We start from the raw sequence: 230,686 nt of genomic DNA, 5'->3' as shown, positions 1-230,686 counted from the left end.
GTGCGAATCTTCGCCCTGGCCGAGAGCCTGGGCGGCGTGGAAAGCCTGATCGAACATCCGGCGATCATGACCCACGCCAGCATTCCCGCGGACACCCGGGCGCAGCTCGGCATCGGCGACGGGCTGGTGCGTTTGTCCGTGGGCGTCGAGGATGTTGAGGACCTGCGCGCCGACCTGGCCCAGGCACTGACGCGGATCTGAATGGCCGACAGGCACAAAAAAAGCCCGCCTGGCGTACAAGGCGGCTCACTGAGAGCCGCATTGCATCGCCAAGCGGGCTTGTGGCTCCCGGGGCTCAGCCCTTGAACACTTCATCCAGCAGGTTGTGCATCGAGGTGAAGGCGCGACGGGCGGTCTTGGCGTCGTACATCATCTTGCCCGGCACATTGGCGTGCGGATCGGTGAAGGAATGCACCGCGCCGCCGTAACTCAGCAGTTGCCAATCCACCCCCGCGGCGTTCATTTCCTCTTCGAAGGCCGGCAATTGCTCTTTCGGCACCAGCGGGTCGGAAGCGCCGTGCAGCACCAGCACCGAGCCCTTGATGTTCCGGGCGTCGGCCGGATTCGGCGTATCCAGGCTGCCGTGGAAAGACACCGCGGCTTTCAGCGGCGCGCCGCTGCGCGCCAGCTCCAGGGAGCAGCAGCCGCCGAAGCAGAAACCGAAGGTGGCCAGCCTGGCCTTGTCCACCGCGGCTTCCTGCTGGCTTTGCAGCGCCTCGAAAGCCGCCTGCATGCGCTTGCGCAGCAGGGCCCGGTCATTCTTCAGCGGCATCATGGCGGCACCCGCCTCGTCGCCGTTGCTCGGGCGGACCTGTTGCCCGTACAGGTCGGCGATCAGCACCACATACCCCTTGGCGGCGACCGCCTCGGCGATCTTCTCGGCACCGGCGCCGACACCCATCCAGTTCGGCGCCATCAACAGCCCCGGACGCGGGCCCTGCTGGCTGGCATCGAACGCCAGGCGGCTTTCATAGGATTGACCATCAATCTGGTAGACCAGGGAACGAACAGTGACTTGGCTCATTTCAGACTCCTGATTCAAAAACACCGGAATGAAAAAACCCGCCGAAGCGGGTTTTTATACAACGCAGTTAAACCGACAGTTCAACCAGCAGCTTGTTCAGGCGGCGCACATAGGCGGCCGGGTCTTTCAAGCTGTCGCCGGCAGCCAGGGCCGCCTGATCGAAGAGGATGTGCGACAGGTCGCCGAAGCGCTCGTCGCTCTGCTCGCCGTCGAGTTTCTCGATCAACGGGTGAGCCGGGTTGAATTCGAAGATCGGCTTGGAATCCGGCACCTTCTGCCCGCTGGCCTCAAGGATCTGGCGCATCTGCAGGCCCAGGTCCTGCTCGCCGATCGCCAGGATCGCCGGGGAGTCGGTCAAGCGGTGGGAAACCCGCACTTCGCTGACGGTATCGCCCAGGGCGGTCTTGATCCGCTCCACCAGGCCTTCCTTGCTCTTGGCGACTTCTTGCGCGGCCTTCTTGTCCTCTTCCGAGTCCAGGTTGCCCAGGTCCAGGTCACCCCGCGCCACGTCGACAAAGCTCTTGCCGTCAAAGTCGCTCAGGTAGCTCATCAGCCACTCGTCGATGCGGTCGGTCAGCAGCAGCACTTCGATGCCTTTCTTGCGGAAGACTTCCAGGTGCGGGCTGTTCTTGACCTGCGCGTAGGTTTCGCCGGTGAGGTAGTAGATCTTGTCCTGGCCTTCCTTGGCGCGTGCCAGGTACTCGGCCAGGGAAACATTCTGCTCGCCGTCGTCGCCCTGGGTGGAGGCGAAGCGCAGCAGGCCGGCGATCTTTTCCTTGTTGGCGAAGTCTTCGGCCGGGCCTTCCTTCATCACCTGGCCGAAGTTTTTCCAGAAGCCCTTGTATTGCTCAGGCTCGTTCTTCGCCAGTTTTTCCAGCATGTCCAGCACGCGCTTGGTCAGCGCCGACTTCATGGAGTCGATGATCGGGTCTTTCTGCAGGATTTCCCGCGACACGTTCAGCGACAGGTCGTTGGAGTCGACCACGCCCTTGATGAAGCGCAGGTACAACGGCAGGAAGGATTCCGCCTGGTCCATCACGAACACGCGCTGCACGTACAGCTTCAGGCCTTTCGGCGCTTCACGCTGGTACAGGTCGAATGGCGCACGAGCCGGCACGTACAACAGCGAGCTGTATTCCAGCTTGCCTTCGACCTTGTTGTGGCTCCAGCTCAGCGGGTTCTCGAAGTCGTGGGCGATGTGCTTGTAGAACTCCTCGTATTCCTCGTCCTTGATTTCGGTACGCGGACGGGTCCACAGGGCACTGGCACGGTTGACGGTTTCCCATTCCTGCGCAGGCTTCTCCTCGCCCTCAGCGGCAGCGGCCTCTTTCGGCAGCTCGATCGGCAGGGCGATATGGTCGGAGTACTTCTTGATGATGTTGCGCAGGCGCCAGCCGTCGGCGAACTCGTCTTCGCCGGACTTCAGGTGCAGGACGATGCGGGTACCGCGGTCGGCCTTGTCGATGGTCGCGACTTCGAACTCGCCTTCGCCCTTGGAGGACCAGTGCACGCCTTCGCTGGCGTCAAGGCCGGCGCGGCGGCTGAAGACATCGACCTTGTCGGCGACGATGAAGGCGGAATAGAAGCCCACGCCGAACTGACCGATCAGGTGCGAATCCTTCTTCTGGTCGCCGGTGAGGTTTTTCATGAAATCGGCGGTGCCGGACTTGGCGATGGTCCCCAGGTGGGTGATCACATCGTCCCGGCTCATGCCGATGCCGTTGTCTTCGAGGGTGACGGTCTTGGCCTCCTTGTCGAAGCTCACACGGATTTTCAGCTCCGCGCCACCTTCCAGCAACTCAGGCTTGGACAGGGCTTCGAAGCGCAATTTGTCGACAGCGTCAGAGGCGTTCGAGATCAGTTCGCGAAGGAAGATTTCCTTGTTGGAATACAGCGAATGGATCATGAGGTGCAGCAGTTGCTTTACCTCGGTCTGGAAGCCCAGGGTTTCCTTTTGAGTTTCCACACTCATGGTCATCAAACTCCAATCAGATGGCATAAGCCGCGCCCGGAGGGCTTACGGCGGGATGTCCACAGAGTTGGGGGCTATACCTGAGATTTCAAGGCCCTGGACTTTCTTCGAGCTTGAAATGTGCGCGGGCGGTGGCAATCGGCTCCTCCGCGCTGCTCTGCCAGGCGGTGATGGCCACGTTCGCCACCCGCCGTCCCTGGCGGCAGACCTGGCATCGGGCATAGGTATCGCGAAATTGCCCGGCACGCAGGTAATCGAGGGAAAAGTCGATGATCTTCGGCACGCCCGGCGAGCCGGTGCCAATCAACAGATGCAGGGCCGCGGCCAGCTCCATGAATCCGGCGATCACCCCACCGTGCAGGGCCGGCAGCAACGGGTTGCCGATATTGTCGCGGTTGGCGGGCAGGCGAAACAGCAACTCATCGCCCTGCCGCGAACACTCGATGCCAATCAGCCTGGCGTAGGGAATCAATTGCAGCAGCGCGGCGTAATCGCCTTGCTGGTGGGCATGCTGCACTTGCGTCTGGAAATCGTCGCTCATGGCTGCTCACCCTTGATGACACCGGCAAAACCTTTGCTGCCCTTGATGCCCTTGCCCATGCGCATGAAGGTGCCCACCACATGGGCAACAGGGTGCTCTGGGTCATCCTGATAGGCAAAACCACGGGTGAAAATCACATCGGTGGTCACCCGGTAGCACTGGGCAAAGCCATACACGCTCTTGCCTGGCTGCGCCGGGTGCATGTAATCGATGCGCAGGTCCAGGGTCGGGCAGACCTCGAACTCCGGCAGGACGCACAAGGTCGCCATGCCACAGGCGGTGTCCATCAAGGAGGTCAGCGCACCACCGTGGATCACTCCGGTCTCGGGGTTGCCGACTATCTGCGGGCTGTAAGGCAACATCAGGGTGATGCCGTCTTTTGAGGCGCTGTGCACGCTCATGGCCAATACCTGGCAATGGCGCAACGCCGACAAAAATCGCGTCGCACGCTCAAAAACAGGGTTTTGCTCCATAAGGAAATTCTCTAGTTGGTGTCAAAACCGCTCGGTTAACGCGGCAGGTAAAAGTTCCATATTGCTGGCACTTTATATATCTTTAACTTTCAAGGAACTTAACCTGTAGAGCCATGCTCGAAAGGCCAGAAGATATCTTCAATAAGGAGAAACACCCCATGCGTAAGACTTTAGCTATTGCCCTGATGCTGACCGCTTCCCTCGGTCTCGCTGCCTGCGATAAAAAATCCGAGGACAAAGCTCAAGATGCCAACCAACATGCTGAGCAAGCTCAACAGAAAATGAATGAAGCTCAGGATAAAGTGAACGAAGCTGCAAAAGAAAACGCCGAAGCAGCCAAAGATCAGGTTGAATCGAGCAAAGCAGCGGCTGAAGAAGCTGCCAAGGAAGCCGCTCCTAAAACCAACTAATCCGGTTTTAGTGCAGCAAAAAGAAAGCCCGCCTAGTGCGGGCTTTACTTTATCTGCAATAACGCTAAGCCAACAGGCTGCGAAAAGTCGGACTAAGCATCAGCAGCAATGAGCAGAGCAGACCGATAAACCAGACCAGACTGCGCTGCCAGGCAAGATCCGCCCAATAGCAAAGCAGATAGATAACCCGAGTAATGACGAAGACGATCGCCAGGCCGTCGATCAACCAGCCCTGAGTCTGGGTGGTATGGGCCATCAGGACCCCGACCGCGAATAACATGAAGGCTTCGAAACTGTTCTGGTGCGCCGCCACTGCCCGGGCACCGAACCCTGTGAGTTGTGTCTGTTGCTGGCGTGGCAGGTGATTGTCGTAACCGCCCTGCTCTTTCATCGCTCTGGCTACTGGTATGCGCGCCACGTAAATCAACAGCGCGCTGATAAACACACACCAAAACGCAATACTCATCAGGCTATCTCCTTGTTCGCCTCGGGCAATGGCGCCTCTGTAGGGGTATAGACCATCACGTCCAACACGTCGGAATGAAACTCCCGGCGGTACAGCACCAGCACCACGCCCGCACTCATCAACATAAACAGCCAGGGGCTGACGAACCAGGCCAGCATGCTCATGCCGAAGTAATAGGAACGCAGGCCGAAGTTGAACTGGTTGGCGGCCATGGAAATTACTCGCGCGGCCCGCATTGCAAAGGCTTTTCGCTCCTGTTCGGAAACATGCCGCTCACCGATCATCGGTGCCGAGCCCACGAGAATGGCCGCGAAGTTGTACTGGCGCATGCACCAACTGAAGGTGAAAAAGGCATAGACGAACACCAGGGCCAGGCACAGCAGCTTGATCTCCGACATGCCCTGGGAGGCCTGCTGAACCATGGGAATGTCGGCCAGCAGCGACACCGCACGCTCGGAAGCGCCAAGCACGGTGAGGATACCGGCGAGGATAATCAGGGTGCTGGAGGCAAAGAACGAGGCATTGCGCTCCAGGTTACCGATCACGCTGGCGTCGGCAATGCGGTTATCGCGCAGCAGCATGCGGCGCATCCAGTCTTCCCGGTACAAATGCAGCACGCTGGCCAGGCACGCGGTGTCGCGGCCCTTCCACGTGGCGTAGCGGGTGTAGCCGCCCCAGCAGATGACAAACCAGAGGGCGGCGATGAGATGGATCAGGTTGGCTTCGACGAACGACATGCAGGTTCCCGGATAGGCGTTGGCAGAGTGCGGATACAACTGGCACTGCTTCGACGTTGATCGAGGAAAAAAGACACCATTGGCCGCCCATAAAAAATGCCCCGTATCGCGGGATACGGGGCATTTTCATGGCTACTCGGTGCCCGCTTGTGACAGGCCCCGGCAGATAGCGGTTTAGGCCAGCGCTTCGCTGCGCTTGCCCAGCAGGCGGTCGCAGGCTACCGCGACCACCAGGGTCATGACCGAAGGCACCAGCCACGCCAGGCCCTGCTCGCTCAGCGGCAGGTGCATCAACTGGGTTGGCATCCAGTCCGCCAGGCCGGCACCCTTGAGGGCGTCGATCAGGCCGAACAGGAAGGACACCAGCATCACCGGACCGACGATGCGGCCTTGCTCATGCCAGAAGTCCTTGCAGAAGCTCAGGGCCACCAGGGCGATGCACGGCGGGTAGATGGCGGTCAGCACCGGGATGGAGAAGGCGATCAACTTGGTCAGGCCCAGGTTGGACACCAGCAGCGAGAACGCCGCCAGGATGATCACCAGGGTCTTGTACGACAGCGGCAGTACGCGGCTGAAGTACTCCGCGCAAGCGCAGGTCAAACCGACCGCGGTCACCAGGCAGGCCAGGGAAATCAGCACGGCGAGGAAGCCGCTGCCCAGGGAACCGAAGGTGTGTTGCACATAAGCGTGCAGCACCGCCGCGCCATTGGTGGCACCGGCCGCGACTTCATGGCTGCCCGAACCCAGGCGGAACAGGCTGACATACACCAGCGCTAGGCCGATACCGGCAATCAGCCCGGCGATGATCGCGTAACGGGTGATCAGGCGTGGCGACTCGACACCGCGGGAACGGATGGCGTTGACGATGACGATACCGAACACCAGCGCGCCCAGGGTATCCATGGTCAGGTAACCATTGATGAAGCCCTGGGAGAACGGCGCCGCGACGTATTCGGGCGTCGCAACACCGATATCACCGGCCGGCAAGGCGAACGCGGCGATGCCCAGTACGGCCAGGGCGATGATCTTCAGCGGCGCGAGGAAACGCCCAACGGTATCCAGCAGGCGTCCCGGGTAGAGGGAGATGAAAAACACCAGCAGGAAATACACCGAGCTATAGAGGAACAGCGCCAGCGGGCTTTCGCCGGTCAGGGGCGCCAGGCCTACTTCGAAGGACACGGTCGCGGTACGCGGCGTCGCGAACAACGGACCGACCGCCAGGTAGCAGACCGCCGCCAGCAGGCCACCGGCGATCTTGCCAATCGGGCTGCTCAGCGCGTCCATCGCCCCACCGACCTTGGCCAGCGCAATGACAGTCACCACCGGAAGCCCCACAGCGGTGATCAGAAAGCCCAGCGCCGCGATCCAGACGTTAGGTCCGGACTGCAAGCCGACGATAGGCGGGAAGATGATATTGCCGGCCCCGACGAACAGGGCAAAGGTCATAAAACCCAGTGCCAGAATGTCCTGGCCTTTCAACACTTTCATTAAGGAAATACCACACTACTGAATCGGAATTTAGAGAGGGATTTCCCTTATGGGTGAGGGAAATGCTGTCGGTCCGTATAGGACTGACCCGTTTAGCGCGCGGCTTCCTTGTGGGACGCAGACGCAAAAGAGGCGGCTAGACTACCGAATTTGTAAGACAAACGCACTGTTAGAGGGCGAACTGTCCGATCAGCGACATTTGCGTGTCGCGTTTACGTATTAAAAGCAGCTGCAAGGCACAAGTTTCAAGCGACAAGCTTCTCTTGCAGCTTGTCGCTTGAGGCTTGCAACTGCTCTTAACGAACAAAGGCCACCCGAAGGTGGCCTTTGTTGGTGGAGCGTCAGCTAAGCGCGAGGCTTACTTGACAGCCCAGCCAGTCAGCTCAGCCAGGGCCTTGCCGATGTCTGCCAGCGAACGCACGGTTTTCACGCCTGCGTCTTGCAGAGCAGCGAATTTCTCGTCTGCAGTGCCTTTGCCGCCAGAGATGATTGCGCCAGCATGGCCCATGCGCTTGCCCGGAGGAGCAGTCACACCAGCGATGTAGGAAACAACCGGCTTGGTCACGTTAGCCTTGATGTAGGCAGCCGCTTCTTCTTCAGCCGAACCGCCGATCTCACCGATCATCACGATCGCTTCGGTCTTCGGGTCTTCCTGGAACAGCTTCAGGATGTCGATGAAGTTGGAGCCTGGGATCGGGTCACCACCGATGCCGACACAGGTGGACTGACCGAAACCGGCGTCAGTGGTCTGCTTCACGGCTTCGTAAGTCAGGGTGCCGGAACGGGAAACGATACCGACCTTGCCTGGCAAGTGAATGTGACCTGGCATGATGCCGATCTTGCATTCGCCAGGAGTGATCACGCCTGGGCAGTTAGGGCCGATCAGGGTAACACCCAGCTCGTCGCACTTAACTTTAGCGTCCAGCATGTCCAGGGTAGGAATGCCTTCGGTGATGCAGACGATCAGCTTGATGCCGCCGAATGCCGCTTCCAGGATGGAGTCCTTGCAGAAAGGAGCTGGAACGTAGATCACGCTGGCGGTGGCGCCAGTGGCAGCTACAGCGTCTTTCACGGTGTTGAAGACAGGCAGGCCCAGGTGCTCGGTGCCGCCTTTGCCCGGAGTTACGCCGCCGACCATCTTGGTGCCGTATTCGATGGCTTGCTGGGTGTGGAAACTACCTTGCGAACCGGTAATACCCTGGCAGATAACTTTGGTGTCTTTATTGATCAGGACGCTCATTATTTGCCCTCCGCAGCTTTGACAACTTGTTGAGCAGCGTCGGTCAGGCTGGTAGCAGCGATGATGTTCAAGCCGCTTTCTGCCAGTACTTTAGCGCCCAGTTCAGCGTTGTTGCCTTCAAGGCGAACAACAACCGGGATTTTCACGCCGACTTCTTTCACTGCACCGATGATGCCTTCGGCAATCATGTCGCAACGAACGATGCCGCCGAAGATGTTGACCAGTACTGCAGCGACGTTGGTGTCGGACAGGATGATCTTGAAAGCTTCGGTCACGCGCTCTTTGGTAGCACCACCACCTACGTCGAGGAAGTTGGCTGGCTTGCCGCCGTGCAGGTTGACGATGTCCATGGTACCCATGGCCAGGCCGGCACCGTTGACCATGCAGCCGATGTTGCCTTCCAGCGCTACGTAGTTCAGTTCGAACTTGGCAGCGTGCGCTTCGCGCGGATCGTCCTGGGACGGATCGTGGAAAGTCTTCAGCTTAGGCTGACGGTACATGGCGTTGGCGTCGATGTTGATCTTCGCGTCCAGGCAGTGCAGATCGCCATCAGCCTTGATCACCAGCGGGTTCACTTCCAGCAGTGCCAGATCGTGGTCCTGGAACAGTTTGGCCAGGCCGACGAAGATCTTGGCGAACTGAGTGACTTGCTTGCCTTCCAGGCCCAGCTGGAAAGCCAGCTCGCGACCCTGGAATGGCTGAGCGCCAACCAGTGGATCGATAGTAGCCTTGAGGATTTTCTCAGGGGTGTCGTGAGCGATTTTCTCGATGTCCACGCCACCTTCGGTGGAAGCCATGAACACGATGCGACGGCTCGAACGGTCGACGACAGCGCCCAGGTACAGCTCTTTAGCGATATCAGTGCACGATTCAACCAGGATCTTGGTGACTGGCTGACCATTGGCGTCAGTCTGGTAAGTCACCAGACGCTTGCCCAACCACTGTTGAGCGAATGCTTTAGCGTCTTCTTTGCTGCGAACCAGCTTTACGCCGCCCGCTTTACCGCGACCACCGGCGTGAACCTGGGCTTTGACAACCCACTCGGAGCCGCCGATCTTGTCGCAAGCTTCTGCTGCTTCTTCCGGGGTGTCTACCGCGTAGCCTTTGGATACTGGCAGGCCGTATTCAGCGAACAGCTGCTTACCCTGATACTCGTGAAGATTCATGCTTTTTACCGTCTTCGTTAGGTACTGCGCATTCGGCGCTGCGCTCTTGATGAGTGCCGCGCCACCTGTGACCGCTCCTCACCGGACTCCCCTGCCCCGCATCCGCAGCCTGGGCTGCGGCACAGCGCATGAAGATTCCCGTGAGGTCGAGTCCAGCGGACGTTCCGCGGTGAGTCTTGCTCGCAAGGCTCACGACGGGCAATCCGCCGTGGTTTCTTATTGTCTTAACGCTTTTTGCGGTTGGCGATGTGGATGGCGCCGCCATTCACTGCCAGTGCTGCTTCGTGCAGGGCTTCGGACAGGGTCGGATGGGAGAAAACCATCATGCCCAGGTCTTCGGCGCTGGTGCCGAACTCCATGCCGATCGCACCTTGCTGAACCAGTTCTGCCGCGCTTGGGCCGATCACGTGAACGCCCAGTACACGGTCAGTCTTGGCATCAGCGATGACTTTTACGAAACCGCCGGTGTCGTTGGCTGCCATGGCACGGCCGCTGGCTGCGAACGGGAAGGTGCCGACGTTAACTTCAACGCCTTCAGCTTTCAAGGCCTGCTCGGTCTTGCCGACCCACGCGATTTCCGGGTGAGTATAAATAACCGAAGGGATCAGGTCATAGTTCATCTGAGCCTTGTGGCCCTTGATGCGCTCGACGACCATGATGCCCTCTTCCGAGGCCTTGTGAGCCAGCATCATGCCGCGAACCACGTCGCCGATCGCGTAAACGCCCGGTACGGTGGTAGCGCAGTGATCGTCAACGTGCACGAAACCGCGCTCGTCGAGGGTCACGCCGCAATCAGCAGCCAGCAGATCAGTGGTCACTGGACGGCGACCAACGGCTACGATCAGCTTGTCGAAAGTGATGTTCTGTTCGCCGTTGGCATCGGTGTAGGTCACGACCACTTCTTCGCCGTTGACCTTGGAGCCGGTGACGCGAGCGCCCAGTTTGATGTCCAGACCCTGTTTGGTCAGGGTTTTCAGCGCTTCCTTGGAGACGGCGGTGTCGGCAGCCATCAGGAAGGTGTCCAGAGCTTCGAGGACAGTCACTTCAGCGCCCAGACGGGACCATACCGAACCCAGCTCCAGACCGATCACACCAGCGCCGATCACGCCCAGGCGTTTTGGTACGGATTGGAATTCCAGGGCGCCGGTGGAGTCGACGATCACTTTCTGATCGACCGGAGCCGGTGGAATGTCGATTGGACGCGAGCCCGGCGCCAGGATGACGTTCTCGGCTTCGATCACTTCCACCGAGCCGTCAGGCTTGGTGACTTCGACTTTCTTGCCGGCCAGCAGTTTGCCGTGGCCCTGGATGGAGGTCACGCCGTTGGCCTTGAACAGGGTGGCAACACCGCTGGTCAGGTTTTTCACGATATTGGCCTTACGGCCGACCATCGCAGGCACGTCCATGGACACGCCAGCGTGGCTGATACCGTGGATCGCGAAACCGTCTTGGGCTTCGTGGAATTTCCAGGAGCTGTCCAGCAGCGCCTTGGAAGGGATGCAGCCGACGTTCAGGCAAGTACCGCCGAGGGCCAGCTTGCCCTCCTTGTCGGTATATTTCTCGATGCAGGCAGTCGTGAGGCCGAGTTGCGCAGCTTTAATGGCAGCTACATAGCCGCCAGGGCCTGCGCCAATCACTACCACGTCGAATTTCTGAGTCATGTGTCATTCCTTCTCGAATCAAACCGGACGGCCTCTTGTGGAGGCCGTCGTGGGACGAAGCTGTTCGTTTCGGCGAAAGGCCGATCATCGCTGATCGGCCCATGCTACGAAATCAGATATCCAGCAGCAGACGAGCCGGGTCTTCCAGCAGGTTCTTGATGGTAACCAGGAAGGTCACTGCTTCTTTGCCGTCGATCAAACGGTGATCGTAGGACAGAGCCAGGTACATCATCGGACGGATAACCACCTGACCGTTGATCGCCATAGGACGCTGCAGAATGTTGTGCATGCCCAGGATCGCCGCTTGTGGCGGGTTGACGATCGGAGTCGACATCATCGAACCGAAAGTACCACCGTTGGTGATGGTGAAAGTACCGCCGGTCATTTCTTCCATCGACAGCTTGCCGTCACGGGCTTTCTTGCCGAAGGTGGCGATGCCACCTTCGATTTCAGCCAGGCTCATCAGTTCGGCGTTACGCAGAACCGGAACCACCAGGCCGCGGTCGCTGGACACGGCAACACCGATGTCGGCGTAACCGTGGTAAACGATGTCGGAGCCGTCGATCGAGGCGTTGACCGCAGGGAAACGCTTCAGCGCTTCGGTAGCAGCCTTGACGAAGAACGACATGAAGCCCAGGCGTACGCCGTTGTGGGACTTCTCGAACAGATCCTTGTACTTCGAACGCAGGGCCATGACTTCGGTCATGTCGACTTCGTTGAAAGTGGTCAGCATCGCCATGTTCGACTGGGCTTCGACCAGACGCTCGGCAACCTTGGCACGCAGGCGGGTCATCGGAACGCGCTTCTCGACGCGGTCGCCAGCAGCGAATACCGGAGCGGCGGCGGCAGGAGCTGCGGCCTTGGCAGGCGCGGCAGCCGGAGCGGCTTTCTTGGCTGCAACGGCCGCAACCACGTCTTCCTTGGTCACGCGACCGCCTTTGCCGGTACCGGCAACGGAAGCGATGTTGATGCCGTTCTCTTCGGCCAGCTTGCGCGCGGCTGGAGCAGCGATTGGATCGTCTTCGCCTTCGGCGGCAGGCGCTGCGGCCTGGGCGGCAGCCGGTGCGGCAGCGGCTGGAGCAGCAGCAGCGGCGGCAGCGCCTTCAGCGATGGAGCCCAGGACTTCGTCGGACAGAACGGTGTCGCCTTCGTTCTTGACGATAGCGCCCAGCACGCCGTCAGCGGTGGCCAGAACTTCCAGCACGACCTTGTCGGTTTCGATGTCGACGATCAGCTCGTCGCGCTTGACGGCGTCGCCCGGTTTTTTGTGCCAGGTGGCAACGGTGCCATCGGCAACCGATTCCGGGAAAGTGGGGGCTTTGATCTCGATAGCCATTATCTGTGGTTCCTTAAATTCGGTTTCAGGTGCGCGAAGGCGTTAAACAGTGAAAGCATCTTGCAGCAGTTTTTCCTGCTGCTCGGCGTGCATCGACGCGTAACCGCATGCAGGTGCAGCAGAGGCTTCACGGCCTGCGTACTCGAGTACGAGCGACTTGTCGTGATTGCCAACGATGCGGCGCATGTGGTGCTGGCTGCAGTACCAGGCACCCTGGTTCATCGGCTCTTCCTGACACCAAACGACATGCTTGAGGTTGGTGTACGGAGCCAGGACTTCGTTCAAGTCGTCCTCAGGGAATGGGTACAGCTGCTCGATACGCACGACGGCGATGTCGTCGCGGCCTTCGGCACGGCGTTTTTCCAGCAGGTCGTAGTAGACCTTGCCGCTGCACAGAATCAGACGATTCACGTCTTTTGGATCCTGGGCATCGATTTCCGGAATAACGGTCTGGAACGAACCTTCCGCCAGATCTTCCAGGGTCGAGATGGCCAGTTTGTGACGCAGCAGCGACTTCGGAGTCAGGACCACCAGCGGCTTGCGCAGCGGGCGAATCACCTGACGACGCAGCAGGTGGTAGATCTGGGCCGGAGTGGTCGGCATGCAGACCTGGATGTTGTGCTCGGCGCACAGCTGCAGGTAACGCTCCAGACGAGCCGAAGAGTGCTCCGGACCCTGACCTTCATAACCGTGCGGCAGCAGCATGGTCAGGCCGCAGAGACGGCCCCACTTGTGCTCGCCACTGGTGATGAACTGGTCGATCACCACCTGGGCACCGTTGGCGAAGTCGCCGAACTGGGCTTCCCAGATCACCAGCGCGTTTGGCGTGGTGGTCGAGTAACCGTATTCGAACGCCAGTACGGCTTCTTCGGACAGGAACGAATCGTACAGATCGAAACGTGGCTGGCCGTCGTACAGGTGCTGCAGCGGAATATAGGTGCTGGCGTCTTTCTGGTTGTGCAGGACCGCATGACGGTGCGAGAACGTACCGCGACCGATGTCCTGGCCGGTCATGCGGATCGGGTGACCTTCGAACGCCAGGGTCGCGTATGCCATGGTTTCGGCATAACCCCAGTTGATCGGCAGGCCGCCGGCTTGCATCTTCTGACGGTCTTCGTAGATCTTCGCGACCTGGCGCTGAACCACGAAGCCTTCCGGCAGCTCCAGCAGCTTGGCGGACAGTTCCTGCAGGGTCTTCAGATCGAAGGTGGTGTCGTGACGCGCAGTCCAGGCGTGGCCCAGATATGGACGCCAGTCCACGAACAGCTCTTTGTTCGGCTCTTTGACCAGGCTCTTCACTACGTGCAGGCCGTTGTCCAGCGCGTTGCGGTATTCGTCGACTTTCGCCTGAACACGCTCGGCGTCGAGCACGCTTGCCTGGACCAGACGATCGGCATACAGCTCACGGGTAGTGCGCTGTTTGGCGATCTGCTGGTACATCAGAGGCTGAGTGCCGCTTGGCTCGTCCGCTTCGTTGTGGCCGCGACGACGGTAGCAGACCAGGTCGATCACCACATCGCGCTTGTACTGCATGCGGTAGTCGATGGCCAGCTGGGTCACGAACAGTACGGCTTCCGGATCGTCACCATTCACATGGAGGATCGGCGCCTGGATCATTTTCGCGACGTCGGTGGCGTACTCGGTGGAACGCGAGTCCAGCGGGTTGCTGATGGTGAAACCGACCTGGTTGTTGATCACGATGTGCACGGTGCCGCCGGTCTTGAAACCGCGGGTCTGCGACATCTGGAAGGTTTCCATCACCACGCCCTGACCTGCGAATGCAGCGTCACCGTGGATCGAGATTGGCAGAACCTTGTCACCGGTCTGGTCGTTGCGGCGATCCTGACGGGCGCGCACCGAACCCTCGACCACTGGCGAAACGATTTCCAGGTGGGACGGGTTGAAGGCCATGGCCAGGTGAACTTCACCGCCGGTGGTCATCACGTTGGACGAGAAGCCCTGGTGGTATTTCACGTCACCGGAGCCCAGCTCGACCTTCTTCTTGCCTTCGAACTCGTCGAACAGCTCGCGCGGGTTCTTGCCGAAGGTGTTGACCAGGACGTTGAGGCGACCACGGTGGGCCATGCCGATCACGACTTCCTTGGTGCCATAGGAACCGGAACGCTGGATCAGCTCGTCGAGCATCGGGATCAGGCTTTCGCCGCCTTCCAGGCCGAAACGCTTGGTGCCCGGGTACTTGGTGCCCAGGTATTTTTCGAGGCCTTCAGCTGCGGTGACGCGCTCGAGCAGATGACCCTTGATATCCGTGGAGTAGGTCGGACGGCCGCGTACGCTTTCCAGACGCTGCTGGAACCACTGGCGCTGCTCGGAATCGGTGATGTGCGTAAATTCAGCACCGATGGTGCGGCAATATGTCTGCTGCAACGCTTCGTGAATTTCGCGTAGGCTCGCTTCCTCTTTGCCGATGAACAGGTCGCCGGCACGGAAGGTCGTATCAAGATCGGCATTGGTCAAGCCGTAATGATTAATTGACAGGTCTGCAGGTGCAGGACGCTGCCACAGCCCCAGCGGGTCCAGCTGGGCTGCCTGGTGGCCACGCATACGGTAGGCCTGGATCAATCGCAGCACTTCAACTTGCTTCTTCTCGTGCTCGCTGCTCACGCTACCGGCGGATACCGGCTGGGCGCGGCGCTGGTTCTTTGCCAGCAACACGAAATGATCGCGGATTGTCGAGTGCGAAACATCGATGGCAGTGCTGCCGTCGGTAGGCAACTTCTGGAAGTAAGTGCGCCACTCTTCTGGCACAGCGTTAGGGTCGTGCAGGTAGAGCTCGTAGAGCTCTTCCACATAGGCAGCGTTACTACCGGATAGGTAGGCGCTGTTCCACATGCGCTGCATCACGCTTTCTTGCATGCTTGGTCACCCTCGGTTAGGGGAACACCACCGGCGAAGACACCGAGCAAACTTGCAAAAGTCCGAGTGCAGCGACCAAAACAAGCCACTTAGGATCACGCTGATAGTCCGGGTACCAGCCCGGATGCCCCTGCTTGTCTCATTTCTTCAAAATACGAGCGGCAACTTTGTGAGCTGCTGCTCAGCTTAAAACTACGGCGCCGGTTGAAGCCTGCGCCGTAGCCTCTACGGGTACAGCGGTCCTGCCTTTACAACAACTGGGTTACAGCAGCTGAATCACACGCCGCTCGAGAGCAGCATGTTACGTATGTGACCGATGGCCTTAGTCGGGTTCAGGCCTTTCGGACAAACGTTGACGCAGTTCATGATGCCGCGGCAGCGGAATACGCTGAACGGATCATCCAGCGAAGCCAGGCGCTCGGACGTCTTGGTGTCGCGACTGTCTGCCAGGAAGCGATAGGCTTGCAGCAGAGCAGCTGGACCCAGGAACTTGTCCGGGTTCCACCAGAAGGACGGGCAGGAAGTCGAGCAGCAAGCGCACAGGATGCACTCGTACAGACCATCGAGCTTTTCGCGCTCTTCAGGGGACTGCAGACGTTCGATGGCCGGAGCCGGCGTGTCGTTCTGCAGGAACGGCTTCACCTTCTCGTATTGCTTGTAGAAGATGCTCATATCGACGACCAGGTCACGGATAACCGGCAAACCTGGCAGCGGACGAACAACCAGCTTGTTGTTCTTCACCACGGCAGACAGCGGCGTGATGCAGGCCAGACCGTTCTTGCCGTTGATGTTCATGCCGTCGGAACCGCAAACGCCTTCACGGCAGGAGCGACGATAGGAGAAACCTTCGTCCTGCTCTTTGATCAGCGCCAGTACGTCCAGCACCATCAGATCCTTGCCACCGGTGTCGACCTGGAAAACCTGGGTTTTCGGCGCGGAGTCGGTGTCAGGGTTGTAACGATAAACTTCGACTTGCAACATATCGATCACCCTTTAGTAAGTCCGGACTTTTGGTTCAAAAGTCGGAACAGTCTTCGGCGAGAAGTTAACGGCACGCTTGGCAACGCGCTTCTCACCCGGGAAGTACAGGGTGTGGCACAGCCAGTTTTCGTCGTCGCGGTCTTCGAAGTCTTCACGGGCGTGGGCGCCGCGGGACTCTTTACGCACTTCGGCAGCGATGGCGGTGGCTTCGGCCACTTCCAGCAGGTTCTGCAGTTCCAGTGCTTCGATACGTGCAGTGTTGAACGCCTGCGACTTGTCGTTGATCTTGACGTTGGCGATACGGGTACGCAGTTCGGCCAGCTGGGCGATGCCCTTCTGCATGTATTCGCCGGTACGGAATACGCCGAAGTAGTTCTGCATGCAGCTTTGCAGCTCGCGACGCAGGGTAGCCACATCTTCGCCATCAGTACGCTCGTTCAGAGCGTTCAGGCGTGCCAGGGCAGCCTCGATGTTGGCGTCGGTCGCGTCATCGTATTCGATGCCGTCGGTCAGGGCTTTTTCCAAGTGCAGGCCGGCAGCGCGGCCGAATACCACCAGGTCGAGCAGCGAGTTGCCGCCCAGGCGGTTGGCACCGTGAACCGATACACAAGCCACTTCGCCCACAGCGAACAGACCATGGATGATCTCATCCACGCCTTCGGCGTTCTGGGTGATTGCCTGGCCATGAATGTTGGTCGGCACGCCGCCCATCATATAGTGGCAAGTCGGAACAACCGGAACCGGAGCAACCACCGGGTCAACGTGTGCGAAAGTCTTGGACAGTTCGCAGATGCCTGGCAGACGGCTGTGCAGCACTTCCTCGCCCAGGTGGTCGAGCTTGAGCATCACGTGGTCGCCATTCGGACCGCAACCATTGCCAGCGATGATTTCTTTAACCATCGAACGGGCAACAACGTCACGACCGGCAAGGTCCTTGGCGTTCGGAGCATAACGCTCCATGAAACGCTCGCCGTGCTTGTTGATCAGGTAACCACCTTCACCACGGCAACCTTCGGTAACCAGTACACCGGCACCGGCGATGCCGGTCGGGTGGAACTGCCACATTTCGATGTCTTGTACCGGCACGCCGGCACGCAGCGCCATGCCGACACCGTCACCGGTGTTGATCAGGGCGTTGGTGGTGGATGCGTAGATACGCCCTGCACCGCCGGTCGCCAATACGGTGGCTTTCGCGCGGATGTAGGTGGTTTCGCCGGTTTCGATGCAGATCGCGATCACACCGACGAACGCGCCGTCCTGGTTCTTCACCAGATCAACGGCGTAGTACTCGTTCAGGAAGGTGGTACCGGCTTTCAGGTTGCCCTGATAAAGGGTGTGCAGCAGCGCATGACCGGTACGGTCGGAAGCTGCGCAGGTACGGGCAGCCTGGCCGCCTTTACCGTAATCCTTGGACTGGCCGCCGAAAGGACGCTGGTAGATACGACCGGTTTCGGTGCGGGAGAATGGCAGACCCATGTGGTCCAGCTCGAAAACCGCGGCCGGGCCTTCCTGACACATGTATTCGATAGCGTCCTGGTCACCGATATAGTCGGAACCCTTGACGGTATCGTACATGTGCCAGCGCCAGTCATCGTTCGGGTCGGCCGACGCGATGGCGCAGGTGATGCCGCCCTGGGCCGACACAGTGTGCGAGCGGGTCGGGAACACCTTGGTGATCACTGCAGTCTTGTGGCCGCCTTGGGCCAGCTGCAATGCGGCACGCATGCCGGCGCCGCCGCCACCAATGATGATGGCGTCGAAAGAAATCGTTGGAATGTTAGCCATGAATCAGATACCCCAGAGAATCTGCACACCCCAGACGAAGTAGGCGAACATTGCAACGCCGCATACTGCCTGGAAAAGGAAACGTACTGCAGTCGCCGACTTGCCCAGCGCCATCGGCGTCAGGTAGTCGGTCGAAATGGTCCACATGCCGACCCAGGCGTGAGCGCCCAGAGCAACCATGGCCAGCAGGCTGAAGATACGCATCCAGTTGTTGGAGAACAGTGCGTGCCATTGCTCGTAGCCAAGGCCCGGGTTCGCAACGAGGTATCCGATCAGGAAGATGAAATAAGCCGCGAGAACGACCGCAGACACACGTTGTGCCATCCAGTCATAGAGGCCCGAACGCGACAGGTTCGTGACGTTAGTTACCATATCCAAACTCCTGCCAGAACGATTACCACCACGGATACGGCGATAACGATTTTAGAGCCCAGCTTGCCGCCTTCCAGCGTCTCACCGATGCCCATGTCCATGATCAAATGGCGCACACCGGCAACCAAGTGATACAGCAAGGCGGACAGGATGCCCCAAATCACTAGCTTGGCTAGCGGACTGGTCAGACACGCTTTCACCTCGCCGAAGCCTTCCTCGGAGCTGAGCGACTTGTCCAATGCATAAAGCATGATGGCAAGGCTCACAAAGAGGATGACACCGGAAATACGGTGAAGGATGGACGTGTAAGCAGTGACTGGGAGTTTGATGGTCCTTAGGTCTAGGTTTACAGGTCGTTGGCTATTCACGGCTTTTTTCACACTGAAGAGCCCCTAACAATCAGGGCAAAGTTGTTGGGGAGTGCACTGGTCAGGTACCCACCACCCAGGGAGTGACGACCCCCATCAAACCGGGCCCGAAAGCCCATGGCGGTCGGTGGCCGAGTATAGACAGTTAGGCTACTAATGACAACGCAATCCCCTTCCCCTAATAGCTCATTGCGTTAGGCGGATAAAAGGCGTAAATGGCGGGGAATTTCGAGGAAAAAGTCCGGTTAAAGCCTTCTGGGGCAAGACTTTAGGCAAATTGACATTCGGATTTATCTCACTATAGTGGTGCGGGCCCTGCGTGGGGGGTCTGTCTGATGATTTCAAGCATAAATAGGAGGCCACATGGCTGACAAAAAAGCGCAGTTGATCATCGAGGGCGCAGCCCCCGTCGAGCTGCCCATTTTAACCGGCACCGTTGGTCCCGATGTAATCGATGTTCGGGGCTTGACGGCCACGGGCCGCTTCACCTTTGACCCGGGTTTCATGTCGACCGCCTCCTGCGAGTCGAAAATCACCTATATCGACGGCGACAACGGCATTCTGTTGCACCGCGGCTACCCGATCGAACAGCTGGCTGAAAAGTCGGACTACCTGGAAACCTGCTACCTGCTGCTCAACGGCGAATTGCCAACCGCAGAACAGAAGGCCCAGTTCGTCGGCAACGTGAAGAACCACACCATGGTTCACGAGCAGTTGAAGACCTTCTTCAACGGCTTCCGTCGCGACGCCCACCCGATGGCGGTCATGTGCGGCGTAGTCGGCGCCCTCTCGGCCTTCTACCACGACTCCCTGGACATCAATAACCCGCAGCATCGCGAAATCTCCGCGATCCGCCTGGTTGCCAAGATGCCGACCCTGGCCGCGATGGTTTACAAGTACTCCATGGGCCAACCCATGATGTACCCGCGCAACGACCTGTCGTACGCGGAAAACTTCCTGCACATGATGTTCAACACCCCGTGCGAGATCAAACCGATCAGCCCGGTGCTGGCCAAGGCAATGGACCGGATCTTCATCCTCCATGCCGACCACGAGCAGAACGCATCGACTTCCACCGTACGTCTGGCAGGCTCCTCGGGCGCCAACCCGTTCGCCTGTATCGCTGCCGGTATCGCTGCACTCTGGGGCCCGGCTCACGGCGGCGCCAACGAAGCCGTACTGACCATGCTCGACGAAATTGGCGATGTCTCGAACATCGACAAGTTCATCGCCAAGGCCAAGGACAAGAACGATCCGTTCAAGCTGATGGGCTTCGGTCACCGCGTCTACAAGAACCGCGACCCGCGCGCCACCGTCATGAAGCAGACCTGCGACGAAGTGTTGAAGGAACTGGGCATCACCAACGATCCGCAACTCGAACTGGCCATGCGCCTGGAAGAGATCGCCCTGACCGACCCGTACTTCATCGAGCGCTCGCTGTACCCGAACGTCGACTTCTACTCAGGGATCATCCTCAAGGCCATCGGCATTCCGACCAGCATGTTCACCGTGATCTTCGCCCTGGCGCGTACCGTCGGCTGGATCTCGCACTGGAAAGAAATGCTCTCCAGCCCTTACAAGATCGGCCGTCCTCGCCAGCTGTACACCGGCTACGAGTCGCGCGACATCACCAAGCTGGAAGACCGCAAGTAAGACCTATTGCCTTGCGCTAACGTCTTGACTGCAGCGGATACGGCCTCTTTATAGAGGCCGTATTTGTTTGTGCTCCCCTCCCCCGCCATTTCCCTGTAGCTGCCTGCATTCGGCCGCACAGCGGATGTGGAATGCCAACTCCACATCACTCTCACGCTGAACGAGCTTGCGAGCGCTACGCACTCGATCGCAGGCTGCGCCAGCGGCTACAAAGGGCGACGCCAATAAAAATGCCCCTGTCTTTCGACAGGGGCATTGGGGTTTAACGCAGCTTATATATAGAAGCCTTAGTGCGATACCGCCCCGCTGGCTCCCAGGCCGGTCTGCGAACGCACGAACTGCGGGAAGAACAGCGCCCGCTCATTGTCAGCCGCAGTGGACTTGTCGGTGATGGAGAAGAACCAGATCCCGATAAAGGCAATGATCATCGAGAACAGCGCCGGGTACTCGTAAGGGAAGATGGCTTTTTCATGCCCCATGATCTGCACCCAGATGGTCGGGCCGAGGACCATCAGGCCCACCGCACTGACCAGGCCCAGCCACCCACCAATCATGGCGCCGCGGGTGGTGAGCTTCTTCCAGTACATGGAAAGCAGCAGTACCGGGAAGTTGCAACTCGCCGCGATGGAGAACGCCAGGCCGACCATGAACGCGATGTTCTGGCTCTCAAACAGGATGCCCAGGGCAATCGCCAGTACGCCCAGGCACACGGTGGTGATCTTCGAGACGCGGATCTCATCCTTCTCGTTGGCCTTGCCCTTCTTGATCACGCTGGCGTACAGGTCATGGGAAACCGCCGAGGCACCGGCCAGGGTCAGGCCAGCCACCACCGCCAGGATAGTGGCGAAAGCCACCGCCGAGATGAAGCCGAGGAACACGCTGCCGCCCACGGCATTGGCCAGGTGCACCGCCGCCATGTTGTTGCCGCCGAGCAGAGCGCCCGCCGCGTCCTTGAACACCGGGTTGGTGCTGACCAGGAGGATCGCGCCAAAACCGATGATGAAGGTCAGGATATAGAAGTAGCCGATGAAGCCGGTGGCATACAGCACGCTCTTGCGCGCTTCCTTGGCGTCGCTCACGGTGAAGAAGCGCATCAGGATGTGCGGCAGGCCCGCGGTACCGAACATCAGCGCCAGGCCCAGGGAGAACGCCGAGATCGGATCCTTCACCAGGCCGCCCGGGCTCATGATCGCTTCACCTTTGGGGTGAACCTTGGTGGCTTCGGAGAACAGCATGTTGAAGTCGAAGTTGACATGCTTCATGACCATCAGCGCCATGAACGAGGCACCGGACAGCAGCAGGACCGCCTTGATGATCTGTACCCAGGTGGTCGCCAGCATGCCGCCGAACAGCACGTACAGCACCATCAGGATACCCACCAGGATCACCGCCACATGGTAATCGAGGCCGAACAGCAGCTGGATCAGCTTGCCGGCACCGACCATTTGCGCGATCAGGTAGAACGCCACCACCACCAGCGAGCCGCAGGCCGACAGCGAGCGGATCTGGGTCTGCCCGAGGCGATAGGACGCCACGTCGGCGAAGGTGTACTTGCCCAGGTTGCGCAGGCGCTCGGCGATCAGGAACAGAATGATCGGCCAGCCCACCAGGAAGCCGATCGAATAGATCAGGCCATCGTAGCCAGAGGTGAACACCAGAGCGGAAATCCCCAGGAAGGACGCCGCCGACATGTAGTCACCGGCAATCGCCAGGCCGTTCTGGAAACCGGTGATCTTGCCGCCCGCGGCATAGTAGTCGGCCGCCGACTTGTTGCGCTTGGAGGCCCAGTAGGTGATGCACAGGGTGGCCCCGACGAACAGCACGAACATGATGATCGCAGAGACATTGAGGGGTTGTTTATGCACTTCGCCGGTCAGGGCATCGGCCGCCCAGAGACTGGGAGCAAAGGCCGCGACGCTAAAAAAAGCCAATAGACGCCGGATCATTGCTGAGCCTCCTTGAGAATCGCATTGTTCAGGTCGTCGAATTCGCCGTTGGCGCGTCGCACGTAGATACCGGTCAGGACAAAGGCCGCGACAATCAACCCGACACCAATGGGAATACCCCAGGTGATGGATGATTCAGGACTGAGTTTTGCCCCCAGCACATGGGGTCCGTAGGCAATCAGCAGGATGAAGCCCGAATAGAGCCCGAGCATGACCGCCGACAGTATCCAGGCGAATCGTTCGCGCTTGCTGACCAGCTCCTTGAAACGCGAGCTGTTTTGAATCGAGAGGTAAATGCTGTCGTTCATTGTTTTTATCCTCGCAGCACAGATTTTAGTTGGAACGTAGTCCACTCTATGCAGCTCTGGAGGCGGTTCCAGACGACCTTAGTATTAGAACGACAGTACCCCCGACACAGGCTTTTGCACCGAGCAAAACAAAAGGCCGCCGGGTGCGAACACCCGGCGGCCTCGAGACCTGCGAGCTAGACGCTTCCCGATCAGTTAGCGGTCCATTCGGCAACGCGCTCAGGGTGCTTGGCCACCCAGTCCTTGGCCGCCGCTTCCGGCTTGGCGCCCTCTTGAATTGCCAGCATCACCTCGCCGATTTCATCCTTGGAGGCCCACTGGAACTTCTTCAGGAAAGCCGCAACCTCCGGCGCCTTCTTCTCCAGGCCTTTGCTACCGATGCTGTTGACGGTTTCAGCGGCGCCGTAAACGCCTTTCGGATCGTCCAGGAAGCGCAGCTTCCACTTGGCGAACATCCAGTGCGGCACCCAGCCGGTGACCGCGATGGATTCGTTCTTCTCTTCGGCACGGGTCAACTCGGCAATCATTGCCGCGCCCGAGCTGGCTTGCAGTTTGTAGTCCAGACCGTAGTCCTTGATGGCCTGGTCGGTCTTGAGCATCACGCCCGAGCCGGCATCGATACCGACGATCTTGTTCTTGAAGGTGGTGTCACCCTTCAGGTCGGCAATGCTCTTGGCCTTGACGTACTCCGGTACGATCAGGCCGATTTTCGCGTCCTTGAAGTTGGGACCGTAGTCGACCACCTTGTCCTTGTTCTTGGTCCAGTACTCGCCGTGGGTCACCGGCAGCCAGGCCGACAGCATGGCGTCCAGCTTGCCGGTGGCCACGCCCTGCCACATGATCCCGGTCGCCACGGCCTGCAACTTCACGTCATAACCGAGTTTCTGCTTGATCACCTCAGACGCTACATAGGTGGTCGCCACGCTGTCCGACCAACCGTCGACATAGCCGATGCTCAGGGTTTTGCTATCGGCGCTAGCCAGGGTTGAACTGATCGCAAGTACCAGACCGGCACCTGCGCCTAAGAGTCGTCGCATCTTCATCGTTACTTCCCCGAAAGTGCTGCGCCCGACGGATGCCGAGCCGCGTCAACCTGTTGTTATGGTGCACAGCGCCCTCATCACGCCCCACCAACTTGCTCGAACATCAGCGCGATTGCCCTATGAGAGCTCTGACGCGTCGATCATCAACCTGACGCCAAAGGCGACCTGCTCTGACTGCGACCTCAAAACATTCAGCAACGACACCAGTTCGCCAGTAATCAGGGCATGCCCAAAACAGTCGCCCAATCCCGCCCGAACTTTGCATGTCAAAATCATGCAGGCCACCTGGGCAGCGGCAAATCCGGGTAAGATGCCCCGCTTTGTTTCCTGACGGCCTGACCATGCCCTCGATTGCCCGCTTCCCGCTCCTGCCCTATCTATTCGCCTGCCTGCTGGGAGTCTTCGCACTCTGCGGTTTCTGGTACGGCCTCGGCCAGCCGGTGGTGCTGCCGGATGTCGCCAGCGCCAGCCACAAGCTGCAATGCGCGTCCTACACGCCGTTCGACAAAGACCAGTCGCCCTTCGACCAGCCGTTCAAACTGCGCCCGGAGCGCATGGACGCCGACCTGGCGCTGCTGGCGACCCGCTTCGAGTGCATCCGCACCTACTCCATGACCGGCCTCGAAGCCCTGCCGGACCTGGCGCGCAAGCACGGCCTGAAACTGATGATCGGCGCCTGGGTCAACAGCAACCCGGTGGACAGCGAAAAAGAGGTCGACCTGCTGATCGCCTCGGCCAATGCCAACTCGGACGTGGTGAGCTCGGTGATCGTCGGCAACGAAGCCCTGTTGCGCAAGGAAGTCACCGGCCCGCAACTGGCCAGGCTGATCAACAAGGTCAAGGCTCACGTCAAGCAGCCGGTCACTTACGCGGACGTCTGGGAGTTCTGGCTCAAGCACCCGGAAATCGCGCCGGCGGTGGACTTCCTGACCATCCACCTGCTGCCCTACTGGGAAGACGATCCGTCCAACATCGATGCCGCGCTGAACCATGTGGCGCAGGTGCGCCAGGTGTTCGGCAACAAGTTCGCGCCCAAGGACGTGATGATCGGCGAAACCGGCTGGCCCAGCGAAGGCCGCCAGCGTGAAACCGCCCTGCCGAGCCGGGTCAACGAGGCCAAGTTCATCCGTGGCTTTGTGGTCATGGCCGAACAGAATGGCTGGCATTACAACCTGATCGAAGCCTTCGACCAGCCGTGGAAGCGCGCCAGCGAAGGTGCGGTCGGCGGTTACTGGGGTCTGTTCGATGCCGATCGCCAGGACAAAGGCGTACTCGCCGGGCCTGTGTCGAACCTGCCTTACTGGCCATTGTGGCTGGGCGTGGGCGGGGTGATCTTCGTTGCCACGCTGATCCTCGGTGGCCGGGTCCGCGGTACTCGCGCGGCGCTGACCCTGCCACTGCTCGGCGCCCTGGCCGCCTGCTCCATCGGCGCCTGGGGCGAGCTGGCGCGGGTCACCAGCCGCTTTGCCGGGGAATGGTTCTGGGCGGGCCTGCTGCTGGCCCTGAACCTGCTGGTGCTGGCACACGCGGCACTGAGCCTGAGCACCCGCGCCGGCTGGCGCCAACGTATGTTCAATCGCCTGGAAAAGCATGCCGGCTGGCTGCTCGCCGGCGCCGGTTTCGCCGCCGCGGTGATGATGCTGGAGCTGGTGTTCGACCCGCGTTATCGCAGCTTCCCCAGCGCCGCCCTGCTCCTGCCGGCCCTGGTCTACCTGTGCCGCCCGGTGCGGGTGCCGCGTCGCGAAATCGCCCTGCTGACCTTTATCGTCGGTGCCGGCATCGCTCCCCAGCTGTATCGCGAAGGCCTGGAAAACCAGCAGGCCTGGGGTTGGGCCCTGGTCAGCGTGCTGATGGTCGCCGCCCTGTGGCGCAGCTTGCGGGCTCGCAAAGCCTGACAGAAAAAAGGGATGACCATGGTCATCCCTTTTTTATTACCGGCGATTCGCCTCACGCCACCGCGCGAGGCGCCCTTACCAGTCGCAAGGCGCCGATCACGATGGCAAACACCGCCAGGCTGGTGTTGTAGAGCGCCAGCGCCGGGAAGCCGAACAGCAGCGCCAGCACCGCCAGGCCCCAGCCAGAACGGCCCGGCACCACGAAGGCGATCAGGGACGCCGCCAGCGCCACCCAGCCCATGACCTTGAAGTGGATCAGCAACCCCAGGCTGGAACGCGCCTGGCACTCCCAGCGGCTGGCCTCGTCGACACAGACGCCGACCCATCGAGCATCCTCCATGAAGCCATAGCGCACGCCATAACTGGCGGCCAGCCACAACGGCAGGACAACAAGCAGCAGAATCAGGGGAAGACGGCGGGACATGAAGCACTCCGATAAGCGAAAACGGCGCCCAGCATAATCGCCCGAGGCCGGTAAGCAAGCTTGTTACACAGATAACTGTTGAGCAAACAGCGGCAAAGTGTATCGTCTGGCGACTATTACCGCCGATCCGGCTTTGTCCTGCCTTGATCGTTTTTTGTGCCGAGCCATGGCACTTCGGCAGCAACCCGGTGGTCATAGCCTGCGAACTTCTCTCGGCACCTTCCTCTACAGGGATTTAGTCATGCTTCGTTCCTTGCGCTTCGCTGCCCTGTTTGGCGGCCTTATTTCGAGTGCGTCCGCGCTCGCGGTCGACATCGATGCCGCCAGCTATGGCTACCCCTTGACCAATCCGTTCGAGGCGACCATTGCCACCACTCCGCCGGACCTGCGTCCGAAGCTGCCGAGTGACGACGACATCAATCAGGCGGACCGCAGCCTGACCTTGCGCCCCGAGCGCGAGTTCATCCTGCCGGACAACTTCTGGGCCGTGAAGAAGCTCACCTACCGCATCGCCGAGCAGGACCATGCCGCGCCGCTGATCTTCCTCATCGCCGGCACCGGCGCGCGCTATGACAGCAGTCTCAACGAGTACCTGAAAAAGCTCTATTACCAGGCCGGCTACCACGTGGTGCAGCTGTCCTCGCCCACCAGCTTCGACTTCATCAGCGCCGCCTCGCGGTTCGCCACCCCCGGCGTGACCAAGGAAGACGCCGAAGACCTATACCGCGTGATGCAGGCGGTGCGCGCGCAGAACCCGAAACTGCCGGTCACCGACTTCTACCTCACCGGCTACAGCCTCGGCGCCCTGGATGCGGCCTTCGTCAGCAAGCTGGACGAAACCCGGCGCAGCTTCAACTTCAAGAAAGTCCTGCTGCTCAACCCGCCGGTCAACCTCTATACCTCCATCACCAACCTCGACAAGCTGGTGCAGACCGAGGTCAAGGGCATCAATAACACCACCACCTTCTACGAGCTGGTACTGAACAAGCTGACCCGCTACTTCCAGCAGAAGGGCTACATCGACCTCAACGATGCCCTGCTCTACGACTTCCAGCAGTCCAAGCAGCACCTGAGCAACGAGCAGATGGCGATGCTGATCGGCACCTCGTTCCGCTTCTCCGCCGCCGACATCGCGTTCACCTCGGACCTGATCAACCGCCGCGGCCTGATCACCCCGCCCAAGTACCCGATCAGCGAAGGCACCAACCTCACGCCGTTCCTCAAGCGCGCCCTGCAATGCGACTTCGACTGCTACCTCACCGAGCAGGTGATTCCGATGTGGCGCGCCCGCACCGACGGCGGCAGCGTGCTACAACTGATCGACCAGGTGAGCCTGTACGCACTCAAGGATTACCTGCAGGACAGCCCGAAAATCGCCGTGATGCACAACGCCGACGACGTGATCCTCGGCCCGGGCGACCTGGGGTTCCTGCGCAAGACCTTTGGCGACCGGTTGACGGTCTACCCCCATGGCGGCCATTGCGGCAACCTCAACTACCGCGTCAACAGCGACGCCATGCTGGAGTTCTTCCGTGGCTAAACATCTCCTGCTCATCGCTGCGTTGTTCTGCGCAGGCTATGCCAATGCCGACGACGGCCAGACCGCGACACCCGTGGTCGCGGACGGGGACGGCTTCACCCAACCGCTCAAGCAACTCAAGTTCAACCCGGGCCTTGACCAGCGCGAGTTCGAGCGCTCGACCCTCAACGCGCTGAACGTCTACGACCCGCTGGAGTCGTGGAACCGCCGGGTGTACCACTTCAACTACCGCTTCGATCAGTGGGTGTTCCTGCCGGTGGTCGACGGTTACCGCTACATCACCCCGAGCTTCCTGCGCACCGGTGTAAGCAACTTCTTCAACAACCTGGGCGACGTGCCGAACCTGGTCAACAGCCTGCTGCAGTTCAAGGGCCAGCGCTCGCTGAACACCACCGCCCGCCTGCTGGTCAACACCACCCTCGGTATCGGCGGTCTCTGGGACCCCGCCACCCGCATGGGCCTGCCACGCCAGAGCGAAGACTTCGGCCAGACCCTGGGCTTCTACGGCGTGCCGGGCGGCGCCTATTTCGTCCTGCCGATCCTCGGGCCCTCGAACCTTCGCGACACCGCCGGATTGGCCGTGGATTACACCACCGAGTCGGCGATCAACTTCCTCAACGTGTCCGAGGTCAGCTCGAATCACCCGGAACTCTGGGTCCTGCGCACTATTGACAAGCGTTATCAGACCAGCTTCCGCTATGGCCAGCTGGACTCGCCGTTCGAATACGAGAAAGTCCGCTACGTCTACACCGAATCGCGCAAGCTGCAAATCGCCGAGTGATCCCTCCAGGGCCCTGCCATCCGCGCAGGGCCCTTTTCTTCGCCCTCCCCTCACCACCTGTACCTTCTCCGGACCCGGAAAAATCCTCATTGGAATTTTCCAGGCAAGTAGATACGATGCTAATCATTAGCTAGCTATCTATGTGCCTTGCCAATGAAAAGCCTCGCCCTGCGAATCCCCGATTTCTGGCTGGCCGTCCTGGCTCCCAGCCGCAACGACCTGCTGTTCGCCATCAGGAACATGATCGCCGGGGTCATTGCCTTGTACCTGGCCTTTCGCTTCAACCTCGAGCAGCCGCAATGGGCCCTGACCACGGTATTCATCGTTAGCCAGCCCAGCAGCGGCATGGTCCTGGCCAAGGGCGCCTTCCGCCTGCTCGGCACCTTTAGCGGGGCCGTGGCCTCGATCATGCTGATCGGCCTGTTCGGCCAGGCGCCCCTGCTGTTTCTGCTGGCGATGGCGCTGTGGCTGGCCTTCTGCACCACCGGTGCCTCGCTGCTGCGCAATCACGCCTCCTACGGCTTCGTACTGGCCGGCTACACCGCAGCGATCGTCGCCCTGCCCGCCACCGCACATCCGCTGCTGGTGTTCGATCAGGCCGTGGCCCGCTGTTCGGAAATCAGCCTGGGGATCATCTGCGCGGCGATCGCCAGCACCGTGCTCTGGCCACGCCGGGTCGAACAGGCGTTGGCCACCCAAGGCAAGCTCGCGTGGCAAGCCGGCATGCGCGCCGCGGCCTCCGAACTGATCGGCCAGGACCAGCGCAAGGGGCTGCTGGAAGCCCTCGGCAAGCTGGTGGCGGTCGATGCCCAGCGCGATCACGCCTGGTTCGAAGGCCCCCAGGGACGGCGTCGTTCACAGGCCCTGCGAGTGCTCAGTCGCGACTTGCTGAGCCTGCTGCGCGCCGCCCGTGGCGTGGCCCGCCAGCGGCTGATGCTCGACAGCGCGGCGAATGCCAGCGTGGCTCCCCTGATCGAACAGCTGGCCACGGCCCTGGAACACAGCCACGAGCAAGACATCGCCCAACTGTCCTCACGCCTTCAAGAGGCGCTGCAGGACCGCAGCTTGCCTCAGGACGCGCATCTGTGCCTGATGCAACTGGCACAAGTGCCGGTGCTGCTCGAACGCAGTGCGCAAACCCTGCAGGCCGTCGAGCAAGCCCGAGTGCCCGATGGCGCGCCTGGCGCCCTGTCCTGGCACCGCGATATCGAGCAAGGCATTCTCGGCGGCCTGCGCAGCGCCCTGGCGTTTCTCGCCGTGGCCGGCTTCTGGGTGCTCTCGGCCTGGCCCTCAGGCCTGGGCGCGGTATCGATCTGCGGGGTGGTGCTGAGCCTGTTCGCCGGCCGGGAAAACCCTTCCGCCTCCAGCCTCAACTTTCTCAAGGGCATCACCCTGTCGGTGCCGGTCGCCGGCTTCGTCGGCCTGGGATTGCTGCCCGGTTGGGACGGTTTCCCGCTGCTGTGCGTGGGCCTCGGGGTGCCGCTGTTTTGCGCCTCGCTGTGCATGAGCAAGCCGCGGATGGCGCCGATCGCCTCGGCGTTCTGCATCTTTTTCATCAACAACGTCGGCCCCGGCAACCTGATGACCTACGACCTGGCCAACTTCCTCAACAAGGCCATGGCCACCCTGGTCGGCGTCGGCATCGCGGTCCTGGTGTTCCGCCTGGTCAGCCTCAACCCCGGCGAACATCACTATCGGCGGATGTTCCGCGCCTCGCTGTTCGACCTGGCGCAACTCACCTCGCGCCCGCTGGAGCAAGCCGAGAGCTGGTTCGGCGGGCGCATGGCCGACCGCCTGATCCGCCTGGCGCGCTATTCCGAAAGCCTGCCCCAGGAACGCCGCCAGCACTGGGACAACGGCCTGCTCGGGCTCGACCTGGGCGACGAACTGCTGCAACTGCGCGCCAGCCTGGGCGCGGCGACCGGCGCCCTGGCCGTGGAACGCGGGCACTACCTGCAAAGCATCGCCACGCTGCTCAAGTCAGGCGGACCGACGCCACGCCGTAGCGATCGACTGGACGCCCCGACCGTCGCCCTGCTCAAGGCCCTGGAACAGGCGCCGCAACTGCCGGAACAGGATCTGGAAATGGCCAGGGCGGCGCTGCTGCAACTGCAATTCACCTGGCACAAATGGTGCCGCCTGACTCGCCACGAACCCGGCGTGGCGGCTGTCGCCCAGGGGTAATGATCGGGCAAAAAAAACCACCACGCGCCGGTGGCGGCGGGTGGCGGCATAACGCCCTGCGAAAGCCCCTCAGGCTTGCAGCAGCGGGAACAGCGAAATCACCAGCAGCAACGCCATGCCGTAGTTGAACAGGCGTAGCCAGCGCGGATCGCGCAGGACATTGCGCAGCACGCTGCCGAACCCGGCCCAGACCCCGACGCTCGGGGCGTTGATCAAGGCAAACAGGCTGGCGATCACCACCACGTTGAAAAAGTAGCCCTGCAACGGCGTGTAGGTGCTGATGGCCCCCAGCGCCATGACCCAGGCCTTGGGGTTGACCCACTGGAACGCCGCGGCACCCCAGAACCCCAGCGGCCGGCCCTTGCCGTCGACTTCCTGGGACACCGGCCCGGAACGGGCGATGTTCCAGGCCAGGTACAGCAGATAGGCCGCACCGACGTAGCGCAGCACCTTGTACAGCACCGGGTAGGCCTCGAACACCGCGCCCAGGCCCAGGCCCACGGCCAGCACCAGCACCAGGAACCCCGAACTGATCCCGAGGATATGCGGCACCGTGCGGCGGAATCCGAAATTCACGCCCGAAGCCAGCAGCATAGTGTTGTTCGGTCCGGGGGTTACCGAGGTGACAAAGGCAAACAAGGCGAAAGCCAACAACAAGTCGATCGACAACGGCATACAGTCATCCTGAGAAGTACATGCTCCGAACAGAGCCCTGAGTCATTGTTTTCGCCCCGGCGATCGCCACGGGCGAGGCTTATCCACGCTTACAGCAAGGACCCGATGAAGCCCGCGGCGACCATCGCGTAGAACGCGCCGCAGACCAGGCCGAAAGCCTTGCGCGTGCGGACGAAAAACGGCTCCGCCGAACGCGCGGAAAAAGCCAGGGCATAAGCGCAGAAAATCACGAAACCAGCGACCGCACAGCTGCCCACCAGCACGAAGCTGGCCCAGGATGGCGCCGTGGCGCTGAGGCCGACGGTGGTCACGGTGAACCAGGTCAGGGCCGCCTTGGGGTTGGTCAGGTGGATGCCCAGCCCTTGCAGGTAGAACCCCAGCGTGCGGCTCTGTTTGGCCCGGGCGCGGTTGAGGTTGACCGTGCTCGAGCTCAGGGCACCGCGGATGGATTTGTAGGCCAGCCATAACAGGTAGCAGGCGCCGAGGATCTTCAGCCAGACCAGCACCTGGGTGTTGGACATCAGCAAGGCCGAGACGCCCGCGGCCGTCATCGCGCCCCAGCACAACGAACCGGAAATGACCCCGGCCGCCAGCGCCAACCCCGGGGTACGCCCGTAGCTGAGCGAGGTGTTGGCAATCGCCAGGTTACCCGGGCCAGGGCTGGCGGTTCCGATGACATAAACGGCCATAGCAGCACCAAAGCTCGATAAATCAAACATTTGACGGTCTCTCGTAGAAGTCGCGGGAGCAGGGTTTACCAACCGGGGATGCCGCCCCGCGCGGGCCGGCATCCCTCCTCGCTACTTGAAGCAGCGATGATCGGGTTCTTCGGCCCGGATCTTTTCCATCCAGGGTTTGAGTTCGGATTGCTTGTACAGCCGCTCGCCCCAGCGCTCGGGCGACACCGGCAGCGGACGGCCTTGCAGGATGTAGTCGGTCAACAGGTGGATGAACTGCTGCAGGCAATAGGCGCCGACATGCAGGCGCAGCGAAGACGCGGTTTCCGCCGGGGCGATGTTGAAACGCGCAACATGGATGATGTCGCCGCTGTCCACCGAGGGTGCCAGGTGATGGCAGGTCGAACCGTAGGTTTCGTCCTGGTAGTAGATCGCGTAGTGCTGGCTGCCCAGGCCACGGTACTTGGGCGGCGCCGGGTGCAGGTTGATTGCACCCTTGCGGGCCCGCTGATAGATGCTCGGCGGGAAGATGAAGTCGCCACGATAGGAAATGATCCAGTCGCCTTCCCAGTCTTCCAGGTGATACGGATAGGGGTCGCCCGGGTCCCAACAGAACACTTCCAGGTTGGAAAAAACCGTCTTGGCGAATTCAACGCCGTGATCGCACCAGTCCATGGTGCACACCGACAATAGAACTTTGTCCTTGCATGGTTCGATGGTCTGCATAGTCTTTTCCACTATTGGCTGTTGGTACATTTCGAAAACACCCCCGGTCCGCCCTCCCGCTAACCCTGCTGGCAGGCCTCGACCACCGCCGTGAAGCGCTCGACCATTTCGGCGATTTCCGCTTCGCTGGAGATGAACGGCGGCGCGAACAGCACGTGGTTACCGTGAACACCGTCGGCGGTTCCGCTGCCCGGATAAATCAGCAGCCCTTGTTCCAGCGCCTGCGCCTTGAGGCTCGCGGCGTAACGGCCGCCACCGTGATAGGGCTCGCGGGTATTCCGGTCCTGAACGAACTCCACGCCGACGAACAGCCCGCGCCCGCGCACATCGCCGACATGCTCGAAGCGCGCCAGGCACTCGCGCAGGCCGTGGCGCAGTTGCTCGCCGCGCAGGCGCACGGCCTGCAGCAGGTTCTCGTCCTCGATGACCCGCTGCACCTCCAGCGCAACGGCGCAGGCCAGCGGATGGTTGACGTGGGTCTGGCCGTTGCCCAGCACCCCGGAGTTGCCCGCCATGGCCTCATGCACCTGGCTGCTGACCAGCAACGCCGAGATCGGCTGGTAACCGGCTGCCAGGCCTTTGCCGACCGCGACCATGTCCGGCACGATGCCGTCGTCCTCGTAGGCAAAGAACCTGCCGGTGCGGCCCATGCCGGCCATCACCTCGTCGAGAATCAGCAGCACATCGTGGCGCTCGCACACCGCCTTGATCTTGCGGAAGTAACCCGGCACTGGCGGCACTGCGCCGTTGGTGGAGCCGACCACGGTCTCGGCGAAAAACGCCGCGACCCTGTCGCTGCCCAGTGCCCGGATTTTTTCGTCCAGCTCCAGCGCCAGACGCGTCCCGTACTGCTCGTCACTTTCATCGGTGCCCTGATGGCGATAGGCATAACAGGGCGAGACGAATTCGGCGGCCCCCAGCAACGGCTCGAATACCCCGCGACGCTGCAGGTTGCCGGATATCGACAAGGTCCCCAGGGTGCTGCCGTGGTAGCTCTGCTGCCGCGAGATAAAGATCGATTTGCCCGGCAGCCCGCGCTCGCACTGATACTGGTAGGCAATTTTCATCGCCAGCTCCATGACCTCGGAGCCGCCGGAGAGAAACTGCGCCTTGGCCAACCCGCCGGAGGCCCCCACCAGCAGGTCCGCCAACTCCTCGGCGGCAGCCGTGGTGAAGCTGCCGGCATGGGCCCAACTGAGCTTTTTCGCCTGCTGCTCGATGGCCGCGGCGATCCGTGGGTGTCCATGTCCCAGGCTGGAGACGGCCACCCCGCCGCACGTGTCGAGGTAGCGTTTGCCCGAGGCATCCTCAAGCCAGACCCCAACGCCATTGACGGCGAGAATCGGTGAGGCATTCAAGTTCTTGTAGATGACCGTTGACATGGATCCGAGCCCTTGCAGTTATGCGGCCTAACGGGTGTTTTCCGGGTGGTCCCACGCCGTCGAGCCTTGATGGAAACGCTGGCTGAAGCGCGAGGAATTGAATATCCGGCGCGCCCAGCCGATCGGTAGCAACACCACAGCGAACATCAACAACGAAAGCAACCTGAGCATGGCCTTGTCTCCTGAATAAAAAGTGAGTGAGCGATCAGTCCAGCGGGATCTCGTTGCGCCAGTCGACCTCTTCGACGAACTCCGGCTGGGTCGTGCGCTCGAGAATGAAGTTGCCCAGTACCAGCACATCCATCTCGGTGCGCATGAAGCAGGCGTAGGCTTCTTCCGGCTTGCACACGATCGGCTCGCCGCGCACGTTGAACGAGGTGTTGACCAGCACCGAGCAGCCGGTGCGCTTCTTGAAACTGCGCAGCAGATGGGTGAACGGCGCGTTGTTTTCTTCGGTCACTGTCTGCACCCGCGCCGACAGGTCGACGTGGGTCACCGCCGGCAGCTGCGAACGGATCGAGTTGATGCTGCCCAGGCCACGCTCAGGGCCGCCCGGCTTGCGCGATTCCTCGGTCTTGATCGAGTCGGTGACCTGCGAAACCATCAACATGTACGGGCTCTTCTCGCAGATGTCGAAGTAGACCTGGGCGTCCTCGTCCAGCACCGCCGGGGCAAAGGGCCGGAAGGATTCGCGGTACTTGATCTTCAGGTTCATGGTGCGCTGCATCTCGGGATTGCGTGGATCGCCGAGGATCGAGCGCGCGCCCAGGGCTCGCGGGCCGAACTCCATGCGTCCCTGGAACCAGCCGACCACGGCGCCATCGGCCAGGTGCCGCGCGGTTTCGTCATACAGCTCGGCACCCTCGAAGCGCCGATATGGATACTGGTTGGCGTCGAGAAACGCCTGGATCTCTTCATCGCCAAAGCCCGGCCCCAACAGGCTGCCGCTCATGGCGTCGAGCTTTTTGCTGCCCAGGTGCGGGCGCCCGGTGCGCTTGACCGAATAATCCATGGCCGCCCCCAGGGCACAACCGGCGTCGCCGGCCGCGGGCTGAATCCAGATCGCGTCGAAACGTCCGGAACGGCTGAGCACGCCGTTGGCCACGCAGTTGAGCGCCACGCCACCGGCCAGGCACAGGTTGCGGTAACCGGTCTGCCGCACGGCCGCGGTGGCCAGCCCCAGCACCACTTCCTCGGTCACCTGCTGTACCGAGGCCGCCAGGTCGCATTCGCGCTGGGTGATCGGGCTCTCCGGCTTGCGCACCGGACCGCCGAACAGCTCCTCGAACGCCTCGCCGACCATGCGCTCGCCACGCAGGTACTCGAAGTACTTCATGTTCAGGGTGAAGGAGCCGTCGGCGCGGATGTTGATCAGTTCCTTGCGGATCTTGTCGGCATAGATCGGCCGGCCGTAAGGTGCCAGGCCCATGAGCTTGTACTCGCCGGAGTCGACCTTGAAGCCGCAGTAATAGGTGAACGCCGAGTAGAACAGGCCGACCGAGTGCGGATAGGAAATCGAGTTCATCAGGTCGAGCTTGGAACCGTCACCCTTCCAGATCGTGGTCGAATGCCATTCGCCGATGCCGTCGATGCACAGCACCGCCGCCTGCTCGAACGGCGACGGGAAAAACGCCGCCGCGGCATGGGAACGGTGGTGCTGCGAGGCGATGGTGAGCGGACCGGTACCACGCCCCAGTTCCTCGAGCTTCTCGTCGATGAACTTGAGCACATTGAGCTTCCAGCGGATCCATTCCGGCATGGTGCTGATGAAGGTGCGCGCGCCGCTGATGCCGCCACTGGCGAAGGAGGAAATCATCCGCGAGAACTTTTCCTGCGGGTCTTCGTAGTAGACCACCGCGGTCAGCTCATCGAGGCCGATACCCTCGGCGTCCAGGCAGTACTTGATGGCATTGGCCGGAAACGCCGCGTCGTGCCGCACCCGCGTGAAGCGCTCTTCCTGGGCCGCCGCCACCGGCACCCCGTCCTTCACCAACGCTGCTGCGCTGTCGTGATAGAACGCCGAAATCCCTAATACGTAAGTAGCCATTTAAACGCTCATCCTCATAGCTTCATGCCAATCCATGGAAATTCCCTGTGTCTGTGCACAGTCCGTCATCCGTGCAACCAACTTGAGACCGGCAGGCTTTTTAATGCCGGAATCAACGACACCACCAACAACACACTCATTGAAATATTGAACAGCCGCAGCCGGTTCGGCTCGCTGAGAAAGCGCCGCAAATAACGTCCGAACAGCACCCAGACCATCGAGCAGGGCGAGCCGAAGAGAAAGAAGATCAAGGCGATCAGCAGGATCTGCGCACTGTAGGAACCGACCGGCGTGGTGTAGGCCAGGACCGCGCCCACCGCCATGATCCAGGCCTTGGGGTTGACCCACTGGAACAGCGCGGCGCCGGTGAAGCCCAGCGGGCGCCCACCCTGGTCATCGAGATCGACTGTGGGCGCGGTGGCGATCCGGTAGGCCAGGTACAGCATGTACAGGGCACCGACCACCTGCAGGATGTCGTGCAGGCTGGGATAACGATGGAATACCGCGCCGGCGCCGAGTCCCACCGCGATCAGCATCAGCGGAAAGCCGATGTTGATGCCCGCAACGTGGCGCAGGGTGCGGCTGATGCCGAAGTTGACCCCGGAGGACATCAGCATCACGTTGTTCGGCCCCGGCGTCACGCAGGTGGAAATCGCGAACAGGATGACGGCGTAGTAGTCCAGATTCTGCATGCCCCAGGCTCCGCTCAACGATAGTCTTCAAGGGTGCCGCGGCGACGAATGTCGACCGACACGCAATGGAAGCCGCCACTGAGGCTGCGGGCATGGCGCATTTTCAGCGGCGCCACATCGATACCGTGTTTCTCCAGGGCGCGAATCAGCGGCACCTGCTGGTCGTTGATCACCGCCAGGGCCGGGTTGACCATGATGAAGTTCATGCCCTGCCAGATCGATGCACGCGGGTAGGACCAGCAATAGCCGGTGTCGACCATTTCCGGTGCCCAGATGATGTCCCAGTTCTTGAACAGCGCCGGTACCTGGTCCTTGCGGATCCGCTCCGGACACAGCACCACCAGCCCCGGGCGAACCACGGTGATGGTGGTATCCAGGTGCGTGCCGTCGTACACGCCGCTCACCGGGTGCACCCGGTAACGCTCGCCCAGCACCCGCTGCAACCACTGGCAGCCCAGTTCGTTGCCGCTGCGGGAAACCAGATAGAGGATGTCCTCGCCGATGCGGATTACGTTGGCGGCGTCGAAGATCGGCTCGTCATTGGCAATGATCGAGCCGTCCTTGGGGTTGATCCGGTAGGTGCTGTCCAGCAGCTGCGGCTTGGGCGCGGAGATCCAGTTGGAGCCGCTGGCAAAGTATTCGGCCAGGTGCCGGCGATAGGCGAACGGCTCCAGGTAACGGCTGCGCAACGCCATCGGCGCCTCGATGATGGTCTGGCCGATGGGCAGCAGCACATCCCGTGGGCAATAGTTGTATTCGCCGTCGGTTTTCCAGGCTGGGGTGCCGAATACCGCGCGATGATCAGTGACGTCCGGGCGCCGCACTATGACCCCGTGGGAACGCAGAAAGGCGGCAAAGGCGTCCAGGTCCTCGCTGGCCTCCTCGATGACCTGCTGCGGATAGGGGCCGGATGGAATCTCCTCGATGTAATCGTGCTGCTCGCTGTAGTCCAGGGCGAACAGCCCGCGATCAGGTCGCGGCACCTGTGCGCCCTGGGCGACGCCGACGATCATTTCTTCCAGCGGATCCCACTCGTTGTGCACATTGACCAGAGACATGGACACTCCTTGATGTTCAGGCCGTTACGCCAACCGGCGCGGCAGGGACAATAGGTTCGTGATGGAACAGCGCCTGGTCCTCGCCCCGCGTCTTGCTCCGGGGCAGCACTGCACCCGCGGAGCCGATACCCAGGCGCCGCAACCAGGACGTCAGGCGGTCCGGCTGCGGTGCCAGGGACTCGTAGCCGACGCGGACCCGCTGCCAGTGCTCTGCCAGTTCCGCCGGCTTCGAGGCGGCGACCTGGCGCATGTAGGCGTCGATGGCGTCCACCGCCCAGGCCGAATGCCCGGTGGAGACGTTATCGATGGTGTTGTGCAGGTCGACGAACGCGGTGCTGAAGCCGTAGTGCCTGAGGAAGCGCCGGGCCGAGCGATAGCTGCCGCCCACCCCCGACAGCTCCATCGCCAGGTTCATGCCGAGGATTTCCGGCATGAAGGTCACCGGCAACTTGCCCAGGCACAGCCAGTAGACCGGCAAGCGGAACGACGCCTCGCGCAGCCGCTCATCCTCGGCGAACTCGCGGGCACCGGTAGGCGCCAGCTCCAGGCCCATCTGGCGCAGGCCGTCGCGGTAGATTTTCGGATGGTTCAACGCATAGGAGCCGTTACCCAGCTCATCCCAATAGGTCTGGAACAGCGCGTAACCGACATGGGACGAGGCCAGCGTCAGGTCGGTGAAACCCTGGAGCCAGGCGCCGTCGATCAGGGTCAGCGGTGCCAGTTGCAGGGTGGAGTCGACGATTTCTTCGCGCGACGGCATGGCCGCCGGGTCGCTTTCTTCGAACTCCTGGCCGTGGCGGTCGTGCTTGTCCAGCAACCATTCGCGCAAGACGCCGACATTCCAGGCTTCAGGCAAAGTGCGTTCGGAGCTTTGCAGCGAGCGCCGCGACTGTTCCAGCCAACGAGTCACATAAGCCTGGGCAAAAGCCTGGGTGCGCGGCGCCAGCGCCCTGCCCTGCAAGACGAAATAGGCCTCGCGCAAGCTCTTGGGCCACTGGCCCTGCTCTGCAATGTTCTCGCCCAGTACCTGCCGAACCACTGCATTGCAAGGGGTTGGCGCTGGTGCTTCGGTAGCTTCCGCACGCTGGATCGGGCCGGACAGGCCATCGATCCACTTGCGGATGACGCTCAGGTCAGCCTCGCTGAAAATCCGGAACATGCGCCCGTTCGGCGCGACCAGTGTATTGACCAGCAGGCTCTTCTCGGCATTGCCCGGCACGATCAGGCGGCTGCGCGAAAGCATTTCCAGCAGCGGCACGGGGTCGACCTGGGCCTCACGCAGCCACTGCGCCAGGCTGCGGCCTTCCATCTTGTAATCCTGGTGATAGACCGCGCCGGCCCGGGCCATGCGCTGGATCATCTTGCCCATCAGGCGCTCGGGCGATACCGCGGCCCGGCAGTGCGCCAGCAATCGTTCGTTGAAGGTTTTCAGGGCCGCGAACAACCATTGGGCGCCCGCCTCCAGTTGCAGGCGGCGAAGGCTGCCCTGGCTGGCGACCTGCTCGCAGACCCATTGGGAGATTTCCAGCGCCGAACTGTCGCCCGCGGTTTCATCCAGCTGGTTCAGGTCGAGCCGGCGAACGTCCAGCTGCTGCGCATCCAGCACCGACCACCATGGGCTCAGCCCCAGGGCACGCCAGGCATAATCGATGCCGCACAGGGTGTCGCCAAAGGCATCGCTGCGGCGGCTGACCGCTTGCAGCAATGCAGGTAATTCGAACAGTTCGTCAGGCAGGTCGGGGAGCGTGGAAAGTTCGAACGGCGAAACCGCATAGGCGGTCAGCCCCGACTGTACCAATAGCGATTTGAAGTGATCGGCGCGCGATGCCAGCGGCCGCCCGACGCCCACGTCGTGGGCCAGCAGCTCCATGAGCTTGAGCTGCGCGCTGTCCTCAAAGACACCGGGGGCGCTCATGCCTTGCAACCAGCAGCCCAATACCGAGGCCAGTGGCGCCGAGTGCGCCAGCAGCGCCTCGGCGAATTCCCGTTGGTTGCCCAGCTCCGCGGCCTGGCTGGCCAGTTCGCGGTAAGCCCGGGCCTGCTCGTCACGCCAGTGCTCGATCTGTACCCGCAACCCGGCCAGGCCACCCGCACCGGCTTCACCCGGTGCGGCCAGGCCCATCAGGCGCCGAATACTGACATCCCCCAGAAAGCTCTCGGGATTGCTGACTGATCGATAAAACTGGCGCCACATACTGTTTACTTCCCTTCCAGGTTGGAGACCAAGGCAATCCATTGCCGGCCCTCAGTCATCGGCAAGCAATGACGTCGGGTGTCGAGATCAGAACATCGGGTAGATCGAAGAGTCCGGCTTCTTCTTTTTCTTCTTGCCGAACAGGCGTTGGAACAAGCTCTTGATGTAACTCATGGCAGACTCCTTTAAAGAACATCGAGGATGATTTTCGAGACGAAATCGTTCCCCTGGTCGGTGAAGTGAATACGGTCGACGAACAACCACTGTTCAGGCCGCAGGGCCTCGGACAGCAGCGGTGTAATGTTCACGAAACGCACGCCCATCTTCTGTGCGCCTTCGCGCAGGCGGGCGGCATAGGCCTCGCAGACGCTGGGCTGCAGGATGTCGCCATAGACCTCGCTGAAACTGCCGGCGCGATCCAGCTCGGCGAACAGCTGTTCTTCCTCGTCGCAACCCTTTTCCCGGACCCAGCCGGCCAGCGGTTGCAGAATGAAGGTCAGCTTGGCGCCCATGTCGGCCGCCAGTGCGCGCCAGGTATCCAGGTGACGCAAGGTCAGGTCGGCGGCGTAGTCGATCTGCTCTTCCATGGTCGGTGGCGGCTCGGGCGTCGGCTCTTCCTGTTCCTTGCCGAGCAAGGCGCGGAACATGCCGCGCTTGGGGGCCTGAGTCTCCGGACGCATGGCGTCGAAGAACTGATTGCAGTTGAAGAAAGCACCGTGTTCGCCACGGCTGCTGTGTGGCTGGCGTGCCAGCCCCAGATTGTTGAACCCGGAAAACAGCACGATCTCGTCGACCTTGGGCAGCAAATGACGATAAAGGGTGAAAAGCGTCAGTTCCTGGGTCGAGTTGAAGCTGCGTCCGCCGAAGTTGATCCAGGGTTTGCTGTCCGGATCGTTCTCGGCCAGGCGCGAAGGCAGTGTCCAGGCATCCGAGCTGGCACCGATGCCAAACACGGTCGAGCTGCCGGCCAGCACCCGCACGCTCTTGGCGTGACGGCTGTTGACCACCGAATACTGTATGCCCAGCAACTCCGAATAGCGGAAGCCCGAGGCATCTGTATTGACCACCTCCGAACGGTGGTCGGTAGGATGGAAGTACATCAAATAAGGCAGCCAGCGAACCTCACCACCGTCGGTGAATTTCTGCTCGTACTCAGCCATCTGCGGAGTCAGTTTGATCCTTGCCGTCATTACCCTGCTCTTCCTTGAGAAGTCATCGTCTAAAGTAGCCTGAGGGGGAAGCCCGTTCGGGGGGACTCTGAATTGCGCCGCAACTGTATTTAAGAACAACCAGTACAGTGCGATGCGGGCCATCTTCCCAAAGGCAACCACTGTCTTATAGGTACACGCCGGATGATTTTTCTCAGTACAGATTGCCTTTTCGCCCTGAAAAATTTTCAAAAAAAGTGAAATCTGTAACTTTTTATACGACAGATGAGTCGCTACAGTCCCCCGCATGACTCGATACCTGAATCTCGCCGAATACATCAGCAGCCGCATTGAGCAGGGGTTATACGGGCCGGGGGAGCGTCTGCCTTCGGTGCGGGCCCTGAGCCTCGAGCACGGCGTCAGCCTCACCACCGTGCAACAGGCCTATCGGGTTCTGGAAAGCTCGGGACTGGCTATCCCCAAGCCCAAGTCGGGCTATTTCGTTCCGGCCGGCCGGCGCTTGCCGGAGTTGCCGAAGATGGGACGGCCGTCGTTGCGGCCTGTGGATATTTCCCAGTGGGACCTGGTGCAGGAGCTGATGCGCCAGGAGCAGAACGCCAACGCCATTCAACTGGGTTGCGGCATGCCCGACACCACGGCGCCGACCCTCAAGCCGCTGCTGACCGCCCTGGCGCGGATCAGCCGGCGCAGCGACAGCCCTAGCCTGCAATACAACCACCTGCAAGGTGTGCTGAGCCTGCGCGAGCAGATTGCCCGCCTCGGCGTCGATTCCGGTTGCCGCCTGACGCCTGCGGAAATCGTCGTCACCAGCGGCTGCCAGGAAGCCCTGTCCATCGCCATCCGCGCCCTGTGCGAACCCGGCGACATCGTGGCCATCGCCTCCCCCTGCTTCCACGGCATCATCCAGCTGCTCAAGGCCGCCGGCCTCAAAGCCCTGGAGATTCCCACCGACCCGGTCACCGGTATCAGCCTGGAAGCCATGGAAATGGCCCTGGAACAATGGCCGATCAAGGCCATCCAGCTCACGCCCAATTGCAACAACCCGCTGGGCTACATCATGCCGGACGATCGCAAGCGCGCGATGATCCGCCTGGCCCAGCGCTACGACGTGCCGATCATCGAAGACGATATCTATGGCGACCTGGCGTTCCGCTACCCGCGGCCGCGCACCCTGAAGTCATTCGATGACGACGGGCGCGTGCTGCTGTGCAGTTCGTTCTCGAAAACCCTGGCGCCAGGACTGAGGATCGGCTGGATCGCCCCGGGACGTTACCTGCCGCAAGTGCTGCACATGAAATACGTCGGCTCCGGCACCACCGCTACCCAGCCGCAGCTGGCGGTGGCCGAATTCATTGCCAAGGGGCACTATCTGCCGCACCTGCGGCGGATGCGCAAACAGTACCAACGCCATCGCGACCTGATGACCGAGTGGGTCAGCCGCTATCTGCCGGAAGGCACCCGGGTCAGCAAACCCCAGGGCGGGTTCACCTTGTGGGTGGAGCTGCCGGACGAGTTCGACACCTACACCCTGAACCGGCTGCTGGAAGCCGAGGACATCCAGATCGCCAACGGCAATATCTTTTCCGCGGCCGGCAAGTACCGCAATTGCCTCAGGCTGAACTTTGCCGGCGTGCCCAACCGCAAGATCGAACAGGCGATCAACAAGATCGGCCTGGCGGTCGCGCAACTGCTCCCCGCCTGACCCCCCTCGCACCTGCCCCTCGCCACCGCGACGAGGGGCATCAGCGAATCAGGCCCTGGCCGCGCGCCACAGCTTGCCACCCAGCGAAACTACGACCAGTACCGCGGCGCCAGCGATGATACCGGCCACGGCATTGAGCAGCGTCGGCATGATCAGCGAAAACCCGCCAACCGCCTCGGCCGTGTGCGCGGTGACAGTCTCGATCCAGTGATGCGCCGCCGGCACGCCATGGGTCAGGATGCCACCACCGACCATGAACATGGCCGCGGTGCCGATCACCGAGAGGCTTTTCATCATGTAGGGCGCCGCGCGCAGGATCGCGCCACCGATGCTTTTCGCCACCTGGCCCGGCTTCTGCGTCAGCCACAGACCGAGGTCGTCGAGCTTGACGATGCCGCCCACCAGGCCATACACGCCGACGGTCATGACGATGGCGATGCCCGAAAGCACCACCACCTGCTGCATCAACGGCGCGTCGGCGACGGTGCCCAGGGTAATGGCGATGATCTCGGCCGAGAGAATGAAGTCGGTGCGGATCGCGCCCTTGATCTTGGTCTTCTCGAAGGCCACCAGATCGGTGGCCGGGTCCGCGACGGCTTCGATCAGTTGCTGGTGCTCGGCCTGATCCTCGGCCTTGCTGTGGAGAAACTTGTGGGCGAGCTTTTCAAAGCCCTCGAAGCACAGATAGGCGCCGCCGAGCATCAGCAGCGGTATCACCAGCCAGGGCGCGAAGGCACTGATGGCCAGCGCCGCGGGCACCAGGATCAGCTTGTTCAGGAACGAGCCTTTGGCCACCGCCCAGACCACCGGCAACTCACGCTCGGCGCGCACCCCGGAAACCTGCTGGGCATTGAGCGCGAGGTCGTCCCCCAGCACCCCGGCGGTCTTCTTCGCCGCCATCTTGGTCATCAGCGCCACGTCGTCGAGTACCGCGGCAATATCGTCGATCAGCACCAGCAAACTGCTTCCGGCCATGGATCAGGGCTCCTTGAGGTGATAAATGCTGCGAAGCATAACGCGCAACGAGGGCCGCCGGGGCATTCTTGAGCCTCGCGCAAGGCCGGTGCTACCATGCGCAACCGCCCGAACAGGCAAGGAATCACCTGGTTTATGAGCACCATCCGCGAGCGCAACAAAGAACTGATCCTGCGTGCCGCCAGTGAAGAGTTTGCCGACAAAGGCTTCGCTGCGACCAAAACCAGCGATATCGCGGCCAAGGCAGGATTGCCCAAACCCAACGTCTACTACTACTTCAAATCCAAGGAAAACCTCTACCGCGAGGTCCTGGAAAGCATCATCGAGCCGATCCTCCAGGCTTCGACCCCGTTCAACGCCGACGGTGTGCCCAGTGAAGTGCTGAGCGGCTACATCCGCTCGAAGATCCGCATCTCCCGCGACCTGCCCTTCGCCTCCAAGGTGTTCGCCAGCGAGATCATGCACGGCGCTCCGCACCTGAGCCCGGATCAGGTCGAACAGCTCAACGCCCAGGCCAAGCACAATATCGATTGCATCCAGACCTGGATCGATCGTGGCCAGATCGCGCCCATCGACCCGCACCACCTGATGTTCAGCATCTGGGCCGCGACCCAGACCTACGCCGACTTCGACTGGCAGATCTCGGTGGTAACCGGCAAGGCCAAGCTGGACGAGTCCGATTACGAAGCCGCCGCCCAGACCATCATCCGCCTGGTGCTCAAGGGCTGCGAAACGGACAAGTAAGCCAGCCCCTGTAGCCGCTGCCGCAGGCTGCGATAAGGCCGAAGGCCTTCAGCGATCTTCAGATCTTGCGCACACGTTGTGTGCGATCGCAGCCTGCGGCAGCGGCTACACGGCTACAGATCAGGCGCTCACGCCCGCATCCGCCTGCAAGCCCTGCGCCTCGATGGCGCTGATCGCGCATTGCTCGTCGATGTCCGAGGTGTCGCCGCTGATGCCGATCGCCCCCACCACCGCCCCCTGCTGATCACGAATCAATACCCCACCCGGTGCCGGCACCACGCTGCCCTGCCCCAGGCTGTTGAGCGCGGCAATGAACGCCGGCCGCTGCTGCGCATCCAGCGCCAGCAGGCGCGAGCCCTTGCCCAGGGCGATCGCGCCCCAGGCCTTGCCGATGGCGATCTGTGGCCGCAGCAGGCTGGCCCCGTCTTCGCGCTGCAAGGTCACCAGATGCCCGCCGGCGTCGAGTACCGCAATGGTCAAGGGTGCCGCGCTGATCTCGCGGCCGAAGGCCAGGGCCTTGCCGGCCAGGCTGACTGCAACGTTCAAGGTTAAAGCGCTCATGGGTGCCGTCCTTATTTTGTTATTGGGAAAAATCTGGGTGTTCCGATAAGAAGATCGATACAACAAATAGAACACAACAAATTTTGTTTTTGTATACAATAATTCTCGCAAACCCCTGCTTCCGACGAAAAGCTGCCTGTTTACCGGCACCGGACGAACGCACCCCAGCGCTAGAGAAAATGGATTGACCTGCGACGCTCGCCGTGAATACACTCTGCGCAAAGCCACTTGTATACAATTACAAAACGTAAGAGGCACAAAACCATGAGCAAAATGAGAGCAATCGAAGCCGCCGTTCTGGTGATGCGCCGTGAAGGGGTCGATACCGCCTTTGGCATCCCGGGTGCCGCCATCAACCCGCTGTACTCCGCCCTGCAAAAGGTCGGCGGCATCGATCACGTCCTCGCTCGCCACGTCGAAGGCGCCTCGCACATGGCCGAGGGTTACACCCGCACCAAGGCCGGCAATATCGGCGTGTGCATCGGCACTTCCGGCCCTGCCGGCACCGACATGGTCACCGGCCTGTACAGCGCCTCGGCCGACTCGATCCCGATTCTCTGCATCACCGGCCAGGCCCCGCGTGCCCGCCTGCACAAGGAAGACTTCCAGGCCGTCGACATCACCAGCATCGTCAAGCCGGTGACCAAGTGGGCGACCACCGTCCTGGAACCCGGCCAGGTGCCCTACGCCTTCCAGAAAGCCTTTTATGAAATGCGCTCCGGCCGCCCCGGCCCGGTGCTGATCGACCTGCCGTTCGACGTGCAGATGGCCGAGATCGAATTCGACATCGACGCCTACCAGCCGCTGCCGCGGGCCTTGCCGTCGGCGACCCGGGTCCAGGTCGAAAAGGCCCTGGCCCTGCTGGATCAGGCCGAGCGGCCGTTGCTGGTCGCCGGCGGCGGCATCATCAATGCCGATGCCAGTGAGCTGCTGGTGGAGTTCGCCGAGCTGACCGGCATCCCGGTCATCCCGACCCTGATGGGCTGGGGCAGCATTCCCGACGATCACCCGCAGATGGTCGGCATGGTCGGCCTGCAGACCTCCCACCGCTACGGCAACGCCACCCTGCTCAAGTCTGATGTGGTCCTGGGCATCGGCAACCGCTGGGCCAACCGCCACACCGGTTCGGTGGACGTCTACACCGAGGGTCGCAAGTTCATCCACGTGGACATCGAGCCGACCCAGATCGGCCGGGTGTTCACCCCGGACCTGGGCATCGTCTCCGACGCCAGCTCGGCGCTGACCGTATTCATCGAAGTCGCTCGCGAATGGCAGGCCGCCGGCAAGCTGAAGAACCGCAGCGCCTGGCTGCAGGATTGCCAGCAGCGCAAATCGAGCCTGCAACGCAAGACCCACTTCGACAACGTGCCGGTCAAGCCACAGCGCGTGTATGAAGAGATGAACCAGGTATTCGGCAAGGACACCTGCTACGTCAGCACCATCGGCCTGTCGCAGATTGCCGGCGCGCAGTTCCTGCACGTGTACAAGCCACGCCACTGGATCAACTGCGGCCAGGCCGGCCCGCTGGGCTGGACCATTCCGGCGGCGCTGGGGGTGGTCAAGGCCGATCCGAGCCGCAAGGTGGTGGCGCTGTCGGGCGACTACGACTTCCAGTTCATGATCGAAGAGCTGGCCGTGGGCGCGCAGTTCAAGCTGCCGTACATCCACGTGGTGGTGAACAACTCCTACCTGGGCCTGATCCGCCAGGCACAGCGCGGTTTCGACATGGACTACTGCGTGCAGCTGTCCTTCGACAACCTCAACGCCCCGGAACTCAACGGCTACGGCGTGGACCACGTCGCGGTCGCCGAGGGCCTGGGCTGCAAGGCGCTGCGCGTGTTCGAGCCGTCGGGCATCCAGCCGGCCCTGCGCCAGGCCCAGGAAATGCTCGAACAGTTCAAGGTGCCGGTGATCGTCGAGATCATCCTGGAGCGTGTCACCAACATCTCCATGGGCACCGAGATCAACGCGGTCAACGAATTCGAAGACCTGGCGCTGGTCGGCAACGACGCCCCGACCGCGATTTCCCTGCTCGACTGACCCCCTATGTAGCCGCTGCCGAAGGCTGCGATCGCATCCGCGGGATGCGCAAGATCTCAGGATCGTCGAAGGCCTTCGGCCTTATCGCAGCCTGCGGCAGCGGCTACAGAGCCCCTTTTCACAGGAGACCACCATGCCGCGTTTTGCCGCCAACCTGTCCATGCTGTTCACCGAACAGGACTTCCTCGCCCGCTTCAAGGCCGCCGCCGAGGCTGGCTTCAGTGGTGTCGAATACCTGTTCCCCTACGAATTCAGCTCCGCCGAGATCAAGGCGCAACTCGACGCCCACGACCTGACCCAAGTGCTGTTCAACCTTCCCGCGGGCGATTGGGTGAAAGGCGAGCGCGGTATCGCCTGCCTGCCGGACCGGGTCGAAGAGTTCCGCGCCGGGGTCGACCTGGCCATCGCCTACGCCCAGGTGCTGGGCAATACCCAGATCAACTGCCTGGCCGGTATCCGTCCGCAGGGCGTCGACGATGCCACGGTGGAAAAGACCTTCGTCGCCAACCTCAAGTACGCCGCCGAGAAGCTCCAGGCCGCGGGCATCAAGCTGGTGATGGAAGCGATCAACACCCGCGACATCCCGGGCTTCTACCTGAACAACACGGCCCAGGCCCTGTCGATTCGCGAGCAGGTCGGCAGCAGCAACCTGTACCTGCAATACGACATCTACCACATGCAAATCATGGAGGGCGATCTGGCCCGGACCCTGTCCGGCCACCTGGACGCGATCAACCATGTCCAGCTGGCGGACAACCCGGGACGTCACGAACCGGGCACCGGCGAGATCAACTACCACTTCCTGTTCGGGCACCTGGACAAGATCGGCTACCAGGGCTGGGTCGGCTGCGAATACAAGCCGCTGACCACCACCGAGGCCGGCCTCGGCTGGCTCAAGAGCCACAACGCAATCTGATCGGGCAGCGCGTCATCGTTTATCGCTGTAGGAGCGAGCTTGCTCGCGAAGATCGTCAACGATGACGCAGGCATCCTGAATGGACACGGCGCCCTAGCCGTTTTTCGCGAGCAAGCTCGCTCCTACAGAGGGCGTGCTACCTAATAAAAAGAGGATTTTCTCATGGCTAAAATCGGATTCATCGGCACCGGCATCATGGGCCACCCAATGGCCTCCAACCTGCAGAAAGCCGGTCACAGTCTGTTCCTGTCCCAGCACCATGACGCGGCCCCGGCCGACCTGGTCGCCGCCGGCGCAGTCGCCCTGGCCAGCCCCAGGGAAGTGGCCCAGGAAGCCGAGTTCATCATCGTCATGGTCCCGGATACCCCACAGGTCGACGACGTGCTGTTTCGCGCCGACGGCGTGGCGGCGGGCGTCGGCCCGGGCAAGGTGGTAATCGACATGAGCTCGATCTCGCCGACCGCGACCAAGGCCTTCGCCGCCAGGATCAACGAGAAAGGCGCGCAGTACCTGGATGCCCCGGTGTCCGGCGGTGAAGTCGGCGCCAAGGCGGCGACCCTGAGCATCATGGTCGGCGGCGACAGCCAGGCCTTCGAGCGCGCCCTGCCGCTGTTCCAGGCCATGGGCAAGAACATCACCCTGGTCGGCGGCAATGGCGACGGCCAGACCGCAAAGGTGGCGAACCAGATCATCGTCGCCCTGAACATCCAGGCGGTGGCCGAGGCCCTGCTGTTCGCCGCGAAAAACGGCGCCGATCCGGCCAAGGTGCGCGAGGCGCTGATGGGCGGCTTCGCCTCCTCGAAGATCCTCGAGGTGCACGGCGAGCGCATGATCAAGGGCACCTTCGACCCGGGCTTCCGTATCAGCCTGCACCAGAAGGACCTGAACCTGGCCCTGCAAGGCGCCAAGGAGCTGAACATCAACCTGCCCAACACCGCCAACGCCCAGCAAGTGTTCAGCACCTGCGCAGCCATCGGCGGCAGCAACTGGGACCACTCGGCGCTGATCAAGGGCCTGGAACACATGGCCAACTTCTCGATCCGCGACCAGTAAGAGAACGCCAGGAAATCCCCTGTAGCCGCTGCCGAAGGCTGCGATCGCCTGCGCAGCAGGCGTGCACCTGCACATCGCAGGAAGGTTCTTCGAACCTTATCGCAGCCTTCGGCAGCGGCTACAGGTTGCGTTACAGCCACACCTCGAATAACAAGAAATCCGGGAGCCCGCCATGTCGGTCGATCCGCAACAATTCCTCCGTGAGCTGTTCGCCACAGCCATCGACGCCGCCCACCCGCAGCACGTCCTCGAAGCCCATTTGCCCAGCGACCGCAGCGGCCGGGTGATCGTCATCGGTGCCGGCAAGGCCGCCGCGGCCATGGCCCAGGTGGTCGAACGCTGCTGGTTGGGTGAAGTCAGCGGGCTGGTCGTCACCCGTTACGGCCACGGCGCCCCCTGCGAAAAAATCGAAGTGGTCGAAGCCGCCCATCCGGTGCCCGATGCCGCCGGCCTGGCCGTGGCCAAGCGCGTGCTGGAGTTGGTCAGCGACCTGTCGGAACAGGACCGGGTGATCTTCCTCCTGTCCGGTGGCGGTTCCGCGCTGCTGGCCCTGCCCGCCGCGGGCATCAGCCTGGCGGACAAGCAGTCGATCAACAAAGCCCTGCTCAAGTCCGGCGCCACCATCGGCGAGATGAACTGCGTGCGCAAACACCTCTCGGCGATCAAGGGCGGCCGCCTGGCCAAGGCCTGCTGGCCGGCCACCGTCTACACCTACGCGATTTCCGATGTACCGGGCGACCTGGCCACGGTCATCGCTTCCGGCCCCACCGTGGCCGACCCCAGCACCTCGGCCGAGGCCCTGGCGATCCTCAAGCGCTACGCCATCGAGGTCCCGGCGGCCGTGCGCACCTGGCTGCAAAGCCCGGAGTCGGAGACCGTCAAGCCCGGCGACCCGAGCCTGGCCCGCAGTCACTTCCAGCTGATCGCCCGGCCGCAGCAGTCGCTGGAGGCCGCCGCGGTGAAAGCCCGCCAGGCCGGGTTCAGCCCGCTGATCCTCGGCGACCTGGAAGGCGAGGCCCGCGAGGTGGCCAAGGTCCACGCCGGCATCGCCCGCCAGGTGGTGCTGCATGGCCAGCCTCTGGCGGCGCCCTGCGTGATCCTTTCCGGCGGTGAGACCACGGTCACCGTGCGCGGCAATGGCCGTGGCGGGCGCAATGCCGAGTTCCTCCTGAGCCTCACCGACAGCCTCAAGGGCCTGCCCGGCGTCTACGCCCTGGCCGGCGACACCGACGGCATCGACGGCTCCGAAGACAACGCTGGCGCCATCATGACCCCGGACAGCCATGCCCGCGCCGCCGCCCTGGGCCTGAGTGCCAGCGACGAGTTGGACAACAACAACGGCTATGGCTATTTCGCGGCCCTGGATGGGTTGATCGTCACCGAGCCGACCCGCACCAACGTCAACGACTTCCGCGCCATCCTGATCCTCGAGAGCCCAAAACATGACGCCTGACAAAAAGGTCAAAATCCTCGCCACCCTCGGCCCGGCCATCGACGGCATCGACGATATCCGCGAGCTGGTGCAGGCCGGGGTGAATATCTTTCGCCTCAATTTCAGCCACGGTGACCACGCCGATCACGCCCAGCGTTACCAGTGGATCCGCGAAGTCGAAAAACAGCTGAACTACCCGCTGGGCATCCTCATGGACCTGCAAGGCCCGAAACTGCGGGTCGGCACGTTCGCCGAAGGCAAGGTCCAGCTGCACCGTGGCCAGGCCCTGCGCCTGGATCTGGACAGCACCCCGGGCGACCAGCGCCGGGTCAACCTGCCCCACCCGGAAATCCTCAAAGCCCTGGAGCCGGGCATGGACCTGCTGCTGGACGATGGCAAGCTGCGCCTGCGGGTCACCGCCAAGCACGCCGACGCCATCGACACCACGGTGCTCAACGGTGGCGAGCTGTCGGACCGCAAAGGCGTCAACGTCCCACAGGCGTTGCTCGACCTCAGCCCGCTGACCGCCAAGGATCGTCGCGACCTGGAATTCGGCCTGGAACTAGGGGTGGACTGGGTCGCCCTGTCGTTCGTGCAGCGCCCCGAGGACATTCGCGAAGCCCGCGCGCTGATCGGCGACAAGGCGTTCCTGATGGCCAAGATCGAGAAACCCTCGGCGGTCACCCAACTGCGCGAGATCGCCGAACTGAGCGACGCGATCATGGTGGCCCGTGGCGACCTGGGGGTGGAGGTGCCGGCCGAAAGCGTGCCGCAGATCCAGAAGAACATCATCGGCACCTGCCGCCAGCTGGGTAAACCGGTGGTGGTGGCCACGCAGATGCTCGAATCCATGCGCTTCTCCCCTGCCCCGACCCGGGCCGAGGTCACGGATGTGGCCAACGCGGTGGCCGAAGGTGCCGACGCGGTGATGCTCTCGGCGGAAACCGCCTCCGGCGAATACCCTCTGGAAGCGGTGCAGATGATGAGCAAGATCATCCGCCAGGTGGAAAGCGGCCCCGACTACCAGGCCCAGCTCGACGTCAGCCGACCCCAGGCCGAAGCCACGGTGTCCGATGCCATCAGCTGCGCGATCCGCCGTATCAGCAGCATCCTGCCGGTGGCGGTGCTGGTGAACTACAGCGAGTCCGGCAGCTCCAGCCTGCGCGCGGCCCGGGAACGGCCGACGGTGCCGATCCTCAACCTGACGCCGAACCTGTCCACCGCGCGGCGCCTGACGGTGGCCTGGGGTGTGCACTCGGTGGTCAACGACCGCCTGCGCCAGGTCGACGAGGTCTGCTCCACCGCCCTGGAGATCGCCCAGGCACAAGGCATGGCCAAACGTGGCGACACGCTGTTGATCACCGCCGGCGTGCCGTTCGGCCAGCCGGGCTCGACCAACTCGCTGCGCATCGAAACCCTGATCTGAGCCTGTAGCCGCTGCCGAGCCTGCGAGGCTGCGCTCGAAAACGCAGTCTTCGCCAGGCCCGAGCACTGGACTTGCCTGTGGAACACGGCATTGCCTGATTGACGGCCGCTACGCGCCCGATCGCAGCCTCGCTGTGCTCGGCAGCGGCTACAAGAGCCCACCTCATGCCTTCAGAACACTTCAACGCGCACTGCCCCGACTGGGCCACCGCCTTGCTCAACGGCTTCAGCCAGATCTTCCTCCAGCGCCATCCTCTGTGCGGCCTGATGTGCATGCTGGCCATCCTGCTGAGCGCTCCGGCGTTGCTCGGTGGCGCGCTGCTGGGTGGCGTGGCCGGGCTGCTCACCGCGCAGCGCCGGGGCTATGCCAAGGCCGACCGGCAAGCCGGGCTGTTCAGCTACAACGGGGTCCTGCTCGGCCTGCTCCTGAGCCTGCGCTTCGATTGGTCGGTGCTGCTGCCACCGCTGATCATCGCCTGCGGCGGCGTCAGTGCGATCCTCACCCGACAATGGCTCAAACGCGCCCGCGACCCATACTGCCTGCCGGCCTACACCGCGCCCTTCGTCGGCCTCGGCTGGTTGCTGCTGGGCCTGGCCGCGCCGCTGCCCGCCAGTGCCGACGCGCCCTGGATCGAGCCCGATGCGCTGGCGTCGCTGCAGGCACTGATCCAGGGGCTCGGCCAGGTGATGTTCCTTGAGCATCCGCTGGCCGGGGTGTTGATTGCCCTGGGGTTGCTGCTGGCTGATCGCCGGGCGGCCGCCTGGGCGCTGTTCGGTTCGGCGGCGGGCCTGGGCTTCGCCCTGCTGCAACAGGACCACGCCGGCGCCCTGCTGGGCCTTGGCGGCTACAACTGTGCCCTGGTCGCCCTGGCCCTGAGCCAGGACCGCCGCCGATCCTGGTTGGCCCTGCCGGGAATGCTCCTGGCGCTGCTGCTCGCCCCGGGCTTCGCCGCGCTGGGCCTGCCCGTGCTCACCGCACCCTTTATCCTCGCCTGCTGGCTGGTTCGCGCCGCGCTGCGGGTGCTGCGCCAGGCCGCCGTGGACAGCACGCCTTGCGCTACCGGGGCCAATCCCCCTAGGCTTCGCTGACCTTCGATTCAGGCGAACAACATGGACAGCAACACGGACAACAACCGGCACTGGCGCGAGCGTCTCTACGTCATGATTTTCCAGACCGACACCGTGGCCGGTCGACGCTTCGACAGCACCCTGTTGCTGATCATCCTCGCCAGCCTGGTGATCGTGATCCTCGACAGCATCGACGAGGTGCATCAGAACTACGCCAATGTGCTGGCCTATATCGAATGGGGTTTTACCCTGATCTTCGCCATCGAATACGGTCTGCGCCTGTATTGCTCGCCCAAGCCGTTGCGCTACGCCTTCAGTTTCTACGGCTTGGTGGACCTGCTGGCCATCGTGCCGGGGATCCTCGCCCTGTATTACAGCGACGCCCAGTACCTGCTGATCATCCGGGTGATCCGCATGCTGCGCATCTTCCGCGTGCTCAAGCTCAGCCCGTATCTCAAGCAGGCCAACTACCTGATGTCGGCGCTGCGCGGCAGCAAGCAGAAAATCATCGTGTTCCTGCTCAGCGTATCGACCCTGGTCACGGTGTTCGGCACCCTGATGTATGTGGTCGAGGGGCCCGAGCACGGGTTCACCAGCATCCCCAAGGGCATCTACTGGGCCATCGTCACCCTGACCACCGTGGGTTTTGGCGACATCGTGCCGAAGACGCCACTGGGCCAGGTGATTTCATCGATGGTGATGATCACCGGTTACTCGATCATCGCCGTGCCCACCGGGATCTTCACCGCGGAACTGGCCAATGCCCTGCGCGGCGAACAGCTCAAGCACGACTGCCCGGTGTGCAGGAAGAACGACCATGAGCACGGCGCCGCGTTCTGCTCGCGGTGTGGCAACGCGCTGTTCCCGAAAGTGGTCCAGGAAAACTGAATAAGCAAAGCACTTTTTAATCTTTAAAGAGATATACCGCCCCGGCTATAGTCGGCGGCAAATTGCCTTCACTCTCTAATAAAAGGAACGTGCAGTGAAAAAACTCGTTAGCGCCTCTCTCCTGGCCGCCGGCCTGGCACTGGGCAGCGTCGCCCAGGCCGCCCCGACCCTGCTCAACGTTTCCTACGACGTGATGCGAGACTTCTACAAGGACTACAACACTGCCTTCCAGAAGCACTGGCAGGCCGAGCACAACGAGAACATCACCCTGCAGATGTCCTTCGGCGGCTCCAGCAAACAGGCGCGCTCAGTGATCGACGGCCTGCCGGCCGACGTCATCACCATGAACATGGCCACTGACATCAACGCCCTGGCGGACAACGGCAAGCTGGTGCCGGACAACTGGGTGACCCGCCTGCCGAACAACAGCGCGCCTTTCACCTCGGCTACTGTGTTCATCGTGCGCAAGGGCAACCCCAAGGCCCTGAAAGACTGGCCGGACCTGCTCAAGGATGGCGTGCAAGTGATAGTGCCGAACCCGAAGACCTCGGGTAACGGCCGCTACACCTACCTGTCGGCCTGGGGTTATGTGCTGAAGAACGGCGGCGACGAGAACAAGGCCAAGGACTTCGTCGGCAAACTGTTCAAGCAGGCACCGGTGCTCGACACCGGTGGCCGCGCCGCGACGACCACCTTCATGACCAACCAGATCGGCGACGTACTGGTGACCTTCGAGAACGAAGCGGAAATGATCGCCCGCGAATTCGGCCGCGATCAGTTCGAAGTCATCTACCCGAGCGTCTCCGCCGAAGCCGAGCCACCGGTGTCGGTGGTCGACAAAGTGGTCGACAAGAAAGGCTCGCGTGCCGCGGCCGAGGAGTACCTGAAGTACCTGTGGTCGCCGGAAGGCCAGGAAATCGCCGCCAACAACTACCTGCGCCCACGGGACCCGAAAGTCCTGGCCAAGTACACCGACCGTTTCCCGAAAGTCGACTTCCTGTCGGTGGAAAAAACCTTCGGCGACTGGCGTACCGTGCAGAAGACCCACTTCAACGATGGCGGGGTCTTCGACCAGATCTACGGCGGTAAGTAACAACACCTGTAGCCGCTGCCGCAGGCTGCGATAAGGCCGAAGGCCTTCAGCGATCGTCAGATCTTGCGCACACGCTGTGTGCGATCGCAGCCTTCGGCAGCGGCTACAGTATTTTGCGGATCAGGAATCTAAAGCCCGGCGGCAGCTTCGAACAGCACCGCCTTCCCCGCCTGATGCAGCTCAGGCAACATCGCCTCGGCCTCGATCTCGATCAGCCACTCGGGCAAGGACAGGCCGCTGACGATGATCCACGAGGACGCCGGTGGCTGCTGGGGGAAACGCTGCAACAGCACCTGGCTGATCTGTTCCTGCTGGTCGCGGGCTGCTTCGGCGATGTAGATCCGCAGCATGACCACGTGGCTCAGGTCGCCGCCCGCCGCCGCCAGGACCCGGGCGATATTGTCGAAGCTCTGCTCGGTCTGCTCGCGCAGCCCCGGGCCGACGCAGACCTCGCGCTCATCGACACCCACCTGGCCGGACAGCAGCAGGCGCCGCCCACCGCGCACCTCCACGGCCTGGCTGAAACCGTACTGCAGGGAATTGAAGACACTGGGCGGATTGAAGACTGATGTATGCATGGGACCTCCGCTGCGATAGACGACCGCAAACCCTAAACCAAGCCCCTGCACAAGGCCATCCGAAACCAGGTCGTTGAAACACCTGGCAACGTAACCGCCAGCCAGCTACATCGGCGGCGTCACCCCATCCTTGCCGGCGGAGATCGATTGCGCGGTGAGCGTGCCGTCCGCGCTCTGCGACACGAACATCACCACCTTGACCCCGGCCTTGAGCAGGCTGCGGTCGCCCGGCACCAGGTTGACGATGGGCACGTCGTCCGGCACCAGGATCGTCTGCTGGCCGCCCTTGTAGTTGACGGTCAGGGTCCGGCCATTGCTCACCACCAGGTCGCCGACGTGGCCATTGGTCATGCTGCTGCCCTTGACCAGGTCGAAGGGCCGATGGCCGTCGCCGGTGCCGGCCATCTGCGGTGGAAACACATGGACCTCCAGCGCCTTGAGGCTGCCATCGGCCTGCGGCACGGCGGCCGAACCTATGTAGCTGCCGGGCTTGATGTCCTCGATATTGGCCAGGGTCACGGCGCGGACCTGGGTCTGCGGCGTGAGGTTGATGGTGACGTTCTCGCCACTGTTGACGTGCACCCGCACCGCGTCGCCGGCGATGCTGGTGATTTCCCCACGCACGCCGATGCGCATGCCCGGCGCGTCCTGGGCCTGGGCCGGGCCGGCCAGCAGCAGTGCGCCGAGGGTGATCGCTTGGGCGCCGCCGAGCAGGCGGCGAAGACACAGATTCATGGGACGGGCTTCCTGTGATGAAAGGTGGCACAGAGGTCTAAACGAAAGCACTCCAGTGTCCGCGGAACAATGAGCGAGCTATGGAACTGAATGTAAGTAAATGTATCATCGCAACGCGATCCCGGTCGTCGTCTGCCGCTCTCGGCCGGCCCCGCCAGGCATTTATTCCTCCCGGGCATGAATGCTATCGCTCGTCAGCTTCTACCGCGTCACGGGCCAGCCCCTTAGCCTCGCCCGCATCCCTTTTGCTGCAACGAGAATCGCCATGACTTCCACGACCCAGGGGCTGCCCGCCGCCGCCACGACCATGACCCGCGGTATGGTGCTGCTGTTCGCCTTCTGCTGCGGCGCCATAGTCGCCAACATCTACTATGCCCAGCCGATCATTGAGCTGATCGCCCCGGACATCGGCCTGAGCAGCACCATGGCCAGCCTGATCGTGTCCCTGACCCAGATCGGCTACGCCCTGGGCCTGTTCTTCCTGGTGCCCCTGGGCGACCTGCTGGAAAACCGCCGGCTGATGATCCTCACCAGCCTGGTGGCCATCGCCAGCCTGCTGGGCGCCGGGTTCACCGAGCAACCCAACGCCTTTCTGCTGGTCTCGCTGCTGATCGGCTTCAGCTCGGTGTCGGTACAGATCCTGATTCCCCTGGCCGCGCACCTGACGCCGGAGGAATCCCGTGGCCGGGTGGTCGGCGGCATCATGGGCGGCCTGCTGCTGGGCATCCTGCTGGCACGCCCGGTGTCCAGCGTGGTGGCCGACCTGTTCGGCTGGCGCGCGATGTTTATCGCCGCCGCCATGCTGATGGCCGCCATCAGCCTGGTCCTGCTGCTGACCGTGCCCAAGCGCCAGCCTGCCCACAGCGCCACCTACGGCCAGTTGCTGGGTTCGTTGGGCACCCTGCTGCGCCAGCAACCGGTGCTGCGTCAGCGAGCGTTTTACCAGGCCTGTATGTTCGCCACCTTCAGCCTGTTCTGGACAGCGGTGCCGCTGGAGCTGGCGCGCAATCACGGCCTGTCGCAAAGCCAGATCGCCCTGTTCGCCCTGGTCGGAGCCATCGGTGCCATCGCCGCGCCCATCAGCGGACGCCTGGCGGATGCCGGCCACACCCGAGTCGCCTCGTTGCTGGCCATGCTGTTCGCCGCCTTGAGCTTCCTGCCGGCCTTTGTCCACCCGGCCTACAGCGTCATCGGCCTGGCGGTGACCGGCGTGGTCCTGGATTTCTGCGTGCAGATGAACATGGTCCTCGGCCAGCGCGCGGTCTACGCGCTGGATGCCCATAGCCGCGGCCGCCTCAACGCGCTGTACATGACCAGCATCTTCATCGGCGGCGCCGTCGGCTCGTCGATTGCCAGCGCGGTGTACGAACACGCCGGCTGGCTGGGCATAGTCGGCGTCGGCAGCGCCTTGCCGTTGCTGGCCCTGCTGCGTTTCCTGGGCACCTCGCAGAAGGCGCTGCCTGTCCCGGCCTGAGCCCGGGCTCAAGCCGCAGCCTGATCGATGTCCTCACCGGTGCGGTCGCGAATCCACAGCAACACCAGGGTGGACAAGGCGACCGTCGCCATCATGTACCAGGCCGGCGCCAGCGCCTGCTCGGTCACCTGCAGCAGCCAGGTGACAAAAAACTGGGCGAAGCCGCCAAACACCGAGACCCCGATACCGTAGGCCGCCGCCATGCCGGTGGTGCGCACCGACTTGGGGAACATCTCCGGCAACATGGTGATGCCCGGCACCGTCTGCAGGGTCAGCAACACCGAGAGCAGGCCGATGATCAGCAGCAGGTTGAACAGGCTGGGGGCGGCGATCAGCCACTGGAAACACGGCACTATCACCACCAGGGTCAGCAGGCGCGAGCAGAAAATCACCCGCTTGCGCCCACAGCGATCGGCCAGCCAGCCCACCAGCGGCGACAACACAAAACAGACCGCCCCCACCACCACGCTGGCCAGCAGGCTGGAGGTGGTCGGCAGGCCCAGCACCCTGGCGGCATAGGCCGGCATGTAAAAGGCGATGATCTGGGTCGAGACCATGGCCCCGAGCATCAGCAGCACGCTTTTGCCCAATGCCCGCTTGTGCTGGCCGAACAGCTCGCGCAGCGGACTGCTGCGGGCCGCATGTTCCCTGGCCTGCTGGCTGTGGGCAGTCGACAGCCCGACCACCAGGGTGTCTTCCAGGTGGCGACGGATGTACCAACCCACCGGGGCGGTGAGCATGCCGATGAAAAACGGCACCCGCCAACCCCACTCGCTCATCGCCTGTTGATCCAGCCCCGCCACCAGCGCCGCAACCATGATCGCGCCGAGGAAGATCCCCAGCGACTGGCTGCCGAACTGCCAGCTGGCATAAAAACCCCGTTGCGATGCGGGGGCGTGTTCCACCAGCAGGGTGGTCGCCGCCCCCACTTCGCCACCGGCGGCAAAACCCTGGATCAGTCGCGCCAGCGCCATGATCAGGGGCGCGGCCATGCCGATCTGGCCATAGGTCGGGGTCAAGGCCATCAGGCCGCAGCCCAGGCCCATCAGGAACAGGGTCAGGGTCATCGCCGAGCGACGGCCAAAGCGGTCGGAGTAGGAACCGATCAGCAGCGCGCCGACCGGGCGCATCAGGAAACCCACGCCAAAGGTCGCGGTGGTCAGCAGCAACTGCCCGTAAGCGGACGCCGCAGGGAAAAACAGCGGCCCGATAAACAGCATCAGAAAGCTGAACACCGTGAAATCGAAAAACTCCAGGGCGTTACCGATAGTGGTACCGACAATCACTCGCCGACGGGAAACACACAGATTCGTCGCCGCAACCGGCGCGAAGGATTCGGAAACAACGGCCATGACATTCTCCTTGCAGACAAGGGCTACGCACCCACGACCGGCCGGGCCCGAACAGGCCCGGCCGGAGCGATCACCAGAGGCTGCGGGTCAGTCGACCGGCTCGAGAAAGGCACTCACCAGCTTCACCCAGTAGCTGGCGCCGTAAGGCAGGCAGGCGTCATTGAAGTCATAGGCCGGGTTATGCAACAGGCAGCCGCCCGCCGTCCCTTCGCCGTTGCCCATGATCAGGTAGCTGCCGGGGCAGGCTTGCAGCATGAAAGAGAAATCCTCGCTGCAGGTCATCGGCTGCATATCGGCGACCAGCCCCTCCTCGCCCAGCCACTCCAGGGCCACCGCCCGTGCCAGGGCGGTTTCCCGCGGGTGGTTGTAGAGCACCGGGAACGCGTTGGCGCTGACCGTGACCTCGGCAGTCGCGCCGAATGCCTGGGCCTGGGCGTGGGCCAGCGCCTCGATGCGCTGTAGCAACAGCTCACGGGTCGTTTCTTTCAACGCCCTGACCGTCACCGCCAGCTCGACACGGGTGGGAACCACTGACGAACTGCTACCGCCATGAATCGCCCCGACCCCGACCACGCCCATTTCCAGGGGCGGCAGGTTGCGCGCCACCACGGTCTGCAACGCCATGACCAGCGAGGCCGCGGCGACTATCGGGTCGACCGTGTCCTGGGGCATGGCGCCGTGGCCGCCACGACCGTTGATGCCAATCGTCACGGTGTCGGCCGAGGCCATGAACGGCCCGGGGAGAAAACCGAACTTACCCACCGGCAACCCCGGCCAATTGTGCATGGCAAAGACCGCATCGCAGGGAAACAGCTGAAACAGCCCATCCTCGATCATCTTCCGCGCGCCCACATGCCCTTCCTCGGCGGGCTGGAAGATCAGGCGCACGGTGCCATCGAAGTCGATGCTCTGGGCCAGGCACTGGCCGGCGGCCAGCAGCATCGCGGTATGCCCGTCATGGCCACAGGCATGCATCTTGCCGTCATGCCGGCTGGCATAGGGCAAGCCGCTGGTTTCCAGGATCGGCAAGGCGTCCATGTCCGCGCGCAGGCCGATGACCCGGTTGCCCCGGCCCTTGCGCAACGACGCCACGACGCCGGTGCCGGCCAGCCCGTGGTGAACCTCGTAACCCCAGCCGCGCAGCTTGTCGGCGACCAGGCGGCTGGTTTCGAACTCCTCGTAGCTCAGTTCAGGATGGGCGTGCAGATGCTGGCGCAGCGCAACCATGGGCGTCGTCAGCTCGCGTATCTCAGGCAGGATCGTTGGGCTCGGCATGGGTTTCTCCTCAGCAGTGATAGATGGCCTGATCGTCGGCTGAGACGCTGTCAGGCTCTTGTAGGTCTTTCAGGCAGATCAGGCTGGCGGCCAGATCTGTGGGAACCAGTCCTGGCGCAGGTGCTGGCCTGCTTGCATGCCGTGGTCAGGGTACGGCGGCGAGGTCCTGCCAGGGCGCTCGGCATAACGCACGTCCTCGCCCAGCCAGCGCAGCGACAGCACGCGTCGGCGGGCCTGGCTGAGATTGCCGCGTGCGCCGTGCACGGTGCGGAAGTCGAACAGCACCGCATCCCCCGGCTCCATCTGCCACTCCAGCACCTGCATGCCGGGTTCGACATCCGGGTCCGGCACCGGCCGATAGCGGCTGACATCCTCGTAAAAGCTGCTGTCGTCCTTCCAGCGCAGCGGCAGCACCCATTGCTGCCAGAGGTGGGAGCCGGCGATCAGGCGCAAGGTCGCCTCGCGCACCGGGTCCACCGGGATCCACAGGCTGACGGTCTGCTCGCCATCGAGAAAGTAATAGGGAATGTCCTGGTGCCAGGGCGTCGGCTTCTGGGTGCCCGGCTCCTTGACCAGTACATGATCGTGAAAGAACTGCGCACTGGGCGACTGCATCACCGCCGCCGCAATCGCCGCCGCGGGCGACTCACGGACCATGGCGACGAATTCGGGAATGCGTTCCCAGTTGCAGTAATCGTCGAAAAACCCGCCCGGCTCGCCGGCCGCCACCACGTTGGTGGCACAGGGGCCCGGCTCGCGCTGGTTACGCTCGATACCTGCGGCGATCGACCCGACCCAGTCCTTGAACACACCACGTAGACAAATGGCGCCATCGCGTTGAAAAGCTGCGATATCCGCCGCCGATACCAGAGGGCTGACTGACCTGTTCATAGGGGCTCCTGCGTGACGGCCGCCATGATCGCGGCGACCACGGCCAGACTATTGCCCCAGGCTCATCCAAAAATAAAATAATATGATCCGATCTGGCTCCTCGGAATTTCTTATGAAGATCAGTCTGCGCCACCTGCGCTGCGCCCTGGCGGTCACCCGCCACGGCAACATCACTCAGGCCGCCGAGCACCTGAACGTATCGCAGCCGGCGGTCTCCGCCGCCCTCAGCGAACTGGAAGGACACCTGGGGCAAGTGCTGTTCATTCGCCAGCGCGGACAGGGAGTGACGCTGACGCCGTTCGGCCGCCTGGCGATGGACAAGGCCCAGCAGATAGTGGCCGGCGTGCATGAGCTGGAACGCCTGGCGGACCACGACGACACCTTGTCCGGCGAACTGATGCTGGCCTGCTTCGAGGACCTGGCGCCCTATTGCCTGCCGCAGCTGTTGCGCGGCCTCAAGGAACGCCACCCGGCGATCGAGGTGACGATTCGCGAATACGGCTTCGACCAGATCGGCAAGCAACTGAGCAACGGCAGCCTGGACGCCGCGCTGAGCTATGACCTGGGCTTGCCGGATGGGGTACAGAGCACAGTGCTCTGCGAACTGTCGGCCCATGCGCTATTGCCGGCCGAGCATCCCCTGGCCAGTCACCGCGAGGTCAGCCTGCGCCAGCTCTGCGATTACCCCCTGGTGCTGACCGAACAGGCCTACAGCTGGCAGCATTTCCTCGACCTGTTCCGCTTCCATGGCTTGCAGCCGCAAAACTTCAGCAAGACCTATTCTTTCGAACTGCAGCGCGGGCTGGTGGCCAACGGCTTTGGCGTGGCCGTGGCCTATACCCGGCCTTTCGGCGACCACAGCTATGACGGGCGGCCGCTGGCGATCCGGCCGATTGCCGAACCGCTGCCGCTGCAACGCATCGTGCTCGCCCAGTCTCGGGCCCGCAGCCATTCGCCGCTGGTCAACGCCCTGCGGGAACAGGCCCGGCAATGGTTCGGCGAAAGCCCGGGGTTTGGCTGGCACCCATAAGCGGCGCCGCGGCTCGACGGCGTTCCACACAACACTCGATCGTTCACACACAAGGAGCCCCAATGGACCGGCTGGCAGCCATGCAAACCTTCGTTCATGTGGTGGAAAGCGGGTCCTTTTCCGCCGCCGCCCGACTTCTGGATATCGGCCAGCCGGCCGTATCGAAAACCATCGCCCAGCTCGAGGCGAGGCTGGCGGTGCGGCTGTTGCTGCGCTCGACCCGCGGCCTGACGCCCACCGAGGCCGGCATGGCGTTTTTCGAGCGGGCCAGGCGGGCCCTCGAAGAGGCCGACGAAGCCGATCTCGCCGCGCGCGGGGCCGGTACGGGGCTGCGCGGCACGCTGCGAGTCTGCGCCGCGGTGACCTTCGCCCGCCTGCATATCGTGCCGCACCTGGGGACCTTTCTCGAGCGCCACCCCGAGCTCGACATCGACGTGGTGATGGATGACCGCAATATCAATCTGGTGGAGGCCGGCATCGACGTCGCCCTGCGCATGGGCCCCTTGAGCGACTCCGGGCTGACCGCGCGGCGGATCGGCGAATGCCGGCGCGTGGTATTGGCCACCCCGGACTACTTCGCCCGCCACGGCGAACCCGCCTGCCCCGCCGACCTGAGCAAGCACCAGGCGATCATCTACAGCCTCGGCGGCGGTGCCCACTGGCGCTTCGAACGGGGCGACGAACAGCAATCGGTGACGGTCCGCGGGCGGATTCGCGTCAGCGCCGCGGAGGGGTTGCGCGAGTCGGTGCTGGGCCATCAGGGGCTGACCATGGCCTCGCAATGGATGTTCGCCCCCGAGCTGGCCAGTGGCGCGGTGCACGAAGTGATGTCGGACTGGACGCTACCCCGGCAGGAGCTATGGGCGGTGTTCCCTACCGGGCGGCTGACCAGCGCCAAGACCCGGGCCTTCGTCGAGTTTGTCCAGCAGCTGCTGGCCCGCGCGGATGCCACTCAAGGTTGAGCGACGTCAGATTCGCCCACGTACCAGCACTTCGACCTTGGCCGCCTCGCCCCAGCGCTGGACCCGTTCGATCAGCGCAGGGTCGGTTTCGCCCACCAGATACAAGGTTTCGATCGATTGGGCAGCCGCCCACTCGACAAACCCGCACTGCTCGAAGGTGTCGATAGCCGCCAGCTGGAACTCGTTTTCGTAGAAGCCGGGCACCACGGCGACCTGGGCATCGACGGCACTGACTTCAGGCAGGAACGGACAGGCCAGGTGCACCACGTCCCACTTCGCCACGCGCCAGTTGCGCAGCGCTTCGTCGAAGCGGCTGCGGGCGCCGCGGACAAACCCCAGGCCATCGATCACCATGCGCCGGTTGATGATCATCCACACCTTGCGTTTGCGCGGGGCCTTGAGCAGCACCTCGCCGGTGACCTTCGAGGCGCGCAGGGCCAGGGCGAACACCAGCAGCACCGGAACGAAGTAGCGATAAACGGTCTCGGCATTGGTGGCGCGGGTCAGCTCATACAGCCTGGAAACCTCGCCCCGGGCCTTGCGCTGGTCGCCCAGGGTTTCATCGAGGCGGCCGAGCCAGGCCAATACGGGCGGCGCCGAATACCGGGCGCGAAGCTCATCCAGCGCCTGGACCACCGTCCCCACCGAGAGCGCCGTCAGCCGCCCCTGCGCCGTTCTCTCCAGCGTGGCAAAACGCTGACAGAGCTCGCTCACCTGCGCGGCATCGGCGGCGCTATAGAGAGTCACGGCGGCACGGCAATGCTCCGGGCCCAGCAGATCGTCGATCTCGGCCTTGAGGCGCCTCTGGGTCGCGGCTTCATGGGATTCGGCCAGCCGATAGTCGCTCTGGAACCATTCGGTCCTGACGCTCTGGGTCTCGCCGATCAGCGCCAGCGACGCCAGCAGCAGCCAGCCATAGTCCACGCGCTTCCAGCCGATCTCGCCCAGGGGAAAGACCGAGATGAAGCTCCAGCAGAAGAAGTAGTAGAGGAAGATAAACAGCACCAGCAAATACACCGGTGCCAGGGAGAAGTAGATCAGCTGCGGCACTTCGACATCGGCGAAGCCATGCAGGGCGAGCAGCACAACGACAACACAGAGCCAGAAGGCCATGGGCGCGAAATAGGGTTTGTTCAGGCTTTTCTTCATCGGGCGCTCGGATGGCGATACTCAGGAACACCCCGGGGTATCGGCCATCCAACCGACCGCTTGAACCGGACTCGCCCGCGGTCCGCTCAGTGGTCGCCGCTTACGGGGAGGCGCTTACGGGGAGGCGCTTATTGAGAGCCGCTTACTGGAACTGGCGCCCCAGGCCCGACGGCACACCGTGGATATCGGTTTCTTCCCATGGCCCGTCGGGGCTGATGGAACGGCTCCAGCCGTTGTTCCAGCGGTAGTAGGTGCGCTGGCGGTAGAAGGTGTTGGTCTGGTTATCCAGCACATAGACGCCCAGGCGCGGGTCCCAGTGGCTGTTGCCGCCCGGTGGCGGCGCGAAGCTCGCGGAAGTGCGCGGCAACGGCTTGGCCGGCTTGATCGGCGTAGCGGGTTTGCTCGGGGTGCCGGGCGTCGGCTTGGTAGTGGGTTGCGCGGGCGGAATCGGTGGCAGCGTCTCGGGCGGCGTCGGCTGCTGGACCGCACAGGCGCTCAACCCCAGGACCAGTGTTAACAGGGTGATGCGGGCAATGGCGGTCATGGCGGCTTCTCTTATTTATCCGGGCTGTCGATGGTCAGTTGTTGCGGCGCGGTGGTGCTGCTGGCCAGGGGCTTGCTGCGACCGACCCACTCGCCGGCCGTCGGTTGGCCGGCGCGGGAAATGCGTGCAACCAGTTGGACTTCCGGGAAGTTCGACAGTTTCAACTGCGGCATCATCGCGTCGGCATCCCCCAGCTCCACCGTCACCGGCAGGTCGGCCACGGTCAGGCGCTTGGCCGCCAGTGGCGCCGGCGGCCCGGAAGTGGCGCGGGCAAAGATGAACACGCTGTCGCCCGGCTGCACCTTGGCTTTCAGCTCGGCGGCCAGGTCGACACGCACCTTGAGCAGCGCGGCGGCCTTGGGCGCGGGCGCCTGGGCCACTTTGCCGCCGCTGGCCAGCAGCTTCTCGGTGGCCCGGTCGATACCGCCCTGCAGCGCGGCGCGCGAGTTGTCGTCCGCCGGCAATTGCGCCAGCAGGCGGTTCCAGTAATCGATGGCCTCTTGATAACGCTCGCCTTCGAAGGCGGCGATGCCCAGCAGGCCGAGGCTGGTGACTTCCTTCGGATCGGCCTTCAGCGCTTCGTCGGTCAGGGCCTGGACCTTGTCCGACCACCGCTTGCCGTCGGCGAAATACTGCGCCTGCGCCCACTGGCCGAGCAGTTCCGGCTGGCGCCCGGCCAGGGCCACGGTGCGCTCGAAGATCTTCGCCGCGTCCGCCGGGCGGTCCTGGGCCATGTAGGTACGACCGAGGAAGTACAGGCCCTCGGCGGAATCCGGCTGGGCGGCGACCGCGCGCTCGAGGCGGCGGGTCATCTCTTCCATGGATTGCGGGGCCTGGGCGAATTCACGGGTCAGCTCGACCTTGTCGCTGGCGCCGAAATGCAGGTACAGGCCCAGGCCCAATAGCGGCACCAGCAGCGCCGCCAGCAATGGCAGCGGCTTGCCCAGGCGCGATACCCCAGCCAGTTCCGCGCCCTCGGTGTCGGCCAGCAGTTCACGCGCGGCTTCGGCGCGGCCGCTGTCCATCTGCTCGGCGCTGAGCACGCCTTCGGCCTGCTGGCCTTGCAGCTCAGCCACGCGTTCTTGATAAAGCGCCACGTTCAGCGCGGTACGATCCTCTTCACGCTGGGCGCGACGGCCGCGTAGAACCGGGATCAGCAGAAAACTCAGGGCTACCAGGAGCAGCAGGCCTGCGGCGAGCCAGAAATCAATCATTCGCGGTCTTTATCCAACAGTTGGTCGAGGCGCTGACGCTCCTCGGCGGAAAGTGTGCTCGGGCTGTCGCTGCGCTGCACGCGCCGACGCCGGACGATCACGGCGATGATCACCACGCCCCCCAACAGCAGGCCGGCGGGGCCGAACCAGAGCAAGGCAGTCTTGCCGGTCAGCGCCGGCTTGTAGCGCACGAAGTCGCCATAGCGGTCGACCATGAAATCGATGATCTGCTGGTTGTCCTTGCCTTCGCCGAGCATGCGGAAGATCTCCTTGCGCAAGTCCGCGGCGATCGGCGCATTGGAGTCGGCGATGTCCTGGTTCTGGCACTTGGGGCAACGCAGCTCTTTGGTCAACTCGCGAAAGCGCTCGCGCTCGGCGTCGTTGGCGAATTCGTAGGTATCGATCGCAGCGTGGGCCACGCCAGCGATACTCAGGCCCAGGACGGCCGCGGCCAGCCAACGCTTCATGGCTTGGCCTCGTCGGCCAGGGCCTGATACTTGGCGGCCAGCTTCTCGCGCCACACCGTTTCGTCGATCACCCCGACGTATTTGTCGCGGATAATGCCCTTGGCGTCGATGAAGAAGGTTTCCGGCGCGCCGTACACCCCGAGGTTCAGGCCCAGGGTGCCCTCCTCGTCACGGATATCCAGCTGGTAAGGGTTGTGGAATTCGACCAGCCACTTCAGGGCGTCGGCGTTGACGTCCTTGTAGTTGACGCCGTAGATGGTCACGCCCTGCTGCGCCAGCTTGTTCAGCACCGGGTGCTCGACCCGGCAGGAAATGCACCAGGTGCCCCAGACGTTGACCAGCGCCGGCTTGCCCAGCAGGTCGGCGCGGGTCAGGGTCTTGTCGCCCTGCACCGACGGCAGGGAAAACTCCGGGAACGGCTTGCCGATCATCGCCGACGGCAGCTCGGCCGGGTCCAGGTACAACCCGCGGTACAGGAACACCGCCACCAGCAGGAACAGCGCCAGCGGCAACAACATTATCCAGCGTCTCATGCAGTGGCTCCTGTCATGCCCAGGGCTTCGCGCACCCGGGTCTTCACCTTGACCCGGTAACGCCGGTCGAGGGCCGCCAGCAGGCCGCCGAAACCGGTGAGCAGGCCGCCGAACCAGATCCAGCGCACGAACGGCTTGACGTGCACCCGCACGGCCCAGGCGCCCTCGCCTAGCGGCTCGCCGAGGGCGACGTAGAGGTCACGGGTGAAACCGGCGTCGATCCCGGCCTCGGTCATCACCGAGTTCTGTACTGTGTAGAGGCGTTTTTCCGGGTGCAGCACGGCGATTTCCTTGCCGTCGCGGATCACTCGCACCGTGCCCTTGTCGGAGGTGAAGTTGGGGCCTTCGAAATGCTTGGCGCCCTCGAAGACGAAGTGATAACCGGCCAGGTCCATGGACTCGCCCGGCTCCAGGCGCAAGTCGCGCTCGGCGCTGTTCTGGCTCGACAGCACCACGCCCAGGGCGCAGACCGCGATGCCCAGGTGCGCCAGCTGCATGCCCCAGTAGCTGCGGGTCAGGCCCGGCAGGCCCTTGACCAGGCCTTTGTGGCGGGTCTTGTCGAAGATGTCGCGGACCCCGGCGAGCAACACCCAGGCCGCCAGCATGAAGGTCGCCAGCACTGCCCAGTTGAAGTCGCCGTAGACGATACCGGCCACCACCGCCAGCGCGGCGCTGCCCAGCAGCACCGGGGTCAGCATGCTTACCAGCCATTTCACCGGAGTGTCTTTCCAGCGCACCACCACGCCGATCGCCATCACCACCATCAGCAGCGCCATCAGTGGAATGAACAGCGCATTGAAGTACGGCGGGCCGACCGACAGCTTGGCCCCGGTCAGGGCGTCCAGCACCAGCGGGTACAGGGTGCCCAGCAGGATCATCGAGGCCGCCACCACCAGCACCAGGTTGTTGCCCAGCAGCAGGGTTTCCCGCGACCACAGGTTGAAGCCGACCTGGCTCTTGACCACCGGCGCGCGCAGGGCGAACAGGGTCAGCGAACCGCCGACCACGAACAGCAGGAAGATCAGGATGAACACGCCGCGCTCGGGGTCCGAGGCGAAGGCATGGACCGAGGTCAGCACCCCGGAACGCACCAGGAAGGTCCCCAGCAGGCTCAGGGAGAACGCGGCGATGGCCAGCAGCACGGTCCAGCTCTTGAACACGCCGCGCTTTTCGGTGACCGCCAGCGAGTGGATCAACGCGGTGCCCACCAGCCACGGCATGAACGAGGCGTTTTCCACCGGGTCCCAGAACCACCAGCCACCCCAGCCGAGTTCGTAGTAGGCCCACCAGGAGCCGAGGGTGATACCGATGCCGAGGAATGCCCAGGCGACTATGGTCCAGGGCCGCGACCAGCGCGCCCAGGCCGCGTCCAGGCGACCGCCGAGCAAGGCTGCGATGGCAAACGCGAAAGCCACGGAGAAACCGACATAGCCCATGTAGAGCATCGGCGGGTGCACGATCAGGCCGATGTCCTGCAGCAGCGGGTTGAGGTCGCGGCCGTCGCCGGGCACCTGCGGCAGAATCCGCGCGAAGGGGTTGGAGGTGACGATCAGGAACAGCAGGAAGCCGGTGCTGATCATGCCCATCACCGCCAGCACCCGCGCCAGCATCACTTGCGGCAACTGCCGGGAGAACACCGACACGGCGAAGGTCCAGCCCCCGAGGATCAGCGCCCAGAGCAGCAACGAGCCCTCGTGGGCGCCCCACACCGCACTGAACTTGTAGTACCAGGGCAAGGCGCTGTTGGAGTTGCTGGCGACATAGGCCACCGAGAAATCGTCGACCATGAAGGCATAGGTCAGGCAGCCGAAGGCAAATGCGAGAAAGGTGAACTGCCCCCAGGCCGCCGGCTGCGCCAGGCCCATCCACAGGCGGTCACCGCGCCAGGCGCCGAGCAGCGGCACCACGGCCTGGACCAGGGCAAAACACAGGGCCAGGATCATCGCCAGATGGCCGAGCTCGGGAATGAAGATTGCAGATGTCATCGCTCAGCCCTCCTTGGCCGGAGCCGGCGCCATTTGCCCACTGTCTTTCAGGGCCTTGGTCACTTCCGGCGGCATGTACTTCTCATCGTGCTTGGCCAGCACTTCGTCGGCCACCACCACGCCGTCGGCGTTGAGCTTGCCCAGGGCGACGATACCCTGCCCTTCGCGGAACAGGTCCGGGAGGATGCCGCGGTAGGTGATGGTCACGGCCTTGTTGAAGTCGGTGACCACGAAGCGCACGTCCAGCGAGTCCGCCGAGCGTTGCAGCGAGCCCATCTGCACCATGCCGCCGGCGCGGATCCGCGTGTCATGGGGGGCTTCGCCGTTGGCGATCTGGGTCGGGGTGTAGAACAGATTGATGTTCTGTTGCAGGGCGCTCAGCGCCAGGCCGACGGCAACGCCCACGCCGCCCAGCACACCGAGGATGATCAACAGACGCTTTTTACGCAGCGGATTCACTGATTGTTCTCCCGGCGCAGACGACGCGCCTCTTGTTGCAGGTAACGCTTGCGGGCCAGCAACGGCACCGCCACGTTGAGGATCAGCACCACCAGGCAGATGCCGTAGGCTGACCAGACATACAGGCCATGATGGCCCATGGCGAGAAAGTCGGCGAAGGACGAAAAACTCATGATGCCGCCTCCAGGCTGTTCTGCACTTCGGCCCTGACCCAGCTGGCGCGGGCTTCGCGCTTGAGCACTTCGAGACGCATGCGCAGCAACAGCACGGCGCCGAAGAAACAATAGAAGCCCAGCACGGTCAGCAACAGCGGCAGCCACATCTCGACGGGCATCGCCGGCTTTTCGGTGAGGGTGAAGGTCGCGCCCTGGTGCAGGGTGTTCCACCACTCCACCGAGTATTTGATGATCGGGATGTTGATCACCCCGACGATGGCCAGCACCGCGCAGGCCTTGGCCGCACTGTCGCGATTGCTGATGGCGTTGCCCAGGGCGATCAGGCCGAAGTACAGGAACAGCAGGATCAGCATGGAGGTCAGGCGCGCGTCCCAGACCCACCATGAGCCCCAGGTCGGCTTGCCCCAGATGGCCCCGGTGACCAGCGCCACGGCGGTCATCCAGGCACCGATGGGCGCCGCGCATTGCAGGGCGACGTCGGCCAGTTTCATCTTCCACACCAAGCCCACCACCCCGCACACCGCCAGCATCACGTAGATGGACTGGGCCAGCATGGCCGCGGGAACGTGGATGTAGATGATGCGAAAGCTGTTGCCTTGCTGATAGTCCGGCGGCGCAAAGGCCAGGCCCCAAACGACGCCGACGGTGATCAGCAGCAAGGCTGCGATGCTCAGCCAGGGCAACAGCTTGCTGCTGATGCCGTAAAACCACTTGGGCGAGCCGAGCTTATGAAACCAGGTCCAGTTCATACTGTTTCCATCACGGGTGCCACGCGTTGTCACGCACAGCCAGGGTCTTTACTGATCAAAATTTGATCAGACCTCATTATTCGCCGACGCTGATCTTCAGGCCAGCCGCTATTGCAAAAGGTGTCAGCGTTACTGCCAGGGCGGTCAGGCTCCCAAGCCACAGCAGGTAACCGGTCGCCGGCATGCCCTGCAAGGCCGCCTGCAAGGCGCCGCTGCCGAGAATCAATACCGGGATGTACAGGGGCAGGATCAGCAGCGCCAATAACAGGCCGCCACGCTTGAGTCCTACCGTCAACGCCGCGCCCACCGCTCCCAGCAGGCTGAGCACCGGAGTGCCCAACAGAAGGGACAGCAACAGCACCGGCAGACAGGCTGTGGGCAGACCGAGCATCAGTGCCAACAGGGGCGCAAGCAATACCAGTGCCAGGCCGGAAAAGGCCCAGTGTGCCAGCACCTTGGCCAGAACCAGAAGAGGCAGGGGGTGCGGCGAAAGGACCCACTGCTCCAGGGAGCCGTCCTCGAAATCACTGCGAAAAAGCCCGTCCAGCGAGAGCAAAACCGATAATAAAGCCGCTACCCAGACTAGCCCTGGAGACAAGGTTTGCAACAATTGTGTCTCAGGTCCCACCGCCAATGGGAACAGTGAGACAACGATGGCGAAAAACACCAGCGGGTTGGCCAGTTCGGCGGGACGGCGGAACAGCAGCCGGGATTCGCGGGCAACCAGCAGTCCGAAAACACTCATACGGCCCAATGCCCCAGATCGATGTCGCGATAGCCGGCAGGCAGGCGGCTCAGTGTGTGGTGGGTGGTGAGGATCACCATGCCGCCGCGTTCACAGTGGCCGGCCAAGTGTTCTTCCAGTTGCGCCACGCCTTGTTTGTCCAGGGCGGTGAAGGGTTCGTCGAGAATCCACAGCGGCGGGCTGTCCAGGTACAGCCGGGCCAGCGCCACCCGGCGCTGCTGGCCGGCGGACAAGGTGTGACAGGGCACATCCTCGAAACCGCGCAGGCCGACCGCCGCCAGGGCCTGCCAGATCGCCTCGCGATCGGCGGGCTGATGCAGGGCGCAGAGCCAGCTGAGGTTTTCCTCGGGGGTCAACAGGTCCTTGATCCCCGCCGCATGGCCGATCCACAACAGGTTGCGCGCCAGCTCCGTGCGCTGGGCGTTGAGCGGCTGGCCGTTGAGCAGCACCTGGCCGCTGGTCGGCTGCATCAGCCCTGCCAGCAGGCGCAACAGGCTAGTCTTGCCACTGCCGTTGGGACCGCTGATCTGCAACATGTCGCCGCTGGCCAGACGCAGTTCGAGCTTTTCGAAGAGCAGCCGCAGGTCGCGCTCACAGGCAAGCGCTACGGCTTCTAGAAGAGGACTGGTCAAATGATCACGGGCCTTTACGGTTCAAGTCGGCGGTGGAGCAGCCGTTAAAGAGATGCAGAATAAACGCATCGGCGGCCTGTTCCAGAGAGCTGCGTCAAACTTTTGCGATGTTTTCGCCACGCTCCCCGAAGACGGGCGGCATTATACATGCGATGCCCTACTCTCAAGAGGGCTTATTTCTCCACAGGTTGTGTCCAGATGACAGGCGAAATCACCCTTCCTCCGCTGCCCCAACTGACGCCGGGAACCGTGCGCGCGCTGCCGATCAGCGGTGAGCTGCTCAAGTTGCTGCAGCCCCTGGAGGGCCTGATCGCCGCCGGCCAATCGGCCAAGGCCGAAGTGCTGTCGCTCAAACAGGCGGACCAGACGTTCCAACTGTTGCTCAAGCTGACCCTCGACAGCGGCCGGCAGACCACCGTCCAGGCCACCAGCAACCAGCCGCTGCCCCTGGGCACCAGCCTGGCGGTGACCCAGCCCTCGGCCGGCAACCTGGCCATCACCGTGCAGCAGGCGATTGCCGCCAGCGTCGCCACCCTGACCCGCCTCGACACCGCACAGCTTCCCGTGGGCACCCTGCTGCAGGGCAAGGTGCTGACCACCCAGCTACAACCCCAGGCAGCCGGACAACCGGCGGTCTACCGCTCGCTGGTGAGCCTGCTCAACACCGCCCTGAGCGGCAGCACCCTGAGCATCGATAGCCCGCAACCCCTGCGCATCGGCAGCCTGTTGAGCGCCCTGGTGCAAGGCTCGCAGAGCTTGAGCTTCGTGCCGCTGAGCGGGCGCCAGGAGCAACTGGCGATCGCCCAGCAACTGGCCGCCCAGCAAAGCCGCCAGGCCTCGCTGACGGGCCTGATCAATGCGTTACAGAAGCTGCCGCCCTCCGACGACACCTCCAGCGAACTGCGCGCCACGGTGGACAAGCTGCTCGCCGGCCTGCCCGACCTGCAGCAACTGAGCAATCCCAAGGCGCTGGCCCAGGCCCTGGGCAACAGCGGCACCTTCCTCGAGTCGCGGCTGCTGGCCGGCGACAATCCGGCCCTGGCGGCTGACCTGAAAGGCAACCTGTTGCGCCTGATCGCCCAGATGACGCCGGGCCTGCCGGCCAGCACCAGCTTCAACGCGATCATTGCCGCCAACACCCTGGCCCAGGTGCTGCCGAGCTTCGTGCGCAGCGCCCTGGGGACCCTCGGCCAGGTCAGCGCCAAGCCCCAGCCCGGTGGCTTCCCCCTGCCCTCGCGGCTGCTGCAAAGCCTTGAGGAGGAAGGCGACCTGGAACACCTGCTGCGCCTGGCCGCGGCCGCTGTTTCGCGCCTGCAGAGCCATCAGCTGGCGAGCCTGGAACAGAGCGGCCTGACCGATGACGGGCGGCTGCTGACCACCTGGCAACTGGAGATCCCGATGCGCACGATGCAGGACGTCGTGCCCCTGCAGGTCAAGTTCCAGCGCGAAGACCCGGCGGAAAAACCGCCCGAGGAAAAACGCGAGGAACGCGAACCGAAACAACAGCTGTGGCGCGTCGAACTGGCGTTCGACCTCGAGCCCCTGGGCCCGCTGCAAGTGCAGGCGCAATTGCTCAAGGGCCGCCTGTCCAGCCAGCTCTGGGCGCAGCGGCCATTTACCGCGAGCCTGATCGAAAGCCATCTGGGCAGCCTGCGTGAACGGCTGCTCGCGTCCGGCCTGGATGTGGGCGATCTGGACTGCCATCTCGGCACACCGCCGCAGGGCCCGAAAACCCGACTGGAACAACGCTGGGTCGATGAAACCGCATGAATAATCCCAACCCGCCACGCCAGGCCATCGCCCTCAAGTACGACGGCCAGCACGCCCCCACGCTGACCGCCAAGGGCGACGACGAACTGGCCGAAGCCATCCTGAAAATCGCCCGCGACTGTGAAGTGCCGATCTATGAGAACGCCGAGCTGGTGAAACTGCTGGCGCGCATGGAACTGGGCGACAGCATTCCCGAGGAGTTGTACCGGACCATTGCCGAAATCATCACCTTCGCCTGGAACCTCAAGGGCAAGTTCCCGGCCGGGCATGAGCCGCAGGAAGCGGCGCTGGAGAAGGATGTGACGGAAAGCGGGGAGGATTACTGATCTGTAGCCGCTGCCGCAGGCTGCGATCGGCCGGTACGGCCGCAGGGATCTCAGGATCGCTGAAGGCCTTCGGCCTTGGCGCAGCCTGCGGCAGCGGCTACAGAGGGATTTCAGCTTTTGTGCAACTTACTCATCAACTCGGCCTCGGCCTGGGTCAAGCCGCAGGACTGAGTCAGTTCGTCGACGCTGGCGCCCATGCCCACCAGGCGCGCGGCCTGGGCGAAGGACAAGCTCGACGGATCGCGCTGCTCCAACTGGGCCAGCTTGTCCGGCAACGGGCCGACCACCGCGCGCAGCTCATGCAGGTCTTCACCCATGCGCACCGTACCGTTCTGGTAATCGTCGACGCGCTTGGCCAGGTCCTTGATGCGCTGATCGCGCAGCGCATCGCCCTGGGCCTGCTGGGCGGCGATCTGCCGCTGAGCGCGGATATAGGCCAGGAACATCGCCAGTGTGCCTGCCCAAAAGAGGAACAGGACAATAACCGCAACCTCGAGAATCAATCAGATACTCTCCAGTTCCGACCACTCTTCTTCGCTCATCATCTTGTCCAGCTCAACCAGAATCAGCAGCTCGCCGTTCTTGTTGCACACGCCCTGGATGAACTTGGCCGACTCTTCGTTACCGACGTTCGGCGCGGTCTCGACTTCCGACTGACGCAGGTAAACCACTTCCGCCACGCTGTCGACCATGATCCCGACCACTTGCTTGTCGGCTTCGATGATCACGATACGGGTGTTGTCATTGACCTCGGTGGGCACCAGGCCGAAACGCTGGCGGGTGTCGATCACGGTCACCACGTTGCCGCGCAGGTTGATGATGCCCAGCACGTAGCTCGGGGCACCCGGTACCGGTGCGATCTCGGTGTAGCGCAGGACTTCCTGCACGCGCATCACGTTGATGCCGTAGGACTCGTTATCCAGCTTGAAGGTTACCCATTGCAGGATCGGATCTTCGGAACTCTGTGCAGACGACGACTTATTCATACCCCTGACCCCTTAAAAAACCGTTGGAAACGGTGTGTGTTCTGTGTGGCCGCACCGTCGGCGCAGCCTGTTGTTGGTCTATATCGGCTTCGGCGCCGGTTTACTGATAGCCATGTGTTTCGCGCCGCCGCTGGCGATCAGCTCGGCCAGCTCGGAAACGTCCAGCAGCGCGCACATATGCTCGATGACCGTGCCCGCCAGCCATGGCCGCTGGCCACGGTGGCTGCGCCATTTGATTTCGTTCGGGTCCAGGCGCAACGAGCGGCTGACCTGATGCACCGCCAGCCCCCACTCGTAGCCCTGGACCGAGATCACGTATTGCAGGCCCTGGCGGAAGTCGTCGCGGTAGCGGTCCGGCATCACCCAGCGCGCGGTATCCAGCACCTTCAGGTTGCCGGCCTGGCTCGGCAGGATCCCGAGGAACCACTCCGGCTGACCGAACAGCGGTGTCAGCTCATGCCCCGCCAGGGAGTAGATCGACCCCAGGCAGACCAGCGGTACCGCCAGGGTCAACCCGGCGACATCGAACAGCAGGCACTCGAAGGGTTCCGCCGCCCAGCTCGGCCGGTCGTCACCCGCCACCGGGGGCGGCGTGCTGCTGGGTGGCCGATGCACCTCGACCACCGGTTCGACCAGGCCTTGCAACAAGGGCGCAACGGTCGACAAGGTGGCCGGCAATGGCGCGGGCGCCTCCAGCACGGGGGCGACCACCGCTTCCTCGACCCGCACTACCGGCGCGACAACCGCAGCCGGCGCAGGCTGGGCCTGGGCATCACGAGCCTGTTCTTCGAGCACCGCGGCCTGGAACTCATCCAGGACCTCGCTCGACACCGCCACCTCTGCAACGGCTGCCTGAACCTGCGGCAGCGCCTCGGGAACCGCGAATTCTTCTTCGGTGGCGTCCTGCAGCAACGCGTCCAGGTAGGACTGCAGCGCCAACTGCGGCCGGGACGTGACGTCGACAGGACGGTTCATAAGGATGCCCACGGATAAAGCCCAGCACAGTGACCTGTAGGGTTTATCGGCCAGACCGGCAGCAGACTTGAATGCTCCGCCACGTCAGGCCACCTGCGGGACAAGTTGCTGGGCCAGCAGGTGCTTGAGCAAGGCGCGATAGGCCAGTACGCCGCGGCTCTTGCCGTCGAACTGCGAAGGCGTCAACCCGGCCCGGCTGGCATCGCGCAGGCGCGTGTCGACCGGGATATAGCCCTGCCAGATCTCATCCGGGAACTTGTCGCGCAGCACCCGCAAGGTGCCCAGGGACGCCTGGGTGCGGCGGTCGAACAGGGTCGGCACGATGCTGAACGGCAGCGCCTGTTTGCGCGAGCGGTTGATCATCGCCAAGGTATTGACCATGCGCTCCAGGCCCTTGACCGCCAGGTGCTCGGTCTGCACCGGGATCACCAGTTGCTGGCTCGCCGCCAAGGCATTGACCATCAGCACGCCGAGCAACGGCGGACTGTCGATCACCGCATAGTCGAAATCCTGCCACAGCTGCGCCAGGCTCTTGGCGATCACCAGGCCCAGTCCGCTCTGCCCCGGCGACTGGCGCTCCAGGGTAGCCAGCGCGGTACTCGAGGGCAGCAGGGAAATACGTTCGTCGCTGGTCGACAGCAGCAACTGCCCGGGCAAGCCCTCGGGGACGCTGCCCTTGTGCAGGAACAGGTCGTAGTTACTGTGTTCCAGGCTGTCGGGGTCATAGCCGAAGTAGCTGGTCATGGAGCCGTGGGGGTCGAGATCGACCACGACCACGCGCTTGCCCGCCTCGGCCAGCAACCCGGCTAAAGCGATGGAACTGGTGGTCTTACCGACGCCACCCTTTTGATTGGCAACTGCCCAGACTCTCATTCAGATTGTTCCTCCCGGCAGGCACGGGCCCACCGAGAAATAGCACCCAGTTATAAAGCCGGTGACGGAGAATTGACGGCACTCTCGCGTCCCGGCGTCTTGACTGACGTAGGTGCAGTTTGTGTGCCAGCCCGCTTCAATGCCGCATCCGGTGTCGCATGGGCGGTGCCGGTGCCCGTCAGGCTGCGGCGTACGTCGAGATTGCGCGACACCACCAGCACCACCCGACGATTGCGGGCACGGCCATCGGCCGTCGCGTTATTGGCTACCGGCTGGAACTCGCCGTAGCCCACCGAAGCCAGGCGCTGCGGATTGACCCCCTGCATCGCCAGCATCCGCACGATGCTCGCCGAGCGGGCCGACGACAGCTCCCAGTTGGTCGGGTACTGCGCGGTCTGGATCGGCTGGTTGTCGGTAAAGCCCTCGACGTGAATCGGGTTGTCGAAGGGTTTGAGGATCGCCGCCACCTTGTCGATGATGTTGAACGCCAGGTCGCTGGGCATGGCATCGCCGCTGCCGAACAACAGGCTGGAGTTGAGTTCGATCTCGACCCACAGCTCGTTGCCGCGCACGGTCATCTGGTTGGAACTGATCAGGTCGCCAAAGGCCGCGCTGATATCGTCGGCGATGCTTTTCAGCGGATCGCTGGCACCGGCGATACCGGCGTCGGTCTGTTCGCTGTCCTTGACCAGCGGCTTGGCCGGGGTCACGGTCTGGGGCCGCTCCTCACCGATGGGAATCGGCTTGAGGGCGCGGTCCGAATCGGTGAACACGCCGATCAGCGCTTCGGAAATGACCTTGTACTTACCCTCGTTGATCGAGGAGATCGAGTACATGACCACGAAAAAGGCGAACAGCAAGGTGATGAAGTCCGCGTAGGACACCAGCCAACGCTCGTGGTTGACGTGTTCTTCATGCCGGCGACGACGGGACATAGTCCATTACCCCCATCAATCCATGAAGCCTTGCAGCTTCAACTCAATGGAACGAGGGTTTTCACCTTCGGCAATCGACAGGATTCCTTCAAGCAACATTTCGCGATAACGCGACTGGCGCAAGGCTATGGACTTGAGCTTGGCGGCGATCGGCAGCAACACCAGGTTGGCGCTGGCCACGCCGTAGATGGTCGCGACGAAGGCCACGGCGATGCCGCTGCCCAGCTGCGAAGGATCGGCCAGGTTACCCATCACATGGATCAGGCCCATGACCGCACCGATGATACCGATGGTCGGCGCGTAGCCGCCCATGCTTTCAAAGACCTTGGCCGCCTCAATGTCGCGGCTTTCCTGGGTGTAGAAATCCACCTCCAGGATACTGCGGATGGATTCCGGCTCGGCGCCGTCCACCAGCAGTTGCAGGCCCTTGCGCGAATAGGTGTCGGGCTCTGCATCGGCCACGCCTTCCAGGCCCAGCAGGCCTTCCTTGCGGGCGGTCAGGCTCCAGTTGACGACACGGTCGATGCCCCCGGGCAGGTCGACCCGCGGCGGAAACAGGATCCAGCCGAGGATCTGCATGGCGCGCTTGAAGGCGCTCAGCGGCGATTGCAGCAACGCCGCACCGATGGTCCCACCCAGCACGATCAGCGCCGCCGGACCATTGGCCAGGGCCGACAGATGACCGCCTTCCAGGTAGTTGCCACCGATGATGGCGACGAACGCCATGATGATCCCGATGAGGCTTAGAACATCCATCAGAGACAGGCCTCGACCAGGTGCTTGCCAATGTCGTCCAGGCCGTACACCGCATCCGCCAGTTCCGCCTTGACGATCGCCATCGGCATCCCGTAGATCACACAGCTCGCCTCATCCTGGGCCCAGACCGCGCTACCGCCCTGCTTGAGCAGGCGCGCGCCTTCGCGACCGTCGGCGCCCATGCCGGTGAGGACCACCGCCAGAACTTTGTCGCCGTAGGACTTGGCCGCCGAACCGAAGGTGATGTCCACGCACGGCTTGTAGTTCAGGCGCTCGTCGCCCGGGAGGATTTTCACCGCGCCACGGCCGTCGACCATCATCTGCTTGCCGCCCGGTGCCAGCAGCGCCAAGCCCGGACGCAGGATGTCGCCGTCCTCGGCTTCCTTGACGCTGATCCGGCAAAGCTTGTCCAGGCGCTCGGCGAACGCCTTGGTGAAGGCCGCTGGCATGTGCTGGATCAGCACGATCGGCGCCGGGAAGTTGGCCGGCAACTGGGTCAGCACCCGCTGCAGCGCCACCGGACCACCGGTGGAGGTACCGATGGCCACCAGTTTGTAGGCCTTGCGCTTGGGCGCTGGCGACGACGCGCCAGCGGCCGGCGTACGGGTGGGAATCGGCGTTGCAGCCGGGCGCGCCGGGGCCGTGCCGCCGAAGCTGCTGGTGCTCGTTGGCGCAGGCTTCGGTGCCGCCGCCGGTTGTGGCGCCGGCGCACTGTAGCTGCTGAAACGACGGTTACTGCGCGAAATGCTATGGACCTTCTCGCACAGCAGTTGCTTGACCTTCTCGGGATTGCGCGAGATGTCTTCGAAGTTCTTCGGCAGGAAATCCACCGCGCCGGCATCCAGCGCATCCAGGGTTACCCGGGCGCCTTCATGGGTCAGCGAGGAGAACATCAATACCGGCGTCGGGCAGCGCTGCATGATGTGCCGCACGGCCGTGATGCCATCCATCATCGGCATCTCGTAGTCCATGGTGATCACGTCCGGCTTGAGCGCCAGCGCCTGATCGATCGCCTCTTTGCCGTTGGTCGCGGTACCGACGACCTGGATATTGATATCCGCTGAAAGAATTTCCGAGACGCGGCGGCGGAAAAAACCCGAATCATCCACCACCAGGACCTTGACTGCCATAAACACTCCGTTAGGCGGGGCAAGGCAAATGGCCCCGCCCCTCCGGTATTCAAATACGCCGTGCGGCGTAACGCTTGAGCATGCTCGGAACATCGAGAATCAGGGCGATGCGGCCGTCACCGGTAATGGTGGCGCCCGACATGCCTGGAGTCCCCTGGAGCATCTTGCCCAATGGCTTGATGACGACTTCTTCCTGGCCAACCAGTTGATCGACGACGAAGCCGATCCGCTGGGTGCCGACCGAAAGGATCACCACATGGCCTTCGCGCTGCTCTTCGTGAGCGGCGGAACTGACCAGCCAGCGCTTGAGGTAGAACAGTGGCAGCGCCTTGTCGCGGACGATCACCACCTCCTGGCCGTCGACCACGTTGGTGCGCGACAGGTCCAGGTGGAAGATTTCGTTGACGTTGACCAGCGGGAAGGCGAACGCCTGGTTGCCCAGCATCACCATCAGGGTCGGCATGATCGCCAGGGTCAGCGGCACCTTGATGACGATCTTCGAACCCTGGCCCTTGGTCGAGTAGATGTTGATCGAACCGTTGAGCTGGGAAATCTTGGTCTTCACCACGTCCATGCCCACGCCGCGGCCGGACACGTCGGAGATCTCGGTCTTGGTCGAGAAGCCCGGGGCGAAGATCAGGTTGTAGCACTCGGTGTCGCTCAGGCGATCGGCGGCATCCTTGTCCATCACCCCCCGCTTGACCGCAATGGCGCGCAGGACGTTCGGGTCCATGCCTTTGCCGTCGTCGGAGATCGACAGCAGGATATGGTCGCCTTCCTGCTCGGCCGCCAGCACCACCTTGCCGCCACGGGACTTGCCCGCTTCCTCGCGCTCTTCCGGCGACTCGATACCGTGGTCGACGGCGTTGCGCACCAAGTGCACCAGCGGGTCGGCCAGGGCCTCGACGAGGTTCTTGTCGAGGTCGGTCTCTTCGCCGACCAGCTCCAGGTTGATCTCTTTCTTGAGCTGGCGGGCCAGGTCGCGAACCAGGCGCGGGAAGCGCCCGAAGACCTTCTTGATCGGCTGCATCCGGGTCTTCATCACCGCGGTCTGCAAGTCGGCCGTGACCACGTCGAGGTTCGACACGGCCTTGGACATGGCTTCGTCGCCGCTGTTAAGCCCCAGGCGCACCAGGCGGTTACGCACCAGCACCAGCTCGCCGACCATGTTCATGATTTCGTCCAGCCGCGCGGTATCGACCCGCACGGTGGTTTCAGCTTCGCTGACCGGCTTTTCCGCCGGAGCGGCAGCCGGAGCACGAGCAGGCGCCGGAGCAGCGGCTGGAGCCGGTTTTGGCGTTTCGGCCTTGGCTTCGGGCTTCTTCACCGCTGGCTTGGCGACGGCGGCAGGCGCCGGAGCCGTGGCGGCCGTTGCGCTACCCACGGTCGCCGCGGCTGCGGGCACTTCAGAGAACTTGCCCTTGCCATGCAGCTCGTCGAGCAGGGATTCGAATTCCTGGTCGGTGATCAGGTCGCTACCGGCGGCGGCCGCGCTTGGCGTAGCCGGCGGTACCGCCGCTGCCACCGCGGAGTCCAGCGCATCGACCGCAAAGTTGCCTTTGCCATGCAGCTGATCCAGCAGGGCTTCGAATTCGTCATCGGTGATTTCGTCGCTGGCCGCGGCTTTTTCCGCAGCCGGCGCCGTGGCCGAAGGGGCCACCGCATCCGGTGCGAACTGGCCCTTGCCGTGCAATTGATCGAGCAACGACTCGAACTCGGCATCGGTGATTTCGTCGCTGGCCGCTTCACTGCCGGCGGCGGGTGCCGCGGGAGCAACAGCAGCCGGGGCTTCGGCCTCGGCCTTGGCGGCATTGAGCGAATCGAGCAGCTGCTCGAACTCGCTGTCGGTGATATCGCCGGACTCGCTTTCGGTCGACTCGGCGACCGGCTCGGCAACGGCTTCAACAACTGTCTCAACGTCGGCCACCGGCGCGGCGACCTCCTCGGCCCCCGCAGGCTCGGCCAGACGGGCCAGGGCAGCCAGCAGCTCCGGAGTGGCGGCGGTGATCTCGGTACGCTCGCGCACCTGGCCGAACATGCCGTTCACTGCGTCCAGCGCTTCGAGCACTACGTCCATCAGTTCCGCGTCGACGCGACGCTCACCCTTGCGCAGGATGTCGAACACGTTCTCGGCGATGTGGCAGCACTCCACCAGCTCGTTGAGCTGGAGGAAGCCGGCGCCCCCTTTTACAGTGTGAAAACCGCGAAAAATTGCGTTGAGCAGATCCGCATCGTCCGGCCGGCTTTCCAGCTCGACCAGTTGTTCGGACAGTTGCTCTAGAATCTCGCCGGCCTCAACCAGAAAATCCTGAAGGATTTCTTCATCGGCGCCGAAGCTCATGTATGGGTGCTCCTAGAATCCAAGGCTGGAAAGCAAATCGTCGACATCGTCCTGACCGGATACAACGTCTTCACGTTTATCGGCATGAATCTGCGGACCTTCACCCTTGGCCAGATGTTTTTGCGGATCTTTTTCAGCGAGGATCGATTCACGGTCATGTTCGATGCCGGCAAAACGATCGACCTGGCTGGCCATCAGGACCAGTTTGAGCAGGTTGCTCTCGACTTCGGTGACCAACTGGGTCACGCGCTTGATCACCTGACCGGTCAAGTCCTGGTAATCCTGCGCCAGCAGAATGTCGTTGAGGTTGCTCGATACCGCACGCGTGTCTTGCTCGCTGCGGGTCAGGAAACCGTCCACCCGGCGGGCCAGGTCGCGGAATTCCTCGGCGCCCAGTTCGCGGCGCATGAAACGCCCCCAATCGGCGCTCAGGGCCTGGGCTTCGCTACTCAGGCCATTGACCAGCGGGGTGGCGCTCTCGACCAGATCCATGGTGCGGTTGGCCGCGGCCTCGGTCAGCCTGACCACATAGGACAGGCGCTCGGTGGCATCCGTGATCTGTGAAACTTCCTCGGCTTGCGGCATATGCGGGTCAATCTGGAAATTGACGATGGCGCTATGCAGCTCGCGGGTGAGCTTGCCGACCTCCTGGTACAGGCCGCGGTCACGGGTCTGGTTGAGCTCATGGATCAGTTGCACGGCTTCGCCGAACTTGCCTTTTTCAAGGCTGTCGACCAGTTCGAGTGCGTGTTTTTTCAGGGTCGATTCGAAATCGCCCAATGAAGATTCGTTGTGCTCCATAGCTCCCCCGTGGCGGAATGATTCCACTCTCAACCGATGCGTTCGAAGATCTTCTCGATCTTCTCTTTCAACGCCTGGGCCGTGAAGGGCTTGACCACATAACCGTTTACGCCGGCCTGGGCAGCTTCGATGATCTGTTCGCGCTTGGCTTCAGCGGTCACCATGAGTACCGGCAGGTGCTTGAGTTTTTCATCGGCGCGCACATGGCGCAGCAGATCGATACCGGTCATGCCGGGCATGTTCCAGTCCGTTACCAGAAAGTCGATGCTCCCACTGTTGAGGACCGGAATGGCAGTGGTGCCATCGTCAGCCTCGACCGTGTTGGTGAACCCCAGGTCACGCAACAGGTTTTTTATGATCCGCCGCATCGTTGAGAAGTCATCAACGATGAGGATTTTCATGTTCTTGTCCAATTCGACCTCCAAGCAGTCTTAAACGCGTCCAGCACCTGAACGCGCCATTCAATCAATCAGGCAGAGCACTCAACGACTGCATGGAATACACACCGCAAGTCCGGCCACGTCGTGCCAGTCTCGTCCGCAGTGTCCCCCACACTGCCTGTCAGCGCGCTCGCCACTCTCCCAAACGCCCCCGCAAACGGGCCGCGCACTGGCTGTGTAACTGGCTGACCCGCGATTCGCTGACCCCCAGGACCTCACCGATTTCCTTGAGGTTCAGCTCTTCGTCGTAGTACAGCGCCAAGACCAGTCGCTCACGCTCCGGCAAATTGGCAATCGCGTCCGCCAGCGCGGCCTGGAAACGTTCGTCCTCCAGGTCGCGCGACGGCTCGAGATGAGCACTCGCGCCATCCTCATGCAGCCCTTCATGCTCGCCGTCCTGCAACAGGTCGTCGAAGCTGAACAGGCGACTGCCCAAGGTGTCGTTCAAAATCCCGTAATAATCGTCGAGACTCAATTGAAGTTCGGCCGCAACTTCATGATCTTTAGCGTCACGACCGGTTTTAGCTTCAATTGCGCGAATGGCATCGCTCACCATCCGGGTATTGCGATGTACCGAACGCGGCGCCCAGTCACCTTTACGGACCTCATCGAGCATCGCACCGCGGATACGGATACCCGCGTAGGTCTCGAAACTCGCGCCCTTGCTCGCGTCGTACTTGGTCGACACTTCGAGCAGACCGATCATCCCGGCCTGGATCAGGTCTTCGACCTGGACACTGGCCGGCAGGCGCGCCAGCAAGTGATAGGCAATACGCTTGACCAGCGGTGCATAGCGCTCGATCAATTCGTACTGGCTGTCACGTGCCGACTTTTTGTAAAGGTTGTAGCCGCTGGCGCTCATAGCACCGGTCCCGCTGTCTGATGCACGAGCCGCTCGACGAAAAATTCCAGATGTCCACGTGGGTTGGCCGGCAACGGCCAGGTATCGACCTTCTGCGCGATGGCCTTGAATGCCAGCGCGCATTTCGAACGCGGAAACGCCTCATAGACCGCACGCTGCTTTTGCACGGCCTTGCGCACGCATTCGTCGTAAGGCACGGCGCCGACATATTGTAGGGCCACGTCCAGGAAGCGATCCGTGACCTTGGTCAACTTGGCGAACAGGTTGCGCCCTTCCTGCGGGCTCTGCGCCATGTTGGCGAGCACGCGGAAGCGGTTCATGCCGTAGTCGCGGTTGAGCAGCTTGATCAGCGCGTAGGCGTCGGTGATCGAGGTCGGCTCGTCGCAGACCACCAGCAATACTTCCTGGGCCGCGCGGACGAAGCTGACCACCGAGTCGCCGATGCCGGCGGCGGTGTCGATCACCAGCACATCGAGGTTGTCGCCGATGTCGCTGAAGGCCTGGATCAGGCCGGCATGCTGCGCCGGGCTCAGATGAACCATGCTCTGGGTGCCGGACGCCGCCGGCACGATACGGATTCCACCCGGCCCCTGCAGCAGCACATCGCGCAGCTCGCAGCGGCCTTCGATCACGTCGGCGAGGGTCCGTTTGGGGGTCAGCCCCAATAGCACGTCGACGTTGGCCAGGCCCAGGTCGGCGTCCAGCAGCATGACGCGCCGGCCGAGCTCCGCTAGGGCCAGGGACAAGTTCACTGACACGTTAGTCTTGCCGACGCCACCTTTGCCGCCGGTCACCGCGATCACCTGTACGGGATGCATGCTGCCCATGTTCGTTCTTTACCTTGTCTTACTTAGACGGGGCCACATAACTGGCTGCGCGTTCACCAACGGAACAATGCCTGGCAGACCATCGATGTAGGTACATTGCAATCTTTTCATGATTCCCTCAGCCAACCCGCTTGGTCGGGTTGTGGTAGAGGTCAGCGAACATGTCAGCCATGGCTTCTTCGCTGGGTTCTTCCTGCATCTGCACGCTCACCGCACGACTGACCAGCTGGTGACGACGCGGCAAGTGCAGATCGTCCGGAATCCGCGGGCCATCGGTCAGATAGGCAACAGGGAGTTCATGACTGATCGCCAGGCTCAACACCTCACCAAGGCTGGCGGTTTCATCCAGTTTAGTCAGGATGCAGCCGGCCAGCCCGCAACGCTTGTAGCTGTGGTATGCGGCGGTTAGAACCTGTTTCTGGCTGGTGGTTGCCAAGACCAGATAATTTTTTGCCCGGATGCCACGTCCGGCCAGGCTTTCCAGCTGCATGCGCAGGGCCGGGTCGCTGGCTTGCAGGCCGGCGGTGTCGATCAGCACCACACGCTTGCGCAGCAGCGGATCGAGGGCTTGCGCCAGGGACTGGCCCGGGTCGACATGGGTCACCGAGACGTTGAGGATCCGGCCCAGGGTCTTGAGCTGTTCCTGGGCGCCGATGCGGTAGCTGTCCATGCTCACCAGCGCGATGTTCTGCGCGCCGTACTTGAGTACATAACGCGCGGCCAGCTTGGCCAGGGTGGTGGTCTTGCCCATGCCGGCGGGGCCGACCATGGCGATCACACCGCCCTCCTCCAGTGGCTCGACTTCCGGGGTCACGATCATCCGCGCCAGGTGGGCCAGGAGCATGCGCCAGGCCTGGCGGGGTTCGTCGATTTCAGTGATCAGCGCCAGCAGGTCACGGGCCAGCGGACCGGACAAGCCGATACGCTGCAGGCGCCGCCACAGGTTGGCCTGTTCGGGCCGGCTGCCTTGCAGCTGGCTCCAGGCCAGGGAGCCGAGCTGGACTTCCAGCAACTCGCGCAGGCCGTTGAGTTCAAAACGCATCGAGTCCAGTGCCCGCTGATCGACAGCCGGTGCGGCGACTACCGGGGCCGGGCGCTGGGGCTCGTTGAATGTAGGTTCGATCAGCGGCTCGGCGGCGGTCAGCGGCAGGCCGGCGAACAGCTGGCGATTGGTGCTGGCATCGCCGTCGCCACGCAGGCTCAGTTCGGCCTGGGCGGTGACGATGCGCGACTGAGTCTTGCGCAGTTCGTCCTCGAGTTCCATGTTCGGCACCCGCGGCGCCAGCGCCGATAGCTTGTAATCCAGGGCAGCCGTCAGCTCGACACCGCCGGCAATGCGGCGATTGCCAATGATGGCAGCGTCGGCGCCCAGCTCATCACGAACCAGCTTCATGGCCTGACGCATATCGGCGGCGAAAAAACGCTTAACTTGCATAACCCACTACCTCAGCCGTTGGGCCCTACTGTCGCAACGATGGTCACTTGCTTGTTGTCAGGGATTTCCTGGTACGCCAACACGTGCAAGCCCGGGACCGCCAGGCGTCCGAACCGCGAGAGCATCGCGCGGACCGGACCGGCTACCAGCAGAATCACCGGTTGACCTTGCATTTCCTGGCGCTGCGCGGCTTCGATCAACGAACGCTGCAGCTTCTCAGCCATGCTTGGCTCCAACAGGACACCCTCTTCCGAGCCTTGTCCTGCCTTCTGCAGACTATTGAGCAAAATCTGTTCCAACCTGGGCTCCAAGGTGATCACAGGCAGCTCGGACTCAGTGCCTACAATGCTTTGCACGATGGCGCGCGACAATCCGACACGCACCGCGGCCACCAAAGCGGCAGTATCTTGACTCTTGGCGGCATTGTTCGCGATGGCCTCGGCAATGCTGCGGATATCGCGCACCGGCACCTGTTCGGCCAGCAGCGCCTGCAGCACCTTGAGCAGCTGGGACAACGAAAGCACGCCCGGCACCAGCTCTTCCGCCAGCTTCGGCGAACCCTTGGCCAGCAATTGCAAGAGCTGCTGGACTTCTTCGTGGCCGATCAGCTCGCTGGAGTGCTTGTACAGAATCTGGTTGAGGTGGGTGGCGACCACGGTACTGGCGTCGACCACGGTGTAGCCCAGCGACTGCGCCTGGGCGCGCTGGCTGATCTCGATCCACACCGCCTCCAGGCCGAAGGCCGGATCTTTGGCGTTGATGCCATTGAGCGTGCCATAGACCTGCCCCGGGTTGATCGCCAGCTCGCGATCCGGGTAAATCTCGGCCTCGGCCAGGATCACCCCCATCAGCGTCAGCCGGTAGGCGCTGGGTGCCAGGTCGAGGTTGTCGCGAATATGCACGGTGGGCATGAGGAAGCCCAGGTCCTGGGACAGCTTCTTGCGCACGCCCTTGATCCGCGCCAGCAATTGCCCACCCTGGTTGCGGTCCACCAGGGGAATCAGGCGATAACCGACTTCCAGGCCGATCATGTCGATCTGGGTCACGTCGTCCCAGCCCAGCTCCTTGGTTTCCAGGGCGCGGGCCGGCGAAGGCAGCAGCTCCTGCTGGCGCTTGACCTCTTCCAGCGCCTTGACCTTGACCACGTTCTGGCGTTTCCAGAACAGGTACGCGGCACCGGCCGCCAGGGCCGCCATGCTCAGGAAGGAAAAGTGCGGCATGCCCGGCACCAGGCCCATCACCGCCATCAGGCCAGCGGCGACAGCCAGGGCCCGGGGCGAAGCGAACATCTGCCGGTTGATCTGCTTGCCCATGTCTTCGGAACCGGAAGCACGGGTCACCATGATCGCGGCCGCGGTGGACAGCAGCAGCGATGGCAATTGCGCCACCAAACCGTCACCGATGGTCAGCAAGGCGTAGACCCGGCCGGCATCGCCGAAGGACATGTGGTGCTGGAAGATACCGACCGCCATGCCGCCGATCAGGTTGATGAACAGAATCAGCAGGCCGGCGATGGCGTCACCGCGGACGAACTTGCTGGCACCGTCCATGGAACCGTAGAACTCGGCCTCCTGGGCCACTTCCGAGCGGCGGGCCTTGGCCTGGGCCTGGTCGATCAGGCCGGCGTTGAGGTCGGCGTCGATGGCCATCTGCTTGCCCGGCATCGCATCGAGGGTGAAACGCGCGCTCACCTCGGAAATCCGCCCGGCACCCTTGGTCACCACCACGAAGTTGATGATCATCAGGATCGCGAACACCACGATACCGACCACGTAGTTGCCGCCGATCACCACCTCGCCGAAGGCCTGGATCACTTTACCGGCGGCGGCGTGACCGTCCTGGCCGTGGAGCATCACCACCCGCGTGGAGGCCACGTTCAGCGCCAGGCGCAACAGGGTCGCCACCAGCAGGATGGTCGGGAACACCGCGAAATCCAGCGGCCGCAGGGCATACACACAGACCAGCAGCACGACGATCGACAGGGCGATGTTGAAGGTGAAGAACACGTCCAGCAGGAACGGCGGCACCGGCAGCATCATCATGGCCAGCATGACCAGCAGCAACAGCGGCACCCCCAGGTTCCCTCGACTGAGGTCGGCCAGGTTAGTGCGAGCCGTACTGATTAACTGAGAGCGATCCACCGGTATTCCCCGTTCCCTTGAAGCAAACTTTTGACGCCTGGAGGCGGCGCAGGGCGGGTATTGCAAGAAGCCTTCCAACTTTGGCCTGGAACACAAACTGATTTATGGCGTTGCGCCATCAGTCGTCACACAAGGCGCTTTCGCGCCATCGCGAGCAAGCTCGTTCCTACGGCCGGGCGTGGACTCTGCTGGAGCGAGCTTGCTCGCGATAACGTCGGCACAGCCAACGCCGACCTCAGGAATCGCGACGCAAATCCGGCGGAATCGGCAGGTCCTTGAGCGGATCGGGACGCTTGCCTTTGCCGGCCCGGTGCTGGCGAATCTGATAGACATACGCCAGCACCTGGGCCACCGCCAGATAAAGCCCGGCGGGGATTTCCTGCTCCAGCTCGGTGGAGTAGTAGATCGAACGCGCCAGCGCCGGCGACTCCAGCAACAGCACCTCGTTGGCCACGGCGATCTCGCGGATCTTCAGCGCCAGGAAATCGCTGCCCTTGGCCAGCAACACCGGCGCCCCGCCCTTCTCGGCGTCGTACTTGAGCGCCACGGCGTAGTGGGTCGGGTTGGTGATAACCACGTCCGCCTCGGGAATCGCCGCCATCATCCGCCGCTGCGACATCTCGCGCTGGACCTGGCGAATCCGCTGTTTGACCTCGGGGCGCCCTTCCTGGTCCTTGTGCTCGTCACGCACTTCCTGCTTGGTCATCAGCAGCTTCTTGTAGCTCTGGTACAGCTGCACCGGCACGTCCACCGCGGCGATCAGGATCAGCCCGCAAGCCATCCACAAGGTGCTCCAGGCCACCACTTGCACACTGTGGATAATCGCCTGCTCCAGCGGCTCGTGGGCGATCCGCAGCAGGTCGTCGATGTCCGAAGACAGCACCGACAAGGCCACGATCAGGATCACCACGAACTTGGCGAAGGCCTTGAGCAACTCGATCAGCGAGGTCGGGGACACCATGCGCTTCATGCCGCTGAGCGGGTTCATGCGGCTGAACTTGGGCGCCAGGCTCTTGGTGGAAAACAGCCAGCCGCCCAGGGAGATAGGACCGATCAGTGCCGCCAGCACCAGGGGCAGCAGGATCGGCATCGCAGCGATAATCGCGATCTTGCCCGAATGCAGCAGGTACAGGCCCATGGCGCCGGGGCTGAGCAGCACCTCGCGCGGCAGGGAGAAATTCAGGCGCATGATTTCCAGCAGGTCCCGGGCCACTCCCGCGCCGTAGATCAGCAGGCCGGCGGCGCCGATCATGGTGATCGCCAGGGTATTGAGCTCCTTGGAGCGGGCAATCTCGCCCTTTTCCCGGGAGTCCTTCTTGCGTTTCTCCGTGGGGTCTTCTGTCTTGTCCTGACCGCTCTCGCTCTCAGCCATGGTTCAACGCGCCTGTGCCAGGTTGCGCAGCAACTGCAGGGCCTCGACGGCCAGCGGTTGGTACTGGTTGAGAATGTCGCCCAGGCTGACCCAGAAAATCACCAGGCCCAGCACCAGGGTCAGCGGAAAGCCGATGGAGAAAATGTTCAACTGCGGCGCCGCGCGGGTCATCACGCCAAAGGCGATGTTCACCACCAGCAACGCGGTGATCGCCGGCAATACCAGCAACAGCGCGGCACCCAGCACCCAACCCAGCTTGCCGGCGATGTCCCAGAAATGGTTGACCAGCAGCGCGCTGCCCACCGGCAAGGTGGTGAAGCTCTCGGTCAGCACCTCGAAGACCACCAGATGCCCATTCATGCCGAGGAACAGCAAGGTCACCAGCATGGTCAGGAACTGCCCGATCACCGCCGCCGAAACACCGTTGGTGGGGTCGACCATGGACGCGAAGCCCATGCCCATCTGCGTCGAAATGATCTGCCCGGCGATCACGAAAGCCTGGAAGAACAACTGCAGGGAGAAACCGAACAAGGCACCGATGATGATCTGCTCGGCAATCAGCAGCAGCCCGCCGAGATCCAGTGCATTGACCGCCGGCATGGGCGGCAGCCCCGGCACCACCACGACCGTGATGGCCAGGGTGAAATACAGACGGATGCGGGTCGGCACCAGGGTCGCGCCGAAGACCGGCATGGTCATCAGCACGGCGCCGATACGAAACAGCGGCAGCATGAAGCTGGCGACCCAGGTGCTGATCTGCGTATCAGTAAGCGCCAGCAGAGACATGATTCAGCCGATCAACTGCGGAATACTGCCGTACAACTGCAGGATGTATTCCATGAAGGTCTGCACCAGCCAGGGACCGGCGACGATCAGCGTCACCAGCATCACCAGCAGGCGCGGCAGGAAGCTCAGGGTCTGTTCGTTGATCTGGGTGGCGGCCTGGAACATCGCCACCAGCAAGCCCACCAGCAGGCTGGGGATCACCAGGATGGCGACCATCATGGTGGTCAGCCAGAGCGCTTCGCGAAACAGGTCTACCGCGACTTCAGGCGTCATAACGCGTCACCCGCCAACAAGGTTCTAAACACCACCGAAACTGCCCGCCAGGGTGCCGATGATCAGCGCCCAGCCATCCACCAGCACGAACAGCATGATCTTGAACGGCAGGGAAATGATCAGTGGCGACAGCATCATCATGCCCATGGCCATCAGCACACTGGCGACCACCAGGTCGATGATCAGGAACGGAATGAAGATCATGAAACCGATCTGGAACGCGGTCTTCAGCTCCGAGGTGACGAAGGCCGGCACCAGGATCGTCAGCGGCGCCTGGTCCGGCGTCGCGATATCAGTGCGTTTGGACAGGCGCATGAACAGCTCCAGGTCGCTGCTGCGGGTCTGGGCCAGCATGAAATCCTTGATCGGCACCTGGGCCTTGGCCACTGCGTCCTGGGCGCTGAGCTTCTCCGCCAGGTACGGCTGCAGGGCATCCTGGTTCACCCGGTCGAACACCGGGGCCATGATGAACATCGTCAGGAACAGCGCCATGCCGGTGAGGATCTGGTTCGACGGCGTCTGCTGCAGGCCCAGGGCCTGACGCAGGATCGAGAACACGATGATGATCCGGGTAAAGCTGGTCATCAGCATGACGAACGCCGGAATGAAGCTCAGCGCGGTCATGATCAACAGGATCTGCAGGCTGACCGAGTATTCCTGCTGGCCGTCGGCATTGGTGCCGAGGGTGATCGCCGGGATCGACAACGGGTCGGCCGCCAGCGCCAGCGGCGCCGCCAGCAACAGGGCCAACATCAAGAGGAGGCGCAACGGCATTACTTCTTATCCTTCTGATCCTTGCCCAGCAGCTCCATCAGGCGCTGGGCAAACTCCGGAGTCGCCTGCTCGGTGCTCGGCACCTGCACCGGCTCCTTGAGCACATGCAACGCAGTGATGGTGCCCGGCGTCAGGCCGAGCAGAATCTGTTCGTTGCCGACCTGCACCAGCACCAGCCGGTCCCGCGGGCCAAGCGCCCGCGAGCCGACCAGCTCGATGACCTGGCCCTTGCCGGCCGGTCCGGCCTGCTGCACCCGGCGCAACAGCCAGGCGAGGAAGAAGATCAGCCCCACCACCAGCAACAGGCCCAGCACCAGCTGGGTCAGCTGCCCGGCCACGCCGCTGCTGCCAACCACTGGCGCGGCGGTACCGGCCACCGGCTCGGCGGCCAGCGCCCAGAGCGGCCAGGCCAGGAACAGCGCGAGTGCCTTTCTCACTTAGCGCAGCTTCTTGATGCGTTCGCTCGGGCTGATCACGTCGGTCAGGCGGATGCCGAACTTCTCGTTGACCACCACCACTTCGCCATGGGCGATCAGCGTGCCGTTGACCAGCACGTCCAGCGGCTCGCCGGCCAGGCGATCGAGCTCGATCACCGACCCCTGGTTGAGCTGCAGCAGGTTGCGGATGTTGATGTCGGTACTGCCGACCTCCATGGAGATCGATACCGGGATATCCAGGATCACGTCCAGGTTCGGACCGTCGAGGGTCACCGGCTCGTTATTCTTCGGCACGCTGCCGAACTCTTCCATCGGCAGGCGATTGGACGCCGGCGCGCTGGCCGCATCGGCCGCCAGCAAGGCATCGATATCGTCTTGCCCGGCGTCGCCGGTTTCCTGCAGGGCAGCCGCCCACTCATCAGCCAGGGCCTGGTCTTCTGCGGAAGTCATTTCGTGTTCGTCAGCCATGTTGTCCTCGGCGGGCAAAAAATCATTAACAAAGCGAATTCATAACAACGCCGCTCAACGGCGCTCGATCGGCTCGATCACTTGCAGGGCCAGGTTGCCCTTGTGCGAACCGAGCTTGACCTTGAACGCCGGTACGCCGTTGGCGCGCATGATCATGTCTTCAGGCAGCTCCACCGGGATCACATCCCCTGGCTGCATGTGCAGGATATCGCGCAGGCGCAACTGCCGGCGGGCCACCGTGGCGCTCAAAGGCACATCCACGTCCAGCACGTCTTCGCGCAGGGCCTTGCTCCAGCGCTCGTCCTGGTCGTCCAGGTCCGATTGGAAGCCGGCGTCGAGCATTTCCCGCACCGGCTCGATCATCGAGTACGGCATGGTCACGTGCAGGTCGCCGCCACCGCCATCGAGCTCGATGTGGAAGGTCGAGACCACGATCGCTTCGCTCGGACCGACGATGTTGGCCATGGCCGGGTTCACTTCGGAGTTGATGTACTCGAAGTTGACTTCCATGATCGCCTGCCAGGCTTCCTTCAGGTCGACGAAAGCCTGCTCCAGCACCATGCGCACCACGCGCAATTCGGTCGGGGTGAATTCACGGCCTTCGATCTTGGCGTGACGACCGTCGCCGCCGAAGAAGTTGTCCACCAGCTTGAACACCAGCTTGGCGTCGAGGATGAACAGCGCGGTACCGCGCAGCGGCTTGATCTTCACCAGGTTGAGGCTGGTCGGCACGTACAGCGAGTGCACGTATTCGCCGAACTTCATCACCTGCACACCGCCCACCGCCACGTCCGCCGAACGGCGCAGCATGTTGAACATGCTGATACGGGTGTAGCGGGCAAAACGCTCATTGATCATCTCCAGGGTCGGCATGCGTCCGCGGACGATGCGATCCTGGCTGGTCAGGTCGTAGCTTTTGACGCTGCCGGGCTCGGCGGCGTGTTCGGTCTGTACCAGACCGTCATCGACGCCATGCAGCAGCGCGTCGATCTCATCCTGGGACAGCAGGTCCTGCACGGCCATGTCGTGTTCCTACTGCAGTACGAAGTTAGTAAAGAGCAACTGCTCGACCACCACTTTGCCGACCTCTTTCTGCGCCACTTCCTGCACGCTGGCGGTGGCCTTCTGACGCAGCATTTCCTGACCGACCGGAGTCGCCAGGGTGTCGAAGCTCTGGCCGGAGAAGAGCATGACCAGGTTGTTGCGGATCACCGGCATATGCACTTTCAGCGCGTCCAGATCGGCCTGGTTGCGCGCCAGCAGGGTGATGCTCACCTGCATGTAGCGCTGGCGGCCGTTCTGCGTGTAGTTGGCCACGAAGGCTGGCGCCATGGGCTCATAGATGGCCGCCGGCTTGACGCTGCTGGTCGCCTCGGTCGTCTCGGCAGGCTTGCTCTGGGCACTGCTGTGCATGAAGTACCAGGTCGCCCCGACGGACAAACCGATCGCCAGCAACAAGGCCAGAACAATCAAGAGGATAAGCTTGAGTTTGCCTTTCCCGGCGGGGGTTTTCTCTGCTGCTTCGCTCTTCGCCATGCCAATAATCCGTCACTAATCGGGTTTTCACAGTCGCACGGCAAGGCAAGAGCAAGTGTTATGCCAGATTTGTCTGAATTGGGGTGAACTGAAGGGATAGGGGAAGCGCAAAGCAGAAGATCGCCAGCCGCGGAGTCACACGGCTGGCGATCCTCTGTTCAATGACACCCGAAGCGGGTCAGGCGTAATAGTCGACGGCGCTGCTGCCGATGACCGTGCTGGTGCTGGCGGCGACTTCGGCGACGCTCGGCGGCAACTCTTCATCCACGCCATCCAGACGCCCGCCGCTGGCGCTGGTGCTGGTGCCGTTGCTGCGATGCTGCCCCTGCTGGGCCTGCTCCTGGCCACCCTGCCAGTTGCGCGACTGGTCGGAGACGTTGACGTCCACCTGCCCCATGCCTTGCTGGTGGAACATGTCGCGCAGGCGATGCATCTGCCCTTCGAGGGCCTCGCGCACGCCGACATGGGCACTCATGAAGGTTACCTGGGTCTGCTGGTCCGGCACCATGTTCACGCGAATGTCCAGGCGCCCCAGCTCGGCCGGCTGCAACTGGATCTCGGCCGACTTCAGATTGACGCTCGACAGGTACATGACCCGGTTGACCACTTCTTCGGTCCAGCCGCTCTGATGCATGGCCAGCGGCTGGTTCACCGGGACGGCATTGGCGGTCTTGGGCGTGGCCGCCTGGGTCAGGGCCGCCAGGCGGTTGGCGAAATCGTCGACGCGGGTGTCGCTGGCAGCGCCCTTAAGGTCCTTGAGACCGTCATCGAGCAGGCCGCTGAAGGCCTTTTCGCCGCCCTGCTCGGTGCTGTCCTTGTCCACCTGTAGGTCCAGCATGTTGGCCATGCCGCTGGCGAAGGTCTGGGCCGAAGTCGGTCCGTCATCGGCCACCACGGTCGGCGCCGCCTTACTCTGCGCCTGGCTGGAAGCCGAGACATGGCCGCTCTGCTCCATGGCCAGGCGCACCACCGGCAGCGCATCCAGCGGATCGGCCTCAGGGTCGAATTCCGGATCGACCGGCACCGGCGTCGCAGTGCTGGTCACCACCGGTATAACCGGCTGCGCTTGCGGCTGCACTGGCGGCTGTGCCGGAACCGGCGCAGTCGCCACTTCCGGCTCGGGCGCCGGCAACGGCACCGGCTGGGTCGCCTGCATCAGCGCCGGATCGAGGGTCGGGTCGACCGGCGTGCCCTCGGCCAGCGGCTGATCGCTGCTCGCGGCCTGGTCATCGGCGACTTTTTCGCCACTGGCAACAGCCTTGTCGGCAGGCAAGGTTTTGCCGCTATCGGCAACCGCAGGCTCGGGGGCGGCAGTCTTGCCCTTGCCCTGATCCACCTTGGCAGCGGTTTCGCCACCCTTGTCGCGAGCCGGCTTGATCGGGCCGTCGGCAGCCGCTACCGGCTTGCCGAGTGCCTCCTTGGCGAACACCCGGGCAAAGCTTGCGCCTTTGTCCCCGGGCTCGGCGGCGCTGGCCTGGGGGGTGGCGGAAGCCGCTTGAGTCTTGGCCTGGGAAGCGGCCTGAAGAAGCATGTTCGGGGTAAGGGGCATGAAAACGGTCTCCGCTGCACTGGGATCGTAGGTACAGTTGGGAGACTTGATTGCAAAGGTCGAGCCAGCTTTGCTGGCTCGCGGGAAAAAGCCTGGGCTGCAGCGGTTTTTCAGCAGTGAAAACGCTGGCGTTCCTGCTCGCACAGCTGCCGGACAATGGCGAATTCGCCATCGATCTCGCCCACCAACTGCTCGATACCACGCAACGACGAGCCCTGGGCACGTTGCTCCAACTGATGACAGAGCTCGGCCAGGCGAATCGCCCCCATATTGCTGCTGCTGCCCTTGAAGCTATGGGCAGTGGCGACAAGTTGACGGGGATCGTCGACCTTGTGCAACTGGCGCAAACGCTCTTCGGAGTCACAGAGGAAGGTGTCGAGCAACAGCGGATACTCATCCTCCATGACTTCCTGCAATGCGTTCAGCACCTCGTGATCCAGATGAATCTCAGACACTTGCTCACTCCTTGATCAAGAATCGGCGAATTATGCCAGAGGCTCCCAAGAAAACTCCACGCAGGCACTACGACCGTCGTCGGACCAGCTGGCACGCCGGCTGAGCTGACGGATCAGGCTGACACCCCGCCCGGAAAGACGGTCGCCATCGACGGGCCGCGCCATCACCCGCCCGACATCGAAACCACTGCCGCTGTCCTCGACCCGGATCAGCAAACGACCGCCAGCCCCTTGAGGCTCCACTTGCAGGTGCACCCGCACAAACCCCTCCTGCAAGGCTTCGAGGCGTACCGAGCGCTCCCGGTAATAGCGGGAAAACCCCTGGGCATCGCGCTTGAGACTCGAGTCCAGGCCCAATACGCCATGCTCCAGGGCATTGGAATACAACTCGGCCAGCACACTGTAGAGCGCCCCGCTCTGCGCCCGCAGGCCATGCACTTCCAGCAGCAGCTGCAACAGGTAGGGCAAAGGGTTGAAACGTTTGAGGGTCGCGGCGCGGTACTCGAAACTCACCGACCAGTCCAACGGGCAGGACTGACCGCTGTCGGAGTACACCAGTGCCGGCGGCGTCAGTTGCCGGGCCTCGAGCAGGCTGACCTCGACCATGCTCACGTCGTCCCGCGCATCCCCGCCAAACTCGCTCAGGGCCCGCTGGATCTCCTCGAACAACAGGTCCGGCTCGCGGTTGGCGGCAAACACCCGCTGCAGGCGCTCGACACCGAACAACTGCTCGTTGGCGTCGCAGGTGTCGATCACCCCATCGGACAACAGAAAAACCCGGTCGCCCAGGGCCATGGGAAAGACTTCGGTGCGGTCGTCGAATGCCTCGGCGCCCAGCACCCCCAGCGGCAAATGGTGCGCTACCAGCGGCACCCGCTCCCCGCTTGCCAGGCGATGCAGGTAGCCATCCGGCATGCCGCCGTTCCACACCTCCACCGCCCGCCGCTGGAAACTCAGGCACAGCAGCGTCGCACAACAGAACATGCCGACCGGCAGGATGCGCTTGAGCTTGGCATTCATCTCGCGCAGGGTTTCGGGCAGCCCGTAACCCTTGGCCGTCATGCCGTAAAACACCTCGGCCAGGGGCATCGCGCCCACCGCCGCCGGCAAGCCGTGGCCAGTGAAATCCCCCAACAGCACATGCATGTCGCCCGTCGGGGTAAAGGCAGCCAGCAGCAAATCGCCATTGAACAGCGCGTACGGCGACTGCAGGTAGCGGATATTCGGTGCGCTCAGGCAGCCGGAATGCGCCACCTTGTCGAACACCGCCTTGGCCACCCGCTGCTCGTTGAGCAGGTAGTCATGATGCTGGGTGATCTGGTCGCGCTGCTGCAGCACGGTTTCCTGCAGGCGCCGCAAGCGATCCATGGCTTTGATCTTGGCGGCCAGGATCACCGGGCTGTAGGGTTTTGCCAGAAAATCGTCGCCACCGGCTTCCAGGCAGCGCGCCAACGCCTCGCTCTGGGTGAGCGAAGTCAGGAAAATGATCGGCACCAGCGCTTCGCCAGCCAGACGCTTGATCTGCCGGGCGGCCTCGAAACCGTCCATCACCGGCATCATCGCGTCCATCAACACCAGGTGCGGGCGCTGCTGGATGAACAGCTCCACCGCCTCGGCGCCGTTACTCGCCGTCAGCACTTCGTGCCCCTGGCGCCGGACGATGCTCGACAGCAACAGGCGGTCGCTGGTGCCGTCCTCGGCGATCAGCACGCACAGAGGTGCCTCACTCGACTGCATGTCGATCAACTGATGTCGAACAGCTTGTCGAAATTGGAAATGGCGAGAATCTTGCGCACGTCCGAGTTGCTGTTGATCACTCGCACGTCGGAATCGTCGCCGCCGGCGTGATCGCGCAGCAACAGGAGCATGCCCAGGGCGGAACTGTCGAGGTAGGTGGCGTCTTTCAGGTCCACCACTATGGAGTCAGGCCTTTTGTTGAGGTGCTCGTAGGACTCGCGAAACTCTTGATGACGGCCGAAATCGAAACGCCCCTTGATCGAAATCGTCAGTTTGTGCCCGTCCGGTGAAACTTCAGTAACGACTGACATGATTCGCTTCCTTGTGATTGGCAATCTGTACAAGGTTTAGCACCCCGTACAAGCCTGGGCAACCCGAACCGCCGAAGCGTCGCTGACGAGCGCCTGGCGGCGACGAATGGGGTGGCGCTCAGTACGGATCCTGGCGCGGCAGGCGCTGGGACAGTTCGTCGAGCAGCTTCTGCTCGCGCTTGTCTTCCAGTTGGCGGGCTTCATCGATGTAGCGTTGCACCAGCTTGCGCAAACCCTCGACCCGGGCATAGGCCTGCTGCCAGGTTTCCCGGGCGCGGTTGAGGTTGTTCTGGTGCCAGGCCAGGCTTTGCCGCTGCTGGCCCACGGCGGTTTCCAGCTGATTGAGGAAGTGCTGGTAGTTCATCAGCCACTGGCCGGAAACCCCAGCACTGCCTCGCTCGATCCACTGTTGCTGGTATTCGGCACGAAAGCGTTCCAGGTCCCCTAGTTTGCTTTCCGCCAGGCGCACCTGCCCCTGGAAATGCCCCAGGCGCTGGGCGGCGGTGCGCTCGGCGCTTTCGGCCATGTCGACCACCGGCGCCAGACGCGCGGCACGGCTGTTGGCCATGACGGATTAACCGCCCGGCGCCGGAGCGAAAACCATCTCCAGATGGGCTTCGCTTTCACCCAGGCTGATGCTGTCGTTGAGCCCCTGGCGCAGGTAGGTGACCATCGACGGCTGCAGCGAGATGGCGGCGTCGGTTTCGCGATCGCCGCCCGGTACGTAAGCGCCGACGCTGATCAGGTCGCGCGCCTGTTGGTAACGCGACCACAGCTGCTTGAAATACTGGGCGCGGGTCATGTGATCCGGGGTCACCACCGCCGGCATGACCCGGCTGATGGACGCCTCGATATCGATCGCCGGGTAATGCCCCTCTTCCGCCAGGCGCCGCGACAGCACGATATGCCCGTCGAGCACACCTCGCGCCGAGTCGGCGATCGGGTCCTGCTGGTCGTCGCCTTCGGACAAGACGGTATAGAACGCGGTGATCGAGCCGCCACCGGCCTCGGCGTTGCCCGCTCGCTCCACCAGCTTCGGCAGCTTGGCGAAGACCGACGGCGGATAGCCCTTGGTCGCGGGCGGCTCGCCGATGGCCAGGGCGATTTCCCGCTGGGCCTGGGCGAAACGGGTCAAGGAATCCATCAGCAACAGGACGTTCTTGCCCTTGTCGCGAAAATATTCGGCGATACGCGTGCAGTACATGGCCGCGCGCAGGCGCATCAACGGCGCATCGTCCGCCGGCGACGCCACCACCACGGAGCGCTTGAGCCCCTCCTCACCGAGGATGTGCTCGATGAACTCCTTGACCTCACGGCCGCGCTCACCGATCAGCCCGACCACGATGATGTCGGCCTCGGTAAAGCGGGTCATCATGCCCAGCAGCACACTCTTGCCCACGCCGGTACCGGCGAACAGGCCGAGACGCTGGCCGCGGCCCACCGTCAATAATCCGTTGATGCAGCGAATGCCCACGTCCAGCGGTCGGCTGATGGGGTCGCGCTTGAGCGGGTTGATGGTCGGACCGTCCATCGGCACCCAGTCCTCGGCCTTCATCCCGCCCTTGCCGTCCAGCGCACGACCAGCACCGTCGAGGACCCGCCCGAGCATGCTCATGCCCATCGGCAGGCGGCCAGTATCGGCCAGCGGCACGACCCGGGCGCCGGGCGCGATGCCGGCGACGCTGCCGACCGGCATCAGGAATACCTTGCTGCCGGAGAAGCCCATCACCTCGGCCTCGACCTGCACCGGGTGATAGCTGTCGTCGTTGATCACCATGCAGCGCGTGCCCATGGCCGCCCGCAGGCCTTCGGCCTCCAGGGTCAGGCCGACCATGCGCAGCAGGCGGCCTTCGAGAATCGGCTGGTTCGGCAGTTCGGTGGCTTCGGCGTAGCTGCTCAGGCGCTTGCCGAAGCTGGTGCGGTCAAGGCGCATCGGCGGGGTCCTGCGCGGCGTCGACAGGGTCGACATCCGCGGCGGGCTTGCCGGTGGCGGCCCCCAGCTCGACGCTCCGGTCCGGTTCGGCGGGATGCAAAGCCTGCTCATGAAGCTGGTCGGACAGCTTGTCCATGATCTTGGCGATCCGGGTTTCCATGGTCGCGTCGATCCGGCTGTGCTCGGTCTCGACCCGGCAGCCGCCCGGCAACATGGCTTCGTCCTCGACGATGCGCCAGCTTTCCTCGTGGCGCTCGCGCAGGCTTTTGACCTGGGCGAAATCCTGCGGATTGATGTACAGGCGCACATTGCCCACGCCCAGCGGCAGCAACTTGAGGGCTTCGCGCATGACGTGTTCGATCTGGCTGGAGTCGATGGCCAGCTCGCGCTGGATCACCTGGCGCGTCATGTGCTGCACCAGATTGACCAGGGCCTTTTCAATCTGTGTGTCCTGCTCGGCGATGGGTTCGAACAGATTGCCCATCAGCGTTTCCAGCGCCTCCAGCTTGGCGCTCAGGGCCACTTCGGCTTCCTGGCGGACCTTCAACGTGGTGCTGTGGAAACCTTCCTTTTCGCCCGTGGCGAAGCCTTCGTTATAGGCTTCCTGGCGAATGCTCTCGAGCTCTTCGAGGGTCAGTGGCTGGACTTCTTCCAGCGGCACTTCCTCGATCTGCGCCGGCGGCTCTTCCACCGGTTCCGGCTCGGGCTCGGGTACATGGGGGTCGAAACTGGGCAGCGCCCAGACGTCGAAACCACCGACGTCCCGAGCGCGAATCAGGTCGCTGTGGGATTCATCACTGCTGGACGACATAACGCGACCTTAGATCATTTCTTCGCCGCCCTTCCCGCCGAGAACGATTTCTCCGGCTTCGGCCATACGGCGGGCAATGGTGAGGATTTCCTTCTGCGCGGTTTCCACATCGCTGACGCGCACCGGGCCCTTGGCCTCGAGGTCGTCGCGCAGCAGTTCGGCAGCCCGCTTGGACATGTTCTTGAAGATCTTTTCCTTGACGCCTTCGTCCGACCCCTTGAGGGCCAGGACCAGCACGTCGGAAGACACTTCGCGCAGCAATGCCTGGATGCCGCGGTCGTCGACATCGGCAAGGTTGTTGAACACGAACATGAGGTCTTCGATCTGGCCGGACAGGTCTTCGTCGACTTCGCGGATCGAGTCCATCAACTGGCCTTCGATCGAGCTGTCGAGGAAGTTCATGATGTCGGCAGCGCGCTTGATACCACCCAGGGTGGTACGCGAGGCGTTGGAGTTACCAGCGAACTGCTTCTCGAGAATCTGGTTGAGTTCTTTCAGGGCGGCCGGCTGCACGGTATTGAGCGAGGAAACCCGCAGGATGATGTCCAGGCGCGCCTTGTGGTCGAAGTTGCCAAGCACTTCGCCCGCCTGGTCCGGATCGAGGTACGCCACCACGATCGCCTGGATCTGCGGGTGCTCGTAACGGATCACGTCCGCCACGGCGCGCGGCTCCATCCACTTCAGGCTGTCCAGGCCGCTGGTGTTGCCGCCCAGCAGGATGCGGTCGATCAGGCCGTTGGCCTTGTCCTCGCCCAGGGCCTGGGTGAGCATCTTGCGCACATAGTCGTCGGAGCCCACGCCCAGGCTGGTCTGGTCGCCGACGATGTCGACGAACTCGCTCATCACCTGCTCGACCTGCTCGCGATGCACGTTGCCCATCTGCGCCATGGCCACGCCCACTCGCTGGACCTCTTTGGGGCCCATGTGGCGCAACACCTGCGCGGCGTCGGTGGAACCCAGGGACAGCAGCAGAATCGCAGCCTTGTCGACCCGGGTCAGTTTGGCGGTAGCGGCTCGGTTATCACTCATCTGCGTTAATCCACTCTTTCACGACCTGGGCCACTCGACCCGGGTCTTCTGCCACCAGACTCTTGATTGCGTTCAACTGTGCGTCATAGCCTTCGCTCGGGCTAGGCAGCAGGATGCTTTGCGGGCCGCCGAGGCTGACGCGATCGTTGGCCAGCTCGCCATCCAGGCCGCCCATGCCGCCGAGTTCGACATCGCTGCCCAGACCTGCCAGTTGCTTGCCCTTGCCGCCACCGGTGATGTTGTTGAGCACCGGACGCAACACGCCGAACACCAGGACCAGGATAAACAGCACACCCAGGACCTGCTTCACGATGTCCCAGAACCAGGGCTGCGAGTAGAACGGAATGTCGGCGATCACCTCGCCGCGATCGGCCGAGAACGGCACGTTGATCACGCTGACGCTGTCGCCACGGCTGGCGTCGAAGCCCACGGCGTCCTGCACCAGGCGGGTAAAGCGCGCCAATTCGTCGGCGCTCCACGGCGCACGGCTGGTTTCGCCGTTGGCCGGATTGACCTTGACCTGATCGTCCACCACCACCGCCACCGACAGCCGGTTCAGACGCCCCTGCTGTTGCTTGGTGTGGCTGATGGAGCGATCCAGTTCGAAGTTCTTGGTGGATTGTTGACGCTTGTCGTTCGGGTACGGCGCCAGCATCGGCTGGCCGGTGGCCGGGTCCATGATCTGCTGGCCGTTGGCGTCCAGCAGCGGCTGGCCTGGCTGCACCATGCCGGCGGCAGCGGTGGCGCCACCGGTGGTCTGCGGTGCGCTGGCCGGCGATGGCGGCTGGTTGCTCAGGGCACCAGGAACACCTTGCGGGCCCAGGCTGCTGGAGCGTTGTTCGTTGACCGACTGCTCGCTGCGCAAGGCCGGCTGGTCCGGGTTGAACTGTTCGGAGGTCGACTCGACGGCACTGAAGTCCACATCGGCGGACACTTCAGCCTTGTAGCGGTCGTTGCCGAGGATCGGCTGCAGGATGTTGTGCACACGCTGGGTCAGCATGCTTTCCATGCGGCGGCTGTAGTCGAATTGCTTGCCGGCCATGGTCAGTTCGGAGTTTTCCGCCTGGTCGGAGAGCAGGTTGCCCTTCTGGTCGACCACGGTGATCTGCGACTTGCTCAGCTCGGGAACGCTGGTCGCCACCAGATTGACGATGGCCACCACCTGGCCCGGCTCCAGCGAACGGCCGGAATACAGCTCGACCAGTACCGAAGCGCTGGGCTTGCGCTCGTCGCGCACGAACACCGAGCTTTTCGGAATCGCCAGGTGCACGCGTGCGCCCTTGACGTTGTTCAGGCTGGAAATGGTCCGTGCCAGCTCGCCTTCCAGGCCACGACGGTAACGGGTCGCCTCCATGAACTGGCTGGTGCCCAGGCCCTGCTCTTTATCGAGAATCTCGAAACCGATATTGCCGTCACCCGGGGCCACACCGGCAGCCGCCAGCTTGAGGCGCGCGCGCGACAGGTCGTCGGCCTTGACCAGCAAGGCACCGGAGTTGGGTTCGACGGTGTAGGGAATGTCGGCGGAGGCCAGGGTGTCCATGACCTGCTTGGCGTCCATGCCGGCAAGGCTGCCGTACAACGGACGGTAATCGGGTTGCTGGGACCACAACACCACGGCAAAACCAATCGCCACGCTGGCAGCCAGACCGACCATGAGGCCAACCTGACGCAACATGGTCATCTCGGAGAGGTTTTCCAGAAAGGACAACCCGAACAGCGGCGGCTTGCCTTCTGTCGGAGTGGCCTTGGCCGGTACGTTATCGGCGACTGCTTCTGCCATGACTCAATCTCGTCCTTAAACCGGCATCTGCATGATGTCTTGGTACGCCTGAACCAGCTTGTTGCGCACCTGGGTCAACGCCTGGAAGGACACACTGGCCTTCTGCGAGGAAATCATCACGTCGGTCAGGTCGACACCGCTCTTGCCGATCTCGAAGGCACTGGCCAGCTGGCTGGACGCCTGCTGAGTGTCGTTGACCTTGTTCACCGCCTGCCCAAGCATGTCGGAAAAACTGCTGCCGCTCACCTGCGGCACCGCGGCCGATTTTGGCTGGGCCATGGCGTCCATTTGCATGGCCCGCATGTCCAACATCAACCGATTAAATTCAATACCTTGGCTCATGGTCTACTCTCTCCGACGACCCGCAATTTTTTGACACTCACGCAGCGGTTAGTGAGGTGTTAGCAACAAGGGTGCCAGCTCCGCGGCGACACCGAACAAAAGCCTGCATGGCTTCATGCCTTAAACGACTCATGTTGCAAACAGATACGCCTCGACATCCATTCCGGCATCGCGCATTTGCGCCAGCTTGTAGCGCAAGGTTCGCGGGCTGATACCCAGGCGCTCGGCCGCCTCCTTGCGTCGGCCACGCTCGGTGCGCAAGGTGTCGATGATCATCTGGAACTCCCGACGCCGCAGATCGTCGCCCAAGCCCCCCGCCGACTCGGCTGGCGGCACCTCGGCCTCCACCGGCGCACTGCGCACCGTCGCCACCGTGGCGGGCGCCATGGCAGGCAGCGGCGCACAGGCCAGCGGTCCGCCCAGGCAGAAATCTTCCGGCTGGATCAGACCGCCCTGCTGCAGGATCAGCGCGCGCTGGATGGCGTTGTCCAGTTCGCGCACGTTGCCCGGCCATGGATAACCGAGCAGGCACGCCTGCGCTTCGGCCGACAGCCGTGCGGCAGCGTGTTTCATTTTATTGACGTGCTTGGCCAGCAGACGCTCGGCCAGCGGCAGGATATCGGCGGTACGTTCGCGCAGCGGGCGCCAGGCCAGCGGGAATACCGACAGCCGATAGTAAAGGTCTTCCCGGAACCGCCCCGCGGCCACTTCGCCGGCCAGGTCGCGGTTGGTGGTCGCCACCACCCGGATATCCAGGGCGATGGGCTTGCGCGCCCCGACCCGCTCGACTTCGCGCTCCTGCAGCACCCGCAGCAGCTTGGCCTGCAGGGCCAGGGGCATTTCGGAAATCTCGTCCAGCAGCAGGGTGCCGCCATCGGCCTGTTCGAACTTGCCGGGCTGGGCGGCGATGGCGCCGGTAAAGGCACCCTTCTCGTGACCGAACAGCGTGGCTTCGAGCATGTTGTCCGGAATCGCCGCGCAGTTGATGGCGATAAAGGGCTGACTGGAGCGATGGGACTGCTGGTGAATGTAACGCGCCAACACCTCTTTGCCGGTGCCGGACTCGCCTGAGATCAACACGGTGGAGTCGCTGCGAGCGACCCGCGCCGCCAGTTCGAGCAGTTGAGCGCTGGCCGGCTCGAATGCCACCGGCCCTTCGCCCTCGGCAGCCCCAAGGCAACCCAGGGCATGTCGCGCCACCAGATCCAGCAGGGCCTTGGGCTCGAAGGGCTTGACCAGGTAGTCGGCGGCGCCTTGACGCATGGCCTCGACCGCACGCTCGACCGCGCCATGGGCGGTCATCAGCAATACCGGCAATTGCGGCTGGCGCGCACGCAGCAGGCCCAGCAACTGATGACCGTCCATGCCCGGCATGTTGACGTCGCTGACCACCAGGCTGAACGACTCGCCAGACACCGCCTCCAGCGCTTCCTCCGCACTGCCGACCGCCTTGTAGTCATGACCGGCCAACAGCAGCGTATCCGCCAGGGCTTCGCGCAGGGCGCGATCGTCTTCAACCAGTAGAACCTTGATTGCCATTACCTTCACTCCACTCCTTGAGCGCCGCAGAACAGTGGCAGAACCACCAGCGCACATGTACCGCGCCCAGGACGCGAGCGCAGCAGCAATTCTCCCTGGTGGGCACGCGCCACCGCCTTGACGACTGTCAGCCCCAGGCCGGTTCCCGTGGTCTTGGTGGTAAAAAACGGTTCCCCCAAACGCGCCAGCACCGCAGCGTCGATACCGCTGCCGCTATCGCTGACGCATAACCGCAAGCTGTTGCCACGGGTATAAAGATGGACTTTCAGGCGCACCTGACCGGCACTGGCCTGGATCGCGTTCTCGATCAGATTGAGCACCGCCCCCACCAGCGTGTCGCGACTGCACAGCAACTCGCCGGCATGGCTGTCGCACTGCCAGCGCACGGGCACGTCCTGCACATGGGTCAGGGCCGCCGCCTGCAACGACTGCAACAACGCCTTGGGCGTCACGCGATCGGTCAGCGGCAACTCGCCCCGGGCAAACACCAGCATGTCGCGGACCTGATGCTCCAGCTCATGCAACCGCTCCTTCAGCCGCCCGGCAAAGCGCTGCTGGGTGGCGACAGGCAGTGCCTGCTCGGTCAGGTGACTGGCATACAGCAGTGCGGCGGACAATGGCGTACGGATCTGATGCGCCAGGGACGCCACCATGCGCCCAAGGGACGACAGGCGCTCATGGCGGGCCAGTTGATCTTGCAGGTGGCGGGTTTCAGTCAGGTCGTTGAGCAGCACCAGTTGGCCCGGTTCGGCATCCAGCGAACGGGTGGCGATCGACAGCCGCCGCCCATCCTTCAACGAGATCTCATGGCCGTCGTCTTCCCGTGGCGCGAAACAACGGGCGATGACATGCCGCCAGAGCTCGCCCTCGAGAGGCAGGCCCAGCAGGTCGCAGGCGGCAGGGTTGGCTTCGCGGACAATGCCCTGGGCGTCGATGACAATGACGCCGCCAGGCAACAGATCGAGGAGGTTTTGCAGACGGTTGGCCAGACGCTCTTTTTCCGCCAGCTCCTGCATGCGCTGGGCGCTGACCACGGCCAGTTCGCCCTTGAGCTCGGTCACCCGAGCCTCAAGCATGCTGTAGGAATCGGTAAGCTGGCTCGACATCTGGCTGAACAAGGCGAACGCCTGCTCAAGGCCAAGCCGGCTTGCCTGCTCTACGGACGACGTTTGCCCCTGGCTTTCAGGAACAGGAGACATCTGGGCGGCGTGGGGCATCGTGCTCTCTCGCGTGGCTGACCGTCAGTTAAACGGAACGTTGAGAGAGACTTAGCAATACCCGTGCCGAAAAAAAACCGCCCGGTTTTCAACAGGTTAAAAAACAGGCGTCAATCATCCGCCTGTTCATCACCCTCGCGACGGCTCATGCCGTACTTGCGCATTTTTTCCACCAGCGTGGTGCGGCGGATACGCAGGCGCTCCGCGGCCCGCGCGACAATGCCATTGGCGTCGTCGAGCGCCTGCTGGATCAGGCCCTGCTCCAGACCACCGAGGTAGTCCTTCAGGTCCAGGCCTTCCGGCGGCAGCATGGCGGTGGCGGCGAAGTCCGGCGTATGACCATTGATCGCCACCCGCTCTTCCAGATCACTGCGCAGGCTGTCCACCAACTGCTCATCTTCGTCGTCGACATAGCGGAATTTCTTCGGCAGCTCGACCACGCCGATCACACCATAGGGATGCATGATCGCCATGCGCTCCACCAGGTTGGCCAACTCGCGGACGTTGCCCGGCCAGCCATGGCGGCAGAGCGACATGATCGCTGCGGAGTTGAAGCGGATCGAGCCGCGCTTCTCGTGCTCCATGCGCGAGATCAGCTCGTTCATCAGCAGAGGAATGTCTTCCACCCGCTCACGCAGCGGCGCCATCTCGATCGGGAACACGTTCAGGCGGTAGTACAGGTCTTCGCGGAAACTGCCGACCTCGATCATGCTCTCGAGGTTCTTGTGAGTCGCGGCGATGATCCGCACGTCGACGCTCTGGGTCTTGTTGCTACCCACGCGCTCGAAGGTACGCTCCTGCAGCACGCGCAACAGCTTGACCTGCATCGGCAACGGCATATCGCCGATTTCGTCGAGGAACAGGGTGCCGCCGTTGGCCAGCTCGAAACGCCCGGCACGGCTGGTGATGGCCCCGGTGAAGGCGCCCTTCTCATGACCAAACAGTTCGCTCTCCAGCAATTCGGCCGGAATCGCACCACAGTTGACGGGCACGAACGGCGCTTCGCGACGCTTGGAGTGATAGTGCAGGTTACGCGCCACCACTTCCTTGCCAGTCCCGGACTCGCCGAGGATCAGCACGCTGGCGTCGGTATCGGCCACTTGCTGCATCATCTGCCGAACATGCTGGATCGCCCGGCTGGTGCCGACCAGACTGCGAAAGAGGTTGGGTTCGCGATGGCGGCCGCGCTCACGGGCCTGATCGTACATCTCACGATAGACCTGGGCGCGGTGCAGAGAATCGAGCAACTTGCTGTAGCTGGGTGGCATTTCCAGGGTGGAAAGCACTCGACGACGCTGGTCTTCCGGCAAGTCAATGGAAGAATTATCGCCCATTAACAAAACTGGAAGGAACTCATCCCAGGTTGAGAGTGTCTTTAACAGGCCCAAAAGTGCACCAGGAGCATTTACAGTCCCGATGAGGACACAGATTACTTCACGACTGGATGACAATGAGCCGACAGCCTGCTGCCAGTCATGGCTACCGCAGGGTAAATTTTCTTCGCCAAGAAAATTTAAAATCACCGCCAGGTCGCGGCGGCGGACGCTATCGTCATCAATCAGCAGAATTTTGGTTTCACGCCACATGCAATAGCAACTTCCCTAGTCAACTCAATGCCCGGAATCAGGGCAAGCTAGACGCTTGTAGGCATTTTGAGCCTGATAGACGTCTGAAATCTGAAAACAGCCACTAGTTAAGTCAAAAAAGCGTGCACAGTCAAATTTATGGCGCACTGGATTCGGATTAACTTAGGGGTTAATTAACCGAACAGATGGTAAACCTTTGCCGCGTTCTGTGCTTGATGGATCTGCGACATCTCGTCGACTATCGCCTGACGCTCCCCTGTCGTCACTTCAAGAAGCTGCCGATAAACCCCCAACAGCTCCTGCAAATTCTCGCGCAACGCGGCTTCATCTTCCGGAGCTTCACTCAAGATGTCTTCCATGCAGGAACGGCAGGCCAGATCCAACTGACCGATCGCTTCCCAGTTACGCTCGGCCAGGGCGGCGACCAGTGCTTCACGGGTTTCTTCGATGCGCTGCAATACAAGACTCATGGTGATCTCCTTAGAACTGCGGACCCGGCGCAGCGATGGCGTCCCAGCCTTCCTTGACGGTGCGCAGCAGATCGGCGACCTCGTCGAGAATCTTTGGATCGGTCTTGATGTTCGCCTCGGCGAGGCGCGTCATCATGTAGGTGTACAAGCCATCCAGATCGCCCAGGGTGTCGGGTGAGTTTTCCAGATCGAGCCCTTCACGCAAGCCGCCGATAATGCCGATCGCCTTGCTGATGAACACACCCTTGTTGGGAATATCCTTGCGCTCCATCGCCCCCTTGGCCTGGGCGATACGATCCAGGCCGCCTTCCATCAGCATCTGCACCAGACGATGGGGGCTGGCCTCGGAAGTCTGCGCCTGGGCACCAATCTTCTGGTATTGCCGAAGGGCTAACATCGGATTCATGTTCTACCTCATCAAAACTCAAGGGTTCGTATAACCAGCGTATCGACCTGGCGTCAAAAAACTTTAGATCAAAAGCCAAAAGCCCGGAACGCTACAAACGTTGCCGGGCTTTTGGCGCCTGGTATCAATCAGCCTTTCTGTTGCGCAGTCAACGCCTCGAACATCGAGGTAATGTTGCTGGCGGTGGCTTTCAACTTGCCCACCAGGGTGTCCATGTCGTTGTACTTCTTGGTCAGTACTGCCGTCAGGGTTTCGATACGGCGGTCCAGGGCCTCCTGATCCAAGGTCAGCTTGGCCTTGGTCTTGTTTAGCTCAGTCGTACGCTGATCGAGAACACCGCCGGTCTGGGCAAAAGGCTTGATGGCATTGTCCATGCGCTCCAACAGGCCCTTTTCGCCGGTGAACAGGGCTTGCACCTCGCCACCGAGCTTTTTGTCGTTCATCGCCGCGGTGAACTTGGTGGAGTCGAAGTCCAGGGCACCGGTCTTCTGGTTGGTGGTTATCCCCAATTGCGCCAGGACGGTCAGTTTGTCGCCAGATCCGACTTCCGAAAGCGGCGCACGCATGGCCGCCAGGATCGAGCGCGGCAACGAGTCGCCGGTCAGCTGTGCCGGGATGGTCAGCTTGCCATCGTCATCCAGGGATGGCTTGGTCAGCGCGGTAACGCTGTTGGCTACTGCGTTGTAGGCATCGACGAACTTCTGGATCGACGCCTTCAAACCGTCAGTGTTGGCCGCAACGGTAATGGTCGAGGTACCCGGAGCGACCAGGTTGAAGGTCATCCCGGAAACCGCTTTATCCACCGCGTTGCTTTTGCTGGTCAGCGCCATGCCGTCGACGGTGAAGCTAGCATCCACTGCCAGGGCGCCAATGGAACCAGCAGAGGTCGCAGTCATCGGCGAACCAGAAGCACCAACGACAGTGCTGCCGTCAATTTCCAGACCGGCAATGCCACTGAGAGAAATATCGGAGCCTGCACCGGTAGTAGTCGAGCCCACAACCAGGCGCGAGCCAAAGGAGTCGGTCACGATGTTCGCGCTGATACCCGCGCCCTTGAGCGATGCGTCGGCGTTGATCGAGTCACGTACCGACTGCAAGGTAGCACCGGCTTTTATATCGAGATTGTAGTCAGTGCCATTTTGACTGATTTTCAAGGTACCAGTCGGAATAGCACTTGTAGTACCGCCAGCGAAGGCAGCACTGGTGACTTTCGAGGAAGTCGCGAGATTCTTGACATTGACAACATAGTTGCCATTGACTGCGGTATTGCCAGCGACCGCTGTTACATACTTGCTTTCGGAAGTAGTAGCGGCATAACCAGGGAATTGCGGGTTGGTCTTGCTGCCGAGCTCGGTAATGGTGGTCCGAAAGGTCGACAACAAAGACTTCAAGGTACCCATACCAGAGATGCTTGCGGTGTTGTTCGCAGTTCCCCGGTCGATCTGAGCTTGCTTGGGTGCTTTGTCAGCGTTCACCAAGGCTTTGACGATAGCACCGGTATCGAGGCCGGAGCCTAGACCGGTACCCGGTAGAATTGGACTTGCCATGGAGATCTCCCTTCAGTGTGTCGCCGGTCTTTTGACCATTACAACGCCCAAAAGAACATAACAACAAATTTCATGCCAGCTGTCAGACTTTAGCGCTGAACAACAGGCTGCTCGCATCATTCAAACTATTGGCCAACTTCAGGACTTCTTCGTTGGGGATCTGACGGATCACCTCACCGGAGTCACTGGCAATGACCTTGACGACGACCTTGCCGGAAGGCTCGTCAATTGAGAATTCCAGGTTACGCTTGACCGATTGCACAAACTTTTCAATTTCCTGGATGGCCATTTTCAGTTTGTCCTGCTCGGCTCGCGTGTCCTTACTCTCTTCCTTGACAGTCGACAGCGCCACAACGTCCGCTTGAGGCTTCTCCACAGGCTTGTCAGCAACAGGCGTTGCCGGCTTGGCTGTTGGATAAGACAAGTTCAGCTTCATGCTCATATCCATGTCCATGTCCATCACCTCTTAAAGTAAAAAAGCGAGAGAGCACGACCAGCGCACTCCCCCGCCAAAGCTTAGTCAGCTATTACTGAAGCAGTTTCAGTACAGCGGATGGCAGTTGGTTGGCCTGGGCCAGAACTGCGGTGGAAGCTTGTTGCAGAGTTTGTTGCTTGGTCATCTGTGCAGTTTCAGCAGCGAAGTCGGTATCTTGTACGCGACCCAGTGCAGCACTGGCGTTTTCGTTGATGTTCTGCAGGTTGGAGATAGTGCTGGTCAGACGGTTTTGTGCAGCACCGAGGTCAGCACGGCTGGCGTTGATGGTCGACAGAGCCGCGGTGATTGCATCGATCGAAGCCTTGGAGCTGGCTTCAGCGGTGGCGCTGCTGTTACCGGTAATGGCGATGGCGCCGGAGTTGACAGCCAGGGTAGTAGCGTCGAAGCCGGTGGCCAGAGCGATGGTGATCTGGTTGGTAGCACCAGTGTTGGAACCGACCTGGAAGGTCATGGTGCCAGCGGAACCGTCGATCAGGTTCTTGCCGTTCAAGTTGGTCGACTGGGCGATACGAGTCAGCTCGTCCGACATCGAAGCGAATTCTTTGTTCAGTGCAACACGGTCAGCGGTGCCGTTCGAGTCGTTTCGTGCTTGAACAGCCAGTTCACGCATACGTTGCAGGATGTTGGTGGATTCCTGCAGAGCGCCTTCAGCGGTCTGAGCGATGGAAATACCGTCGTTGGCGTTTTTGATCGCCATGGTCTGACCACGGATCTGCGAAGTCATACGGGTAGCGATTTGCAGGCCGGCGGCGTCGTCTTTTGCGCTGTTGATTTTCAGGCCGGAAGACAGGCGAGTCATCGAAGTCGACAGAGCGTCGGAAGCGCGGTTCAGGTTCTTCTGAACGTTCAACGATGTGACGTTAGTGTTTACTGTTAAAGCCATGACGAATTCCTCGTTGGTTGGGTACTGCGGCTTCCGGCCCTGGCAACCGCCGGGTATGGCCTAGAGAACCTTCGTAATAGTTATCGTCGGCAATGCAAGTTGCTTTAGGGGATTTTCAAAAAAATTTGCCATCAGCGTGCCACCCCTCGTAAATCAAGGGCTCGGCGTTTTTAAACCGTGGAAAAATGGCGCCAGGAAAATGCCGGAGAAGGTCCGGGCGCGAAGATCGCCCGGGCAGGCAGGGAATGTTTCAGCCAGCAGAGAGGGAACGCAGCACTTCAACGCATTCGTATTGCAGGTAGTCGGCCAGGGCCAGCCAGTTTTGCCCTTGCTGACATTCGAACATCAGGCCAAGCAAAGTCTCCCAGTCCTGGCGCTGCGCTGGCGGCGCGGTATCGATCAACGGCTGGATCGCCCCCATCAACTGGACCATGGTCACGGCCGTCTCGACATCGTGCCCCAGGCGAAAATCCTCGGCGCATTGCTGCAAGCGGGCGATCAGCCCCTCGATCGCGCTCATTGGCTGAACTCCGGATGGTAGGTCGTCCCGGCAATCATCGCCCCGTCCCGACTGCTGTTATAGAAGCGCACCCGCGGATGACCGGCGATAAAACGCTCCAGCTCGCACAGGTAACTGCGGAAATTGAGTTGGGTCCTGACCCGCTGACCATGCCCGTCCAGCACCCAGTGCCGGGCCGCGCCCAACTGCGGCCCCAACTCACCGTCGAGCCAGCCGGCATGCGTCTTGTTCATCGGGAAGGCAAAGTCGGCACCGAACAAGGTGACCTGTTCGGCACCCATTTTTACCGCCAGGTCCACCGCGGGATGGATCACGCTGCCGCCGACATACAGCTGCGCCTTGGGCAGTTGCTCGCGCATCCGCGTGTAAATCGGGCTGGCGGAATACCCTACGTAACGCGGCCCCTGCCAGAGCGCCAGAATCCGCGGATCGACCATCGGCAGATAGACCAGGGTGATGGCTGCCGATTTTTCTGGCGGCAGGTGCAGGCTGGAAATCCGGTGATCGATGCTGACCACGATATCCGGCTCGATCCCCTGTTTGAGCAACGGCCGGTAGGCGGTATCGACACAGATAAACAGAGGCCGCCGGGCCTGGGCGCGAATCTCGCGCAAGCGTTCGAAATGCCGTTCCAGGCTCGGCCCGGTGGCAATCACAAAAATCTCGCGCCCCGGCTGGCTACCGAACAGCTGCGCCACGTCACTGTCGCTGGCCACCAGCTCGGCACTCGCTTGCAGGCGTTGGGCGACCTCTGGGGAATCGGCCACGAAGTCGCGGTTATTGAAGGCCAGGTGCACCTCACTGACCAGGCGATCGCGGATCTTGGCGTTGTAGTCATCCGCCAGCACCAGCTCGGAAGGCAAGGCGAAGAACGGCAGCTGGATTTCCGTCAGATCGCCGGCATAACCCAGTTCGACTCGAGGATCGTTCAACCAGGCCTGCTGATCGAGCAATTGCAGCACCAGAGCAAACACCGCGCCGTTCAGGATGTGCACCTGCAAGCGTTGCAGCGCCGGGTTTTCCAGCAGTATCTGCTGCAAGTCGCCCAAGCCAGTACCGTACAGATGGATCACCGGGCTGTCGGCCGGCAGGCTCGCCGCCTGGATCCGAGCTTCCGCGGTGCGATCGTGGCGGCTGGTGAGCTGAATGCCGGAAATACTCAAGGTCGAACCCAGGCCTTCGACCAGATCCGCCTGCAACCCGGTACTGTCTTCCGCCAGCAACCGCTCGAGCAGTCGCGGCCAGCGAGCCTGTATTGCCTGGGCATTGCCCTCGAAGCTTTCGCTCATGCTGTCTCGCCTATCTTCATGCAAAAAAAAATAGCGCTCAGGGTACACCCTGGGCGCTATTTTTGGATGCCGCGGGATCAACTCATGGGCGATAGATAATCGCCGAGCCCCAGGACAGCCCTACGCCGAAGCCACTCAGGGCCACACGTTGCCACTTCGACTCGAGCACGTGCTTTTCCAGCAGCAGCGGAATGCTCGACGATACGGTGTTACCGGTCTCGACCATGTCCTTGATGAATTTCTCCGGCTCGCCTTCGAAACGGCGCGCCACGGCATCGACGATCGCCGCACTGCCCTGGTGGATACAGAACGCATCGATCTGCTCAGCCTTCAGGCCGGACTCATCCAGCAGCTCGTTCAAATGCGCCGGGACTTTCAGCAGGGCAAAGTTGAACACCTGGCGACCATTCATGAAAAACACGCCATCAGTGACTTTCAGGTGCGGAGCGCCGGAGCCGTCGGTGCCGAACTTGGCCTTGCCCAGTTGCCAGGGAGCGTCTTCGCCCATCCAGGTCGCGGTCGCCGCATCGCCGAACAGCATGGTGGTATTGCGGTCTTGCGGATCGACGATCTTCGAGTAAGGGTCGGCGGTGACCAGCAGGCCGTTCTTCAGGCCCGCGGCTTCCATGAAGCCCTTGAGCGCGTAGATGCCATAGACATAACCGGAGCAGCCCAGGGAAATATCGAAGGCCGCGACGTGGGTCGGCAGGCCCAGCTTGTCCTGGACGATGGCGGCGGTGTGCGGCAGGCCTTCTTCGTCGCCGTTCTGGGTGACGACGATCAGCGCGTCGATCGACTCGCGCGACAATTGCGGGTTGTTGGCGAACAGCGCATTGACTGCTTCGACACACAGGTCCGAGGTTTCCTGCGTAGCGTCTTTGCGCGGCAGGAAGGCCGAACCGATCTTGCCCAGGATGAACTCTTCATCCTTTTCGAATTTTGCACCTTGTGCGTAATTGTCTACGCCGGCTACAGGCACGTAGCTCGCAATGCTCTTTATGCCAATCATTACGGCTTCCCAATAATAAACAGCTGAATACCCCGACCACCGGGCCGAGGCTGCCGACAAACAGACATCCTGGCGCCCCTGACAGGCGACAGCGGGAAGAATAAAAGGCTATCACTGCGCCGTTTACCGGCCAGGCGCCATCTCCCCGATCAATACAATACAGTGAAGATGCGCGTTATGACTCGCAGGTCACGCTATTTTGCCGAATCAGCCCTACAAACGGCTATTCGACAAATGCCCAATCCAGTGCGGTACCACGCTTGAGGGCCTGGCGCGCGCAACGCCCGAGGACCGCGTCGATGTGCTTGGGGGCCAGCCCCAGGCCCGGACGGATGGCCCGGACGTTATCGCTGCTGAACACCTCCCCCGCCGCCATATCGCGGGTGACATAGAGGGAACGGCGGTACAACACCGACTGCCGCTCGGCCTCGGTCGCGCCGTAACGCACCTGGCCCAGGGCCTGCCAGGCACGCTCGGTTTCCAGCACCAGGCTGTGCAGCTCCGTCGGTTCCAGGGAAAAACTCGCATCCACCCCGCCAGCGGCGCGGTCAAGGGTGAAGTGTTTCTCCACCACAGTAGCGCCCAGCGCCACGGCGGCCACGGAAACCCCGACACCCATGGAGTGATCGGACAAACCGACCTCGCAGCCGAACAGCTGGCGCAGATGGGGAATGGTCAGGATGTTGCTGTTTTCCGGCGAAGCCGGGTAGGTACTGGTGCACTTGAGCAGCACCAAATCCTTGCAGCCGGCCTCCCGGGCGGCTCGCACGCTTTCGTCCAGCTCGGCGATGCTGGCCATGCCGGTGGAAATGATCAGCGGTTTGCCGGTGGCCGCCACCCGACGGATCAGCGGCAGGTCGGTGTTTTCGAAACTGGCGATCTTGTAGGCCGGCACGTCGAGGCTTTCGAGAAAGTCCACCGCGCTCTCATCGAACGGCGTGGAGAACGCCAGCATCCCCAGTTCCCTGGCGCGGGCGAAGATCGGCGCGTGCCACTGCCAGGGGGTGTGGGCCTTTTCATACAGGGCATACAGCGAAGAGCCGGCCCAGAGACTGGCCGGATCCTTGATGAAGAACTCACCATGCTCCAGGTCCAGGGTCATGGTGTCGGCGGTATAGGTCTGCAACTTCAGGGCATGGGCGCCGGCCTGGGCCGCAGCCTCGACTATCCGCAGGGCAACGTCCAGCGACTGGTTATGGTTGCCGCTCATCTCGGCAATGATGAACGGCGGCGAGCCGGCGCCGATCGAGCGCGAGCCGATCTTGAAACTAGTCATTGGGGGTTTTCCTTCGATTCACGCGTAAATTCATCAGTGCCCAGATCATCTCCGGAACGGCGCAATGGATTGCCGGTCATCTCGAACAGGGCCGCCGCCACCCGCGATGCACCCTGCCCGTCCACCAGCTGCCGGGAGCGCTGCGCCAGGCTCTGGCGCAACGGGTAATCGCCAACGAGCACCGCGACCGCCTGGCGGATCTGCTCGACACTCACCTGCTCGCTGGGCCCCAGGTAGACATGCACGCCCGCCTCGGCCAGCAGCCGGGCATTGGCCTCTTGATTGCCGGCCACGCTGATGCACAGGGTCGGCAGGCCCAGGGCGGCGCGCTCCCAACTGGTGCCGCCACCGGCGCCGATAAACAGGTCCGCCTCGGCCATCAAGCGGGAAAAATCGCTGACATAGGCGTGTAAACGCCAATGCCCGCGACCGGCCGCCAGTTCCTGCATCTGCGCCCAGGCCGGGTTGCCGGCCCCGGCGACAAAATCCACCCGCAGGTCGTCGAACGCACTCAAGGCCAGCATCGCCTTGTGGGTCTGGCTGGCCGCATCGAAACCGCCGAAATTCACCAGCACCCGACTCGCTCGCTCGCGAATGGCGATCGGCGGACAATGGAACTCCTCGCGCAGCAAGGCGAAGTGCGGCCCCAGCAACGCCCGGCACTCGGCGTCGATCAGGCCGGCATAGGCCTGGGGCGTGCCGCTGAAGTTCTGGTCGAGCAACAGATCGACCCCGTGCCGCCGGTTGGCCAGGTCATCGATGGCGGCAATCCGTGGCGCCCATTGCCGCGCCGCCTGCTGCCACTGCCGGTCGAGGCCGTAGTGATCGACCAGCACCCAATCAAATCGCGGCTGATCCTGCAACGCTGCCCGCAAGGCGGCGATATCCGCCTGCCAGGGCAGCGGCGCCTCAATGTCCTGCGCGCATTCACCCGGATAAGTCGCCGGCAGGGCGAACGTCTGGAAACCCAGTCCAGCCAGGCGATCCAATGGCTGCCCGGGCAAGCTTCGGCAAGCGAAAGCCACTGTGGCGCCCAGCTCGCGCAAAGCCCTGGCCAGGGTCAGGCAGCGGGCGATATGGCCGCTGCCAATGGCCGGTGAGGCGTCGGCCCGGATCAGCACTCTCACTCCAGCTCTCCACCGGCTTTCAGCGCCGCGTACAGATACTCCGCGCGTAGCCAGTCCTCCTCGGTGTCGATGTCCTGGACCAGATGGCGCGGCAGGATCACCGGCAGGCTGAGCGGGGAAAACACCAGATCGCCGCGCAACCAGGCCTCGCTGCGCCCCCAATAGAACTGCCCGGCATCCTGAAAGGCCGGCGGCAGGTCCTGGGAGCGTGTGTTGCGAAACTCCGGATAAAGCGAAGTCAACGCGCCCTGCTCGTCCAGGGTCAGGGCGCGCTGCACCGGAAACGCAAAGCTGCACACGGAAAAGGCGAAGGACTTTTCAGGCTGAGCGTCCAGCGCCGCCAAGCCCTGGCGCAGGTAGCGCAGTTGCAACAAGGGCGCGGTGGCGTAAATGCAGCAGGCGTAATCGAAGGTCTCGCCACGCTCGCGCAACGCATTCAAGGCATGCACGATCACCGGCCCGGTGCCGGTGAAATCGTCCGCCAGCTCGGCCGGACGCATGAATGGCACCGTGGCGCCGCTGGCCCTGGCCAGCTCGGCGATCTCCGGGTCGTCGGTACTGACCAGCACCTGATCGAACAACCCGGAGCGCAGCGCCGTGGCAATCGAGCGGGCAAGCATCGGCACGCCGTCGAACGGCTTGAGGTTCTTGCGCGCTATGCGTTTGCTGCCGCCACGGGCGGGGATGATCGCGATGGCACTCAAGGCTGGGCGGGCTCCTGGATAAGCTGGCGCAATTGCTCGACCACATACGTCTGCTGCTCATCGTCCAGCGCCGGAAACAGCGGCAGGCTGATGGCTTCGCCGTAGTAGCGCTCGGCCTCGGGGAAATCCCCCGCGGCGAATCCCAGGTCGCGGTAATACGGCTGCAGGTGCACCGGGATGTAATGCAGATTGACCCCGACCCCGGCCTCGCGCAATGCCTCGAACACCTCGCGATGGGTGCGGAGGATGCGCTCAGGCTGCAAGCGCACCACGTACAGATGCCAAGCCGACTGCGCCTGCTCCTGAGCCTGCGGCAGGGTCAGCGGCAGATCGGCCAGCAGACGGTCATAACGGGCCGCCAGTTGCCGGCGCCGGGCAATGAAAGCGTCGAGCTTGTCCAGTTGGGACAAGCCCAGGGCTGCCTGCAGATCGGTGATGCGGTAATTGAAACCCAGCTCGGTCTGCTGGTAGTACCAGGGGCCGTGGCTGGGCTCGGTCATCTGCGCCGGGTCGCGGGTCATGCCGTGGCTGCGCAAGCGGCGCAAGCGGTCCGCCAACTGCGGGCTGTTGGTCAGGACCATGCCGCCCTCGGCGCTGGTGATAATTTTCACCGGATGAAAGCTGAACACCGTCATCGCCGCGAATTCGCCGCAGCCCACCGGCCGCCCAGCATAGGAGGCGCCCACCGCGTGAGAGGCATCCTCGATCAGCACGAAGCCATAACGCTGCGCCAGCTGCGCCATGGCACGCATGTCGCAGCTTTGCCCGGAAAACGCCACCGCCATCACCACCTTGGGCAGTCTGCCCGTGCGCTCGGCGGCCTCAAGCTTATGCGCCAACGCCCGGGCATCCATGTTCCAGGTGTGCGGGTCGATATCGACGAAGTCCACCTCGGCGCCGCAATAACGTCCGCAGTTGGCCGAGGCCAGGAAGGTATTGGGCGTGGTCCACAGCCGGTCTCCCGGCCCCAGGCCGGCGGCCAGGCAGGCGATGTGCAAGGCCGCCGTGGCATTGCACACCGCCACGCCATGGCCGGCCTCGAAGCGAGCGGCCATGGCCTGCTCGAAGCGTTCGATGGTCGGCCCCTGGGTCAGCCAGTCGGACCGCAGCACCGCGACCACCGCATCGATGTCCGCCTGGTCGAGACTCTGGCGTCCGTAGGGAATCATGCCGGCAACCTGGCATGCAGCTCGGCGATCTGGCCCACCGAGAGGAAATGCGGATTGGTGTCGGAGCGGTATTCGAACGCCTCGCCCACCGGTCGCCCGCGCTCGCCCAGGCCATCCACGGCGAAATCGACATTGACGTTGGTAAAGCGGATCGACGGCTGGATGGTGTAGTGATCGGTGAACTCCAGGGTCATGCGCGCGTCATCCAGCGGCACCATCAGCTCGTGGAGTTTTTCCCCCGGACGAATGCCCACCTGCTTGTGCGGCAGGTTTTCCGCCATGCCGCGCGCCAGGTCGACGATGCGGATCGACGGAATCTTCGGCACGAAGACTTCACCGCCATGCATGCGCGAGAAGCTGTCGAGCACGAACTGCACCCCGTGATCCAGGGTGATCCAGAAACGGGTCATGCGCGCGTCGGTGATCGGCAACTCGCGGGCGCCTTCGGCGATCAGCTGGCTGAAAAACGGCACCACCGAACCCCGGGAGCCGGCTACGTTGCCGTAGCGCACCACGGCAAAACGGGTCGGCTGGTCGCCGGCGATATTGTTCGCCGCGACGAACAACTTGTCCGACAGCAGCTTGGTCGCGCCGTACAGGTTGACCGGGCTCGCCGCTTTGTCGGTGGACAGGGCGATGACTTTCTTCACACCGTTGTCGATGGCCGCGGCGATGATGTTTTCCGCGCCGTTGACGTTGGTGCGGATGCACTCGGTGGGGTTGTATTCCGCCGCCGGCACCTGTTTCAGGGCCGCAGCGTGCACCACATAGTCGATCCCGCGCATGGCCTGGCGCAGACGCTCGGCGTCACGCACATCGCCGAGGAAATAACGCATGCAGGGCGCATTGAAGGTCTGCTGCATTTCGTACTGTTTCAGTTCATCGCGGGAGAACACCACCACCCGCTTGGGCTGGTATTGCTCCAGCAGGCGCCGGATGAAATTGCGCCCGAACGAGCCGGTGCCGCCAGAGATGAAAATCGATTTGCCGTTGAACATGTCTTGAGTCCTTTTTCCTGTCAGCCAGGCTTATGCGAGCAGCTGCGCCCAGTCGACACTGGCAGGAGCGCCAGGAGTGAAACCCTTGCCGGTCCGGCTCAGGTTCTGGTTGTAAGTTACATCGTGTTCGAAGCGCGCCTGCCATTTGTCACGCAGCGCCGCCGCGACCTGGGTATCGTCCGCCAGGATGCCCGGATGGAGGATCTGCACCTGCGGGGTCCAGACCGTCAACAGGCCGGCATCGGCCACTTTCAGGCACAGGTCGACATCAGCGAATACCTCGGCGAAGTGTTCTTCGTCCAGGCCATCGACAGCGTTGTAGACGTCCTTGCGAATCATCAGGCAGGCGCCGGAGACCACCGAATAGTTCTGCTCGGCGAGCAAACCATTCAGGTAGCCGCTGGCGCCTTTCGGCTCACCGGCGAACGCCGCCCCCAGATGCCCGTTCAACCCGAGAACCAGGCCAGCCGAGGTGGTCGCGCCCTTGGCGTCGACCAGGCGCGCGCCGACAATCCCCACTTCCGGACGCTGCGCCTGATTGAGCAGGCTCTCCATCCAGTCGGCATTGACCACTTCGCCGTCGGCTGCCAGCAGCACCAGGTACTCGCCCCGGGCCTCCTGGCTCGCCGCATTGCACAGCGCCGAGGCGCTCAGGCGCCGCGGGCTGCGCAGCACGCGGATACGATCGCCCTTCTGTTCCAGGCTGGCGAGCCAGTTGGCCAGCTCTTCGGACTGGCTATGGTTGTCGGCGATGACCACTTCGTAGCGCTGGTAGCGCGTGCGTTGCAGCACGCTGACCAGGCAACGCTGCAACTGCTCCAGGTTGTCTTCGCTGCGCAGGATGATCGAGGCCAGCGGACGCTCGGCATGGCCGTAGTTGATCTGGTAGACCCCAGGCTGCGCCGCGCTGACCTGGGCCCGGTAGCCACGGTTGCCCAGATGGCGGGTCAACGCCTGGCTTTGTTGGGTGTTCTCCTCCACCTCCGCGGCCTGGCCGATCAACAGCGGTTCGGCCAGATGGGCCAGGCCGGCCAGCCCGCCGTCTTCGATCAGGCGCAGCAGCAGGTCGTATTCCATGGCCTGTGGAAAGGTTGTCGAATAGCCGCCGGCAGCCACCAGTACATCACGGCGAATCAGCCAGTGGCCGGCCATCAGGCCCGGCACGCTTTGCAGCAGGTCGAGGTTGACGCCCGGGCGGAACACATCCTTCAGCGTGCCATCGGCGCCGTAGTGGATTTCATCCATGGCCACCGCGCGGCAACCTTCGGCGTCGAGCAGTTCCAGGCTGGCGCGCAACAGGCCGCTGGCGGTGAAACGCTCGCCGGCACGGGCCAGGAGCAACCAGTCACGGGAGGATTGCGCCGCGACCTGGTTGATGCGCTCCACATAATTGCTGGTGCTGACCTTGACGAAATGCACGGTGTCCTGGGCGGTGGTGGTCGTCGGCAGGTCGCCCGTGGTGAAGACCACCACCTGGAAGGACCGGCAATGGCCGTTGACCAGGCTGTCGAAGGTCGCCTGCAGCTTGACCATGTCCGCGTCGAGGTCGAGCAGCAGGATGCCGAAGCTCGGGCCACCGTTGTGCCGGGCCAGGTGCTCGTTGATCGCCTTGAGCTGCTGCGCCTCGGGGTTGCGTGCCTCCAGCCATTTCAGCAGGCGCCCCGAAGGCATGTTTTCCAACAGCGCCGGGCTGTCCCGGAAAGGCAGCGACGCCAGGCGCTCGGCCCAGGCCTGCAATTTGCGGGCATCGTTCTGCTCCTGAAGGTCCTGCCCCTCGCAAGCCTGCAGCGAGGCCGCCAGACGCTGGACCACCTCAAGGTTGAACAGGTTGCACGACAGCGCCTCCCACAGGCGGCTGCGCAGGGTACGGTCGGTGTCGTTGGGTTGTACCTGCATCAGTTCCTGCTGCTTGAGCAGTACGCCTTCAAGCTCCTGCAGTTGCAGGCGGCCGGCCGGCATCCCATGCATGAGGAATTCGAATTCGGTCAACAGGTCGAACATCGGCTTGTTGTAGAACGGCATCTCGACGAACTGTTCCGGGCCGAACGAACGCACCGGCTCGGCCCCCGGCTCGACCCAGGCCGAACGGAAAATCATCTTGCCGTTGAGCGAGCGCCCGGTGAGCAGGCACTCGGCCATGGCCCTGAAGCTGCCCAGGGCAAGCTGCTTGGCCTGTTGCGGCCCCTGGGCGCTCAAGCCGGTGGGCAACGACGCCAGGAACCCGGCGAACGCCTCGCGCTGGGCCACCGACTTGGCGTCGCCGTAGGTCAGCACCGTCAACACATCGGTGTTGTGCTCCGAGGCGTTGTAGTTGACCTCCCGCACGGCGAACGGGATCGGCAGGATCCGCGCCTTGGCCGAAGCCAGCAGGAAGAAGGTATGGCCGATCTCCTGCCATTCGAAACTGGTCCCCGGCGGCAGCAGGCTGTACCACTGTTGCAGCAGGTCGGTGCGGGTCACCGCGTAGAACGGCGGCAGGAAATGGCTCATGAACGCCATAACCCGCTCGCCGGCATCTTCCGAGGCGTAGTCCTCGATCACCCGGCAATCGCGCCGGTAGTAGTTCACCTCGGCGGCGCGGGCCAGGTACATCATCCCGTAGCCATGGCACAGGCCGTAGTCGGGGTTGGCTTCGAGAAACTCCACCGACTCGGTCAGCGCGCCATGGAGCAGGAAGTCGTCGTCGGCGGCAAATACCATGTACGGCGTGGTTACCTGCCCGACACCGTAGGTCAGCTTGTCCTGCAGGCCCTTGTAGGTGTACTGCGGCAGATGCCGGTAGTCGACCTGGGGGAACTGCCCGGCCAGGCCTTCGTCGGCGTGCTGCGAAGAGTCCAGCACCAGGATCTTGCAGGGGTAGGTGCTGTAGTACTGCAAGGTACGGCGCAAGAACGCCTTGCGATTGTGGGACATCACCACCAGCGTGAAACGCTCGCTCAACGGTGCGCTAGTGTTTTGAGCCTTGTCTTGAACCTGCATCAGTGTTTCCCCACAACCGGCAAAGTGCTGTTACCTGCAAACCATTGAATTCAACGAATGCGACGCAGATAGCCATCCGGCGCCACGGTGATCAGCAGCTTGTTCTGCATCTGGTAGTCGATCTCGAAGTCGCGGTTCTCTTCCAGGTAGGCCCAGACCGCGGTTTTCGGGTTGTCACCCGGGCCCCATGGACGGTCCGGGAAGAAGTCCGCCGGCATGTCCTCGACCACGGTGTCCATCACCACGCAGTAGCTGTCCACCGACACCAGCGGCGCATACAGGCGTAGCTCTTCGAGCACGTGCTCGTGGGTGTGGTTGGAGTCGAGTACCAGAATCACTTTTTTGCCTTCGGCGGCGGCGCGCACCTTGGCGGTAATCGCCGGATCGATGCTCGAACCTTCGATCATCTTGATGCGCTTGCTCATCGGATGGCTTTCGATGGCTTCGCGGTTATGCGCGCGGATATCCAGGTCGATGCCCAGCACTTCGCCGTGGCCCTGCAGTTCGAGCAGCGAGGCGTAGTAGATGATCGAGCCGCCGTGGGCGATGCCGCATTCGATCACCAGGTCCGGCTTGACCCGCCAAATGATCTCCTGCATGGCCATCATGTCCTGGGGCAGCTGGATGATCGGGCGGCCCATCCAGGAGAAGTGATAGCTGTACTTGTGGCCGGCAGACTCGTTGAAGAAGTCGCGCGCCAGGCCCTTGAGTTTCTGGTCTTCGCCCTGGGCGCGGATCTGCTCCTGACACTCGGCTTCGAAGGCTTGGATAATGCTGTTGTCGGTCATGGTCGGGTCTCAATAAACGTCATTTGAACCAAGCGCTGTCGACTGCGTGATAGACATAACGCCCATCGGTCATGCGCTTGATTTCGTCGAGATAGTTGGAATTCATCACAAACAGGTGGGCGCCCACGGGCAAGGTCGCCATGACCTCTTCGGGGGACGACACGCGAGCGCCGCTCAGGGGCAGGTAACGGCCCTGCTTGGCCGGATTGATATCCACCACCTGGTCCACCGAAACACCCGCACGCTGCAGGAACAGCGAATAGATCACACCCTTGGAAGACGCGCCCCAGATCGCCGAGCCCGCCTCGGGTTGGGCCTGGATGATCTGCTTGGCCCGCTCGAGACTGGCGGTGAAATCCAGCGGCATCTCCAGGCGCTCGACTGGTGTCTCGCCGGGCTCGCGCAAGGTGCCGAGATCGGCCACCACGTACAGGTACTGGCCGCCGAACAGGTGGCCGGCTTCGTGCACTGTGCCGAACATCCGGCGCAGGTCGTCCAGGCGGAAGTAGTTGACGTGCTCGTAGAACACGTCGAACCAGGCGCGATGCTCGACGATCCAGTCGAAGCACGGCACTTCGATGTAGATCTGCCCGCCCTGGTTGGCCTCGGCCATCTGTGCCAGGAACGCCCGCGGGTCGGCAATATGCTCCAGCACATGACGCAACACCACGGCATCGGCCGACAGGCCCAGGCCAGAGGTAAAGGGCGCCTTGATCACATCGGCGTTATCGCCTTCGTAGGCCGGGTCGATGCCGGTGATGCGGTAGCCCCGCTCACGCAGCAGCTCAAGGAAATAGCCCTTGCCGCAACCGACCTCGATCAACTCGCGGCCCTTGAAATGCCGGGCGATGATGCCCTCGACATCCAGCAGGTGACGCTGGAACTGCGCCGAATGGGCCTGCTCGTTCTGGTAGTCGCTGTCGTAGCTCAACTTGTCGGGGTCGAAGGCCTGGTTGAAGATCAGGCCGCTCTCCTCGTCCTGCACCAGCACCATGTCGGCACAGGCCGACGCCCTGGCGCTCTGCGCGTCGGCGAAGGTGCGATTCTGCAGCACCGGCAGGTCCATGACCCGATACAACTCATGCCCCATGTTCTGCTCCCAATAGTTGTTGCAGGCGCTGGTTCGCCCCCCAGAACGCCATGGGTTCGTGGGCGGGATAGGGGTAATGCCCCAGGTTCAGGCGGATCATCGAGCCGCGCTCACGCACCCGTCGCTCGACCAGCGCACGAACCGATATCGGCTGGCCGCTGGAACAGTTGACCACCCCGGAAAAATCCCGCCGTTGCAGCAACGCCGCCAGGCTGGCGGCGGCGTCTTCGATGGCCAGGTAATCGCGCAGCTGTTCGCCGGCAGACATGTCGAACACTGCATCGCCGGCGTCGATCGCCCGGTCCAGGGCGGCCAGCAGGCTGTTGGGGTTCTGCCCGGCGCCATGCAGGTAGAACAGCCGCGCCCATTGCAGGGTGAAAGGCCGTTGCTGCTGCAGGTTTTCCAGGAACAGCCGCAGGCTGTGCTTGGCCAACCCATAGGGATTGCTCGGCTGCGCCGGCGTCTGCTCGTCGAGCGGACCGCTCTGCATACCGTATTCGAAACAGGTGCCGGTGATCATGACCTGGGGCACGCCCGCTTCGACTGCAGCCTTGATGAACCGGTAGTCGGCCATCAGGTTGTGCTCGAAGTGGAACAGCGCCTTGTAATTCGGCAGCCCCGGCCAGGCCAGGTGCGCCAGGGCATCGACGCCCTCGACCAGGGCGGCGATATCGGTGTCGGCGGCATGCACGTCCGCGGCCACCCGCTCCACCGCTCCAGCCCAGGGCATGGCGGCCAGCTTTTGTGGGTCACGGGCCAGCGCCCGCACCTGGCAGCCGCGGGCCAGCAAGGCGGCGACCAGATGCCGGCCGACAAACCCGCTGGCCCCGGTGACCAGTACCTTCAGGCCACTCACAGCAGCTTCAACTCGGGCACGGCGATCACGAAACGTCCGCCCCACTGGCGAACGTGGGCCAGTTGCTCGCTGACTTCCGACAGCAGGTTCCACGGCAGCACCAGTACATAGTCCGGACGCTCGCTGTCGATACGCTCGGGCGCGACTACCGGAATTCGGCTGCCGGGCAGGAACTTGCCCTGCTTGTGCGGGCTGGCGTCGGCGACCCAGGCCAGCAGGTCCGGCTTGATCCCGGCGTAATTGAGCAAGGTGTTGCCCTTGGCCGCGGCGCCGTAACCCACCACGCGCTTGCCTTCGGCCTTGGCCTGGAGCAGGAAGCGCAACAGGTCATGCTTGATGCGTTCCGCGGCCGGCGCCAGGGTCGCGTAATACTCCGAGGTCTTGACCCCGGCTTGTTGCTCAAGCTGCAACTGCTGTTGCACCGCCACCTGCACCTCGCGGCGCGGACCATCGCTGCGCTGTACGAAGACCCGCAGCGAACCGCCATGGGTCGGCAACTGGCTGACGTCGAAGACTTCCAGGCCATTGCGCTCGCACAGCGTCTGCACCGCGGTCAGCGACAGGTAGGAGTAATGCTCGTGATACAGGGTGTCGAACTGCTGGCCGGCCATCAGGGTCAGCAACTGCGGAAACTCGAAAGTCGCCACGCCCGTCGGCTTGAGCAAGCTGGCGAAACCGCCAAGGAAATCGTTGATGTCCGGCACATGGGCCAGCACATTGTTGGCCGCCATCAGGTCGGCGGCCCAGCCTTGGTTTTTCAGCTGCGTGGCAGTGTCGCGACCGAAGAACAGCTCACGAATCTCCAGGCCTTTTTCCCGCGCGGCTTGCGCGGTGCTGCGGGTCGGCTCGACGCCCAGGCATTTGATCCCGCGAGCGGCCACGTACTGCAACAGGTAACCGTCGTTGGCGGCGACTTCCACCATACGGCTGTCAGCCGTCAAGCCAAAGCGCTCGACCATCTCGGCCACATAGCGCTCGGCGTGGGCCAGCCAAGTGCTGGAGAAAGAACTGAAATAGGCGTACTCGGCATCGAACAGGCTTTCGGCGCTGGTGTAGTCCTCGGTCTGCACCAGCCAGCAGGCCTGGCACACCTGGACTTTCAGCGGCACCCACTGCTCGGCCTGCTCGAGTTGTTCGGCCCGCAGGTAGGCGTTGGACGGCGGCGAGGTGCCCAGGTCGATCAGAGGCAGGCGTAGCGGGGAGCCACAACCGCGGCAGTTCATAAACGCACTCCAGCGAACTCGGCATCGAGCCAGGGATGGCTGGCATCCCTGGCCGACAGATTATTGACAGGCAGCGGCCAGCTTATCGCCAGGCGCGGGTCGAGTACCGACAGCCCGGCCTCATGCTCCGGGGCGTAATCGGCGCTGTGCAGGTACAGCAGCTCGGCGTCGTCGGTGAGGGTCTGAAAACCGTGGGCGAATCCGGCCGGGATCAGCAGGCTACGGCCATCGCCGGCCTTCAAGTGCTCGGCGTGCCAGTGCAGAAAGGTCTCGGAGTCCGGACGCAGATCCACCGCCACATCCCACACCTCGCCGCGCAGGCAGGTAATCAGCTTGGCTTCCGGCGCATTGGCGTTCTGGTAATGCAGACCGCGCACACTGCCCTTCTCGCGGGTACAGGAATGGTTGATCTGACGGATATGAAACTCGCTGCCGAATGCACTCAGACTGCCTTCGCAGAACAACCGGGCGAAATGTCCGCGCTGATCTTCGAAGCGCTTGTGCTGGACGCTGAACAGCCCGGCCAGCGGCAGCTGCTTCAAGGAAAACTCGCTCACAGCGCGCCCCGGTACAGGTTCAGTTGAGCGAGGGTCACAGTGCGCATGTCGTCGCCTCGTTGCCAGGCCAGGTGCCAGTCCAGGGTCTGTGCCAGGCATTGCTGCAGCGACCAGCGCGGTTGCCAGGCCAGCAGTTGGCGTGCGCGGCTACTGTCCAGGCGCAACAGGCCGGCTTCGTGCAACTCGCTCGGTTCGATCCGCAGCCCGGGGGCGGCCGGCCAGCGCGCGGCCAGCAACTCGACCACTTCACCGACGCTGCACATGTCCGCTTCGCTTGGCCCGAAGTTCCAGGCCCCGGCAAACTGCGGCCCTTGTTCGTAGAGGCCGGCGGCCAGTTGCAGGTAGCCGGCCAGTGGCTCCAGGGCGTGCTGCCACGGGCGCACCGCCTGCGGGTAGCGCAGGGTCACCGGCTCGTCGGCCGACCAGGCCTTGAGCACATCGGGGATCAGCCGTTCGGGGGCAAAGTCGCCACCGCCCAGCACGTTGCCGGCGCGCGCCGTGGCCAGGGCCAGGCCATGCTCGGCATGGCGCTCGGCCGGGAAGAATGAAGCGGCATAGGACTGCGCCAGCAACTCGCAGCACGCCTTGCTGCTGCTGTAGGGGTCATGCCCGCCCAGGGCTTCGTTTTCACGGTACGGCCACAGCCATTCCTGATTGGCGTAGACCTTGTCGGTGGTCACCAGCACGCAGGCACGCACGCCGCCAACCTGACGGATCGCTTCCAGCAGGTTGAGGGTGCCCATCACGTTACTGGAGTAAGTACCCAGCGGGTCGCGATAGCCTTCGCGCACCAGCGGCTGCGCCGCCAGGTGCAGGACGATTTCCGGCTGCGTCTCGGCGATCAGCTCCAGCAAGGCGCCGAGGTCGCGCAGGTCGCCACGCTGGTCGTTGATGCCCTCGGCGACCCGAGCCAGCTCGAACAGGCTCGGCTCGGTCGCAGGGTCCAGGGAGAAGCCACTGACTTCGGCCCCCAGGCTGTGCAGCCACAGGGTCAGCCAGCTGCCCTTGAAACCGGTGTGGCCGGTCAGCAAAACCCGCTTGCCACGCCAGAATTGCGCGCTCAGGCCCACTGCTTCCATGGGGCCTCCCCGCTCTGCCAGAGCTGCTCCAGGTGGTTCTTGTCACGCAGGGTGTCCATCGGATGCCAGAAACCGTCATGCTGGAAGGCATGCAATTGGCCTTGCCGGGCCAGGGTGGTCAGCGGCTCGGCTTCCCACACCGTGTCGTCGGCCGTCAGCAGCGGCAACACCTTGGGTGACAGCACGAAAAAGCCGCCATTGATCCAGCCACCGTCACCGCGGGGCTTTTCGGTAAAGCCCAGGACGCTGTCGCCGTCGCGCTCCAGGGCGCCGTAACGGCCAGGCGGCTGCACCGCCGTGACGGTCGCGTGCTTGCCATGGGCCAGGTGGAAGTCCACCAGGGCGCCGATATTCAAGTCGGAAACGCCGTCGCCGTAGGTAAAGCAGAAGGCTTCTTCGTTCTCCAGGTAGCGCCCGGCCCGGCGCAGACGGCCGCCGGTCATGGTTTCCTCACCGGTGTCGATCAGGGTCACGCGCCAGGGCTCGCTGTAGTTCTGGTGAACGTCCATGCGGTTTTCCCGCATGTCGAAGGTGACGTCGGAGGTGTGCAGGAAGTAGTTGGCGAAGAAATCCTTGATCGCGTACCCCTTGTAGCCCAGGCAGATCACGAAGTCGTGAATACCGTGGGCGGAGTACTGCTTCATGATGTGCCAGAGAATTGGCTTGCCGCCGATCTCGATCATCGGTTTGGGCTTGAGATGGGACTCTTCGCTGATGCGCGTGCCCAGGCCACCCGCCAAAATAACTGCCTTCATCGTCTCCCCTCTTGTTCCTCACAGGGCCCTGCCAAGCTGCAGCGAGCTTTTTGCAGGCCTTCTGGATAAAACCTTGTGCCGTTGGCGGCGCCTTCCTTTCAGCGGAAACGCTCGTTTTATGGCGATATCGAGGGGGGCTTGCAGGAAACGCGCCAGCTCCTGGCGGGGCTGACGCATGACCTCGGCGTCTTGAATCAGAGCGGGTAACGCAACGGATCGTAGGCTTGAGCAGCAAAAAAACCGGGATAACCGCCATAAAAAAGCCAGGCATCGAAAGCCTGGCTTTTTGTCCCCGCAGACCCTGTCAGTCCGGCAACCAGCCCTTCATCCACAGATTCAGGTTATTGCCCCGCAACATGTAATCGCGCAGCACATGCTCGCGCAGCGCATCGCCCATGCGGTAGCTGGCAGCGGGATCGGCCAGGTGCATGCGGATCGCTTCGATCCATTCCTGGATGCTGTTGCTGACGACCTTGGTACACGGCAGATAGCCGCGATAGGCCGCGGTGTCGGTGCAGATCACCGGATAACCGCAAGCACCGTATTCCAGAAGCCGCAGGTTGCTCTTGCAGTCGTTGAAGATGTGGAACTCCAACGGCGCCAGGGCCAGGTCGAGGTTGAGGCTGGCCAGCCTGTACGGGTAAGCCTGCAGACTGATCAAGGCGTGGAACTCGTGGACATACGGCCGCAGTTCGTCCGGGCACATGCCGAAGAACACCCATTCGACTTCATTGGCCAGTTCACGCACCACCTCGGCGATGACTTCCAGGTCGCCGGTGTGGCTGGTCCCCCCTCCCCAGCCCACCCGCGGCTTGCTTGAGGTACCACGGCGGCTGGTCAGGCTGCCCCAGGGGTCGACCGGCAGCATGTTCGGCACGATCCGGATGTCGCTGTGCATGCCCGACAGCGCATCGGCCAGCGGCTGCGTGGTGACCACCACCCGGTCGCACAGGGCGATGCCCTGGCGCAGCAGGGCTTCGGTGTTGAGCGGTATGTTGCGCGCGTGGCTGTTTTTCTTCGGCGCACTGACCACGTAGTCGTCCAGCTCGAAGACCCGCAGGGCACTGGAGTACTTTTTCATGCGCTGGATATCGCTCACCGCGCCGTCACTGTAGCGGCACTGCAAGATGATCGAATCGGGGGACAAGCGCTCGATTTCCACGTTCGCCGGGGACTCGTGGGCCACTCGACCGATCAGCCGTCCCTCCTCTTCCAGCGCCGTCAGCGGCGCGATCACCCGGTAATGACCCACCGCCATGTTGTTCACCGGCAAGCCGAGCACCAGCGGCAAGGCCCGGGTCGAGAACGGATTCCAGTTATCGCGCAACCCCACTTCCAGGCTGAAGCTGGAATAACCCAGGCTCAGGGCCGGGTTGTAGGCCGGGTCACGGGCGACCTGAGGCATCCAGTTGCGGTAGAACGTGTCTTCCTGCGCCTCCAGCGCTTCGGGCTCTGCTGGCGCCGTCTCGGCCGGCATCAACACCAGGCTGGCATAAGGCGTCCAGACCACCAGGTAACCGTCGCGATTGATCCGCAGGCACAGGTCGACATCACTCAGGCCCTGGGAATAGTTGACCTCATCCAACCCGCCGACACTGTCGAATACCTCCTTGCGCACCAGCAGGCAGTCGCCGCTGACCGCGCTCCAGCTCTGCGGCACTTGCAAGCGCTGCATGTAACCGCGGGCGCTGGCGGCCTCGCCATGGAATGGCGAACTGGCAGCTCCAGCCAGGCCGAGGATCAACCCGGCATGCACGATCGAGCCGTCCGGCCCGAGTATTCGCGCGCCCACCACCCCCACTTCCGGGCGCCGGGCGTGGTTGAGCAGTTCGTCCAGCCAGTCGCCGGAGCAGATCAAGGCATTGGCGTCGAGCAACAGCAGGTATTCGCCGCGCGCCTGTTGCGCCGCGTAATTACGGACCGCCGCCGCAGTGCCGCGGCCAGCAAACGGCAACACCCGCAACATGTCGGCACCGAGCTGCGCCATGGCCTCCAGCCACGCGGCCATGGCCGGATCGCGGCTGCCGCTGTCGACGATCAGGATCTCGTAATAGCTGTAGGCGGTCTTTTCGATCAGGCTCTCGGTGCAGCGCTGCAAAGCCGCCAGTGAATCGCCAGCCTGGATGATGATCGACACCAGCGGCCGCTGCGGGAACAGGTAGTCGATGTGGTTGAGCAGCGGCAATTCGTCGTGGCGGATGCGGTGCTCGACGCCGATTCTGTCCAGATGCGCGCCGACCAGGCCGGCGTTGCCCTCGATCACTGCCGGCAGCGACAGCCAGTCGGCAAAATTGAACGGGCTCTCGACCTGGATTTCTGCAATATGTTCGATGGTCTGCGGCCCCGCCTCTTCCACCAGGCGCCACAGCAGGTCATGGGGGGCCAGTTCGCCAAAGGCCGGGTCGAAACCGCCCAGGGTCAGAAAGCGCTGGCGCTCGAATGCCAGCGTCCGGCCGACGTAGGGGTAACCGCGCATCAGGTCGAGGTTGAAATCAGGCTTGAACACCGGGTCGCTGGACTCGCCTTTGACCAGCGCACCTTCGTCGCTGTAGACGCACAGCACGCCCGGGCTCGCGGCAATGCGTTCGGCAAGGATCAGCAGCGCCGACTCCTTCAAGGTGTCACCCGCGCACAGCAAGTAAAACCAGTGGCAACCTTCCAGCTGCGGCACCAGCGCATTGAGCTGCTGTGGCCACTGCGCCTCCAGCGGCAGTTGCAGCACGCGTTCGTGTTCCGCGCACTCGGCATTGGACAGGACCAGGATCGCCTGCGGCGCATACAGCTGCCGCGCCAGGCTCTGCAGGGTCGACTCCAGGGCCACGCTATCGGCGTCCACGTCGATCACGACGGGCACGATCTGCGGCCGTGTCGGCCAGCTGGCGATGCGCTGTGGCAGGTGGCGTTTCTCGGTGTCGGTAAAACGCCGGATCGCCAACCACTCCTTGTAGAACTCGGCGTAACTTTCACTCTCGCCGCCGACCCGGCCATTGACCACCGTACTGCGGTTGCCCAGTACCCGGGTCACGCACAGCTCGTCCCACTGCCAGCCGGGCTGCGCCATGCTCTCCAGATCCACATAGCGTACCCAGCCCTCGGCCGGGGCCGACTCGCCGCTGCGCGCAGCGAGCATCTGCGCCAGCCAGTCCCATTCAAGTTTCGCCACGCGCTGCACTTGCGGCTGCTTGCTCAGGCGCTCCGGGTACAGGCGCTCAATGCTCAACACGGTATTGAGCAGCGCCAGGTTGCCACGCCGCATCAGGCACACGAACAGCGCCAGATCCAACAGCGCGAGGAAGCCCGCGCCCTCTTGCGTCAGGGCTGGCAACAGCTCCAGCACGTCGACACGGCGCATCAGGGTCGAACTGAAATTACCGAGGAAGTGGCGCGGCGTGCTCTCGAGGATCGCCAGCATGTCGTCGCCCTTGAGCATCGCGTCGTTCGGCGACAGCCGGGCATTCTCGACCCGCGGCGGCAGAATGAAATTGCCGGCGTCGCTCAACACCCGCAAACCGCAGACCAGATTGATCTCGGGGTGATCGGCCAACACCTGCGCCTGCATGGCAATGCAGGGAGCGAACAGACGGTCATCGTCGCAGAGGATCTTGATCAGTTCGCCCCGCGCCTCTTCGACACAGCGCAGCAGGTTTTTCTGCATGCCCAGGCACTGCGGGTTGCGCAGATAACGCACCGGATGGGGCGGCTCGGCGATGGCCGAGACCGCCTGACGGATCTCATCGCCAGCCGAGTCGTCGCAGATGACGATTTCGATCCGCTCCCAGGTCTGGGCCAGCGCACTCTCGAACGCCTGGCTGAAGAAGCGTGGATTGAAGGCAGGGATGACGATGCTGACTAGCGGGCGTTGATTCACGACGGGAAACTCTCGAGCGGCGGGCCCGGCCTGGTCAGGCGGGCCGCGGAACCGCTTAATGAAGACGGTTAGCGGCTCGGCGGTGCGGCCGCGCTCACAGGAGCGCGACCGGGCTCAGGCTCAGACCTTGTTGAACAGGCCCAGCTGGGCAATTTTGCTGAAAGCCAACTGCGAGGCCTGCAGCATGGTCTGTTGCAGGGTCAGGCGGGTCATCACCTCGGCCGGGTCGGAATCGCGGATTGCCGACTGGGTCTGGGTGTTGGCGGCGCTCAGGCTCATGTTGGTCTCGTTCTGGATATCCAGCGCCGACCCACGACCACCGATATCGCTGACCGCGCTCGCCACCTGGTTGGCGCCGCTGGCCAGGTTGGCCATCCCCGCCTGCAACCCCGCGTTGAGTTTCTGGATGGCGACCGGATCACCGTTGGTCGGTGTATCCAGCACCGTACGCAGTTGGCTGATGGTGTCGAGGACGTTCTGGGTCTGGTGGTTGTTGACCGCCACCACATACTGGTCGCCCGCCGCCGGCGTACCGCTGAAGGTGAAGCCCACGCCAGACGCCGTGGCAGTGGAGCCGGCCATGGTGCCGGTGGAAACCGGCTTGCTGTCGGCGGTCAACGGCGACGCGTACAGCTCGTAGTCGGTGGCGCTGGTGAACTTGAGGATCGCACCGCCGCTCGGGAAGCTGGCGTTGTAGGCGTTGCTGTTGCTGACGCTGGCACCGGTCACCACCGCGGTCGACGGGTTGCCCGGGCTGCGCGAAACATTGAAGGAATCAGGCTTGGCCGCCAGGGTGAAGCTGTGACCGGCGATCTCCGTGTTCGGGGGGGTAGCATCGCCGGGTTTCAGGTTAATGCTCAAACGCATATCGACGCCACGGAAACTGACGGTCTGCGCTTCTGCGCCTTTGCTGGAGCTGAAGGAGCCATTCTGGCTGGCCTCGGACGTCACGTCGTTGCCGGCGCTGTCGGTGATCTTGAACTGAGTGCTGCTGAGGAAGCTGATGGTGTATGGCTCGCCGCTGCGGAACTCGCTGTTGTACTTCGGATTCGAAGACACCTGGCCGTTGGACAGCGTCACCCGGCCATCATCCACCGCCGGCGCGGTCATGCTGACCTGGCTGCGGCTGGTATTGATGGCTTGCTGGAAGGCGGCCCAGCCGGTGGTATTGGTGGCCATGGACATGGTGTCGCCCACCGGCAGGTTCAGCGTGGTCTGGTCGCCGTTGTAGCTGTAGGTACCGTCGGAGTTGCGGGTAAACGGCACAGTGTCGCCCTGGGAACCGGCAAAGATGTACTTGCCGTTTTCATCCTGGGTATTCATCAGGCTCAACAGCTGCTCTTCGATCTGCGCCAGTTCGGCGGCGTTGGCCTTGCGGTCGGCGTCGGTGAAACCGGCGCTGCCGGCTCCGCTCGCCAGTTCCTGGGCACGCGCCAGAACGTTGGTGATGCTGGTCAGGACCGATTCGGCCTGGCCCAGGGACGCCTTGATCGAGGTGGTGTTGGCCGAGTACTGGCTCAACAGCGAAGCCTGCTGGCCCAGTTGCAGCAGGCGCGAAGCGCCTACCGGATCATCGGCCGCGGTGTTGACGCGAATCAGGCTGCTGGCCTCTTCGCTGCTCTTGACCGCATTGGCGAAGTTCTTCTGGTAGTTGGCAGCCGAGGACTCGTAAAACTGGGCGGTGGAAATACGCATGGACTACGACTCCTTAAAGGCTGTTGATCAGGGTGGCGAAGGTTTCCTGCGCCGCCTTGATGATCTGCGAGGACGCGGTGTAGTACTGCTGGTACTTGACCAGGTTGCCGGTCTCTTGATCCAGGTCGACCCCGGACAACGAATCCCGCGCGCCCTTGGCGTTGGCCAGGATCGTCTCGGTGGCCGCGCTGTCGAGCTTGCCCTGGCTGGCCTTGGCACCGACGTTCTCCACCAGCTTGCCGTAGGCGTCGACCAGGGTGATGCCCTTGCTGGCCGAACCGGTATCCACCGTCTGCTTGCTCTGCAGGCCCGCCAGCGCGGTGCCGTTGCGGTTATCGGTGGAACCGGCACCGTTGAACTTGACGTTCAGCCCTTCGCCTTCCTTCGGCGAACCGGCGACGCTCATTTCCACGGTGAAGGTTTTCTGCACCGGCGGTGTGCCGCCGTCGGTGATCGGGTTGCCGCTGGCATCGACCATCTTGATCTGCAGGTTCAGGGTGTTGTTCTGCCCCGGGACGATCGAACCGGTGCCCATCAACGTGCCCTTGGCATCGTAATATTTGTAGCCCTGGCTGCCGCCCGCGGGGGCGTCGAAGACCAGCTTGACCGGTACCGAATTCTTGATCGCGGTCTGCATCTCGGTTTTGGCGGCCGAGTTGTAGATGTCCAGCGCCGGCTTGACTGTCGGCAGGCCCGGAATACTCAGCGAACCGGTGGCCCCCGGCAGTACCTCGGCATTAAGCGGCGCGGCGATGGCCAGGCGCTTGGCGTCGGTCAGCTCGGTCTTGATAGTGGTGGCCGCGTTACGGGTCGGGGTGATCTTGAAGCTGTCGCCGGCGCTCATCGCCCCGCCGTTGAGGCTCAGGGTGAAACCGTCGATCACCGGTGGCGGCGTGGTAGTGGTACTGAACGCGCCCAGGCTGGTGCCGTCGGAGCGCTTGACTGTGTAGTCGGTGGCGCTGGTGAAGGTCACCTGGTAGTCGCTGATGGTCAGCTTGCCGGTGTCCTTGATGGTCACGTCGAGGTTGCCCGAACCTGCGCTGTTGTTGCCATTGGCAATGCTGCGCTGGCTGATCAGGGCCGCACTGTTGATGTTGTTGAACAGTGCCGCGCCGAACTCGCCGTTCTTGTCGATGCCTTGTCCGAGCTGGCTGTTGACCTGGTCGGCGATCACCAGGGCCACGCGCCCCAGTTCGTTCATCGCCGGGTCCAGCACCTCGTTGCGATAGCGCAACAGGCCGCCGATCTCGCCACCGGTGACCACCGAGGTCACATCGATAGTGCTCGAGCCGCGATTGAGCTGCAGCGAGGAACGGGTCGGGTCGGTCTTTCCGGGGACCACTTCCAGCTTGCTGGTGGTGTTACCCACGACCAGCGGCTGGCCGCTGCCCAGGTACAGGTCGACGCTCGAGCCGCGCTCCGAGACATCCACTTTGACGAACTGCGACAGCTGGCGCAGCGTCTCGTTGCGCGCGTCGAGCAGGTCGTTGGGCATGCCACCGCCACTGGAGACTTCGGAAATCTTCTGGTTCAGCTGGGCGACAGTGGCCGCCAGCTTGTTGACCTGGTCAGCCATGCTGCTCAGGTTGCCGTTGATGTTGGCGTTCTGCTCGTTCAACTGGCTGGAAACGGAATTGAAGCGGTTGCTCAGGGCTTGCGCGTCGCTGAGCAGCAATTGGCGCGAGGCATCGTCGGCCGGCTTGGCGTTGACGTTCTGCATCGAGGCAAAGAATTTGGTCAGCGCGCCGGTGATACCGGTGCCGCTGTCCGACAGCAGCTTGTCCACCGGGGTGATCTGCCCCAGATAGGCAGCGGCATCGCTGTTCAGCGATGTGGTGGTCTGCAGCTGGGCGTCCAGGTAGCTGTTGTACACCCGGCGCACGTCGGCCAGGGTGGTACCGCTGCCGATGAAGACATTGCCGTACTGGTTCGAAGCCTTGCTGCCCTGCACGGTCTGCTGGCGCGAATAACCGGCGGTATCGGCGTTGGCGATGTTATTACCCGTGGTCATCAACGACGTTTGGCTGGCTGACAGCCCCGACATCCCGATATTGAGCAAACTCATGATTCAGACCTTATAAATTCGTGGAAGCGCCCGCCGCAGCGTAGTTCTCGTAGCTCTTCATCTGCTTGGCAATCTGCGAAATCTTGCTTGCGTAGTCCGGGTCGGTTGCATACCCGGCCTTTTGCAACTCGCGTACAAACTGTTCGGGGTTATCGGCCGACTTCAGCACTTCTTGATAGCGATTGTTGCTCTGCAACAAGGTCACCAGGTCGTGGAAGCTGTCCTGATACGAGGCATAGGAACGGAACTCGGCCGTCTCCTTGACCATCTGGCCATTTCTGAATTCGCTGGTGATCGCCCGCGCCTGGTCGCCCTTCCAACTACTGCCAGCCTTGATGCCGAACAGGTTGTGGCTGCTGCTGCCGTCCTGCTGGCGCATCACCGATTTGCCCCAGCCGGTTTCCAGTGCGGCCTGGGCGACCAGGTAGCGCGGATCGACACCGATGCGGTCGGCGGCCTGCTGCGCCATCGGCAGCATGGTGGCGACGAATTCGTCCGCCGAGCTGAAGGCTTTCTTCGCCGGCGCCAACGGTGGCTGGGCCACGGCGCGACCGTAGATCTGCATGCGTCCGTGGGGCACCGCGGCAAAGCTGCGCGAGCTGTTCTTGACCAGCGCGTCGGTAGCGGCCGTGGTGCGTTCCGGCAAGACCGTCCTGTTGGCTACGGCACTGTCGGCCGACGGCACGATACCCGCCAGCAGGCGATCGGTCAGCTTGCTCGGCAGGGAAATACGCCGCTGGTTGAGCAGCGCCATATCGTTATGGGTACCGCTGTCGGCGGCGCGCTGCGGTTCCAGCGCACGAGACGCCCACAACGGACGCTGGCCATTGACCCGCGACAATGGCCCGCCCAAAGCGGTGGTGCCGGCAGCGATGGCGGTTGGCGTCGCGACCTTTTCAGTCAGCGCGACCTTTTCAGCCTGGGCGCCGGGCAGGGTCGCCGCCGCGGCAGGATGAGTAGATTTGTTCTTCGACATCTGGCGCATCAGCACATCGGCCAGGCCGATGCCACCGCCTTCGCGGGACATGGAAACCGCCAGTTGCTGGTCGTACATTTCCTGGTATTGCTTGGCCGCCGGGGTATTGAGCGGGTTGTCCTTGCCCAGCGCTTCGGTGGCCGAGCGCATGGACTTGAGCATTTCGTTGAGGAACAGCGACTCGAACTCCTGCGCCACCTTGCGCATGTTGGCGTCGCTGTTCTTGTCGCCGACCTTGAGCTGGTTAAGCCGGTTGAGGTCCGAGTAGGAACCCGAATCGCCGCTGCTGACCAGACCGCTCTTGCGAATATCCATGGCCCCTACCTCAAATCACGATCAGGTCGGCTTGCAGCGCGCCGGCCTGTTTCAAGGCTTCGAGGATCGCCATCAGGTCGCCCGGTGCCGCGCCGACCTGGTTCACCGCACGCACGATCTCGTCGAGGGTGGTGCCCGGGCCGAACTTGAACATCGGCTTGGCTTCCTGTTCGGCGTTGACCCGCGAGCGTGGCACGACCGCGGTCTGGCCATTGGACAGCGGGCCAGGCTGGCTGACGATCGGGTCTTCGGTGATGGTCACGGTAAGGCTGCCGTGAGTCACGGCGGCTGGCGACACCTTGACGTTCTGGCCGATGACGATAGTGCCGGTGCGCGAGTTGATGATGACCTTGGCCACCGCCTGCCCCGGATCGATTTCCAGGTTCTCGAGGATCGACAGATAGTCGACGCGCTGGCTCGGATCGAGCGGCGCGGTGACGCGGATCGAACCGCCGTCGATGGCCTGGGCCACGCCCGGGCCGAGCATGTCGTTGATCTTGTCGACGATGCGCTTGGCGGTGGTGAAGTCGGAACGGTTGAGGTTCAGGGTCAGGCTGTTGCCCTGGTTGAAACCGCTCGGTACCGCGCGCTCCACCGAGGCACCGCCAGGGATGCGACCGGCCGACGGAACGTTGACCGTGATCTTCGAACCGTCACGCCCCTCGGCGTCGAAACCGCCCACCACCAGGTTGCCCTGGGCGATGGCGTAGACGTTGCCGTCGATCCCCTTGAGTGGCGTCAGCAGCAAGGTGCCGCCGCGCAGGCTCTTGGAGTTGCCGATGGAGGACACGGTGATATCCACCTGCTGCCCCGGCTTGGCGAACGCCGGCAGATCGGCGCTCACCGATACCGCCGCGACGTTCTTCAACTGCACGTTGCCGGAACCCGGCGGCACCTTGATGCCGAACTGCGACAGCATGTTGTTGAAGGTCTGCAGGGTGAAGGGTGTCTGGGTCGTCTGGTCGCCGGTGCCGTTAAGCCCGACCACCAGGCCGTAGCCGATCAACTGGTTGGAACGCACGCCGGAAATGCTGGCGATGTCCTTCAGCCGTTCGGCTTGAGCGTGGCAGGCCGCCGAAAGCAACAGCGCGGCCAGCATGAGGCGTTTGAAATTCAACGTAGCCACCTAGAAAGGGAACAGCGGGCTGAGGAAGAAACGGTCGAACCAGCCCGGCTGGCTCGCATCGGCAAAGGCACCGGTGCCCGAATAGGTGATGCGTGCGTCGGCGACGCGGGTCGAGGACACCGTGTTGTCGGTGGCGATATCGTCAGCGCGCACCAGGCCGGCAATCCGCACCAGCTCGTCGCCGGTGTTGAGGGTCAGCCACTTCTCGCCGCGCACGGCGATGATGCCGTTGGGCAGCACGTCGGCCACCGTCACGGTGATCGAGCCGGTCAGGCTGTTGCTCTGGCCGGACTTGCTGTCGCCCTTGGTGGCCCGGTCGCCGCTGTAACCGACGTCCAGGCTCAGGTCGCCGCTGCCCACCGGGTTATTGGTGCTCAGGCCGCCACCGAAGAACGAGGTCAGGCCGATGCCGGTCTTGCTGTTCTTGTCGACCTGCGAGTTGGCGTTCTTGCTCGCCTGGGTCCGCTCGTTGAGGGTGATGGTGATGATGTCGCCCACGCGGAACGCCTTGCGGTCGCTGTAGAGGTTCTGCTCGAAGCCGGCCTGGTAGATCGAGCCGTTGTTGGCCGCAGCCGGCAACGGAGTACGTGGCAACACCGGAGCGTAATACGGGTCATTGGGCTTCGGCGTCGGGGCCACGCAGCCTCCGAGCACGACGAACCCACTCAGTGCGAGAACAGATACAAAGCGATTCATGACCCTACCTCATGGTGTTGCAGGCGGCCGCTGGGCCGCCCCAGGACTTGATTACAGATTCTGCGTGACGAACGAGAGCATCTGGTCGGCGGTGGAGATCACCTTGGAGTTCATCTCGTAGGCACGCTGGGTGGTGATCATGTTGACCATCTCCTCAACGGTGCTGACGTTGGAGGTTTCCAGGGTGTTCTGCAGGGTGGTGCCGAAACCGTTGAGGCCCGGGGTACCGACTTGCGGCGCGCCGCTGGCGGCGGTTTCCAGGAACAGGTTGTTGCCCGTCGCTTGCAGGCCGGCCGGGTTGATGAAGTCGGCGGTCTGCAGGTTGCCGATCACTTGCGAGGCCGGGTTGCCGGCGGTGGTGATCGAGACGGTGCCGTCCTGGCCCACGGTGAAGGTCTGGGCGTCGTTCGGCACGACGATCGCCGGCTCCAGCGCGAAGCCGTTGGCGGTGACGATCTGGCCGTTGGAATCCAGGTGGAAGGTGCCGTCACGGGTGTAGGACGTGGTGCCGTCCGGTTGCAGGATCTGGAAGAAACCGCGGCCGTTGATGGCCATGTCCAGCGGCTGCTCGGTGGTCTGCAGGCTGCCGGCGGTGAAGTTCTTCTGGGTGCCGACGATGCGCACACCGGTACCCAGTTGCAGGCCCGATGGCAGCTCGCTGTCCTGGGTCGACTGGGCGCCAGGCTGACGTTTGATCTGATACAGCAGGTCCTGGAACTCGGCGCGATCACGTTTGAAACCCGTGGTCGAAACGTTCGCCAGGTTGTTGGAAATGGTGGTCAGGTTAGTGTCCTGGGCGGACAGACCTGTTTTGGCAACCCACAGAGCCGGAAGCATTCGATTCTCCTCGTGCGCCTGTTTTACGGCGCGACGTACTGGTAATTAGCTGATCTGCAAGACCCGAGCCATGGCCTGGTCGTCTTCTTTGGCGGTGTTCATCATCTTGATGTGCAGCTCGAACTGCTTGGAGAGCGCCAGCACCGAGGTCATTTCCTCGACCGCATTGACGTTGCTCGACTCGAGGAATCCCGAGACCAGTTGCACATTGGCGTCAGCCGCTGCCGGCTGGCCGTCCTTGGTATGGATCGAACCGTCCAGCCCCTTGGTCATGTTCTTCAGGTCCGGGTTGACCAGCTTGATGCGGTCGACCTCGGCCATCACCCGCGGGCCTTCGCCCATGGCGCGGATGCTGATGGTGCCGTCCTGGCCGACTTCCACCTGCTGCTCCGGCGGCACGGCGATCGGGCCGCCGTTGCCGATCACCGGCATGCCGTTGCCGGCGCGCAGCACGCCCAGGGCGTCGATGTTCAGGCTGCCGGTGCGCACGTAGCTTTCACCGCCCTCCGGGGTCTGCACGGCGATCCAGCCATTGCCGCTGACCGCCACGTCGAGATCGCGACCGGTTTCCACCAGCGAGCCCGGGGTGAAATCGGTAGCCGGCCGTTCGGACATGGCAAAGGCCCGCGCCGGAAAGCTGTCACCAAACACCGGCATCGAACGCGCCTGCTCCAGGTCGCGCTGGAAACCGTTGGTGGAGATGTTCGCCAGGTTGTTGGCATGCGCCTTTTGCGCCAGCGCATTCTGGCTGGCACCGGTCATGGCCACATAAAGGTACTTGTCCACAGTCTTTCCTCTGCATGTCGGACGTTTGCCGTCCACCGCTGTACTGCTGAGCCATAAGCAATAAGCGCACCAACTTGTTTTTCGGGCGGCCGAAGGCAGGAAATCCGGGAGCTTGAGGGCGTTCGAAGGGAATCGGGCGATTGTGTCAGAGACGAAAAACCGGCGCAGATATGCCGCTTACGGCAAGCCTCGGCCTCCAGGGCACTCCCCTGCCTCGCCGCTGCTCCTGTAGCCGCTGCCGCAGGCTGCGATCGAGGCCGCAGGACTCGCAAGGCTGGCAACGCATGACCTCGCCCCGATCGCAGACTTAAGGTCTGGCGCCTGCTGCGCAGCCGATCGCAGCCTGCGGCAGCGGCTACAGGATTCAGCTTTCGTCGGAGTTCTTGCCGACTTCGTATTCGCGCAGTTTGTTGGCGATGGTGGTGTGCGACACGCCCAGGCGCTTGCCCAGCTGGCGGCTGCTGGGGTGCTCGGAATACAGGCGTTCGAGCACCGCCTTTTCGAAGCGCCCGACGATGTCGTCGAGCCCGCCTTCCAGGGAGAAGTCACCAAGGGGTTGGCGCACGCCATAGTCTGGCAGGCGGATGTGCTCGGCCTTGACCGTGCCGCCGTCGCACAGGGACACCGCCTGGAACAGCACGTTTTCCAGCTGCCGCACGTTGCCCGGCCAGTGGTAATGACTGAGGCGCTCCATGGCCGCCGGCGCCAGCCTGGGCAAGGCGCAGCCGATCTGTCGGCTGGCCTGGTCGAGGAAGTGCTCCACCAGCGGTGTCAGGCCGTCGAGGCACTCGCGCAGCGGCGGGATGTGCAACGACAAGACGTTGAGGCGGTGATACAGGTCCTGGCGGAACTCGCCGCGGGCGCACAGCTCGGACAAATCGACCTGGGTCGCACAGATCACCCGCACGTCCAGGTACACCTCTTCGTCGCTGCCAACCCGGCGGAAGCAGCCGTCCTGCAGAAAGCGCAGGAGCTTGACCTGCAAGCGCGGGCTCATCTCCCCCACCCCGTCGAGAAACAGCGTGCCGCCAGCGGTCAGTTCCAGCAGCCCGAGCTTGCCTTCGGCCCGCGCGCCTTCGAAGGCCCCCGGCCCGTAGCCGAACAGCTCGGTCTCGGCCATGGATTCCGGCAGGCCGGCGCAGTTGAGCGCCATCAGCGGCGATTGCCCGCGCGGGCTGGCCAGGTGGCAGGCGCGCGCCAGCAGTTCCTTGCCGGTGCCGGTCTCACCCTCGATCAGCAGCGGCGCGTCCAGCGGTGCCATGCGTCGCGCTTCGCGGACCACCGCGGCCATGACTTTCGAGCTCTGGAAGATGCTGTCGAAGCCGCGCAGCTCCTGCTTGCGCACGTTGTAGATGCGCTCGCCGACCCGGTCCGCCCGATGCAGTGTCAGCACCGCGCCGGCCATGGCCTCGCTGTCGTCGTGCTCCGATTGCAGCGGCGCGATGTCCGCCAGAAACACGTCACCCTTGACCTTGACCCGCAGGCCGTTGATCCGCGACTTGTTGGCCCGCACCAGTTCCGGCAGGTTGAAATCCTCGGCATAGCGCGACAGTGGAATCCCCGGCACCTCGTCCACCCGCACGCCCAACAGCTGCGCCGCCGCGCGGTTGGCGGCGACGATGGAACCGCCCATGTCGATGGACAACACCGGAAACTCCAGGGCCCCGAGCAAGGCATTGAGTTCCATGTGCCGCCGCTCGCTGGGCATCAGCCCAACGCGCTTGACCCCGAACACCCCGGCGATCGACTCGAACTTCGGCCGCAATGCCTGGAACTGCAAATTGATCAGGTTCGGGCAATGCAGGTAGATGGCATTGCCATGTTCGCCGCCCACCTCGCCCCGGGCCACGTTGATGCCGTACTCCACCAGCAGGTTGAGAATGTCGCGCAGGATGCCGATGCGATTCTGGCAGTGGACTTTGATACGCATAGAAGGAAGGCCCGAGACAGGTAATGGAGGGCGTGAATGCCAGAAAGCGGCGCTTTTGACACCGTCCGACAGAAACTTTCTGCGCTGTGATGCAGATAATCGTCAAGATTATGTGACAGTCGCCGGCCTTTTCAAATCGACTATTCTCAGTATTAGCGGCCCCGCGATGCTTTCGTAACGAAAACTTTACGAAATCAGTCCTGATCCGCCCATTACGTTCACGTCAACCTGCTGCATGGGCTGCAACCTTGGGTTATCTCTAGCGTCAACTGATAACAAGAAGCAGCCCCTGACAGGAGAGCAGCATGAAGCAGACGCAGTACGTGGCCCGCGAGCCCGACGCGCAAGGTTTTATCCACTACCCCGATGAAGAACACGCGGTGTGGAACACCCTGATCACCCGTCAACTGAAAGTGATCGAGGGTCGCGCGTGCCAGGAATACCTGGACGGCATCGAGAAACTCGGCCTGCCCCACGACCGCATCCCGCAGTTGGGCGAAATCAACAAGGTGCTGGGCGCAACCACCGGCTGGCAGGTCGCGCGGGTGCCGGCGCTGATTCCCTTCCAGACCTTCTTCGAATTGCTCGCCAGCAAACAGTTTCCGGTCGCGACCTTTATTCGTACCCGCGAAGAACTGGACTACCTGCAAGAGCCGGACATCTTCCACGAGATCTTTGGCCACTGCCCGCTGCTGACCAACCCCTGGTTCGCCGAATTCACCCACACCTACGGCAAGCTCGGCCTGCAGGCCACCAAGGAAGAACGGGTGTACCTGGCGCGCCTGTACTGGATGACCATCGAATTCGGCCTGCTGGACACCCCGCAAGGCCAGCGCATCTACGGCGGCGGCATCCTCTCCTCACCGAAAGAAACCGTCTACTGCCTGTCGGACGTGCCCGAGCACCAGGCCTTCGACCCGCTGGAAGCGATGCGCACCCCGTACCGCATCGACATCCTGCAACCGGTCTACTTTGTGCTGCCCAACCTCAAGCGCCTGTTCGACCTGGCCCATGAAGACATCATGGCCCTGGTGCACCAAGGCATGCAGATGGGCCTGCACGCACCCAAGTTTCCGCCCAAACCCAAGGCGGCCTGAGCGCCCTGCCCTCGCGCGGCGCTCATAAAACCCGTAATTTCCAACAAGAACCGATTTCAGGAACCCACCATGACCGCTCTCAACCAAGCCCATTGCGAAGCCTGCCGTGCCGATGCTCCACAAGTCAGCGACGAAGAACTGCCGGTATTGATCAAGCAGATCCCCGACTGGAACATCGAAGTGCGCGATGGCGTCATGCAACTGGAAAAAGTCTTCCTGTTCAAAAACTTCAAGTTCGCCCTGGCCTTTACCAACGCAATGGGTGAAATTTCCGAGGCAGAAGGTCATCATCCTGGCCTGCTCACCGAATGGGGCAAGGTCACCGTGACCTGGTGGAGCCACTCCATCAAGGGCCTGCACCGCAACGACTTCATCATGGCCGCCCGCACCGACGAAGTGGCCAAGACCGCAGAAGGACGCAAGTAATGCATTTCGACGCCATAGGCCGAGTACCCGGCGACCCGATTCTTGGCCTGATGGAGGCCTATGCGTCGGACAGCAACCCACGCAAGTTCGACCTCGGCGTCGGTGTCTACAAGGATTCCCAGGGCCTGACGCCGATCCCTCGGTCGGTCAAGCTGGCCGAGCAGCGCCTGGTCGACCGCCAGACCACCAAGATCTACATCGGTGGCCACGGCGACGCAGCCTTTGGCAAGGTGATCAATGAACTGGTACTCGGTGCCGATTCGCAGCTGATCGCCGAGCAACGGGCCGGCGCCACCCAGACCCCGGGCGGCACCGGCGCGCTACGCCTGAGCGCCGACTTCATCGCCCACTGCCTGCCGGGCCGTGGCGTGTGGTTGAGCAATCCAACCTGGCCGATCCACGAAACCATCTTTGCCGCCGCCGGCATCCAGGTCAGCCATTACCCTTACGTCGGCAGCGACAACCGCCTCGACGTCGAGGCCATGCTGGCGACCCTGAACCAGGTGCCCAAGGGCGACGTGGTGCTGTTGCACGCTTGCTGCCACAACCCCACCGGTTTCGACCTGAGCCACGACGACTGGCATCGGGTGCTGGACGTGGTGCGCAGCCGCAACCTGCTGCCGCTGATCGACTTCGCCTACCAGGGCTTCGGCGACGGCCTGGAGCAGGATGCCTGGGCGGTCCGCCTGTTCGCAGCCGAACTGCCCGAGCTGCTGATCACCAGTTCCTGCTCGAAGAACTTCGGCCTGTACCGCGACCGCACCGGCGCGCTGATCGTCTGCACCCGGGACGCGGAAAAGCTGCTGGACGTACGCAGCCAGCTGGCCCACATCGCCCGCAACCTGTGGTCCACCCCGCCGGATCACGGCGCCGCGGTGGTCGCCACCATCCTCGGCGACCCGGAGCTGAAAAGCCTCTGGGCCGACGAAGTGGAAGCCATGCGCCTGCGCATCGCCCAGCTGCGTTCGGGCCTGGTGGAAGCACTGCAACCCTTCGGCCTGGCCGAACGCTTCGCGCACATCGGCGTGCAGCGCGGGATGTTCTCCTACACCGGCCTGACGCCGGCGCAGGTGGGCAAATTGCGCGACCAGCACAGCGTGTACATGGTCAGCTCCGGCCGGGCCAACGTCGCCGGTATCGACGCCACCCGCCTGGATTTGCTGGCCGAAGCCATCGCCGAAGTCTGCAAGTGACACCCTGATCGCGAGCAAGCTCGCTCCTACAAAAGCACCTGCCTGTAGGAGCAAGCTTGCTCGCGATGCTCTTCAACGATCCCCCGCCCGATGAAACTCCTTTCATCCTAAAAGCCGTGATAAAAATCTTTTTGTCATTTGCAGTGCTGTATCCTGCCCAGGCTTTTTAAAAGCGCGGATCTACCCAGCGATTTAAAAAACAGACCTTGCGAGGAGCAACGAACATGCACGAGATTCCTAATCTCCCCTTCCCAAGCCTGCACGAAACTGAGCAGACAACCCCGCAACAAGCCGGCGCCCAACAGCCCGAGCCGAAAGAAGCCGCACCCGGTCACAAGGCCGACAGCGAAGACTGACCGCAACACCCAGACCGTGTGGAAAGCGCTCTTTGATGCGCTTTCCACACCGCCTGAAACCCGCTTTCGAGAACCGCCTCCATGACCGACGCCTTCAGCGAAACCCAAGCCAGCGTGCTGATCGGCACCGCCGAAAAGATGATCGAGATCTGGAACCGCCTGACGCCGGAAAAACAGGCCGCCCTGCTGGCGCGCTTCGGCACCCAGGAAAACGCCCTGGCCGCCCTGGTCACCACGCAATTGCTGGCCCCTGTAAAAGCCTGAGCCTGCCGCGCGCAAAAAAGTGCGGATGGGTATCGATTTCTCCACCTGAATCGTTTCAACCCTCGGTATCATAAGCAGCCTATCTATCTCTGCCGCGTCCGTGGACCTTTCCCATGCCAGATACCCAGCGCCCCTTGGCGGTCACGCTGCAAGTCGTCTCCATCGTCCTTTTCACCTTTATCGGCTACCTGAACATCGGCATCCCCCTGGCCGTGCTGCCGGGCTACGTGCACAGCGAGCTGGGCTTTGGCGCGGTCATCGCCGGGCTGGTGATCAGCGTGCAATACCTGGCCACCCTGCTCAGCCGCCCCTATGCCGGGAAGATCATCGACAACCTGGGCAGCAAGCGCGCGGTGATGTACGGCCTGGCCGGCTGCGGCCTGAGCGGTGTGTTCATGCTGTTGTCGGCATGGCTGCACAGCTTGCCGGTGCTGAGCCTGGCCAGCCTGCTGATCGGGCGCCTGGTGCTGGGCAGCGCCGAGAGCCTGGTGGGCTCGGGCTCCATCGGCTGGGGCATCGGCCGCGTCGGCGCGCAGAACACCGCCAAGGTGATTTCCTGGAACGGCATCGCCAGCTATGGCGCGCTGGCCGTCGGCGCGCCGCTGGGGGTGTGGCTGGTGGATCGCCTGGGGCTGTGGAGCATGGGCGTGAGCATCATCCTCCTGGCGCTCCTCGGCCTGGCGCTGGCCTGGCCGAAACTGGCGGCGCCGATCGTCGCCGGCGAGCGCTTGCCATTTATCCATGTCCTGGGCCGGGTATTCCCCCACGGCTGCGGCCTGGCCCTGGGCTCGATCGGCTTTGGCACCATCGCCACCTTTATCACCCTGTATTACGCCACGCAGAACTGGTCCAACGCCGTGCTGTGCCTGAGCCTGTTCGGCGCCAGCTTTATCGGCGCGCGCCTGTTGTTCGGCAACCTGATCAACCGCCTCGGCGGCTTTCGCGTGGCAATCGCCTGCCTGTCGGTGGAGACCCTGGGCCTGTTGCTGTTGTGGCTGGCGCCGGATGCCCATTGGGCGCTGGCCGGCGCGGCGTTGAGCGGCTTCGGCTTCTCCCTGGTGTTCCCGGCGCTGGGGGTGGAAGCGGTCAACCTGGTTCCCGCCTCCAGCCGTGGCGCGGCGGTGGGTGCCTATTCGCTGTTCATCGACCTGTCGCTGGGAATCACCGGACCGCTGGCCGGGGCGATCGCCGCCGGTTTCGGTTTTGCCTCGATCTTCCTGTTCGCCGCCCTCGCCGCCTGCAGCGGTTTGCTGCTGAGCCTCTACCTGTACCACCAGGCGCCGAAGTATCGCGAGGAGCGCGGCGAGCGTTAGTAGTCGACCTTGCCGCGGCCGGCCTTGATGTTGCCGCGCTTGCTCTTGGACTCCAGGCGCCGGGTCTTCGAGCCTAGGGTCGGCTTGGTCGGCCGGCGCTTCTTCTCCACCTTGATGGCACTGAGGATCAGCTCCACCAGACGCTCCAGGGCATCGGCGCGGTTCTGTTCCTGGGTCCGGTATTGCTGGGCCTTGATGACGATCACCCCGTCGCTGGTAATGCGACTGTCACGCAGCGCCAGCAGCCGCTCCTTGTAGAACGGTGGCAGCGACGAGGCCGGAATGTCGAAGCGCAGGTGCACCGCGCTGGAGACCTTGTTGACGTTCTGCCCACCCGCGCCTTGCGCGCGAATGGCGGTCAACTCGATCTCGGCATCCGGCAGATGCACGTTGTTGGAAATCACCAGCATGGAAAAGACATCCGCTTTCAGGGCGTTCAGGATACCGCGCCTGCGGATTTGCAGCGCCCACAAAAAACCCGGCCAAAGCCGGGTTTTCCGTTACCGCGCGAGCCTCACTTCAGCGAAGCGTTGGCCGCCTGCAGGCTGTGCTGCGCGCTGCGCTTGTTCTTGATGCCGTAGCAGACCCACATGAAGGCGACCCAGACCGGAATCGCGTACACCGAGATCTGGATACCCGGAATCATCAGCATGATGCCGAGGATGAACACCACGAACGCCAGGCAGACGTAGTTGCCGTAGGGGTACCACAGCGCCTTGAACAGCGGCGATTGTTTCGTGCGGTTCATGTGCTGGCGGAACTTGAAGTGCGAGTAGCTGATCATCGCCCAGTTGATCACCAGGGTCGCGACCACCAGCGACATCAGCAGCTCCAGGGCGTGCTGTGGAATCAGGTAGTTGAGCACCACGGCAACGAAGGTCACCACCGCCGAGGCCAGGATCGACATCACCGGCACGCCGCGCTTGTCGATCTTCGCCAGGACTTTCGGCGCGTCGCCCTGCTCGGCCATGCCCAGCAGCATGCGGCTGTTGCAGTAGGTGCCGCTGTTGTACACCGACAAGGCCGCGGTCAGGACCACGAAGTTGAGGATGTGCGCCGCGGTATCGCTGCCCAGCATCGAGAACACCTGGACGAACGGGCTGCCGCTGTAGGCATCGCCGGAGGCATTCAGGGTCTCCAGCAGGCTGTTCCATGGGGTCAGGGACAACAGCACGACCAGGGCACCGATGTAGAAAATCAGGATGCGGTAGATCACCTGGTTGATGGCCTTGGGAATCACGGTCTTCGGCTTGTCGGCCTCGGCCGCGGTAAACCCGAGCATCTCCAGGCCGCCGAAGGAGAACATGATGATCGCCATGGCCATCACCAGGCCGCTGACGCCATTGGGGAAGAACCCGCCGTGCTCCCACAGGTTGCTCACCGAAGCCTGCGGGCCGCCGTGACCGCTGACCAGCAGGTAGCTGCCCAGGGCGATCATGCCGACGATGGCCACCACCTTGATGATCGCGAACCAGAACTCGGCTTCACCGAAGACTTTGACGTTGGCCAGGTTGATCAGGTTGATCAGCACGAAGAACGCCGCGGCCGAGGCCCAGGTCGGCACGTCCGGCCACCAGTAGTGCACGTACTTGCCGACCGCGGTCAGCTCCGACATACCCACCAGGATGTACAGAATCCAGCAGTTCCAGCCCGACAGGAAACCGGCGAAACCGCCCCAGTACTTGTGCGCGAAATGGCTGAAGGAACCGGCCACCGGCTCTTCGACAATCATCTCGCCGAGCTGGCGCATGATCATGAAGGCGATGAAGCCGCAGATGGCGTAGCCGAGGATCATCGACGGCCCGGCCGACTTGAGCACGCCGGCGGAGCCCAGGAACAATCCGGTACCGATCGCGCCGCCCAGGGCAATCAGTTGAATATGGCGATTTTTCAGGCCGCGCTTCAGCTCGCCTGAATGCGAGTTTTGTCCACTCATGAAAAGGGTCTCACGCAAGGTTTGATGATGTTCGATAGACGTTGCAGCCGACAGCAGGCTTAAGCAGCGCAGATCAAACCCCAGCGCAGGCACCAGGAGTTCAGCGTTTGTTTAACGGTCATGCGTCACCTGTTTGTTTTTATCTGTGACGAAATCGAACCCACCACGCTTGTGACGCGGCGGAGTGAACAAGGCGGATAGCCTTGAGATTATTGGCCTTGGGAGCGTGTATCGAGCATTCGAGCCAGGGCTCGTCACGCGTCGAAACCAGTCGTTGGGGCGCAAAATGCGCGGATACGCAGTTGGGTCACAGTTAAAACGCCGCGCATTGTACACCCCTGACTCCCTGCCGCCAGACGCGGCTTATCAGCGCGTCGGGTGCCGGAATCGCACGGGGCCAACTCGATGCTCGGCATCGGCGGCAAGGTTCGGGACGGACCCGTCGGGGTCGTCGACGAAGGTACGACAGCAATCGCCCTTCGGAGGGAATCGGTTGAGGTGAGCCACGGCGTTCATTGCGCCTCCTTCTTGTTATGCACCTGCACACAGGCATGGGCTGCATCACACCTGCCTTGAGGCCGCGGAACAAGCGGCTTGGAGCCCGGCGGCGGGCCGTATCGAGGCAACAACGGAAGGTTTTTCTTACAGCGCCGAACAAGGGTCGATTCGATGAATCGATAGCGGGTTTTTCGTAAGCATTTCTTTACAGGGCGGAACGTATTTTTTCCACTTCAGATCAGTGACATCGGCGACTGCAAATTGACGGCCAGCGCTTTTTTTATCTGTCTGCTCGCTCAGCTTTTTGTTTTTTCTTGATAATTTTCCAGCAAAAAAACAGAACAAAAAGTTCAATAAAAATAATTCAATTATTTTTTTGCATTTCAAAAAACCCTGGACTAGGTTTCCAGCCACTTGCCGGACCACACCCCCGGCAAGCCGAGCGGCCACGTTGAGCAGCTGGGGCTTTCAAGCACTCCCCGTAGAACGCCCGAGCCGTCTCACCGACTGCTTTTATCCGAAACTGCTTTTATCCGAAAAAGTCATCTAGGAGATTCACGATGCAAGCACTGGAAAAAGACTTGGACACTGAACTGCAACTGGACGATTGGTTTGAAGCAGCGACCCACGAGGCCGCGGTGGAAATGATGCAGGCCGACGCGGTAGTACCGTTCGGCACGGCGATGTGGCCTTTGTAAAAAGGGCCTTCAGGCAGGAGCGGCCCGGCGGTCGCCCCTGCCTCCATCCGCTGTCTGTCAGGGAGGATCCATGGACAACACCGCTGCCATCCGGCATTTCCTTTACTACCTCGAACACCATCCGGCCCTGGCCGAGCGCCAGAGCGCCAGGGTCCTGATCGGCCACACCGCCGAATATGCCGCCACCAGCGCCGCCATCATCGAGCAGGCCGGTGAGCCCTTCAGTTTCACAGCCCTGCGTCTCGACCTCGAACCCACCTCGGCGCTGGCCCAGGCCATCGCCGACTGCGATCTGTATATCTTCTTCTACGACTCCTCCACCCTCTCGCCGCCCCGCCCGCAAGGCCCGGAGTTCATCCAGGCGCTGCAGGGCGTGATGGCCGAGAACTGGAAGAAGTCGCTGCTGTTCAAGGACTACGGCGACTACTTCTACGACACCTTCAGCGTCGAGCCGCAACGCATCGCCGAGCTCAACGCGACCCTGATCCAGCATATGTCCGAGGCCACCACCCTGAGCTTTCGCGACGACCACGGCTCGTACTTCGAAGCGCCGCTGGACAGCATCAAGAAGTGGACCAACATCAACGGCGTGGGCAACTACGACCTGGCGCCCGGAGAAATCGCCAGCCACAGCGAGGCCATCAACGGCCGGGTGAAATTCGTCGGCACCTTCCTCGGCACCATCCCCTTCGCGCGCAAGTACGGCGTGCTGCAATCACCGCTGGAACTGTGGATCGAGAACTCCACCATCAGCCGCATCGCCACCGACGTGCCGGGGCTGGCGGACGACTTCAACAAATACCTGGATGCCAACCCGTCCAACCGGCGTATCGAGGAACTGGGCATCGGCACCAACGAAGGAGTGAAAGACCTCTACGCGCGCAACTCGGGTTTCGAGGAGCGCCATTGCGGCCTGCACCTGGGGCTGGGCGGTGGCGCCAAGGGCAGCCATCACCTGGACCTGATCTTTGCCAGCGGGGTGCTGGCGCTGGACGACCAGCCGGTGTTCGATGGCAGGTTTGTGTTCTGAGCCTGTAGCCGCTGGCGCAGCCTGCGATCGGCTGCGTAGCAGTCGCAAGATGCCGGAACGCGAATAGCCCGCCAGACCTCTGTTGACGGCTTTTACGGCCGCTACGTCGGAATGCCGTCCAGCCCGATCGCAGACTTCGCCAGCGGCTACATAGAGGCAAAAAAAAACGCCAACCCTGAGGTTGGCGTTTTTTCTTGTCGCTTACAGCTTGCAGCTCAAGGCTGCCTCACTCGGGCTTGCGGCGACCGAACCCCGGGCGCTGGCCGGAACCGGCCGGAGCGCCGCGGCGCTTGCCCGACGGTGCGTCCTTGTCGACCAGGACGATGCCCGGACGCTTGGACTTCGGCGCTGGCTTGGCCGGGCGCTTGGTGTCGCTCGGACGATCCGCCACTGGCGTACCACGACCCGATTCACCCCGACCGGCAGCCGGACGCGGCGCCCGTGGAGCGCGCTCGCCATCCTGGCGTGGCGCGGGCTTGCGGCCTGGACGCTCGCCTTCGATCTGCGGCTCGCGCGACGGGCGCGGAGCACCGGCGGCAGGCGCGCCATGGGCTGGACGCAGGGTCCGCACGCGCTCGCTCTTGCCCACCGGGCGCGAGGATTTGCGCTGCATGCGTTCCAGCTTGTCCTTGCTCTTGGCGTTGAGCTGCGGCATCGCCACCGGCGTCAGGCCAACCTCGGCGCTGAGGACGTCCACTTCGTACTGGCTCATTTCGCGCCAGCGGCCCATCGGCAAGTCGGAGTTGAGGAACACCGGACCGAAACGCACGCGCTTCAGGCGGCTGACCACCAGGCCCTGGGATTCCCACAGGCGACGCACTTCACGGTTGCGGCCTTCCATCACCACGCAGTGGTACCAATGGTTGAAACCTTCACCACCGGGCGCCTGCTGGATGTCGGTGAACTTGGCCGGGCCGTCTTCGAGCATCACACCGGCTTTCAGGCGCTCGATCATCTCGTCGTCGACTTCGCCACGCACACGTACCGCGTACTCACGGTCCATTTCATAGGACGGGTGCATCAGGCGGTTGGCCAGCTCACCGTCGGTGGTGAACATCAGCAGGCCGGTGGTGTTGATGTCGAGGCGACCGATATTGATCCAGCGGCCTTCCCGTGGACGTGGCAGCTTGTCGAACACGGTCGGACGGCCTTCCGGGTCGTCACGGGTGCAGATCTCGCCGTCGGGCTTGTTGTACATGATCACGCGGCGGACCGATTCGGACGCCTCTTCGCGCTTGATCACCTTGCCATCGATGGAGATGGCGTCGTGCAGGTCGACGCGCAGGCCAAGGGTGGCCTCTTTGCCATTGACCTTGATCCGGCCCTGGCTGATCCAGGATTCCACGTCACGGCGCGAGCCGACGCCGATACGGGCGAGGACTTTCTGCAGTTTTTCGCCTGCTGGGCCGACTTCCTGTTGGTCTTGCTGATCTTCACTCATCTGGGCACCTCCCGGTGTGTCGATTCAGGCTTGAGCGGCCTGAACGGTAGTAAAAACAGGTCTTGTGGCGAAGGGATCGCCAAAGGGTCGCGAATCATACGCTCATGGCGCCGATTGCGCATCAGAGACTAGCCGATAAGTGGCGGCTCAGCGGTTTTTCCGCTGGCCGGTGGCAGCGCAGGCACCGGGACGACCGAGGCGTCTCAATCGTCTTCGAGCAGGCGTCTTTCGTTCTCGATGGCTTCGGCCAGCGCCAGGGCTTCGGCCTCTTCGTCGCTCAACTCCGGAGCCGGCGGCTCCAGCGCTGCCACGGCGGCCAGCAGCTTGGCGCGGGCTTCGGCGACGCCGAGCACATCGTCATCGACTTCCTGCTCCTGCTCGTCGCCTGCATCCGCTTCGAGTTCGGCCTCGTGTTCGGCTTCGTGCTCGATTTGCACTTCGGCTTCGGCTTCGGCTTCGGCTTCGGCTTCGGCTTCGGCTTCGGCTTCGGCTTCGGCACGAGTGTGCGCTTCGGCGCTGATCTCGGCGTCCACCTCGGCGCCGGCAATCACATCGTCCCCGGACGACTCGACCGCGCCATCGCGATGCAGATCGTCGAAGTCGGTCTTGATCCCCTCCTCCATCGAGTCCAGCTCCAGCAGCAAGGTGTGGAAACTGGTCTCTTCCTTCGGCTCTTCCGGTTCGGCGCTGGCGTCGGCCAGGGCTTGCAGGCTGGCGGGCACCGGCGCGTCGTCGAAGTCGAGGACCGGCTCGGTCTCGATCTCGCGCAGCTCGGCCAACGGCGGCAGGTCGTCGAGGTTCTTCAGGTTGAAGTGATCGAGAAACGCCTTGGTGGTGGCGAACATCGCCGGCTTGCCCGGCACGTCACGGTAGCCGACCACCCGAATCCACTCGCGCTCGAGCAAGGTCTTGACGATCTGGCTATTGACCGCCACGCCCCGCACATCCTCGATCTCGCCACGGGTGATCGGCTGGCGGTAGGCAATCAGCGCCAGGGTCTCCAGCATCGCCCGGGAGTAGCGCTGGGGCCGTTCTTCCCACAGCCGGCCGACCCAGGGGGCGAACTTTTCCCGCACCTGCAGGCGATAACCGGAGGCCACTTCCTTGAGTTCAAAGGCCCGACCTTCGCAGGATTTGCCCAGAATGGTCAGGGCCTTCTTGAAGACCGCAGGGTCCGGCCGCTCGCCTTCCTCGAAGAGCTCGAACAGGCGCTCCATGGATTGCGGTTTTCCCGAGGCCAACAGAAAGGCTTCAAGCAGCGACGCCAGCTCGCGGGGTTCATTCAGATTCATTGTTTCAGCTCGTTATTCGGCTCGCGCCCGCACATGGATAGCCGTGAAGGGCTCATTCTGTACCAGCTCGACCAGGGATTCCTTGACCAGTTCGAGGATCGCCATGAAGGTCACCACCACCCCCAGGCGCCCCTCTTCCGCGGTGAACAGCTCGACAAAGGGCACAAAACCACCGCCCTTGAGCCGCTCCAGCACCTCGCTCATGCGCTCGCGGGTGGACAGCGCCTCGCGGCTGACCTGATGGCTTTCGAACATGTCGCCACGGCGCAACACCTCGGCCATGGACATCAGCACCTCTTCCAGGGCGACATCCGGCAACAGCTTACGCGCCCGGGCTTCCGGGGCGTCGAGCTTGGGCACTATGACGTCGCGGCCGACCCGGCTCAGGCCGTCGATGCCTTCGGCGGCGGCCTTGAAACGCTCGTACTCCTGCAGGCGGCGGATCAGTTCGGCGCGCGGGTCTTCCTCTTCCTCTTCCACCTCGGCCGACCGCGGCAACAGCATGCGCGACTTGATCTCGGCGAGCATGGCCGCCATCACCAGGTATTCGGCGGCCAGCTCCAGACGCACCGACTGCATCAATTCGACATAGCCCATGTACTGGCGGGTGATTTCCGCCACCGGGATGTCGAGGATGTCGATGTTCTGTTTGCGGATCAGGTACAGCAGCAGGTCGAGCGGGCCTTCGAAGGCTTCGAGAAAGACTTCCAGGGCGTCCGGCGGAATGTACAGGTCCAGCGGCATTTCCATGACCGCCTGGCCATAGACCATCGCAAAGGGCAGCTCCTGCTGCGCTCCGGCCTGGTCGTCGACGTGTTCCACTGCGGACATTCAGGCCTCGACCATGAAGGGAGCCGGGTCGCCGCAGCCGATACGGATCACTTCCGGCTCGCCATCGGCCAGGTTGATCACGGTGGAGGCCATGATGCCGCCAAAACCGCCATCGATGATCAGGTCGACCTGATGCTCGAGCAGTTGGCGCATTTCATAAGGATCGTTCATCGGTTCGGTTTCGCCGGGCATGATCAGGCTAACGCTCATCAGCGGCTCGCCGAGTTCGGCCAGCAGCGCCAGGGCGATCGGATGGCTCGGCACCCGCAGGCCGATGGTGCGTTTCTTCGGGTGCAGCAACAGCCGCGGCACTTCGCGGGTGGCGTTGAGGATGAAGGTATAAGGCCCAGGCAGATGCGCCTTGAGCAGGCGAAAGGTGCCGGTATCGATCTTGGCGAACAGACCCAGCTGCGACAGGTCGCTGCAGATCAGCGCGAAGTTGTGTTTGTCATCCAGTTGCCGCAGGCGCCGCACGCGCTCGACCGCGCTCTTGTCGCCGATCTGGCAGCCAATGGCGTAGGACGAGTCGGTCGGGTAAATCACCACGCCCCCTGAGCGGATGATTTCGACAGCCTGTTTGATCAGGCGCGGTTGCGGGTTTTCCGGATGAATCTGGAAAAATTGACTCACATTCTCTACCTGTTCAGACGGCGGCAATAATTGGGTCATGTTTGAACCGACACCAGAGCGGCGGCAGATCCTCCGGAACAGGGCGATACTCGCCTATCTCGGACCAGCCTCCAGGGCCATGAAAATCACTGCCGGCGCTCACCAGCAGACCGAACTCCCGAGCAAGGATGGCCAGGCTGCCCACCTGCTCGGCGGGTTGATGGCCGTTGACCACCTCGATCGCGTGGCCACCTGCTTGAATATAGTCGGCAATCAGGCGGCGACGTTTGCTGCGGGTGAAATCGTAATGCCAGGGATGGGCCAGACTGACCCAGGCCCCCGCCGCGCGCAACGTCTCGACGGTTTCCTCGAGGGTCGGCCAGTGCTGCTTGACGTCGCCCAGCTTGCCGGCCCCCAGCCACTTGCGAAAAGCTTCGGCGCGGTCCTTCACAAAACCGGCGCGCACCAGATAATCGGCGAAGTGCGGCCGGGCCGGCGCATTGCCGCTATCACCCAGTTCCTGCTGGATCGCCCGGGCCCCTTCGAGGGCGCCCGGCATGCCTTTGAGCGCCAGCTTGCGGCTTATTTCTTCGGACCGCAGCCAGCGACCGTCGTGCAATTTGCCGATGGCTTCGACCAATGACGGCGCATTGACGTCGAAGCCGTAGCCCAGCACATGAATGGTCGCCCCACCCCAGGTGCAGGACAATTCGACGCCATTGACCAGTTGCATGCCCAGTTCATGGGCCGCCAGGCGCGCCTCGTCGAGGCCTTCCAGAGTGTCATGATCGGTCAGGGCCAGGACTCGCACGCCTTTCTCGAACGCACGCGCAACCAGAGCCGCGGGCGCCAGGGCGCCATCGGAGGCCGTGCTGTGGCAGTGCAAATCAACATTCACGGGACTGTTCAACCTCAAGTCAGCTGGCGCTTTCGCTACCATGGATGTTTGTTATTATGCCGCCACATCCTGCTTCTGGCTGCCACTGTGAAACAATTCATCGACTTCATCCCGCTGTTCCTGTTTTTCATCGTCTACAAAATCGATCCCCGAGTCGTCGACATTGCCGGTCAACAACTGACCGTAGGCGGTATCTACAGCGCCACGGCGGTGTTGATCATCAGTTCCCTGGTGGTCTACGGCGCGCTGTTCATCTCCCAGCGCAAGCTGGAGAAAAGCCAGTGGCTGACCCTGGTCGCCTGCCTGGTGTTCGGTAGCCTGACCCTGGCCTTCCACAGCGAGACCTTCCTCAAGTGGAAGGCGCCGGTGGTCAACTGGCTGTTCGCCCTGGCCTTTATCGGCAGCCATTTCATCGGCGACCGCCTGCTGATCAAGCGCATCATGGGCCACGCGCTGAGCCTGCCGGATCCGGTCTGGACCCGCCTGAACATCGCCTGGATCGCCTTCTTCCTGTTCTGCGGCGCCGCCAACCTGTTTGTCGCCTTCACCTTCCAGAGCATCTGGGTCGACTTCAAGGTCTTCGGCAGCCTGGGCATGACCGTGCTGTTCCTGGTCGGCCAGGGCATCTACCTGTCGCGCCATCTTCACGACACCGAACCCACCACGTCGAAAACCGAGGACTGACATGCTTTACGCAATCATTGCTACAGACGTCGCCAACTCCCTGGAAAACCGCCTGGCCGCGCGCCCGGCGCATCTGGAGCGGTTGCAGCAGCTCAAGGCCGAAGGTCGCGTGGTACTGGCCGGGCCACACCCTGCCGTCGACAGCAATGATCCTGGCGCGGCGGGTTTCACCGGCAGCCTGATCGTCGCCGAATTCGACTCGCTGAGCGCCGCCCAGGCCTGGGCCGACGCCGACCCTTACGTCGCCGCTGGTGTCTATGCCAACGTCGTGGTCAAGCCGTTCAAGCAAGTCCTGCCGTAAATCCTCTCCCTCGCGGTGAACCTTATCGGTTCATCGCGCTCTCAATCGCTCATTATTCTCGTTTGACTGCCGACAACCTGCCCAACACTCGATTGGAATCAGGAGTTGCGATGCGCCAAGGTCTGTTGTGCCTGTTGTTGGTCATGTTAACGATCGGGGCGAGCGCCTCCGCCGAAGAAACCACGGACCCAGGACATTCGACGCCTTTGTCCCTGAGTGCCGGCAGCCAGATCAACGAATTGCAGCAGCGCCTTAAAGACAGCGAGCGCCAGCGTGAAGAGCTGACCCGGCAATTGCAGGGTGCCGACAGCGAGCGCGAAAGCGCCCAGCTGAGCCGCCTGCGCCAGGAGAATCAGCGCCTCAAGCTGCAACTGCGCGAAGTCCAGGCCAGTTCCGTGCCGCGCCTGCTGACCGATCAGCAACAGTGGTTCGTCACCGGCGCCGGGGTAGCGCTATTGGCCCTGCTCTGCGGTATCTTCGCCAGTGGTGGACATAGAAAGCGTCGACAATGGCTAAATTGAGTGATTCATGAGCGACCTGTTACTGATTGACGATGACCAGGAACTCTGCGAGCTCCTGACCAGCTGGCTGGGCCAGGAGGGTTTTCAGGTACGGGCCTGCCACGATGGCCTGAGCGCCCGTCGCGCCCTGGCCGATCACGCCCCGGCGGCGGTGGTGCTGGACGTGATGCTGCCCGACGGCAGCGGCCTGGAACTGCTCAAGCAACTGCGCAGCGACCACCCGGACTTGCCGGTGCTGATGCTCTCGGCCCGCGGCGAGCCCCTGGACCGCATCCTCGGCCTGGAGCTGGGCGCCGACGACTACCTGGCCAAACCCTGCGACCCGCGTGAACTGACCGCCCGCCTGCGCGCTGTGCTGCGCCGCAGCCACCCGACCGCGGTGTCCAGCCAGATGGAGCTGGGCGACCTGTGTTTCAGCCCGGTGCGCGGCGTGGTCAGCATCGACGAACAGGACATCACCCTCACCGTTTCCGAAAGCCGTCTGCTGGAAGCCTTGCTCAAGCAACCGGGCGAACCGCTGGACAAGCAGGAACTGGCGCAGATCGCCCTGGGCCGCAAGCTGACCCTGTACGACCGCAGCCTGGACATGCACGTCAGCAACCTGCGCAAGAAGATCGGCCCGCACCCCGACGGCCGCCCGCGCATCGTCGCCCTGCGCAGCCGCGGCTACTACTACAGCCTCTGATCCTGAACAGATCCCTGGTCCTGCAGCTGCTGCCGCAGGCTGCGATAGGGCCGCCGCCGTCCTGCATTCGCAAGATCCCCGCGAGCGTACCGGTCGTTCGCAGCCTCGCGGGCTCGGCGGCGGCTACAGGGGTTATGTCAGTTTCGCCAAAAAACGTCTTTACCCAAGCTTTACCCTTCGCTGACCGCCGCTGACCTTGCTCTGCGTAATCTGCACACATCCGGAACTGACCGGGAATGAGACAAGGAGATACACCATGCGCAAGACCCTGATCGCTCTGATGTTCGCCGCCGCCCTGCCGACCGTGGCCATGGCCATGCCGGAAGGCGCAGGCCCCATGGGGCCGATGGATGGCCCGCGCCACAGCGAACACATGCGGGGCAAAGGCCCTTACAGCCAGCTGGACCTGAGCCAAGAGCAGCGCCAGCAGATCCGCAAGCTGATGGGTGAGCAGATGCACGAGCGCAAGCAGCTGGTGCAGAAGTACCTGGAAAAACTGTCGCCGGCCGACCAGAAAGCCATGAAGGACGAGATCGCCGCCAAGCGCCAGAAAACCGAAGCCGACATCCGCGCCCTGCTCAAGCCGGAACAACAGAAAGAGTTTGACGCCATTCAGAAGAAACACGCCGAGCGCCGCGCCGAATGGGCCGAGTTCAAGGCCTGGAAAGCGCAACAGCCGCAAAAAGCGCAATAATACTTTAGCGCTTATCCCACAGCCCAGTGGCGCCCCCACTGGGCTTTCCTTGTTTGAGGACTTCCCGTGCGTTCATTGTTCTGGCGCATCCTCGCCAGCTTCTGGCTGGCCATCACCCTGGTTGCAGGGCTGTCGATTCTGCTTGGCCACATGCTGAACCAGGATGCCTGGATCCTCAGTCGCCATCCGGGCCTCAATACCCTGGCCGAAGAGTGGACGCGCACCTACGAAGAACAAGGCGAAGACGCCGCCCAGGAGATCCTGGAGCAGCGCAAGCACCAGTATCACGTCAACGTGCAAGTGCTCAACGACGCCGGCGACCCGGTGGTCCGCGGCACCTTCCCGCGCCGCGCGGCCGCCTTGGAGGCCCGCCAGAACAACGATGACCGGCGCCTGCCCTGGCGGCGCCTGACCGCCGAATACACCAGCCCGAAAACTGGCGAGACCTACCTGCTGATCTACCGCATCCCCCACCCGGAACTGGACGCCTGGCACCGCGACAGCCTGCTGTGGCCGCTGAGTGCCCTGACCATCGCGCTGGTGGTGCTGACCCTGTTCAGCCTGCTGGTGACCCTGTCCATCACTCGCCCCCTCAGCCGTTTACGCGGTGCGGTGCATGACCTAGGACAGGCCACCTACCAACAGAACAGCCTGGCTCGCCTGGCCGCCCGCCGCGACGAGTTCGGCGTGCTGGCCAAGGACTTCAACCGCATGGGCTCGCGCCTGCAAAGCCTGATCGGCAGCCAGCGCCAACTGCTGCGCGACGTCTCCCACGAGCTGCGCTCGCCGCTGGCGCGCCTGCGCATCGCCCTGGCGCTGGCCGAGCGGGCCACGGTCGAGGAGCGCGAGCGCCTGTGGCCGCGCCTGACCCGCGAGTGCGATCGCCTGGAAGCGCTGATCAGCGAAATCCTGGTGCTGGCCCGGGTCGATGCCGACAACGCCAGCGCCGAAGAGGTGGACCTCAACGCCCTGCTCGATAACCTGCAGAAGGATGCCCAACTGGCCTGCCCGGAACAGCCGGTGAACATCCAGGCCGAATCGCAACTCAGCCTCAAGGGCTGGCCGACCATGATCGAGCGGGCGGTGGACAATCTGCTGCGCAATGCCCAGCGCTTCAACCCGGCCGGACAGCCGATCGAAGTACAGGCATTGCGTCAGGGGGACAGGATTGTGCTCAGCGTCCGCGATCACGGCCCTGGTGTGGAGGCCGAACATTTACGCCAACTGGGGGAACCCTTTTACCGCGCCCCGGGCCAGACCGCGCCGGGTCACGGGCTGGGCCTGGCCATCGCCCGACGCGCCGCGGAACGCCATGGCGGCAGCCTGACCCTGGACAATCATCCGCAGGGTGGTTTTATCGCCAGCCTGGAGTTGCCGTTGGTGCCAGGCGTTACTGCCCAGGCCTGAGCAGCCTCAGGATCAGGCCTTGCCCGACCAGGCGCTGACGAACTCCGCCGTATCCACCTTGGGCGCGACCCGTGGCTCGTTCAGCGGCGTGCCCAGGTACAGGAAGGCGATGATTTCTTCACCTTCGCCCAGGCCAAGGCCCTTGGCGACATGGGGCGAATAGGACAGCTCGCCGGTACGCCACACTGCACCGATACCCTGGGCATAGGCCGCCAGCAGGATGCCATGGGCGGCACAGCCGGCCGCCAGCCGTTGCTCCGACTTCGGCACCTTGACGTGCTCCTGCAGGCGCGCCACCACAACCACCACCAACGGCGCGCGCAGCGGCATGGCACGGGCCTTGTCCAGGACCGCCTGGGTCACTTCGCCCCCCTGCAATTGCACCGCTTCCACCAGCAACTCGCCCAACTGCTCGCGGGCCGCACCTTCCACCGTCAGAAAGCGCCACGGCCGCAACTGGCCATGATCCGGGGCGCGCAATGCCGCCGCGAACAGCGCTTCGCGTTGCGCCGCCGTCGGCGCCGGGTCCACCAGACGCGGTACGGAAACACGGTTGAGCAATGCGTCGAGAGCCTCCATCGGCCACCTCCTGAAAAAAATGTCCGGCCATTCTACCGGGAAGTGCCTTCCGGGTGCCGGTTTACATGCTCTGCGCCGCAGGTAGAATGGCGCCCTCCTTATCAGCCCCGAGCGGACCTCATGGCGTTGCCGACCCTACGGATCATTGGTTTCATCATCGGCATTTTCCTGATCACCCTGGCCATCGCCATGGTCATTCCGATGGCGACCCTGGTGCTGTTCGAACGCACCGGCGACCTGCCGTCGTTCCTCTGGGCCAGCATGATCACTTTCGTCGCCGGCCTGGCCCTGGTGATACCGGGGCGTCCGGAACATGTGCACCTGCGTCCGCGGGACATGTACCTGCTGACGGTGTCCAGCTGGCTGGTGGTGTGCATCTTCGCCGCCCTGCCGTTTTTGCTGACCCAGCACATCAGCTACACCGACTCGTTCTTTGAAAGCATGTCCGGCATCACCGCCACCGGCGCCACCGTGCTCAGCGGCCTGGACAACATGTCGCCGGGCATCCTGATGTGGCGCTCCCTGCTGCACTGGCTCGGCGGCATCGGCTTCATCGGCATGGCGGTGGCGATCCTGCCGCTGCTGCGCATCGGTGGCATGCGCCTGTTCCAGACCGAATCCTCGGACCGCTCGGAAAAGGTCATGCCGCGTTCGCACATGGTGGCGCGGCTGATCGTGGCGGCGTATGTCGGCATCACCATTCTCGGCAGCCTGGCCTTCTGGTGGGCCGGGATGAGCCTGTTCGACGCGATCAACCACGCGATGTCGGCGATTTCCACCGGCGGCTTCTCCACCTCCGACAGCTCGCTGGCGCACTGGCCGCAACCGGCGGTGCACTGGGTGGCAGTGGTGGTGATGATCCTCGGCAGCCTGCCGTTCACCCTGTACGTCGCCACCCTGCGCGGCAACCGCCGGGCGCTGATCAAGGACCAGCAGGTCCAGGGCCTGCTCGGGATGCTGCTGGTGACCTGGCTGGTGCTCGGCACCTGGTACTGGTGGACCACCCAGCTGCATTGGCTGGAGGCCCTGCGTCACGTTGCGCTGAACGTCACCTCGGTGGTCACCACCACCGGTTTTGCCCTGGGCGACTACAGCCTGTGGGGCAACTTCTCGCTGATGCTGTTCTTTTACCTGGGCTTCGTCGGCGGCTGTTCCGGCTCGACCGCCGGCGGGATCAAGATCTTCCGCTTCCAGGTCGCCTATATTCTGCTCAAGGCCAACTTGAACCAACTGATCCACCCGCGCGCGGTGATCAAGCAGAAGTACAACGGTCACCGTCTCGACGAGGAAATCGTCCGTTCGATCCTGACCTTCTCGTTCTTCTTCGCCATCACCATCTGCGTGATCGCCCTGGCGCTGTCGCTGCTGGGGGTGGACTGGATGACCGCCCTGACCGGCGCGGCCAGTACGGTGTCGGGGGTCGGCCCGGGCCTGGGCGAAACCATCGGCCCGGCCGGCAACTTCGCCACCCTGCCGGACGCCGCCAAGTGGATTCTGTCCCTGGGCATGCTGCTCGGCCGGTTGGAGATCATCACCGTATTCGTGCTGTGTATTCCGGCATTCTGGCGTCACTGACAGCGGCCCCGGATTCCTGCAATCGCGCCCGGTATTCGCCGGGCGTGGCATCGAACCAGCGGCGGAAAGCGCGAAAAAAATTGCTCGGGTCGGCAAACCCCAACAGATAGGCAATCTCCAGCAAGGTCATGCTCGGCTGCGCCAGGTACTGCTCGGCCAGTTCACGACGGGTGTCGTCGAGCAGGGTCTGGAAACTGGTGCCCTCCTCCTGCAGACGCCGTTGCAGGGTGCGCTGGGACAGGTGCAGGGTCTGGGCCACGGTTTCGCGCTTCGGCTCGCCCTGGGGCAACAACCGGCACAGTGCCTGGCGCGCCTTGTGCGTCACCCGACTTTCGGAGAAGCGCGCCAGATACTCACCGGCGAAGCGGTCATGCAGCCGCGCCATGGCTTCATTGGCGGTCGGCAACGGCGCCTCCATATCGGCCCGCTCGAAAATCAATCCATCGTAAGGCGCGTTGAACACCAGCGGCGCATGAAACGCCTGCTTGTAGGGCTCCAGATCGACCGGCACCGCCCCCTGCATCAGGACCTGGCGCGGCTGCAGCGTACGCCCGGTCAGCCAGCCACACAGCGCCAGCGCACAGGCCAGCGAGGCCTCGGCACTTTGCCGGGTCGGCGGCAGATGATCGCCGTGCACCGTCAGAATCAACGCATAACCTTCAGGTAAAAGTCGGAAACTCAGATCAGCGCTTTCCGCGATGATCCGCTGATAGCGCACCAAACGCTGGAAACCCTCGGCCAGGGTACGACTGGACATCAGGGCATACCCGGCCACATTGAAGGAGGCCGGTCGCACCACCTTGCCCATGTTCAGGCCGATCGCCGGGTTGCCGGACTGCTCCACCGCACGCTGCCAGAGACGCGTCATCGAGTCCTGGGGGAAGCGTGCGTCCGGGTCGTCCAGCGCGGCATAGTCGAGCCCGATCTGCTTGAACAATGCACGACAATCCAGGCCGTCCATCTCCAGAGCTTTGACAATTCCCATCGCCCAGCTTGCAGAAGTCGTTCGTTCGCTCATGGTGGGTTCTTTTACATGATGAGCCGCATGCCACGGCCGATTTCCCAAGGATACTAAAGTGGCGCCTATTGTCACTGGCCCCAGCCATTGATGACTCTAGACTCAAATAAGCTCCCCGCAGAGCATCCCGCTGGCAGAACAACAACCACAGAGATCGCAGTCGTGGATAACATCAAGCAATTCAATAGCTTCGCCGAGTTCTATCCGTATTACCTGAGCGAGCACAGCAACAGCACCTGCCGCCGCCTGCACTTCGTGGGCACGACCCTGGTAATTTTTATCCTCGCCTTCGCCATCGGCAAAGGCGCCTGGCTATTGCTGCTGGCCCTGCCGGTGGCCGGCTACAGCTTCGCCTGGGTCGGTCATTTCTTCTTCGAGAAGAACCGCCCGGCCACCTTCCAGCATCCGCTCTATAGCCTTGTGGGCGATTTCGTCATGTACCGCGACATGCTGACCGGCAAGGTGCCGTTCTAGGCCTGACCGGACAGCAAGCCGTCCTGCACAGCCAGTACAGGATTGGATCCAAGGCATAGACTCCCATCGTTGCGCAAAAAACAACAAGAGGATGGCCGATGAACGCTCACGCCCGTTTCACCCACATGAAGGATGGCACCCAGGAAGACTGGGCGATCATCGCCGCGGATTTCAGCGCCTACGCCAAGCAGTTGCCGGCGCGCATCGTGGCGCACCTGAAGTTGCTCGAGGGCGATTTTGGCGGCTTCCCGGTGGACCGCCTGACCCACTCGCTGCAAACCGCCAGCCGGGCCTGGCATGACGGCCGCGACGAGGAATACGTGGTCTGTGCCCTGCTCCACGACATCGGCGACACCCTGGGTTCCTACAATCACCCGGACATCGCCGCGGCGATCCTCAAGCCCTTCGTCAGCCCCGAGAACCTGTGGATGGTGGAGAAGCACGGGATCTTCCAGGGCTACTACTTCTTCCATCACCTGGGCATGGACCGGCACCTGCGCGAACAATTCAAGGACCACCCGCTGTATCTGCAGACCGCCGAATTCTGTGCCAAGTACGACGCCGCGGCGTTCGATCCAGGCTACGACAGCCTGCCCCTGAGCTTTTTCGAACCCATGCTCGAACGCCTGTTCGCCCAGCCGAAAAACTCGATCTACAAGGCCGCCATGAAGGAACACGCGCCGGCCTGAGAACAGCTGAGCGGCCATCGCGAGCAAGCTCGCTCCTACAGGGGGGATCTCTGGTTTTTGTAGGAGCGAGCTTGCTCGCGATACTCTTCAGGCCAGCTCCGCGACCTTGGCCAGTTCGGCCTTGCGCTGCGCCTCCCGCGCCTGAGCATCAGCCAGGCGATACAGCTCGATGGTGCCGTCCCAATGCTCGATCAGGGCGGTGCACGACTCGACCCAATCCCCGCAGTTGAGGTAGTCCACCTCGCCGACCTTGCGGATCTCGGCATGGTGAATGTGCCCGCACACCACGCCGTGCAACTCGCGCTTCACGCATTCGTGAGCGATGGCTTCCTCGAAGTCGCTGATAAAGCTGACCGCGGTCTTGACCTTGTGCTTGAGGTAGGCCGACAACGACCAGTAACCGTAGCCGTAGCGCGCCCGCCAGTGATTCAGCCAGCGATTGAGGGTCAGGGTGAACTCGTAGGCCGAGTCGCCGAGAAAGGCCAGCCAGCGGTGGTAGCGGGTGATGACATCGAACTGGTCGCCATGGATCACCAGCAGGTGCCGGCCGTCGGCGGTGACGTGCACCGCCTCGTCCACCAACTGGATATTGCCCAGGATCAGCTTCGAATAACGGCGCAGGAATTCGTCGTGGTTGCCGGTGACATAGATCACCTCGGTGCCGCGCTTGCTCATGGTCAGCAGGCGGCGGATGACGTTGGTGTGTGCCTGGGGCCAGTACATGCCGCCGCGCAGCTTCCAGCCGTCGATGATGTCGCCGACCAGGTAGATCCGGTCGGCGTGATAGCCCTTGAGGAACTGCGACAGATGCTCCGCCTGGCAGTCCCGGGTGCCCAGATGCACATCGGAAATCCACAGGGTGCGCACGCGTTGTTTACGGCTGGGTCTGGCGAGTTCGGCACTGGTCATGGGCACGCTCCTGCATTTTCTGCGAGCTTGCGCCCCAGCGATTAATCGCCTGTGACAGAAATACGGCAGTCCGATGACAACGCTGAAACCCAGGCCGCCGGTGTAGACTGCCGTTCTGCCAAGGAGACTGCGATGAGACCGATCCTCACGCTACGCCAATACAGCCACGACCTGATCGTCCACAGCCACGAACACGCGCAACTGGTGTTCGGCCTGTCGGGCCAGCTCGACTTCGAGGTCGACGGCCAGGGCAGCCAGGTGGTCCAGCAGAGCTTCGTGGTGGTGCCTTCCGGCGCCCATCATGCCTGCGGCAGCCCCAACGGCAGTCGCTGCCTGGTGCTCGACGTGCCCGACGAACATTGGCTGCTGCAGTCGCTGGGCGATCACGCCGATGCCAGTCGCCGCCTGCTCGACAACCCTGGGCGCCTGCCCCTGGATACGGCGCAGAGCCAACTGGTCAACTGGCTCGCCGGCAGCCCGGTCAACGACCCGCTGATTGCCCAGCAAGGCGCCGTGCTGTTACTAGCCAGCCTCAACCAGGCCAGCCCCGCCAGCGTCGGCGGCCGACGCCTGCCCTATGCCGCCTTGAATGCCCATATCGATAAACACGCCGCCCATCCGCTGCAAGTAGCCGACCTGGCGCAAATCGCCGGACTGTCCAGCGCTCGCCTGCATGCGCGGTTTGTCGCCGAATGCGGGCAGACGCCGATGGACTACATCCGCAGCCGGCGCCTGCACATGGCCGCCGGGCTGTTGCGCGATTCGGCACTGCCCATCGGCGAAATCGCCAGCCGCGTCGGCTACAGCTCCCAGAGCGCCTTCGCCGCCGCGGTGCTGCGCGAGTTCGGCGTCTCCCCCGGCAAGCTGCGACGCGCGACGGGCCAGCGCTAGGCTGTCGACAAAAAACGCGAGGATCGCGACAGACCGGGTCCTGCCCAGGCTTTTAGACTGGCACCGCTCCGCTCAACCGTTTTGAAGGATTGAAATGACTCCGCGTACTGCCCTTGGCGCCCTGCATATCGGCGCATTGATGTTCGGCCTCACCGGTGTATTCGGCAAACTCGCCGCCGCTTCGCCGGCCATCATCGTCTTTGGTCGCGCGGCGTTCGCGGTGCTCGCCCTGGCGTTCTTCGCCCGCTGCGCCAGCAGCATCCGCTGGCAACGGCTGCAGGCCACGGACGGGTGGCGCCTGTTGCTCAGCGGCCTGCTGCTGGCCGGGCACTGGGTGAGTTTCTTCATCGCGGTGAAAGTCGCCGGCGTGGCCATCGCCACCCTGGGCTTCGCCAGCTTCCCGGCCTTCACGGTGATCCTCGAGGGGCTGATCTTTCGTGAGCGGATCCGCCTCAACGAGATCGTCCTGGTGGCCCTGGTCAGCGTCGGCCTGGTGCTGGTCACGCCGGACTTCGACCTCGCCAGCGAAGCCACCAGCGGGCTGCTCTGGGCCGTGGGATCGGGTCTGCTGTTCGCCCTGCTGTCACTGAACAATCGCGCCAGTTCCGCGCGCATCCCGGCGGTGCAGGCGGCACTGTGCCAGAACGTAGTGGTTGCCTTGTGCTTGCTGCCGGTGGCGGCCCCCGGACTGAGCGAGGTCCGGGCCCTCGACTGGTTGTGGATCAGCTTGCTCGGCATCTTCTGCACCGGCCTGGCCCACAGCCTGTTCGTCGCCAGCCTCGCGGTGATCAAGGCCCGCACTGCGGCGGTGGTGTTCGCCCTGGAGCCGGTCTACGGGATTACCGTGGCCTGGCTGCTGTTCAACGAGACGCCGACGCTACGCATGCTGATCGGCGGCGTCTTGATCATCCTCGCCATCGTGGTCTCCAGCAGCCTGTCCGGCTCAAGCAAAAAAGCGCCAGTGGCGGAAGTCGCGTCTCACTGAGTGCGGTCGTTGTGGCCGAGGTCGCGCTGCGGATCGATCTGGTCGCGCACCCGCTGCTTGAGTACCTTGGCTTCGGGAAAACCGCCATCGGCCTTGCGTTCCCAGATCTGTACGCCGTCGCAGGTAATGCGGAACGTGCCGCCGGTGGCCGGCTCCAGGGACACCTTGCCCAGGTCGTCGCTGAAGGTGCTCAGCAGTTCCTGGGCCAGCCAGGCGGCGCGCAGCAGCCACTGGCACTGGGTGCAATAGGTGATGACCACTTCGGGTTTACGTTCTGACATGGTGCTGCCGACTCCTGGGCTCAAGGGCGTCGTTATAATAGCCGCCTTTATCGCTCGCCCCGAGATCCATGATGCGTCGTTTGCTGTCCTGCCTGCTCCTGTGTTTGCTCCCCGTGTTCCTGCACGCCGCCGAAGCACCACGGCCAAAGATCGGCCTGGTGTTGTCCGGCGGCGCCGCCCGTGGCCTGGCGCATATCGGCGTGCTCAAGGCCCTGGAGGAGCAAGGCGTGAAGATCGATGCGATTGCCGGCACCAGCATGGGCGCGGTGATCGGCGGGCTGTACGCCTCGGGCTACAAGATCGACGAGCTGGAAAAACTGGCCCTGAGCATCGACTGGCAACAGGCGCTGTCCGACGCGCCGCCCCGGGAAGACATACCGTTTCGTCGCAAGCAGGATGACCGCGACTTCCTGGTGAAACAGAAACTCAGCTTCCGCGACGACGGCAGCCTCGGCCTGCCGCTGGGGGTCATCCAGGGCCAGAACCTGGCGCTGCTGCTGGAAAGCATGCTGGCCCATGCCAGCGATACCCGGGACTTCGACAAGCTGCCGATCCCCTTCCGCGCGGTCGCCACCGACATCGCCAGCGGCGAGAAAGTAGTGTTCCGCAAGGGCCACCTGCCCCGGGTGATCCGCGCCAGCATGTCGATCCCGGCGGTGTTCGCTCCGGTGGAAATGGATGGCCGGCTACTGGTGGACGGTGGCATGACCGACAACATTCCGCTGGATGTGGCCCGCGACATGGGCGTGGACATCGCCATCGTGGTCGACATCGGCACCCCGTTGCGCTCTCGCCAGCAGTTGGCGACCGTGGTCGATGTGCTGAACCAGTCGATCACCCTGATGACCCGGCGCAACTCCGAGGAACAACTGGCGACCCTGCACAAGAATGACGTGCTGATCCAGCCGCCTCTGGCCAGCTTCGGGGTCACCGACTTCGGCCGCGCCCAGGAAATGATCGACGCCGGCTACCGCGCCACCCGCATCCTCGACACCCGCCTGGCGCCACTGCGCCGGGCCGAACCGATGGATGCCGAACTCAGCGCCGCGCGCACACCGAGCCAACGCACCCCGATCATCACCGCGATCCGGGTGGAAAACGATTCGAAGGTCAGCGACGACGTGATCCGTTACTACATCCGCCAGCACATCGGCGAGCCTCTGGACCTGGGCCGGCTGCAGACCGACATGGGCACGCTGTATGGCCTGGACTACTTCGAGCAGGTGCAATACCGCGTGGTCCACAAGGGCAATGACCATACCCTGGTGATCAACGCCCGGGGCAAACGAAGCGGCACCGATTACCTGCGCCTGGGGCTGAACCTGTCCGACGACATGCGCGGCGACAGCGCCTTCAACCTGGGCGCCAGCTACCGGGTCAACGGCATCAACAGCCTCGGCGCCGAATGGCTGACCCGGGTGCAGATCGGTGATCAGCAGGAGCTCTACAGCGAGTTCTATCAGCCGCTGGACGTCGGCTCGCGCTACTTCATCGCGCCGTATATCGGTCTTGAATCACAGAACATCGAAGCCGTGCTGGATAACGACCCGATCGCCGAGTACCGCCTGGAACGCTATGGTTTCGGCCTCAATATCGGGCGCCAGATCGGCAACAGCGGCGAGATCCGTTTCGGTGTCGGCGAGGCCTGGGGCAAGGCCGATGTCCGCGTCGGCGACCAGGACCTGCCTAGCGAAAGCTTCAACGAGGGTTACTACGAACTGCGCTACTCGTTCGACTCCCTGGACAATGTCTACTTCCCCCACGCGGGCGAGGACATCGGCCTGTCGCTGCGCCAGTTCGAACCCAGCCTGGGCTCGGACAAGCGCTACCGGCAGTGGGAGTTCAAGCTGGACAAGGCCCTGAGCAGCGGCCCGAACACCTTTATCCTCGGCGGTCGGTATGGCCGGACCCTGGATGAGGCCGAAGTGGTGACCTCAAGCTTTGTGCTGGGCGGCGCCCGCCAGCTGTCGGGCTTCCGCCAGGATGCGCTCTCGGGCCAGAACGTCAGCCTGATGCGGGGCGTCTACTACCGGCGGCTGACACCCCGCTCCTACCTGCCCCTGGACTTCCCGCTGTATATCGGCGGTTCCCTGGAGCGAGGGCGGGCCTGGAACAACGACAACGAGTTCGACAGTGGCTACATCAACGCCGCCAGCATCTTCCTTGGTTTCGACACGCCGCTGGGGCCGCTGAATTTCAGTTACGGCATCAACGACGATAACCAGAAAGCGGTCTACCTCAACTTGGGCCAGACGTTCTGAGGCTTGGCGTCCGACTCGGCTTCGGCCTTGCTGCCGGAGCCTGGTTCGTCTGGCTCCTCCAGGCGCCAGACGATCGAATCGGCATTGAATGGCGTAGGTGCTGCGGTAGGAGACGGCGGAGCGCTGGAGGGCTCGGAAGGTGCGATCAGGTCCCAGTCGACATCGATCGACGGCTCGCGATCAGCCAACCGATCTCCTGCCACGGACTGCACCGGAGCAAAAGGGGGCGTTGATCTGAACGACTCTTGGGCTGCCACCGTCGTCACAGCACTGGCCAGCGTTCGTGTGGGTCGACTCTCGGGGGCCATCTGTGCCTCCGGTACGGCGGCGGACTGACGACGGCGACGCACAACCAACACCACCAGCAAGGCCATCAGCAGCAAGGCGGCAAGCATCAGCCAGGGATTCGAGCCTTCATCAGTCTCCGGAGCCTGTTCGGCTGGCTGGGGTGGGCTGGCGGCGGTGGGTGTCGCGGCCCCGGGCGCCGGGGCAGGATTATCGGCAGGCTTGCTCCGGGCTTCGGCCAACTGACGTTGCAACTCCACCAGCTGTTGCTGCTGGCGCGCCAGTTGTTCGTCCCGCTGCTGCAATGTGTTGCGCAACTCTTGGGCCTGGTCCTGCAATTGCTGGTTGGCCTGCAGGGCTTGCGCCAATTGTCCGGCCGCGGGATCGCTCGCCTTGGCCGCCGCGGGTGGCGCCTGGGTGGCGATCGCCGGTTCGGGTTTTGCTACCCCCCTGACCGGGGCCGGCACTATCTCGGGGCTGCCCGGGGGATCGATCAGCAGCGTGTATTCGCGCAACTGCCGGCCATTGGCCTGGTTCACCTGCAGCAGGAAATCCAGGAACGGTTCGTTCACCGGCTTGCTCGACACTACCCGGATTACCCTGCGCTCGCCCTGCAAAACCTGGGTAAAACGCAAATCTTCGAGAAACGGCAAGCGCTCGATACCGGCCTGCTTGAACTCGCTGGCCGTCGCCAGGCTGACCGCCAACTCGCCCTCCTCCAGGCCTTGCGCCTGCACCAGGGCGATCTCCGCCTCCAGCGGCTGGTTCAGCGCCGAATGCACGGTGATTTCACCCAGGCCCACCGCCGAGGCCAGGGACGAATACAAGGCCGCCAGCACCGGCAGAAGGAACAAGGAACGATTCTTCGCCACCCAGGACGACCCGACGAAACCGCGCAGAGCGGCCAGCAGACTCTGGAACATGAGCACCCTTTTTGAGGACCGAAAGCGACCACAGCGGCGATACGCTGGCTGCGCATGCCGCTGTGGACCTGGTATTTCTTATAGTCCGCCGGTGTCGGTAGCTCAAAAATCCGCGGCGCTAGTTATGCCTCAAGACTTTTCCAGATTGGCCAGGATATGCGCATGAACCCGCATGCATACCCGCATATCCTCTTCATCGACACCGACGAACAATTCACTGCGCAGGGCTGTGGCGATGGTTTCGATCTGTTCGATCAAGGGCAGCGCCGGGGCGCACAGAACGATCTTCTTCGCCCGGCGATCCTCGACCACCGACTGCCGTTGCACCAAACCCTGGGTTTCCAGGCTGTCAAGCAGCCGCGCCAGGGTCGGTCCTTCGACGCCGACACTCTGGGCAAGTTCACGCTGGGTCGGGGCTTCATCGAAACGGGCGAGGTGCAGCAGCACCAGCCAGCGGGCCTGGGACAGGCCAAGTCCGGCCAGACGGCGATCCAGTTCGGCGCGCCAGCCTCGGGACATCTGCGCCAACTGCATGCCAAAACGGTGTTGATCGGTTAACGGCATAAACAACTCATGAGTTAGTAGACTGAAAATTAAGAAAAACTAATTATTAGTCAGCTAAGCATGACAGTTGCCGAGTGGCAAGGTTTGGCATGAACTGAATCATTACATCTTGCCGCCGTGGGACTCACATCTCGAATTCCGATTCGAGCGCCGCACGCACGCAATACAACACACCTTCCGGCACGCGACCGGCAAACAACTCGGCCACTTCGCTCACCGAGGGCAGCTCGCCTTCGCCATCGAGAAAGGCGTCCTGAATCTCGCCGAACAGGTCTTCCGGCAGATCCAACGCCTGTTCCAGAGACAGCTGCTGCTTGCCCACGGCTTCGGCGAGCATCGTGTAAACGTTCTTTTCCGAGCACTGCAATTGCCCGGCGATCTGCAGTGGCGTCATGCCGGCGCGGGCCAGGGTAATCAGCTCGTGGCGGATGTCGGCCACCACTTTCGGCGCCTCCACCTGGCCACCCAATACTTCGAGGAACGCCTCGCCGTAACGCTCCAGCTTGCGCGCGCCGACGCCGCTGACCCGGGCCATTTCCGCCAGGGAGCCGGGCTGGCTGCGGAGCATTTCCAGCAGGGTGGAATCGGGGAAAATGACATAGGGCGGCACGCCATGTTCTTCCGCCAGCTTGCGCCGCAGGGCGCGCAAGGCTTCCCACTGTTCGCGCTCTTCGCCACGTACCAGTTGGCTGGCTTGGCTGGTGCTGCTCTTGGCGGCGGTCTGCGGCTTTATGTCGCGGCGCAGCTCCAGGCTCACCTCGCCCTTGAGCAGCGGCCGGCAGCTGTCGCTCAGACGCAGGCCGCCGTAGCCTTCCAGATCGATGTCGGCCAGGCCGCGGGCCACCAGTTGGCGGAACAGCGAGCGCCATTCGCCTTCGCTGCGCGCCTTGCCCACGCCGAACACGGAAAGATGCTGATGGCCGAAGCTGCGGACCTTTTCCGTGTCCTTGCCCAGCAGCACGTCCACCAGGTGGCCGACGCCATACCGCTGGCCGGTGCGATAGATCGCCGACAGCGCCTGGCGCGCCGGCTCAGTGGCATCCCAGGTCTGCACGCCGTCGACGCAGTTGTCGCAATGGCCGCATGGCTGTGGCATGTCTTCGTCGAAATAGGCCAGCAGGGTCTGGCGCCGGCAGCGGGTTTCCTCGCACAGCGCCAGCATGGCATCGAGCTTGTGCTGCTCCAGGCGTTTGTGGCGTTCGTCGCCCTCGGAGTTCTGCAGCATCTGCTTGAGCATCAGCACGTCCTGCAGGCCGTAGGCCATCCAGGCATCGGCAGGCAGGCCGTCACGCCCGGCACGCCCGGTTTCCTGGTAATAGGCCTCGAGGGACTTGGGCAGATCCAGGTGCGCCACGAAGCGCACGTTGGGTTTGTCGATGCCCATGCCGAAAGCGATGGTCGCGACCATGATCAGCCCTTCCTCGTTGAGGAAACGCTTCTGGTGATAGGCCCGCAGCTCGCTGGGCAACCCGGCGTGATACGGCAGCGCCGGAAAGCCCTGCTCGCAGAGGAAGGCGGCAACCTCGTCGACCTTCTTGCGCGACAGGCAATAGACGATGCCGGCGTCGCTGCGTCGTTCGCTGAGGAACGCCAGCAACTGCTTGCGCGGCTGCTCCTTGGGAACGATGCGATAGAAAATGTTCGGACGGTCGAAACTGGAGAGGAAACGCTCGGCATCCTGCAAGTGCAGGCGATTGACGATTTCCTCTCGGGTACGCTTGTCGGCGGTGGCGGTCAGGGCGATGCGCGGCACCTGGGGGAACATTTCCGCCAACTGGCCCAGTTGCAGGTACTCCGGACGGAAATCATGCCCCCACTGGGACACGCAATGCGCCTCGTCGATGGCGAACAGGGCGATGTTGAGGTTCTGCAGGAACGCCAGCATCCGCGGCTGCACCAGGCGCTCAGGCGCCAGGTACAGCATCTTCACCTCGCCCCGCCGGATGCGCGCGGCCAGGTCGCGCTGCTGTTCGGCGCTCAGGGTGGAGTTCAGCGCCGCCGCGGCGACCCCGAGTTCCTCCAGGGTCGCGACCTGATCGTCCATCAGCGCGATCAATGGCGAGACCACCACCGCCAGGCCTTCGCGCAGCAGGGCCGGGACCTGGAAGCACAATGACTTGCCGCCGCCGGTAGGCATCAGTACCAGGGCGTCGCCGCCACTGGCCACACGCTCAATGATCGCACCTTGGCGGCCACGGAAACTGTCGTAGCCGAAGATGTCCTTGAGGACGCGTTGAGCCTGTTCGAGCATGAAAAACTCCAAAAATCGCTGAAATCCCTGTGCGCAGGCTGGCCGAAAAGGCCACGGTTTTCACTGACAAATCCGTTAGCGGACTTTTCCTGGACCGTCATGACGCCTGCCGGGCATCACAAAACGCGCAAGTATACCCGAGCACTTGCTGGCGAAGGGTGCCGGCAATGGACCGCTGGTAACCTTTAGAAGCGTGCAAATCTGCGCTGCGGCTGGCCTGGGCGCTCAAGAAGGCCTAGAATTCAGCATCGTTTATTCCCAAGGTAGTCCTTCAATGTCCTTCGCTGAGCAATTAACCCGCCTGCAAGCCTTCCTCGACGCCGATGAGCTGCATGACGAGGCGCTGGACTATGTGGCCGCCCACGGCTACCTGACTGCGCTGTCCATCTGTTCCGAAAGCGTTCCCGACCGTGAGTGGATCGACGCCCTGTTCGCCGAGGAGCCGCACTACAGCGACGCTGCGCAACGCGAAGAGATCGAATCCACTCTGATTGCCCTCAAGGCCCACATCGCCCGCCAACTGGCTTCCGACGAAGAGTTCGAGCTGCCGTGCGACCTCGATCTCGGCGACGAGCCGGACGACTCCGACCTGCGCGGCTGGTGCATCGGTTTCATGGAAGGTGTGTTCCTGCGCGAAGCGGCCTGGTTCGAAACCGCCGAGGAAGAAGTCAGCGAGATGCTCCTGCCGATCATGGTCGGCTCCGGTCTGTTCGACGAACAACCCGAGTTCTCCGACATCGCCAGCGATGCCAACCTGATGGACGACATGATCGTGCAGATCCCGGAAGCCCTGACCGCGCTGTACCTGCTGTGCAACGCGCCGGACGAAAAACCGGCCATTCTCAAGCCCCGTCACCACTGAGTCACCGCCTATGGCCAAGCCCATAGGCAACCGCCCCCTGATCCTGCGTTACGTTCTGCTGGCCATCGGCTGGCTGAGCGTAGTGCTGGGGGTGACCGGTATCTTCCTCCCGGTATTGCCCACTACGCCCTTCCTGCTACTGGCCGCCGCCTGCTTTGCCCGCAGTTCGCCGCGCTTCTATCGGTGGTTGGTGGAACATCCGCGGCTCGGCCCGTGGATCCGCGATTACCTGGACGGCCACGGCATTCCGCTCAAAGGCAAGGTCTACGCCATCGGCCTGATGTGGCTGAGCATCGGCCTGTCCTGCTACCTGGTGCCCCTGCCCTGGGCCCGCGGCTTCATGCTGACCAGCGCGGTGCTGGTGACGATCTACATCCTGCGCCAGAAGACCCTGCACAAGCCTTGAACCCGGCCCTGCGCGCCGCCTTCCTCCGTTCGTGGCAACCCGACCAGCTGCCCATGCTCGCGAAAAATACCGCCTAGACTTCAGAAACCTGCATTCGAGCAGCCCGCCATGCCCGCACGTTCGCGTCGCCCCGAGTGGACACTGCTCCGGTTTCGGCTGGCCGGCTGGTCGCTGTTGCTGGTCTGTTTGTGGACCGACCCGGGCAATGTGCGGGCGAACTGGGAATTCGTTTCTGCCCTGAGCACCTTCGAGTACCGTCATCAGGTCCTGGGCCCGGCCCGGGAACGTCTCGAGGCCTGGAACCAGTTATTGCAGGACCTGACCGGGCGAGCGGAATACGAACAACTGAATGCCATCAACCGCTTCTTCAACCAGCAATTGAGCTTCAAGGAGGACCAGCGCACCTGGCAGCAGAGCGACTATTGGGCCACGCCGATCGAGGCCCTGCTCAAGGGCGCCGGGGATTGCGAGGACTATGCACTGGCCAAGTATTTCAGCCTGCGCAGCCTGGGGGTCTCCAGCGACAAACTGCGCCTCACTTACGTCAAGGCCAGGCGCGGCAACCGGCCGCACATGGTCCTGGCCTATTACCCCAGCCCCGGCGCCGGACCGCTGATACTGGACAACCTCAGCAGCGACATTCGTTCCGCCGCCCAACGCCAGGATCCGAACCCGGTATACGCCTTCAATGCCGAGGGGCTGTACCTGCCCGGAGTGGCTGGCAACACGCGCAGCATCGACCCGAAAAAACTCTCGCGCTGGCAGGACGTCCTGAAAAAGATGCGGGACGAGGGCTTCACGGTGGGTAATGGCTGATCCGACAAGGAGTGCCGAATGTCGCTACTCAAGCAACTGTTCATCGCCATCTGCCTGTTCCTGCTGGTGGCCTTCAGCGGCAGTTTTTTTGTCAGCCTGGAAAGCTCCCGCGAGCAGATGCTCAACCAGCTACGCTCCCACGCCCAGGATGCGGCCACCGCCCTGGGCCTGTCCCTGACCAGCCAGGTCGACGACCCGGCGATGATGGAACTGATGGTCAGCTCGGTCTTCGACAGCGGCTACTACAACAGCATCCGGGTGGTGAACATCGAAGACGAAAGCATTCTGCTGGAGCGTTCGGTGCCTGCCAGGATCGAGGGCGTACCCCAGTGGTTCGTCAGGCTGGTGAGCCTGCGCCCGCAGGGTGGCGACGCCCTGGTCATGCGTGGCTGGGAACAGGTGGCGCGGGTGGAAGTGCTGAGCAACCCGCAGTTCGCCCTGGCCAGGCTCTGGGACAGCAGCGTCGGCAGCCTGCTCTGGCTGCTGGTGTGCGGCTTGCTCAGCGCGGTATTCGGCGGCTGGCTGCTGCGGCGCCAGTTGCGGCCGCTGGACGCCATGGTCAAGCAGGCCGAAGCCATCAGTCATCGCGAGTTCCTCAGCCTGCCGACGGTGCCGCGCACGCCCGAGCTCAAGCGGGTGGTCCTGGCCATGAACCAGATGGTGGAAAAACTCAAAGCCCTGTTCGCCGAAGAGGCCGCGCGCAGCGAGAAACTGCGGGCCGAGTCCTATCAGGACAGCCTGACCGGCCTGGCCAACCGGCGCCTGCTGGACGAACAGCTCGGCGATCAGTTGCTGCTCAACGAGCAGAGTGGCGATGGTTATCTGCTGATGCTGCGGGTCAATGACCTCAGTGGCCTGAACCAGCGCCTGGGCGGCCAGCGCACCGACGCCCTGATCAAGAGCATCGGCGATCTGCTCAAGCGCATCAGCGCCCAGGCCGACCGCCGCCACTGGCTGGCGGCGCGCAATCGCGGCGGCGAATTCAGCCTGCTGACACCGGGCCTGGACAGCCGCGGCGCCGAGCGCCTGGCCATGGAAATCAGCGCCACCCTGGAGAACCTGCGCCTGACCGGGGCCAGCGACTGCACACCGGTGGCGCACCTGGGTATAGTCGCCTACCGGCCCGGCGACCCGCTGAGCGGCGTCTGGTTGCGCCTGGACCAGGCACTGGCGCAGGCCCAGCAGCACCCCGAGCGTCCCTGGGCGTTGCTGCAGGAATTCGCCGCCGGCCCCAGCCAGCCACAGCATGACTGGCGCGCCTGGATCGACGACGCCCTGAGCAACGGCAAGTTGAAGTTGTATTTCCAGCCGGTGGTGCAGTGCGCCGACACCAGCGAGGTGCTGCATTACAAAGTGCTGGCGCGCTTGCTCGACCCGCAGGGCGAAGCCATTGCCGCCGGGCATTTCCTGCCGTGGATCGAGCGCCTGGGCTGGTCGTCGCGCTTCGACCTGGCCATGCTCGAACACACCCTGGATTATCTGCTCGAGCATGCCTGGCCGCTGGCCCTGAGCCTGTCTGGCAGCACCCTGCGCGACCCCGACGCGTTGCGGCGGATCCTCGACCAGCTCAAGGCCCTGCCCGACCTGGCCAAGTTACTCACCCTGGAAATCGACGAACACCAACTGCCCTCCGCCAGCGAGCTGCAGCAATTGAGCCAGCGCCTGCGGGACAGCGGCTACCGGATCGGCCTGCAGCATTTCGGCGGCAACTTCAGCCAGATCGGCAACCTCGCCCACCTCGGCCTGGCCTACCTGAAAGTCGATGGCAGCTACATCCGCGACATCGACCGGCAAAGCGACAAACAGCTGTTCATCGAGGCGATATTTCGCGCCACCCACAGCATCGACCTGCCGCTGATCGCCGAACGGGTCGAGACCCAGGGCGAACTGGACACCCTCAAGGCCCTGGGCCTGTTCGGGGTCATGGGGCGGCTGATCGGCCCACCGGAACCGATGTAGCCCCTTCCCCGCACAGCCCCGGCGCCAACCTCGGTCGAGGCAGGCGCCGGGCCCGCCGGGCCTCAGACGGTATCGACCTTCAACGAATGGTCGTTGAGCATGCCGTTGATGATGGTCGCGGTATCCGCGCCACCCGCGATCACTCCGCCCGCGCCCGGCGTCACCCCGTAGTGCTCCGCCAGGTTGACCCCTGCCAGATCGATGGTCTGGCTCGGCAAGGCCCCCGCCGCCGCGCTGACGTCGATACTGGTGATCAGCGACGGACCGCTGCCAGTGACCGTGAAGTGCAGGTAATCATCCAGCGATGCGCTGCTGGCGTTCTCGCCCTGCAACAGTTGCGACAGGTCGAGTTTGTCGATACCCGGCGTGAAGTCGGTGACCAGGTCATGCCCGCTGTTGCCCTGCTGCCACTGGAAGGTGTCGCTGCCGCTGCCACCGGTCAGGGTGTTGTTGCCCATCCCGCCGATCAACAGGTCGTCGCCGCCACCGCCGTTGAGCACATCGTTGCCCAGGCCGCCGGTGATGATGTTGGCGTTGCTGTCGCCGGTCAGGGTGTCGTTGTAGTTGGAGCCCACCAGGTTTTCGATGGCGGTCAGGGTATCGGTCCCGGCGCCACCGGTGTTCTGCGCACCGAGCAGCGAGAGGTCGACCGTGACCCCGGCGCTGGCATGGGCGTAGCTGGCGGTGTCGTTGCCCGTGCCGCCGTCGAGCAGGTCGTTGCCCGGACCGCCGAACAGCAGGTCGTTACCCGCGTCGCCGTGCAAGGTGTTGTTGCCGCTGCCGGCGACGAGCACGTCGTTGCCGTCGCCGGCATTGATCAGGTTATCGCCACTGCCGGCCAGCAGCACATCGTCGCCAGCAGTACCGGTCAGGGTATGGCCGTCCTGATAGCTGATGCTCACCGCCGCGCTGTCGCTGCCGCCATGGCTGTCGCTGGCGGTGTAAGTGCCGTGGTAATCCGGCGTGGATTCCTGGCCGCCCGCGTAGTTGACGGTCATGGTCAGCTGGTAGTTTTCCGAACCATTGGCGTTGCCGCCGCTGGGGTTGGTCAGGTTGGTGATGTGGATCTGGTAGGTGCCGTCCGCCCCCGCGGTGAACGAGCCACCGTCGGCAATCGCGGTGTAGGCCCCGCCATTGAAGGCGTACTCCATGCCCACCCGGCCCGCCGTCAGGTTGTGATCCAGGTTCAGGGTCTCGCCCTGCTTCAGGTTGACGCTGATCACATCCTCGTCGTTGTCATTGCCGTTGTTGATGCTGCCCAGGAAGCCGCTGATCACCACCGCGGCCGTCATCGCCGCCGTATTGGCGTTGAACGAGGCCCGGGCGATGGTCAGGGTCTGGCTGGACCCTCCGGTGAAGCCGATGGTCTGCAGGCTGCCGGCGGTAAAGTCCGCCCCTGGGGACAGCCAGCCGGTGTTGAAACTCGTCGGCGCGGCCGTCAGCGGATCGCCGTTGGCATCACTGTCGTTGGCCAGCAGGGCATCGGCCGGCACCACGATAGTGCCCGACAGAATGTTGGTGATGATGTGGTCGTCGCCCGCCATCGGCGCCGCGTTCGGATTGACCTTGACCACCAGGGTCGAGCTGGCCAGGTCGCCGTCGTTATCGCTGACGGTGAAGCCGACTGTCTCGGTCAGCACCACGCTGGTGACTTTCTGCGAGGTGTAGGTGTAATCGCCGGTGTCGAGTTTCACCACCAGTGTGCCGCCGTTGTTGGTGGCGATGCTGAGGCTGTTGTCCAGGGTATTGAAGGTGCCGTGGTTGACCCCGCCGCTGAAGCTTAGCGAGCCCTGGTTGCTATTGCCGTTGGGGTCATAGGTGTAGGTGGTGCCATCGACCACCAGGGTCTTGATGAAACCGCCGTCGGCGCCGAACGAGCCACCTTCGCCGAGCAGGCTGCCGGTGACCGGGGTGCCCTGTATCGTACCGGCCAGCACCGAGTCGAGCTGGTTCAGGTCGGTGACCACCACGGCATTGGTATCGATGTGGGTACTGCCGTCATAGGCCAGCGGGTCGAGGTTGCTGTTGCTGACACCGCTGCCCAGGCCGATTGCATAGTTCTTGATGCCGTTGGCGTCGAGGAAGGCTTTCCAGGCGGTCTCGTCGGCGGTGCCGATCTCCTGGCCATCGGTGGGCTTGCCGTCGGAGAAGAAATAACCGACGTTCTGCGCCCCGCTGATCTGGCCACTGGTGACAAACGCCAGCTTCGCCGCGGCCACGGCCGCATCGTAGTTGGTGCCGCCGCCCGCGGTCAGGGAGGCGATGATCGACTTGGCCGTCGCCACATCGACCCAGATCGGCGTCTTGTCCGTGGCGCTGCTGCTGAAGGTGACGATCTGCACCTTCACATCGCCCATGTCGTCGTACTTGTCGAGCAAGGTGCTGATCGCCTGCTTGGCCAGTTCCAGGCGCGACAGGCCGGGGACGCCCGACGGGTCGGCCATGCTGCCGGATACGTCGATCACCAGCAGCAGGTTGGAATCGACCTCCAGCGCAGTGACCGCCCGCTCGCTGGCGACCGCCTGGGGCACATCGTCGACGATGCTGATCTGGATGGTGCTGGTGGTGGTATTGCCCACCGCGTCGGTGGCCTTGTAGGTGAAGCTTTCGCTCAGCACGTTCGGACCGTCGTTGGCGTTCGGCGAGGTTTTTGGCGCCGAGGTCAGGGTGTAGCGGTAGGTGCCGTCGGGGTTGAGCAGGATCTGCCCGTAAGTGCCAGTGGCGCTGCCGACCAGGGTGTAGGTAATCGCACCGCTGCCGCCGGTGACCGAGCCGACCAGGGTGCCGGTGGCGGTTTCGCCGGTATTGCCCGGGTCACTGCCGGTCACCGTACCGGCCGCCAGGTCCTGGCCGTCCTTGCTCAGGTCCAGGGCCTTTTCGAAGACAGTAATGTCCTGGTCGGTGACCGCCCTGAGTTCGTTGCCGCAGATCTGGATGGTGATGGTGGTGGTGCTTTCATCGCCGTCCGCGTCACGCACGGTGTAGACGAACACATCCTCTGAATCGGGAGCGGTGACCGAGTTCGGATTGCTGTGATAGGTCGCGTTGCCGAAGGCGTCCAGGGTCAACGTGCCATACAGGCCGTTGATGGTAGTATTCAAGCCGCCAATGGCCGAGGTCGAGGTGTCGCTGCCGGCGCGCACGCCGACCACCGCGCCAGTGATTGCCGGGCCATCGGCGCCGCCAATGTCGTTACCCAGCACATTGCCGCTGAGGGTCGTGCCTTCGTCGGCCATCACCACATCAGGGTGAGCGGTGGGCAGGTCGTCGACGATATTCACATCCAGCACCCCAGAGGCGCTGCTGCCATCGCCATCGCTGGCGAACACATTGAAATGCTCGGCGATGCTGTTGGCCCCCAGCCCCGTCGGATGGCTTTCATTGTCGAGCAGGGTGTAGCTGTAGGCGACGACACCGATACTGGCGTCGTAGCCGGTAATGGTCAGCACGTTACCCAAGGCCGTCAGGATCGATTGCGGGAAGCTCGCGGCCACCCCGCCGGTGACCACATTGATCCCGCCCACCGTCAGGGTTTGCAGGCCGTCCGGCGCGTTGACCAGGAAGAAGCCGCTCTGGGTCAAGGCCGGGGCATTGGGGCTGGTGCCATCGCTGAGGTGCTTCTCGTAGACCGTCAGCTCGCCGCCCTCGATATCCAGGCAGTGCAGGGTCACGCAGTCGTCGTTGTTATGGACGTTCAGCACCAGGTTGGCGGTGCTCGGGTCGCCATCGGCGTCGGTGATGGTGTAGGCGAAGGTCTCGGTAGCGCTGCCATTGCCCTGCAAGGCCTTGAAGTCGGCGTCCGCGGTGTTGAGGGTGTAGGTGTAGGTGCCATCGGCTGCGAGGACCAGGGTGCCGTAGGTGCCGGTGAAGGTACCGGGTGTGACTGGACCGGTTGGCACACGATCCGCACCTTGGGTGTCATTGGTCAGCACGTTGCCGGTCAGGGTCAGCTGGCTTTCCGAAGCGACACCATTGCTGTCATTGACCGCCGTTGGCAGGTCGTCCACCACATTCACGTCCAGCGAACCGCTGGCGGTGCTGCCATCGACATCGGTCGCCACCACATTGAAGTGTTCGCTGAGGCTGTTGGCGCCATTGGCCGTCGGGTGATCCTCGTTGTCCGTCAGGGTGTAGCTGTAGCTGATCACCCCGGTGGCAGCGTTGTAGCCTGTGATGGTCAGGGTATTGCCCAAGGCCGTGGTCACCGATTGCGGGAAGCCTGCGGCCACCCCGCCCGTCACCACGTTGATCCCGCCGACCGTCAAGGTCTGCAGGCCATCCAGCGCAGTCACGGTGAAGGTGCCGCTTTGGGTCAACGCGCCCGCATCCGGGCTGCTGCCGTCCGCCAGGTTTTTCTCGTGGACCGTCAGTTCGCCGCCGTTGGTATCCAGGCCATCGAGGGTCACGCCGTCGTCGTTGTTATGGATGTTCAGCACCAGGTTGGCGGTGCTCGGGTCGCCGTCGGCGTCGGTGATGGTGTAGGCGAAAGTCTCGGTACCGTTGCCATTGCCCTGCAAGGCCTTGAAGTCGGCGTCCGCGGTGTTGAGGGTGTAGGTGTAAGTGCCATCGGCCGCGAGGACCAGGGTGCCGTAGGTGCCGGTGAAGGTACCGGCGGTCACTGGGCCAGTGGGGACCCGGTCAGCGCCCTGCACGTCGTTGGTCAACACATTGCCGCTGAGCACCAGCTGGCTTTCCGAGGCCACGCCATTGCTGTCATCGACTGCCGTTGGCAGGTCGTCCACCACATTCACATCCAGCGAACCGCTGGCGGTACTGCCATCGGCATCGGTCGCCACCACATTGAAGTGTTCGCTGAGGCTGTTGGCGCCATTGGCCGTCGGGTGGGCCTCATTGTCGGCCAGGGTGTAGCTGTAGCTGATCACCCCGGTGACGGCGTTGTAGCCCGTGATGGTCAGGGTGTTGCCCAAGGCCGTGGTCACCGATTGCGGGAAGCCCGCGGCCACCCCGCCCGTCACCAGGTTGATCCCGCCGACCGTCAAGGTCTGCAGGCTATCCAGCGCGGTCACGGTGAAGGTGCCGCTTTGGGTCAACGCGCCCGCATCCGGGCTGCTGCCGTCCGCCAGGTTTTTCTCGTGGACCGTCAGTTCGCCGCCGTTGGTATCCAGACCATCGAGGGTCACGCCGTCATCGTTGTTATGGATGTTCAGCACCAGGTTGGCGGTGCTCGAGTCGCCGTCGGCGTCGGTAATGGTGTAGGCAAAGGTCTCGGTAGCGCTGCCATTGCCCTGCAAAGCCTTGAAGTCGGCGTCCGCGGTGTTGAGGGTGTAGGTGTAGGTGCCATCGGCTGCAAGGACCAGGGTGCCGTAGGTGCCGGTGAAGGTACCGGCGGTCACTGGGCCTGTGGGTACGCGGTCAGCGCCCTGCACGTCGTTGGTCAACACATTGCCGCTGAGCACCAGCTGGCTTTCCGAGGCCACGCCATTGCTGTCATCGACTGCCGTTGGCAGGTCGTCCACCACGTTCACATCCAGCGAACCGCTGGCCGTGCTGCCATCGACATCGGTCGCCACCACATTGAAGTGTTCGCTGAGGCTGTTGGCGCCATTGGCCGTCGGGTGGGCCTCATTGTCGGCCAGGGTGTAGCTGTAGCTGATCACCCCGGTGACGGCGTTGTAGCCCGTGATGGTCAGGGTGTTGCCCAAGGCCGTGGTCACCGATTGCGGGAAGCCCGCGGCCACCCCGCCCGTCACCAGGTTGATCCCGCCGACCGTCAGGGTCTGCAGGCCATCCAACGCGGTCACGGTGAAGGTGCCGCTTTGGGTCAGCGCCGCGGCATCCGGGCTGCTGCCGTCCGCCAGGTTCTTCTCGTAGACCGTGACTTCGCCGCCTTCGGCATTGAGGCCCTGAATCACCACCGTGTCGTCGTTGTTGTGCACCTGCAACACCAGGTTGGCGGTGCTGCTGTCGCCGTCGGCATCGGTCAGGGTATAGGTGAAGCTGTCCGTACCGTTGCCGCCGCCCTGAAGCGCGAGGAACGCCGGATCGCTGGTATGCACGGTATAGGTATAGGTACCGTCGGCGGCCAGCACCAGGGTGCCGTAGGTGCCGTTGAAGGTGCCGGCGGTGATCGGTCCGCTGGGCACCCTGTCGGCGCCTTGCACATCGTTGGTCAGGACATTGCCGCTCAGGGTCAGTTGGCTTTCCGAGGCGACGCCATTGCTGTCGTTGAACGCCTGGGGCACATCGTCGGTGATGTTGATATCCAGCGAGTTGCTCGCCGAATCGCCATTACTGTCGCTGGCGACCACGCTGAAATGTTCGCTCAGGTTGTTGGCACCGTCGGAGGCGGAATGGATGTCGTTGCCGACCAGGGTGTAGCTGTAGCTGACCGTACCCGTGGCAGGATCGAAACCGGTGATGGTCAGGGTGTTGCCGAGGGCGGTGGTAATAGACTGCGGAAAGCCGGCGGCAACCCCGCCACTGACCACGGCGATCCCACCCACGCTGAGGCTGAGCAGCCCGTCGGGGGCGGAGACACTGAAGGTACCGTTCTGCACCAGCGCCGCGGGATTGCTCGCCGAGCCTTGGGGCAGATTGGCTTCGCTGAGGGTCAACTCGCCATTGGCGACCGACAGGCCGCCCAGGGTGACCGGGTTGTTCGGTGGGGGTGGCGGTGCGATACCGCCGTCGTCGCTAGGCGGTACCGCGGCAATCCGCTCAGGCACGAACTCGGGAATGCCATTGAAGCCCGCGGTGGGGAAACCAATGATCGGCTCGACCCGACCCGCGACTTCTTCAAGCAGTACAAAGGTATGCCCGCCACCCAGGGCGCCAGCGGTGCCACCCGTAGCACCGGGGCCGGCCGCGGTGGCTTCGCCAGTCTGCGTCGGGTCGGCGCCGGCAGCGATGGCTTTCTGCAGTTGCTCGACATCAGTCAGTTGCGCCTCGCTGGGGGTCACAACTTCAGGAGCCTGCACATGGGGCGCCTGGTTCGCCAACAGTTGCGGGGTCAATTGCAGGCTGCTGTCGCGCCCGAGGGTCAGTTCCTGGCCGTTCTGCAGATGCACGGCTACCGCGCCCTGCGCACCGGTCACCAGTTGATCCCCCGCAAACAGACGATCGCCTTCTACCAGAACGCGCCGGCTGCCATCCGCCGCTACCGCTACCACCTGCCCGATTACCTTACTGACGACACCGATTAACCTAGCCATGAGCACTTCCTCCGCTGCCGACCGCTATCGGCATCTGGTTGCACGGAAAAGTGCTATGGCGTTATCGGGTCACCGACGGGAAACGCCAGCCTGAAGGTTCGCTGATTGCTGCTCAGTCGAACCTGCGCACCGGCCTTCCCTCTCGCTCGTCCCTCGCTGGCCTGCTGTTTCTGCCGAAGGCAAAACCGAATGCAATCAAACGCATTCAGGCTTCGGACAGCCCTCCCGCGAAAGTCGCGACATGGATTCAAACACTTCAAGTGACAAAAAAATGTCGCTATAAAATCCGTATCGCACCCTCCCCACCGCTCCTCTCCCGCCCTATGTCGCAAATTTTGTTGAACCTTTTCAAACCCCTGAAAAGCCCTCTAGAGCCTATAAATACGGGGCTTGCGAACTGAACAATGTGCTGGATTTCACAGAGTGCATAAGTTTTTTTCAGCATAAGCCTTATGAGAAATTCTTCTTAGCTTGCGCTCAGGATGTTCTTAGCTCTGTTGTTACAAGCCTGAAACGGTTTGACCTATAAAGTTCGTCATTTTTTTGGCGACTGCAAAGCACCATACATGGACCAGGGAGATGTACCTCATGCGCGTTTTTACCCCCCTCAGTAGCGCGATTTTATTAGCCATGGCCTGCATTCATCAGGCCCAAGCCATGTCTCTGACGGAGGCGATTCAAAGCACGCTGGACAACCACCCGGAACTGCGCGCGAGCCAGAACAACCGTCTGTCGGCTGATGAGGACGTCAAGGTCGCCAAAGGGGGCTTCTATCCATCGCTGGACCTGAATGCTGCCTATGGCCGTGGCTACAGCGACAACACCACCACGCGCGCGTTGGGCAACCATCACACCGAGACGTTGACCTATACCCAGTCGGAGTTGCGCCTGCGGCAAATGCTCTTCGACGGCTTCAATACCGCCAACGAAGTCGGGCGTACCCAGTCGGTCTCCAACTCGCGGGCCTACTACACCCGCGGTACCGCCGAGAGCCTGGCCCTGCGCACCATCGAGGTGTACCTGGAAGTGCTCAAGCGCCGCGAACTGGTGACCCTGGCCAAGAACAACCTGCAGGCGCACCTGCGGGTCAACGACCAGATCGGCCTGCGCAGCGAACGTGGCGTCGGCAGCACCGCCGACCTCGACCAGTCCAAGGCCCGTCGCGCCCTGGCGGAAAACAACTACGACACGGCGCAGGTCGACCTGGCCGACGCCGAAGCCAACTTCTTCAGCGCCGTGGGCCGTATGCCCGACGAACTGGAAAGCCTGCCTTCGGTGCGCGGCGAGATCCCCGCCAGCCTGCCGGATGCCCGGCAGAGCATGCTGGAGAACAACCCCTACCTGAAATCGGCCCAGGCCGACGTGCAAGCGGCCGAGAGCCAGTACGAAGTCGCCAAGTCGCCGTTCTACCCACGCTTCGATGCCGAGGCCGCGGTGGGCGCCAACGACAACGTGCAGGGCGACAAGGGCCACGACAATGAATGGCGAGTGGGCGTGGTGATGAACTACAACCTGTTCCGCGGCGGCAGCGACAAAGCCCGCCTGCAATCGGACGCGCACAAGATCAACCAGGCCATGGACATCCGCAACAACGCGCTGCGCATGCTCAACGAGAACATCACCCTGGCCTGGAACGCCATGCTCAACGCCAAGAAGCAGACCCCCACCGCTCGCGAATACGCTGAAACCACCACCCGCGTACGGGCCGCTTACCAGGACCAGTTCGGTCTCGGCCAGCGCACCCTGCTCGACCTGCTGGACAGCGAAAACGAGCTGTACAACGCCAACCGCCGCTACACCGAGGTGCGCTACACCGAGGAGTTTTCGATGTATCGCGTGCTGGCGAACATGGGCGAGTTGTTGAACAAGGAGAAAGTCGTGGTGCCAGCCGAAGCGATCGCCCAGACCGAAGTGAAGAGCGAAGCCCGTCTGCCTGAGATGCGTTAAGTCCTCGGAGGACTTCAATGTGACCAGCATGGAACCCGGGAGCTCAGGCGTCGATCCGCGCCTGAGCTTTGATGACCCGTTGTTGGACGGATTGTTGATCCTCTGCAAACTGCACGACTGCACCGTCAGCCGGGCCAGCCTCAGCGCGGGGCTGCCCCTGGCCCAGCAACGCCTGAGCCTGGACCTGCTGCCCCGCGCCGCGGCCCGCGCCAGCCTGCAGGCCCGCCTGCTGCGTCGTGAGCTGTCGGCGATCTCCAGGCTCAACCTGCCGGTGCTGCTGATCCTCAAGCATGGCCGCTGTGCGGTCCTGCGCCGCTGGGGCGATGACGGCCAGGCGCTGATCCTGCCCAGCGAAGCCGAAGGCGGCGAGCAGTGGGTCAGCCAGGCGGAGCTGAACGATGACTACAGTGGCCAGGCGCTGTTCGCCCGGCCACGCCACGAACTGGAAGAACTGCGCAATTCCCTGGTGCCGCGGGTCGAAGCCTGGTTCCGCGACACCCTGAAACTCTCGCGCTGGCTGTACAGCGACGCGATCCTCGCCAGCCTGCTAATCAACCTCCTGGGGTTGATGGTGCCGCTGTTCGTCATGCAGACCTACGACCGCGTGGTGCCCAACCAGGCCACCTCGACCCTCTGGGTGCTGGCCATCGGCCTGTTGATCGGCACCGGCTTCGAGCTGGTGCTGCGGGTGGTGCGCGCCCATCTGCTGGACAGCGCCGGCAAGCGCACCGACGTGATCCTCTCCGCCACCCTGTTCGAGCGCATCACCGGCATGGCGATGAAAGCCAAGCCGGCGACCATCGGCGGCTTCGCCCAGAGCATCCATGACTTCCAGGGCCTGCGCGAGTTTCTCACCGCCGTGACCCTGACCAGCCTGATCGACCTGCCCTTCGCCGTGCTGATGCTGCTGGTGATCGGCCTGCTCGGCGGCTGGCTGGTGGTGATCCCGCTGCTGGCGTTTCCCTTGACCATCGTCTTCGCCATGCTGATCCAGGCCCGCCTGCGCGACACCGTGCAAAAGAGCCTGAGCCTGGGCGCCGAACGCCAGGCGCTGCTGATCGAGACCCTCGGCGGCCTGGAAACCCTCAAGGCCTGCAGCGCCGAAAGCGAACGCCAGCACCGGTGGGAAAGCACCCACGGCGCCCTCACCCGCCTCGACAGCCACGCGCGCAATCTCTCGGCCCTGGCCACCAACGGCACCCTGTTCATCCAGCAGTTCTGCGGCATGGCGACCATAGTCGCCGGGGTCTACAGCATCATCGCCGGCAACCTCAGCGTCGGCGCGCTGGTCGCCACCTACATGCTCGGCAGCCGGGTCCTGGCGCCGCTGGGGCAGATCGCCGGGCTGATCACCCGCTACCAGCAGGCGCAACTGACCATGCGCAGCACCGACGCCCTGATGGCCCTGCCCCAGGAACGCGATGCCCGCCAGCGCCCGCTGGAGCGCACGCAACTGCAAGGCGCGCTGGCGCTCAATCAGGTGACCTTCCGTTATCAGGGGCAGAATGCCGCGGCCCTGAGCAATATCAGCTTCAGCATGCAGCCCGGCGAACGCATCGGCATCATCGGCCGCAGCGGCTCCGGCAAGAGCACCCTGGGACGCCTGGTCATGGGTTTCTATGCCCCCGAGGAAGGCCAGTTGCTGCTGGACGGCCTGGACCTGCGCCAACTGGACGTGGCCGACCTGCGCCAGCAGATCGGCTATGTCGCCCACGACCTGCCGCTGCTGGCCGGCAGCCTGCGCGACAACCTGACCCTCGGCGCCCGCTACATCAGCGATGCGCGCATGCTTGAGGTCGCCGAGCTGACCGGAGTCACCGAGCTGGCCCGCCAGCATCCCCAAGGCTTCGACCGGCCGGTAGGCGAGCGTGGCCAGCTGCTGTCCGGCGGCCAGCGCCAGGCCGTGCTGCTGGCCCGGGCGCTGCTGCTGGACCCGCCGATCATGCTCCTGGACGAACCCACCAGCGCCATGGACAACAGCAGCGAAGACGCCCTGCGCCAGCGCCTGCACGCCTGGGTGCAAGGCAAAACCCTGCTGCTGGTGACCCACCGCACTTCGATGCTCAGCCTGGTGGAGCGGCTGGTGGTCCTGGACAACGGGCGGATCGTCGCCGACGGGCCGAAAGAAGCGGTCATCGATGCACTGCGCAAGGGCCGTGTCGGCTCTGCGGCGGTCTAGGAGTCGCCCTATGCCTGCCTCATCGCAATCACGCGGCTACTTCGCCAGCCTGCGCAAAAGCGCGGAAAGCGAGTTCATGCCCGAAACCGCCGGCGCCTCGCTGCAGGATTCGCCCCGCGGCTCACGCATCGTCGTCTGGCTGACCACCGGGCTACTCGTCAGCGCCCTGCTCTGGGCCAAGTTCGCGGTGCTTCAGGAAGTCACCACCGGCGAAGGCAAGGCCATCCCGTCGAGCAAGGTGCAGGTGGTGCAGAACCTGGAAGGCGGCATCGTCACCGAGATCTTCGTGCGCGAAGGGCAGATGGTGAACAAGGGCGACACCCTGCTGCGCCTGGACGACACGCGTTTCCTGTCGAACAAGGGCGAAAGCGAGGCCGATCGCTATGCCTTGATGGCCCAGGTCGAACGCCTGTCCGCCGAAGCCGAGGGCCGGCCGTTCAAGCCGTCCGACGAAGTGGTGGCCAAGGCGCCCCAGGTGGCGGAGGACGAACGCTCGCTGTACGAACAGCGCCAGCGCCGCCTGGCCAGCGAACAACGGACCCTGAGCGAACAGCTGCGGCAAAAGACCCAGGAACTGGCGGAATTCCGTTCGAAACAGGGGCAATTCAGTTCCAGCCTGGCCCTGCTCAACCAGGAGATGAACATGTCGGCGCCGCTGGTAAATACCGGCGCGGTGTCACCAGTGGAGATCCTGCGTCTCAAGCGCAGCGCGGTGGAAATCCGCGGCTCGCTGAATGCCACGACCCTGGCCATTCCCCGGGCGGAATCGGCGATCAACGAAATCAGGAGCAAGATCGACGAGTCCGAACAGGGCTTCCGTTCCGATGCCGCCAAGGAACTCAACGAGAAACGCACCGACCTGTCGAAAATCACCGCCTCGAGCATCGCCATCGACGACCGGGTGACCCGCACCACCGTGACTTCGCCGGTGCACGGGGTGATCAAGCAGCTCAAGGTCAACACCATCGGCGGCGTGGTCCAGCCGGGCAGCGACATGCTGGAAATCGTGCCGCTGGAGGACAACCTGCTGATCGAGGCCAAGGTGCGGCCACAGGACGTGGCCTTCCTCCATCCCGGGCAGAAAGCCATGGTCAAGTTCAGCGCCTACGACTACACCATCTACGGTGGCCTGAGCGCCAGGCTGGAACTGATCGGCGCCGACACCATCGCCGACGACAAGGGCAACAGCTTCTACCTGATCCAGGTGCGCACCGACAAGAACCACCTGGGCGGCGACCTCAAGCCGCTGCTGATCATCCCCGGCATGGTCGCCACGGTGGACATCATCACCGGCGAGAAAAGCGTGCTCGACTACCTGCTCAAACCGGTGCTCAAGGCGCGGACCGAGGCGATGCGCGAGCGCTGAAAAACCTCCTGTAGCCGCTGCCGCAGGCTGCGATGGGACGCGCAGCGGCCCCTGGACCTCTCACCGCGTATCTCCTGAAAGACCCAGGCGCCCGGAGCGGCGCCCGCTTCGCGGGCGATCGCAGCCTTCGGCAGCGGCTACAGGTTTCGCCTGCCATACGTTGCAACGGCCTCCCCACTTCGCCGCAATCTGCCCATCAATCAAAACGCGCAAACGCCACCAATCCCTGTAGCCGCTGCCGCAGGCTGCGCCGGGGCGCGCAGCGGCCCCTGGACTTGACACCACGTTCTCCCTGAAAGACCACGCCACCCGGATCGGCGCCCGCTTCGCGGGCGATCGCAGCCTTCGGCAGCGGCTACAGGTCTTTTGTCTGTTGGTGGTTACGTTGGTAGGTGTCTTCGCCCATTGCCGCGATCTGTCCGTCGATCAAGGCCTCGAAAGGTTTCAGCAAGGGCGCGAACGTGGCCGGAGCCTCCAGGACTTGCAGGGCCTGGACGATGGCCTCGATGGTCGACAGAGCCCCCGGCCCGGGCGCCTTGCGCAGCCGGTAACGGGACACCGCGCCTTCGGCCAGGGTCACTCGCGGTAACGCGGCCAGCAGCGGATTGAGGTGCAGCAACTTGCGCGCCTTGCGCCAGGTACCGTCGGGCACCACCAGCAGCAAGGGCTGCTCGTCCGGAACGCTGGAATAGGCCTGCAGCGGCTGCGCGTCTTCCGCCGGGAACAGCAGGCGTGCCTGATACCCGGGACAGTTCAACAGCTTCGGCAGATCGGCAAACACCTCGCCAACGATCAACTCGGCATTGTTCAACCCCAACGCCGCCAGCCGCGCGGTGTTCAGCGCGTGGTTCACTTCGCTGGGATGCTGCAACAGGAGTATCCGGGTGCGGCTGTCCAGCCGTGGAATCAGCGGGCACAGGCAATGGGTTTTCGGGCGCAGGCAACGCGGGCATTGAATTCTCGACATGGGCGCCTCCTCAGGCCTGATTGAGCTGCGCCTTGAGTAGGTCGCGGAACGTCTGGATCAACGGTTCGCGGCTGCGCCCACGGCGCACGATCATCGAAAACGGCGCCTGATAACCGAAGGTCGCCGGCAGCAGCACGCGCAAGTCGCCCTTGTCGGCCCAGGCCTGGGCGTAATGCTCCGGCAGGTAGCCGATGTAGGCACCGGACAGCACCAGGATCAGTTGCGCCTCCATACTCTCCACTGTCGCCGCGCTGTGCTTGAAGCCGTGGCGCGCCAGTTCGGCCTGGCTCCAGTAGCCACGACCAACCATGCGCTGCTGGGTGATCACTTGCTCGGGGATGCGCCGCTCGTTGAACAGCGGGTGCCGGCTGCTGCAATACAGCCAGTGCTGCTCGCGGTACAGCGGCATGTACACCAGCCCGCTCATGCGCGTGGAGAACGCACCGATGGCCAGGTCCAGGCGGTTGTCCTGCACGCCGAGCTGCAATTCGTAGGGGCTGAGTACCGACAGATGCAAATGCACCGCTGGGTGTTCCTGGCTGTAGGCGCCGATGGCTTCGGCGAACGGCAGGGCCTTGTCGCTCACCGTCGAGTCGATCACCCCCAGGTTGAGGGTGCCGCGCAGTTCGCCCTTGAGCGCCGCGGCGTACTGCTCGAAACCCTCCAGCTCTCCCAGCAGGCGCAGGGTTTCCTGGTGGAACAGCTCGCCCTTGCTGGTCAGGCTGAAACCGCCGCGGCCACGGTGGCACAGGACCAGCCCCAGGGCCGATTCGAGCTGGCTCATGTAGGTGCTGATAGCCGACGTGGAGAGGTTCAGTTCGTGCTGGGCATTGGCGAACCCCTGATGCCGCACCACGCTGACGAAGATGCGCAATAGTTTCAGATCAGGTAAAGCGTTGGCCATGGGAGCTCCACAAGGAAAATCGACAACGGGGATCGGGTGTCAGGGTCATCCAGACCTCATTGGCGTTCCTTCATGAACAGCGTCGCGGCGCCGATTATGACCGCTGTGCGGCCAATCGCGGGCAAGCCTCGCTCCTGCTTCTGTAGGAGCGAGGCTTGCCCGCGAATGATCTCCGGTCCGGGCAGTGCCGCTCTCACAGGGCCAGAGTCTATCCTTTACACCCGCCCTTAGTTTAGAAAAATCTGAACTAAGTATTTGCCCGTAGCGATTCTTCCCGCCCACTACATTTCGCAGAATCGGCCCCACTCGGTTTCGCCGGCAGTCATTGCCGCGCCACAAACCCCATAAATAAAACAACGATGAGGCCAATCCCGTGGACAAGATTCTCCACCAACCACTGGGCGGCAACGAAATGCCGCGCTTCGGCGGCATCGCCACCATGATGCGTCTTCCCCATGTACCTACACCGGCCGGCCTGGATGCCGCCTTCGTCGGCGTACCGCTGGACATCGGCACCTCGCTACGCGCCGGCACCCGCTTCGGGCCCCGTGAAATCCGCGCCGAATCGGTGATGATCCGTCCGTACAACATGGCCACCGGCGCGGCGCCCTTCGACTCTCTGAACGTAGCCGACATCGGCGACGTGGCCATCAACACCTTCAACCTGCTGGACGCCGTGCGCATCATCGAAGAAGCCTATGACGGCATCCTCGAGCACAACGTGATCCCGCTGACCCTGGGCGGCGACCACACCATTACCCTGCCGATCCTGCGCGCCATCCACAAGAAACACGGCAAGGTCGGCCTGGTGCACATCGATGCCCACGCCGATGTCAACGATCACATGTTCGGCGAGAAGATCGCCCACGGCACCACCTTCCGCCGCGCCGTCGAAGAAGGCCTGCTGGACTGCGACCGCGTGGTGCAGATCGGCCTGCGCGCCCAGGGCTACACCGCCGAAGACTTCAACTGGAGCCGCAAGCAGGGCTTTCGCGTGGTGCAGGCCGAAGAGTGCTGGCACAAGTCGCTGGACCCGCTGATGGCCGAAGTACGGGCGAAAGTCGGCGACGGCCCGGTGTACCTGAGCTTCGACATCGACGGCATCGACCCGGCCTGGGCGCCAGGCACCGGCACCCCGGAAATCGGCGGCCTGACCACCATCCAGGCGATCGAGATCGTCCGTGGCTGCCACGGCCTCGACCTGGTCGGCTGCGATCTGGTAGAAGTCTCGCCGCCGTACGACACCACCGGCAACACCTCGCTGCTGGGCGCCAACCTGCTGTACGAAATGCTCTGCGTGCTGCCGGGCGTGGCGCGTCGCTGAGGCCCGGCCATGAGCGAGCGCGAGCAGGTCCTCAAAGCCGCCGCCGAACTGGTGGCGGCCTTCGCCCGTAACGATCGCGAAGCCTACTTCGGTGCGTTCAGCACCGACGCCAGCTTCGTCTTCCACACCCTCGCCCAGCCCCTGCTGTCCCGCGACGCCTACCAGGCGCTGTGGGACAGCTGGCGTCGCGAGGACGGCTTCGAGGTGCTGTCCTGCACCTCGAGCAACGCGTTTGTCAGCCTGCTGGGGGACACCGCGGTGTTCATTCATGACGTCGCCACCGAGCTGCGCATGCAAGGGGAGCAACACTTCAGCCAGGAGCGCGAGACCATTGTTTTCCGCAGGCAAGGGTCCGGCACACAACAACAAGGCCTATGGCTGGCCTGCCACGAACATTTGTCCGCAATGCCGGAAGGGCTGCCACCCCCTTAGCCAGAAAGGTGACGCTCACGCACGATGAGCGCGCCCTAGTGATCGGAGCAGATCATGAATAACAACAACAAAGAAAAAAGCCTTAGCAGCATCGAAACGAACGGGGTCGAACAGATCCCCGACCATGAACGCGACGCCCGGCCCAGCGACCTGTTTCGCCTGATCTTCGGCGGCGCCAATACCTTCGCCACCGCCGTGCTCGGCAGTTTCCCGGTGCTGTTCGGCCTGTCCTTCCAGGCGGGTGTCTGGGCGATCGTGCTGGGCGTGATCCTGGGGGCATTGATCCTCGCGCCGATGGGCCTGTTCGGGCCGATCAACGGCACCAACAACGCCGTCTCTTCCGGTGCGCACTTCGGCGTGCACGGGCGGATCGTCGGCTCGTTCCTGTCGTTGCTGACCGCCATCGCCTTCTTCTCCCTCTCCGTATGGAGTTCGGGGGACGCCCTGGTGGGCGGCGCCAAGCGCCTGGTCGACCTGCCGGAAACCGACCTGACCCTGGGCCTGGCCTACGGCCTGTTCGCGATCCTGGTACTGACGGTGTGCATCTACGGCTTCCGCTTCATGCTGTGGGTCAACCGCATTGCCGTCTGGGCGGCGAGCCTGCTGTTCCTGCTGGGGATCTTCGCCTTCGCGCCGGCCTTCGACAGCCAGTTCGCCGGTACCCTGGCCCTCGGCCAGGCGGGTTTCTGGGCGGCCTTCATCGGCGCCGCGCTGGTGGCCATGAGCAACCCGATTTCCTTCGGCGCGTTCCTCGGCGACTGGTCGCGCTACATCCCCCGCGAAACGCCGAAAGGCCGGATCATGCTGGCGGTGATCGCCGCCCAGATCGCCACCCTGATTCCCTTCCTGTTCGGCCTGGCCACCGCCACCATCGTGGCGATCAAGGCGCCCGACTACATCGCCGCCAACAACTACGTCGGCGGCCTGCTGGCGGTCTCGCCGAGCTGGTTCTTCCTGCCGGTGTGCCTGATCGCGGTGATCGGTGGCATGTCCACCGGCACCACCTCGCTGTATGGCACCGGCCTGGACATGTCCAGCGTGTTCCCGCGGGTGCTGTCGCGGGTCAAGGCGACCTTGCTGATCGGCGTGCTGTCGATCGCCTTCATCTTCATCGGGCGCTTCGCCGCCAACCTGGTGCAGAGCGTGTCGACCTTCGCCGTACTGATCATCACCTGCACCACCCCGTGGATGGTGATCATGCTGATCGGCCTGCTGGTGCGTCGCGGCTTCTACTGCCCGGACGACCTGCAAGTCTTCACCCGTGGCGAGCAAGGTGGCCGCTACTGGTTCCAGCACGGCTGGAACTGGCGTGGCCTGGGAGCCTGGATCCCCAGCGCGCTGGTCGGCCTGTGCTTCGTCAACCTGCCCGGGCAGTTCGTCGGTCCGCTGGGCAACCTGGCCGACGGCATCGATATCAGCCTGCCGGTGACCCTGGGCCTGGCCTCGCTGGTGTACCTGGCCCTGCTCAACCTGTTCCCGGAGCCGGCCGCGGTCTACGGCCCCAACGATCCACGCAGCAAGAGCACGGATTCGCTCGGTAAACCGGTCATGCGCCAAGCCGCCTGACTCAAGCATGACCTGTAGCGGCAGGCTCGCCGGCAATCACGCCTCACACGACGGGTCCGCCAGACCGCGTCGCCTTGATTGCGGCAAGCCTCGCTTCTACAGCAAGCCACTATAAGAAAGACAATCGGAGACACGCCATCATGGCTTTAGATCTATTCGTCGTACTCATCTACGCCGCCGGCATGCTGGTGCTCGGCTATTACGGCATGCGCAAGGCCAAGACCCACGAGGACTACCTGGTAGCCGGCCGCAACCTGGGCCCGACCCTGTACATGGGCACCATGGCCGCCACCGTGCTGGGCGGTGCCTCCACCGTCGGCACCGTGCGCCTGGGCTATGTCCACGGCATCTCCGGCTTCTGGCTGTGCGCCGCGCTGGGCCTGGGCATCATCGCCCTCAACCTGCTGCTGGCCAAACCGCTGCTCAAGCTGCGGATCTTCACCGTTACCCAGGTCCTGGAAAAACGCTACAACCCGATGGCCCGCCAGGCCAGCGCGGTGATCATGCTGGCCTATGCGCTGATGATCGGCGTGACCTCGATCCTCGCCATCGGCACCGTGCTGCAAGTGCTGTTCGGCCTGCCGTTCTGGATTTCGGTGCTGCTGGGCGGCGGCGTGGTGGTGATTTATTCGGCGATCGGCGGCATGTGGTCGCTGACCCTGACCGACATCGTCCAGTTCGTGATCAAGACCGTCGGCCTGATGTTCATCCTGCTGCCGATCTGCCTGTACCGCGTCGGCGGCTGGGATGAACTGGTCACCAAGCTGCCAGCGTCCAGCTTCAGCTTCACCACCATCGGCTGGGACACCATCGTCACCTACTTCATGATCTACTTCTTCGGCATCCTGATCGGCCAGGACATCTGGCAACGGGTGTTCACCGCCAAGACCGAAAAAGTCGCGCAATACGCAGGCACCGTCGCCGGCTTCTACTGCATCCTCTACGGCCTGGCCTGCGCCCTGATCGGCATGGCCGCGCATGTCTTGCTGCCGGACCTGGACAACGTCAACAACGCCTTCGCCGCCATCGTCAAAGCCTCCCTGCCGGACGGCATCCGTGGCCTGGTGATCGCCGCGGCCCTGGCCGCCATGATGTCCACCGCCAGCGCCGGCCTGCTGGCCGCCTCCACCACCCTGACCGAAGACCTGTTGCCCAAGCTGCGTGGCGGCAAGCAGTCGAGCCTGGGGATCAACCGCCTGTTCACCCTGCTGACCGGCATCGTGGTCCTGGGCATCGCCCTGGTGGTCAACGACGTGATCAGCGCCCTGACCCTGGCCTATAACCTGCTGGTGGGCGGCATGCTGATCCCGCTGATCGGGGCGATCTTCTGGAAACGCGCGACCACCGCCGGCGCCATCGCTAGCATGGGCCTGGGTTTCCTCACCGCGCTGGCGTTCATGTTCAAGGACGGCCTGGACGCCAACACCCCGATCTACTACAGCCTGGCTGTCGGCCTGATCAGCTTCGTGGTGGTGAGCCTGTTGTCTCGTCGCCCGGCAACCCTGGCCAACGCGATCTAACCTCAGGTCAGACGCCGTACATTTTTCTTCGGCGGGTGCAGCGTCGGTGGCTGCACCCGTTTTTTTTCGCCTGGAGGAAAGTCGATGAAGATTGTCAGCCGCGACCGCTGGTTCGAAGTCAGAAGCCTGAGCGACGGGATTCGGCTGATCCACGAGCCCTATATCCGGCCGTTCTATCGCTGCAACCTGTGGCATATCCAGGGTCGCGACAGGGACCTGCTGCTGGACAGCGGCTCTGGCCTGGTCAGCTTGCGCGAACAGTTGCCCTGGCTCACCGAACGGCCCTTGCTGGCGGTGGCCAGCCATTGCCATTTCGACCATATCGCCGGGCATCACGAATTCCCCGAACGCCTGGTGCACCCGGCCGAGGCGCAGATCCTAGCCGCGCCTGACGGGGCCAATACCTTGTCGGCCGCCTACGTTGGCGACGCGATGTTCGAGGCCCACCCGGATTGCCCGCTGTGCTACGCCGAATATCGGGTCAAGGCCGCCCCGGCGACGCGCCTGATCGAGGAAGGCGACGTGCTCGACCTGGGCAACCGTAGCCTCCAGGTGCTGCATACGCCCGGCCATTCCCCCGGGGGGATCAGCCTCTGGGAAGCCGCCAGCGGCACCCTGTTCAGCGGCGACATCATCTACGACGGTCCGTTGGTCGAAGACGCCTACCACTCCAACCTGGAGGACTACGCTGCCAGCCTGAGACGCCTGTACCTGCTGCCGGTGCGGACTGTGCATGGCGGCCATTTCGGCAGTTTTTCGGGAACGCAACTGCGCAGGATGATCGAGGATTGGATCCGCCGGCACCCATGAAGCTGTGCTGTACTGCACACAATCGCGCCCGCTTCAAAGACCATGCGCAAGCCCCTGGCGAAAAGAGCCAAGATGGAAAGAGCCGAAGTCCGACAAGCCGTGCATGACTTCATCAGCCGCCTGCTGGATGGCAACGACGGATTTGCCGACGACGTGAGCCTGCAGGAGCTGGGGTTGGACAAGCAGGATATCGAGGACCTGATCTTCCACCTGGAAGATCAGTTTGGACTGACCGCCTTCACCCACGAAGAAGACCAGATGCTCAAGGCGGCGAACAGCGCCAATGACTTGAGCCGGTTTCTGCTGAAGATTTCACAGCACTGAAGACTCCACAGCGCCAAGCACCATGGGCGGGTTGCGAGTTGACGGGTTTGGATCAGAAGGCAGCAACCGTTCGCGAGTGAACCTGCCCTCGCGCGGCTGAAAAGTGGCGGGAGCAGGCTGGATGCCTGCCCCATTCCCGAGCCGATGGTTAGCGGCGACGCTGTTGCCGACGCCGTTGTTCGTCGTCTGTGCGGATTGGCACCGGCTGCAATGGCGGCTCGATCAGCCCCAGTGCGACCCCGAGGTCGTGAAGCCAGTTTTGCAGTTTCTCTTTCATAGTGCCCCCCTTAAGGGTCGTGCCTGGCGGCTGGGTTCTGAAGCCGCTTCGCTCTGATAATAGCGCTAACTTTCGCCCAGTGCTCCCCCCGGATAGCAATGATCTGTTACCGGATTAATCCGAATCAGCCAGCCCGTTTCAGGCCGTCGCCCGCTGATCCGTCTGACTCGCCTGTTGCAGCTCGATCCAGGCATTGAGGTTGGCGCCGAGCATGCCCTTGCGCCACATCAGCCAGGTGGTGGCACTGGCGAATGGCTCGGCCAGCGGGTGAACCGCCACGCTCTCGCGACCGGGCAGGCTGGCGAGCATCGACGCCGACATCAGCGCCACCCCGGACCCGGCAATCACGCAGGCCAGCATTCCCTGATAGGACTCGATTTCTATCGCCCGCCCCATGGCCGCTTGGTAGTGGGCGAACCAGGACTCCAGGCGCAGGCGGTACGAGCAGCCGCGGCGAAAGGTAAATACCGCACGCCCTTCGACATCCCGGGCACTGCGGATCGGCGGGTGGTCCGCTTCGCTGATCAACACCAGCTTTTCATCGCACAGCGGCACCCCGTCCAGGCTGGCCAGCTCCAGCGGGCCGTCCACCAGCACTGCATCCAGGCGCCCGGCCAGCAAGCCTTCGAGCAACTCGCTGCTGGGCGCCGATTGCACCTGCAGGTTCACCGCCGGGTAGGCGCGGTGGTAACGCGCCAGCAGCGCCGGTAATTGAATCGCTGCCGTGCTGTACATGGTGCCCAGTACGAAATCCCCGGCCGGCTGACCGCCCTGCACCGCCCCATGGGCCTCATCGCGCAGGGCAAACAGGCGCGCGGCGTAATCGAGCAGCACCTTACCCGCCGGCGACAGTTGCAGCCGCTGCCGTTCCCGCAGGAACAGCTCGACCCCCAATTGCTCTTCCAGTTGCTTGAGCCGCGTCGACAGGTTGGACGGCACTCGATGCAAGCGCTCGGCCGCCCGAGTGATGGAACCTTCCTCGGCGACCGCCTGGAAGATGCGCAACTGGCTGAACTCCACAACCATTCTCCAAAAGCGAACAAGTTACTTAATATTATTCATTTTTATAGAAAGTCAATCAGTCCTAGCCTGACGGTCATCGCCTCTTCGACGGAGCCCGGACCATGTCACCGCTGATTCGCTTACTCGCCAGTTTCATTGCCCTGATGATGGCCATGGGCATCGGTCGCTTCGCCCTCACCCCGCAACTGCCACACCTGCTGAGCGAAGGCCAGGTCGACCTGACCGACACTGGCCTGATCGCCGCCGCCAACTACCTGGGGTATTTCATCGGCGCGCTGGATGCCATGTTCGCCCGCCGCCCGGCCCAGGTTCGCCGGCGTCTGTTGGGTGGGCTGTGGCTGTGCGTGCTGCTGACCCTGGCCTCGTTCTGGGCCGGCGGCTTCTGGGCGCATTCGGTATTGCGCTTCGGCACCGGCGTGGCCAGTGCCTGGGTGATGGTGATGATCGCCGCCCTGAGCCAGTCGCTGGCCCTGGCCGCCGGCCGGCCACGCCTGGGCGCTCTGGTGTTTGCCGGGCCCGGGCTGGGGATTTTCCTCACCGGCCTGCTGGCCCTGGGCTCGAACCTGCTGGGGCAAAGCTCCGCGATCCTGTGGCTGGTGTACGCCGCGGCCGGCCTGCTGATGCTGCTGGTGATCCTGCCGATCCTGCCGCAACCCGCTATGCCCGCACTGACCGCCCAGATGCCACACGCCTCGAACCACAGCGGCATCCTCCGCCTCGGGCTGATTTATGCGCTGTACGGCCTGGGTTACATCATCCCGGCAACCTTCCTGTCACAGATGGCCAGCGCGCGCTTTCAAGGGCAATGGCAGGCCGACCTGTTCTGGCCGTGCTTCGGTCTGGCGGCGGCCATCGGCGTGGGGCTGGTCAGCCTGCGCCGACACAGCCCGAACGCCACCCGTCACTGGCTGATGGCGACCTTGTGGCTGCAAGCCGCCGGGGTCTTCGCCTGTCTGCTGGGCAGTGGCGCCGGCCTGGCGCTGGGGGTGATTCTTTGCGGCGCGCCGTTCCTGGCCTGCATGCAGTTGGTGATGCAGCGCTCGCGGGAGTTGGCGCCCCATGCGGCCCAGCGCAACGCCGGTTTGCTCACGGCCTGCTTCGCCATGGGCCAGTTGAGCGGGCCACTGCTGGCGGCCCTGAGCAGCCATTTCAGCGGTAGCCTGCAACCGGCGCTGATCGTCGCCGGCAGCAGCCTGCTGCTGGCGGGGGGCTTGCTGTTGAGGCAACAACCGCTTGCCCGGGAATGCCACGCCACGGCCTGAGCCTGGGATTACAGCAGGCTGCGGATCCGCCGGCGCAGCCACTGTTCGGCGCTGACGAAAGTGATGCCCAGCAACACCAGCACCGCGCCGATGACGAAATTGAGGCTCAGGGGTTCGCCCAGCAACAGCACCCCGAAGGTGACACCGAACAGCGGCGTCATGAAAGAAAACACCGCCAGGTTGGCGGCCAGGTAACGGCGCAGCAGCCAGAACCAGGTCAGGTAGCTGAAAAAGGACACCACCAGCCCCTGGAACAGCACGCTGGCCACCGCCACCGGAGTCAGGCTGACATGGGTGACCTGGCCGCTCAGCACGGCGATCAGCAGCAGGCCGACAAAACCGACGATCAGCTGATAGAACAGGGTCAGGGTCGCCGGCGCCTCGGACAGGCGCGACGCGCGCACCACCACCGTGGTCGCGCCCCAAGCCAGGCCGGCCAGCACGCCCAGGGCGTCGCCAAGCAGCATGCGCGTGTCCAGGTTATCCAGCGAAATGCCGCCGGCGAAGGCCACGCCAATGCCGATGAACGCCAGCAGAATCCCCAGCCACTGCAAGGGCCTGAGGCGCTCGCTGGGCAGCAGCCAGTTCACCCCCAGCGCGGTGAAGATCGGCGCGGTATAGAGAAACACCGACATGTGCGCCGCGCTGGTGAGCTTGAGCCCTTCGGCGATAAACAGGAACTCCAGGCCAAACAGGCTGCCGGCCAGCAAGCCGCCGCGCCAGGTACTGCCGATCTGCGACCAGCCGCCCTTCCAGCACATCAGCAAGGCCACCAGCAGCGCCGAAATGCCCGAACGCGCGGCCGCCTGCATCACCGGCGCGATATCCGCCGCGGCCCACTTGATCATCACCTGCTGCACGCCCCAGATCAGGCACAGCCCCAACATCACTTGCAGTGCGAAACCGTCGGCGCTGCGCCGCTCGATACTCACCGCAGCCCCTCAGGCAGATTCATAGACATGGCAGTTACTCGACAGAAACGACAAAGCCCCGGAACCGGTCCGGGGCAAAGAATGGATGTGCTGTCGATTATCAACCAAACGGACAGAAAAAGACGCCTGGAAAAAGACCTTTTCCTGGCTGCGGCCGTCAGCTCGACGCCGTCGGGCTCAGCCTCAGGGATGGCAGGGCCTCACGGCGCGCGAGGAGAAAAAACAGCGCGCCACCGAGGAAACACCCGGTGAACCAGGCGAAGTTGGCCATCGGCTGCAATGCTGGCGTGAAGGTGATCGCCACACCCATCAGGGTCGCCGGCACCAGCGCCTTGACCGCGGTCCAGTTGACCCCACCGCTGTAGTAATAACGCCCGTCCGGGCCGTCGTTGAACAGCGCGTCGATATCGATCTGCTGCTTTTTGATCAGGTAGTAGTCCACCAGCAGAATACCGAACAGCGGGCCGATAAAGGCGGCCAGCACGTCGAGGGTGTAGTGGATTACCTGCGGGTTGTTGAATAGGTTCCAGGGGGTGATGAAGATCGAGGCCAGGGCCGCGATCATGCCGCCCGTGCGCCAGCTGATCCGGCTCGGAGCGACGTTGGCGAAGTCGAAGGCCGGCGAGACGAAGTTGGCGACGATGTTGATGCCGACGGTGGCAGTGACAAAGGCGAAGGCGCCGAGCAGCACCGCGACGTCGTTGTCGATCCGCGCCACCGTGGCGATCGGGTCATGGAGCATTTCACCGAACACCGGCAGGGTGCCGGAGACAATGACCACGGTCACCAGGGAGAACGCCAGGAAGTTCACCGGCAGCCCCCAGAAGTTGCCGCGTCGTACATCCTGCATGCTGCGGCAGTAGCGGCTGAAGTCGCCGAAGTTCAGGGTCGGCCCGGAGAAGTAGGACACCACCAGCGCCGTGGCGACGATCACCTGGCCGAATGCCTGCCAGCCCGACAGCGACTTCTCCCCCAGTGTGAAGCTGATGTTGCTCCAGCCGGCCTTCCAGACGATCCAGCCGGCGAGGAGGAACATCACCGCGTAGACCACCGGCCCCGCCCAGTCGATAAAGCGCCGGATCGACTCCATGCCGGCCCAGAACACCAGGGCCTGGACCAGCCACAGCGCCAGGAAACCGAACCAGCCCAGGTACGACAGCCCGGCAAAATGCGGCTCGGCATAGGCCGCCATGGCCGGGAAAAAGCGCAGCACCACAATGATCAGGGCGCTGGACGCCAGGTAGGTCTGGATCCCATACCAGGCCACCGCGATCAGGCCGCGAATCACCGCCGGGATATTCGCCCCGAATACACCGAACGCCAGCCGGCAGATCACCGGGTATGGCACCGCCGCCTGCTGGCTGGGCCTGGCCACCAGGTTGGCGATCAGTTGCACGATGCAGATCCCCGCCAGCAGGGCCACCAGCACTTGCCAGCTGGCCAGCCCGAGGGCGAACAGGCTGGCGGCGAACACATAACCGCCGACGCTGTGCACGTCGCTCATCCAGAAGGCGAAGATGTTGTACCAGTTCCACTTCTGCGGCAGCGGCCCCAGGTCCTGGTTGTATAAGCGCGGGCTGTAGCCCTTGGGTAGTTGCTCGGTCATTGCAAGGCTCCTTGTTGGACAGGCCCTGCCCCCGCGATTGACCTTGCGACCACACTGCGTACGGGAGCCGGCATGAGTTGTATACGAAGCGCTACGCAGAATGCGTGCCATACCGGAAAAACCTGTAGGCGAACGGCGCGGATCGCTTGTCCATCAAGGGCTGGGCCTTGGCTACACAACGATGATCAGCAGCCGGGATCAGCGGCAGGCATGCCCACTGGCTGTGCACGACTGCCTGATATCAGTGCATCAGGAATGGCTTGAAACTGTATACAGCGACTATGACAACGATCGAAGACGCCGACTCTGACGTCCTTCAACGCAGCCAGGAAAAAAGGCAATAAAAAACCGCTGCCGGTTCCGGCAGCGGTTTTTTCGGACAGCCCCGTGGGTCGTTAGCGCCGCCGAAGGTTCTTCGGCCGCAACTACGCCAGGGAGGAACGAATCAGCTCAGTTCAATGCGGTCGGCATGAATAACGATCTGGCCATTCTTGTACAAGGCACCGATGGCCTTCTTGAAGTTGCCCTTGCTGACGCCGAACAGGCCACTGATCACCGTCGGATCGCTCTTGTCGCTGACCGGCAGGGTGCCATTGTTTTCCCGCAACTTGGCGAGGATCTTCGCGTTCAGGCTGCTGGCCAGTTCTTCACCCACCGGTTGCAGGCTGAGGCTGATCTTGCCGTCGGCGCGGATCTCTTTGATGAAACCCTTTTCCTGTTTGCCCGGACGCAGGAACTTGAACACTTCGTTCTTGTGGATCAGGCCCCAGTGCTTGTTGTTGATGATCGCCTTGAAGCCCATGTCGGTGCTCTCGGCCACCAGCAGATCGACTTCCTGGCCGACCTTGTAGGTCACCGGAGCCTTGTCCAGATAGCGGTCCAGACGGGCCGTGGCGGTGATGCGACGGGTGTGCTTGTCGAGGTAGACGTGCACCACGCAATACTCGCCGGCGGTCAGCTGGCGCTTTTCCTCGGAGTACGGCAGCAGCAGGTCCTTGGGCAGGCCCCAGTCGAGGAACACACCAATACTGTTAACTTCCACGACTTTAAGACTGGCGAATTCACCGACTTGAACTTTTGGTTTTTCGGTAGTTGCAATTAACTTGTCGGCGCTATCCAGATAAACGAAAACATTCAACCAGTCTTCATCTTCACTAGGAATATCCTTGGGAATATAACGATTGGGCAGCAATATTTCGCCATCCGCCCCGCCGTCCAGATATAAACCGAAGTTAGTGTGTTTAACCACTTGCAAACTGTTGTAGCGCCCGACTAAAGCCATTTCCAATACCCTCATTGCGTGGGCGGCATTCTACCCGGTTTTCCGCTCCTGGTTGGCCCGAGTCGCCGGATAGCAGCGGATATTTTCCTGAATGCCTTGATTTTTATGGCTTTGCGCCAGCAACCGGTTCCGCCCGTCAGGCCAGCCGGCAGCGACTTTTGCCTCAGCGCCTCCGAACAAGCCGCTCTTTGTGCCATTGTCTTTATTTAAAACAGCAGCTTATGGGGATATTCCCGAGATCAACTTAGGATTATTCGGGAGTTTTCCACTGTTATTCCAGGAGGATATTTACCAAGCAATTGTCAAGCATTTCATGTATGATGGCTGGCCAAATTAATTTTCTGAAGGTTAATGGCCGCCATGCGTGTAAAAGCATCCAACAGCAAAGCAAAGCCAGCTCCAGCCGTTGAAACCAGCGAATCTATCAACGATCAGATTGCTGCTTTCCTGAAATCCGGCGGCGAGATCCAGCAAATTGCCAAAGGCGTCAGCGGCCAGACTTTCGGCCCGTCCAAGCAGATCAGCCTGGGCAAGAAGTAATCCCCCCGCCACACCTCCTGGTCCCTATGCGCTTTGAGCCTCAAAGCGCTAGGACTAGAGTTCTGACTCCTCCCCTCCCATAAAAATCGACGAACGGCCCTCATCCCCGAGGTTTCGCCGGTATCCTTGCACACGTCTAGATCGGGCATTCCAGTAGGTTCCGCGGTTCCTGCTCCTCGCATTTCATGGAGTGAAGCATGCTCAAATCCTCCCATGTGCTGCTTGCCAGCCTTCTCGCCAGCCCCTTGGCCCACGGGCAGATCTTCCAGCGCGAACTGGGGGACTTCGACCTCAAGCTCAGCAGCACCCCGAGCCGCAGCATGGCCCAGGGCCTGGTCAAACCCTCGGCCACCGGCTCGTTCCATGGCGGCCTGGACCTGACCCATGACAGCGGCTGGTACATCGGCCAGTGGTCGCCGAGCATGGGCCTGGGCGAGAGCGACCTGGAAGTGGACTCCTACCTGGGATTCAAGCGCCCCTTCGATCAGACCCTGGGTTATGAGGTGGGGATGATCCAGTACAACTACCCGCAACTGGCCCCGCAGAACAGCCAGGAGTTCTATGGCGGCCTGACGCTGCTGGGCAGCCGCTTCGGCGCCGCGTTCAGCCAGGAACCGGACAAGCGCAACAGCACCCTGTTCGCCGACCTGGGCGGCAACCAGCCCTTCGGCATCGGCGTCAGCATCAAGTACACCACTCATCAGCTGGGCAACCCGGTTTCGGTGAGCAGCGGCTACGTCAGCAGCTTCAACGACTGGTCGATCAAGTTCTCCCGCCCCTGGATGGGCATCGACCTGAAACTGATCTACAGCGACTCCAACCTCAACGGCAGCGATTGTTCGGCCTATTCTGGACATAACGCGCAATGCGACGGTCTGCTCACCTTCAAGGCCGAGCATTCGTTCTATTGAGCGGCTGAACTGCCGGAAGCTTTCCGGGTTCAGATAAGAAACCCAAGCTTACAAACCCAAGCCTTCGCAAGGACTTGCCATGTCGCGCCGGCTGCAACACCTCACCCTGCTACTGCTGTTGAGCCTGGTGCTGACCTCCTGCAATCGTGTCGGCCTGGCTTACCGCAACCTCGATGTGATCATTCCCTGGACGCTCAATGACTACCTGGAAATGAACCGCGAGCAGAAAATCTGGTTCAACCAGCGCCTCAAGGAGCACCTGAGCTGGCACTGCAGCACGCAGTTGCCCGGCTACCTGGACTACCTGGACCGTCTGCAGCAGATGGTCGCACGCAATCAGGTCAACGATGCCGAGCTGCAAGAGCTCACCCGCGGAGCCAAGCAGGCCATTGCCCAGACCGCCCGCGCGATCGCGCCTTCGGCCATCGAGTTGCTGCGGGGCCTGGACGACCGACAGGTCGCGGAAATGAAGGCGGTCTTCGCCAAGGACATGCGCCAACGTCGCAGCAAAAACCTCAAGCCACCACTGGAGCAACAGATCAGGCTGCGCACCGAACGCATGGACAAGCGCCTGACTACCTGGCTTGGCCCCCTCACGCCCGAGCAGGCCCAGCAGGTGACGGACTGGTCAACGTCCCTCGGCGAACAGAACCAGCTCTGGCTCGCCAATCGGGCCAACTGGCAAGCGCAGTTCAGCGCCGCGCTGGAGCAACGCCAGAACAGCGACTTCGACAAACGCATCGAGCGCCTGCTGGTGGATCGTGAAAGCTTCTGGACACCGGCTTATCGCCAGGCCTACGCCAACAGCGAACAGGCAGCGCGCAGCCTGCTGGTGGACGTGATGGCCAAAAGCACGCCAGCCCAGCGCGAGCATCTGCGCAACAAGCTGCAGAACGTGCGCGATGAGTTCGAAGCGTTGAAATGCATGAAAGAAACCCGCCTGAAGTAACGCCTGAAGTGCTCTCGTCCCCATGGCAGAGCCTGAGCTCAGATCCCAGTTATAAGTCGCCATCCTGATTCAACCTCCCACCATGAAAGGCATAGCGCCACCTATAGCCGTTCAGCAGCATCGAGCAGGCAGGCGACCGTTGGGCGGAACCGTCCGGCGGCTGTCGATTTGCCCGCGGGCGAAACGACTAGCCTGTGTAGGCACTGTCGCCGCGCACCTTTGCCGCAGGAGAAGACGTCATGCACCTCAACGATCATCCGGTCGTATCCCGGGAACAATGGATACAGGCCCGCAAGCAGCATCTGATTCACGAAAAGGCGTTCACCCGCCAACGCGACCAGCTCAGCGCCGAGCGGCGTGCCCTGCCCTGGGTGAAAATCGACAAGCCCTACCGCTTCCAGGGCCCCCACGGCGAACTGAGCCTGGCCGACCTGTTCGGCGATCGCAGCCAACTGGTGGTCTACCACTTCATGTTCGCCGAAGGCTGGGACGAAGGTTGCCCGGGCTGCTCCTTCCTCTCCGATCACATCGACGGCGCCAACCAGCACCTGGCCCACCACGACATCGCGCTGGTGGCGGTGTCCCACGCGCCCTTCGCCGAGTTCCAGGCGTTCAAGCGGCGCATGGGCTGGAAGTTCGACTGGGTTTCGTCCGCCGGCTGTGATTTCAACTACGACTTCGGGGTCTGCGCCCGGGCCGACGAGGTCGCCGCCGGCACCGCCACCTACAACTACGAGAAAACCGACGGCGCCGAGGAAGAGCTGCCTGGCCTCAGCGTGTTCTATCGCAATGAAGCCGGTGAGATCTTCCACACCTACTCCACCTACGCCCGTGGCCTGGACCTGCTGGTGGGGGCCTACAACTACCTGGACCTGACGCCCAAGGGGCGCAACGAAGAACAGATCATGGACTGGGTCAGGCACCATGATCGTTATGACGACAAACCGGCCGCCAGTTGCTGCCATGGCGGCTCCTGAGCGCCGGACAGCGATCGCGGGCCTGCAGGAGCCGGCTCGCGATCATGTTCGTCCGGCCGGCGAAAAAAAACCGCCCGGCACAACTCCGTGGTCTGCCCCCGGCTAAACTTGGCTCCATGAGCCCCGCCTACCACAGCCTCCACGAATACACCCAACGCATGAACCGGGTGCTGGAGCATATCGACCAACACCTGGACCAGCCGCTGGAGCTGACCGAACTCGCGCAGGTCGCGCATTTTTCGCCCTTTCACTTTCACCGCCTGTTCACCGCCTGGGTCGGTGAAACCCTGGGCGACTACCTGCGCCGGCGCCGCCTGGCCTGTGCCGCCTATCAGCTGGCCAGCCATCCGGAATTGAGCATTCTGGAGGTGGCGCTGGAGGTCGGTTTCAGCTCCGGCGAAGCGTTCTCCCGGGCGTTCAAGCAGCATTTCTCGGTCACCCCGAGCACCTGGCGCAGCATCGAACCCAAACGCTGGCACCGCCGCCTCAGCGACGTCCGCGAACGGCGCCTACGGGAATTGAGCAATCCTGATCAGACGCACATCCCGGCCTTCGACGATCCTGACGCCTTCATTCACCTGAAGGAGCCTTTGATGAACGTCACCCTCAAGGAACTGCCACCGGTCCGCGTCGCCTACCTGCGTTATATCGGCCCCTACGGGCCGGGTATCGGCACCTTCTGGCGCGACACCGTCGCCCCCTGGATGGTCGAAAACGGCCTGTTGGGCCGTGTGCGCTACGGTATCGGCCACGACGATCCCTACGTCACCCCACCGGAAAAATGCCGCTACGACGCCTGCGTCGAAGTCCCCGACGACTTCAAGGCCAGCGCCCCCGCCGTCGTCACCACCCTGCTCGGCGGCCTCTACGCCGTCGCCCACTACCAGGGCAAAGGCCCCGACATCGCCGACGCCTGGACCGAACTGTGCCGCGACTGGCTGCCCAAGAGCGGCATGCAATTCGACGCCCGACCAGCGTTCGAGCGCTATCCGGTGGACGCGAAATACGACATGAAGGCGGGGGAACTGGAGTGTGAGATCTGTATTCCGGTGAAGGCGTTGTAAGCCGCGCTGGACTTGGGCGAAACGATACGGGGCGGCCTGTGCTGCCCCGTTTTTTTGTTCCTCAAGCATGTTCTAGAGGCCATTACCCACAGTCTTTTGCAGGAAGCCGTATTTGGGAAACGCACGGGGCGTTTTATTGGGTATTGGAGCTGCCCGCCAAGCCGACAGCTTCCTTCTGCGCTAATCAGAAAAGCCCTACAGCCTACAGTGCACTCACCTTATTCCTGCCAACCCCAGTGCGATTTACAGTCGATGGGTCTCCCAGATGGCGACCGGGTTTGGCGACCTGGTGAATGGTGTGCAAAAGATTTCTGATTACAGAAGCTTTTGCGCATGCAAAGCTGCCTTATGGCAGTTGTGCGCGGGAGGCCTTCGGGCCTGTCGGTTTTCCATTCCCGGCTCGCCAACCCGCGTACAGCTGCCACCTTTCGTTTGGCGACGTTTGAGTGATAGCTCTTTTCAACTGAATGGAGTTACACCTATGAATCGCTACATGCCCATTACCGGCCACGACTGCAATATTCCCTACCTGCTTATCGATACCCAGGCACCTATTGACGTACTGCACGATGCGGCTGCTTATCGCATACGCGCGGTAACCCAGCTGCTGGAAAGCTTTTCGGTAGCTGATGCCCCTCGTCATGAACCTGCTCTCCTTCAGGAACTGACACTGGTCTGTAGCATCGTGCTGCGTGACGGGTGTGATTTGATGGATGTGGCGGGGCGAAAACTGCAAGAAAGGCTCGCAATGTAAATAGTAATGGGCGGTATTAGGCCGCCCATTTTTTCAGCATGCTAGAGCTCTGAAACCAAACATCATTTGTATGCCAATGACATAGCGAAATAATCAAAGATCTTTTTCATTAGCAATAAAACACCAACCAACTTACTTGATCGCGCCTCTACAACAGCCCCAGACTTTCTTGCACCGGCTCTGACCGGGTCCCTGCCGCCCGCTTACTGGAGTCAACCCTGTAATTTTGGCCTGAAATCATCAATCGTCTTATTCCTTTCTTTCAATAGAGACGCAACGAAATCGGGGTTAAAAACCATCAGGAACTCAATAGCATCATAAATTTTCCAGCGATGTATTTCGGGACGATCAATTATGGCGACAAGGTGCTTTTCAACAAGAGGCACATACTCTGAGTAATTTTTACGCTTCGCGAAATCAAAAACATTGCCTATTTCAAACGGTTCACTACTCGCCAACGCTATGATTTTCGACAAGGGTGAGTAGACCTGGGTTCTCGCCACCTCTCCTTCCCCCTTGTCAGCCATATTGGCAAAATACATGGTCACGGCCATAAGTATCTGACGATAAGTATCATCGTATCCATACAACCTATGAGAATAGATGCCTTCGATAGTTTCGGGCCTTTCCACGCTCTTCTCCAAAGCAATCAGGCCTTCATGGATCCCCCAACTGGTCAATAACTTCGCAGCCAGGAAGCGCACCACATCATTATTGGCGTGAAGAAGCAAATCCATCACAGCATCCATTCTTCCCTGCGGAATATCCTCCGGGTCCAGCTCTCCGGCATCAGCAGCATAATCTGCATGCTCCGGAATACTGTTAAGCAGGTCGTCTGTTTTACGATCCATAATAAATACCTAAGAAATGCTGTCGAGCCACCATGCCATACAGCCTCGGCTACTTGGTTGACAATACACGGGCCCGCACTGGGTCACTCGTTTATGTTGTTGTGCAGGAGTTCATCAGTAACGCCAGTAGTAAGGCCACTACCACCTTCAGCCCCTTCGAGAAAAGCATCAGTCCCTTTCGTACCTGTCCTGCCATATTAAATTTCGTCAAGATGCCCATTGGGTCTTTTCGGGGAGACTCCCACTTCTCCAAAGACGAACCAGCTTCACAGCCGCTCTTTGCGACCATTTACCGCTAATATCCAATGAACACTCTTTTAACACACAGACAGTCTCATTTTCTTTATCCAACCGTATCACCCCAAACGCTGAATTACGGCCAAACGCATACTCAACATATTCATCAGTTTCTTCAATTTTGTCCATCTCTATATAAAACGCCATACATCAACACTTCTCTCAATCGCTCAGTGGACTTGGGTAGTGCAACTGTGCTTTGTCATGAGCCGTATCGTAGTCCGCCCGGAAGCCCCCTTCGAATCTAGATTCAAAACATTCATGCTTAAATAATTTTATGTCGTCACAAGTTGGATCAACACTAACGCTGTACCTCCGGTCAGACAAGCTGTGCTGATCATCACAGGCCTCAGCGCACTCCCCTTATTCCTACCAACCACAGCGTAGGAGCCCCTCAGGTCTGCCGTTTTTTGTTTCACCGGTTAGCCAACCTACACACCCCACGCCCCCAATTCACTTGGCGACGAATGAGTAGCGATACTCAGACAGGCGCAAGAATAGAAACCATGAATTGCTAGTGACCCCATCAGCCTATCCAAGAATAGGGTCCCACAGCACACGTTTAGCATATGCCCGGGCCTCATCCTCAGAATCGAAATCCATGACTTCACACTCGTCATTCAACAGCATTTCCTTCCAGGAAACCGATTCATCCTCAAAAGCCTCGAGCAACTCTCTTTCAACCTCTCCTCTCTTACCTGCGTTATCAACCGCTTCCTTATAAAGCTCAATCGCCACGGCTTCTGAAAAGCCAAAATCAGCAGAAAAAACCGTCATCAAAAAACAACTCAAATTTACATACTTCATAACACCACCTATGGTTTAGGCGCAGGAAAACATGCCCCCTCAATACGCCTAAAATTATCCACCTTTTCCAGAGCTTCAAAAGTATCTGCATTCTTGAAAAGGTTGCCTGAACCGTAGATAAATCAAGATCAACCCCAAGGTCTCCAGCAGTGCCCCTTACTACATTTTTGCCCAGGATCTCATGCGATTGCCTTTTGCAAAGCTTCGTTGTCTCGCACCGTTTGATCCACGAACACTAACAAATCATCGCTATGAAAAACTGACGAGAGTGGCGGGACAGAAGGCCCTACATTTGCATCCGGCTTAATCACCGATTCTGCACGATGAATCAGCTCTCCATCCGTAACGCTTCCTCCACATACCGATACTCCATGAACACTGCCGATTGATACCCAAGCACCTATCAACCTGCGGTACGACACAGCGGTCTATCGCATTCGTGCAGTGACTCATCTGCTGGAAAGTTTTGCAGAACCTAAAAATATTGGAATCGACCCTGTAGACCTTCAGGAGCTAACATTGGTCCACCACATTGTTGCGCGACGAATGTGACTTGATGGATGTGACAACACGACGACTGCAAGAGCAGGTAGGATTCTAAACAGAGGCTGGCGATTTGACAGTCGCTCGCTTGATTTCATAAGGAGAAACCATGCATACAACAGGTTCAGAAATACCCCTCTGCCAAATAAGAGCGGTTTACGACGCAACTACCATTCGCGTCTACCAGGCCTATTCAGACACCATTGCCAACTCCGCATTAGCCCATGGGACATTCGTTTCTCCACCGTTCAAGATGGAGCGTATGACATGGATCAAGCCATCTTTTCTATGGATGATGTATCGTGCAGGCTGGGGTTTTAAGGACGCGGGTCAGAAGCGCATCCTGGCCATCGACATCAGTAGAGAAGGCTTTGAATGGGCCTTGGCGAATGGATGCTTAAGCCATGCTGACGAGTCGATCAGCAAGGAAGAATGGCAGAAGCTAAAAAGCGAATCACCGGTACGAATTCAGTGGGACCCAGAAAGGGATCTTTACTTGCGACCACAGGAACACCGAGCGATTCAAATCGGCCTCAGCAAAAAGGCTGTTGAGCTGTACGTCAACCAGTGGATAAAACGAATTACTGATATCACCTCATTGGCACATTCGATATATGAACTAGTTCAGGAGGGTGATTTGGACAAAGCTTATAGTCAGATCCCACAGGAAAAAGAATATCAGCCATTACGCTCCTCATGACTTTTCCCGGACAACTAATCTTTACTCTAACCACAAAAAATCCAAATAAGCAGCCTTAGTCAACTGAAGCTGCTCTTATAGAACCCGAGACAGCTTACTCAACCTTATCAAAAACTCATACTTTAAAGAGCCTAAGTAACTCAGATCAATTTCAAACCAACCATACCCAAACAGAACCAGCCGAACTTCTCACTAAAATCAAATCCTGCTGACTTCCATAGCTTTAGCCAGTCTGTCCCAGCCGCGATAAAAACGCAAAAACACATCATCAAGCCCCAAGACAACTTAGGCTTACCAATGATTATTTTTAGGCAAAGTTTCCTCTCCCCCACTACGAACAGCTTCATCATAGGCAGCTTCAGCCGCCTGAAGCTTTTCTTGATAACAGCCAGGATGCTCTTGATTCAGCCTTTTCAATACTGACTTCAAGTTTGCATAATTTGCAAGCTCTCGACTATCCAAACGCAGCGCATCTTCGTAACACCTTAAAGCACCTTCAAAGTCACCAACCTTCACCAACAAAGCACCCAGTTCCACATAGGAGTCTACAAAGGAAGGGTCTGCATCGATTGCGGCCTGATAATATTTGAACGCATCAACTAAATTCCCTTCTCTTTCTCGCTGAACACCTGCCATATAAAAATACCGAGGCACCACATAGCCAGGTGACAGTGACATCACAGACTCATAAAACCTGATTGCCTCTACGAAGTCACGACGATAAAAACTTATATCCCCAGAACACTCAAGAAAAAGCAATTCAGAAAGCCCTTCAGAATTTCTTCTGAAAAACTCCTCCCCCTCTTCGAGCCTACCTGCAGAGAGATACCGCACCAAAACCTCTTTTACTTCACCACTACTAAAATCACTCATAACTACTTACCAACCGGTCTAACACTTTTAAGAATAGAGTTAAACAACTCCAATTGACTAGGTGGAACACCAATATTCCGGAGATTAGAAAGCGGATCAATACCCTCAAAATTGATTTTTATAGCATCGATTCCTTTCGATCCAGCTTGATTCACAGCAGATCGCATCAACAACTCATAGCCAGACCTGTCAAGAACAAACTCCAAGGTCGTTTCCTTCGTTCCCGAGACCCCATTATTTTGAAACTTTTCAACCTTTTCTATTGACTCAGAAAGGTACTTGCTGGAATTCGCGCCCGGGGCTGGAGGCTGCAGTTTACCAGCACTCAATGTCGCATCGGCCTCAACAACAGACATCTTACGGAATACAGAAATCGTATCTGTGACATTTTCCACAACCTCTTTCGATCCACCTGATCGAACAGAAGCCCACACAGCACCCACTGTCTGTATAGCATTATCTATCAGTTGCTGCGTGCCTTTCGCAATATCCCTCTCGACTTCATTTTTGAAGTCAAAGGGCACGCCAACCAACTGCTCTCCAACCCCATCAAGATGGAAGAACTGCTTTACGAAATCCGATAAGCCGTTCACTACGTCGGAAGGATAGTTAGCGACACCTTTGCCCAAGCCACCAAGCGCTGTGCTTTTCGCGCTATCCCAAATTTCGCTTTCTTTCTGGGCTTGGCTTTTGCTGGAGGCAGCGCTCAGCATCGCCTGTTGTTCAGCCGTAAACTGGCTCCAGGTATTTCCATACATACCTGGGTTTTCGTATGCCTCTTTGCTTCCAGGAGCGAACATCAGCATCAGGCGTCCGCTCTCATCGACGAAGACCCCGGCCTGACCTTTCAAAAAGTCAGCAGCCCGGACATCGACCATCGAATGATCAGTTGCAAAGCTCTTGTCGACATTCTGCTGAGCCTGGGCTAGAAGCCGAGCCTCCGCCTCCTGAACGGAAATACCCTGCTCTTTTGCAAATTCGACAGCCAGACCTTTGATCCTATTGATCTCTTGGGCGTGCAACTGCCGGTTATAAACATCCACCCCAGCCGCATTTTTCCCTCCAGCAATTGCACCTATTGCTCCGTTACTCGAGCCTGCTCCTGCGCCCAAACCTGTTGCAATCAACGTAGTCAGGGCATCCTGATCGGCCCCAACGATCCCACTTTTACCCAACGCATCAGCGATGGTTGGCATCAATGTGGCTGACGCCCCCGCCCCCAATGCGCCGCTTCCAGCATTACCACTAGACAATCCCATCGCCGCGCCAGCCAGGACATGCAGCAGTACACGGGCAGCACCACCCTCAGCCCAGGCAGCTCGCGTGGCGCTATCGGCAGCATTGCGCTTCTGTGCATCAGCGTAATCACCAATCTTTTTGAAGGTGTCATTGGCCGTGGTATTGGCAACGATGCCAACTGCAGTCGTGCCACCAACGCCTCCAAGGCCCGCCGCGATCAAGCCCGAGGCGATGTCGGCCATGATGCGTTTATCACCGCCAACGCTCCAACTAGCAGCATCCGCCAGGGCCGCGTTGGCCTCCGTCACCTGCTCAGGGGTTTTGGCTTTGCTTAGTAACTCTTTGGCAGAATCAGCCTTGGCTTTAGCCACCAAGTTGATAGAGGTACTCGCTAGCTGCGCGGAACTCTGGATCAGGTCCATGCGCTCCTGCATCTTCTTCTCGTCCGGCCGGTCAAGATGCTGATTCGCATTACTGGTGTCGCGATTCAGCCCTACCAGATCCTGCGAGCCCGCTGGATCACGGATCGTGATCGTCCCCTCGCTGACAGCACTGCGGGTGCTGCTGTGATCGGACTCCTTGAGCGCCAGCGGCAGCGTGCCGCCCATGTCGGAATGCGCCCATTTTCTTTCACTGTCCGGCGTCTGCGGTCCGCCCGGCTTGTCCCACTTGGTACTGGTGTAAGAAGCACTCAGACTGGCCGATTGGCTTTTGATCTCACTGGTGTTCTTGATGTCGCTGACGATCAAGCGACCTGTATCGAGATGGTTCTTGTCGGCACTGGCTTCACTGGCAATCACTCCGCCTTGCAGTTGGGTGTTGGCCCCGACATAAATGTCGTATCCCCCTTTACCTGCATAGAGTCCGGTCTGGTCAGTCACCGCCTGGTAATCGCTGTTCATCTTGCTGCCAGCAATATTGCCGCTGGCGGTCACCATGGACCCGTAGCAGAACGGCGGCACACAGATACTGGCTCCGAAACCTCCACTCGTCTGTCGGTTTTTCTGATCAGCTTCGTCCTGCCGGGAGACGATATTGAGATTGCCTCCCACATCCGCCTTGATGGTATCGGCCCGTACCTGGGCGCCGGCCAAGGTGGTGTCCTGACCACTTTTCAGCATGAGCAAGCCGGTACCCACGGTGCTGTTGACCTGGGTAACCGAGTGCCCCTTACCCATGCCTTTGGCCATCTGTGCACCAAGATCCAGAGTGAAGCCGTTCTGATCACCAATATTGAAACTGGCGCCGATACTGGTCTTGCTGTTGCGGTTCTGGTTATCCCATTGCGCACGGTCCTGCGCGCTTTCCAGAGTGATGTCGTTTTTCGCCATCAACAGCGTATCTTTTGCCTTGAGGCTACTACCCACGACATGAATATCGCCCCGGGTACCCGGCGCGTCCCCTACCGCCGAAATGACCAGACCCGCACCGCTGGTCAAGCTCGATTGCTTGGCCGTTTCACTCCTGTACTCGCTGGTACTTTTACTCCGGGTCGAACCCAACTCGGTCCCAATCTTGATAAGCGAACCACTGCTGTTAGCCGGCTTGCCTTCGGACTGATTCGCCGCATCAGCGCTGAAGCTGTCTGCCGCGTTGTACGCAGAGAGCAGTGCCTGCGCCCCCTTGACCGCTTTCAAACGACTATCATCTGCATCCCTGGCCGCACGTACATCATTGCGAATGCTCTTGTACGTATCGACCACCATGCCACCGACTACCCGGCCCACTGCAAGACTCTTCGAGCTGTCGGTACTGCTTTGTGTGGCCGTTTCAGTGCCAGCGGCAATCGTCACGTCAGCACCGGTCAGGTACATGTTCTTGGTACTAACCAAATCACTGGCCACCACCTTCAACCCACGTCCGGCCTCCAGCCTCACGTTGCCTTCGCTCGAACCCACCGTACTGCCGGTCAAGGTGGTTTGCGCCGCCTTGCCCGTGTGATTACTGCTGCTGATCGACAGGTGCTGGTTACCGGTGATGTCGTCCACGCCCAGATTGTTGGCGGTGAGTACGCCCATCAGGTCGCGGTTTTTCTGCTTGTGCAGCTCGCTACGGGTGAAGGTGTTTTCAGCCGCATCGATGGTCAGGTCATTGCCGGCCTGAACGCTCAGGTCTTTGGTGCTGACCAGCGCGGAACCGGTGACGATGGCATCGTGCTTGGCAACCACGTCCACGGTGTTGCCGGAAATGATGCTGCCGACCGCCTTGGTCTGGGTTTCCGCCAGTTTGTCCTGGACCTTGCTGGCCTTCAGGCCGCCCCAGCTGCTTTTGCTTTTACTGCTCTCGTGGCGCGCACTGTTGGAGTCGCTGACGGCCAGGATTTGCACGTCATTACCCGCCGTCAGCCGGGCAGCGCCTTTGTCTGCCGCGACTTCGCTGCCTTTGACCAACAAGTCGTTGCCTGCGATCAACACGCTGTTATTACCCGAGGTGACAGAACTGGCGATGTTGGTGGTGCTAGCCACCTCATCAAGCCGACTCTTCTTGCCCGACGAACTCTTCTTGGTCTTGCTGTAGAAGCTGTAGTTGCTGTCCTCCGCGGACTCCAGCGCCAGGTTGCCACCGGCCACCAGATACGCCTCGTCTCCGGCACTCACCCGACTGGCAATCAGTTCCAGATCCTTGCCGGCACTGAGGGCCACACTGCCACCTGCGGTCACCGCCGTGGCAACCTGGCTGACCTTGTCCGACTGGCCCTTGTACTTCTTCGAGCTGGAGTACGAGTGTTGTTCGTCCGCTGCCGAGGCCAGGGTCAGGTTGCCGGTGGCGGCCAGGGCGAGGTTGCGTTTGGCGTCGATCTGGCTGGCGATGGCCGACAGGTCGCGGCCGCTGTTGATCGTCAGGTCGCGGCCGCTGGTGAGCACCGAGCCGTGCTGGCTGGTGCTGGTGTGCAGGGAGTTGGTCCGGGTCTCGTTGTCCTGCTGTTCGACAGCGGAGAGGTTGGCGTCCCGGCCGGCGTTGATGGTGGTGTCACGCGCCGCTTGCAGCACGCCAGCGGCGTTATTGAAATCGCGACCGGCCTTGAGCGTCAGGTCATTGGCGGCTTCGATACGCGCGGCGCTGTCGAGGAAGTCACGCCGTTGTTGCAGATCGCCGCCGCTGTTCTGGTGGCTGGTGACCGTGCGTTCGTTGACCAGGTCGCCGTTGAGGGCGGTCAGGCTCACATCGCGGCCGGCGATGATGCCGCCCGCCTTGTTCACCAGGTTGTTGCCCGCCAGCAGGTCCAGGCGATTGCCGGCTTCGATCAGCCCGCTGTTGACCAGGTCGTTGCCCGCCTTGGCCGAGAGGTTGTTGGTCGCGCGCAGGGTGCCGGCGTTGAGCAGATCCTTGCCGGCGATCAGGCTCAGGTCCTGCCCGGCAATCAGCGCACCGTTGGCGGCCAGGCGGTTGTTGGCGTGGGCCATGTACAGCACCGGCACCAGCACGTTCTCGCCATTTACCGGGTGCGATTCGAGCCAGACGATGTCGTGGGTCAAGGCCGCGACCTGCTCGGAGGTCAGCGAGGTGCCGATCGCCAGGTTGAGCTGCTGCTTGCTCTGCAGCGCGTTATCCATCAGGTACTTGAACAGTTTCTCGTCGGAGTCCTGGCCATCGATGAAACGTTGGCCGGTGCGGGCGACCACCGCCTGCTGGATCAGCCGTTGTTCGTAGAAACCGTCGCCCAGGCGTTTCCAGCTGTTGTCGGGGTTGTAACCCAGGTTCGACAGCAGGTAGTCCGAGCTCATGAACTGTTTCAGGTTGGTCAGCGCCGGGTTGGTTTCAACCAGGTATTTGTGCGCTTGAGGGGGATTGTCGAGCATCGGGATGCCCTGGACCCGCACAATGCTGCCTTGCACCTGTTGCGCCGGGGTACGGCTGTATACCGGCCCTTGAGTAGCCGTTCCACTGTCCGTCGGGGTCGTGACGCTAATTGTCGGCAGACTGGCATCGACACCAGGCTGCACCGCGCCAACCTGCGCCAGCTTGCGCTCAGTCGCGGCCACCGGGGCCAGCGAATCGACCTGGAGCGCCCGCGCCTGACTCTGGGCCAGGTTCTGCTCGCGCTCGGCGAATCTCAGGCTGATGCTGCCCATGCTCCAGTCCATCGGCGCCGGGTTGCGCTGGGTCGCCGCGGTGTCGCCGGCTCCTTCGCTGCTCAGGCGGAACAGGCCGTGTTGCCCGACCGGCAACGTGAAGCCTGGCAGGGCCAAGGGGTTGACCTGCTGCTTGGCCAGATCCGGCGGCAATTGCGAGTTGATATAGATCGGCGTCGAATACTGACTGCCCGTCGAAGTGTCGCCGGTCTTCTTGCCGCCGCCGACATAGGCGTAGTAACCACGCACCACGCCGTTGTCGATCTTCTCCGAAGCGTTGAGCTGGACGCTGGCGCCGGACTGGATGATGGCGTCGAAGCGCTTGCCGTCGCTACTTGCCAGAGCCTTGGTACCACCACCCGCCAGTTTTCGAGTACCGGTCATCAGGGCATTGAACCGCGCCAGGTCGGCTTCGAAAGTAGCAGACGGCTTGGTGCCATTTCGGGCATTGAAGGCAGCCACCGCAGCGACCGCACCTTGGTACTCATCCACATGGTTGTATTTGATGGTGGTGGTTTCAATGTCCTGGGGCACCACCCCCTGGTTCTTGATGCTGACGGCGTTGATCGCCAGGTTGCCGGAGGAGGCGATAAAACTGCTTTCGTTGCTCAGCTCCTGGGCACCGATGTCCAGCTGCCCGCCGCTGGAGATACTGGAGGCCGCCGTACTGGCGGTCACCTGCAGGCGATCACGCTCGGTGAGCTGCCAGACCGCATTACGCCGATTGCCATGCTTCTTGACATGGCATACCCCAAAGGGGCCGCACGGCAACTCAGTGATTGCGGCGTAGTACTTCTCGTGTTCCGAGTAGGTGAGGATGTCCATGACGTTCTTCACCGTCATGGCGCGAATGGTCATGTCACCCAGGCTTTCGATGGTGCCGGAGCGGTTTTCCAGCAGGCTCGACTGGGCCTGCCCGGCATTGGCGGCCACCAGCAGGCTGCCCATGCTGAAAACGTCGGCATAGCGATTGCTGAAGGTGTTGCCCAGCAACTGCATGTCGCCGCCGCTGAAGATCGAGCTGTGCTCGGCATCGCTGACACCGGCATTGAGCAGCGTCCCGGCATTGAGGGTCAGCGCCCCGGCGCTGCCGAGCGAACCATAGTTATTGATAGTCCCGGCATTGACCGTCAGCCCCTGGGCGGAGCTCAAGCGTCCGCGATTGGTGAGCACTCCGCCGACATTGATCCGCGTGTTGCCGCCCCCGGCGATAGTCGCGGCGCCTGGCAGGTCGAGCTGGGCGGCGCCGAAGTTCATGTCGCCCAGGCTGGTCAGTCGCCCATTGCCACCGTAGGCGCCGGACAGTTGCAGGCTCAGGCTGCCGTCACTGGCGATCAGGCCATCGTTGTTCCAGTTGCCGCCACCGCCCTCAAAGCTGTCGGAGGCCAGCAGCTGGCCGCCGGCACTCTGGTAGAAGTTGTTGACGTTGACCTTCAGGCGTCCAGCCTGGATCACGCTGGTGTTGCTCCACGAGTCGGCATTGAGGGTCAGCCCCCCTTGGGTGACCAGGGTGCCGCCCGCCCCGCTGACGTTGGCCATCGAGATATCGAATTGCCCCTTGCCGGAGTGCAGCAGGGTGCCGCCGGCATTCTGCAAGCTCGTCGCGCCGAGGCCCAGGTCGGTACTGGCCACTTCGATGCGGCCGTTACGGTTGTCCAGCAAACCGCCGATCTGGAACAGGCTCTTACCGCCGCTCCCGGCGGCCCGTAGCTGACCCTGAGCGTTGTCGATACTGGCCGCGCGGATGAGCAGCGAGGTGTCGCTCTCGATAACCCCCAGGCGGTTGTTCAATGCACCGCTCAAGCCGAGATCGATGCCTTGACCGGCAACCTGCCCGCCCTTGTCGCCGCCGTTGTCGAACGTAGTCGCGGTGACGCCAAGCTGGCCGCTGGCATAAAGCCCGCCATTGCGGTTGTCGAAGCCGGCGGCGTTGACGATGACATCGCCCTGGCGCGCGGCAATGCGCCCCCCGTTGTTGTTCAGCCCGGCCAAGGCACGCAGATTCAAGCGCTGGGCTTCGATCACGCCACGCTGGCGCTGGTCATTCAGGTCATAACCGTTGAGCAGCACGCCACTGATATGGGTTTCAAGCGCGCCCTTGAGGCTCGACAGCACCCCGCCACGGTTGTCGAGGTTGACCGCGGTAATGCTGACCGCGCCGTCCTGACCGATGACCTTGCCGCCCTGGTTGTTGAAATCGCCGCTGATATTCAGCGTCAGGCCGTTCTGGCTTTGCACCGCGGCCTTGCTGTTGTCGAGACTGGCAGCCTTCAGCTCAAGGCCCGCATCACGGCTGTAAATCAAACCGCCCTGGGCATTCTGGACAGCTCCCGCGACAGTCAGGGTGGCTTGCCGGTTGGCCGCCACGGTGCCGTGGTCTCGGTTGTCCAGGCTGTCGGCGTTGAAGGTCAACAGATCCTGGCCGATCAGTTTGCCGCCGCGGTTATCGACGTGGGCCGCGCGCTTGAGCAGCAAGGCCTCGTCACTGCTGAGGGTACCCAGGACGTTGTCCAGGCTGGCCGCCACGTCCAGAGTCAGGGCACCTTTGGTCGCCAGGCTGCCGCTACTGTTGTCCAGGCTGCCGGCGCGCAGATCGACCGATTGCAACGCACTGAGGTTGCCGGCCTGGTTATTCAAGGTTGCCGCCTTGAGATCAAGGGTGGCACCGCTGTCGAGCAGACCGCCGCCCGCGTTATTCAGCAGCCCGGCGACCGTGAGCGTCTGGCCGCCGACACTGGAAACCACCCCTTCGCCGCTGTTGTCCAGGCTCGCAGCGCTCAGCTTGAGCGTGCCATTGCTGGCCAGGGCGCCGGCGCCGCTGTTCAGCAGGGCGCCGCTGACGTCAACGGCCAGGTTGCCCTCCTTGCTGGAGAGCGTCCCGTGGTTGCGGTTGTCCAGGCTCCCCGCCTCGACGGTCAGGCCCTTGATCCCCGACACCAGGCCCTTTTCATTCAGCAACTGGCCGGACACGACCCCCAGCGCCGCCTCACTGATCAACTTGCCTTGGGTGTTATCCAGGGTGCGGCCCGTCAGCGTGAAGCCTTGGCGACTGGACAGAGTCCCCTGCTGGTTCTTCAGGTCCTGCAGTTGCTTGATGCTCAACAAGCCTTTGGCATTCAGTCGGCCGAGGCTGTTGTCGAGATCGCCATTGGCCAGGTCCAGGGTCACCGCGCCGTCGCCCAACAGGCGACCGCCACGCTGCGTCAGCCCCGTGACCTTGAGGTTCATGTCGGCCTTGGCCGACACCTCGCCGGCATCGCTTGAGTCCAACTGGTGCGCGGTCAGCTCCAGCGCGCCTTTACTGTTGATCAGCCCGCTGTCCGTGTTGTTCAGCGCCTTGGCCGACAGGTTCAGCCAGTCACCTGCCAGCACGGAACCGTGGCGGTTGTTCAAGTCACCGCTGGCGATGCTCAAGCCGTTAATAGCGTCGATCAGCCCCTGGTCCTGGTTGGTCAGTGGCCCCTGTACCGTCAGTTTCAACCCCGAACGGCTGGTCAATTCGCCGGCACTGTTATCCAGGCTGGCGGCCTGTACTTCCAGCGCCGCGGCACCGATCTTGCCCTTGATGGAGCTGAGCGCCTGTTCGACCCGCAAGGTCAATGCCTGGTTGCCGAGCAACTTGCCTTCGTCGTTGTTCAGGCTCTTGGCGTTGAGTTCGTAGGTCACGTCGCTGGAGATTTCGCCGTTGCGGTTGTCGAGGTCACTGAGGTTTTTCAGCAGCAGCGCACCCGGCGCGTGAATGAAACCGTCCCGATTGTTCAGCCAGCCATGGTTCAGGTCCAGGCTCAGGCTGGTATTGCTGAACAGACTGCCGCCCTGCTGTTCAAGGCTGCTGACCTTCGCGGTGAGTGCCTTGTCACTGCCGATGCGCCCGGCCGCGTTGGTCAGTTTTGCCGCCGTCAGGTCCAGGGTGTCGCCACTGTCGAGGCTGCCGGCCTGGCTGTTATCGAAGTCGCCGGTGGTGACCTGTACCGCGCCCTTGCCGCTGATCACGCCTTTGTGGCTGTTGTCCAGGCTGGCGCTGCGCAACTGCACGCCGCCCTCGCTCACCAGCTTGCCGCCCACGTTGCTCAAGGCGCCACGAGCGCCGAGGTCCAGCGCAGCAGCGCTCATGAGACGACCGTCGCTGTTGTCCAGGGTTGCCGCGGCCACATCAAGGGTGCTTTGGCTATCGATCAACCCTTGGTTGTTTTGCAGGTCGCCCTTGAGTGTGAGGTCCAGGCCTTGCTGGCTTTTGATTTTCCCACTGCGGTTATCGATACGCCCGCCCGTGATCGTCAGGTCGGCCAGCGCATTGATCAAGCCAGCGGTCTGGTTGATCACCTCATCGACCTTGAGCGTCAGCGTGTCATGGGCCTCGACCAGACCCTGGTCGCTGTTATCCAGCTGCTTGCCTGTCAGGCTCAGGCCGGCCAGGGTAGAAAGCTCGCCGCTTCGGTTATCGAGCGTATCGACCTTGAGTTTCAGCGCTTTTGTAGCCCCCACCAGACCGCCTTGACGGTTATCCAGGCTCGCCCCCGCCAGGTCCAGCACGCCAGTGGCGATCAACTTGCCGCCCTGGTTGTCCAGGGTGCCGATCCGGGCGGTCACATCCTGTTTGCCGGAGATATCGGCGGCGCGGTTGTCCAGGCTGGCGGCGGTGAGCAGCAACGCGCCGTCGGCAACAACGGTGCCGCGCTGGTTAGCGAAAACCGTATCGACCTTCAGGTCCAGGTCGCCGGTCGTGCCGAGCACGCCATCAGTGTTGTCCAGGCTGGCGCTGTGGCTGTCGAGGGAACTGGCGCTGACCAGGCCTTTCACGTTACTCAGGGCCTCGGCGATGCGCAGGGTCAGCCCCTGGTCACTGATCAGCTTGGCGCCGTTGTTGTCCAGGCTTTGCGCTTCCAGGCTGAATGCCCGGGCGCTGGAAATCTCACCCTTTCGGTTGTCGACGCCCTTCAGGTTCTTCAGCAGCAGGGCTCCCGGCGCATGGATGTAGCCGCCCAGGTTATTGAGCTGTCCGTTGTTCAGGTCCAGGCTCAGGGCGGCTTCGCTGAACAGCTCCCCGTGTTGCTGATCGAGCCCGGTCACGCTGGCCGTGAGGTCCTGGGCGCTGCTGATGCTGCCACCGGCGTTATTGACCTGGGTGGCGATCAGGCCAAGGCTGCTTTCACTGCGCAGGCTTCCACCCTGGCTGTTGTTGAAGGTCGTCGCGGTGATTTGCGTGGCGTGCTTGCCGGACAGCAGGCCCTTCTGGCTGTTATCGAGAGGGCCGCTGGCGACAGTCAGGCCCTTCTCGGACTTGATGGAGCCACCCTGATTGAGCAGTTCGCCACGGCTGGTGATCGACAGGTCTTCCACGCTCTCAATACGGCCGGCGGTGTTCGTCAGTTTGCTGGTGCCCAGGGTCAGGGGGCGGTCGCTGCGGACCAGCCCGCGGGTGTTGTCGAGCCCACCGGCCAGGGTGATCTCCAGTCCGTTGTGGCTGTCGATCTCGCCATCGGTGTTATCCAGGCTCTGGCTGTTCAGCGTCGTGGTGCCCTTGCCCTGGATCAACCCCTTGCTCTGATTGATAAGACGGCCAACCTTCAGCTCCAGATCGCTACCGGCCAGGACTCTGCCGCCGTCACTGTTGTCGAGCTGCTGGCCGTCAACTTCAGTGGTGATTCCGCTGGACAGTTTTCCGGCGCGGTTGTCGATGCCCTGAACCTCGAGTTTCAGCGCTTTTGTCGCCGCAACCAGGCTGTTGTCACGGTTGTCGAGAACACTGCCGATCAGCGTCAGGTTGCCTTGCGCCACCAGGGTGCCGCCCTGTTGTTGGAAGGTGTCGACGGTCGCATGTACATCGCCTTGGCTGGCGATCCGCCCCAGGGCGTTTTGCACGTTCTGAGCCTTGAGCGTCACTGGGCCGACGGCGCTGAGCAAGCCGCCGCGGTTGTCCAGGCGGGTACCGGTCAGGCCGATCCCAGCCTGGCTGGTGATCACGCCTTTGTCGCGATTGTCGAGCTGGCGCACATCGAGCTGCAGGTGCTTGTCAGCACGTACCTTACCCCCACGGTTGTCCAGCGAAGCCGTGTTCAGGGTCAGGCGATCCTTGCCGGTCAGGCTGCCGCCACGGTTGTCGAGACTACCAGCCTGCAGGTCCACCACCCCCTTGGCACCCAGGTCTCCTGCGCTCTGGTTATCGAACAGGCCCACGATCCGCGTGGTCAGGCTGCCATCGCTGGCCAGGCTGCCTGCATGGCTGTTATCCAGGCTGGCGGCGCTGATGCTCACACGCTTGGCGGAACCCAGGACACCGCCCTGGTTGTTCAGGGCGCCGATCAAGCCGATGTTCAACGCCACGTCACCGGTGACCTGACCGCCGCTGTTGTCCAGGCTGTTGGCCGTCAGGGTGGTGATACCGGCGCTGGAGACTTCGCCATCGTGGTTATTCAGATGGCCCAATGTGGCGCTGAGGTTGCCGTCGCCGCTGATCAGGCCCCGGCCGTTGAGCACCTGACCGGCCGTGAGTTCGAGACTACCGCCACTCAGCACCCGCCCCTTGTTCTGGTTATCCAGGGTGCCCGCGCGGACGTTCGCGTTTTGTTTCGCGCTCAGGGTACCGCCCTGATTGTTCAGGGCTTGTGCCGTGGTCACCGTCAGATTGCGACTGGCGACCAGGCTGTTGCCATTGTTATTGAGGGTCTGCGCATTGACGGTGAGATCACCGCCAGCATTGCGGCTGTTATCGGCATTGACCCCGGCTTCGATGATGCCGTTGTTGCTCAGTTGCCCACCGGCGCTGAGGCTGATGCTGTCGCGGGCGGTCAGGTTTTGCCGGTTATTCAGGTCGCCCTGGGTTTGCACAGTGAGTGCGCTACCGGCATGGACCGATCCTTGGGCATCCAGACTCGCCGCCTTGACCTTGACCGCGCCATTGGCCGCCGAGGCGTCGACCATGCGCAGTTGGCCATTAGCATCGAGCTGGATATCGCCGCCGCTGGCGATCAGTTTGCCGTCGAGTTTTACCCCGACCCCGGCTTCGGTGCCCACCAGCCTGATCGCCCCGGCATACATCCCGCCCAGGGCCGAAGAGTCGATCGCCAGTTCCGGCTTGGTGCTGCCGTCGTCGGCGCGCGCCGTGGCGTTCAGGGTCCGGGCGTCGACGTCGTTGCGGCCGGTGACGATGGTCAGGTTTTTCGCCTGGATCTCGGCGTTGATCCTGGCGCTGCGGGTGATGATCTCGAAGCGGTCGACGTTGCTGGCGTTGAGCGTCGCGCCGTCGATGGTCACCTGCCCCTGATCGACCTGATAGCGCGTGAGCTGGCCGTTTTCGATCACCGGTTTGCCGGTGGTCAGGGTTGCTTTCGGGGTGTTGATGAAGCCGCAGCCGTTGCAGCTGATGCCATAGGGGTTGGCGACGATCACATGGGCCGACTGCCCCGCCACTTCGGTGTAGCCGCGCAGCTGGCTCGGGCTGCCGCCGTTGACTTCGTTGAGGATGGTTTGCGCCGCGACGCCCTTGAGGTTCGGGTTGCCGACGATGATCCCGCCCAGTTGGGTGCTCTGCGTGCGGTCGGTGGCGTTGCTGAGGATCAGCCCCTGCTGGCCGACGTTGTAGTCGTGGAACTGGTTATGCGACAGGCCGCTGCCATTGGGCGTGGCGATATTGACGATGGGTACGCCATTGCCCGCCTGGCCCAGGCTGGTGCCCGGCGCGCTGACCACGATGCCTTCCGCCTGGGCCCACAGCGGTTGCCAGAACATGGCGTTGGCCAGGATGAACGCCAGGCCACGCTTGGGCAGGCCGCAGAAGTGCTCGCGGGTTTTCAGGGCAGCAGAAGGCTGGCGGGCCAGGAAAGCGAATTGGCGAACATCCATGTCGAAGGTCTCGAAAAAACGCGAATCAGAGGAAGAAGTCCAGGCGGAAGTAGATCGGCGCTTCGCGCTCGCTCAGGACATCCGGGCGTTCAAGGGAATGGGCGAAGGTCACGCTGGTCGCCAGGTGCCGGCCGCGGGCGAACAGCTCCAGGGAGTTGCTCGACAGGCGCCCGTGCTGCTCGCCGTTGTAGCGGTCGCCACGGATGACGCCCTGGTCGTAGCCCAGGCTGCTGCCGTACTCAGTGAACAGTGGCTGTAGCCAGGCCCAGGTCACCGGACGGCTCCAGCGCAGGTCGTTGCGCCAGTAACCGCCGCTGTCGCCGGACAGCGACTGGTCCTTGTACCCGCGAATCGACGACTGCCCGCCCAGGCTGGTGCGCTGCGGGCTGAACAGCACGTCTTCGCTGCGCTGGCCGGTCATCAGGCTGCTGAAGCTGAACGACTCGCCCCACAGCTTGAACGGCTGCAGGTAACTGAGGGTGGCGGTGTATTTGCGGTAGCGCGCATTCGGCTCGCCGGGTCCCGGGTGGCCATTGTCCTGGGCGTCGAAGGCGCCAATGCCGTGCTGCATGCCCAGGTCGAGGTTGACGAAGGCACCGCCGATGCGCCGGCCATGGTTGATGCCGAACTGGGCTTCGCTGAGGCGATTGCTGCTCAAGGCCAGCTTGCTGTCTTCGATGAAGTTGTTGGTGCGCAGGTAGGCCAGGCCGGCATTCAGCGAGGTCTTGCTCACCGCGTCACGCAGGATCACCCGCTCGGCGCGCAGCTGGTGGTTCTGGCTGTCGCCGGTCTGCTTGAAGCTGAAACCATTGGCCTGGGCCTGGGAGCGGTACTCACTCTGGCTGTAGGTGTAACTGAAGTTCCACCAGCCCCAGGGCAGGTTGTAATAGAGCATGGCGTTGTTGGAGCTGTGCTGGTGGTCGCTCATGGCATCGTGGCCACCGCGCAACATCAGCTGGTCGGCCAGCCCCAACGGGCTGTCCCAGTCGAAGGTGGTGCCCCACTGCTGCTCGCCGGTGCTGCGCTGGCCGTCGTTGCTGCGCGACAGGCCGGCGCGCCAAGGCTTCTGCGGGGTGTTCTTGACCAGCACCTCGCTGCCACCAACCTCCTTGCCGGGGGCCAGTTCCATCTGCGCCTGGTTCGACGGCAGGCGGTTGAGCTGGTCCACCAGTTGTTCGATTTCCCGCAGGTTGACCCGCTCACCGACCTGGCCGGGAAAGGCCATGGCCAGCTCGCGCTCGGACAGCTGGCTGTCGGCCGCGCCCTTCAAGCCTTCGAGCCGGCCCTC

204 protein-coding genes and 2 pseudogenes (1 of these 206 cut by a window edge) are annotated in these 230,686 nt (G+C 62.7%); 64 read left to right on the top strand and 142 right to left on the bottom strand.

Annotation, left to right across the window (positions count from 1 at the left end; translation table 11 throughout):
* Positions 1-201, top strand: the final stretch of a protein-coding gene (locus tag AC07VU_RS22795) for a trans-sulfuration enzyme family protein (RefSeq protein WP_495030517.1). Its footprint begins 978 nt before the window's first position; only the last 201 of its 1,179 coding nucleotides appear in the window; the start codon falls outside the window, past its left edge; it ends in the stop codon at positions 199-201.
* Positions 202-295: 94 nt separating this feature from the next.
* On the opposite strand, the gene AC07VU_RS22790 is transcribed toward AC07VU_RS22795, so the two are convergent.
* The 4 genes from AC07VU_RS22790 to AC07VU_RS22775 all read right to left on the bottom strand — a co-directional run bounded on the left by AC07VU_RS22790 (position 296) and on the right by AC07VU_RS22775 (position 4,010).
* A complete protein-coding gene (locus AC07VU_RS22790) occupies positions 296-1,024 on the bottom strand; it encodes a dienelactone hydrolase family protein (RefSeq protein ID WP_053260159.1) in 729 nt (242 codons plus the stop codon).
* A 67-nt stretch (positions 1,025-1,091) separates the two neighbouring features.
* A complete protein-coding gene (htpG, locus tag AC07VU_RS22785; protein ID WP_495030516.1) occupies positions 1,092-2,996 on the bottom strand; it encodes a molecular chaperone HtpG in 1,905 nt (634 codons plus the stop codon).
* Between the two features lie 88 nt (positions 2,997-3,084).
* A complete protein-coding gene (locus tag AC07VU_RS22780; RefSeq protein WP_102678441.1) occupies positions 3,085-3,537 on the bottom strand; it encodes a PaaI family thioesterase in 453 nt (150 codons plus the stop codon).
* Entirely contained in the window at positions 3,534-4,010 is a 477-nt protein-coding gene (locus tag AC07VU_RS22775) for a PaaI family thioesterase (protein WP_277588150.1), read from the bottom strand. Before AC07VU_RS22775 ends, AC07VU_RS22780 begins: the two co-directional genes overlap by 4 nt.
* 158 nt (positions 4,011-4,168) lie before the next feature.
* Between AC07VU_RS22775 and AC07VU_RS22770 the strand changes: the two genes are divergently transcribed.
* Positions 4,169-4,420, top strand: coding sequence for a hypothetical protein (locus AC07VU_RS22770; RefSeq protein ID WP_007931529.1), 252 nt, complete (start codon positions 4,169-4,171; stop codon positions 4,418-4,420).
* A gap of 64 nt (positions 4,421-4,484) precedes the next feature.
* Here AC07VU_RS22770 and AC07VU_RS22765 read toward each other — a convergent pair whose 3' ends face one another.
* The 12 genes from AC07VU_RS22765 to sdhC form a co-directional block, all read right to left on the bottom strand.
* Entirely contained in the window at positions 4,485-4,886 is a 402-nt protein-coding gene (locus tag AC07VU_RS22765) for an MAPEG family protein (RefSeq protein ID WP_009042792.1), read from the bottom strand.
* The gene (locus AC07VU_RS22760; protein WP_007931525.1) at positions 4,886-5,623 is read right to left on the bottom strand and encodes a DUF599 domain-containing protein; all 738 of its coding nucleotides are present in this window, start codon (positions 5,621-5,623) and stop codon (positions 4,886-4,888) included. The genes AC07VU_RS22765 and AC07VU_RS22760 overlap by 1 nt, the downstream gene beginning before the upstream one ends.
* A 174-nt stretch (positions 5,624-5,797) precedes the next feature.
* Positions 5,798-7,111, bottom strand: coding sequence for a branched-chain amino acid transport system II carrier protein (brnQ, locus tag AC07VU_RS22755; protein ID WP_007931515.1), 1,314 nt, complete (start codon positions 7,109-7,111; stop codon positions 5,798-5,800).
* Positions 7,112-7,469: 358 nt separating this feature from the next.
* Positions 7,470-8,351 (bottom strand): succinate--CoA ligase subunit alpha, encoded by an 882-nt coding sequence (sucD, locus tag AC07VU_RS22750; protein ID WP_007931513.1) that lies wholly within the window; start codon positions 8,349-8,351, stop codon positions 7,470-7,472.
* Positions 8,351-9,517 carry an ADP-forming succinate--CoA ligase subunit beta gene (gene sucC / locus AC07VU_RS22745; protein WP_007931510.1) on the bottom strand — a complete coding sequence of 389 codons (1,167 nt, stop codon included), beginning with the start codon at positions 9,515-9,517 and terminating at the stop codon, positions 8,351-8,353. Before sucC ends, sucD begins: the two co-directional genes overlap by 1 nt.
* Before the next feature lie 224 nt (positions 9,518-9,741).
* Positions 9,742-11,178: a dihydrolipoyl dehydrogenase gene (gene lpdA, locus AC07VU_RS22740; RefSeq protein WP_007931507.1), complete on the bottom strand. Its 1,437-nt coding sequence runs from the start codon at positions 11,176-11,178 to the stop codon at positions 9,742-9,744.
* Positions 11,179-11,290: 112 nt separating this feature from the next.
* Positions 11,291-12,514, bottom strand: coding sequence for a 2-oxoglutarate dehydrogenase complex dihydrolipoyllysine-residue succinyltransferase (odhB, locus tag AC07VU_RS22735; protein ID WP_495030515.1), 1,224 nt, complete (start codon positions 12,512-12,514; stop codon positions 11,291-11,293).
* 42 nt (positions 12,515-12,556) lie between these two features.
* Complete coding sequence (locus tag AC07VU_RS22730; protein WP_007931503.1) at positions 12,557-15,388, bottom strand: 2-oxoglutarate dehydrogenase E1 component; 2,832 nt, start codon at positions 15,386-15,388, stop codon at positions 12,557-12,559.
* A gap of 276 nt (positions 15,389-15,664) precedes the next feature.
* A complete protein-coding gene (locus tag AC07VU_RS22725; RefSeq protein WP_007931501.1) occupies positions 15,665-16,369 on the bottom strand; it encodes a succinate dehydrogenase iron-sulfur subunit in 705 nt (234 codons plus the stop codon).
* Positions 16,370-16,381: 12 nt separating this feature from the next.
* Positions 16,382-18,154, bottom strand: a complete 1,773-nt coding sequence (sdhA, locus tag AC07VU_RS22720) for a succinate dehydrogenase flavoprotein subunit (protein ID WP_009042788.1) — start codon at positions 18,152-18,154, stop codon at positions 16,382-16,384.
* 3 nt (positions 18,155-18,157) lie between these two features.
* Positions 18,158-18,526, bottom strand: coding sequence for a succinate dehydrogenase, hydrophobic membrane anchor protein (gene sdhD / locus AC07VU_RS22715; RefSeq protein WP_007931497.1), 369 nt, complete (start codon positions 18,524-18,526; stop codon positions 18,158-18,160).
* Positions 18,520-18,906 carry a succinate dehydrogenase, cytochrome b556 subunit gene (sdhC, locus tag AC07VU_RS22710; RefSeq protein WP_169915034.1) on the bottom strand — a complete coding sequence of 129 codons (387 nt, stop codon included), beginning with the start codon at positions 18,904-18,906 and terminating at the stop codon, positions 18,520-18,522. Before sdhC ends, sdhD begins: the two co-directional genes overlap by 7 nt.
* A gap of 351 nt (positions 18,907-19,257) precedes the next feature.
* On the opposite strand from sdhC, the gene gltA reads away from it, so the two are divergent.
* Positions 19,258-20,547, top strand: coding sequence for a citrate synthase (gene gltA, locus AC07VU_RS22705; protein WP_007931493.1), 1,290 nt, complete (start codon positions 19,258-19,260; stop codon positions 20,545-20,547).
* Positions 20,548-20,834: 287 nt separating this feature from the next.
* On the opposite strand, the gene AC07VU_RS22700 is transcribed toward gltA, so the two are convergent.
* The 3 genes from AC07VU_RS22700 to AC07VU_RS22690 all read right to left on the bottom strand — a co-directional run bounded on the left by AC07VU_RS22700 (position 20,835) and on the right by AC07VU_RS22690 (position 23,844).
* Positions 20,835-22,493 carry a cation acetate symporter gene (locus AC07VU_RS22700; protein ID WP_274305959.1) on the bottom strand — a complete coding sequence of 553 codons (1,659 nt, stop codon included), beginning with the start codon at positions 22,491-22,493 and terminating at the stop codon, positions 20,835-20,837.
* A complete protein-coding gene (locus tag AC07VU_RS22695; protein ID WP_007931481.1) occupies positions 22,490-22,801 on the bottom strand; it encodes a DUF485 domain-containing protein in 312 nt (103 codons plus the stop codon). Before AC07VU_RS22695 ends, AC07VU_RS22700 begins: the two co-directional genes overlap by 4 nt.
* A 191-nt stretch (positions 22,802-22,992) precedes the next feature.
* Entirely contained in the window at positions 22,993-23,844 is an 852-nt protein-coding gene (locus tag AC07VU_RS22690; protein WP_007931479.1) for a glycine betaine ABC transporter substrate-binding protein, read from the bottom strand.
* A 341-nt stretch (positions 23,845-24,185) separates the two neighbouring features.
* Here AC07VU_RS22690 and AC07VU_RS22685 point away from each other — a divergent pair, with 341 nt between their 5' ends.
* Complete coding sequence (locus tag AC07VU_RS22685; RefSeq protein ID WP_495030514.1) at positions 24,186-25,739, top strand: glycoside hydrolase family 17 protein; 1,554 nt, start codon at positions 24,186-24,188, stop codon at positions 25,737-25,739.
* 52 nt (positions 25,740-25,791) lie between these two features.
* Here AC07VU_RS22685 and AC07VU_RS22680 read toward each other — a convergent pair whose 3' ends face one another.
* Complete coding sequence (locus tag AC07VU_RS22680; RefSeq protein ID WP_092418091.1) at positions 25,792-26,163, bottom strand: hypothetical protein; 372 nt, start codon at positions 26,161-26,163, stop codon at positions 25,792-25,794.
* Positions 26,164-26,404: 241 nt separating this feature from the next.
* Here AC07VU_RS22680 and AC07VU_RS22675 point away from each other — a divergent pair, with 241 nt between their 5' ends.
* The 3 genes from AC07VU_RS22675 (at position 26,405) to AC07VU_RS22665 (ending at position 30,668) form a co-directional block, all read left to right on the top strand.
* Complete coding sequence (locus AC07VU_RS22675) at positions 26,405-27,703, top strand: hypothetical protein (RefSeq protein WP_007931472.1); 1,299 nt, start codon at positions 26,405-26,407, stop codon at positions 27,701-27,703.
* On the top strand, positions 27,696-28,484 hold the full coding sequence (locus AC07VU_RS22670; protein ID WP_495030513.1) for an MlaA family lipoprotein: 789 nt from the start codon (positions 27,696-27,698) through the stop codon (positions 28,482-28,484). Before AC07VU_RS22675 ends, AC07VU_RS22670 begins: the two co-directional genes overlap by 8 nt.
* 153 nt (positions 28,485-28,637) lie before the next feature.
* On the top strand, positions 28,638-30,668 hold the full coding sequence (locus AC07VU_RS22665; protein WP_495030512.1) for an FUSC family protein: 2,031 nt from the start codon (positions 28,638-28,640) through the stop codon (positions 30,666-30,668).
* 69 nt (positions 30,669-30,737) lie between these two features.
* On the opposite strand, the gene AC07VU_RS22660 is transcribed toward AC07VU_RS22665, so the two are convergent.
* From AC07VU_RS22660 to AC07VU_RS22615, 10 genes are all read right to left on the bottom strand, one after another.
* Positions 30,738-31,343: a LysE family translocator gene (locus tag AC07VU_RS22660; protein WP_009042782.1), complete on the bottom strand. Its 606-nt coding sequence runs from the start codon at positions 31,341-31,343 to the stop codon at positions 30,738-30,740.
* A gap of 89 nt (positions 31,344-31,432) precedes the next feature.
* A complete protein-coding gene (locus AC07VU_RS22655; RefSeq protein WP_150049713.1) occupies positions 31,433-32,062 on the bottom strand; it encodes a LysE family translocator in 630 nt (209 codons plus the stop codon).
* 81 nt (positions 32,063-32,143) lie between these two features.
* Positions 32,144-32,746 (bottom strand): formyltransferase family protein, encoded by a 603-nt coding sequence (locus tag AC07VU_RS22650; RefSeq protein WP_007931465.1) that lies wholly within the window; start codon positions 32,744-32,746, stop codon positions 32,144-32,146.
* Positions 32,747-32,805: 59 nt separating this feature from the next.
* Positions 32,806-34,128, bottom strand: a complete 1,323-nt coding sequence (locus AC07VU_RS22645; RefSeq protein WP_495030511.1) for an aspartate aminotransferase family protein — start codon at positions 34,126-34,128, stop codon at positions 32,806-32,808.
* Positions 34,129-34,155: 27 nt separating this feature from the next.
* On the bottom strand, positions 34,156-34,299 hold the full coding sequence (locus tag AC07VU_RS22640) for a hypothetical protein (RefSeq protein ID WP_007931463.1): 144 nt from the start codon (positions 34,297-34,299) through the stop codon (positions 34,156-34,158).
* 34 nt (positions 34,300-34,333) lie between these two features.
* Positions 34,334-36,175 carry a carbamoyltransferase family protein gene (locus tag AC07VU_RS22635; RefSeq protein ID WP_007931462.1) on the bottom strand — a complete coding sequence of 614 codons (1,842 nt, stop codon included), beginning with the start codon at positions 36,173-36,175 and terminating at the stop codon, positions 34,334-34,336.
* 65 nt (positions 36,176-36,240) lie between these two features.
* Entirely contained in the window at positions 36,241-36,867 is a 627-nt protein-coding gene (locus tag AC07VU_RS22630) for a LysE family translocator (protein WP_007931461.1), read from the bottom strand.
* Positions 36,868-36,881: 14 nt separating this feature from the next.
* Positions 36,882-37,925 carry an inosamine-phosphate amidinotransferase gene (locus AC07VU_RS22625; protein WP_007931460.1) on the bottom strand — a complete coding sequence of 348 codons (1,044 nt, stop codon included), beginning with the start codon at positions 37,923-37,925 and terminating at the stop codon, positions 36,882-36,884.
* A 16-nt stretch (positions 37,926-37,941) separates the two neighbouring features.
* Positions 37,942-40,119 carry an iron-containing redox enzyme family protein gene (locus tag AC07VU_RS22620; RefSeq protein ID WP_495030510.1) on the bottom strand — a complete coding sequence of 726 codons (2,178 nt, stop codon included), beginning with the start codon at positions 40,117-40,119 and terminating at the stop codon, positions 37,942-37,944.
* A gap of 185 nt (positions 40,120-40,304) precedes the next feature.
* Positions 40,305-41,309, bottom strand: coding sequence for an SGNH/GDSL hydrolase family protein (locus AC07VU_RS22615; RefSeq protein ID WP_007931458.1), 1,005 nt, complete (start codon positions 41,307-41,309; stop codon positions 40,305-40,307).
* Between the two features lie 265 nt (positions 41,310-41,574).
* Between AC07VU_RS22615 and AC07VU_RS22610 the strand changes: the two genes are divergently transcribed.
* Entirely contained in the window at positions 41,575-42,990 is a 1,416-nt protein-coding gene (locus AC07VU_RS22610; protein WP_007931457.1) for an aminotransferase-like domain-containing protein, read from the top strand.
* A gap of 48 nt (positions 42,991-43,038) precedes the next feature.
* On the opposite strand, the gene AC07VU_RS22605 is transcribed toward AC07VU_RS22610, so the two are convergent.
* A complete protein-coding gene (locus AC07VU_RS22605) occupies positions 43,039-43,965 on the bottom strand; it encodes a DUF808 domain-containing protein (protein ID WP_101337188.1) in 927 nt (308 codons plus the stop codon).
* Positions 43,966-44,100: 135 nt separating this feature from the next.
* Here AC07VU_RS22605 and AC07VU_RS22600 point away from each other — a divergent pair, with 135 nt between their 5' ends.
* Entirely contained in the window at positions 44,101-44,709 is a 609-nt protein-coding gene (locus AC07VU_RS22600) for a TetR/AcrR family transcriptional regulator (RefSeq protein ID WP_007931453.1), read from the top strand.
* A gap of 120 nt (positions 44,710-44,829) precedes the next feature.
* Here AC07VU_RS22600 and AC07VU_RS22595 read toward each other — a convergent pair whose 3' ends face one another.
* Complete coding sequence (locus AC07VU_RS22595) at positions 44,830-45,270, bottom strand: GlcG/HbpS family heme-binding protein (protein WP_007922100.1); 441 nt, start codon at positions 45,268-45,270, stop codon at positions 44,830-44,832.
* A 264-nt stretch (positions 45,271-45,534) separates the two neighbouring features.
* Between AC07VU_RS22595 and gcl the strand changes: the two genes are divergently transcribed.
* The 8 genes from gcl to AC07VU_RS22555 all read left to right on the top strand — a co-directional run bounded on the left by gcl (position 45,535) and on the right by AC07VU_RS22555 (position 55,185).
* Entirely contained in the window at positions 45,535-47,310 is a 1,776-nt protein-coding gene (gcl, locus tag AC07VU_RS22590; RefSeq protein ID WP_150049701.1) for a glyoxylate carboligase, read from the top strand.
* Between the two features lie 133 nt (positions 47,311-47,443).
* Positions 47,444-48,226 carry a hydroxypyruvate isomerase gene (gene hyi / locus AC07VU_RS22585; RefSeq protein WP_495030509.1) on the top strand — a complete coding sequence of 261 codons (783 nt, stop codon included), beginning with the start codon at positions 47,444-47,446 and terminating at the stop codon, positions 48,224-48,226.
* A 162-nt stretch (positions 48,227-48,388) separates the two neighbouring features.
* Positions 48,389-49,279, top strand: a complete 891-nt coding sequence (locus AC07VU_RS22580) for a 2-hydroxy-3-oxopropionate reductase (RefSeq protein ID WP_007922096.1) — start codon at positions 48,389-48,391, stop codon at positions 49,277-49,279.
* A gap of 172 nt (positions 49,280-49,451) precedes the next feature.
* Positions 49,452-50,732 (top strand): glycerate kinase type-2 family protein, encoded by a 1,281-nt coding sequence (locus AC07VU_RS22575; protein WP_495030508.1) that lies wholly within the window; start codon positions 49,452-49,454, stop codon positions 50,730-50,732.
* The gene (pyk, locus tag AC07VU_RS22570) at positions 50,722-52,137 is read left to right on the top strand and encodes a pyruvate kinase (RefSeq protein ID WP_101337185.1); all 1,416 of its coding nucleotides are present in this window, start codon (positions 50,722-50,724) and stop codon (positions 52,135-52,137) included. The genes AC07VU_RS22575 and pyk overlap by 11 nt, the downstream gene beginning before the upstream one ends.
* A gap of 164 nt (positions 52,138-52,301) precedes the next feature.
* Positions 52,302-53,225, top strand: a complete 924-nt coding sequence (locus AC07VU_RS22565; protein ID WP_495030507.1) for an urea transporter — start codon at positions 52,302-52,304, stop codon at positions 53,223-53,225.
* A gap of 21 nt (positions 53,226-53,246) precedes the next feature.
* The gene (locus AC07VU_RS22560) at positions 53,247-54,092 is read left to right on the top strand and encodes an ion transporter (RefSeq protein ID WP_007922076.1); all 846 of its coding nucleotides are present in this window, start codon (positions 53,247-53,249) and stop codon (positions 54,090-54,092) included.
* Positions 54,093-54,186: 94 nt separating this feature from the next.
* Complete coding sequence (locus tag AC07VU_RS22555; protein ID WP_085530177.1) at positions 54,187-55,185, top strand: sulfate ABC transporter substrate-binding protein; 999 nt, start codon at positions 54,187-54,189, stop codon at positions 55,183-55,185.
* A gap of 128 nt (positions 55,186-55,313) precedes the next feature.
* Here the strand turns inward: AC07VU_RS22555 and AC07VU_RS22550 are convergent, their stop codons facing one another.
* Together AC07VU_RS22550 and AC07VU_RS22545 are read right to left on the bottom strand one after the other, a co-directional pair.
* Positions 55,314-55,763, bottom strand: coding sequence for a RidA family protein (locus AC07VU_RS22550; protein ID WP_277588135.1), 450 nt, complete (start codon positions 55,761-55,763; stop codon positions 55,314-55,316).
* A 105-nt stretch (positions 55,764-55,868) separates the two neighbouring features.
* Positions 55,869-56,498 carry a DUF5666 domain-containing protein gene (locus tag AC07VU_RS22545; protein WP_495030506.1) on the bottom strand — a complete coding sequence of 210 codons (630 nt, stop codon included), beginning with the start codon at positions 56,496-56,498 and terminating at the stop codon, positions 55,869-55,871.
* A 265-nt stretch (positions 56,499-56,763) separates the two neighbouring features.
* Here AC07VU_RS22545 and AC07VU_RS22540 point away from each other — a divergent pair, with 265 nt between their 5' ends.
* Entirely contained in the window at positions 56,764-57,972 is a 1,209-nt protein-coding gene (locus AC07VU_RS22540) for an MFS transporter (protein WP_277588133.1), read from the top strand.
* A gap of 8 nt (positions 57,973-57,980) precedes the next feature.
* On the opposite strand, the gene AC07VU_RS22535 is transcribed toward AC07VU_RS22540, so the two are convergent.
* The 3 genes from AC07VU_RS22535 to AC07VU_RS22525 all read right to left on the bottom strand — a co-directional run bounded on the left by AC07VU_RS22535 (position 57,981) and on the right by AC07VU_RS22525 (position 61,490).
* A complete protein-coding gene (locus AC07VU_RS22535; protein ID WP_277588132.1) occupies positions 57,981-59,324 on the bottom strand; it encodes an MFS transporter in 1,344 nt (447 codons plus the stop codon).
* An 87-nt stretch (positions 59,325-59,411) separates the two neighbouring features.
* A complete protein-coding gene (locus AC07VU_RS22530) occupies positions 59,412-60,599 on the bottom strand; it encodes a M20 aminoacylase family protein (protein ID WP_007922066.1) in 1,188 nt (395 codons plus the stop codon).
* A gap of 78 nt (positions 60,600-60,677) precedes the next feature.
* On the bottom strand, positions 60,678-61,490 hold the full coding sequence (locus tag AC07VU_RS22525) for a phytanoyl-CoA dioxygenase family protein (protein WP_495030505.1): 813 nt from the start codon (positions 61,488-61,490) through the stop codon (positions 60,678-60,680).
* Between the two features lie 112 nt (positions 61,491-61,602).
* Between AC07VU_RS22525 and AC07VU_RS22520 the strand changes: the two genes are divergently transcribed.
* On the top strand, positions 61,603-62,520 hold the full coding sequence (locus AC07VU_RS22520; RefSeq protein WP_274305944.1) for a LysR family transcriptional regulator: 918 nt from the start codon (positions 61,603-61,605) through the stop codon (positions 62,518-62,520).
* 62 nt (positions 62,521-62,582) lie between these two features.
* On the top strand, positions 62,583-63,482 hold the full coding sequence (locus AC07VU_RS22515) for a LysR family transcriptional regulator (RefSeq protein ID WP_495030504.1): 900 nt from the start codon (positions 62,583-62,585) through the stop codon (positions 63,480-63,482).
* A gap of 6 nt (positions 63,483-63,488) precedes the next feature.
* Here AC07VU_RS22515 and AC07VU_RS22510 read toward each other — a convergent pair whose 3' ends face one another.
* From AC07VU_RS22510 to ccmA, 11 genes are all read right to left on the bottom strand, one after another.
* Positions 63,489-64,631 (bottom strand): hypothetical protein, encoded by a 1,143-nt coding sequence (locus tag AC07VU_RS22510; protein ID WP_495030503.1) that lies wholly within the window; start codon positions 64,629-64,631, stop codon positions 63,489-63,491.
* 142 nt (positions 64,632-64,773) lie between these two features.
* Entirely contained in the window at positions 64,774-65,175 is a 402-nt protein-coding gene (locus AC07VU_RS22505) for a hypothetical protein (protein ID WP_007922056.1), read from the bottom strand.
* Between the two features lie 11 nt (positions 65,176-65,186).
* Complete coding sequence (ccmI, locus tag AC07VU_RS22500; protein ID WP_053260138.1) at positions 65,187-66,389, bottom strand: c-type cytochrome biogenesis protein CcmI; 1,203 nt, start codon at positions 66,387-66,389, stop codon at positions 65,187-65,189.
* Positions 66,386-66,856 carry a cytochrome c-type biogenesis protein gene (locus AC07VU_RS22495; RefSeq protein WP_053260137.1) on the bottom strand — a complete coding sequence of 157 codons (471 nt, stop codon included), beginning with the start codon at positions 66,854-66,856 and terminating at the stop codon, positions 66,386-66,388. Before AC07VU_RS22495 ends, ccmI begins: the two co-directional genes overlap by 4 nt.
* The gene (locus AC07VU_RS22490; RefSeq protein ID WP_007922047.1) at positions 66,853-67,389 is read right to left on the bottom strand and encodes a DsbE family thiol:disulfide interchange protein; all 537 of its coding nucleotides are present in this window, start codon (positions 67,387-67,389) and stop codon (positions 66,853-66,855) included. The genes AC07VU_RS22495 and AC07VU_RS22490 overlap by 4 nt, the downstream gene beginning before the upstream one ends.
* Complete coding sequence (locus tag AC07VU_RS22485) at positions 67,386-69,374, bottom strand: heme lyase CcmF/NrfE family subunit (RefSeq protein WP_495030502.1); 1,989 nt, start codon at positions 69,372-69,374, stop codon at positions 67,386-67,388. Before AC07VU_RS22485 ends, AC07VU_RS22490 begins: the two co-directional genes overlap by 4 nt.
* Before the next feature lie 3 nt (positions 69,375-69,377).
* Positions 69,378-69,833 carry a cytochrome c maturation protein CcmE gene (gene ccmE / locus AC07VU_RS22480; RefSeq protein WP_009047728.1) on the bottom strand — a complete coding sequence of 152 codons (456 nt, stop codon included), beginning with the start codon at positions 69,831-69,833 and terminating at the stop codon, positions 69,378-69,380.
* Entirely contained in the window at positions 69,830-70,006 is a 177-nt protein-coding gene (gene ccmD, locus AC07VU_RS22475; RefSeq protein ID WP_007922041.1) for a heme exporter protein CcmD, read from the bottom strand. The genes ccmE and ccmD overlap by 4 nt, the downstream gene beginning before the upstream one ends.
* Positions 70,003-70,758, bottom strand: a complete 756-nt coding sequence (locus AC07VU_RS22470) for a heme ABC transporter permease (RefSeq protein WP_007922035.1) — start codon at positions 70,756-70,758, stop codon at positions 70,003-70,005. The genes ccmD and AC07VU_RS22470 overlap by 4 nt, the downstream gene beginning before the upstream one ends.
* A gap of 76 nt (positions 70,759-70,834) precedes the next feature.
* Positions 70,835-71,503, bottom strand: a complete 669-nt coding sequence (ccmB, locus tag AC07VU_RS22465; RefSeq protein ID WP_007922033.1) for a heme exporter protein CcmB — start codon at positions 71,501-71,503, stop codon at positions 70,835-70,837.
* Positions 71,500-72,135, bottom strand: a complete 636-nt coding sequence (gene ccmA / locus AC07VU_RS22460) for a cytochrome c biogenesis heme-transporting ATPase CcmA (RefSeq protein WP_274305940.1) — start codon at positions 72,133-72,135, stop codon at positions 71,500-71,502. The genes ccmB and ccmA overlap by 4 nt, the downstream gene beginning before the upstream one ends.
* 198 nt (positions 72,136-72,333) lie before the next feature.
* Here ccmA and fliK point away from each other — a divergent pair, with 198 nt between their 5' ends.
* Positions 72,334-73,905: a flagellar hook-length control protein FliK gene (gene fliK / locus AC07VU_RS22455; protein ID WP_495030501.1), complete on the top strand. Its 1,572-nt coding sequence runs from the start codon at positions 72,334-72,336 to the stop codon at positions 73,903-73,905.
* Complete coding sequence (locus tag AC07VU_RS22450) at positions 73,902-74,231, top strand: EscU/YscU/HrcU family type III secretion system export apparatus switch protein (RefSeq protein WP_495030500.1); 330 nt, start codon at positions 73,902-73,904, stop codon at positions 74,229-74,231. Before fliK ends, AC07VU_RS22450 begins: the two co-directional genes overlap by 4 nt.
* Positions 74,232-74,341: 110 nt before the next feature.
* Here the strand turns inward: AC07VU_RS22450 and AC07VU_RS22445 are convergent, their stop codons facing one another.
* The 65 genes and pseudogenes from AC07VU_RS22445 to AC07VU_RS22125 form a co-directional block, all read right to left on the bottom strand.
* Positions 74,342-74,734: a DUF2802 domain-containing protein gene (locus AC07VU_RS22445; protein ID WP_037033950.1), complete on the bottom strand. Its 393-nt coding sequence runs from the start codon at positions 74,732-74,734 to the stop codon at positions 74,342-74,344.
* Positions 74,735-75,217, bottom strand: a complete 483-nt coding sequence (locus AC07VU_RS22440; protein ID WP_007922496.1) for a chemotaxis protein CheW — start codon at positions 75,215-75,217, stop codon at positions 74,735-74,737.
* 78 nt (positions 75,218-75,295) lie between these two features.
* Positions 75,296-76,192, bottom strand: coding sequence for a CheW domain-containing protein (locus AC07VU_RS22435; protein WP_007922497.1), 897 nt, complete (start codon positions 76,190-76,192; stop codon positions 75,296-75,298).
* An 84-nt stretch (positions 76,193-76,276) separates the two neighbouring features.
* Complete coding sequence (locus tag AC07VU_RS22430; RefSeq protein WP_007922498.1) at positions 76,277-77,065, bottom strand: ParA family protein; 789 nt, start codon at positions 77,063-77,065, stop codon at positions 76,277-76,279.
* Positions 77,066-77,115: 50 nt separating this feature from the next.
* Positions 77,116-78,000, bottom strand: coding sequence for a flagellar motor protein MotD (gene motD / locus AC07VU_RS22425; protein WP_007922499.1), 885 nt, complete (start codon positions 77,998-78,000; stop codon positions 77,116-77,118).
* Positions 78,001-78,015: 15 nt separating this feature from the next.
* Positions 78,016-78,756: a flagellar motor protein gene (locus AC07VU_RS22420; protein ID WP_007922500.1), complete on the bottom strand. Its 741-nt coding sequence runs from the start codon at positions 78,754-78,756 to the stop codon at positions 78,016-78,018.
* The gene (locus tag AC07VU_RS22415) at positions 78,756-79,886 is read right to left on the bottom strand and encodes a protein-glutamate methylesterase/protein-glutamine glutaminase (protein WP_495030499.1); all 1,131 of its coding nucleotides are present in this window, start codon (positions 79,884-79,886) and stop codon (positions 78,756-78,758) included. The genes AC07VU_RS22420 and AC07VU_RS22415 overlap by 1 nt, the downstream gene beginning before the upstream one ends.
* A gap of 49 nt (positions 79,887-79,935) precedes the next feature.
* Positions 79,936-82,227, bottom strand: coding sequence for a chemotaxis protein CheA (locus AC07VU_RS22410; RefSeq protein WP_277588128.1), 2,292 nt, complete (start codon positions 82,225-82,227; stop codon positions 79,936-79,938).
* A 12-nt stretch (positions 82,228-82,239) separates the two neighbouring features.
* The gene (locus AC07VU_RS22405) at positions 82,240-83,028 is read right to left on the bottom strand and encodes a protein phosphatase CheZ (RefSeq protein ID WP_007922504.1); all 789 of its coding nucleotides are present in this window, start codon (positions 83,026-83,028) and stop codon (positions 82,240-82,242) included.
* A gap of 29 nt (positions 83,029-83,057) precedes the next feature.
* The gene (locus tag AC07VU_RS22400; protein WP_003183998.1) at positions 83,058-83,429 is read right to left on the bottom strand and encodes a chemotaxis response regulator CheY; all 372 of its coding nucleotides are present in this window, start codon (positions 83,427-83,429) and stop codon (positions 83,058-83,060) included.
* A 160-nt stretch (positions 83,430-83,589) separates the two neighbouring features.
* Complete coding sequence (gene fliA / locus AC07VU_RS22395; protein WP_007922505.1) at positions 83,590-84,330, bottom strand: RNA polymerase sigma factor FliA; 741 nt, start codon at positions 84,328-84,330, stop codon at positions 83,590-83,592.
* The gene (gene fleN / locus AC07VU_RS22390) at positions 84,327-85,157 is read right to left on the bottom strand and encodes a flagellar synthesis regulator FleN (RefSeq protein WP_007922506.1); all 831 of its coding nucleotides are present in this window, start codon (positions 85,155-85,157) and stop codon (positions 84,327-84,329) included. Before fleN ends, fliA begins: the two co-directional genes overlap by 4 nt.
* 118 nt (positions 85,158-85,275) lie before the next feature.
* The gene (gene flhF / locus AC07VU_RS22385) at positions 85,276-86,592 is read right to left on the bottom strand and encodes a flagellar biosynthesis GTPase FlhF (RefSeq protein ID WP_007922507.1); all 1,317 of its coding nucleotides are present in this window, start codon (positions 86,590-86,592) and stop codon (positions 85,276-85,278) included.
* Between the two features lie 11 nt (positions 86,593-86,603).
* Positions 86,604-88,733: a flagellar biosynthesis protein FlhA gene (flhA, locus tag AC07VU_RS22380; RefSeq protein WP_037033952.1), complete on the bottom strand. Its 2,130-nt coding sequence runs from the start codon at positions 88,731-88,733 to the stop codon at positions 86,604-86,606.
* Between the two features lie 235 nt (positions 88,734-88,968).
* Positions 88,969-90,105 (bottom strand): flagellar biosynthesis protein FlhB, encoded by a 1,137-nt coding sequence (flhB, locus tag AC07VU_RS22375; RefSeq protein WP_007922509.1) that lies wholly within the window; start codon positions 90,103-90,105, stop codon positions 88,969-88,971.
* Between the two features lie 3 nt (positions 90,106-90,108).
* Complete coding sequence (fliR, locus tag AC07VU_RS22370; RefSeq protein ID WP_495030498.1) at positions 90,109-90,891, bottom strand: flagellar biosynthetic protein FliR; 783 nt, start codon at positions 90,889-90,891, stop codon at positions 90,109-90,111.
* A 3-nt stretch (positions 90,892-90,894) separates the two neighbouring features.
* Positions 90,895-91,164, bottom strand: coding sequence for a flagellar biosynthesis protein FliQ (fliQ, locus tag AC07VU_RS22365; protein WP_003184009.1), 270 nt, complete (start codon positions 91,162-91,164; stop codon positions 90,895-90,897).
* A 24-nt stretch (positions 91,165-91,188) separates the two neighbouring features.
* The gene (fliP, locus tag AC07VU_RS22360; RefSeq protein ID WP_274305932.1) at positions 91,189-91,938 is read right to left on the bottom strand and encodes a flagellar type III secretion system pore protein FliP; all 750 of its coding nucleotides are present in this window, start codon (positions 91,936-91,938) and stop codon (positions 91,189-91,191) included.
* Entirely contained in the window at positions 91,938-92,375 is a 438-nt protein-coding gene (fliO, locus tag AC07VU_RS22355; protein ID WP_495030497.1) for a flagellar biosynthetic protein FliO, read from the bottom strand. The genes fliP and fliO overlap by 1 nt, the downstream gene beginning before the upstream one ends.
* Complete coding sequence (fliN, locus tag AC07VU_RS22350) at positions 92,376-92,843, bottom strand: flagellar motor switch protein FliN (RefSeq protein ID WP_009042742.1); 468 nt, start codon at positions 92,841-92,843, stop codon at positions 92,376-92,378.
* Between the two features lie 54 nt (positions 92,844-92,897).
* Positions 92,898-93,866 carry a flagellar motor switch protein FliM gene (gene fliM / locus AC07VU_RS22345; protein WP_009042741.1) on the bottom strand — a complete coding sequence of 323 codons (969 nt, stop codon included), beginning with the start codon at positions 93,864-93,866 and terminating at the stop codon, positions 92,898-92,900.
* A 9-nt stretch (positions 93,867-93,875) separates the two neighbouring features.
* The gene (fliL, locus tag AC07VU_RS22340; RefSeq protein ID WP_007922529.1) at positions 93,876-94,379 is read right to left on the bottom strand and encodes a flagellar basal body-associated protein FliL; all 504 of its coding nucleotides are present in this window, start codon (positions 94,377-94,379) and stop codon (positions 93,876-93,878) included.
* Positions 94,380-94,557: 178 nt separating this feature from the next.
* Positions 94,558-95,928, bottom strand: a complete 1,371-nt coding sequence (locus AC07VU_RS22335; RefSeq protein WP_495030496.1) for a flagellar hook-length control protein FliK — start codon at positions 95,926-95,928, stop codon at positions 94,558-94,560.
* A 110-nt stretch (positions 95,929-96,038) separates the two neighbouring features.
* Positions 96,039-96,383 carry an Hpt domain-containing protein gene (locus tag AC07VU_RS22330; protein WP_007922619.1) on the bottom strand — a complete coding sequence of 115 codons (345 nt, stop codon included), beginning with the start codon at positions 96,381-96,383 and terminating at the stop codon, positions 96,039-96,041.
* Between the two features lie 30 nt (positions 96,384-96,413).
* Positions 96,414-98,120 carry an ATP-binding SpoIIE family protein phosphatase gene (locus AC07VU_RS22325; RefSeq protein WP_495030495.1) on the bottom strand — a complete coding sequence of 569 codons (1,707 nt, stop codon included), beginning with the start codon at positions 98,118-98,120 and terminating at the stop codon, positions 96,414-96,416.
* A 5-nt stretch (positions 98,121-98,125) separates the two neighbouring features.
* The gene (locus AC07VU_RS22320) at positions 98,126-98,431 is read right to left on the bottom strand and encodes an STAS domain-containing protein (protein ID WP_102678469.1); all 306 of its coding nucleotides are present in this window, start codon (positions 98,429-98,431) and stop codon (positions 98,126-98,128) included.
* 118 nt (positions 98,432-98,549) lie between these two features.
* Positions 98,550-98,999, bottom strand: coding sequence for a flagellar export protein FliJ (gene fliJ / locus AC07VU_RS22315; RefSeq protein ID WP_007922624.1), 450 nt, complete (start codon positions 98,997-98,999; stop codon positions 98,550-98,552).
* A 6-nt stretch (positions 99,000-99,005) separates the two neighbouring features.
* On the bottom strand, positions 99,006-100,364 hold the full coding sequence (gene fliI, locus AC07VU_RS22310; protein ID WP_053260123.1) for a flagellar protein export ATPase FliI: 1,359 nt from the start codon (positions 100,362-100,364) through the stop codon (positions 99,006-99,008).
* Positions 100,354-101,175 carry a flagellar assembly protein FliH gene (gene fliH / locus AC07VU_RS22305; RefSeq protein ID WP_495030494.1) on the bottom strand — a complete coding sequence of 274 codons (822 nt, stop codon included), beginning with the start codon at positions 101,173-101,175 and terminating at the stop codon, positions 100,354-100,356. The genes fliI and fliH overlap by 11 nt, the downstream gene beginning before the upstream one ends.
* A gap of 9 nt (positions 101,176-101,184) precedes the next feature.
* Positions 101,185-102,204, bottom strand: a complete 1,020-nt coding sequence (gene fliG / locus AC07VU_RS22300; protein WP_007922630.1) for a flagellar motor switch protein FliG — start codon at positions 102,202-102,204, stop codon at positions 101,185-101,187.
* Complete coding sequence (gene fliF, locus AC07VU_RS22295) at positions 102,197-103,984, bottom strand: flagellar basal-body MS-ring/collar protein FliF (protein WP_007922632.1); 1,788 nt, start codon at positions 103,982-103,984, stop codon at positions 102,197-102,199. Before fliF ends, fliG begins: the two co-directional genes overlap by 8 nt.
* A 15-nt stretch (positions 103,985-103,999) precedes the next feature.
* Positions 104,000-104,326 (bottom strand): flagellar hook-basal body complex protein FliE, encoded by a 327-nt coding sequence (gene fliE, locus AC07VU_RS22290; protein ID WP_007922633.1) that lies wholly within the window; start codon positions 104,324-104,326, stop codon positions 104,000-104,002.
* 129 nt (positions 104,327-104,455) lie between these two features.
* Positions 104,456-105,865 (bottom strand): sigma-54-dependent response regulator transcription factor FleR, encoded by a 1,410-nt coding sequence (gene fleR / locus AC07VU_RS22285; protein ID WP_495030493.1) that lies wholly within the window; start codon positions 105,863-105,865, stop codon positions 104,456-104,458.
* Between the two features lie 5 nt (positions 105,866-105,870).
* Entirely contained in the window at positions 105,871-107,082 is a 1,212-nt protein-coding gene (locus AC07VU_RS22280; RefSeq protein ID WP_495030492.1) for a sensor histidine kinase, read from the bottom strand.
* 110 nt (positions 107,083-107,192) lie between these two features.
* Positions 107,193-108,668 (bottom strand): sigma-54 dependent transcriptional regulator, encoded by a 1,476-nt coding sequence (locus AC07VU_RS22275; protein WP_007922638.1) that lies wholly within the window; start codon positions 108,666-108,668, stop codon positions 107,193-107,195.
* 173 nt (positions 108,669-108,841) lie between these two features.
* Complete coding sequence (fliT, locus tag AC07VU_RS22270) at positions 108,842-109,138, bottom strand: flagellar protein FliT (RefSeq protein ID WP_007922640.1); 297 nt, start codon at positions 109,136-109,138, stop codon at positions 108,842-108,844.
* A gap of 10 nt (positions 109,139-109,148) precedes the next feature.
* Positions 109,149-109,544, bottom strand: coding sequence for a flagellar export chaperone FliS (fliS, locus tag AC07VU_RS22265; RefSeq protein ID WP_087088886.1), 396 nt, complete (start codon positions 109,542-109,544; stop codon positions 109,149-109,151).
* A gap of 128 nt (positions 109,545-109,672) precedes the next feature.
* Positions 109,673-111,091 (bottom strand): flagellar filament capping protein FliD, encoded by a 1,419-nt coding sequence (gene fliD, locus AC07VU_RS22260; protein WP_274305927.1) that lies wholly within the window; start codon positions 111,089-111,091, stop codon positions 109,673-109,675.
* A gap of 82 nt (positions 111,092-111,173) precedes the next feature.
* Positions 111,174-111,539 carry a flagellar protein FlaG gene (locus tag AC07VU_RS22255; protein ID WP_087089319.1) on the bottom strand — a complete coding sequence of 122 codons (366 nt, stop codon included), beginning with the start codon at positions 111,537-111,539 and terminating at the stop codon, positions 111,174-111,176.
* Positions 111,540-111,618: 79 nt separating this feature from the next.
* Entirely contained in the window at positions 111,619-112,470 is an 852-nt protein-coding gene (locus AC07VU_RS22250; RefSeq protein ID WP_102678474.1) for a flagellin domain-containing protein, read from the bottom strand.
* A 250-nt stretch (positions 112,471-112,720) separates the two neighbouring features.
* Positions 112,721-112,990, bottom strand: a complete 270-nt coding sequence (locus AC07VU_RS22245) for a hypothetical protein (protein ID WP_087088892.1) — start codon at positions 112,988-112,990, stop codon at positions 112,721-112,723.
* Positions 112,987-114,279, bottom strand: coding sequence for a motility associated factor glycosyltransferase family protein (locus AC07VU_RS22240; RefSeq protein WP_277588123.1), 1,293 nt, complete (start codon positions 114,277-114,279; stop codon positions 112,987-112,989). Before AC07VU_RS22240 ends, AC07VU_RS22245 begins: the two co-directional genes overlap by 4 nt.
* A gap of 82 nt (positions 114,280-114,361) precedes the next feature.
* Entirely contained in the window at positions 114,362-115,288 is a 927-nt protein-coding gene (locus AC07VU_RS22235; protein ID WP_009042726.1) for a ketoacyl-ACP synthase III, read from the bottom strand.
* Positions 115,289-115,511: 223 nt separating this feature from the next.
* Positions 115,512-116,564, bottom strand: coding sequence for a pseudaminic acid synthase (gene pseI, locus AC07VU_RS22230; RefSeq protein WP_457275883.1), 1,053 nt, complete (start codon positions 116,562-116,564; stop codon positions 115,512-115,514).
* A gap of 83 nt (positions 116,565-116,647) precedes the next feature.
* A pseudogene (pseG, locus tag AC07VU_RS22225) lies at positions 116,648-117,691 on the bottom strand (UDP-2,4-diacetamido-2,4,6-trideoxy-beta-L-altropyranose hydrolase); the annotation flags it as partial.
* Positions 117,688-118,395, bottom strand: coding sequence for a pseudaminic acid cytidylyltransferase (gene pseF, locus AC07VU_RS22220; protein ID WP_495030491.1), 708 nt, complete (start codon positions 118,393-118,395; stop codon positions 117,688-117,690). The gene pseF and the pseudogene pseG, both read right to left, overlap by 4 nt.
* A complete protein-coding gene (gene pseC / locus AC07VU_RS22215) occupies positions 118,392-119,564 on the bottom strand; it encodes a UDP-4-amino-4,6-dideoxy-N-acetyl-beta-L-altrosamine transaminase (RefSeq protein ID WP_495030490.1) in 1,173 nt (390 codons plus the stop codon). The genes pseF and pseC overlap by 4 nt, the downstream gene beginning before the upstream one ends.
* A complete protein-coding gene (gene pseB, locus AC07VU_RS22210) occupies positions 119,561-120,562 on the bottom strand; it encodes a UDP-N-acetylglucosamine 4,6-dehydratase (inverting) (protein WP_274305921.1) in 1,002 nt (333 codons plus the stop codon). Before pseB ends, pseC begins: the two co-directional genes overlap by 4 nt.
* Positions 120,563-120,592: 30 nt before the next feature.
* Complete coding sequence (locus tag AC07VU_RS22205) at positions 120,593-123,541, bottom strand: TIGR00180 family glycosyltransferase (RefSeq protein WP_495030489.1); 2,949 nt, start codon at positions 123,539-123,541, stop codon at positions 120,593-120,595.
* 50 nt (positions 123,542-123,591) lie between these two features.
* Positions 123,592-124,329: a cephalosporin hydroxylase family protein gene (locus AC07VU_RS22200; RefSeq protein ID WP_495030488.1), complete on the bottom strand. Its 738-nt coding sequence runs from the start codon at positions 124,327-124,329 to the stop codon at positions 123,592-123,594.
* Between the two features lie 19 nt (positions 124,330-124,348).
* Entirely contained in the window at positions 124,349-125,419 is a 1,071-nt protein-coding gene (locus AC07VU_RS22195; RefSeq protein WP_274305918.1) for a class I SAM-dependent methyltransferase, read from the bottom strand.
* Entirely contained in the window at positions 125,409-126,266 is an 858-nt protein-coding gene (locus AC07VU_RS22190) for an NAD-dependent epimerase/dehydratase family protein (RefSeq protein WP_173679744.1), read from the bottom strand. The genes AC07VU_RS22195 and AC07VU_RS22190 overlap by 11 nt, the downstream gene beginning before the upstream one ends.
* Before the next feature lie 5 nt (positions 126,267-126,271).
* A complete protein-coding gene (locus AC07VU_RS22185) occupies positions 126,272-127,498 on the bottom strand; it encodes a class I SAM-dependent methyltransferase (protein ID WP_277588116.1) in 1,227 nt (408 codons plus the stop codon).
* Positions 127,495-128,055, bottom strand: coding sequence for a dTDP-4-dehydrorhamnose 3,5-epimerase family protein (locus AC07VU_RS22180; protein ID WP_087088914.1), 561 nt, complete (start codon positions 128,053-128,055; stop codon positions 127,495-127,497). The genes AC07VU_RS22185 and AC07VU_RS22180 overlap by 4 nt, the downstream gene beginning before the upstream one ends.
* Positions 128,052-129,134, bottom strand: coding sequence for a CDP-glucose 4,6-dehydratase (rfbG, locus tag AC07VU_RS22175; RefSeq protein ID WP_277588115.1), 1,083 nt, complete (start codon positions 129,132-129,134; stop codon positions 128,052-128,054). Before rfbG ends, AC07VU_RS22180 begins: the two co-directional genes overlap by 4 nt.
* Positions 129,116-129,889, bottom strand: coding sequence for a glucose-1-phosphate cytidylyltransferase (gene rfbF / locus AC07VU_RS22170; RefSeq protein WP_053260103.1), 774 nt, complete (start codon positions 129,887-129,889; stop codon positions 129,116-129,118). The genes rfbG and rfbF overlap by 19 nt, the downstream gene beginning before the upstream one ends.
* A 304-nt stretch (positions 129,890-130,193) precedes the next feature.
* Complete coding sequence (locus AC07VU_RS22165; protein ID WP_495030487.1) at positions 130,194-133,757, bottom strand: glycosyltransferase; 3,564 nt, start codon at positions 133,755-133,757, stop codon at positions 130,194-130,196.
* A gap of 120 nt (positions 133,758-133,877) precedes the next feature.
* Complete coding sequence (locus AC07VU_RS22160) at positions 133,878-135,452, bottom strand: flagellar hook-associated protein 3 (RefSeq protein ID WP_274305914.1); 1,575 nt, start codon at positions 135,450-135,452, stop codon at positions 133,878-133,880.
* Between the two features lie 13 nt (positions 135,453-135,465).
* The gene (flgK, locus tag AC07VU_RS22155) at positions 135,466-137,517 is read right to left on the bottom strand and encodes a flagellar hook-associated protein FlgK (RefSeq protein WP_274305913.1); all 2,052 of its coding nucleotides are present in this window, start codon (positions 137,515-137,517) and stop codon (positions 135,466-135,468) included.
* 10 nt (positions 137,518-137,527) lie between these two features.
* Positions 137,528-138,808: a flagellar assembly peptidoglycan hydrolase FlgJ gene (flgJ, locus tag AC07VU_RS22150; protein WP_495030486.1), complete on the bottom strand. Its 1,281-nt coding sequence runs from the start codon at positions 138,806-138,808 to the stop codon at positions 137,528-137,530.
* 10 nt (positions 138,809-138,818) lie between these two features.
* Positions 138,819-139,907 (bottom strand): flagellar basal body P-ring protein FlgI, encoded by a 1,089-nt coding sequence (locus tag AC07VU_RS22145; RefSeq protein WP_080748366.1) that lies wholly within the window; start codon positions 139,905-139,907, stop codon positions 138,819-138,821.
* 27 nt (positions 139,908-139,934) lie between these two features.
* Positions 139,935-140,630 (bottom strand): flagellar basal body L-ring protein FlgH, encoded by a 696-nt coding sequence (gene flgH / locus AC07VU_RS22140; RefSeq protein ID WP_053260098.1) that lies wholly within the window; start codon positions 140,628-140,630, stop codon positions 139,935-139,937.
* 51 nt (positions 140,631-140,681) lie between these two features.
* Entirely contained in the window at positions 140,682-141,467 is a 786-nt protein-coding gene (flgG, locus tag AC07VU_RS22135; RefSeq protein ID WP_009047672.1) for a flagellar basal-body rod protein FlgG, read from the bottom strand.
* 45 nt (positions 141,468-141,512) lie between these two features.
* The gene (locus tag AC07VU_RS22130; protein WP_007922703.1) at positions 141,513-142,253 is read right to left on the bottom strand and encodes a flagellar basal body rod protein FlgF; all 741 of its coding nucleotides are present in this window, start codon (positions 142,251-142,253) and stop codon (positions 141,513-141,515) included.
* A 364-nt stretch (positions 142,254-142,617) separates the two neighbouring features.
* Complete coding sequence (locus AC07VU_RS22125) at positions 142,618-144,183, bottom strand: sigma-54-dependent transcriptional regulator (RefSeq protein WP_495030485.1); 1,566 nt, start codon at positions 144,181-144,183, stop codon at positions 142,618-142,620.
* Between the two features lie 305 nt (positions 144,184-144,488).
* Here AC07VU_RS22125 and phhA point away from each other — a divergent pair, with 305 nt between their 5' ends.
* The 6 genes from phhA (at position 144,489) to AC07VU_RS22095 (ending at position 148,832) form a co-directional block, all read left to right on the top strand.
* Positions 144,489-145,280, top strand: coding sequence for a phenylalanine 4-monooxygenase (gene phhA / locus AC07VU_RS22120; RefSeq protein ID WP_274305910.1), 792 nt, complete (start codon positions 144,489-144,491; stop codon positions 145,278-145,280).
* A 69-nt stretch (positions 145,281-145,349) separates the two neighbouring features.
* Positions 145,350-145,706, top strand: a complete 357-nt coding sequence (locus AC07VU_RS22115) for a 4a-hydroxytetrahydrobiopterin dehydratase (RefSeq protein WP_007930096.1) — start codon at positions 145,350-145,352, stop codon at positions 145,704-145,706.
* A complete protein-coding gene (locus tag AC07VU_RS22110) occupies positions 145,706-146,899 on the top strand; it encodes an amino acid aminotransferase (RefSeq protein WP_495030484.1) in 1,194 nt (397 codons plus the stop codon). Before AC07VU_RS22115 ends, AC07VU_RS22110 begins: the two co-directional genes overlap by 1 nt.
* Before the next feature lie 224 nt (positions 146,900-147,123).
* Positions 147,124-147,255: a hypothetical protein gene (locus AC07VU_RS22105; RefSeq protein WP_007930094.1), complete on the top strand. Its 132-nt coding sequence runs from the start codon at positions 147,124-147,126 to the stop codon at positions 147,253-147,255.
* Between the two features lie 81 nt (positions 147,256-147,336).
* Entirely contained in the window at positions 147,337-147,519 is a 183-nt protein-coding gene (locus tag AC07VU_RS22100) for a hypothetical protein (RefSeq protein ID WP_007930093.1), read from the top strand.
* A 113-nt stretch (positions 147,520-147,632) separates the two neighbouring features.
* Positions 147,633-148,832 carry an MFS transporter gene (locus AC07VU_RS22095; RefSeq protein WP_274305908.1) on the top strand — a complete coding sequence of 400 codons (1,200 nt, stop codon included), beginning with the start codon at positions 147,633-147,635 and terminating at the stop codon, positions 148,830-148,832.
* On the opposite strand, the gene arfB is transcribed toward AC07VU_RS22095, so the two are convergent.
* From arfB to AC07VU_RS22080, 3 genes are all read right to left on the bottom strand, one after another.
* On the bottom strand, positions 148,829-149,242 hold the full coding sequence (gene arfB, locus AC07VU_RS22090; protein WP_053260093.1) for an alternative ribosome rescue aminoacyl-tRNA hydrolase ArfB: 414 nt from the start codon (positions 149,240-149,242) through the stop codon (positions 148,829-148,831). The genes AC07VU_RS22095 and arfB overlap by 4 nt on opposite strands.
* A 104-nt stretch (positions 149,243-149,346) precedes the next feature.
* Positions 149,347-150,768: an amino acid permease gene (locus AC07VU_RS22085; protein WP_007930090.1), complete on the bottom strand. Its 1,422-nt coding sequence runs from the start codon at positions 150,766-150,768 to the stop codon at positions 149,347-149,349.
* Positions 150,769-151,410: 642 nt separating this feature from the next.
* On the bottom strand, positions 151,411-151,716 hold the full coding sequence (locus AC07VU_RS22080; protein ID WP_495030483.1) for a hypothetical protein: 306 nt from the start codon (positions 151,714-151,716) through the stop codon (positions 151,411-151,413).
* Positions 151,717-151,826: 110 nt separating this feature from the next.
* On the opposite strand from AC07VU_RS22080, the gene AC07VU_RS22075 reads away from it, so the two are divergent.
* Together AC07VU_RS22075 and AC07VU_RS22070 are read left to right on the top strand one after the other, a co-directional pair.
* Positions 151,827-151,964 carry a hypothetical protein gene (locus AC07VU_RS22075; RefSeq protein ID WP_007930088.1) on the top strand — a complete coding sequence of 46 codons (138 nt, stop codon included), beginning with the start codon at positions 151,827-151,829 and terminating at the stop codon, positions 151,962-151,964.
* Between the two features lie 70 nt (positions 151,965-152,034).
* Positions 152,035-152,994: a CgnE/CgnB domain-containing protein gene (locus AC07VU_RS22070; protein ID WP_495030482.1), complete on the top strand. Its 960-nt coding sequence runs from the start codon at positions 152,035-152,037 to the stop codon at positions 152,992-152,994.
* 226 nt (positions 152,995-153,220) lie between these two features.
* Here AC07VU_RS22070 and rluB read toward each other — a convergent pair whose 3' ends face one another.
* From rluB to AC07VU_RS22045, 5 genes are all read right to left on the bottom strand, one after another.
* On the bottom strand, positions 153,221-154,435 hold the full coding sequence (gene rluB / locus AC07VU_RS22065; protein WP_495030481.1) for a 23S rRNA pseudouridine(2605) synthase RluB: 1,215 nt from the start codon (positions 154,433-154,435) through the stop codon (positions 153,221-153,223).
* A 203-nt stretch (positions 154,436-154,638) separates the two neighbouring features.
* A complete protein-coding gene (scpB, locus tag AC07VU_RS22060) occupies positions 154,639-155,727 on the bottom strand; it encodes an SMC-Scp complex subunit ScpB (RefSeq protein ID WP_495030480.1) in 1,089 nt (362 codons plus the stop codon).
* Between the two features lie 12 nt (positions 155,728-155,739).
* Positions 155,740-156,558 carry a segregation and condensation protein A gene (locus AC07VU_RS22055; protein ID WP_007930082.1) on the bottom strand — a complete coding sequence of 273 codons (819 nt, stop codon included), beginning with the start codon at positions 156,556-156,558 and terminating at the stop codon, positions 155,740-155,742.
* A complete protein-coding gene (locus AC07VU_RS22050; protein ID WP_009042694.1) occupies positions 156,559-157,188 on the bottom strand; it encodes an L-threonylcarbamoyladenylate synthase in 630 nt (209 codons plus the stop codon).
* 13 nt (positions 157,189-157,201) lie between these two features.
* Positions 157,202-158,065: a PHP domain-containing protein gene (locus AC07VU_RS22045; RefSeq protein WP_007930079.1), complete on the bottom strand. Its 864-nt coding sequence runs from the start codon at positions 158,063-158,065 to the stop codon at positions 157,202-157,204.
* Between the two features lie 87 nt (positions 158,066-158,152).
* On the opposite strand from AC07VU_RS22045, the gene AC07VU_RS22040 reads away from it, so the two are divergent.
* The 6 genes from AC07VU_RS22040 (at position 158,153) to AC07VU_RS22015 (ending at position 162,357) form a co-directional block, all read left to right on the top strand.
* A complete protein-coding gene (locus tag AC07VU_RS22040) occupies positions 158,153-158,749 on the top strand; it encodes a septation protein A (RefSeq protein WP_053260088.1) in 597 nt (198 codons plus the stop codon).
* 1 nt (position 158,750) lies between these two features.
* Positions 158,751-159,050, top strand: a complete 300-nt coding sequence (locus tag AC07VU_RS22035) for a YciI family protein (protein WP_053260087.1) — start codon at positions 158,751-158,753, stop codon at positions 159,048-159,050.
* A 110-nt stretch (positions 159,051-159,160) separates the two neighbouring features.
* Complete coding sequence (locus AC07VU_RS22030; protein WP_007930076.1) at positions 159,161-159,571, top strand: SH3 domain-containing protein; 411 nt, start codon at positions 159,161-159,163, stop codon at positions 159,569-159,571.
* Positions 159,572-159,578: 7 nt separating this feature from the next.
* Entirely contained in the window at positions 159,579-160,256 is a 678-nt protein-coding gene (locus tag AC07VU_RS22025; protein WP_007930075.1) for a response regulator transcription factor, read from the top strand.
* A gap of 256 nt (positions 160,257-160,512) precedes the next feature.
* Complete coding sequence (locus AC07VU_RS22020) at positions 160,513-160,950, top strand: Spy/CpxP family protein refolding chaperone (protein WP_007930074.1); 438 nt, start codon at positions 160,513-160,515, stop codon at positions 160,948-160,950.
* Between the two features lie 66 nt (positions 160,951-161,016).
* The gene (locus AC07VU_RS22015; protein ID WP_087088941.1) at positions 161,017-162,357 is read left to right on the top strand and encodes a sensor histidine kinase; all 1,341 of its coding nucleotides are present in this window, start codon (positions 161,017-161,019) and stop codon (positions 162,355-162,357) included.
* Between the two features lie 12 nt (positions 162,358-162,369).
* On the opposite strand, the gene AC07VU_RS22010 is transcribed toward AC07VU_RS22015, so the two are convergent.
* Positions 162,370-162,936: a nitroreductase family protein gene (locus AC07VU_RS22010; RefSeq protein WP_277588107.1), complete on the bottom strand. Its 567-nt coding sequence runs from the start codon at positions 162,934-162,936 to the stop codon at positions 162,370-162,372.
* A 120-nt stretch (positions 162,937-163,056) separates the two neighbouring features.
* Here AC07VU_RS22010 and AC07VU_RS22005 point away from each other — a divergent pair, with 120 nt between their 5' ends.
* Positions 163,057-164,511, top strand: coding sequence for a TrkH family potassium uptake protein (locus AC07VU_RS22005; protein WP_009042687.1), 1,455 nt, complete (start codon positions 163,057-163,059; stop codon positions 164,509-164,511).
* Here the strand turns inward: AC07VU_RS22005 and AC07VU_RS22000 are convergent.
* Positions 164,468-165,529 carry an AraC family transcriptional regulator gene (locus AC07VU_RS22000; RefSeq protein ID WP_114759772.1) on the bottom strand — a complete coding sequence of 354 codons (1,062 nt, stop codon included), beginning with the start codon at positions 165,527-165,529 and terminating at the stop codon, positions 164,468-164,470. The genes AC07VU_RS22005 and AC07VU_RS22000 overlap by 44 nt on opposite strands.
* Positions 165,530-165,691: 162 nt before the next feature.
* On the opposite strand from AC07VU_RS22000, the gene AC07VU_RS21995 reads away from it, so the two are divergent.
* Together AC07VU_RS21995 and AC07VU_RS21990 are read left to right on the top strand one after the other, a co-directional pair.
* The gene (locus AC07VU_RS21995) at positions 165,692-166,003 is read left to right on the top strand and encodes an Mpo1-like protein (protein ID WP_025805147.1); all 312 of its coding nucleotides are present in this window, start codon (positions 165,692-165,694) and stop codon (positions 166,001-166,003) included.
* A 98-nt stretch (positions 166,004-166,101) separates the two neighbouring features.
* On the top strand, positions 166,102-166,692 hold the full coding sequence (locus AC07VU_RS21990; protein WP_009042685.1) for an HD domain-containing protein: 591 nt from the start codon (positions 166,102-166,104) through the stop codon (positions 166,690-166,692).
* Between the two features lie 87 nt (positions 166,693-166,779).
* On the opposite strand, the gene AC07VU_RS21985 is transcribed toward AC07VU_RS21990, so the two are convergent.
* Positions 166,780-167,601 (bottom strand): UDP-2,3-diacylglucosamine diphosphatase, encoded by an 822-nt coding sequence (locus AC07VU_RS21985; RefSeq protein ID WP_009042684.1) that lies wholly within the window; start codon positions 167,599-167,601, stop codon positions 166,780-166,782.
* A gap of 132 nt (positions 167,602-167,733) precedes the next feature.
* On the opposite strand from AC07VU_RS21985, the gene AC07VU_RS21980 reads away from it, so the two are divergent.
* Together AC07VU_RS21980 and AC07VU_RS21975 are read left to right on the top strand one after the other, a co-directional pair.
* A complete protein-coding gene (locus tag AC07VU_RS21980; RefSeq protein WP_053260082.1) occupies positions 167,734-168,492 on the top strand; it encodes a helix-turn-helix transcriptional regulator in 759 nt (252 codons plus the stop codon).
* Positions 168,493-168,586: 94 nt separating this feature from the next.
* Positions 168,587-169,477, top strand: coding sequence for a DMT family transporter (locus AC07VU_RS21975; protein ID WP_053260081.1), 891 nt, complete (start codon positions 168,587-168,589; stop codon positions 169,475-169,477).
* Here the strand turns inward: AC07VU_RS21975 and AC07VU_RS21970 are convergent.
* Positions 169,471-169,758, bottom strand: a complete 288-nt coding sequence (locus AC07VU_RS21970; protein WP_007929749.1) for an Rdx family protein — start codon at positions 169,756-169,758, stop codon at positions 169,471-169,473. The genes AC07VU_RS21975 and AC07VU_RS21970 overlap by 7 nt on opposite strands.
* Before the next feature lie 71 nt (positions 169,759-169,829).
* Here AC07VU_RS21970 and AC07VU_RS21965 point away from each other — a divergent pair, with 71 nt between their 5' ends.
* Positions 169,830-172,019: a patatin-like phospholipase family protein gene (locus tag AC07VU_RS21965; RefSeq protein WP_457276741.1), complete on the top strand. Its 2,190-nt coding sequence runs from the start codon at positions 169,830-169,832 to the stop codon at positions 172,017-172,019.
* Here the strand turns inward: AC07VU_RS21965 and AC07VU_RS21960 are convergent.
* From AC07VU_RS21960 to recQ, 3 genes are all read right to left on the bottom strand, one after another.
* A complete protein-coding gene (locus AC07VU_RS21960) occupies positions 171,992-173,227 on the bottom strand; it encodes a type IV pilus assembly protein FimV (protein ID WP_495030479.1) in 1,236 nt (411 codons plus the stop codon). The two genes, AC07VU_RS21965 and AC07VU_RS21960, sit on opposite strands and share 28 nt — an antisense overlap.
* Before the next feature lie 129 nt (positions 173,228-173,356).
* Positions 173,357-173,791, bottom strand: coding sequence for a MarR family transcriptional regulator (locus AC07VU_RS21955; protein WP_007929752.1), 435 nt, complete (start codon positions 173,789-173,791; stop codon positions 173,357-173,359).
* Between the two features lie 124 nt (positions 173,792-173,915).
* Positions 173,916-176,042, bottom strand: a complete 2,127-nt coding sequence (gene recQ, locus AC07VU_RS21950) for a DNA helicase RecQ (RefSeq protein WP_457275871.1) — start codon at positions 176,040-176,042, stop codon at positions 173,916-173,918.
* Between the two features lie 274 nt (positions 176,043-176,316).
* On the opposite strand from recQ, the gene AC07VU_RS21945 reads away from it, so the two are divergent.
* The 4 genes from AC07VU_RS21945 to lapD all read left to right on the top strand — a co-directional run bounded on the left by AC07VU_RS21945 (position 176,317) and on the right by lapD (position 180,085).
* Positions 176,317-176,904, top strand: a complete 588-nt coding sequence (locus AC07VU_RS21945; protein WP_007929756.1) for a UPF0149 family protein — start codon at positions 176,317-176,319, stop codon at positions 176,902-176,904.
* A gap of 10 nt (positions 176,905-176,914) precedes the next feature.
* Entirely contained in the window at positions 176,915-177,310 is a 396-nt protein-coding gene (locus AC07VU_RS21940) for a YbaN family protein (RefSeq protein WP_007929758.1), read from the top strand.
* A gap of 108 nt (positions 177,311-177,418) precedes the next feature.
* On the top strand, positions 177,419-178,126 hold the full coding sequence (locus AC07VU_RS21935) for a transglutaminase-like cysteine peptidase (RefSeq protein WP_495030478.1): 708 nt from the start codon (positions 177,419-177,421) through the stop codon (positions 178,124-178,126).
* Between the two features lie 18 nt (positions 178,127-178,144).
* Positions 178,145-180,085 (top strand): cyclic di-GMP receptor LapD, encoded by a 1,941-nt coding sequence (gene lapD, locus AC07VU_RS21930; RefSeq protein ID WP_495030477.1) that lies wholly within the window; start codon positions 178,145-178,147, stop codon positions 180,083-180,085.
* A gap of 62 nt (positions 180,086-180,147) precedes the next feature.
* Here lapD and AC07VU_RS21925 read toward each other — a convergent pair whose 3' ends face one another.
* Positions 180,148-187,257, bottom strand: coding sequence for a retention module-containing protein (locus AC07VU_RS21925; RefSeq protein ID WP_495030476.1), 7,110 nt, complete (start codon positions 187,255-187,257; stop codon positions 180,148-180,150).
* Between the two features lie 588 nt (positions 187,258-187,845).
* Here AC07VU_RS21925 and AC07VU_RS21920 point away from each other — a divergent pair.
* Genes AC07VU_RS21920 through AC07VU_RS21910 form a run of 3 tightly spaced genes read left to right on the top strand, consistent with a single transcriptional unit; the run spans position 187,846 to position 192,749 of the window.
* Complete coding sequence (locus AC07VU_RS21920; RefSeq protein WP_007920684.1) at positions 187,846-189,204, top strand: TolC family outer membrane protein; 1,359 nt, start codon at positions 187,846-187,848, stop codon at positions 189,202-189,204.
* A gap of 19 nt (positions 189,205-189,223) precedes the next feature.
* Entirely contained in the window at positions 189,224-191,383 is a 2,160-nt protein-coding gene (locus AC07VU_RS21915) for a type I secretion system permease/ATPase (protein ID WP_007920683.1), read from the top strand.
* Positions 191,384-191,393: 10 nt separating this feature from the next.
* The gene (locus tag AC07VU_RS21910) at positions 191,394-192,749 is read left to right on the top strand and encodes an HlyD family type I secretion periplasmic adaptor subunit (RefSeq protein WP_277588101.1); all 1,356 of its coding nucleotides are present in this window, start codon (positions 191,394-191,396) and stop codon (positions 192,747-192,749) included.
* A gap of 355 nt (positions 192,750-193,104) precedes the next feature.
* On the opposite strand, the gene AC07VU_RS21905 is transcribed toward AC07VU_RS21910, so the two are convergent.
* Both AC07VU_RS21905 and AC07VU_RS21900 read right to left on the bottom strand, forming a co-directional pair.
* Entirely contained in the window at positions 193,105-193,716 is a 612-nt protein-coding gene (locus tag AC07VU_RS21905; RefSeq protein WP_274305898.1) for a tRNA-uridine aminocarboxypropyltransferase, read from the bottom strand.
* 10 nt (positions 193,717-193,726) lie between these two features.
* Entirely contained in the window at positions 193,727-194,620 is an 894-nt protein-coding gene (locus tag AC07VU_RS21900) for a LysR family transcriptional regulator (RefSeq protein WP_007920680.1), read from the bottom strand.
* Between the two features lie 373 nt (positions 194,621-194,993).
* On the opposite strand from AC07VU_RS21900, the gene speB reads away from it, so the two are divergent.
* The 6 genes from speB (at position 194,994) to AC07VU_RS21870 (ending at position 200,596) form a co-directional block, all read left to right on the top strand.
* Entirely contained in the window at positions 194,994-195,944 is a 951-nt protein-coding gene (gene speB / locus AC07VU_RS21895) for an agmatinase (protein WP_495030475.1), read from the top strand.
* Positions 195,945-195,953: 9 nt separating this feature from the next.
* Positions 195,954-196,376, top strand: a complete 423-nt coding sequence (locus AC07VU_RS21890; protein WP_495030474.1) for a YybH family protein — start codon at positions 195,954-195,956, stop codon at positions 196,374-196,376.
* Positions 196,377-196,430: 54 nt separating this feature from the next.
* Positions 196,431-197,942: a purine-cytosine permease family protein gene (locus AC07VU_RS21885; protein WP_087088965.1), complete on the top strand. Its 1,512-nt coding sequence runs from the start codon at positions 196,431-196,433 to the stop codon at positions 197,940-197,942.
* Positions 197,943-198,082: 140 nt separating this feature from the next.
* Positions 198,083-199,462 (top strand): sodium:solute symporter family protein, encoded by a 1,380-nt coding sequence (locus AC07VU_RS21880; protein WP_457275865.1) that lies wholly within the window; start codon positions 198,083-198,085, stop codon positions 199,460-199,462.
* 84 nt (positions 199,463-199,546) lie between these two features.
* Positions 199,547-200,272 carry an MBL fold metallo-hydrolase gene (locus AC07VU_RS21875; RefSeq protein ID WP_277588098.1) on the top strand — a complete coding sequence of 242 codons (726 nt, stop codon included), beginning with the start codon at positions 199,547-199,549 and terminating at the stop codon, positions 200,270-200,272.
* 72 nt (positions 200,273-200,344) lie between these two features.
* Complete coding sequence (locus AC07VU_RS21870) at positions 200,345-200,596, top strand: acyl carrier protein (protein ID WP_495030473.1); 252 nt, start codon at positions 200,345-200,347, stop codon at positions 200,594-200,596.
* A 148-nt stretch (positions 200,597-200,744) separates the two neighbouring features.
* Here AC07VU_RS21870 and AC07VU_RS21865 read toward each other — a convergent pair whose 3' ends face one another.
* Both AC07VU_RS21865 and ptrR read right to left on the bottom strand, forming a co-directional pair.
* Complete coding sequence (locus AC07VU_RS21865) at positions 200,745-200,873, bottom strand: PA1414 family protein (protein WP_009042667.1); 129 nt, start codon at positions 200,871-200,873, stop codon at positions 200,745-200,747.
* 138 nt (positions 200,874-201,011) lie between these two features.
* Positions 201,012-201,893 (bottom strand): putrescine utilization regulator PtrR, encoded by an 882-nt coding sequence (gene ptrR, locus AC07VU_RS21860; protein WP_007920672.1) that lies wholly within the window; start codon positions 201,891-201,893, stop codon positions 201,012-201,014.
* Between the two features lie 104 nt (positions 201,894-201,997).
* Between ptrR and AC07VU_RS21855 the strand changes: the two genes are divergently transcribed.
* The gene (locus tag AC07VU_RS21855; RefSeq protein WP_274305894.1) at positions 201,998-203,158 is read left to right on the top strand and encodes an MFS transporter; all 1,161 of its coding nucleotides are present in this window, start codon (positions 201,998-202,000) and stop codon (positions 203,156-203,158) included.
* A gap of 8 nt (positions 203,159-203,166) precedes the next feature.
* On the opposite strand, the gene AC07VU_RS21850 is transcribed toward AC07VU_RS21855, so the two are convergent.
* From AC07VU_RS21850 to AC07VU_RS21840, 3 genes are all read right to left on the bottom strand, one after another.
* A complete protein-coding gene (locus AC07VU_RS21850) occupies positions 203,167-204,090 on the bottom strand; it encodes a DMT family transporter (RefSeq protein ID WP_009042666.1) in 924 nt (307 codons plus the stop codon).
* 157 nt (positions 204,091-204,247) lie between these two features.
* A complete protein-coding gene (locus tag AC07VU_RS21845; protein WP_053260067.1) occupies positions 204,248-205,696 on the bottom strand; it encodes an NCS1 family nucleobase:cation symporter-1 in 1,449 nt (482 codons plus the stop codon).
* Positions 205,697-206,141: 445 nt separating this feature from the next.
* A complete protein-coding gene (locus AC07VU_RS21840; RefSeq protein WP_087088976.1) occupies positions 206,142-206,978 on the bottom strand; it encodes a CvfB family protein in 837 nt (278 codons plus the stop codon).
* Between the two features lie 351 nt (positions 206,979-207,329).
* Between AC07VU_RS21840 and AC07VU_RS21835 the strand changes: the two genes are divergently transcribed.
* The 6 genes from AC07VU_RS21835 to AC07VU_RS21810 all read left to right on the top strand — a co-directional run bounded on the left by AC07VU_RS21835 (position 207,330) and on the right by AC07VU_RS21810 (position 212,173).
* Positions 207,330-207,518 carry a PFL_1563 family small protein gene (locus AC07VU_RS21835; protein ID WP_016702300.1) on the top strand — a complete coding sequence of 63 codons (189 nt, stop codon included), beginning with the start codon at positions 207,330-207,332 and terminating at the stop codon, positions 207,516-207,518.
* A gap of 197 nt (positions 207,519-207,715) precedes the next feature.
* A complete protein-coding gene (locus AC07VU_RS21830) occupies positions 207,716-208,429 on the top strand; it encodes a TorF family putative porin (protein WP_457275862.1) in 714 nt (237 codons plus the stop codon).
* A 79-nt stretch (positions 208,430-208,508) separates the two neighbouring features.
* Positions 208,509-209,378 carry a DUF6279 family lipoprotein gene (locus AC07VU_RS21825; RefSeq protein ID WP_277588096.1) on the top strand — a complete coding sequence of 290 codons (870 nt, stop codon included), beginning with the start codon at positions 208,509-208,511 and terminating at the stop codon, positions 209,376-209,378.
* A 239-nt stretch (positions 209,379-209,617) separates the two neighbouring features.
* The gene (locus AC07VU_RS21820) at positions 209,618-210,355 is read left to right on the top strand and encodes a DUF899 domain-containing protein (protein WP_007920657.1); all 738 of its coding nucleotides are present in this window, start codon (positions 209,618-209,620) and stop codon (positions 210,353-210,355) included.
* Between the two features lie 116 nt (positions 210,356-210,471).
* Positions 210,472-211,419, top strand: a complete 948-nt coding sequence (locus AC07VU_RS21815; protein WP_495030472.1) for an AraC family transcriptional regulator — start codon at positions 210,472-210,474, stop codon at positions 211,417-211,419.
* Between the two features lie 481 nt (positions 211,420-211,900).
* On the top strand, positions 211,901-212,173 hold the full coding sequence (locus AC07VU_RS21810; RefSeq protein ID WP_495030471.1) for a hypothetical protein: 273 nt from the start codon (positions 211,901-211,903) through the stop codon (positions 212,171-212,173).
* A gap of 212 nt (positions 212,174-212,385) precedes the next feature.
* Here AC07VU_RS21810 and AC07VU_RS21805 read toward each other — a convergent pair whose 3' ends face one another.
* The 3 genes from AC07VU_RS21805 to AC07VU_RS21795 all read right to left on the bottom strand — a co-directional run bounded on the left by AC07VU_RS21805 (position 212,386) and on the right by AC07VU_RS21795 (position 214,128).
* Complete coding sequence (locus tag AC07VU_RS21805; RefSeq protein ID WP_495030470.1) at positions 212,386-213,024, bottom strand: hypothetical protein; 639 nt, start codon at positions 213,022-213,024, stop codon at positions 212,386-212,388.
* A 207-nt stretch (positions 213,025-213,231) separates the two neighbouring features.
* Positions 213,232-213,468, bottom strand: coding sequence for a hypothetical protein (locus tag AC07VU_RS21800; RefSeq protein ID WP_495030469.1), 237 nt, complete (start codon positions 213,466-213,468; stop codon positions 213,232-213,234).
* 384 nt (positions 213,469-213,852) lie between these two features.
* A complete protein-coding gene (locus AC07VU_RS21795; RefSeq protein ID WP_495030468.1) occupies positions 213,853-214,128 on the bottom strand; it encodes a hypothetical protein in 276 nt (91 codons plus the stop codon).
* Between the two features lie 378 nt (positions 214,129-214,506).
* Here AC07VU_RS21795 and AC07VU_RS21790 point away from each other — a divergent pair.
* Positions 214,507-214,729 (top strand): annotated as a pseudogene (locus tag AC07VU_RS21790) (hypothetical protein).
* A gap of 51 nt (positions 214,730-214,780) precedes the next feature.
* Positions 214,781-215,371 carry a DUF4291 domain-containing protein gene (locus AC07VU_RS21785; RefSeq protein ID WP_495030467.1) on the top strand — a complete coding sequence of 197 codons (591 nt, stop codon included), beginning with the start codon at positions 214,781-214,783 and terminating at the stop codon, positions 215,369-215,371.
* A 291-nt stretch (positions 215,372-215,662) separates the two neighbouring features.
* Here AC07VU_RS21785 and AC07VU_RS21780 read toward each other — a convergent pair whose 3' ends face one another.
* The 3 genes from AC07VU_RS21780 to AC07VU_RS21770 all read right to left on the bottom strand — a co-directional run.
* Positions 215,663-216,244, bottom strand: a complete 582-nt coding sequence (locus AC07VU_RS21780) for a tetratricopeptide repeat protein (protein WP_495030466.1) — start codon at positions 216,242-216,244, stop codon at positions 215,663-215,665.
* A gap of 2 nt (positions 216,245-216,246) precedes the next feature.
* Entirely contained in the window at positions 216,247-229,398 is a 13,152-nt protein-coding gene (locus AC07VU_RS21775) for a two-partner secretion domain-containing protein (RefSeq protein ID WP_495030465.1), read from the bottom strand.
* 25 nt (positions 229,399-229,423) lie between these two features.
* Positions 229,424-230,686 (bottom strand): ShlB/FhaC/HecB family hemolysin secretion/activation protein (locus AC07VU_RS21770; protein ID WP_495030464.1); only part of this gene is annotated, 1,263 nt, incomplete at its 5' end.

This window comes from Pseudomonas sp. GW821-FHT02B10 (genome assembly GCF_059421865.1).
Note: the sequence above shows the minus strand (reverse complement) of the source record. Positions and strands in the feature narration are given on the sequence as shown.

Bases quoted from the DNA above. Each gene is read 5' to 3' on its own strand.
- AC07VU_RS22790 (WP_053260159.1), bottom strand. From the start codon at position 1,024: ATGAGCCAAGTCACTGTTCGTTCCCTGGTCTACCAGATTGATGGTCAA.
- htpG (WP_495030516.1), bottom strand. From the start codon at position 2,996: ATGAGTGTGGAAACTCAAAAGGAAACCCTGGGCTTCCAGACCGAGGTA.
- AC07VU_RS22780 (WP_102678441.1), bottom strand. From the start codon at position 3,537: ATGAGCGACGATTTCCAGACGCAAGTGCAGCATGCCCACCAGCAAGGC.
- AC07VU_RS22775 (WP_277588150.1), bottom strand. From the start codon at position 4,010: ATGGAGCAAAACCCTGTTTTTGAGCGTGCGACGCGATTTTTGTCGGCG.
- AC07VU_RS22770 (WP_007931529.1), top strand. From the start codon at position 4,169: ATGCGTAAGACTTTAGCTATTGCCCTGATGCTGACCGCTTCCCTCGGT.
- AC07VU_RS22765 (WP_009042792.1), bottom strand. From the start codon at position 4,886: ATGAGTATTGCGTTTTGGTGTGTGTTTATCAGCGCGCTGTTGATTTAC.
- AC07VU_RS22760 (WP_007931525.1), bottom strand. From the start codon at position 5,623: ATGTCGTTCGTCGAAGCCAACCTGATCCATCTCATCGCCGCCCTCTGG.
- brnQ (WP_007931515.1), bottom strand. From the start codon at position 7,111: ATGAAAGTGTTGAAAGGCCAGGACATTCTGGCACTGGGTTTTATGACC.
- sucD (WP_007931513.1), bottom strand. From the start codon at position 8,351: ATGAGCGTCCTGATCAATAAAGACACCAAAGTTATCTGCCAGGGTATT.
- sucC (WP_007931510.1), bottom strand. From the start codon at position 9,517: ATGAATCTTCACGAGTATCAGGGTAAGCAGCTGTTCGCTGAATACGGC.
- lpdA (WP_007931507.1), bottom strand. From the start codon at position 11,178: ATGACTCAGAAATTCGACGTGGTAGTGATTGGCGCAGGCCCTGGCGGC.
- odhB (WP_495030515.1), bottom strand. From the start codon at position 12,514: ATGGCTATCGAGATCAAAGCCCCCACTTTCCCGGAATCGGTTGCCGAT.
- AC07VU_RS22730 (WP_007931503.1), bottom strand. From the start codon at position 15,388: ATGCAAGAAAGCGTGATGCAGCGCATGTGGAACAGCGCCTACCTATCC.
- AC07VU_RS22725 (WP_007931501.1), bottom strand. From the start codon at position 16,369: ATGTTGCAAGTCGAAGTTTATCGTTACAACCCTGACACCGACTCCGCG.
- sdhA (WP_009042788.1), bottom strand. From the start codon at position 18,154: ATGGCTAACATTCCAACGATTTCTTTCGACGCCATCATCATTGGTGGC.
- sdhD (WP_007931497.1), bottom strand. From the start codon at position 18,526: ATGGTAACTAACGTCACGAACCTGTCGCGTTCGGGCCTCTATGACTGG.
- gltA (WP_007931493.1), top strand. From the start codon at position 19,258: ATGGCTGACAAAAAAGCGCAGTTGATCATCGAGGGCGCAGCCCCCGTC.
- AC07VU_RS22700 (WP_274305959.1), bottom strand. From the start codon at position 22,493: ATGATCCGGCGTCTATTGGCTTTTTTTAGCGTCGCGGCCTTTGCTCCC.
- AC07VU_RS22695 (WP_007931481.1), bottom strand. From the start codon at position 22,801: ATGAACGACAGCATTTACCTCTCGATTCAAAACAGCTCGCGTTTCAAG.
- AC07VU_RS22690 (WP_007931479.1), bottom strand. From the start codon at position 23,844: ATGAAGATGCGACGACTCTTAGGCGCAGGTGCCGGTCTGGTACTTGCG.
- AC07VU_RS22685 (WP_495030514.1), top strand. From the start codon at position 24,186: ATGCCCTCGATTGCCCGCTTCCCGCTCCTGCCCTATCTATTCGCCTGC.
- AC07VU_RS22680 (WP_092418091.1), bottom strand. From the start codon at position 26,163: ATGTCCCGCCGTCTTCCCCTGATTCTGCTGCTTGTTGTCCTGCCGTTG.
- AC07VU_RS22675 (WP_007931472.1), top strand. From the start codon at position 26,405: ATGCTTCGTTCCTTGCGCTTCGCTGCCCTGTTTGGCGGCCTTATTTCG.
- AC07VU_RS22665 (WP_495030512.1), top strand. From the start codon at position 28,638: ATGAAAAGCCTCGCCCTGCGAATCCCCGATTTCTGGCTGGCCGTCCTG.
- AC07VU_RS22660 (WP_009042782.1), bottom strand. From the start codon at position 31,343: ATGCCGTTGTCGATCGACTTGTTGTTGGCTTTCGCCTTGTTTGCCTTT.
- AC07VU_RS22655 (WP_150049713.1), bottom strand. From the start codon at position 32,062: ATGTTTGATTTATCGAGCTTTGGTGCTGCTATGGCCGTTTATGTCATC.
- AC07VU_RS22650 (WP_007931465.1), bottom strand. From the start codon at position 32,746: ATGCAGACCATCGAACCATGCAAGGACAAAGTTCTATTGTCGGTGTGC.
- AC07VU_RS22645 (WP_495030511.1), bottom strand. From the start codon at position 34,128: ATGTCAACGGTCATCTACAAGAACTTGAATGCCTCACCGATTCTCGCC.
- AC07VU_RS22640 (WP_007931463.1), bottom strand. From the start codon at position 34,299: ATGCTCAGGTTGCTTTCGTTGTTGATGTTCGCTGTGGTGTTGCTACCG.
- AC07VU_RS22635 (WP_007931462.1), bottom strand. From the start codon at position 36,175: ATGGCTACTTACGTATTAGGGATTTCGGCGTTCTATCACGACAGCGCA.
- AC07VU_RS22630 (WP_007931461.1), bottom strand. From the start codon at position 36,867: ATGCAGAATCTGGACTACTACGCCGTCATCCTGTTCGCGATTTCCACC.
- AC07VU_RS22625 (WP_007931460.1), bottom strand. From the start codon at position 37,925: ATGTCTCTGGTCAATGTGCACAACGAGTGGGATCCGCTGGAAGAAATG.
- AC07VU_RS22620 (WP_495030510.1), bottom strand. From the start codon at position 40,119: ATGTGGCGCCAGTTTTATCGATCAGTCAGCAATCCCGAGAGCTTTCTG.
- AC07VU_RS22615 (WP_007931458.1), bottom strand. From the start codon at position 41,309: ATGACGGCAAGGATCAAACTGACTCCGCAGATGGCTGAGTACGAGCAG.
- AC07VU_RS22610 (WP_007931457.1), top strand. From the start codon at position 41,575: ATGACTCGATACCTGAATCTCGCCGAATACATCAGCAGCCGCATTGAG.
- AC07VU_RS22605 (WP_101337188.1), bottom strand. From the start codon at position 43,965: ATGGCCGGAAGCAGTTTGCTGGTGCTGATCGACGATATTGCCGCGGTA.
- AC07VU_RS22600 (WP_007931453.1), top strand. From the start codon at position 44,101: ATGAGCACCATCCGCGAGCGCAACAAAGAACTGATCCTGCGTGCCGCC.
- AC07VU_RS22595 (WP_007922100.1), bottom strand. From the start codon at position 45,270: ATGAGCGCTTTAACCTTGAACGTTGCAGTCAGCCTGGCCGGCAAGGCC.
- gcl (WP_150049701.1), top strand. From the start codon at position 45,535: ATGAGCAAAATGAGAGCAATCGAAGCCGCCGTTCTGGTGATGCGCCGT.
- hyi (WP_495030509.1), top strand. From the start codon at position 47,444: ATGCCGCGTTTTGCCGCCAACCTGTCCATGCTGTTCACCGAACAGGAC.
- AC07VU_RS22580 (WP_007922096.1), top strand. From the start codon at position 48,389: ATGGCTAAAATCGGATTCATCGGCACCGGCATCATGGGCCACCCAATG.
- AC07VU_RS22575 (WP_495030508.1), top strand. From the start codon at position 49,452: ATGTCGGTCGATCCGCAACAATTCCTCCGTGAGCTGTTCGCCACAGCC.
- pyk (WP_101337185.1), top strand. From the start codon at position 50,722: ATGACGCCTGACAAAAAGGTCAAAATCCTCGCCACCCTCGGCCCGGCC.
- AC07VU_RS22565 (WP_495030507.1), top strand. From the start codon at position 52,302: ATGCCTTCAGAACACTTCAACGCGCACTGCCCCGACTGGGCCACCGCC.
- AC07VU_RS22560 (WP_007922076.1), top strand. From the start codon at position 53,247: ATGGACAGCAACACGGACAACAACCGGCACTGGCGCGAGCGTCTCTAC.
- AC07VU_RS22550 (WP_277588135.1), bottom strand. From the start codon at position 55,763: ATGCATACATCAGTCTTCAATCCGCCCAGTGTCTTCAATTCCCTGCAG.
- AC07VU_RS22545 (WP_495030506.1), bottom strand. From the start codon at position 56,498: ATGAATCTGTGTCTTCGCCGCCTGCTCGGCGGCGCCCAAGCGATCACC.
- AC07VU_RS22540 (WP_277588133.1), top strand. From the start codon at position 56,764: ATGACTTCCACGACCCAGGGGCTGCCCGCCGCCGCCACGACCATGACC.
- AC07VU_RS22535 (WP_277588132.1), bottom strand. From the start codon at position 59,324: ATGGCCGTTGTTTCCGAATCCTTCGCGCCGGTTGCGGCGACGAATCTG.
- AC07VU_RS22530 (WP_007922066.1), bottom strand. From the start codon at position 60,599: ATGCCGAGCCCAACGATCCTGCCTGAGATACGCGAGCTGACGACGCCC.
- AC07VU_RS22525 (WP_495030505.1), bottom strand. From the start codon at position 61,490: ATGAACAGGTCAGTCAGCCCTCTGGTATCGGCGGCGGATATCGCAGCT.
- AC07VU_RS22520 (WP_274305944.1), top strand. From the start codon at position 61,603: ATGAAGATCAGTCTGCGCCACCTGCGCTGCGCCCTGGCGGTCACCCGC.
- AC07VU_RS22515 (WP_495030504.1), top strand. From the start codon at position 62,583: ATGGACCGGCTGGCAGCCATGCAAACCTTCGTTCATGTGGTGGAAAGC.
- AC07VU_RS22510 (WP_495030503.1), bottom strand. From the start codon at position 64,631: ATGAAGAAAAGCCTGAACAAACCCTATTTCGCGCCCATGGCCTTCTGG.
- AC07VU_RS22505 (WP_007922056.1), bottom strand. From the start codon at position 65,175: ATGACCGCCATTGCCCGCATCACCCTGTTAACACTGGTCCTGGGGTTG.
- ccmI (WP_053260138.1), bottom strand. From the start codon at position 66,389: ATGATTGATTTCTGGCTCGCCGCAGGCCTGCTGCTCCTGGTAGCCCTG.
- AC07VU_RS22495 (WP_053260137.1), bottom strand. From the start codon at position 66,856: ATGAAGCGTTGGCTGGCCGCGGCCGTCCTGGGCCTGAGTATCGCTGGC.
- AC07VU_RS22490 (WP_007922047.1), bottom strand. From the start codon at position 67,389: ATGAGACGCTGGATAATGTTGTTGCCGCTGGCGCTGTTCCTGCTGGTG.
- AC07VU_RS22485 (WP_495030502.1), bottom strand. From the start codon at position 69,374: ATGACATCTGCAATCTTCATTCCCGAGCTCGGCCATCTGGCGATGATC.
- ccmD (WP_007922041.1), bottom strand. From the start codon at position 70,006: ATGAGTTTTTCGTCCTTCGCCGACTTTCTCGCCATGGGCCATCATGGC.
- AC07VU_RS22470 (WP_007922035.1), bottom strand. From the start codon at position 70,758: ATGAACTGGACCTGGTTTCATAAGCTCGGCTCGCCCAAGTGGTTTTAC.
- ccmB (WP_007922033.1), bottom strand. From the start codon at position 71,503: ATGAGTGTTTTCGGACTGCTGGTTGCCCGCGAATCCCGGCTGCTGTTC.
- fliK (WP_495030501.1), top strand. From the start codon at position 72,334: ATGACAGGCGAAATCACCCTTCCTCCGCTGCCCCAACTGACGCCGGGA.
- AC07VU_RS22450 (WP_495030500.1), top strand. From the start codon at position 73,902: ATGAATAATCCCAACCCGCCACGCCAGGCCATCGCCCTCAAGTACGAC.
- AC07VU_RS22440 (WP_007922496.1), bottom strand. From the start codon at position 75,217: ATGAATAAGTCGTCGTCTGCACAGAGTTCCGAAGATCCGATCCTGCAA.
- AC07VU_RS22435 (WP_007922497.1), bottom strand. From the start codon at position 76,192: ATGAACCGTCCTGTCGACGTCACGTCCCGGCCGCAGTTGGCGCTGCAG.
- AC07VU_RS22430 (WP_007922498.1), bottom strand. From the start codon at position 77,065: ATGAGAGTCTGGGCAGTTGCCAATCAAAAGGGTGGCGTCGGTAAGACC.
- motD (WP_007922499.1), bottom strand. From the start codon at position 78,000: ATGTCCCGTCGTCGCCGGCATGAAGAACACGTCAACCACGAGCGTTGG.
- AC07VU_RS22420 (WP_007922500.1), bottom strand. From the start codon at position 78,756: ATGGATGTTCTAAGCCTCATCGGGATCATCATGGCGTTCGTCGCCATC.
- AC07VU_RS22415 (WP_495030499.1), bottom strand. From the start codon at position 79,886: ATGGCAGTCAAGGTCCTGGTGGTGGATGATTCGGGTTTTTTCCGCCGC.
- AC07VU_RS22410 (WP_277588128.1), bottom strand. From the start codon at position 82,227: ATGAGCTTCGGCGCCGATGAAGAAATCCTTCAGGATTTTCTGGTTGAG.
- AC07VU_RS22405 (WP_007922504.1), bottom strand. From the start codon at position 83,028: ATGGAGCACAACGAATCTTCATTGGGCGATTTCGAATCGACCCTGAAA.
- AC07VU_RS22400 (WP_003183998.1), bottom strand. From the start codon at position 83,429: ATGAAAATCCTCATCGTTGATGACTTCTCAACGATGCGGCGGATCATA.
- fliA (WP_007922505.1), bottom strand. From the start codon at position 84,330: ATGAGCGCCAGCGGCTACAACCTTTACAAAAAGTCGGCACGTGACAGC.
- fleN (WP_007922506.1), bottom strand. From the start codon at position 85,157: ATGGGCAGCATGCATCCCGTACAGGTGATCGCGGTGACCGGCGGCAAA.
- flhF (WP_007922507.1), bottom strand. From the start codon at position 86,592: ATGCAAGTTAAGCGTTTTTTCGCCGCCGATATGCGTCAGGCCATGAAG.
- flhB (WP_007922509.1), bottom strand. From the start codon at position 90,105: ATGGCTGAGAGCGAGAGCGGTCAGGACAAGACAGAAGACCCCACGGAG.
- fliR (WP_495030498.1), bottom strand. From the start codon at position 90,891: ATGTCTCTGCTGGCGCTTACTGATACGCAGATCAGCACCTGGGTCGCC.
- fliQ (WP_003184009.1), bottom strand. From the start codon at position 91,164: ATGACGCCTGAAGTCGCGGTAGACCTGTTTCGCGAAGCGCTCTGGCTG.
- fliP (WP_274305932.1), bottom strand. From the start codon at position 91,938: ATGCCGTTGCGCCTCCTCTTGATGTTGGCCCTGTTGCTGGCGGCGCCG.
- fliN (WP_009042742.1), bottom strand. From the start codon at position 92,843: ATGGCTGACGAACACGAAATGACTTCCGCAGAAGACCAGGCCCTGGCT.
- fliM (WP_009042741.1), bottom strand. From the start codon at position 93,866: ATGGCCGTGCAGGACCTGCTGTCCCAGGATGAGATCGACGCGCTGCTG.
- fliL (WP_007922529.1), bottom strand. From the start codon at position 94,379: ATGGCGAAGAGCGAAGCAGCAGAGAAAACCCCCGCCGGGAAAGGCAAA.
- AC07VU_RS22335 (WP_495030496.1), bottom strand. From the start codon at position 95,928: ATGCCCCTTACCCCGAACATGCTTCTTCAGGCCGCTTCCCAGGCCAAG.
- AC07VU_RS22325 (WP_495030495.1), bottom strand. From the start codon at position 98,120: ATGCAGTCGAGTGAGGCACCTCTGTGCGTGCTGATCGCCGAGGACGGC.
- AC07VU_RS22320 (WP_102678469.1), bottom strand. From the start codon at position 98,431: ATGTCAGTCGTTACTGAAGTTTCACCGGACGGGCACAAACTGACGATT.
- fliJ (WP_007922624.1), bottom strand. From the start codon at position 98,999: ATGGCCAACAGCCGTGCCGCGCGTCTGGCGCCGGTGGTCGACATGGCC.
- fliI (WP_053260123.1), bottom strand. From the start codon at position 100,364: ATGCGCCTTGACCGCACCAGCTTCGGCAAGCGCCTGAGCAGCTACGCC.
- fliH (WP_495030494.1), bottom strand. From the start codon at position 101,175: ATGTCGTCCAGCAGTGATGAATCCCACAGCGACCTGATTCGCGCTCGG.
- fliG (WP_007922630.1), bottom strand. From the start codon at position 102,204: ATGAGTGATAACCGAGCCGCTACCGCCAAACTGACCCGGGTCGACAAG.
- fliF (WP_007922632.1), bottom strand. From the start codon at position 103,984: ATGGCAGAAGCAGTCGCCGATAACGTACCGGCCAAGGCCACTCCGACA.
- fliE (WP_007922633.1), bottom strand. From the start codon at position 104,326: ATGAGCCAAGGTATTGAATTTAATCGGTTGATGTTGGACATGCGGGCC.
- fleR (WP_495030493.1), bottom strand. From the start codon at position 105,865: ATGGCAATCAAGGTTCTACTGGTTGAAGACGATCGCGCCCTGCGCGAA.
- AC07VU_RS22280 (WP_495030492.1), bottom strand. From the start codon at position 107,082: ATGCCCCACGCCGCCCAGATGTCTCCTGTTCCTGAAAGCCAGGGGCAA.
- AC07VU_RS22275 (WP_007922638.1), bottom strand. From the start codon at position 108,668: ATGTGGCGTGAAACCAAAATTCTGCTGATTGATGACGATAGCGTCCGC.
- fliT (WP_007922640.1), bottom strand. From the start codon at position 109,138: ATGAGTCTTGTATTGCAGCGCATCGAAGAAACCCGTGAAGCACTGGTC.
- fliS (WP_087088886.1), bottom strand. From the start codon at position 109,544: ATGAATCCGATGTTAGCCCTTCGGCAATACCAGAAGATTGGTGCCCAG.
- fliD (WP_274305927.1), bottom strand. From the start codon at position 111,091: ATGGCAAGTCCAATTCTACCGGGTACCGGTCTAGGCTCCGGCCTCGAT.
- AC07VU_RS22255 (WP_087089319.1), bottom strand. From the start codon at position 111,539: ATGGATATGAGCATGAAGCTGAACTTGTCTTATCCAACAGCCAAGCCG.
- AC07VU_RS22250 (WP_102678474.1), bottom strand. From the start codon at position 112,470: ATGGCTTTAACAGTAAACACTAACGTCACATCGTTGAACGTTCAGAAG.
- AC07VU_RS22245 (WP_087088892.1), bottom strand. From the start codon at position 112,990: ATGAGCGCGATCGAGGGGCTGATCGCCCGCTTGCAGCAATGCGCCGAG.
- AC07VU_RS22240 (WP_277588123.1), bottom strand. From the start codon at position 114,279: ATGAGCGAAAGCTTCGAGGGCAATGCCCAGGCAATACAGGCTCGCTGG.
- AC07VU_RS22235 (WP_009042726.1), bottom strand. From the start codon at position 115,288: ATGATTGGCATAAAGAGCATTGCGAGCTACGTGCCTGTAGCCGGCGTA.
- pseI (WP_457275883.1), bottom strand. From the start codon at position 116,564: ATGACTAGTTTCAAGATCGGCTCGCGCTCGATCGGCGCCGGCTCGCCG.
- pseC (WP_495030490.1), bottom strand. From the start codon at position 119,564: ATGATTCCCTACGGACGCCAGAGTCTCGACCAGGCGGACATCGATGCG.
- pseB (WP_274305921.1), bottom strand. From the start codon at position 120,562: ATGTTCAACGGCAAATCGATTTTCATCTCTGGCGGCACCGGCTCGTTC.
- AC07VU_RS22205 (WP_495030489.1), bottom strand. From the start codon at position 123,541: ATGCAGGTTCAAGACAAGGCTCAAAACACTAGCGCACCGTTGAGCGAG.
- AC07VU_RS22200 (WP_495030488.1), bottom strand. From the start codon at position 124,329: ATGACCGACAACAGCATTATCCAAGCCTTCGAAGCCGAGTGTCAGGAG.
- AC07VU_RS22195 (WP_274305918.1), bottom strand. From the start codon at position 125,419: ATGGGGCATGAGTTGTATCGGGTCATGGACCTGCCGGTGCTGCAGAAT.
- AC07VU_RS22185 (WP_277588116.1), bottom strand. From the start codon at position 127,498: ATGAACTGCCGCGGTTGTGGCTCCCCGCTACGCCTGCCTCTGATCGAC.
- rfbG (WP_277588115.1), bottom strand. From the start codon at position 129,134: ATGGAAGCAGTGGGCCTGAGCGCGCAATTCTGGCGTGGCAAGCGGGTT.
- rfbF (WP_053260103.1), bottom strand. From the start codon at position 129,889: ATGAAGGCAGTTATTTTGGCGGGTGGCCTGGGCACGCGCATCAGCGAA.
- AC07VU_RS22160 (WP_274305914.1), bottom strand. From the start codon at position 135,452: ATGCGTATTTCCACCGCCCAGTTTTACGAGTCCTCGGCTGCCAACTAC.
- flgK (WP_274305913.1), bottom strand. From the start codon at position 137,517: ATGAGTTTGCTCAATATCGGGATGTCGGGGCTGTCAGCCAGCCAAACG.
- flgJ (WP_495030486.1), bottom strand. From the start codon at position 138,808: ATGGATATTCGCAAGAGCGGTCTGGTCAGCAGCGGCGATTCGGGTTCC.
- AC07VU_RS22145 (WP_080748366.1), bottom strand. From the start codon at position 139,907: ATGCTGGCCGCGCTGTTGCTTTCGGCGGCCTGCCACGCTCAAGCCGAA.
- flgH (WP_053260098.1), bottom strand. From the start codon at position 140,630: ATGAATCGCTTTGTATCTGTTCTCGCACTGAGTGGGTTCGTCGTGCTC.
- flgG (WP_009047672.1), bottom strand. From the start codon at position 141,467: ATGCTTCCGGCTCTGTGGGTTGCCAAAACAGGTCTGTCCGCCCAGGAC.
- AC07VU_RS22125 (WP_495030485.1), bottom strand. From the start codon at position 144,183: ATGCGTATCAAAGTCCACTGCCAGAATCGCATCGGCATCCTGCGCGAC.
- phhA (WP_274305910.1), top strand. From the start codon at position 144,489: ATGAAGCAGACGCAGTACGTGGCCCGCGAGCCCGACGCGCAAGGTTTT.
- AC07VU_RS22115 (WP_007930096.1), top strand. From the start codon at position 145,350: ATGACCGCTCTCAACCAAGCCCATTGCGAAGCCTGCCGTGCCGATGCT.
- AC07VU_RS22110 (WP_495030484.1), top strand. From the start codon at position 145,706: ATGCATTTCGACGCCATAGGCCGAGTACCCGGCGACCCGATTCTTGGC.
- AC07VU_RS22105 (WP_007930094.1), top strand. From the start codon at position 147,124: ATGCACGAGATTCCTAATCTCCCCTTCCCAAGCCTGCACGAAACTGAG.
- AC07VU_RS22100 (WP_007930093.1), top strand. From the start codon at position 147,337: ATGACCGACGCCTTCAGCGAAACCCAAGCCAGCGTGCTGATCGGCACC.
- AC07VU_RS22095 (WP_274305908.1), top strand. From the start codon at position 147,633: ATGCCAGATACCCAGCGCCCCTTGGCGGTCACGCTGCAAGTCGTCTCC.
- arfB (WP_053260093.1), bottom strand. From the start codon at position 149,242: ATGCTGGTGATTTCCAACAACGTGCATCTGCCGGATGCCGAGATCGAG.
- AC07VU_RS22085 (WP_007930090.1), bottom strand. From the start codon at position 150,768: ATGAGTGGACAAAACTCGCATTCAGGCGAGCTGAAGCGCGGCCTGAAA.
- AC07VU_RS22075 (WP_007930088.1), top strand. From the start codon at position 151,827: ATGCAAGCACTGGAAAAAGACTTGGACACTGAACTGCAACTGGACGAT.
- AC07VU_RS22070 (WP_495030482.1), top strand. From the start codon at position 152,035: ATGGACAACACCGCTGCCATCCGGCATTTCCTTTACTACCTCGAACAC.
- rluB (WP_495030481.1), bottom strand. From the start codon at position 154,435: ATGAGTGAAGATCAGCAAGACCAACAGGAAGTCGGCCCAGCAGGCGAA.
- scpB (WP_495030480.1), bottom strand. From the start codon at position 155,727: ATGAATCTGAATGAACCCCGCGAGCTGGCGTCGCTGCTTGAAGCCTTT.
- AC07VU_RS22055 (WP_007930082.1), bottom strand. From the start codon at position 156,558: ATGTCCGCAGTGGAACACGTCGACGACCAGGCCGGAGCGCAGCAGGAG.
- AC07VU_RS22035 (WP_053260087.1), top strand. From the start codon at position 158,751: ATGCTTTACGCAATCATTGCTACAGACGTCGCCAACTCCCTGGAAAAC.
- AC07VU_RS22030 (WP_007930076.1), top strand. From the start codon at position 159,161: ATGCGCCAAGGTCTGTTGTGCCTGTTGTTGGTCATGTTAACGATCGGG.
- AC07VU_RS22025 (WP_007930075.1), top strand. From the start codon at position 159,579: ATGAGCGACCTGTTACTGATTGACGATGACCAGGAACTCTGCGAGCTC.
- AC07VU_RS22020 (WP_007930074.1), top strand. From the start codon at position 160,513: ATGCGCAAGACCCTGATCGCTCTGATGTTCGCCGCCGCCCTGCCGACC.
- AC07VU_RS22010 (WP_277588107.1), bottom strand. From the start codon at position 162,936: ATGGAGGCTCTCGACGCATTGCTCAACCGTGTTTCCGTACCGCGTCTG.
- AC07VU_RS22005 (WP_009042687.1), top strand. From the start codon at position 163,057: ATGGCGTTGCCGACCCTACGGATCATTGGTTTCATCATCGGCATTTTC.
- AC07VU_RS22000 (WP_114759772.1), bottom strand. From the start codon at position 165,529: ATGAGCGAACGAACGACTTCTGCAAGCTGGGCGATGGGAATTGTCAAA.
- AC07VU_RS21990 (WP_009042685.1), top strand. From the start codon at position 166,102: ATGAACGCTCACGCCCGTTTCACCCACATGAAGGATGGCACCCAGGAA.
- AC07VU_RS21985 (WP_009042684.1), bottom strand. From the start codon at position 167,601: ATGACCAGTGCCGAACTCGCCAGACCCAGCCGTAAACAACGCGTGCGC.
- AC07VU_RS21980 (WP_053260082.1), top strand. From the start codon at position 167,734: ATGAGACCGATCCTCACGCTACGCCAATACAGCCACGACCTGATCGTC.
- AC07VU_RS21975 (WP_053260081.1), top strand. From the start codon at position 168,587: ATGACTCCGCGTACTGCCCTTGGCGCCCTGCATATCGGCGCATTGATG.
- AC07VU_RS21970 (WP_007929749.1), bottom strand. From the start codon at position 169,758: ATGTCAGAACGTAAACCCGAAGTGGTCATCACCTATTGCACCCAGTGC.
- AC07VU_RS21965 (WP_457276741.1), top strand. From the start codon at position 169,830: ATGCGTCGTTTGCTGTCCTGCCTGCTCCTGTGTTTGCTCCCCGTGTTC.
- AC07VU_RS21960 (WP_495030479.1), bottom strand. From the start codon at position 173,227: ATGTTCCAGAGTCTGCTGGCCGCTCTGCGCGGTTTCGTCGGGTCGTCC.
- AC07VU_RS21955 (WP_007929752.1), bottom strand. From the start codon at position 173,791: ATGCCGTTAACCGATCAACACCGTTTTGGCATGCAGTTGGCGCAGATG.
- recQ (WP_457275871.1), bottom strand. From the start codon at position 176,042: ATGCTCGAACAGGCTCAACGCGTCCTCAAGGACATCTTCGGCTACGAC.
- AC07VU_RS21945 (WP_007929756.1), top strand. From the start codon at position 176,317: ATGTCCTTCGCTGAGCAATTAACCCGCCTGCAAGCCTTCCTCGACGCC.
- AC07VU_RS21940 (WP_007929758.1), top strand. From the start codon at position 176,915: ATGGCCAAGCCCATAGGCAACCGCCCCCTGATCCTGCGTTACGTTCTG.
- AC07VU_RS21935 (WP_495030478.1), top strand. From the start codon at position 177,419: ATGCCCGCACGTTCGCGTCGCCCCGAGTGGACACTGCTCCGGTTTCGG.
- lapD (WP_495030477.1), top strand. From the start codon at position 178,145: ATGTCGCTACTCAAGCAACTGTTCATCGCCATCTGCCTGTTCCTGCTG.
- AC07VU_RS21925 (WP_495030476.1), bottom strand. From the start codon at position 187,257: ATGGCTAGGTTAATCGGTGTCGTCAGTAAGGTAATCGGGCAGGTGGTA.
- AC07VU_RS21920 (WP_007920684.1), top strand. From the start codon at position 187,846: ATGCGCGTTTTTACCCCCCTCAGTAGCGCGATTTTATTAGCCATGGCC.
- AC07VU_RS21910 (WP_277588101.1), top strand. From the start codon at position 191,394: ATGCCTGCCTCATCGCAATCACGCGGCTACTTCGCCAGCCTGCGCAAA.
- AC07VU_RS21905 (WP_274305898.1), bottom strand. From the start codon at position 193,716: ATGTCGAGAATTCAATGCCCGCGTTGCCTGCGCCCGAAAACCCATTGC.
- AC07VU_RS21900 (WP_007920680.1), bottom strand. From the start codon at position 194,620: ATGGCCAACGCTTTACCTGATCTGAAACTATTGCGCATCTTCGTCAGC.
- AC07VU_RS21890 (WP_495030474.1), top strand. From the start codon at position 195,954: ATGAGCGAGCGCGAGCAGGTCCTCAAAGCCGCCGCCGAACTGGTGGCG.
- AC07VU_RS21885 (WP_087088965.1), top strand. From the start codon at position 196,431: ATGAATAACAACAACAAAGAAAAAAGCCTTAGCAGCATCGAAACGAAC.
- AC07VU_RS21880 (WP_457275865.1), top strand. From the start codon at position 198,083: ATGGCTTTAGATCTATTCGTCGTACTCATCTACGCCGCCGGCATGCTG.
- AC07VU_RS21875 (WP_277588098.1), top strand. From the start codon at position 199,547: ATGAAGATTGTCAGCCGCGACCGCTGGTTCGAAGTCAGAAGCCTGAGC.
- AC07VU_RS21870 (WP_495030473.1), top strand. From the start codon at position 200,345: ATGGAAAGAGCCGAAGTCCGACAAGCCGTGCATGACTTCATCAGCCGC.
- AC07VU_RS21865 (WP_009042667.1), bottom strand. From the start codon at position 200,873: ATGAAAGAGAAACTGCAAAACTGGCTTCACGACCTCGGGGTCGCACTG.
- AC07VU_RS21855 (WP_274305894.1), top strand. From the start codon at position 201,998: ATGTCACCGCTGATTCGCTTACTCGCCAGTTTCATTGCCCTGATGATG.
- AC07VU_RS21845 (WP_053260067.1), bottom strand. From the start codon at position 205,696: ATGACCGAGCAACTACCCAAGGGCTACAGCCCGCGCTTATACAACCAG.
- AC07VU_RS21840 (WP_087088976.1), bottom strand. From the start codon at position 206,978: ATGGCTTTAGTCGGGCGCTACAACAGTTTGCAAGTGGTTAAACACACT.
- AC07VU_RS21835 (WP_016702300.1), top strand. From the start codon at position 207,330: ATGGCCGCCATGCGTGTAAAAGCATCCAACAGCAAAGCAAAGCCAGCT.
- AC07VU_RS21830 (WP_457275862.1), top strand. From the start codon at position 207,716: ATGCTCAAATCCTCCCATGTGCTGCTTGCCAGCCTTCTCGCCAGCCCC.
- AC07VU_RS21825 (WP_277588096.1), top strand. From the start codon at position 208,509: ATGTCGCGCCGGCTGCAACACCTCACCCTGCTACTGCTGTTGAGCCTG.
- AC07VU_RS21820 (WP_007920657.1), top strand. From the start codon at position 209,618: ATGCACCTCAACGATCATCCGGTCGTATCCCGGGAACAATGGATACAG.
- AC07VU_RS21815 (WP_495030472.1), top strand. From the start codon at position 210,472: ATGAGCCCCGCCTACCACAGCCTCCACGAATACACCCAACGCATGAAC.
- AC07VU_RS21810 (WP_495030471.1), top strand. From the start codon at position 211,901: ATGAATCGCTACATGCCCATTACCGGCCACGACTGCAATATTCCCTAC.
- AC07VU_RS21805 (WP_495030470.1), bottom strand. From the start codon at position 213,024: ATGGATCGTAAAACAGACGACCTGCTTAACAGTATTCCGGAGCATGCA.
- AC07VU_RS21800 (WP_495030469.1), bottom strand. From the start codon at position 213,468: ATGGCGTTTTATATAGAGATGGACAAAATTGAAGAAACTGATGAATAT.
- AC07VU_RS21795 (WP_495030468.1), bottom strand. From the start codon at position 214,128: ATGAAGTATGTAAATTTGAGTTGTTTTTTGATGACGGTTTTTTCTGCT.
- AC07VU_RS21785 (WP_495030467.1), top strand. From the start codon at position 214,781: ATGCATACAACAGGTTCAGAAATACCCCTCTGCCAAATAAGAGCGGTT.
- AC07VU_RS21780 (WP_495030466.1), bottom strand. From the start codon at position 216,244: ATGAGTGATTTTAGTAGTGGTGAAGTAAAAGAGGTTTTGGTGCGGTAT.
- AC07VU_RS21775 (WP_495030465.1), bottom strand. From the start codon at position 229,398: ATGGATGTTCGCCAATTCGCTTTCCTGGCCCGCCAGCCTTCTGCTGCC.